The sequence below is a fragment of the Mesorhizobium sp. CO1-1-8 genome (assembly GCF_020164875.1).
GTDB lineage: Bacteria > Pseudomonadota > Alphaproteobacteria > Rhizobiales > Rhizobiaceae > Mesorhizobium.
This window is the reverse complement of record NZ_JAIUGZ010000009.1, coordinates 1-230686: the sequence shown is the minus strand read 5'-3', so window position 1 is coordinate 230686 and position 230686 is coordinate 1. Positions and strand designations below refer to the sequence as shown.

Below are 230686 nucleotides of genomic sequence, written 5' to 3'. Positions count from 1 at the left end.
CATCGGGCCACTGACCCTGATCCCGCCGACGGTGAACCCGGCCGGCAAGACCATCATGGGCAGCGGCCTGACGCTGCACATGACGACGATCGTGCTGGGCCTGATCGCCGTGCTGGCCTATGCCTATTTCGGGGTGAGGACGCGCCGCAAGCGCGAGCGCCATGGCTATGAGGCCGAGCCCTTTGCCCTGTTCGTCGTCAAGACGCTGGTCGGCAGCGCGCTGGCGCTGTTCCTGGTCTACCAGTTCGCCAGCTACAGGGGCCTGCCGGTGGTGCTGCTCGTCATGGGCGTGCTGATCTCGCTGTTCGTCTTCGTCACCAAGCGCATGACCATCGGCCGCCGCATCTATGCCATGGGCGGCAATGCCAAGGCCGCGCAGCTGTCGGGCATCAAGACAGAGCGGCTGACGCTGATGGTTTTCGTCAATATGGGCGTGCTGTCGGCGCTCGGCGGCCTGATCATCGCGGCGCGACTGGGACAGGCGGTGCCGGCTGCGGGCCTCGGCAGCGAGCTCGACGTCATTGCCGCCGTCTTCATCGGCGGCGCTTCGGCGATGGGCGGCGTCGGTCAGGTCATCGGCGCGGTCGTCGGCGGCTTCATCATGGGCGTGATGAACAACGGCATGTCGATCATGGGGGTCAATGTCGACTGGCAGCAGGTGGTCAAAGGCCTGGTGCTGCTCGGTGCCGTGATCTTCGACGTCTACAACAAGAACAAGGCTTGAACGGGCTTAAGCGCAATCCGAGGAAAAGTGTGAAACGGTTTTCCGCCCGGAGTTGCGCCAGGACAATGAGTTAGAGCGGTTCGCCGTTTCCGTGAAACGGTGGACTGCTCTAGGCGAGGCAAGCAGGAGGCATACGATCGCGGCGCTGCCGGCAAACCCGCCGGTAACAGAAGTCCCTGAGGGACCAGGCCCGCGAGCGCAATCCGAACTGAGAATTTAAACCGTGGCATGGACGAGGTCCCGGCCGCGCTGAGCAAGGTCTGCCCTTTTGGCAGCCCTGCCAAGGCAAATGAGAGAGGATTCATCATGCTGATCTCCCAGATCCTTGACGACGCCGAGACCATCCGCGTCGTTGCCCGCAATGGCGGCAAGACCCGGATCATCAATGGCGCCCGCAGCGTCTATTCGCTGGCGATGGAGGCCGCCCGCACCGGCGTCGGCCTCGTCGCGCTGATCGAACGCAAGGGGCTTGGCGAAACGGTCGATCTCGAGGCCGCTTACAAGAAGGGGCGGCTGCTGTCGCCGATCAACCACCCCGATCCGGCGCATCTGCACCTGACCGGCACCGGGCTGACGCATCTCGGCTCCGCCGCGACGCGCGATTCCATGCACAAGAAGCTGAGCGCCGACGGCGAGGAGCAGCTCACCGATTCCATGAAGATGTTCCGCATGGGGCTGGAGGGCGGCAAGCCGGCGAAAGGCCAGATCGGCGTGCAGCCGGAATGGTTCTACAAGGGCAATGGCACGATGGCGGTGGCACCGGGTGCCGCACTTCTGTCACCGGCCTTTGCCAAGGACGCCGGCGAAGAGCCCGAGGTGGCCGGCATCTATGTCATCGGCGACGACGGCGCACCTTTCCGCGTCGGCTTCACGCTGTCGAACGAGTTTTCCGACCACGTCACCGAGCGCGTGAATTATCTGTTCCTCGCCCATTCCAAGCTGCGCAACGCCTCGTTCGGGCCGGAGATCCTGATCGGCGACCTGCCGTCCGACATCCGCGGCACCTCGCGCATCGTGCGCGACAGCGAGATGCTGTGGGAAAAGCCGTTCCTGTCCGGCGAAGCGAACATGTCGCACACCATCGCCAATCTCGAACATCATCATTTCAAATACGCGGCCTTCCGCCAGCCGGGAGACGTGCATGTGCACATGTTCGGTACGGCGACGCTGTCCTTCGCCGACGGCATCAGGACCGAGGCCGGCGATGTCTTCGAGATCGAGGCCGGGGATTTCGGCCTGCCGCTGCGCAATCCGCTCGAGATCGAGCAGCCGGTGCAGGTGGCGGTGAAGGCGCTGTAGAAAGGGCGATCTCCCCCTTGAGGGGGAGATGTCGCCGAAGGCGACAGAGGGGGTCGTCGCGCGTGGAGCGCCAACCTCCATCTGTCGCAAGAAGGTTGCATCCGGTCGAACCGCCCCCCTCTGGCCTGCCGGCCATCTCCCCCACGAGGGGGGAGATTTCTGCTCAATAAATATCGAAGTCGAAATACTTGGCCTGGATCTTCTTGTAGGTGCCGTCGGCGACGATCGCGTCGATGGCCGCGTTGAGCTTGTCGCGCAGGGCCGTGTCGTCCAGGCGCACGGCAATGCCGGCCTGGGTCTCGGTGCCCTTGACGTCGCCGACCAGTTTGCAGCAGCCGTCGCTTGCCTTCTTGAGCCAATCCATAAGCACGAACTTGTCCGAGATCACGGCGTCAAGACGACCATTGGTCAGGTCTGTGATCGCCTCTTCCTGGGTGGGATAGAGTTTGGCCTCCGCGCCCGCCTTGCCATATTCATTCTGGGCATAATCGGCCTGCGTGGTCGAAGCCTGGGCGCCGACCGTCTTGCCGGCAAGGGCCACCGGTTCGGTCGAGGTCAGGTCGCTGTCCTTCGGCGCCACCAGAGCGAGCGGAGTCGTATAATATTTGTTGGTGAAGGCGACCTGCTTCTTGCGTTCCTCGGTGATGCTCATCGAGGCGATGATGGCGTCGAACTTCTTCGCCTGCAAAGCGGGAATGATGCCGTCCCAGTCCTGGGTGACGATCTCGCACTCGACCTTCATCTGCGCGCACAGCGCGTTGGCGATGTCGATGTCGAAGCCTTCGACCTTGCCGTCGGCGGTAATGGTGTTGAACGGCGGATAGGCGCCCTCGGTGCCGATCTTGATTTTTTCAGCTGCCTGCGCCGCCAAAGAGCCGGCCGCCATCACCAGCATGGCAGCGCCCGCTGCCGATATGACCCATTTCGAAAAATGCATTTTCTTGGTTCCCCTTGAACGCCGCCAGCTTGACGGGCGGCAAGGCAGCCAAGCATGGCGAGCCGGTACAGGCAAGGATTTTGCCTGACGGCGACAGGCGCTCAGCGCGCGGCGCGGAAATGCTTGGACAGTTTCAGGCCCTGCGCCTGATAGTTGGAACCGAGATCGGTGCCGTAGAGTGCCTGCGGCCGCTTCAGCATATGCTCGTAGACCAGCCGGCCGACAATCTGGCCGTGGTCGAGGATGAACGGCACTTCGTGGCTGCGCACTTCGAGCACGGCCCGGCTGCCGGTGCCACCGGACGCCGAGTGGCCGAAGCCCGGATCGAAGAAGCCGGCATAGTGGACGCGGAATTCGCCGACCAGCGGATCGAAGGGCGTCATCTCGGCGGCGTAGAGCGGCGGCACGTGCACCGCTTCCTGGCTGACGAGGATGTAGAATTCATCGGGGTCGAGCACCAGTTCGCCGGCGCCGCTCTTGTGGATCGGCTCCCAGAAATCGACGACTTCCTGGGCCGCGCGCTTGTCGACATCGACGAGGCCGGTGTGATGCTTGCCGCGATAGCCGACCAGGCCGTTTTGATCGCCGTTGAGGTCGATCGACAGCGCGATGCCGCCGCCGGAAATGTTCGGCGGCTCGGTGGCGACCAGCATCTCGGTGCGATGCAGGTCGTGCAACTCGGTTTCGGAGAGCAGCGCATTGCCGGTGCGGAAACGGATCTGCGACAGGCGTGAGCCGGTGCGAACGACGATCGGGAAGGTGCGCGGGCTGACCTCCAGAAAGAGCGGGCCATGATAGCCGGCCGCGATCTTGTCGAACTCGTGGCCGCGATCGGTCATGACGCGGGTGAAGATGTCGAGCCGCCCGGTCGAGCTCTTCGGATTGGCCGAGGCCGAAATATCTGCCGGCAGCGCCAGGCTTTCAAGCAAGGGCACGATGTAGACGCAGCCGGTCTCCAGCACCGCGCCCTCGGCAAGATTGATCTCGTGCAGCTGCAGCCGGTCGAGCTTTTCCGAGACCTTGTGGTTGGGGCCGGGCAGGAAGGAGGCCCGCACCCGCCAGGCCTTGTCGCCGAGCCTGAGATCAAGGCTGGCCGGCTGGATCTGGTCGGCGTCGAGGGCACGCGCCGACTTCAGCGCGCCGGACTGGAACAGCGCCGATATGTCCTGATCGGGAAGAATGCCTGTCTGCCGCAAAGCTGGCTCGCTCCAAGACCGGACGATTTTCTTGTCGCAGGTTCTTGCGGCAAAACCGTGGAACACTTTTGCCGAACCTGCTTGGTACAAACCTCTTAATGAAGCCGGCAATTGACGCAAGCGTGGCGCGGGTCTAAAGGGTCGTTATCCCGTGGTGATTTGGCCGGTCGGCTTGCAGCCACGTTAAACAAGTCGCTAAAGGACCGTCGGGCCGCAAGGCCGTATGGACCGGTTGCGACTTTCGCGGCCGGTTTTTTTGTGTCTGGAAGAAGAGCGATGAGCACCAAGAAGCACAACTGGAAGCCACAGACGGCACTCGTGCACAGCGGAACGCTGCGTTCCGGTTTCGGCGAAACGTCGGAAGCGATTTACCTCACCCAGGGCTATGTCTACGAAACCGCGCAGGCGGCCGAAGCCCGTTTCAAGGGCGAGGAGCCAGGCTTCATCTATTCGCGCTACGCCAATCCGACCGTCGACATGTTCGAAAAGCGCATGTGCGCCCTGGAAGGCGCCGAAGACGCGCGCGCCACCGCGTCGGGCATGGCGGCGGTGACGGCGGCGCTTCTGTGCAGCGCCAAGGCCGGCGACCATATCGTGGCGGCGCGTGCGCTGTTCGGCTCCTGCCGCTGGGTGGTCGAGACGCTGGCGCCGAGATACGGCATCGAAGCGACGCTGGTCGACGGCACCGACATCGCCAACTGGGAAAAGGCGGTCAAGCCGAACACCAAGCTGTTCTTCCTGGAAAGCCCGACCAATCCGACATTGGAAGTGGTCGATATCGCCGCCGTCGCTTCGCTTGCCAATTCGATCGGCGCAAGGCTGATCGTCGACAATGTCTTTGCCACGCCTTTGCAGCAAAAGCCCTTGCAGCTCGGTGCCCATATCGTCGTCTATTCGGCGACCAAGCACATAGACGGCCAGGGGCGCTGTCTCGGCGGCGTGATCCTGTCGGACAAGAAGTGGATCGACGAGAACCTGCATGACTATTTCCGCCATACCGGCCCAAGCCTTTCGCCCTTCAACGCCTGGACGCTGCTGAAGGGCCTGGAGACGCTGCCGCTGCGTGTGCGCCAGCAGACGGAAAGCGCGGGCCGGATCGCGGATTTCTTGGCCGAGCGGCCGGAGATCGCCCGCGTCATCTATCCCGGCCGCGCCGACCATCCGCAGGCCGATATCGTCAAGAAGCAGATGTCGGGCGGCTCGACGCTGATCTGCCTGGACGTCAAGGGCGGCAAGCAGTCGGCGTTCGCCTTGCAGAACGCGCTCGACATCGTCTTGATCTCCAACAATCTCGGCGATGCCAAGAGCCTGATCACCCATCCGGCGACGACGACGCACAAGAATCTGACTGACGAGGCACGCGCCGAGCTCGGCATCGGGCCGGGCACGCTCAGGCTCTCGGTCGGCTTGGAAGACACCGACGATCTGCTCGAGGACATCGCGCAGGCGCTGAAGGCCAGGTAAGCGGCCTTCAGGCGCCGGACGGCGTCTCCTCCAGCTCGGCCGTCTTGGTGCCGATGGTCATCGCGTTGCCGCGCCAGTCGACGGCGCCGCCAAGCCAGCCGCGCCCCCACATCGCCGGCAGGATCAGGTCGCGCGCCATGATCGCGGCAACCATGCGTGGCGACAGGTACCAGCCCTTGGACCAGGCCAGCGCGCACTCGGGAAGGTAGAAGGCTGCCAGCGCGGCAATGGCGGTTGCCCAGAGGCTGAAGCCGGCACTGGCTGCGGCAATCAGCGCAAGCACTAGAGGCACCACGGCGCCGGTCAGGATTTCGGGTGCGAAGAACAGCGGGAAAGTGACGCGGCGCAGGCGCGCCCAACGGGCCTGACGCGACCAGATCTCGTCGAACGAGCGCCGGCCAAGCGGCTGCTCGAAGGGGGCGGCGACGAGATTGACGCGCAGGCCGAGACTGTTCACCAGCTTGGTCGCGGCGGCATCCTCCGCGATCTCGGCGGCCAGCGCGCGGATGCCGCCATTGGCGTCGAGCATCGGCTTGTTCCAGAGCATGCTCTTGCCCTGGGCAAAGCCAAGGCCGAGCGCATCGCCGGCATATTGCCAGCGCGCCTGCAGCGTGTTGAGGAAAGCGCATTCGACCTCGGCCCAGAAGCCGGCCGGCCGCGAGCCGATCGGCGTCGAGCAGACAAGGCCGGTGCCGGGCCGCCAGGCAGCCATCAGGTGCTGGACGTAGTCCCTCGGCATCAGCACGTTGGAATCGGCCAGGACGACCCAGTCGTGCCGCGCCGCCTCCCAGCCCTTGACGCAATTGTTCAGTTTCGGATTGGCGCTGATGCGGTCGTCGCCGACAAGCAGCCGGGCCGGCACTTTCGAAAACCGGACGATCGTCCTGTTTATCAATTTGACCACCGGATCGTCGGCATGGGCGACGCAGAAAATCACTCGTAGCGCGGCCAGTCGAGCGAGAAGGCGCGCTCCAGCGTCTCCTGCGTGAACGGCTCGACGCCGCGCGACGGCACGACGATCGACACCGGCCGCGGCTTGCCCGCCGGCGCGGCAATGGCGCGGCGCCGTTTCAGGCGCGAAGCGGCGAGCACGATGCTGGCGAGATTTGAGAGGATGAGGGCAGTTGAAAGCGTGGCGGCTATGAGAGTGAGTTCCATCGAGATCCGGTCACTCCAGGAAAACCGGTCCGCCAGAACAATCTGCCTGCATGACGACCGATTCAACAATTCGACAGAGCGCCCGAGTCGTGCGGCACTGGTCGGCGCACACCATCATTGTCATGTGTCACTTAAATGACATTCTTTGCCGCCACCTGCGGTTCGGTCCGCAATGACAGGACGCGCACCGTTGACCAGCCCGCGTGGAGCGCCGAAAGTTACCGGATTGTTTTGGAGCCGCTTATGTATAGCGCCGTCACGCGCAACATCGAAGTGCAGGTCAGGCCGTTTTACCTGGAGGACCGTTCGGATCCCTCGGAGAACCGCTACGTCTGGGGCTATCAGATAACGATCGACAACCAGTCGGACGATTTCGTGCAGCTTCTGTCGCGCTATTGGCACATCACCGACGGCACCGGCCGGGTCGAGGAAGTGCGTGGCCCCGGCGTGGTCGGCGACCAGCCCGAACTCAATCCCGGCGACAGCTACCAGTACACGTCCGGTTGCCCGCTCTCGACACCGTCCGGCATCATGGTCGGGCACTACACGATGCGCAACAAGCGGGGCGAGACGTTCGACATCGCCATTCCGGCGTTTTCACTGGACCTGCCGGGGACGCGGCGGACGGTGAATTGATTTCGCCTCACCGGCCGCGGAGCGACCGGTGAGGCGTGGTTTTTTCTCTACTGGGCCGCAAATTCCGCCGGGTCGAAGTCATATTGCTTCGAGCAGAATTCGCAGGCTACGTGGATGCCGCCGTCTTCGGTGCTGTCCTTGATCTCCTGGGCGGAAAAACCCTCGAGAATGCCGCGGATCTTGTCCCTGGAGCACGAGCACTGGTCGGCGACCGGAACGCCGCCGAAGACGCGCACGCCATGCTCGTGGAACAGCCTGTAGAGCAGCCGCTCGGCGCCGATCGTCGGGTCGATCAGTTCGGTCGGCTCGATCGTACCGAGCAGCGCCAGCAACTCCTGCCAGGAATTGTCGGCCGGATCGTGGATCTCCTCGCGTGGATCGCCATCGCCACCCGGCAGGTCCGGGACGCGCATGCGCTCGGGCGACTGCGGCAGGAACTGCGCCAGGATGCCGCCGGCCCGCCACTGCTCGCGGGCGCCGCCGGGACCGGGCGTCAATAGCTTGGCCACCGACAGCCTGAGATCGGTCGGGATCTGTTCCGACTGGCGAAAATAGGTGCGTGCCGCGTCTTCCAGGGTCTCGCCATCGAGCTGGACGATACCCTGATAGCGCTGCGTGTGAGCGCCCTGGTCGATGGTCAGCGCCAGCACGCCGCTGCCGAGCAGGGTCTGCTGGGAGGTTTCGCCGGCCGCGACCAGCGCTTCCAGCCGGTCGGCATCGAAACGCGCGTAGGCGCGCAGCGCCGAGGGCGTGGAAAAATCCGCGACCAGCATGTCGACGGGCCCGTCGGTGCGGGTCTGCAGGATGAACTTGCCTTCGAACTTCAGCGACGTGCCGAGCAGCACGGTCAGCACACAGGCCTCCGCCAGCAGGCGGGCGACCGGCTCGGGATAATCATGGCGGCCGAGGATGGCGTCCAGCATCGGCCCGAGTTGGACCGTGCGGCCCCGCACATCGAGAGGGCCGACCTCGAACGGCACGACGTGATCGTCGCCGGCATAGCCGAATTCGCCGAGTTTGGGGTGATGTTCAGTCACTTGATGGGTTTCCAACATGACAAAGCTCCAGGGCGCGGCCATGCCGCCCTGAGGGGCGCATGCGTCGAAACGCGCTTGATTTGCGTGATGCGGCGCAGATAGGCATCACACGCCCGCAGATCAAGCTCCCAGGGATCAAGCGCCCAGACACCAGGCCAGCACGGCCTTCTGGGCATGGAGCCGGTTCTCAGCCTCGTCGAAGACCACCGAATGCGGTCCGTCGATGACCTCGTCTGTCACTTCCTCGCCGCGATGCGCCGGCAGGCAGTGCATGAACAGCGCGTCCGGCTTGGCCCTGGCCATCAGCTTGGCATTGACCTGGTAGGGCGAGAACACGTTGTGGCCGCGGGCGCGATGCTCCTGGCCCATCGACACCCAGCAATCGGTGACGATGCAGTCGGCCTGATCGACGGCTTCCTCGGGCGAGCGGGTGAAGTGCAGCTTGCCGCCATGCGCCTGCGACCAGTCGATATGCTTTCGCGCCGGCTCGCTTCCCTCGGGAACGGCGACGTTGAGATTGAAGCGGAACCGGGCCGAGGCCTCGAGCAAGGAATGCAGCACATTGTTGCCGTCGCCGGTCCAGGCGATGGTCTTGCCGGCGACCGGACCGCGATGTTCCTCGAAGGTCATGATATCAGCCATCAGCTGGCAGGGATGGGTGTCGTCGGTCAGTCCGTTGATCACCGGCACGGTGGCGTTCTCGGTCAGTTCCAGCAGCCGCTCGTGCGAGGTGGTGCGGATCATGATCGCATCGACATAGCGCGACAGCACCTTGGCGGTGTCGGCGATGGTCTCGGAACGGCCGAGTTGCATCTCGGTGCCGGTCAGCATGATGGTCTCGCCGCCGAGTTGCCGCATGCCGACGTCGAAGGAGACGCGCGTGCGCGTCGACGGCTTGTCGAAGATCATCGCCAGCACCTTGCCTTCGAGCGGTTTGGTGCGCTCGCCTGCCTTGAGGCGCGCCTTTCGCACCACCGCATCGTCCAGCATGAAGCGCAAATCGCCTTCGGAAACGGTGGAAAGATCGGTGAAATGGCGAACTGACATCAGCAATGGTTCCGGGATTACTTCGCCGCGGCGGAAGCGATCGCCGCCGCCAGGCCCTTGGCGCCGGCGCGGATGCGGTTGAGCGCGTCATGGATCTCGGCGTCGGTGACGGTGAGCGGCGGCAACAGGCGGATGACGTTGTCGCCGGCGGGAACCGCCAGCAGGTGCTGGTCGCGCAGCGCCATGTTCACCTTGGTGTTGGGCATGGCGCATTTGAGGCCGAGCATCAGTCCGGTGCCCCTGATGTCTTCGATGATTTCGGGAAACTCGTCGGCGACCGATGCAAGGCTTTGCTTCATCAGCAGCGCCTTGCGCTGGACATCTTCGAGGAAGCCGTCTTCCAGCACTACATCGAGCACGGCGTTGCCGACTGCCATGGCAAGCGGGTTGCCGCCGAACGTGGTGCCATGCACGCCAGCGGTCATGCCGACGGCCGCTTCATCCGTGGCAAGGCAGGCGCCCATCGGGAAACCGCCGCCAATACCCTTGGCGATCGCCATGATGTCGGGCGTTACACCTGACCATTCATGCGCGAACAGCTTGCCGGTGCGGCCGATGCCGCACTGGACCTCGTCGTAGATCAACAGCAGGCCGTGCTGCTCGCACAATTGCCTGAGCCGCTTCAGCGACTGCGTCGGCACCGGGCGGATGCCGCCCTCGCCCTGCACCGGTTCGATCAGGATCGCAGCCGTCTCCGGCGTGATCGCCTTTTCGGCGGCGTCGATGTCGTCGAAGCCAACCTGATCGAAACCTTCGACCTTGGGGCCGAAGCCCTCGAGATATTTGTACTGGCCGCCAGCCGCGATGGTCGCCAGCGTGCGGCCATGGAAGGCGCCTTCGAAGGTGATGACGCGGAAGCGCTCGGGATGTCCGTTGACGAAATGGTAGCGCCGTGCCGTCTTGATCGCGCATTCCAGCGCCTCGGCGCCGGAATTGGTGAAGAACACCTTGTCGGCGAAGGTGGCGCCGGCCAGCCGCTCGCCAAGCCGGTTCTGCCCGGGGATCTCGTAGAGGTTGGAGACATGCCACAGCTTGGCGGCCTGCTCGGTGAGTGCGGCGACCAGATGCGGATGACTGTGGCCCAGCGAATTGACGGCGATGCCGCCGGCAAAGTCGAGATATCGCTCGCCCTTGTCGGTAATCAGCCATGTGCCTTCCCCGTGGTCGAAGGCCAGGGGTGCGCGAGCAAAGGTCTCGTAAAGCGCCGAACCGCTCATTATATGCGTCTCCGGTACCGGAAAATCAAAAAAGCCGCCAAAGCGGCGGCCTGTGCGGCTTATCCTGTTTTTCGGCCATGAAGTCAACGAAAACGTCGCGTAGTGGCTCGCGGCAAGCCCCCTGACGGGACGCCGGCTCATAAGCGACCGGGCAAGTTGGGGAAAACCGAAAAAACCGATTCGTGTTGCACTTGGGACTCTTGTCACCGAGTCAGCGCATAGAGTAGTTGTAGTCGAGAAATAACTAGATTTCGTGCGGCGGACCTAATCACCAGATATATGTGGTGTCTGCCCCGGCAAATGTTGCCGGGTCAGGAGAAGGATTCCGATTGCCGCACGCTTAGAGGAGCGCGGTCTCATGAACTGGACTGACGAGCGGGTAGAACTCTTGAGAAAACTGTGGTCGGAGGGTCTGAGCGCAAGCCAGATTGCTGCACAGCTTGGAGGGGTCAGCCGCAATGCGGTCATCGGGAAGGTGCATCGGCTGAAACTGTCGGGCCGCGGTCGCTCGACCGCCACGCCGGCACGCCAGAAGAAGGCAGCGCAAGGATCGACCGTCCAGAAATCGGTGTCACGCGCAGCAACGACGGCACGCCATGTCACGACATCGATCGGCGCGACGGCCTTGCAGACCCAGTTCGACGCCGAACCTGTGGCACGCCACTACATCCGCCCGGTCGAAAATGTCGTGTTGCCGATCTCCCGGCATCTGCAGCTTGTCGAGTTGACCGAGCGGACCTGCAAATGGCCGAACGGCGATCCGCTTTCAGAGGACTTCCATTTCTGCGGCAACGATGCCGCAGAAACCGGTCCCTACTGCAAGTACCACGCCCGCGTGGCGTTCCAGCCGGCATCGGAGCGGCGGCGGAGTCGCTGAGCGAATAGCGAATAGCGAATAGCGAATAGCGAATAGCGAATAGAAACGGCTTGCCTTCCGTGACAGGAAGCAAGCCGTTTTTGTGTTCGCTATTCGCTCTCCTTCACAGCCACCCGTTCTTCCTGAAACGCCAGTAGAGAAACGTGCAGATCAGCACGATAGCGCCCAGAACCACCGGATAGCCGTATTCCATCTTCAGTTCCGGCATGTCGCTGAAATTCATGCCGTAGATGCCGGCGAGCGCCGTCGGCACCGCCAGGATTGCGGCCCAGGAGGCGAGCTTCTTGGTGTTCGCCGTTTCCTGACTCTGGCCGACCAGCAAGCTCGCCTCGAAAGCGAACGCCAGCACCTCGCGCAGACTGTCGATCTTCTCCTGGACAGTGCGGATGTGATCGGTGACGTCGCGGAACAGCGGATGCATGGCGGTATGTATCTGCGGCAGCTCGGCGCTGGTCAGCCGTCGGCAGACTTCGACCAGCGGAAGCGCGGCATTGCGCAGGCGCAGGAGATCGCGGCGCAGCATATAGAGCCGTTCGATGTCGGGAGCGGTCATCGGCTTCAGCAGAACCTTGTCCTCGATCGCCTCGACCTCGTCCTCGATCTGCTCGAGCACCGGCATGTAATTGTCGACGATGAAATCGAGAATGGCATAGAGGACGAAATCCTCACCCTTGGCCAGCGAGTGCGGGCAGCTTTCCCAGTGCTGACGAACGGCGGCATAGGACGTCGAGGGACCGTGCCTGACGCTGACGATGTAGCCTGAGCCGACGAACAAATGGGTCTCGCCGAAGGTGACCCGGCCGTCGATCAGCTGTGCGGTGCGGGCGACGATGAACAAGGCGTCGCCATATTGCTCGATCTTCGGTCGCTGGTGCGGGTGCTCGGCATCCTCGATCGCCAACTCGTGCAGGTGAAACTGCGCCTGGACGCGCAGCAACAGGTTACGGTCGGGCTCCAACAGGCCGATCCAGACGACATGGCCGGATTTCTTTGCCCATTCGCCGGCTTCCTCGATGGGAATGTCGGCGATGCGGCGCCCGGCCGTGTAGACGCCGCAAGCGATAATGCCGGATATCGGCCCAGGCGCCGGGGTCAGGTTCCGAACATTTTCCATCACGACCTCCAGGAGTAAATCCACGGACGAGGATAGAGCAAAGCCCGGAAAGCTTAGCGTAAATCGGATGACGGTTCGAGAGGCGCGTTCACTTCACCGGCTGCGTCTCGGAAAGGCTGATTTTGTCGGTCTTGTCGCCCTTGGGCCGCTCAGCCGGCAACTGATCGCCGGTGACGATGTAGTAGATGGTCTCGGCTATGTTGGTGGCGTGATCACCGATACGCTCGATGTTCTTGGCGCAAAACAGCAGATGCGTGCAGGGCGTGATGTTGCGCGGATCTTCCATCATGTAGGTCAGCAATTCGCGAAACAGCGATGTGTACATGGCGTCGATCTGGTCGTCACGATCGCGCACGAAGCCGATTTTCTCCACCGAGCGAGACGCGTAGACGTCGAGCACTTCCTTGAGCTGGGTCAACGCCAGGTTGGACAGAGCCTCGAGGCCGCGGAACAGGCTGGTCGGCTGGCGTCCGTCGGTGACGGCGACCACCCGCTTGGCAACGTTCTTGGCGAGATCGCCAACCCGTTCGAGGTCGGCGGAGATGCGGATGGTCCCGACGATCTCGCGCAAATCCGCCGCCATCGGCTGACGCTTGGCAATGATGATGATCGCCTTGTCGTCGATTTCGCGCTGGCCCTCGTCCAGTACGGTATCGTCGCGGATGACCTTCTGGGCAAGGCCCGGGTCGGCATTGACGAGAGCGGTGACCGCCTGTTCGACCATGCGCTCGGCATGGCCGCCCATCGCGGCGATGCGCTTCGACAGATATTTCAACTCCTCGTCATAAGCGCTGACGATGTGCACGGACTGCATGGCAAAATGCCTTCCCACGGGGTGTTTTGATTTTGAGTCGTTTCCTCGAATCCCCGCTGATACGCTAGCCGGATGACAGAAAAAAGAAACAGTCCCCTCGATTTAGGGCGATATCAGTGCGTCGGCAAATGAACCGAGAATGCCGCGCCGTTGCCGACTTCGGACTTGATCGAAAGCCGGGCGTTATGGCGCGTCAGGATATGCTTGACGATCGACAGGCCGAGGCCGGTGCCTTTCTGGGTCCGGCTGGTCTCGACGTCGACGCGGTAGAAGCGCTCGGTAATGCGCGGAATGTGCTCCTCGGGAATGCCAGGCCCAAAGTCCCTGATCGTCACGTCGATGCCCGGCTCTGATCCGGCATCGCTATGCGCTATGGATACAACCACGCGCCCACCCGACTGCCCGTATTTGCAGGCGTTTTCCAGGAGGTTCTCGAAAACCTGGAAAAGCTCATCGCGATCGCCAGGCACATGAAGCGGCCCATCGACGTAGTGCCGCTCGATGGCAACGGCGTTTTCGCTGGCCAACGGTCCGAGCGAGTCGATGACGCTGTCGACGGTCTGGCGCAGGTCCACCTCGGTTCCCGGCTTCAGATAGGGTTTCATCTCGAGCCGCGACAGCGACAACAAATCGTCGATCAGACGCGCCATTCGACCGGTCTGGCTCTGCATGATCTGCAGAAACTGGTCGCGCGCCGCCGCGTCGTTGCGGGCTGGTCCGCGCAGCGTTTCGATAAAGCCGGCGATGGAGGCGAGCGGCGTGCGCAGTTCGTGGCTGGCATTGGCGATGAAGTCAGCGCGCATGCGATCGATCCTGCGTGCTTCGCTCTGGTCCTTGAACACCAGCACATAGAGATCGGTGGCGTGACCGACCGAGGACACGCTCACCCGGTAAGCCCGTTCGACCGGCAGCTTCTCCATGTAGTCCACGACATCGGAGGCGACATCGCCCGATAGCACGCCATCCAGCAGGGTCTGCATTTCCGGCGCCCGGAATTTCAGCGACAGCGACATGCCTGGCGCGATGCCGCCGAAAGCGGCGAAGGCCGCGGCGTTGGCATGCACGATGGTGGCAGCCCGGTCGAAGATGATCAGCGGATCGGCGACGGCGGCGGCCAGATATTCACCCGAGAGCCGCTGCAGGCCGATGGCCTCGATGGCAGCGCCGCCGCCGGTGGATCGGCGCGCGCCGGCGGTCGGCAGTATAGCCGCTGCAAGCAGCAACAGCAGCGCCGCGAGAACGACATAGGCTGAAATTCCGGCCGAGGCATAAACAGCGAGAACCGCAACAATACCGGCCGCAAGCAGCCAGCGGCTATTCCACAGCCGTGCGGCCATGGTTTGCGCCGTGTCTTTCTGCTCAGTGTCCAGGTCAGTCATCTGCCGCAGGCCCGCACCCTATGACTTCGCACCCGGTCGCTCGGTGGCGGAAAACTTCCACTGGACCGCTTGCCGCATGACCCCGAAAATCGGGAATCGATTTTCGGAAAGGATCATGCGCAAATTAAAGTGCTACAGCGTCCTTTGCGCATCCAAACGGACGCGCGGCGCTGTAGTGGCTCCCCATAGCATGAGTCCGGAAGCTGGAAAGGGTTCGTCTCGATGAAAAAAGCCAAGGAAAGTCCCGCCGCGCCAACTTCGGGGCCGCTGAAGATCAGGATCGGCGGCAAGGAGCGGGAGTTCGACATCGAAAATCCCGTGCTTCCCGACTGGGTCGAGGACAACAAGCTGACCGCCGGTGGCTATCCCTACGACAAGAAGATGAAAAGCGACGAGTATGACGAGACGCTCGAGAAATTGCAGATCGAGCTGGTCAAGGCGCAGGCCTGGCTGCAGTCGACCGGCAAACGGGTGATGGCGCTGTTCGAGGGTCGCGATGCTGCCGGCAAGGGCGGCACGATCTTCGTGGTGCGCCAGTACCTCAATCCGCGCACGGCACGCAACGTGGCGCTGACCAAGCCGACCCCGACCGAGCTTGGGCAATGGTACTACCAGCGCTATGTCGACCACTTCCCGACTTCAGGGGAATTCGTCACCTTCGACCGCTCCTGGTACAACCGCGCCGGCGTCGAGCCGGTGATGGGTTTCTGCACGCCGCAGCAGCACGAGCAGTTTCTCGAGGAGACGCCGCATTTCGAGCGAATGATCTCCAATGAGGGCATCCACTTTTTCAAATTCTGGCTGAACATTGGCCGGGAAACCCAGCTCGAGCGCTTTCACGATCGCCGCTACAGCCCGCTGAAGAGCTGGAAGTTTTCGCCCATCGATGTTGCAGGCATCACCAAGTGGGACGACTACACCAAGGTGCGCGACACAATGTTCGAGCGCACCCACAAGGAATTCGCGCCGTGGATCATCGTACGGGCCAATGACAAGCGGCGCGCGCGGCTGGCGGTCATGCGGCGCATCCTGTCGTCTCTGCCCTATGAGGGGCGCGATCTCGAAATCATCGGCAAGGAAGACAAGAAGATCATCGGCGAAGGGCCGTCATTCCTCGGCAAGCAGGATTGACGCTTCCGCGCCGCGCGGCCAAGGCCGCGCGGCGCGTTCCTTGATGCTTTCGCTCAGGCCGCGAGCCGGGCGATGCGCTGCAATCGCCGCAGCGTGGTGTCGTCCTGCAGCGCCTGCTGGAAAAGCGAAATCTCCTGATCGATGCGGTCGCAGAGGGCCTCGGTGTTCCCCTTCAGCAGGCCGCGCGTCTGCAGCAAGGCGGCGACCGGCTTCTTGACGAGCTGCCTCGCCCGACCGAGGGCCGCCTCCTCGACGGTGCCACCCGGCACGATCTCCGCGACCAGGCCGAGCGCCCTGGCATCTTCGGCGCGAAGCGTGTCGCCGAGGCAGAAGAAGCGGAAGGCACCGGCGTAGCCGAGCTTCTGCGGCGCAAGGATGCTGGTCGCCGCATCCGGCACCAGGCCGAAATCGACGAACGGCACCCTGAACGTGCTCTCATCGGACGCGATCACCATGTCGCAATGGAACAGGATGGTGCAGCCGACACCGACGGCATCGCCATCGACGCAGGCAAGGATGGGCTTTGGAAACGTCGCCAGCGTGCGGAACAGGTCGGTGACGGCGGCGATCAGTTTCTGGTGCTTGGTGGCGTCGAGGAATTCGGAGAAGTCGCCGCCCAGACAGAAACAGCCTGCCAGGCCGCGCAGCACGACGACGCGAACCTCCTCATTGTCGGCGGCTTCATGGAAGGTCCTTGCCAGGCTTTCGTAGGCCCTCCTGTCCAGCACCGGCCGGCCGTCACTCGACGACACGGTGACCACCAGCGTGTGGTTGCGAAGTTCAGGTTGCGGGTGTGTGCTCATGACTGTCTCCGATCTCATGACGCACGCCTTTGCCCGAGCGTGTCGGGATATCCCCTGGCCAGCACGGGAGCAAAGTGATTGCGGCGCGACCGCACCACATCGAGCGTGTGCTCGTTGAAGGTCAGCAAGGTGGCAACGACCTGCTGGTTGCCATAGGTGCGCTGGTAGCCCAGCGGGGTCGCCAGGAAATGCAGTTGCAAGGCGCGCAGCACCCACATCGGCTCGAACTCGATGATCACCTTGTCGACGCCGCGCTTCAGCCCCCACTCGACGAAACCGGCAATCAGTTCGGTGCCGACGGTCGAAACGCCGCGACGGCCATCACGAAAACCGGGAGCCACGGCGTAGCGGGTCAATTCCCAGATGTTTGGACCCGATGGCGGCGTTCCTTCGGAAAGATCGGTCAAGACCTCGGTCAGCAGATGTGGCCGCGTCGTCGGCAACATCCTCTGATAACCCGCCACTTCACCGCCCCTGATGACGATCTGATGAACCGCCTCGTCATGATCGAACTGGTCGAGTTCGAGCCCGTCGGGGCGCCTGAGGTCATCCCACCCCATCTCTTCGACGAATATCTTGTAGCGCAAACGATGGACGGCCTCCCAAAGGTCGGGACGTTCCATCAATTCCTGGGTTGTAAGGGAAAAAAGCATTCCGCCGTCTCCTGCGTTCAGAGGAAGATACGGCCGTGCTTTGATGAGAAAATTGCGTGATCGCGTAGGCAAAAATTCTAGGTCGGCACGGCCGACCTAACTAATGTAGCCGCGCCGTATCGCTTCCGCGACGGCCTGCACCCTGTTGACGGCACCTAGTTTGCTTTTGGCGTTAAGAAGATGTTTCTCCGAGGTGTGTTCGGAAATGCCGAGGATTTGCGAAATCTCCCATTCGGACTTGCCGACGGCGGCCCATTGCAGGCATTCGCGCTCGCGCGGCGTCAGCACGATATGATCGATGGTCCTGTTCGCCATGGTGTGGAGTTGCATGGCACGGCCAACCGCGTAGGTCGACACCAGCGACACCTGGCCGAATTCGGCTGCGGACAATTCCACGGCCTCGCCGCCCAGCGACACCATGACGATCTGGCCGTCGAGCGTGATCAACGGAAAGGCCAACCCATCGCGCAGCTTGAAGGCGCCGGCATCGCCCATCACCTCGCCGCTGCTCTTGTCTATGCGGATACCCTGCGACGCCTCGTGCCACTGGAAGGGCGCCTGCAATTGTTTCATGTGGCTGACGACCGGGTCATGGTCGACATAGTTGCGAGCGACATAGCGCTCCAGCCACTCGCCAGGCCAATCGCACAGAAGCACATGCTGCTTTTGCTGGCCGGCCGGCGTGCCTGGCTGCGGTACGGTTCCCGCCATCAGTGCGGTGAGACCGAAATCCGATGTTATGCCCAGCAGCCTTTCGCAGACCGCTGTCGCCGTTGCGGCGTGCTGCAGTTGGTCTATATATTCCAGCGTGCGATCGAACTGACCCATCGCAACATCAACCCCATGTTGCCTCGTGCATTGCGGCCAATGATGCGTGCCTGATTTACACTTCGCCACCGACCACGGATTGCAAATCGCATACTTATTTTGGCTCCCTCTCACCGAGGCGACCGAAGCTGATTTGCAAACCGGCTAAATCATATCCTGAAATCGGCGTGTTGAAATCAAAAACCATTGTGCCTGTACCATTTTCGTACCAAAACCGGTGCGAGCACGGCTGTGGCGGAGTTTTATCTTGGCGTTCCGGTGGAGGTTCTTCGCCCTTGCGATGCTGATCGGGTTGCTGTCGTTCGCCGACGGTGCGCGCGCCGCGCCGCCTCAGGTTCCAGTTCTGTGGGATGCCAAGGAGCGGCTGCCCAAGCCAGACCTTTCGGCGCTGCCCCGGCTGAGATTCCTGACCACCACGGATTTCCCGCCGTTCAATTTCCTCGACGGCTCGGGAAAGCTGTCCGGCTTCCACATCGATCTGGCGCGCGCCATCTGCGCCGAGCTCGGCATCGTCGAAAAATGCCAGATCCAGGCCTTGCCCTGGGCCGAACTGGAAGGCGCACTGCGGAAAGGCGAAGGCGAGGCGATCATCGCCGGCATCGCCGCAACACCGGAATCGCGCGCGACCTATGCCTTCTCGCGCTCCTATCTGCAGTTTCCGGCGCGCTTCATCATGCCGAAGAGCAAGGCGCTGACCGAACCGGTCTTTGACAAATTGCACGGCAAGCGTGTCGGCGTGATATCAGGCTCGGCGCATGAGCGCATGCTGCGCGACTATTTCAACACGGTTCAGGTCATCCCTTTCGACAGGCCGGAAGACCTTTACAACGATCTCAAGGCCGGCAAGGTCGACGCCGCCTTCGGCGACGGCATGCGCCTGGCTTTCTGGCTGGGCGGCTCGGATGCGGCGGGCTGCTGCCGCTTTGCCGGCGGGCCCTATCTGGCGCCCGAATATCTGGGCACTGGCATGGCCGTCGCCACCAAAGCGGACAATCCGGCGCTGGCCGCCGCGATCGATTACGCGCTGCAGGAGATTTCGATGAAAGGCACGTTCGCCGAATTTTATCTGCGCTATTTCCCGGTCAGCTTTTTTTGATCCGGTTCCGGTCAACTTTGCCGGCCTGAGATGCATCTCAACAGCGCCCGGCCAAGGACTTTCAGGTCAGCGTGCGCAGCCGCGCCTTGGCCGCGCGGCCGATGGCAGCGACCGTCAGCGTGTCGAGATCGAGCTGACGACGGATCAGCTGCAGCACCCGCACTTCTTCCATGCGCATTTCGAGGTCTACGGCGGCAACCTCGAACGCGGCGGCATAGGCGGTGTCGCGCAGGCGCTCGGGCAAGGCCTCGGCGACTTCAGCCAGCACGCCTTCCAAGCCGTCCTTTTCGTGCAGGCGCTTCTGGCAGGCTTGGGCGACGCCGACCAGCCTTTCGTGGTTGAAGTCCTCGAACACCGGCCAGGAGCGGACGACCTCGCCGATGCGCGCCAGTTCGACATCGGTCATATCGCGGTCGGAGGCCGAGGTGATGACCATCAGATAGATCAGGGCCTCATGAGGTGTCGGCAATTTTTTCTCCTTGAACCGGGCCTCGAAGTTAGGAACGCCCATTCTGCACCGCAAGGAAAAAGCGCCGCACGCGTTGACGCTCCGGCGCTGCACGCCTAGAGACCGGTTGAAAAACCCTTGCTGCGGCCCGCCTTCGGGCCGGCAAATGATTTGGAAAACTGTGAAATGGCGGGATCAAACATCATCGATCTCAACCCCGAGCTGCTGGCGGCCGCGACCGAAAGCAAGGCATGGCCGTTCGAAGAAGCCAAAAAGATCATCGAGCGCTACAAAGGCGCCGACTTCCCGCAAACAGTCCTGTTCGAGACCGGCTACGGACCGTCCGGCCTGCCGCATATCGGCACGTTCGGCGAAGTGGCGCGGACCTCGATGGTGCGCCATGCCTTCCGCGTCCTGACGCAGGACAAGGTCGCGACCAAGTTGCTGTGCTTTTCCGACGATATGGACGGCATGCGCAAGATACCCGACAGCGTACCGGACCGCGCCGCACTCGAGCCGCATCTGCACAAGCCGCTGTCGTCGGTCCCCAACCCCTTCGGCGGCGACTATGCGAGCTTCGCCGACCACAACAACGCGATGCTTTGCCGCTTCCTCGACACGTTCGGCTTCGACTACGAGTTTGCCAGCGCGACGCAATACTACAAGACCGGCCGTTTCGACGCGATGCTCAAGCGCGCCGCCGAACGCTATGACCAGATCATGGCGGTGATGCTGCCGACGCTCGGGCCCGAGCGGCAGGCGACCTACAGCCCGTTCCTGCCGATCTCGCCGAAGAGCGGCCGCGTGCTTTACGTGCCGATGAAGCATGTCGACGCCAAGGCCGGCACCATCACCTTCGACGACGAGGGCACCGAGACCACGCTTTCGATCACCGGCGGCCGCGTGAAGCTGCAGTGGAAGCCGGATTTCGGCATGCGCTGGGCAGCGCTTGGCGTCGATTTCGAAATGTTCGGCAAGGATCACCAGACCAATGCCGTGGTCTACGACCGCATCTGCAACATTCTGGGCGGACGGGCGCCGGAGCATTTCGTCTACGAACTGTTCCTCGACGAGAACGGCCAGAAGATCTCGAAGTCGAAGGGCAACGGGCTGACCATCGACGAGTGGCTGACCTATGCGCCGACCGAAAGCCTCGGGCTCTACATGTACCAGCGGCCGCGGCAGGCCAAGAAGCTGTATTTCGACGTCATCCCGCGGGCCGTGGACGAATACTATACGTTCCTGGCCGCCTATCCCCGCCAGGACTGGAAGGAACGGCTGGGCAATCCGGTCTGGCATATGCATGACGGCAACCCGCCCGCGATCGACATGCCGGTGCCGTTCTCGCTGCTGCTCAATCTGGTCAGCGCTTCCAACGCGCAGAACAAGGATGTGCTGTGGGGCTTCATCTCGCGCCATACTCAAGGCGTGACGCCGGCGACGCATCCCGAGCTCGACCGGCTGGTCGGCCATGCGATCCGCTATTTCGACGATTTCGTGAAGCCGACGAAAACCTTCCGGCCCGCCGACGAGGTCGAGCGCGAGGCGCTGGCAGCCCTCGACGAAGCACTTGGCGCGCTGCCGGCGGACGCCAGCGGCGAAGCGATCCAGAACGCCTCGCTCAACGTCGCGCGCAGAATCGAACGCTACCAGGATCATTCCAAGCAGAGCCCGGAAGGCGGCCCCGGCGTATCGGGCGCCTTCTTCCAGATGATCTACCAGGTGCTGATCGGCCAGGAGCGCGGCCCGCGCTTCGGCTCGTTCGCAGCACTCTATGGCGTTGCCGAGACGCGTGCGCTCATTGAGCGGGCGCTGGCTGGTCAGCTGGCTTGAGCACGCCATCGACCTCTTCCAGGATCGAACCCGGCGCCTGAGGCGCCGGGCCTGGCGCGGCCGGCATCGCCGGCATGCCGGACAGATCGGGCGCCGATCCGAAAATGCCCTTCTTCGCTGTGCGCGCCTTGTCGCCGGCCTCGATATAGGGGCCGCCCTTGGCGGCGCGCGCCCAGCCATTTTCGACCAGCCACTGACCGACATCCTGCTTGCCGATCCGGCATTCGGCGGCGATCAGGTCGCGGCCACCCTGCGGCGGCACCGTGCAGACCACCGCGCGGCCGCGCAGGAAGGCGCGGAACGCCGTCCGCGCCCGGACGCCGCACGGCCAGGACTTGCCGTCCTCGCTGCAGGTTTCGTCCTGGCTGACGATGTCGATGCCGGAAACCGCGACCGAATAGCCCTTCGCCTCGATCAGGCCGGCGGCCGGCGCAACCGGCTGGAACAGCTTTGTGCCGTTCCAATCGTCAGGCATTTTCGGCTTGGGCGGCACAGCCAGCGCGAGCTTGCTCAGCGGCTCACGCGGCTCAACCCGTTCAAGCCCGTCGGCGGGCAGTTCCGGCGGCGCGACGATTTCAGGATCGATTGCCCTTGAATGCGGCGCCTGCTTCGGTGGCTGTGGAGCTGCAATGGCTGAGGTGGCCGGCTCCTCGGGCGACGTCCCGGCAGCCTGCTGCGCCATCGCATCGGCGTCCGGATCAAGCTGGTCCACCGTAATGACGCTTTCACTTCCTTTCAACGTGCGACCGCCAGCGACGACGATGGCCGCCATCACAGGGACCATCAGAACCGCCAGCGCATGATGGAGAAGCCGCACCAGCTTGACCTATTGGCTTGCCCAGACAATCCGCGCCACCCATTCGACATCGCGCATGGGAATATCGCGGTCGGGATGATCGGGATTGAGCGAGACCAGCGCAATCGACCTGACGGTCTGGCGCTCGAGCACCTTGGCCATCACCTCGCCTGATGTGGTCTTGACGACGACGCGATCGCCCTTGCGGGTGACGGCGCCCGGTTCGACGATAAGGACGTCGCCATTGCGGTAGAGCGGCAGCATGGAATCGCCCTGCACCTGCAAAGCATAGGAACTCTCGGTCGATTGCGCCGGCAGTTCGACCAGATCCCAGCCCTGCCCGGCTGGAAAGCCGGCATCGTCGAAGAAGCCGCCGGCGCCGGCCTGGGCAAAGCCGAGCAGCGGCACTGAGCTTCGGCGGGCAATCGAAGCGGCATGGCTGGCCCCGGCCCGACCTTCAATCAAACCGGTGAATTCATCGAGCGAAGCGCCCGTCGCCTCGATGATCTTTGCCAGTGATTCGGTCGAGGGCCAGCGCGGCCGGCCATCCGACGACAGGCGCTTCGACTTGTTGAATGCGGTGGAATCGAGCCCCGCACGCTTGGCCAGCCCCGATGCCGAAAGCGAATAGCGCTCGGCAAGAGCATCGATGGCGGCCCAGACACGGTCATGCGAGAGCATGTGTTGCTCTCCTTCAAACAGGAAAAAATACCTTCCCCGTTCTAACCCCGGACCACCATCTTGTCCACAGTGCAAGGCCTACTCACGCCGCTTTCCTGGCCTCGCCTTTCGCATAGGGATCGAAGCGCTGGTAAAAACTCTCATCCTTCTCGGCCATATCGAGCAGCAGCTTGGGCGCCTTGAACTCGGCGCCGTATTTCTTCTGCAGGTTCCTGGCGATCTTGACGAACGCCTTGGCGCCGATGCCGTCGATGTAGGACAGCGCACCGCCGGTGTAGGGAGCGAAGCCGAAAGCGAGGATCGAGCCGACATCGGCCTCGCGCGGGTCGGTGACGATGCCTTCTTCCATCACCCGGGCCGCTTCCAGCGCGATGGTGGCCAGCAGCCGCTGCTGCAGCTCCTCATAATCGACCTTCTCGGGCGCAAGCTGCGGATAGAGCTCCTTGAGGCCCGGCCAAAGCTTCTTCTTGGCGGGCTTTGCCGGGTAATCATAAAAACCCTTGCCGTTCTTGCGGCCGAAGCGGCCGTGATCGTCGACCATGCTGTCGATCAGCGCCATCTGCTTGGGATCGACTGCCTTGTCGCCCAAATCCCTGGTGGTCTGCTTCATGATCTTCTGGGCAAGGTCGATGGCCGTCTCGTCGGTCAGCGCCAGGGGCCCGACCGGCATGCCGGCTGCCTTCGCCGCATTCTCGATCATCGGCGCGGGAACGCCTTCGATCAGCATCTTGTAGGCTTCCGACATGTAGCGCAGCACGCAACGGTTGACGTAGAAGCCGCGCGTGTCGTTGACGACGATCGGCGTCTTCTTGATGGCGCGAACGAAGTCGATCGCGGTGGCCAGCGCCTTGTCGCCGGTCTTCTTGCCCAAAATGATCTCGACCAGCATCATCTTGTCGACCGGCGAGAAGAAATGGATGCCGATGAAATTCTTCGGCCGCGCCGAATTCTTGGCCAGCGACGAGATCGGGATGGTGGAGGTGTTCGACGCGAAGATCGCCGATGGCTTCAACACGGCTTCCGCCTGTTCGGTGGCGCTCTTCTTGACGCCCGAATCCTCGAACACCGCCTCGACCACCAGATCGCAGCCGGCAAGGTCGGCATAGTCCGCCGTCGGCGTGATCAGCGACAGCAGTTTGTCCTTGTCCTCCGGCTTGGCGCGGCCCTTCTTGACCTGATCCGAGATCAGGCTGTCGGAATGCGCCTTGCCCTTGGTCGCCGACTCCAGATCACGGTCAAGCAGCACCACCGGAATGCCGGCCTTGGCGGTGACATAGGCGATGCCGGCGCCCATGAAGCCGGCGCCGAGAATGCCCACCTTCTTGAATTTGGTTTCGGGCACGCCGGCCGGGCGGCGGGCGCCCTTGTTCAGTTCCTGCAGCGACACGAACAGCGAGCGGATCATCGCCGCCGCTTCCCTGGTCTGCATGATCTCGGTGAAATAGCGCTGTTCGATCCGGAGCCCGGTGTCGAACGGCACTAGCAGGCCTTCATAAACGCATTTGAGGATCGCGGCGGCGGCCGGATAGTTGCCGTAGGTCTCGCGGCGCAGGATGGCGATGGCCGGCGGCCACAGATTGAAGCCCGCAGGCGAATAGATCTGGCCGCCGGGCAGCTTGAAACCCTTCTCGTCCCATGGCTGGATGGCTTTCAGGCCGTTCCTGATCATCGCCTTGGCGGTCTCGACCAGTTTGGCCGGCTCGGCGATCTCGTGGATCAGGCCCATCGACCTGGCCTTCTGCGGCGACAGCGTCTGGCCGGAAGTCAGCATCTGCAGGGCCTGCTGCTGATCGGTCAGCCGCGGCACGCGCTGGGTGCCGCCGGCGCCCGGGAAGATGCCGATCTTCACTTCGGGAAGCGCCATCTTCACCTTGTCGCTATCGGCGGCGACACGGCCGTGGCAGGCTAGCGACAATTCGAAGGCGCCGCCCATGCAGGTGCCGTTGATCGCCGACACCCACGGCTTTCCGCAAGTTTCCAGCTTGCGAAACAGGCCGGTCATCATGCCGGCATTGTCGAATAGCGCCCTGGTCGCCTTTTCGGCGTCCTTGCCCTTTTCCGCGGCGAAGGTCATCAGCATCTTCTGCAGCAGGGTGATGTCTGCACCGCCCGAGAAGGTGTCCTTGCCGGAGGTGATCACGGCGCCCTTGATTGCGGCGTCACCAGCCACCTTGTCGACAATGGCGTTCAATTCCCGCATCGCCTCTTCGGTGAAGACATTCATCGAGCGGCCAGGCATGTCCCAGGTGACCAGCGCAATGCCGTCGGCGTCGATGTCGAGGGTGAAATTGGTGTAGCTCATCGTTTCTCTCCCCGTCAGACGCGTTCGATGATGGTTGCGGTGCCCATGCCGGCGCCGATGCACAGCGTCACCAGAGCGGTGTTGAGATCGCGGCGCTCGAGTTCGTCCAGCACCGTGCCGAAGATCATCGCGCCGGTGGCGCCGAGCGGATGACCCATGGCGATGGCACCGCCGTTGACGTTGATCTTGTCGTGATCGATGTCGAAAGCCTGCATGTAGCGCAGCACCACCGAAGCGAAGGCTTCGTTGAGCTCGAACAGGTCGATGTCCGAGAGCTTCATCTTGGCGCGCTTCAACAGCTTCTCGGTCACGTCGACCGGGCCGGTCAGCATCAGCACCGGCTCGGAGCCAATGTTGGCGAAGGTGCGGATGCGGGCGCGCGGCTTCAGCCCCATCGCCTTGCCGGCCTTCTTCGAACCGAGCAGCACGGCTGCGGCGCCATCGACGATGCCGGACGAATTGCCGGCATGATGGACGTGGTTGACCTCTTCCACTTCGGGATGCTTCTGCACGGCAACCGCGTCGAAGCCGCCCATTTCGCCGGGCATGACGAAGGACGGGTTGAGCGAGGCCAACGACTGCATGTCGGTGGCCGGGCGCATATGCTCGTCATGGTCGAGGATGGTCAGGCCGTTCTGGTCCTTGATCGGGATGACGGACTTCTTGAAGCGGCCATCGGCCCAGGATTTGGCGGCGCGCTTCTGGCTCTCGACCGCATAGGCGTCGACGTCGTCTCTGCTGAAGCCATATTTGGTGGCGATCAGGTCGGCCGAGATGCCTTGCGGCACGAACCAGCCGGGCAGGCCTACCGAAGGATCCATGAACCAGGCACCGCCGGAGGCGCCCATGCCGACGCGCGACATCGACTCGACGCCGCCGGCAATGACGATCTCATCGGCGCCCTGCGCGATCTTGGCGGCACCGAAATTGATGGCGTCGAGCCCGGAAGCGCAGAAGCGTGAGATCTGCATGCCGGGCGCCCTGGTGTCGTAGCCGGCCTCGAAGGCGGCGGCGCGCGGAATGACCGAACCGGCTTCGCCGACCGGATCGACGCAGCCGAAGATGATGTCGTCGACAGTGCCGGTATCGAGCCCATTGCGGTCGCGTAGCGCTTCAAGCGTCTTGGCGGCAAGCCGCACCGCCGGCACTTCGTGCAGCGAGCCATCCTTCTTGCCCTTGCCGCGCGGTGTGCGCACAGCGTCATAGACATAAGCTTCAGCCATTTGCTTGCTCCTTGGGTTTGCCGTTCGTCGCCCTCAGAGAGAGCGGCCGATCAGCAATTTCATGATCTCGTTGGTGCCGCCGTAGATGCGCTGGACGCGAGCGTCACGGAACATGCGGGCGATCGGGTATTCATTCATGTAGCCATAGCCGCCATGCAGTTGAAGGCATTCGTCGACGACTTTTCCCTGCAGGTCGCTGAGCCAGTACTTGGCCATCGACGCGGTCACGGGATCGAGGCCGCCCGCGATGTGGCGGGTGACGCAATCATTGTAGAAGACGCGGCCGATGGTGGCCTCGGTCTTGAGTTCGGCCAGCTTGAACTGGGTGTTCTGGAAATCGATGATCGCCTTGCCGAACGCCTTGCGCTCCCTGACGTAACGAATAGTCAGCGCCAGCGCCCGCTCGATCATAGCAATGGCGCCGGTGCCGATTTGCAGTCGCTCCTGCGGCAGTTGCTGCATCAATTGGACGAAGCCCTGCCCTTCCTCGTGGCCGAGCAGGTTGGAGGTTGGCACGCGCATGTCGTTGAAGAACAGCTCCGATGTATCGTTGGCCTTCAGGCCGATCTTGTCGAGGTTGCGGCCGCGCTGGAATCCTTCGACCTCGTCGGTCTCGACGACGATCAACGAAGTGCCCTTGGCGCCCTTCTCCGGATCGGTCTTGGTGACGACGATGATGAAGTTCGCAAGCTGGCCGTTGGTGATGAAGGTCTTGGAACCATTGATCTTGTACTGGTTGCCATCCTTCTGCGCCCGCGTCTTGACGCCCTGCAGGTCGGAGCCGGCGCCGGGCTCGGTCATGGCGATGGCGCCGATCAGCTCGCCGGTCGCCAGCTTCGGCAGCCATTTCTTCTTTTGCTCCTCAGAGCCGTAGTGGAGGATGTAAGGGGCGACGATCGAATTGTGCAGGCCGATGCCGAAACCGTCGACGCCGACATGGCCGATGGCTTCGATGATGGCGCTCTCATGCGCGAAGGTGCCGCCGGAGCCGCCATACTCCTCCGGCATAGAGGCGCAGAGCAGGCCGGCGGAACCGGCCTTCAGCCAGCTCTCGCGATCGACCATCTCGTTCTTCTCGAACTCATCGTAGCGCGGCGCGATCTCCTCCGACATGAAGCGGTGGGCCATGTCGTAGAGCATGCCGACCTCATCCGCCGCCCAGGCGGGCTTCGGAAGGCCAAGGATTTCAGCTGGGTTGGTCATGCTGGTATGATACTCCTCCCGAAATGCATCATCGAAATGAAGTCGGCGCACTGCCGCAACGACCCCTCCCGGGCCCTTCGGGCCACCCTCCCCTCGAGGGGGAGGGGGACGCCGATCATCTTTAGAACGCTTCCGCCGGCAGTGCCATCAATGTGTCGGCGCCGCTCGAAATGCGGGCGAGATGCGCCGATGTCTCCGGCATGATCCGCTCCATGAAGAAGCGCCCCGTCACGACCTTGTTGTCGTAGAAAGATTGAGCGCCATTGGCATCAGTCTTGCCAAGTGCCACCTTGGCCATCTGCCCCCACATATAGCCCAGAGCGACCAGGCCGAAGAGATGCATGTAGTCGGTCGAGGCCGCACCGGCATTGTCGGGCTTGGCCATGCCGTTCTGCACCAGCCACATGGTCGCCGCCTGCAAATCGTTGAGACCTTTCTTCAACGCCTTGGTGAACGGCGCCATCTTCTCGTTGGCGCGGTTCTCCTCGCAGAATTCGCCGACCTCCTTGAAGAAGGCCTGCACGGCGCGGCCGCCATGCAAACCAAGCTTGCGGCCGACGAGGTCGAGCGCCTGGATACCGTTGGCGCCTTCATAGATCATGGCGATGCGGGCATCGCGCACGAACTGGCTCATGCCGTGCTCTTCGATATAACCGTGACCGCCGAACACCTGCTGCGCCATGACGGCGTGGTCGAACCCTTTGTCCGTGAGCACGCCCTTGACCACCGGTGTCATCAGGCCGGTGTAATCGTCGGCGGCCTGGCGGTCCTTGTCGTCACCGGAGCGGTGGGCGATGTCGGACTTGATCGCCGTCCACAGCGCCAGCGCGCGGCCGGCCTCGTTGAAGGCTTTCATGGTCATGAGGCTGCGGCGGATGTCGGGATGGACGATGATCGGGTCGGCCTTCTTGTCCGGCGCCTTCGGCCCCGACAAGGAGCGGCCCTGCAAACGGTCCTTGGCGTAGCCGACAGCGTTCTGATAGGCGATCTCCGACAGCGACAGCCCCTGCAGGCCGACGCCGAGGCGCGCCTCGTTCATCATCGTGAACATCGCCTTCAGGCCGCCATTGGGCTCGCCGAGCAGCGCGCCTTCAGCCTCGTCATAGTTCATGACGCAGGTCGAATTGCCATGGATGCCCATCTTCTCCTCGATCGAGCCGCAGGAGACGGTGTTCCTGGCGCCTGGATTGCCCGACGGGTCGAGCTTGAGCTTCGGCACGATGAACAGCGAGATGCCCTTGACGCCTTCCGGCGCACCCTCGATGCGGGCCAGCACCAGATGGACGATGTTGTCCGACATGTCGTGTTCGCCGGCCGAGATGAAGATCTTCTGGCCTGAAATCTTATAGGTGCCATCGCCGTTCGGCACCGCCTTGGTCCGCAACAGGCCGAGATCGGTGCCGCAATGCGGCTCGGTCAGGTTCATGGTGCCGGTCCAGGCACCCTCGATCATCCTCGGCAACCATGTTGCCTTCTGCTCGTCGGTGCCGTGGGTGATGATCGCGGCGATCGCACCCTGCGTCAGGCCCGGATACATCATCAAGGACATGTTGGCCGACACCATATATTCGGCGACGGCGGTGTGCACGGCATAGGGCAGGCCCTGGCCGCCGAACTCGACGGGTGCGGCCAATCCCATCCAGCCGCCCTCGCGGTACTGGTCGAAGGCCTCCTTGAAGCCTTTCGGCGTGGTCACCGAGCCATCGTCGTGACGCACACAGCCTTCCATGTCGCCGACACGGTTCAGCGGATGCATGACGTTTTCGGCGAGCTTGGCGCCTTCGGCGAGGATCGCCTCGAGCACATCGGGCGTGGCGTCGGCAAATCCGGGAAGGTTCGAATAACGCTGATAACCCAAAACCTCGTTGAGCACGAACAGCGTATCCTGGACCGGAGCCCTGTATGTCGGCATGCTTTTCTCCACCCTGCAAACCCGGTCCGAATGCCCCGAAGACAAGCCAGGGGCGGCATGCGGACCCATATTGGGAGCGGGATAGCAAAAATTGACGTTTGCGTAAACGTCAATTTTTTTCGATTCGACAAGATTCCCCACCCACTGGAGCAATGAGCGTAGCGGCGCGACGTCGCGCAAGCCAGAGCTGAAAACCTGTTTGGGTGGGGCCAAGACAACGAAAAGCCGCGCGGCAGGGCCACGCGGCTTTGATCGTCAGACAATTGGCAGATGACTTAGTTAGCCGCGCTCGCCTGCGGCGCCGAACGCTCGGTCAGCATCTGGCGTACCGCCGACATCGAGCCGCTCAGCTCGTTGATGGCGTCGTCGATCAGCGCCCGTTGCTTCTGCAGGCGGGCAAGCTGCTTTTCCGACTTGTCCAGCGCGAGCTTGAGCTGCTTGGTGTTTGAACCGGTCGGATCGTAGAGATCCATCATCTGCTTGACATCGCGCAGCGAGAATCCAACCTTGCGGCCAAGCAGGATCAGCTTGAGGCGGGCCCTGTCGCGGCGCGTGTAGAGACGGGTCGAACCGTCACGCTGCGGGTTGAGCAGGCCCTTGTCTTCGTAAAAACGCAGCGTGCGCAGCGTCACTCCATATTTCTTCGCCATCTCGCCGATGCGGACGAGGTCCTCGCAGGCTTCGGCAGACATATTGGTATTGGCCGCGGTCTCCCCGGCCGAGTTAAGCTTCATGGTCACTGGCTTTCCCCGTCTGGTGGCGTCGCGGTCCCGGACCGTGCGTCGCCTGACTGGAAGCGGGGGCCTGCTTCCAGTCGTGGTTTCAACAAACAAATCGCAAACATGCGCTCAATGCGCCTTTTACGTTTACGTCAATTCTATACCGATTGCCGCATGATGACGCAAGGGCGTTCTGCGCGCCGCCCTTTATGCCGCACCGTCAGGCCGGCAGCTTACATCCTTTCAATTTCTTAAGTTTGGTTAACGCGTTGTTTACCACGTTGGGGGAAATGTGGGCGCGTCGGCTACCCGTGGTTATCTTGTATCGAATTTTTCACGGTTTTTCGGAGCGCGGGCGAGAGCCCGGGAAGCTCGTCTTCCGCCGCGGCATCGCCGCCGGTCGCCTTCGTTCCGATAGGGACCTGGGGGAGTTGGCCGCGAGCCAGCCATTCTGAAAGACGGACGCACCGATGAACAGCAAGCGGTCCTATCTCGATACACTCAATGCCGGCAGGCAGCGCAGGCCGCAGACCACGCTCGAGCAGTTGAACCAGTCGCTGGAGACGCTGGAGCAGCGGCTGGAGCGGACGCGCGAGGATCCGATGGCACGTCCCGAACTCCGCCAACCCGATCCCCGTGAATATGGTGCCGATGCGCGCTATCCCACCGCCCGGCCCTCTGGCCAGCAGCGCTGGTATGAGGACCCGCAGCCCGCGCCGCGCCCGAAGAGCCCGATGCAGGGAGCCGCCGCTTTCGAGCAGAATTACCAGGCCATTGCCCGCGATATCGATCGCGTGCGCGGTCAGGAGGACGGCGTTGCCATGGTCGGCAAGATCGCCGGCGAATTGCGCGGCATGCGCGAGGAATTGCGCCACCAGATGACCGCAGGTTTGCAGCGGGAATTCGAAGCGCTGCGCAAGGACATCGAGCGGGCTTTCCAGTCAGGCACAAGGCCCGGTGCGTCGGCCAAGGGCAGCGCTGAACTCGGCCTTGAGTTCGAGCGGCTTTCGGGCGCCATCCAGACCCTGGCCGAGAAGAGCGACGACAGAAGCGTCAACATGCTGCGGCTCGAGCTCGAACAGGTCAAAGCCGCACTCGAAACGCTGGCACGCGAAGAGAGCGTGCAGAAGGTCGACCGCCGCTGGGACGATTTCGACCGCCGCTGGACGGCGTTCGAAGACCGCGTCGACGCCGACCAGCGCAAGCGCTCGGACGACCCGGGCCTATCTGCTCTCACCGCCCGGCTGGAGCAAATCAGCAATGCCGTCAACAATTTGCCGGAATCGTTGTCGCTGCGCTCGCTGGAAGAGAAGGTGCGCACGCTTGCCGGCGCTGTCGACCATTTCGCCAGCCAGCAAGACAATCGCGGCAGCGACACGCTTGGCATGATCGACGAGCGGCTGGACGAGATTTCCCGCGCCATCGTGGCATCGACGGTCGCGGCGCAAGCCAATTCATTCGACCACGAGGCTTTCGAGCGCATCGAGAGGCGCATCGACTCGCTTGCCAGCCAGATCGAGGAAGTGGCGCAGGATCGTCCAGGCAACGCGGTCATGGACCGGTTGAGCACGCTGTCGGGCCGGGTCGACGAACTCGCCGGCCGCGCCAATCTGCCGGAGCAGGCGATGGAGCGCCTTGCCAAGCAGATCGCACTCATCGCCGACAAGATCGACCAGGCACCCGCCATGCCTGACGCCGACTACATCTTCCATGGGCTGGAGCAGCGCTTCGACGTGCTGTCGAGCATGATGGAACGCCGCCAGGGTGACGCCATCGAACAGGGCAACATGCTGTTCCGCGATCTCGAGCGCAGACTGGACGAGGTTGCCGACAGGCTCGACCAGCGCATGCCGCAGGTCGATAGCGCCGGCATCATGGAAGCCATCGATGCCCGCTTTACGGCGCTCGCCAAACGTATGGAAACGCGTGTACCCGATCCTGCGGGCGAAGCCGCGATCCGCGGCCTGGAGAGCCGGCTCGAAGACATTTCAAGCCGGCTGGATGCGTCGGCCGCACAGGTCGCCGGCATCGATCCGGCGCTGATCCGCAGCCTGGAAGCACAGGTTGCCGGCCTGTCCGCTCATCTTTCCAAGCCCAGCACCCCGCTGCCGGAATTCGAGGACATCAGCCCGCGTCTCAACGAAATTGAAAAGTCGCTCGCAGGAACCCGCGATTCCATCCTTGGCGCGGCGCGCGAAGCGGCCGAGAACGCAGTGCAATCGCTGGCCGGTTCGAGCGCCAATACGACCGCGGTTTCCGGCCTCGCCCAGGATTTGAAGACGCTTGAAACGCTGACGCGGCGCTCCGACGAGCGCAATTCGAGAACGTTCGAGGCCATCCACGACACGTTGCTCAAGATCGTCGACCGGCTGGGTTCGCTCGAACGCAGCGAGCCGGTCGAGGCGATGAGCGAATTGCTGGATGCGGCACCGGCCGAGCCGAGCAGCTGGCGCGGTGTGCGCCGACCCAAGATGGCCGTCGACGCGCCGTCGATGGATATCGATCAGCCCCTGCCATTGACTGGGGACATGGCCGATCTCGATGGCCGCGCCACCGCCATCCTGCGCAGCGAGTCGGGTGCGCGTGGCGACCTGGGTATTGGTATCGGCACGCGCACGCCGGCCGAGGCTGCCGCGGCGGCGGCCATGGCCGCGCTCGGTTCGGACACGATCGCCGAGAAAGGCGAACAGGCCGCCGGCCGCAAATCGTTGTTCGGCGGCCTGGCCCGCGCCTTCAAGGGCAAGAAGGAGGCGGACATCCCGCTACTGGCCGGCTCAGCGCCGAGTGCCCCAATACCGAGCGTCGATCTCGACGAGCCGCTCGATCCGAAAATGGCCAACCGGCCGCTGGAGCCCGGCTCCGGCGCACCCGACCTCAATGCCATCATGAAGCGCGTGCGTGACGAGCGCGGCCAGCCGGCCAAGCCCAGCGACACCGACGCCGCGAAATCGGATTTCATCGCCGCTGCCCGGCGCGCGGCGCAGGCCGCGGCCGCCGAGGCCGAGGCGCTGAAGCGGCAGTCGACGGTGACTGGACCAGTGAAGGCGCTGCGGATCGGCGACCTGCTCAAGGCACGGCGCAAGCCGATCCTGATGGGGACAACCGCGATCCTGCTGGCGCTGGGCGCACTCCAACTGGGCAAGGCCTTCTTCGCCGATCCGGCCCAGGTGGCGAGCAACGATGTCGTGCCGATCGTCGCGTCGCAGCCGGTGCAGACCGCCTCGCTCGATGCCGCGAGCCAGCCAAGGACGGACGCGCAGCCCGCGGCAGTGGAAAGCGCGCCGGACCATGCCGTCAGACAGGCCGAGCCGTCCGCACCGGCAACCAAGGACGACATGGCCGCGCAAAGCATGATTGCCACGCCGCCAGGCGCCGAGCCGTCGATGGGGGTCGCGCCGACCGCAGAACCGGTTCCCGCCCCCGTCGCCTTGGCCACACCGGCCGATGCGAACCCAGCGGTGTCCGAGACGACGACAGCCTCGGCCGCGCCGGCCTCGACCGTTCCGGTCGCCGCGGAAGCTGCCGATACCGACATCGGCATCCAGCCTATGGCGGCAGAGCCGGCCACTGCCAAGGACACCACGGGCGCGGTTCCGCCGGTGGACGCTTCGCCGGCAACGACGGCAAAGTTCGACATTCCCGCTGATGCCGGCCCGGCCGCCTTGCGCGATGCCGCCGCCGGCGGCGACGCCAAGGCGCTGTTCGAAATCGGCTCGCGCTATGCCGAGTCGCGCGGCGTTAAGGAAGACATGGCGGCAGCGGCCAAATGGTACGAGAAATCGGCCGAACTCGGCTTCGCGCCGGCCGAATACCGCATCGGAAATTTCTACGAAAAGGGCATCGGCGTCGCGCGCGACATCAAGAAGGCGAAGACCTGGTACCAGCTTGCCGCAGCACAGGGCAACGCCAGCGGCATGCACAATCTGGCCGTCCTGTTCGCCATGGCGGCAGACGGCGTGACCGACAATGAATCGGCCGCGCACTGGTTCCAGGCGGCGGCCGATGTCGGCGTCAAGGACAGCCAGTTCAATCTCGGCATCCTCGCCGCCAAGGGCGTCGGCATGAAGCAGAACCTGGAAGAGTCCTACAAATGGTTCGCGCTGGTCGCCAAGACCGGCGACAAGGATGCGGCGGCCAAGCGTGACGAGATCGCCAATGCGCTGCGGCCCGAGCAGCTCGAACGCGCCCGCGCCGCGACCGAACTGTGGAAGGCCAAGCCGCTGGATGCGGCGGCCAATTCGGCCGACATTCCCGAATCCTGGCAGGACGGCACACCGCAGACGACCGCCAGCATCGACATGAAGAAGGCCGTCCAGAACATCCAGCGCATTCTCAACAAGAATGGCTACGACGCCGGCGGCGCCGACGGCAAGATGGGCCAGAAGACGAAGACCGCGATCATGGCTTTCCAGACCGACAACAAGATGCCGGCGACCGGCGAAGTCGACGAAAAACTGGTCAAGGCGCTGCTGGCGCGCAAATAACGGCAGAGGCGTCGTTTCCACGACGCCCTTGCCACACATTCGCCTGTTAACTGATTGAGATGTTTTTTGTTTCGGCGGCGTAGCGCGGTTTGACTTCGCAGCACCTCCGGCGCAAGAACGAATTGGCTTGTCGGTCCAAGGTGCCCGCAACGGTTGCATTCGCCGACAGGCAGAACTGATCGAGACTGACGGGTGGGCATCTATCTCCCGATCGCGGAAATTTCCGTCAATATCTTCGTGCTGCTGGCCATGGGCGCGGCGGTGGGTTTCCTGTCGGGCATGTTCGGCGTTGGCGGCGGCTTCCTCATTACGCCGCTGTTGATCTTCTACAACATCCCCCCGGCGATCGCTGTCGCCACTGGCGCCAACCAGGTCATTGCCTCCTCCGTCTCCGGCGTCCTTTCGCACATGAAGCGAGGGACCCTCGACTTCAAGCTCGGCGGGGTGTTGCTGGCCGGCGGCATTGTCGGTTCCACGGGCGGCATCTACGTCTTCGCCTTCCTGCGCAGGCTCGGCCAGCTCGACCTGTTCATCTCGTTGCTCTACGTCGTGCTGCTCGGCACCGTCGGCGGGCTGATGCTGGTCGAAAGCGTCAATGCGCTGCGCGCCACGCGCAGCGGTGCGGCGCCGGTGCTGAAGAAATCCGGCCAGCACAACTGGATCCACCGCTTGCCGCTGAAGATGCGCTTCAGGGCGTCAAAACTGTTTGTCAGCGTCATCCCCGTACTTGGCCTTGGCGCCGGCATCGGCTTCCTGTCGTCGATCATGGGCGTCGGCGGCGGCTTCATCATGGTGCCGGCACTGATCTATCTGCTGAAAGTGCCGACCAACGTCGTCATCGGCACCTCGCTGTTCCAGATCATCTTCACCTCCGCCTATACGACGCTGGTCCACGCCACCACCAACCAGACGGTCGATGTCGTGCTGGCCTTCCTGCTGATGGCGGGCGGCGTCGCCGGCGCGCAGTACGGCGCCAAGGCAGGCCAGAGGCTGCGCGGCGAGCAGCTCAGGGCCTTGCTGGCGCTGCTGGTGCTGGCGGTGGCTATACGATTGGCGATCGATCTTTTCGTCACCCCGCCCAACCTCTATTCGCTGTCTGCCGCAGGCCTCAACTGATGAGGGCTCGCAACACATTCGCAACCGCCATTGTCCTGTCGCTGCTTGCGGCCGCCGTGCCGGCGAAGGCACAGGTCCCGCTGACCGAAGGCATCCAGATCGGGCTCTCCACCGACAACGTCTCGATCACCGCCGGCTTTTCCGGGGCCGACCTGACCATTTTCGGTTCGCTGGAAAACCCGGATCCACTCGTCGCGCGCCAGGGCCGTTACGACGTCATCGTAGTGCTCGAAGGTCCGCCCAAACCGGTCGTGGTGCGCCGCAAGGACAGGGTGCTCGGCGTCTGGGTCAATCTGGACTCCGAGACCTTCGAAAACGTGCCGGTCTCCTATTCGGTGGCGACGACGCGGCCGCTGCAGGACATCACCGAACCCAACAGCTACAAGCAGCTGTCGCTCGGCGCCTCCAACCTCTACATGCAGCCCGCCGATGCCGGTGACAGCCCGGCGACGATCCAGGAGTTCACGGCGGCACTGCGGGAGCGCAAGTCGGCGACCGGCCTCTACAGCGAGAATGTCGGCGGCGTGCAATTCCTGTCGCAGAACCTTTTCCGCGCCACAGTGAGGCTGGCGCCAAATGTGCCAGTTGGAACCCATAAAGCCCGCGCGTTCCTGTTCAAGAGCGGCCTGTTCATCAAGGAAAGCTCGGCCCAGCTCGAAATCCGCAAATCCGGTTTCGAGCAGTCGATCTTCCGTGTCGCGCACAATTATTCCTTCCTCTATGGCGTGTTCGCGATATCGCTAGCCATGCTGACAGGATGGCTCGGAAGGCTGATCTTCCGGCGGGATTAATGCATGTCGCCCAAAAGTGGCCCCGGTTTTGGGAGAACGACATGCATCGAATCAAAGACCTGAAGTGCGTCGCGTGAATCCGCTCAAACGCGACGCACTCAGAACTTTTCCCGAAAAGTGGTTTCCCTTTACCGGGGCATGCGGTAGACCGCGCTCCCCAGCCAAATGGCAGACACAAACAATTCGGTTCGGCAAAGCAGCCCGTCCCCCGGGCAGCGCGTGATTTCTCATGGCGCCTCTCGGCTCGCCGACGACAAATACAGGAACTTGTCATGCGACCAGCCTTCGGCGGCATCGACTTCGGGACTTCGAACTCCACCGTGGGCGTGGTCCGCAACGGGCAGCCGCGCCTCGTCGCGCTTGAGGACGGCCAGGTGACGCTGCCCAGTGCCGTGTTCTTCAACTTCGAGGACAACCGCACCTGCTTTGGCCGCCACGCCATCGCCAACTACACCGACAGCATCGAAGGCCGGCTGATGCGTTCGCTGAAGAGCGTGCTAGGCAGTTCGCTGGCCCATGAAAAGACCCGCATCAAATCGCGGTCGATCGGCTTCATGGAGATCGTCGGCATGTTCCTCGGCCATCTCAAGAAGAGGCTGGAAGCAGATGCCGGCGATACGGTCGAGACCGTGGTGCTTGGCCGGCCGGTGCAATTCGTGGATGACGATACCGAGGCCGACGCGAAGGCGCAAAGCGAACTCGAGAACGCCGCCCGTGCCCAGGGCTTCAAGCACATCGCTTTCCAGTTCGAGCCGATCGCGGCGGCGCTCGACTACGAACAGAAGGTGACACGCGAGGAATTGGCGCTGATCATCGATATGGGCGGCGGCACGTCGGACTTCTCGATCGTGCGCGTTTCACCGCAGCGCTCCCGTTCGCTCGACCGCAAGGACGACATCCTGGCCAGCCGGGGCATTCATATCGGCGGCACGGATTTCGACCGGCTGCTGAGCATCGCCCATGTGATGCCGCAGCTCGGCTATTTGACGCCAACCAAGGACGGCAAGCGCAATCTGCCGGCAAGCTACTTCATCGACCTCGCGACATGGCAGCGCATCAATCTGGTCTACACCGCCAGGGCGATGACGCATCTGCGCCAGATCCGCTACGAGGCCGAGCGCGCCGACCTGGTCGACCGTTTCATCCACATCGTCGAACACCGCTACGGACACGCGCTGGCGGCACTTGTCGAGAAGGCCAAGATAGAGCTGACCGACGGCTCGTCCGCCCATGTGGCCGTGAAGCTGCCGGGTGCGGAGTTCGCCGCCGAAATCACGCGCAACGGGCTGGACGCCACGATTGCCAGGGACATCGAGCGGGTCACCGCAACGGTGGCGCAGACCATCCGCGACGCTGAGGTGAAGCCATCCGACATCACCGCGGTGTTCCTGACTGGCGGATCGACCGCGATCCCGCTGGCAAGGCGAGAAATCCTGTCGCTGGTGCCGCAGGCATCCGTCATCGAAGGCGACATGTTCGGCTCGGTCGGACTTGGTCTGGCGCTGGATGCGCAGCGCAAGTTCGCCTAACCCGGCCCGCCTCACCCATGGTCTGCTGATGTACCCAGATGCGCCTTGAGCGCTATCTGGGCCAGGCTTGCCTGGCGATCGCGATGGGTGATCATGGCGAAGTCGCGTTTCGGCAGTTCGAGCGGCACCGATCTCAGACTGCCTTCGGCCACAGCACGGGCCACGACTAGCTCCGAAATGATGGTGGCGCCAGCTCCCGCCTCGACCGCCTGGCGAATGGCCTCATTGCTCGGCAGCTCCAGGAATATCTGCAAGTCGGCGAGTGAAATCCCTTCGCGGCGCGCCAGATCCTCCAGCACTTCGCGCGTGCCCGAACCGCCCTCGCGGATGATCCAGCGCAGGTCCTTGATGTCGGAGTGGCCGGGCGCAACTTCGGCGATCTCCGGATGCGTGCTGGCGACCACCAGCATCAGCCTGTCGACGTCGACCTTGGTGCGGCGCAGGATGTCGGACTCGGTGCGCCCCTCGACCAGGCCGAGATCCGCCGCGCCATCGAGAACATTGGCCTCCACCTGCCTGGTGTTGCCGATGCTGACGCTCAGCCTGACGGCCGGATAGGCTTCGTGGAAGGAAGCCAGCCGACGCGGCAGCCAGTAGCTGGCGATGGTCTGGCTGGCGGCGATCGAGAGGCTGCCGGTGACCGTCTGCGAGACATGTTCCAGCACATTGCGGGCGGCGGCGGCCCGTTCGAGCACGGCCTTGGCCTCGGGCAGGAACCGGTGGCCGGTCTGGGCAAGCTCGATGTTGCGGCCTACGCGGTTGAACAGATGGACGCCGTGCTGCTCTTCAAGCGCCCGGATGGCCGCCGATGCGGCCGACTGCGAAATGCCCAGCAGTTCCGCCGCCTTGGTCATATGGCCGCGTTCGGCGACGGCGACGAAAATCCGCAACTGGTCCAGGGTCATGGGCGTATTAAGAACCAATATCGATCGAATTTACAAGAACAACTGATTAGACAGATCGATAGCTTTATTCTAAGTTTTCGAGCGAAGTTAGAAAAAATTCGCCGAGAGATCGCAGAGAGCAGCATGATCGGGCGGTTCAGATCCCTGCTTGCGCATTGGACCCGCGGCATAAGGCGGCGGCTGGCCGGCGATCGCTATCATCCGGAAGAGCATTACATGCGCGGCTCCGGACCGAAGACACGGGCCAAAACCGCCAGTCGTACAAGCAACACCGGATCATGATGCAGGGAGCGCCCCGCGGCGCCAATTCAGCACCCTCGCAACGCCCGCTTGCCGACACGCGAGCGCCCAACGAAGGCGACGGCGTCGACACCTCGCCTGATGTTTCCGACAGCATCGCCAAGACGACCTGCTACATGTGCGCCTGCCGCTGTGGCATCGACGTGCACATCAAGGATGGCAAGGTCCGCTACATCAACGGCAACAAGGACCATCCGGTCAATCGCGGCGTGATCTGCGGCAAGGGCAGCTCCGGCATCATGCAGCACTACAGCCCGGCAAGGCTGAAGAAGCCATTGCTGCGCACCGGCCCTCGCGGCTCCGGCGAATTCCGCGAGATCGAGTGGGAGGAGGCATTCGCGATCGCGACGGAACGGCTCTCGGCCATCCGCCGGACCGACCCCAAGAAGCTGGCCTTCTTCACCGGCCGCGACCAATCCCAATCCTTGACCGGCTGGTGGGCGAGCCAGTTCGGCACGCCGAATTTCGCCGCCCATGGCGGCTTCTGTTCGGTCAACATGGCGGCCGGCGGTCTCTACACGATCGGCGGTTCGTTCTGGGAGTTCGGTGAGCCCGACTGGGACAACACCCGGTATTTCATGCTGTTCGGGGTTGCCGAAGACCATGATTCCAACCCGATCAAGATCGGCCTCGGCAAACTCAAGGCGCGCGGCGCCAAGGTCGTCTCGATCAACCCGTGCCGCACCGGCTACAATGCCATCGCCGACGACTGGATCGGCATCCGGCCCGGCACCGATGGCCTGTTCGTGTTCGCCCTCATCCACGAATTGCTCAAGGCAGGCCGCGTCGATCTCGATTATCTGCTGCGCTACACCAATGCCCATTCGCTCGTCATCCAGGAGCCGGGTGCCGCCGATGACGGTCTGTTCGTGCGCGACGCCGACGGCACTCCGCTGGCATGGGACAGGGTGGCCAAAAGACCGGTCAGCGCCACCGATGCGAGTGCGAAGCCGGCACTGACGGGCAGCTTCACGATCGGCGGACGCCGCTGCGCCCCGGTGTTCCAGTTGATCGCCGACCGCTACCTCGATGAGAGCTATGCACCGGACGCGGTCGCCGAGCGCTGCGGCATTGCCGCCGACGCGATCCGCAGGATCGCCGCCGAACTTGCGCATGTCGCCTTCGAACAGACGATCGAACTGCCGATCGCCTGGACCGATTGGGCCGGGCGCCGGCACGAGACCATCAAGGGGCGGCCTGTCTCGATGCACGCCATGCGCGGCATCTCGGCCCATTCGAACGGCTTTCACACCTGCCGCGCCATCCATTTGCTTCAAGTGCTGTTGGGTACAGTGGATGTTCCCGGCGGTTTCCGTTTCAAGCCGCCCTACCCCCGCTCCGCTCCGCCCGGTCCGAAGCCAGCCGGCAAGACCGTCAAGCCGATGACGCCGCTCGACGGCATGCCGCTCGGTTTCGTCTGTGGGCCGGACGATTTGCTGGTCGATGAGGCCGGCACGCCGCTTCGCATCGACAAGGCCTATTCCTGGGACGCACCTCTGGCCGCGCATGGCCTGATGCACGCCGTCATCCGCAACGCCTGGGCCGGCGATCCCTACAGGATCGACACACTGATGATGTACATGTCGAACATGGCGTGGAATTCCTCGATGAACACCGTCGAGACCATGGCGATGCTGACCGACCATGATAGCGAGGGCAACTACAAAATCCCCTTCATCATCTATTCCGATGCCTATTATTCCGAGACGGTGCCGTTCGCCGACCTCGTGCTGCCCGACACCACCTATCTCGAGCGCCATGACTGCATCAGCCTGCTCGACCGGCCGATCAGCCATGCCGACGGACCGGGCGACGCCATCCGCCATCCCGTCGTCGAGCCTGACCGCGACGTCCGGCCGTTCCAGTCGGTGCTGATCGAACTTGGCGCGCGGCTCGGCCTGCCCGGTTTCGTCAACGACGAAGGCTCGGCCAAGTATGCCGACTACGCCGACTACATCGTCAACCATGAGCGCACGCCCGGCATCGGCCCGCTGGCCGGCTGGCGCGGCAAGGACGGGACCTCGACCGGCAGGGGCGAGGCCAACCCGGACCAGTTGCAGCGCTACATCGACAATGGCGGATTCTGGCACCACGATTTCGCCGACGACCAGCGCTACTACAAGATGGCCAACCGCTCTTATCTCGACTTCGCGGTGCAGATGGGCTTCATCCCCAAGGCGGAGCCGATCGTCTTCCAGCTCTATTCCGAGCCGCTGCAGCGCTTCCGCCTTGCGGCGCGTGGGCATGGCCCTGTCTTGCCACCAAAGGGCGATCGCCAGCGCATCGAGACCTACATGGACCCGTTGCCCTTCTGGCACATGCCCTTCGAGGAAGCGGCCGTCGACCTGAAAAAATATCCGCTGCATGCGCTGACGCAGCGGCCGATGCATATGTACCATTCCTGGGGCTCGCAGAATGCGTGGCTGAGGCAGATCACCAGCCAGAACCGGCTGTTCGTGCATCACCGGACGGCAGCCGGTCTCGGACTTGTCGACGATGACTGGGTGTGGATCGAAAGCATCAACGGCAGGGTGAAGGGGCAGATCAAGCTGATCGACGGGGTGAACGAAAGCACGGTCTGGACCTGGAACGCCATTGGCAAAAGGCGCGGCAGCTGGGGGCTGAAGGACGACGCGGCCGAGAGCAACCGTGGCTTCCTGCTCAATCATATCATCGGCGACCAGACCTCGGCTGACGCTCAGGGCAAGCGCTATTCGAATTCCGATCCGGTCACCGGCCAGGCGGCATGGTTCGACCTGCGCGTGCGCATCGTCAAATGCGCGGCTGAAGAAGCCGGCTTCACCGAACCGCAGTTCGAGCGTTTCCAGCAACCGCCGCATTTCGAACCCTCGCCCGACAGACTGACTTTCGGCGCAGAATTCCGCAGGGCAAGAGAGGCGACCGAATGACCTGTCTGCCAAGCCAAAGCGGCAAGAAGCTCGGCCTCGTCATCGATCTCGATACCTGCGTCGGCTGCCAGGCCTGTGTCACCGCCTGCAAGGAATGGAACACCGGCGGCCACATGGCGCCGCTGACCGACGTCGACCCCTATGGCGGCCATGTCGACGGCGTCTGGTTCAACCGCGTGCACGCTTACGAGCACACGACCGAGATGGGCGGGCGCACCGTCAATTTTCCGCGTTCCTGCCTGCATTGCGAGACACCGGCCTGCGTCACCGTCTGCCCGACCGGCGCCTCCTACAAACGGGCCTCGGACGGCATCGTGCTGATCGACGAGGACAAGTGCATCGGTTGCAAATTGTGCAGCTGGGCCTGTCCTTACGGCGCACGCGAATTCGACACCGATGTCGGCGTCATGAAGAAGTGCACGCTGTGCGTCGACCGCATCTATAATGACAATCTGGCCGAGGAAGATCGCGTTCCGGCCTGCGTCGCCGCTTGCCCGACCAGCGCCCGCCATTTCGGCGATCTCGGCGATCCCCTGTCGGCCGTTTCGCAGCTGGTGGCGGAGCGTGGCGGCGTCGACCTGATGCCGGAGCTCGGCTATCGCCCGACCAACAAATATTTGCCGCCACGCGCCCACACCGCGCGCGCCGCATCGGTCGCCGCGCCGGCACTCGAATCGGTGCGGGCTGAAGGCGGTTTTCTCGGCTGGGTCGACCGCATGCTTTCGAACTGAACCATGCATCCAGCCTTCTCCGTCGTCTTCTTCACCACCGCCACCGGCGCCGGCTACGGCCTGCTAGCACTGCTGGGCATGTTCGGAGGCTTCCGGATCATCCCACCCGATTTCTGGCTGGGCCTCATCGGCATGGGACTGGCACTCGGCCTGATCGCGGCCGGCCTGTTGTCGTCGACCGGCCACCTCGGCCGGCCCGAACGCGCCTGGCGGGCGTTCTCGCAGTGGCGCAGCTCATGGCTGTCACGCGAAGGCGTTGCCTCGGTCATCACCTTCATTCCGGCGGGACTGTTCGGCATCGGTTGGATTTTTTTTGGCCGCACCAGTGGCTGGGTGGCCATTGCCGGATTGCTGGCGGCCTGCGGCGCGATCGTCACCGTCTGCACCACAGGCATGATCTATGCGTCGCTGAAGCCGATCGCCCAATGGCACAGCCGCTTCACCCTGCCCGGCTATGTCATCTTCTCGGCGATGACCGGCAGCGTGCTGCTGAACGCGCTGCTGCAGGGCTTTGCGCTTGGTTCGAAGGTGCAGCTGGCGGCTTGCCTGCTGCTGACCTGGATCGGCTGGGGCTGGAAGCTCGCGACCTGGCGCTACAACGACCGATTGGAGATCGCGACCACCGCCAACACCGCAACGGGGTTGGCCGGCGGTACAGTGCGGTCCCTGGAATGGCCGCATACCGAGGAAAATTATTTGCTCAAGGAAATGGGTTTCCGCATCGCGCGCAAGCATGGCGCGCGGCTGCGCCGGATCACGCAGCTTCTGGCCTTCGCGTTGCCCTTGGGGCTGCTCGCCATTGTGTTCGCCCTGCCATGGCCGCTGGCAGCGTTGCTGTCGGTACTCGCTGCTGTAATCCAGTTCGCCGGTATGCTGGTCGAGCGCTGGCTGTTCTTTGCAGAGGCGAAGCACACGGTTACGCTCTACTACGGCAGGTAAGGGCTGTTTAGCCCGGCCGCAGCATCGAGCCGGAAATGGCAAAGATGCGTTGGGCGCCCAGCATATAAGCCATCAGCGTATCCAGCCGGAAGAGCCCGGCATAGGCGCGGTCGAGCACGTTGAGCGAGCCGGTATAGGCGCCGAAGGCCGGCATGATCATGCGGCCACCGTCGCCGGCAAAGCAGCGCCGCCTCACCGAGCGGCCCTGCTGGACTATGCGGGCGCAGGGATGCAGATGGCCCGCTATTTCGCCCTCGACGCGCTGCTTCGACGGCTCGTGCCGGAACAGCAGCGAGCCTATAGCAAGTTCACGCACCGTCTCGCCAGGCAGGTCGGCTGGCGCTTCCGGGTCATGATTGCCGGCGACCCAGAACCATTGCCGGCCGGCCATCAACGCTTCCAGCCGCTCGCGGAAGCTTGCATGCATACGCTGGGCGCCACCGCCATCATGAAAACTGTCGCCCAGGCTGATGACGATCGATGGCTGGTAGTCTGATATCACGGCCTGAAGCCGCAGCAAGGTCGCGCCGGTGTCGTAGGGCGGGATCAGCGTGCCGCGGCGTGCCAGCGACGAGCCCTTTTCCAGATGCAGGTCGGACACGGCCAGAAGCCGCAGATCCGGAAAATAGAGCACGCCGCGCGGGTCGCAGACGGCGCGCTCGCCGGCGATGCTGACGAAGTCGGCCTCGGCGATCAGCGATGTGCGCGCCAGCGAAAAACTCATTCCTCAACCATTCCCGGCCCCATGGCCTCCTCGACCAGTGTCGCCGCATCCATCAACAGCGTTTCATCGGCTTCGCCATTGACCGGCATCTTGCCGATCTCAAGCATGATCGGCACGGCGAGCGGCGATATCTGTTCTAGTGCCTTATGCACGATTCGACCCTGGATGCGCGAGAGCATGTCGGCAAGTCTGCTGACATCGAGCAGGCCGGTCGCTGCGTCGGCGCGTGTGGCCTGAAGCAGGATGTGGTCCGGTTCATGGCTGCGCAGCACATCGTAGATCAGGTCGGTCGAGACCGTAACCTGGCGGCCGCTCTTTTCCTGGCCGGGGTGGCGTTTCTCGATCAATCCCGAAATCAGCGCGCAGTTGCGGAAGGTGCGCTTGAGAAGCCAGCTGTCGGCCAGCCAGGCTTCGAGGTCATCGCCCAGCATGTCCTGGTCGAAAAGGGCGCTCAGCGAAGGCTTCCTGGCTTTGAACATCGTGCCCATGTCGCCCAGTGACCATATCGCCAAGGCGTAATCGGTGGCGACGAAGCCGAGCGGCCTGGCTCCTGCCCTGTCTAGGCGGCGGGTGAGCAGCATGCCGAGCGTCTGATGCGCCAGCCTGCCCTCGAACGGATAAGCCACCAGATAGTGGCGGTTGCCTCGTGGAAAGGTCTCGATCAGCAGGTCGTCGCGCTTAGGCAGCACCGATTTGTCTGCCTGGAACCGCAGCCAGTCGGCGACCTGCTCGGGCAACTTTTTCCATCGCTGCGGGTCGTCCAGCATGATGCGGACCTGTTCGGCGAGATATGTCGAAAGCGGAAACTTGCCGCCTCCATAGTAAGGCACCTTGGCATCGCTGCCGGGCGCGTTCGACACGAAGCATTCATTCTCGCGGATGCCCTCGAAGCGCAGAACCTTGCCGGCGAACATGAAGGTGTCGCCATGCGTCAGCGTTTCGAGGAAGGCCTCCTCGATCTTGCCGAGTACTCGACCGCCGCGCGAAGCCGCGCCTTTGCTGCCGGCCTGCACATATCGCACATTGAGCGCCGGCACCTCGATGATGGTGCCGACATTCAGCCGATATTGCTGGGCGACGCGCGGATTGGACACCCGCCAGAATCCGTCCTTGTTCAGGCGTATGCGGGCGTAGCGCTCGTAATTCTTCAACGCATAGCCGCCGGTGGCGACGAAATCGATGACGCGGTCGAATGTCGGCCGGTCGAGGCAGACATAGGGTGCTGCCGTGCGCACTTCCTCGAACAGATCATCGGCACGGAACGGTGCGCCGCAGGCACAGCCCAGCACATGCTGCGCCAGCACGTCGAGCCCGCCATTGATCAAGGGCGGCGTGTCTTGCGCACCGAGATAGTTGGCGTCGAGGGCGGCCCGGCATTCCAGCACCTCAAAGCGGTTGGCGGGGATGAGGATCGCCTTGGACGGTTCATCCATGCGGTGGTTGGCGCGTCCGATGCGTTGCGCAAGTCGGCTGGCACCCTTCGGCGCGCCGACATGCACGACCAGATCGACATCGCCCCAGTCGATGCCGAGATCGAGCGTCGACGTCGCGACGATGGCGCGCAGTGCGTTTTCCCCCATCGCCTTTTCGACGCGCCGGCGCTGGGCGACGTCGAGCGAACCGTGATGCAGCGCGATCGGCAACGTATCTTCGTTGACCCGCCACAATTCCTGGAACAGCAGCTCCGCCTGGCTGCGGGTGTTGACGAACAACAGGGTCGTCTTGTGGCGCTTGATCTCGCGATAGATTTCCGGCGTGGCATAGCGCGCCGAGTGCCCCGCCCATGGCACGCGCTCTTCCGAATCAAGGATGGAGATTTCGGGCTTGGCACCGCCGGTGACGACAATCAATTCGGCCATGTCGGGCCCTATCGAACCCTTGGTCGGATTCTGGCTGACCAGCCAGCGCCGCAACTCGTCAGGTTCGGCCACCGTCGCCGACAGGCCGATCGTCTGCAGACCGGGGACAAAACTGCGCAGCCGCGCCAGGCCGAGCGCCAGCAGATGCCCGCGTTTCGATGTCACCAGCGAGTGCAGTTCGTCGAGCACGACGTAGCGCAGATCCTCGAAGAAGCGTTTTGCATCGGCTGCCGCTATCAGCAGCGCCAGTTGCTCGGGCGTGGTCAGCAGGATATCGGGCGGCACCAGCTTCTGGCGCTGGCGCTTGTGCGCCGGCGTGTCGCCGGTGCGCGTCTCGATGGTGACAGGCAGGCCGATTTCCTCCACCGGCTTCCCGAGATTGCGCTCGATATCGACGGCAAGCGCCTTCAGCGGCGAGATGTAGAGCGTGTGGATGCCGCGCTGCGCCTGGCCTGGCTTTCTCTTTGACCGGCTGGCCAGTTCGGTCAGCGAAGGCAGGAAGCCGGCCAGCGTCTTGCCGGCACCGGTCGGCGCGATCAGCAGGACCGACTGACCGGCCTGGGCTTTCGCCAGAAGTTCGATCTGATGGGCGCGCGGCGACCAGCCTTTCTCGCCAAACCATCTGAGGAATGGTTCGGGTAGGGCCACGGCGGCATTCTGTTCGGCAAGGCGCGGCTGCTCTGTCACCTGCCAGAGGTAGCGCGACGGCAGTCAATCGCCAAGAAGAATCGGAACAAAAGGGGATCGTTCTTCCCTAAGGCCGCCGAAACCCGGTCGGGCCGCCGTAAAGATATCCGATGCGAACAACGGCGTCCTTCAGCCCTTCGCGCGACACCAGCATGGTGTGGCCGTTGGCGTGGATCATCGTGTCGGCATCGGTCATGACGGCGACATGGCCCTTCCAGAACACCAGATCGCCGCGTCGCAAGCCTGAGAAATCAGGTCCCGGTTCCAGTGGCTCGCCAAGTGCCGCCGCCTGCATGTCGGAATCGCGCAGTACGTCGTTGCCGGCCATGCGCATCGCCAGTTGCACCAGCCCCGAACAGTCGATTCCGAAACCGGAAGTACCGCCCCAGAGATAAGGTGTTCCTAGAAACGCCTCGGCAACCGCGACATAGTCGGAGGCAGCTTCACTGAGCGGCCGCAGGTGACCTGCGATCAGCGCCTCGCCGGAAGGCAGGACCGCATAGTGCGTACCGCGCGTCTCGGCGACCTCCGTCACCGTCACCGTCGATCCCATCGACAATTGTCCGGCGATCGGAAAGCGCAGATCCGGCCCGGGGTAGAGGAAGGTGCGCGGCACACGGACGATGTGCGTCGGCGCATGGTCCCGTTTGCCCAGCATCGTGTCGGCGACATAGCCGACATAGCCGTCGCGTTCGGCCTGAACCCAGGCCCAGCCTTCGGCGACATCGAAGACCAGGACATCGTCGCCGAACAGCGCTTGCGTGTTGACGCCGGCATCCGGCCGTGGCGCCTTGCGCATATCGGCCACTGACGCGATGACCCGCGCCGGCCGGCCGGCGACGAAGCGGTCGGCGGCGACCTCGCCCTTCAGCCGCGCATCGGCGAGGTCGGAGCGAAAAGCGTGAAGGCGGGCATCCCTGGCAGTCAAAATCGAGCACTCTGTTGAAAAGGTAATTCGCTCACATCGGCAGTTCGAGCGCCTTGGCGATGATACCATCGCCGAAGCGCTCGACAAAGAGCGCGCCCTCGACCGTGCGCCTGATCAGAACATTGCGCTTGTCGAGTTCGTCGCGATGACGCGAGACGAGTTTCAAAGCGCCCATCGTGTCGAGGGCGCGGGTGATCACGGGCTTGGTGACATTGAGGCGCGCGGCGAGCCCGCGCACGGTGTGCGGCGGCGGATCGAGATAGATGGTGAACAGGATTGCCGTCTGGCGCATGGTCAGATCGGGCGCGTCGTCGCGCACCTGCGACAGCATCACCTGCTGCCACAGTCGCAAGGCCTGGCTCGGGCGCATCGCAATCGACATCGCGCCAGCATGACGGCAAATTGTTTCGGTTCCGTTTCAGTCAAGCGATTGCCGTCTCTCGCCTGCGACTGTCAGCCGTAGCGTTTCGCGATGATCCGCTCCAGCGCGCGGATGCCTTGTGCCTCGCCGCCGGCGGGGCCATGCGGGCGGTCAGCGGGGTTCCAGGCGAAGATGTCGAAATGCGCCCAGCCCGCGGTTTTTTCGACGAAGCGCTTGAGGAACAGCGCCGCCGTGATCGAGCCGGCGAAACCATCCGGGGTGACATTGTTGATGTCGGCGATCTTCGACGACAGTTTTGCATCGTAGGGCTGCCACAGCGGCATGCGCCACAGCGGGTCCTCGGCCGCGACGGAAGCTGCCGCAAGGTCGGATGCCAGCGTTTCGTCGCCGGTGTAGAACGGTGGCAGATCGGGGCCGAGCGCGACACGGGCAGCCCCGGTCAGCGTTGCCATGTCGACCAGAAGATGCGGCTCCTCCTCGTCGGCCAGCGCCAGCGCGTCGGCCAGCACCAGCCGTCCCTCGGCATCCGTGTTGCCGATCTCGACAGTGATGCCCTTGCGGCTCGCCAGCACGTCCCCGGGCCGGAAGGCGTTGCCGGCGATCGAATTCTCGACCGCGGGAATGAGCACGCGCAGTTGCACATTCAGCCTGGCAGCCATGAGCATCGAGGCGAGGCCAAGGACATTGGCAGCACCGCCCATGTCCTTCTTCATCAACAGCATGCCGGACGATGGCTTGATGTCGAGGCCGCCCGTATCGAAGCAGACGCCCTTGCCGACCAGCGTCACCTTCGGCGAGCCTTGCTGGCCCCATCTCATGTCGATCAGGCGCGGCGCGCCGGCCGACGCGCGGCCGACCGCATGGATCATCGGGAAGTTCCGGTCGAGGAGATCGTCGCCCTTGATCACCCAGACTTCAGCCTTGTGCCTGGCGGCCAGGGTCCGCACCGCCTGCTCCAAATCTTCCGGACCCATATCGCTGGTCGGCGTGTTGACCAGATCGCGTGTCAGGAAGACGCCATCGGCAATGCGGCGAACGCGCCCGGCATCGACGCCTGCCGGCAGGCCGAAGCGCAGCGCCCTGCCTGACTTCTTGCCGTAACGGGTGAAGACATAGCCGCCGAGCACCAGTGCGATTGCCGCCAGTTCGGGCTCGACCGGCGCCGAGGCGAAATGCCAGTCGCCTTCCGGCAAGGCTTTCGACAATAGGCCGATGGCGAGCGCGCCTTCGCCATCGCCGACACCGAACAAAGCGCCGCCGAGCGTGCCGTTTTCACCGGGCACGACCAGCGTCCTGCCTGCCTCGCCGGAAAAGCCGTTGGCCCTGGCCCAGGCAACAGCCGCTGACGCAAGACCCGTCGCCTCGAGACCCTCCCCGGCGACCAGATGGACCGGCAGTGAGCCAGGCAGTTTGTTCTCGACGAGTTCGACAGGCATTCGATGTTCTCCATGCGGCGACCTTCGAGTCGCCGTTCTTAACCGTCCGTTAGGGTTAACAGAATATTTCTGCGGGAGGGAAGACGGCCACGCAATGGCCGCGCATGAATGGAGGCTCAGGGTGCCATGCCGACCAACCGCAGGATCAATGCCAGGGGAAAACGGCTCATCACCACCGCTCTGGTGCTGGCGCTGACGGCGGGCGTTGCCGGTTGCGGAACCGACAAGCTCTCCACCGGCTCTATCGCACGCACCAGCGGCAAACCGCTGGAAAGCATGTCGGCCGGTGAACTGCACAGTGCCACCGGCGCACTTGGCCAATCCTATGCGAAGAACCCCAACGACAAGCGGATAGCGACGAATTATGCGGCTGCATTGCAGATGGATGGCGACGCCGATCAGTCGCTCGCCGTGATGCGCAAACTCGCCATCGCTTTGCCGAAGGATCGTGACGTTCTTGCCTCCTATGGCAAGGCGCTGGCCGCCAATGGCCAGTTCGAGGCGGCGCTCGACGCCGTGCGCCGTGCTCAGACACCGGAATATCCCGACTGGAAGCTGGTGTCGGCCGAAGCGGCCATTCTCGACCAGACCGGTCAGAAGGACGATGCGCGCCGGCTTTACCGCAAGGCACTCGATCTCAAGCCGAACGAGCCTTCCGTGCTCTCCAATCTTGGCATGTCGTATGTGCTGGAAGGTGACCTGCGCACCGCCGAAACCTATATGCGCTCGGCCGCGCAACAGCCGAATGCGGACAGCCGCGTCCGCCAGAACCTGGCACTGGTCGTCGGCCTGCAAGGCCGTTTCGACGAGGCCGAGAAGATCGCCTCACAGGAACTCTCGCCCGAACAGGCGCAGGCAAATGTCGCCTATCTCAGGCAGATGCTGGCCCAGCAGAACGCCTGGAGCCAACTCAAGGATCAGGACAAGCCGAAGTCCGCGACCAACTGAGATCACAATTCCAACAACCTCAAACGAAGAAGCCGCGCTGCATGCAGCGCGGCTTCTTCGTTTGAGGTTGAATGCAGGAATTTGCCTTGCCGCTACTGGGCGTTTGCTGCCGGCGCCGCATGATCGCCGAAGATACCGCGCTGGCTGACCTGAATACCGGCGGGACCCAAAATGATGGCGAAAAGCACCGGCAGGAAAAACAGGATCATCGGCACGGTAAGTTTTGGCGGCAGGGCGGCCGCCTTCTTCTCGGCCGCATTCATGCGCATGTCGCGGCTTTCGGCGGCAAGCACGCGCAGTGCATGCGCCACCGGCGTGCCGTAACGCTCGGCCTGGACGAGCGCCTGAGACACCGACTTGACCGAATCCAGGCCGGTGCGGCTTGCCAGGTTCTCGTAGGCCTGCTTACGCTCCGGCAGATAGGAAAGCTCGGCGTTGGTGAGGATGAACTCTTCCGCCAGCGCAACCGATTGCGCGCCGATCTCGTCGGCGACCTTGCGCAGTGCTGCTTCCACCGACATGCCCGATTCGACGCAGATCAGCATCAGATCGAGCCCATCCGGCCATGCCATCTGGATCGACTGCTTGCGCTTGGTGGCGCGGTTGTTGACGTAGATGACTGGCGCGTAGAAGCCGCCGTAAGCAACGAGGATGCAGACGAACAGCCTGATGACCAACGGCTTGTCGGGCAGTCCTCCGAGCACGAAGATGTAGATTGCGGCCAGCGCGAAACCGACAAAAGGAAGCACGAGACGGAAGAAAAGAAACCGCGTCAGCGGATTCTGTCCACGAAAGCCGGCTACCTTGAGTTTCTGCAAGGTGCCTTCATCGGCGAGCGCGCGTCTCAAATCCAGCCGGTCGACAATGTTGCGCATGCCGACCGACTGTTCCTCGCGCAAGCCCTTGCGACGGCGGTCGGCCTCGACCGCAAGCCGGGCGCGCTGCTGCGCACGCAGTTCGTCGCGTTCCAGCGCAACGGATTTCATGCGTGACTTGAGCTGGTTTCCGCCAAACGCCGGCAGCAAGGTGAAGACGGTCGCAAACACCGCAATGGCGACCAGCATCGCGATCAGGAAGCTCGGATCCGTCAGGGTCTTGATGACTTGCTCGGTCATGCCAGCATCCTAGACTTCGAAATTCATCATCTTGCGCATCACCAGGATGCCGATCGACATCCAGACCGCAGAGCAACCAAGGATCAGGTTTCCGACGCTGGTGTTGAACAGCGGCATCAGATAGGCCGGGCTGGACAGGTAGACGAGAAAGGCGACGATGAAGGGCAGCGCACCGATGATCGCGGCGGACGCCTTCGCTTCCATCGATAGCGCCGCGACCTTGGCTTTCATCTTCTTGCGATCGCGAAGCACGCGCGAAAGATTGCCCAGCGCCTCGGAGAGATTGCCGCCGGCCTGCGATTGAATCTGGATAACGATGCCGAAGAAGCTTGCCTCGGTGCAAGGCATGGTTTCGGGCATGCGCAAGGTCGCGTCGGGGATAGAGAGGCCCATCTGTTGTGAATCGACGATGCGGCGAAACTCGGTCTTCACGGGTTCGGGCGATTCGTTGGCGATCAGGCGCACGGCGTCGTTCAGCGGCAGGCCGGATTTGACCGCGCGTACGATGATGTCGAGCGCGTTTGGAAATTCATTGAGGAATGCCTTGACCCGGCGGGCGCGCCGAAACGTGACGAACCAGCGCGGCAGGCCCAGCCCCCCGGCCAGCAGCACGCCCGGCAAGGCGATCAGCGGGGCTCCGGCCACAAAGGCGACAATCGTCAGAACGATGCCGCACATTGCGGAATATATATAGAAACGCTCGATGGTGGTCTTGAGGCCGGCCTGACGAAGCTGAGCTTTCAGCGGCGGTTTTTTGACGCGGCTGTCCTTGGTTTTCTGCTTGGCGTCGAGCTCGTTGAGAGAATCCTGAACCGATTTGCGCCGCTTGGTGGCTTCCGCCACGCGGTCGCGCGAGGCTTTGACGACGGAGCGATCCGTCTCGGCGGTCCTGATCGTTTCGAGCCGCTTGCCGACCTGTTTCTCGTTGCTGATCCGGGTGAACAGAAATGCATAAGCGACGGCGCCGGCGCTGAAGCCGGCGAGCACGACAAACGCCAGTACTGTGCCGTCAATTCCAAACATTGGCCCGAACCCTTACACCCCGGCGTACGTCAGTCAGCGCGTTTCTCCATCGCTTCGAGCGCAATGGCGAGACGCTGCTCCTCGCCGTAATAGCGTGCACGCTCCCAGAAATGCGGACGGCCGATGCCGGTCGAGACGTGCTCGCCCAACAGCCGGCCGTTGGCGTCCTCACCCTTGATGTTGTAGAGGACGATATCCTGCGTAATGATGACGTCGCCTTCCATCCCGATCACCTCGGTGATGTGGGTGATGCGGCGCGATCCGTCGCGTAGGCGCGCCGCCTGGATGATCACGTCGATGGAGCCGACGACGATTTCGCGCACTGTCTTCTGCGGCAACGAATAACCGCCCATGGCAATCATGGACTCGATACGGTTCAGGCATTCGCGCGGGCTGTTCGAGTGGATCGTGCCCATCGAGCCGTCATGGCCGGTGTTCATCGCCTGCAGAAGATCGAACACTTCGGGTCCGCGCACTTCGCCGACGATGATGCGCTCGGGACGCATGCGCAGGCAGTTCTTGACCAGGTCGCGCATCGTCACCTCACCCTCACCCTCCAGATTGGGCGGGCGGGTTTCGAGGCGCACCACATGCGGCTGCTGCAATTGCAGCTCGGCCGAGTCTTCGCAGGTGATGACGCGCTCCTCGCGGTCGATATAGTTGGTCAGGCAATTGAGCAGCGTCGTCTTGCCCGAACCGGTACCGCCCGAGATCACGATGTTGCAGCGAACACGGCTGATGATCTTGAGAACTTCGGCGCCCTGCGGCGAGATGGCGCCGAACTTGACCAGTTGATCGAGCGTTAGCTTGTCCTTCTTGAATTTACGGATAGTGAGCGTGGCGCCGTCGATGGAGAGCGGCGGCGCGATGACGTTGACGCGGGAGCCGTCGGGAAGGCGCGCGTCGCAGATCGGGCTGGATTCGTCGACGCGGCGGCCAACCTGGCTGACGATGCGCTGGCAGATGTTGAGGAGCTGCTGGTTGTCACGGAAGCGGATGCCGGTCTGCTCGACCTTGCCGTTGACTTCGATGTAGACGTTCCTGGAGCCGTTGACCATGATGTCGGCGATGTCGTCGCGGGCGAGCAGCGGCTCGAGAGGCCCATAGCCGAGCACGTCGTTGCAGATGTCCTCGAGCAGCTCTTCCTGCTCGGCGATCGTCATTGCGAAGTTCTTGATCGCGATGATATCGTTGACGATGTCGCGGATTTCCTCGCGCGCGCTTTCAGGATCAAGCTTGGAAAGCTGCGACAGATCGATGGTGTCGATGAGCGCGGAGAAGACCTGGCTCTTGGTATCGTAATAAGTTTCGCTCTTTTCGCGCTGTGCCCGCTTCGGCTCAGGCGCCAATGGCGGTGCCTCGACCGCACGGCGCGCCGGCGGCGCGACAGGCGCGCTTGGCGCTGCGGGCCGGGTCAGAACCGCCGTGTCCATGGAACCTGCAGCCGGCGGCGCAACAGGCGCCGGTGCTGGCTGGCGAAATTCCGGCGTGAACCGGTTGCCGTCGTCGCTGCCTTTTTTACCAAACATGATCGACTACCGATTCCACTGCTGAAGCGTCACTTCTTGTTGCGCGAGAGCTTGCCGAGCAGGCTGCCGAGCCCGGCCTTCTTCTTGATCCTGATCTCGCTGCGCCCGGTCAGCACGTGCGCCATTTCGTTGATCATAGCGACGACCGGGTTCTTGGCATCCATTTCGCCAAGCATGCGTCCGTTGTTGGCGGCATTGCCGAACAGCAACGGATCAAAAGCAATGACCGACATTGGCGACAAGCCGAGCGGCTCGGCGAAGTCGGATGGCGAAATCTCCGGGCGCTTCGGCACGCCGGCCTGGTTGATGATCAGCTTGGGCGGCGGATCATTGGGACGAAGCCGCTTGAGCATATCGACGAGGTTCTTGGTGTTGCGCAGATTGGCAAGTTCCGGTGTCGCGGTGATGACGATCTCGTCGGCCTTGACCAGGGTGTTCTTGGTCCAGCCCGTCCAGGCATGGGGGACGTCGAGCACCAGAAGCGGCACGCTGCGCTGGGCGGTGTCGATGAGCTGAACGAAGGCCTCGGGATCGAAATCATAGACCCTCTCGAGCGTCGAAGGTGCTGCCAGCAGCGACAGATGCTCGGCGCACTGGGTCAGCAGCCGGTCGAGATAGACTTCATCGATCCGCTCCGGTGAAAACACCGCTTCGGCGATGCCTTGCGCCGGATCCTGGTCGAAATTGATGTTGGCCGTGCCGAAAGCCAGATCGAGATCGGCGACGACCACTTCGGATTTGAACAGGGAGGACATCGCCCAAGCCACATTGTGAGCGATCGTCGAGGAGCCGACACCGCCCTTGGCGCCGACGAACGCGATCGAGCGGCCAAGCGGCTCGGCTTCCGGATCGATGAAAATCGACGACACCACGCTGACGATGTCGGCCATCGAGACCGGCGCGATCACATATTCGGAAATGCCGTTGCGGATGAGCTCGCGGTAGAGGCCGACATCATTGTAGTGACCGATCACCACCACCTTCGACGTCGGATCGCAATATTCCGAAAGCTGGGCGAGTTGTTCCAGCAATTGCTTGGGCTCGCTGCGCGATTCCAGCAGGATCAGGTTGGGCGTCGGCGCCGATTGGTAGAATTCGATGGCAGTGGGGACGCCGCCCATATGGACCTTGAGATGCGCCTTCGTCATGCGGCGGTCCTCGCCGGCGCGCTCGACCGGGTTGGCAACGCCCTCGGTCTCGCAGAATGCCTGGATCGAGATGCGCGGGATCGGCCGCAACGCCTGCATCGCGGCGATGTCCTGCTGCGAGGTATCGCTGCCGTCCACCGGGGCATCGTAGGCAAGGTTGCTCATCGTCATGCTCTTTCCCGTGGCCTGTTCTATCCGAGACTGGCGGCTCAGTACGTCACTTCCGAATTGCCGAGGAACTCGTCGGAGATGCCTCTTGCACGGTAAACATCGATCACCGCGCCGCGGTTTTCAGCATCAATGGTGGACGGTTTGCGCGGGCCGAGCAGATCGGCGGGGTTGGCCATCTGGGCGGCAAGATTGTTCTGATAAGAGCAGCCGAAATCGGCATAGTGCTTGTTTTCCGACGTGTCGACGAGGTCGGCTGGCCAGCGTCCGCATTTGTCGGTCTGCGCCCTCACCGCAACATAAGCGACGCGGACCGGCGAGGATATCTCGCTGGAGGCAGCCTGATAGGAGGTGACGACAAGCCGGTTGCGCTTGACGCCGCTGGCGATCGCGAGCCGGGCGAAATCGCGGGCCGCCGCGGTCGCGGCGACCTCGTTGGCCGATCCGCTCGGGACCTGGATCGTCAGCGTCGGGGCGGCACTTCTGTCATAGCCATCCAGGAAGCCAAGGAGCGTATCGCGCTGAGAGCCAGTCATGCCGCGGTCACCTGCGCCAACCGGCAGATCGATCTTCTGATTCTTCTCTGCGATCACGATCGGATGGTTGGTGCGGTAATCGTCCGGAATGGCGCCGACCGTGATGCTGTCGCGCTGGGCGCAACCGGCCAGCAGCGCAGCCACCGCAACCGCCAGGACAGGAACGCCTCGCCGGCAGATCCGCGAGCGGCCAAAGCGCATCGCGGCCTCGATGGTGCTTGCCTTCAATGCTGACTGAGACATGACCGCTTCCCCGCTCACTTGTAGATGAAGCCGACAACGCCGTGGTAGCGGCCGTTGGGCTTGTCTGTCTGCATGGTGCCGTAGACGCGATTGACGCGGCCAAGGAACATGCCGGCGCCATCGCTGGCGGCGTTGAAATTGTCATCCGGCTTGGCAAGGTCGTTGCGGGCCACCGGCTTCACCAGATAGGGCGTTATGATGATGACGAGCTCGGTCTCGTTGCGGACGAAGTCCCTGCTGCGGAAGAGCGAGCCGAGCACCGGGATCTTGGCCAGGCCAGGCAGGCCTGAGATGGCCTGGCGAACGTCGTCACGAACGAGACCGGCGATCATCATCGACCCGCCCGAAGGCAATTCGACGGTGGTATCGGCAAGCCTTTTGCGGATCGACAATATCGTCATGCCGGGTTGAGTGCCCGCGCCTTCGAGGGTTGGCGCACCATCCGTGGTCGGTTCCGATACAGACGTCCTGACCTTGAGGCTTATGCGCCCCGCCGACAACACAACCGGCTGGAACTCGAGGCCAATGCCGTATTCGATCTTTTCAAACGAATATGTCGTCAGGCCGGTCTGATTGTCGGTTGAGACATTGCTCGAGCGACCGGTGGCCAGATTGTACTCGCCGCCGACCTTGAACGTTGCCTTCTCGCCCGACACGGCAGTGAGGGTCGGCTCGGCCAGCGTCTTCATCACGCCGCTTTGCTCCATGGCATTGATGTAGGCCTGGAGGCCGTTTCCGATCCCGTCTCCAAGCAACAAACCGGAACTGGCCGAAAGCGGCTTGCCCAACCCGAAAGCAGGCGAGCTTGCCGCGCTGTAGGAAATTCCGTTGGAGCTGCCGCTGCCGACCATGTTGACGCCGAGCTGCTTCATCACGGAGCGGCTGACTTCGGCGACCGTGACCTTCAGCGTGACCTGGTCGTCGCCGATGATCTGCAGCAGGTTGACGATCTTGCTGGTGCGGCGCTCCTGGTCCGGATTGTTGATGTCGACACCGCTCTGCGCCGAACCGCCGGCGGCGGTCTGCGAATATTGTCCCGTCGTCGCTTCACCACCCGAAACGAAGATCGTCGCCAGGTCGGCCGCGCGCTTTGCATCCAGCGGCGTGTCGACCGTTCCGGTCAGGACGACGTTGTCGTTCAGCAGTTCCACCTTGATGGCCGACGTCGGCAGGAACCGCCTGATATAATCTTCAAGGCCGGCAACGTCGCGTTCGACGGCCAGGTCCAGGCTGACGATCTGCTCGCCATTCGGGCCGAAGACAAAAATGTTCGTCTCGCCGACCGCCTTGCCGAACAGGTAGATGCGCCTTGCGGTGCGGGTCACCGCATCGGCCACCGCCGGGTTGGCGACGAGAATGTCATAGGCGTCGCTCGGCAGGTCGATGACCACCGACTTGTTGAGGCCGAGCTTGACACGCTGGGTGGCTGTCGATGCCGTGACCTGCGCATTCTTTGCCTCGACGACGCTGCCTTGTACATTCGTTCCGACGAGCAGCAGGCCGAATGCCGCGGCTACGATTGCCGGCAGTTTGCCACCTAGCCTCATTTCCTTGCTCCCACTTCGGAAACTTCGCCCGACTTGATCAACCTCACCGTTCCCCTGCGGCCATTGCCGGAAACGAGATAGTCGGCCTCACCCACATTCTTTTCCTGCGTGTCCGCGACCGCCCGCAGTGCCAGGGTCAAGCGATCCGCCATCTGCTGGGCGACGGTGATGATCTCCGCCTGCTTGGGCGTCAGTTCCAGCGTGGCGGTCTGGCCCACCCTGGTCTTCTTGCCTTCCTCGTCCTCCTGAATGGTCTGGTCGATGGCCAGGACGCGGATGTTCTTGAGGATGGTCTCGGTATTGAAGCCGGCGGCACCGCTGGCCGCATCGGCCCTGCGGGTCATGATGACATCGACGAAATCGTTGGGAAGAATGAAGCCGCCGGCCGACGTATCGGCAGAGATGGCCGTGGCGACCGCCCGCATGCCGGAAGGCAGGATCGACGACATGAAGCTCTGCCCCTCGCCGATCAGCTTGGAACGCCGCAGCGGCTCTCCGGCATACATCGCAACACGGGCAATGGAACCCTTCAGCTTGTCCAGCGCCTCGGGCTCGGCGGTGCGCGTGATGAAATTCGCGTTGACGCCGTCGGCCGGCCAGGATTGCCAGGCGATGTTGTTTTGGATCGGGTTGCCCATCGGAACGTCGCCTGAAAGCACAAGCACATCCTGGAGTGCCACCGCCGGGGCCTGGGGACCGGAATCGACGACGACCTGGGGCGGCGGTGCCACCATGTTTTTCGCGACATAGCCAGCGCCACCCGCCGCAGCCACCGCCACGCTCAGAATTATCAATCGCGATGCTGGCATCTGCTCGAACCCTTGCCCTGGCAAACCACGTAGCCAAGCCGGACTTTGCAGCGGCAATCGTCAAAACAAGGTTAATGTAATGCTTACGATCGTGATTAATTTAACGTTTACATAAATTGGTCGGAATGTGGTCTGGACGGCCAGATTGGCCGGGCCGGCCCTGTTGAGAACGGGGTTCTGCATGCAGACAGACAGCAAAAATAAGATTGTGGTCAGGCCGCAAGCCTGGCAAGCGCCCATACCATCAAAGGCGAATCCGGATAGGTCAGCAACCCGCCAAGGCCGAGCGCGACGCCGTAGGGAACACCTTTTGCCTCGTCGGCGAAATGGCGCAGAAATGGATTTTGGCCGGTAACGCCCGCAAGCAGCGACTTCCGGTAGAGGATGATGGCGAGCGTCAGCAAGCCGCCGATGATTGTCGAGGCGACAAGATACTCGACGAGATTGATATTGAGGCCCATCCACATCGCGGTGGCGGCCAGAAGCTTGGCGTCGCCGCCCCCCATGCCGCCCATTGCAAACAGGCCGAACGTCACGGCCAGGACCAGGGCGCCGGCGGCGAAATGTCCGCCATAGGCCGCCCAGTCCATGCCCGTCAGGGGCGCGACCAGCGCGAAAACGACGACGAGCAGCACCGGCACGCGGTTGGCGATCGTCATCGACAGCATGTCGGAGATCGCGGCAAACAGCATGCAGAATGGAAAAACGACAAAGATCAGGGCTTCAAGCATCGGCACTATGCCTATTGTCGGATTTCATTGTCCGATTTCACGGGGCTCAATCTAGGCATGTTCGATTAACGATTGATGAGGCCCGCGACGAAAAGACGACTGATATTGGCAGCGGCATGTAAAAAGGGCCGCCATGCGGCGGCCCTTTTCCAAAACGCAATCCAACTTCTCGGCGATAAGGCCGATCAGCTGCCGCTCGGCGCGCTGTTCAGCGTGGTGCCGATGTTGGTGAACTTGGCGTTGAGCGCATTGCCGAGCGTGCCGGCGCCGGTGATGATGGCGAGCGCGATGAGAGCGGCGATCAGACCATATTCGATAGCGGTCGCGCCGGATTCGTCCTTCACAAAACGTGCGATGAGATTAGACATTCGAGAGCTCCTACTCCACGTGTTACAGCACTTCCGTCAACTTCTGTGATGGTTGATCGGATGCTGCCAATCTAGGGAGAAGCTCTTTCGATCGGCTTAAGAAACAGCCTTACCGATTCCTTTCCCGGTTCGAACATATTGCGTGGTTAACTTCGGGCAAAGTACCGCCGCGCCTTCCAGCCCCGGGCTTGGCAGGTTTTCGACCCGACCGGCCGCGCCTCGCAGGCGCCTTGTCGGCCATTGCACGATTGGCAACATCGCATGCTTAACCGTTGGTTCACCAATCTCGTTCATGTTCCGTTGATCAGTCCGCCTGCGTGGAGCGCCTCAATGGCCCAGCCGAGATCGTCAATCCTGATTGCCACGCTTCTTGCCGTCTGGAGCTTCGTCGTGCCCGCCATGGCCGGCGCCGGCATCGAGGTCACGATGAACCAGGCCAAGATCGTCAAACTGTCGCGTCCCGCAGACACCATCGTGGTCGGCAACCCGGCAATCGCCGACGCTTCGGTGCAGGACGCTTCGACGATCGTGCTCACCGGCAAGGGTTTCGGCGTCACCAATCTGGTCGTACTCGATACCGACGGCAGTCCCATAGTCGATGAGCAGGTTACCGTCGTGCGGCAGGCCGCTTCGTCGGTGCGCATCTATCGGCGCGCCGAAATCCAGACGATGTCCTGCACGCCCTATTGCGAAAGCTCCTACAAGAGCGAAGCGGAGAAGTCTTCCGAAGCGGAGATGAGCGTCAGCCGATAGGTGGCGTGACCGGCTGCCGTTCCGGTTATTGGCTGGTTAAGAAGCCTGCACCGACTTTAACGATCATCCAAACCGGACCTCAATTGGTTTGCGTTAATGCTCCTTCCGAGACCGCATAGAGATCGGCAGGATTGGACATGAGCACGGAATTCGGCTGCGCAGGCGACCACAGAGCGGGACGCCCAAGGTTTTTCGCTCGCTTCCTTCGTGACCGGCGCGGCGCCACGGCAATCGAATTCGCGATCCTTTCAGTCCCCTTCGCGCTGCTTGTCTTCGCCATTCTGGAAAGCTGCATCTCGTTTGCCGCGCAGGAAGTGATGGCCAACATCACCGACGATGTCGCGCGACAGTTGCGCACGGGCCAGTTAAAGGCGGCCACCGTCACTGAAGACGGGTTGAAGACCACGATCTGCAACAAACTGCAGATCATCGTCGCCCAGGATTGCAAGCTTCAGTTGATGGTGGATCTTCGCCAATACACGGCATTCGCAGACGCGGCGGCGGCCGGCTTCAAGATCAAGAACAACGATGTCCAGTTGACGAACGGCACCATCGAAGTGCCCTTTTCCACTACGGCGGGTGCGGCGGAGTCGAGGAACATGCTGCGGGTCTTTTACAAATGGCCTGTTATGACCGACCTGCTGGCCAAATCGATGGGCGGCAACAAGACCCTGCATTTCGCATCGGTGACCTGGCAGAACGAGCCGTTCGACAACTGAGCGGAATGCACGAGCAGTATAAGAAAAGGGCAACGGACATGATGCGTGCGGGGGCACATCTTATGATTACGGGAGTTTGGCGGAAAGCAAGTCGATTCTGGTCCGATCGCCGCGGCATCGCGGCGGTCGAATTCGCTTTGATCATGCCAATTCTGCTGATCATGTATTTCCTGACAATGGAAGCGTCACAGGCCATCGAGACCAGCAAGAAGGTCAGTCGTATCGGCAGCATGGTGGCCGATCTCGTCACCCAGCAGACAAGCGTCCTCAAAGCGGATGTCGACGCCATCATGCAGATCGGCAGCGTCACCCTTCAGCCCTACAACCGCTCGAGCCCGACCATCACCATCACGGCAATCCAGGTCTCGGCCGATGCGACGAAGGCACTGGTGGTGTGGTCACGCAAATTGGTAGCCGGCGTCGCCAGCCCTGGCGCCGCCGCCACCACCGAGACAACGGTCCCGGCAGCGCTCAAAGTCGCCAACACTTTCCTCATCCGCGTCGAAAGCAACCTCGGCTACACGCCGGTCATCGCGTGGAGCGCGAGCAGTCAACAGAAGCTTGGGCTGACCTCGGCTTTCAGCAACATAACCATGGGCGAAACCTATTTTCTGCGCCCCCGCAGAAGCGTGACGATCCCTTGCGGCGACTGTTGAACAGAGGCAGCCAGGCGCTGCGCAGGGCCGCTCCAGCTACTGCTGCTGCCCGCGGTCCGAAACGAAGCGCACGATAGCAGCGGCCATTTCGTAGTCTTTTGGCGCCACGGTGGCGAAGCCACCGGGATGCTTCGACTCCAGAAGGTCGTAGATATCTGGCGTCGTCGATTTGAGGTTGGTGAGGAACACGGTGAGCCGGCGCTTGGCTTCGGGGTCGAGATCGCTGCGGACCGCATGCGGGCCATATCTCAGCAGGCCGCCCGACGTCCACACGACACGAAGGGCCGTCACCGAGAGCCCTGCCGCCTCCAACCTCGCCTGCGTGCCCGGTGCTCCCGGCCGGCTGTCGGCGGCGGCCGTCACCCAGCCGAACAGGCCATCGGCTTTGCCGTCGACCAGCATCGTCTCGGCCGCCGCGGCCGAATCGGCATGGATCAGGAACGGTGCATCTTCCGCGATCTTGCGGCCTTCCGCCGCCAACGCCGCCAATGGCAAGAGAGAACCGCCGACGCTGTCCGAAGGCGCCATGGCGATACGATGGCTGTCCATCGCCGCAAGGTCGGGCAGCTTGCCGTCCCGCGTCAGCAGAACGGAGCGGATGCCGATCGCGCCGTCTGAATCGACCGGCGCGACAAGCGGTTCGATACATAAGCAGCGCTGCGAGGCCGTTGCATAGGCGGTGGCCGAATAGATCGCATATTCGATGCGGGCATTGGCCTGCGCCTCGATCAGCGCGGCATAGTTGGGGGCAACGACAAACTCGACCTTCATGCCCAAGGCCTTGGTGTAGGCGTCGGTCAACAGTGCCAGCCCCGGAACGGAGTTGCCGGCGCCTGGTTCGGCAACGATGCCGATGCGAAACGTGCCGATATCATCGCGCCAGTCAGCATGCGCCGGATTGGACCAGAGCGCGACCTGCGCCAGCATGAGAGCGGCATAAGTCTTCAGCGCAACCCTCATGACAGGAACCACAGTCTGTTGTCCTCGATCAATGCCCATGCCCGGTGCATTTGTGCATGTCGTTGCCCAAAACCGCTGCGCACCTTTGGGCGACATTACTGGATCATCACGCCAAGCCGTTGCCGTTTGGTTTCCGAATTGCCAATGAAGTCGCGGAACCCTATGTCTGGTCGTTCAAACTGGCAACAACTCGATGGCGCGCGCTTTCCTCTTCGTTCTGGACTCCTTCGGCGTCGGCGGCGCGGCTGACGCCGACCGCTACGGTGACGCCGGCGCCAACACTTTCGCGCACATCGCAGAAACCTGTGCAGAGGGCCGCGCGGATCGCGAAGGGCTTCGCAGTGGACCGCTGTTTGTCCCCCACATGGCCTCGCTCGGCCTTGGCAAGGCTGCCGAAACCGCAACGGGACTGGGCTTTGCCAGCAGCGGGACGGATCTGCTCCCAACTGCCTTTCACGGCGCCGCACAGGAGGTTTCGAGCGGCAAGGACACGCCATCGGGCCATTGGGAAATCGCCGGCCTGCCGGTGCGCCTCGACTGGGGCTATTTCCCGGATACGGTGCCCGCCTTTCCGGCCGAACTGACCGAGGCGATGATCCGCGAAGGCAAGGTGCCGGGCATCCTCGGCAATTGCCACGCGTCGGGCACCGAGATCATCGAGCGCTTCGGCGAGGAGCACATCCGGACCGGCAAGCCGATCTGCTACACGTCGGTCGACTCGGTCCTGCAAATCGCCGCGCATGAAGTCCATTTCGGCCTCGATCGGCTTTATGAATTCTGCCAGGTGGTGCGCAGGCTGGTTGACCCGCTGAGGATCGGACGGGTGATCGCGCGGCCGTTCGTCGGCGAAACCTCCGCCACTTTCGAGCGGACATACAACCGCCATGACTACGCCGTGCCCCCGCCGGAACCGACCCTGCTCGACCGGCTGACGGCGCGTGGCAGCCGTGTCATCGCCGTCGGCAAGATCGGCGACATCTTCGCCCATCGCGGAATTTCGCAGGTCCGCAAGGCGGCAGGCAACATGGCGATGTTCGATCAGGCGCTGGGTGCGATGGATGATGCCGGCGACGGTGACCTCGTCTTCGCCAATTTCGTCGACTTCGACACCGAATTCGGCCACCGCCGCGATGTCGCGGGCTATGCTGCCGCGCTCGAGGCCTTCGACCTGCGGCTGCCGGAGGCATTTGCGAGGCTGCGGCAGGGCGATCTACTCATCCTGACGGCCGATCACGGCAACGACCCTACCTGGGGCGGGACCGATCACACGCGCGAGCGCATTCCGGTGATCGGCACTGGACCGGGTCTCAAGGGCGACGACATCGGGCTGAGAACGACCTTCGCCGACATCGGCGAGACCGTGGCCGAGCATCTCGGGCTGGCGCCCGGACGCTACGGCACTTCTTTCTATACGGCGATCGGCGGTCATGCCTGAATTGCCGGAGGTCGAAACCGTCCGGCGCGGACTTCAGCCGGTTCTGGAAGGCGCCACCATCGCTTGCGTCGAGGCGCGCCGACCGGATCTGCGCTTTCCATTTCCCGAGAAATTCGCGCAGCGACTGACCGGCAAGACGATCACGGCACTCGGCCGCCGGGCCAAGTATCTGACGATGGACCTGGAAGGCGGCCCCGTGCTGATCTGCCATCTCGGCATGTCGGGCTCATTCCGCATCGAGACGGCCGATGGCAGCGACATGCCCGGCATCTTCCAGCACGACCGCTCGAAGAGCTTCAATCACGATCACGTCGTCTTCCATGTCGTATCTCCGGCAGGCGCCCGATCCCGCGTGATCTTCAATGATCCGCGCCGCTTCGGCTTCATGTTGTTTGCGGAAGGGCTGCCGGACGTTCATCCGATGCTGGCTGGACTTGGCGTCGAGCCTACGGGCAACACGTTGGACGGTGCGCTGCTTGCCTCATTGATGAAGGGGCGGCGATCACCGCTGAAGGCAGCGCTTCTCGACCAGAGGCTGATCGCCGGGCTCGGGAACATCTATGTGTCGGAGGCGCTGTGGCGCGCCAACCTGTCGCCGCTGCGCGAGGCAGGCACGATCGCCAAACCCGGAAAGAAAGCCCAGGCCCAAAGCGAACACCTCGCGCAAGCCATCCGTTCGGTGATATCGGATGCGATCGCGGCCGGCGGATCCTCACTGCGGGATTATATGCAGACCGATGGGTCACTGGGCTATTTCCAGCACTCCTTCGCCGTCTACGACCGCGAGGGCGAGTCCTGCTCCAAGCCCGGCTGCAGTGGCCACATCGAACGGATCGTGCAGAGCGGCCGATCGACCTTCTATTGCCGGACATGTCAGCGGTGAGTTAGACGAGCGCGAGCGAGGAGAAGCAGCCATGGCCTATGAGACGATCATCACCGAGACGCACGGCAAGGTCGGACTGATCACGCTGAACAGGCCGCAGGCGCTCAACGCGCTGAACTCCCAGATCCTGACCGAAGTGGTGGCGGCCGTGAACGGGTTCAGCGCCGATCCCGGTATCGGCGCCATGGTCATCACCGGTTCCGAAAAGGCTTTCGCCGCCGGCGCCGATATCAAGGAGATGCAGTCCATCTCCTACGCGGACGCCTACGCCCAAGACTTCTTCGTCGGCTGGGAGGAACTGACGCGGGCGCGAAAGCCAATTATCGCGGCGGTGGCGGGCTATGCACTCGGCGGCGGCTGCGAGCTGGCGATGATGTGCGATTTCATCATCGCCGCCGACACGGCAAAGTTCGGCCAGCCCGAGATCACGCTCGGCGTCATACCAGGCATGGGCGGGTCGCAACGGCTGACCCGCTTCGTCGGCAAGGCGAAGGCGATGGACATGTGTCTGACCGGGCGGATGATGGATGCCGCGGAAGCCGAGCGTTCTGGCCTGGTGTCGCGGGTCGTGCCTGCCGGCGACCTTGTCCAGGAGGCGCTGAAGGCCGCGGCCAAGATCGCCGCTTTCTCGCTACCATCGGTGATGATGGCAAAGGAGGCTGTCAACCGCGCCTTCGAGACGACGCTTGCCGAGGGATTGCGGTTCGAGCGCCGGCTGTTTCACTCACTGTTTGCACTGGACGATCAGAAGGAAGGCATGGCGGCCTTTGCCGAGAAGCGGAAGCCGAATTTCACCAACCGCTGACGCCAGTCCTCTCGCCGGGAAGAAGATGGCTGCTGGCCGCCAAAAAGAAGGCCAGGCAGCGTTGACGCGCCGGAAAAGCTGAACTATAAGCCGCACCAACCGAGGCGGCCCCGTGGCTGCCCGTTTGTTTTTTGCGCCCTGCGGCATCCCGCATGCGCCGACCAGATCAGAAGAGAGGCATCATGGCCAATACATCCTCGGCCAAAAAGGCAACGCGCAAGATCGTCCGCCGCGCAGCGATCAACAAGAATCGCCGCTCGCGCGTCCGCACCTATATCCGCCAGGTCGAAGAGGCGCTTGCCTCCGGTGACAAGGCTGCCGCACAGGCTGCCTTCAAGATCGCGGAGCCGGAATTGATGCGCGCCGCGACCAAGGGCGTGATTCACAAGAACACGGCGTCCCGCAAGGTGTCGCGACTGGCCCAGCGGGTCAAGGTACTGTCGGCCTGACATTACTTGCCTAGACTGACGTTCTTCGAACCCGGCCGTTTGTGCCGGGTTTTTTCGTTTGCCGGCAAGCACTTAAAAAGAATGTCCGGAAACGCCGTCTTGTGCGGATTTCACAATTAGGAATAGTTTGCCGGCATATGCATGCCTGCTGTTGACCCGCATGCGTGAAAAGGGCCGGCTTAATGATTCTTTGCTGTCAGAAATAGATGATATTTTTCAGACGCTTACAGGTGGTGATCCACAGCTTGTCCACACCGGGCCGACCCGATCGGGGACAAGTCGCTGTCAAGCGAATTATTTCAGAATATTTCTGTCAGCGCCCGGTTTTTCATATTCGCCGGAAAAGGGTTTGAATCACAATGGCTTTGTTAAAATGTGCCGTTGCGGCACGCCACTCGAACCCGCCTCCAGTAACCAGATTCCTTAAAAATCCGTTAGACGTGGCCTTGCCCTATCCACAGCGATTTCGGTAGTGTCGATCTATCGAAAGGGACGGGCTCTGGCTCTTAACCCAAGCCTGAATCGGCCAGCTTAAATTGGCGGTATTTGCAACGGGGATCAAGTCCGCGGACGGGTTTGGTTTGTCTTTTTCGATACGGTAGGGGACTGGCGTAACTAGACATGGCAGGTAGACGGCGCGCCGGCGCTCTTTTCGCCGGACGGTGTTGTATTGCCCTGACATACCCAACGCGGACTGGCTTCCATGGGCCGGCACCGGTTCCCACGGATAATGGGCGATGTGCATCTGCCGGCGGCGGCAGCGGACATCGTAGCAAAGGCTTAGGTCGCCGGAACCGGATGCAGGAGGCGCATCCCCGGTGGAAACAGGTACGGAAGGACAAGGAAAAGATCATGCAGAGCGGCATCGAAAGGGAGCTTACGGGCGACCTCCCATTTCCTGGAACTTTGATCGGAGCAAACGACATGGCGGTGTCCAGCGACGCGGAACAGAAATTCGACCGGGTCAAAACCCAGTTGAAGGCGCGCCTGGGAACCGAAGTCTATTCGAGCTGGTTTGGCCGCATGAAGGTGGCCGAGGCTTCCAAGGGCATCGTCCGCATCTCGGTGCCTACGGCCTTCCTGCGCTCCTGGATCAACGGCCACTATCTCGACCTCATCTCCGAGCTGTGGAGGCAGGAGGATCCCGATCTCCTCAAGATCGACATCGTCGTGCGCACGGCAACCCGTCAGGGACGCAGCCAGGCCGAGCCAGAGGTAACGCCAGCACGCAGCAAGGTGACACGGCAGACGCAGACGGCGCTTGCCGCCGGCACAGTCAGCCCCAGCCGGGTGGAGCGCGCATCGGCTCCGCGTCCGGGCACACCGATCGAAAGCGAATTCCGCCACAACGTTCTGGGGTCACCGCTCGATCCGCGCTACACGTTCGGCTCTTTCATCGAGGGACCGTCGAACCGGGTGGCCTTCGCCGCCGCCAAGGCAGTGGCGGAATCGCAATCGAGCGCGGTGCGCTTCAATCCGCTTTTCCTTCACGCAACCGTCGGGCTCGGCAAGACCCATTTGCTGCAGGCCATCGCCGCGGAATCGCTCAAGCAGAACCCCAAGTCGCGCGTCGTCTATCTCACGGCCGAGTATTTCATGTGGCGCTTTGCCACTGCGATCCGCGACAACAACGCGCTGACGCTCAAGGAGCAGCTGCGCGACATCGACCTGCTCATCATCGACGACATGCAGTTCCTGCAGGGCAAGTCGATCCAGCATGAATTCTGCCATCTGATCAACATGCTGCTCGACAGCGCCAAGCAGGTCGTCGTCGCTGCCGACCGGCCACCATCGGAACTGGAATCGCTCGAACCGAGGGTCCGTTCGCGCCTCAATGGCGGTGTCGCGCTTGAAATGTCGGCGCCCGATTTCGCCATGCGGCTCGGCATGCTCAAATTGCGTCTTGCCACGGCCAGGGGCGACGACGCATCGCTCGACATTTCGGAGGAGATCCTCAATCACGTCGCCCGCACCGTGACCGGCAGCGGACGCGAGCTGGAAGGCGCCTTCAATCAGCTTTTGTTCCGTCAATCCTTCGAGCCGCAGATCACCATCGACCGGATCGACGAAATCCTCGGCCACATCTATCGCACCGGCGAGCCGAAGCGTGTCCGCATCGAGGACATCCAGCGCATCGTCGCGCGTCACTACAATGTGTCGAAGACCGAATTGCTGTCCAACCGGCGCACGCGCACCATCGTCAAGCCGCGGCAGGTCGCCATGTACCTGTCGAAGGTGATGACGCCGCGCTCGCTACCCGAGATCGGACGGCGTTTCGGCGGTCGCGATCACACTACGGTGCTGCATGCCGTGCGCAAGATCGAAGACCTTTCCGGCAACGACAACACGCTGGCGCAGGAACTTGAGCTTCTGAGGCGGCTGATCAACGACCAGGCCTGACCCTCCGGGAGTGGCCGAACCGAAACAACACCGGATTCAACGGCTTGCCAGTGCGGCGCTGGGCCTGCATCGGGCTCGTGGCGCCACCTGGAAGCGATCGGGATTTCGGTTTTTCGACACTGGCTCGCGGACTTCGGGCGCGTTATCCCCAGAAAGCCCGCGTAGCCGGCCTGAACCGGTGGCGCGGGCTTGCGTTTGCTGGTTTTTTCCTGTCAGTTTACGCAGATTCTGAGCCTGTTCAGACCTTTCGCGGGACGCCGCCCACTGGTGACCCGTCATTCATTCAAGCGAGCCTGTTTCGTCATGCGTGTTATCCTGGAACGGTCAAATCTCCTGAAGTCGCTCAACCACGTCCACCGTGTGGTCGAGCGGCGAAACACCATACCGATCCTGTCCAACGTGCTGCTCGGCGCCGAAGGCGCCAGCCTTGAAATGAAGGCGACCGATCTCGACCTTGAGGTGACCGAAGCCACGCCCGCCAAGGTGGAGCGCGGCGGGGCGACGACGGTCCCGGCACATCTGCTCTACGACATCGTGCGCAAGCTCGCCGATGGCGCCGAGGTGATGCTGAAGACGGACGAGGACGGCAACGCCATGACGGTGACGTCCGGCCGCTCGAGCTTCCGCCTTCAGTGCCTGCCGCAATCCGACTTCCCGGAGCTTTCGGCTGGATCCTTCTCCCATATCTTCCGTCTCGATTCGGTTGCCCTGAAAGGCCTGATCGAGAAGACCCAGTTCGCCATCTCCACCGAGGAGACACGCTATTACCTTAACGGCATCTACCTGCACACGCATGAGGTCGGCGGCAAGCTGAAGCTGCGCTCGGTGGCGACCGACGGCCACCGCCTGGCGCGCGCCGAGATCGACGCGCCGGCGGGTTCCGAGGGCATGCCGGGCATCATCATTCCGCGCAAGACGGTGAGCGAGTTGCAGAAGCTTGTCGACGATCCGGATGTTGCGGTGACCACCGAACTGTCGGACACCAAGATCCGCTTCACCATCGGCAGCGTGGTTTTGACCTCGAAGCTGATCGACGGCACCTTCCCCGATTATCAGCGGGTCATTCCGACCGGCAACGACAAGAAGCTGATTATCGACCGCCAGAGCTTTGCCGCCGCCGTCGATCGCGTCTCGACCATCTCTTCCGAACGCGGTCGCGCGGTGAAGCTGTCGATCAGCGAGGGTCAGGTGACGCTCGCGGTCAACAATCCGGATTCAGGTAGTGCCACCGAAGAACTGTCGGCTGACTATTCGTCCGATCCCATCGAGATCGGCTTCAACGCCAAGTACCTGCTCGACGTTGCCGCGCAGCTGACCGGCACGGAGGCCAAGTTCATGCTGGCGGATGCCGGTTCGCCGACGCTGATCCACGACATGGCCGACGAGACCGCACTCTATGTGCTGATGCCGATGCGGGTTTAGCGGCGCGGTCAGCACTTCGGTCCTGTTGTGGACCGGCCGCAAGCGCGATATTTACGGCAACTTCTAGAGCAATCCCAGGAAAAGTGTGAAGCGGTTTTCCCGGGAAAAGCGTATAGCGCTTTCCCTAGGGAATTGCATCAAAACAAAGAGATAGAGCAGTTCTGCGTTTCCGTGAAACGATGGAGCGCTCTATAGGCGGATAGCGGTTGCCGGCACAGAACCACATAAGTAAGCTAACACTTACTAATTTCCGCAACTATGCGGCGCTGACGATCGATCTGGCGCCAGGTGCCGTGGTTTTTTCCGGCGACAACGGCGCCGGCAAGACCAATCTCCTCGAAGCGATCTCCTTTCTGACGCCGGGGCGTGGCCTGCGCCGCGCCCCTTACGCGGATGTCGCACGCGAGGGCGGCGACGGCGGCTTTGCATTGCATGCCCGGCTCGACGGACCTGACGGCCAGGTCGAGATCGGAACAGGCATTTCCGGCGGCGACACTGCCGGCGAAGGCGGCAGGCGGGTGCGTATCAATGGAGCTGCGGCGCGTTCGGCCGAGGACATGCTGGAATGGCTGCGCGTGGTGTGGCTGACACCGGCGATGGATGCGTTGTTCACCGGCCCGGCCGCGGATCGCCGGCGCTTTCTCGACCGGCTGGTGCTGGCGATCGATCCTGGCCACGGGCAACGTGCGATCGACTACGAGAAGGCGATGCGTGGCCGTAACCGCTTGCTTATTGAAGGCTCCCGAGACGACCGCTGGTTCGACGCGATCGAGACGCAGATGGCCGAAACCGGTGTGGCGATCGCCGCCGCGCGAGCCGAGATGGTGCGCCTTCTGACCGCCATGATCGACAGGCTGCCCGACACGGGGCCGTTTCCGCAGGCCGATATCGGCCTTTCGGGAGACCTGGAAGCCGAAATTGCCACCGCGCCGGCAGTCGATGTCGAGGAGCGCTTCCGCCGGACGCTTGTCGAGGGTCGTGACCGTGATCGTGCCGCGGGGCGCACGCTCGATGGCCCGCACCGTTCGGACCTGATGGTTCGGCACCGCCCCAAGGCTATGCCGGCCGAACTCTGCTCGACCGGCGAGCAGAAGGCGCTGCTGGTCGGCATCGTGCTGTCGCACGCAAGGCTGACCGGCGAAATGTCGGGCATGACGCCGATCCTGCTGCTCGACGAGATCGCCGCGCATCTCGACAGCCGGCGGCGCGCGGCGCTGTTTTCCATCCTGGAGGAGCTGAACTGCCAGGCGTTCATGACAGGAACCGATGCTGCGCTGTTTTCCAGTCTCCAGGGACGCGCCCAATTCCTGACTGTCGACCATGGGACGGTTGAGCCAACCGAAGACCCCTGACAAGGTTTTTCAGTCCCTGTATGATCAGGCAATGACCACTGCCGCCCTGACCGCAGACGAGATCGAACGCTATGCCCGCCACATCGTGCTGCCGGAGATCGGCGGCGCCGGCCAGCAAAGGCTGAAACAGGCCCGGGTGCTGGTCATCGGCGCCGGCGGGCTGGGCGCGCCGGTGCTTGAATATCTCGCCGCCGCCGGCGTCGGCACACTAGGCGTGGTCGACGATGACACCGTTTCGCTTTCCAACCTGCAGCGCCAGGTCATTCACGGTACCGATTCTGTCGGCATGCTGAAAACCGATAGCGCCAAGGCGGCAATCGCCCGCATCAATCCCAACACAACGGTTGAAGCGCACGCAATCCGGCTGACCACGGACAACGCGCCCACCCTCGTCGCCCGCTATGACATCGTCGTCGACGGCTCCGACAATTTCGGAACGCGCTATGCCGTGGCCGATGCCTGCGCGAGCGAAGGCAGGCCGCTGGTGCATGCCGCAGTCGGACGCTTCGATGGTTCGGTAACGGTGCTGAAGCCATTCGAAGACGGCAAGGACGGCAAGCCGAATCCGGGTTATCGCGATCTGTTTCCCGAGGCGCCGCCGCCAGGCCTGGTGCCGTCCTGCGCCGAAGCCGGCGTGCTTGGTGTGCTGACCGGCGTCGTCGGCACGCTGCAAGCTATGGAGACGATCAAGCTGATCACCGGCGTCGGCGAACCGCTGGTCGGCCGGCTGCTGCTCTACGATGGGCTGGCGGCGCGCTTCGACACCATCCGCTACAAGAGAAGCTGAATTCTTGGACCGGATCGAAGCTGTCTCCATCACGCGGATCCCGGCCGATTTCGACCGTTGGGAGGATGTGCTCGCATTGATCATGCGTGCCTTCGCCTCGATGGACGGCGTCATCGACCCGCCCTCCTCGGCCCACCTGCTGACCGCCAATAGCCTGCGGGACAAGGCGCAGCGGGAGACCGGCTTCGTGGCACTCAGGGGCGACAGGATCGTCGGCTGCGTCTTTGCCGTTGAAAGGGTGGCGGAACTCTATGTCGGCAAGCTCGCCGTCGCGCCGGACTGCCAGGGACAAGGCATTGGCCGACGGCTGATGCAGGCGATCGAAGACCTCGCCCGCAGCCGCGGCAAGTGCGCCATCGAGCTTCAGACGCGGATCGAGTTGACCGCAAACCATGCGGCCTTTGCCCGCTTAGGTTTTCGCGAAACCGAACGGACGGCGCATGAGGGCTATGCCAGGCCGACCTCGATCACCATGCGCAAAGCCCTCCCGTAAGTCTTATCTTACGGTTTTTGGGCCACGGATATTGCACCACGACAGCGTCAGGTCTTGAGCGGCAGCACGCGGTCTGGTGGGCGGTGGCCGTCAACGAAGGCGCGGATATTGATGATGACCTTTTCACCCATGTCGATACGGCCCTCGAGCGTCGCCGAGCCCATATGCGGCAAAAGCACGACCTTGTTCTTGGCGGCGAGCTTCAGCAGCTTGCCGTTCAAGGCCGGCTCGTGCTCGTAGACATCGAGGCCGGCGCCGGCGATCTTGCCGTCCTGGATCAGCTTGACCAGAGCTTCCTCGTCGATGATGTCGCCGCGCGCGGTGTTGACGACATAGGCGGTGGGCTGCAGCAGCGCCAGCCGCCGCGCCGAAAGCAGATGGAAGGTTGCCGGCGTCGAGGGACAGTTGACCGAGATGATATCCATGCGGGCCAGCATCTGGTCGAGGCTTTCCCAATAGGTCGCCTCCAGCCCATCTTCCACGGCCGGCAGCACGCGGTGGCGATTGTGATAGTGGATCGACAGTCCGAAGGCCTTGGCCCGCCTGGCGACGGCGGTGCCGATGCGGCCCATGCCGACAATGCCGAGCCGCTTGCCCCAGATGCGCCGGCCCAGCATCCAGGTCGGCGACCAGCCGGCCCATTTCTTGTCGCCGGTGAGCACATTGGCACCTTCCGCCAGCCGCCGCGGCACCGCCAGCATCAGCGCCATGGTCATGTCGGCGGTGTCTTCGGTCAGGACATTCGGCGTGTTGGTGACGGTGATGCCCCTTTTGGCCGCGGCTGCGACATCGATCTTGTCGACGCCATTGCCGAAATTGGCGATCAGCTTGAGGTTGTCGCCTGCCTGGGCAATCAGCGCCGCGTCGATCTGGTCGGTCACCGTCGGCACCAGCACGTCGGCTTCCTTGACCGCGGCAACCAGCTCCGGCTGCGTCATCGGCCTGTCCTCGACATTCAGCCTGGCGTCGAACAACTCACGCATGCGGGTCTCGACCGGGTCGGGCAGCTTTCGCGTGATGACCACGAGAGGCTTCTTTTTGCCTGCCATTGTTTCCCTCGTTGAGACCTCTTTAACCAAGACCGGCGAAACTGAAAGCCATCGCGGTGCTGATTACTCCCTGTAACAAGCGGTGCCGCCGAAGACAAAGAAAAAGGGGCGCCGAGGCCGATGGGCAAGCGCCGAAAGGAATGAAAGTGTCTGGTTTCGCGTCGCTTCGCCTGACCCTCAGCGCAGCATTTCTCGGCGCGCTGCTTTATTCTCCGCTTGTGGCCGCGCAGAGTGCCGCAGCACCTGCCCAAAGCGTCGTCACGCTCGGGCCGAGCGGCCTGCCGCTGCCGCGCTTCGTCAGCCTGAAATCCGGCCGCGTCAACTCGCGCGTCGGCCCCGGCGCCAACTACTCGGTCGACTGGATGTACATGAAGGCCGGCCTGCCGATGGAGATCATCCAGGAATTCGACACATGGCGCCGCGTACGTGATGCCGACGGTTCGGAAGGCTGGATCAACCAGTCGCTGCTTTCCGGCCGACGCACGGCAATCGTCGCACCATGGCAGCGCGGCAAGGGCTCGCAGGTCAACCTTCTCAACAGCCCCGACAAGGACGCAAGGGTGGTCGCGATGATCGAGCCGGGTGTGATGGGCACGATCAAATCCTGCGACGGTCAGTGGTGCGAAATGACGTTCGACGGCCACACCGGCTGGCTTGCCCAGTCGATTGTCTGGGGCGCCTATCCCGGTGAACGGGTCAAGGACTAATTCTTTTCACCCGTTGACAGCGACCTTCGAAGATTGGCGGTCGTGGTTCAGCGCCCGACGCGGCCGAGATGGGTGTCCTGAAAGCCGGTTGACAGCTTCAGGCCGTAACCCAGCGCACGATCGATGGCGATGTGGGCGATCCAGATCAGCGCAACCGCCATCGCGACCGCATTGCCCCACATGTGCCCGGCGAGCAGCAACAGCACGGGCACGATCAGGATGTGCAAGGCGTTGTAGGCAAGAGCACCGACGCGTGGACCCGCCAGATAGCCTGACATCGACAGGTCAGGTGCCAGGATAAGCAATCCGAACAGCCACCAGGATGTGCCGGTTGAGCCGTAGAAAACGACGGCAGCCACCGCCACGATTGCCCATTCGAGCCGGATCACGAGATTGAGGGGTTTCATCCCTGGTCGAAGATTCTGGCCTTGCCGCTTATTTGGTCCAGCCGATCATTCCGGCCTCGCCGGTCACTCGCGGCGTTTGGGGCGCAGCCTCACAACGATGTCGACATTGGCGATCTCCATCCCTTCCGGAGGCTCCGGCAGGTTGGCAACCGTCACCGGACCACTGTCGATGTCGAATATGCGGTTTTCGCCTTCGATGTAGAAATGGTGGTGATCGGAGGTGTTGGTGTCGAAATAGGTTTTCGCGCCCTCGACGGCGAGGATGCGCAAAAGTCCCGCCTGGGTGAACTGGTGAAGGGCATTGTAGACGGTGGCCAGCGACACCGGCACGCCGGCGGCAACCGCCTCCTCGTGCAGTTCCTCGGCCGACAGATGACGGTCGCCCTTGGCGAAAAGCAGATCGGCCAGCGCAATGCGCTGACGCGTCGGCCTCAGGCCGGCTTCACGGACCCGCTTGTCCACAGCGACATTTTCCTTCCGGCCGTCCAGGTCCATCTTCTCGTCGAACCCCACAGTTCCGCCCCAAGACACGCCCAGAATGGCAAAAAAATGAACGTCTGCCGAAACCGGACCTCTCAGGACATATATTCTGTCGGCCGAATGCGATCAATAGCGCGCATTGACCCAGGCAGACGAGCAGGCTAAGCGCAAACGCCGGTTTCCGGCCTGAAACAGATTGTGTTAGGAAACCAACGACAAGGGCACCCGATAGCCCGGAACGATATGGGATGAGATTGATGGCGGGTAAATCCAGCTACGAGTACGACGAATTGCTGGCCTGCGCCCGCGGGGAACTGTTCGGACCGGGCAACGCCCAGCTTCCCTATCCGCCGATGCTGATGTTCGACCGCATCACGGAGATCAGCGAGACCGGCGGCGCCTTCGAGAAGGGCTTCATCCGAGCGGAGTTCGACATCAAGCCGGACCTGTGGTTCTTTGCCTGCCATTTCATCGGCAATCCAATCATGCCGGGGTGCCTCGGCCTCGACGCCATGTGGCAATTGACGGGCTTCTATCTTGGCTGGCTGGGCGAACCCGGCAAGGGAATGGCGCTGTCGACCGGCGAAGTGAAATTCAAGGGCATGGTCACGCCCTCTGTGAAGAAGGTCGAATATGGCATCGACTTCAAGCGCGTGATGCGGGGCCGTCTGGTGCTCGGCATCGCCGATGGCTGGCTGAAGGCGGATGGCGAACCCATATACGCGGCAACGGATTTGAAAGTCGGTCTGTCCAAGCAGTCGGCGGTTGGCTGACCGGCATCCCTGGCCGGCCCCCTGGCCAGCATCCCTGGAAGGAGTTGCGAATGAGACGTGTCGTAGTCACAGGCCTCGGCATCGTGTCGTCGATCGGCAACAATGCCAACGAGGTGCAAGCCTCGCTGCATGACGCCAGATCCGGCATCAGCTTCTCGGATTCCTTCGCCGAACACGGCTTCCGTTGCCAGGTATGGGGAGCGCCGACGCTCGATCCATCGGCGATGATCGATCGCCGTGCGATGCGCTTCCTGAGCCAGGGTGCTGCCTGGAACCATGTCGCCATGGACCAGGCGATCGCGGATGCGGGCCTCGGCGAGAGCGACATCACCAATGAGCGCACCGGCATCGTCATGGGATCGGGCGGACCATCCACCCGCACCATCGTCGAGGCGGCCGAAACGACGCTGAAGAACGGCAGTCCAAAGCGCATCGGTCCGTTCGCGGTGCCGAAGGCAATGTCGTCGACCGCATCCGCGACGCTTGCCACATGGTTCAAGATCCACGGCGTTAACTACTCGATCTCGTCGGCCTGTTCGACCTCGGCGCATTGCATCGGCAATGGCTATGAATTGATCCAGTGGGGCAAGCAGGACATCGTCTTCGCCGGCGGCCACGAGGATCTCGACTGGACGATGTCGGACCTGTTCGACGCGATGGGCGCAATGTCGTCGAAATTCAACGACCGGGCGTCCGCTGCTTCGCGTGCGTATGACGTCAATCGAGACGGCTTCGTCATTGCCGGCGGCGCCGGCGTGCTGGTGCTGGAAGAGCTTGAGCATGCCAAGGCGCGCGGCGCCAAGATCTATGCCGAGATCGTCGGCTATGGCGCGACGTCGGATGGCTACGACATGGTTGCTCCTTCAGGCGAAGGCGCGGTCCGCTGCATGCGCCAGGCGCTGGCCACGGTTTCCACGCCGGTCGACTACATCAACACCCACGGCACCTCGACGCCGGTGGGAGATTCCAAGGAAATGGGAGCGATCCGCGAGGTGTTCGGGCCAGAGATGCCATATATCACCTCGACGAAGTCGCTGACCGGCCATTCGCTGGGCGCGGCCGGCGTGCAGGAATCCATCTACTCGATCCTGATGATGCAGGGTGGTTTCATCGGTGAAAGCGCCCATATCGAGACCCTCGACCCCGAATTCGAGGGCATGCCGATCGTGCGAAAGCGCATCGACGACGCCAGGATCGACACTGTCTTGTCAAATTCGTTCGGCTTCGGCGGCACCAACGCCACGCTCGTTTTCCAGCGCTATTCCGCATAAGGATTTGCCGGCCATGGACGGATTGATGAAGGGCAAGCGCGGGCTTGTCATGGGTGTCGCCAACGATCATTCGATCGCCTGGGGCATAGCCCGGAAATTATCCGAACATGGGGCGGAACTCGCCTTCACCTATCAGGGCGATGCCTTCGGGCGCCGGGTCAAGCCGCTGGCCGACAAGCTCGGCGCCTCGCTGGTCGTGCCGTGCGACGTCGAGGACAGCGCTTCGGTCGCCGCCACGTTCGAAACACTGGGTAAGGAATGGGGCGGGCTGGATTTCATCGTCCACGCCATTGGCTTTTCCGACAAGAACGAGTTGAAAGGCCTCTACGCCGACACCAGCCGGGACAATTTCGTCCGCACCATGGTGATCTCCTGCTACTCCTTCACCGAGGTCGCCCGCCATGCGGCCACCCTGATGAAGGACGGTGGATCGATGATCACGCTGACCTATGCGGGCTCGGTCCGCGTCATGCCGAACTACAATGTCATGGGCGTCGCCAAAGCAGGGCTAGAGGCGAGTGTCCGCTACCTCGCCAACGATTACGGCCCGCGCGGCATCAGGGTGAACGGCATATCGGCTGGCCCCGTGCGCACGCTCGCCGGCGCCGGCATTTCCGATGCGCGCCACATGTTCTCCTACCAGCAGCGAAACTCGCCGCTGCGCCGCACGGTGACCATCGACGAGGTCGGCGGCTCGGCACTTTATCTGCTGTCGGATCTGTCTTCGGGCGTTACCGGCGAAATCCACTATGTCGATTCCGGCTATCACATCGTTTCCATGCCGACGCTCGACGAATTGAAGCAGACTGACGGCGGACGAGACTAACGCCTGTCCCCAAAAGGTGCGCGGCGGTTTTGGAATGGCGACATTTGAAGACACGAAGCTTAAAGCGCGCCAACTGAATCCGTTTCGGCGCCAGGCGCATTGATCCGCTCAAGAAATACTTTCGGTCCAGTAAAATTGGATTCATTCGCGGAAACTCATTTTAAGGAGATATCCGCTAGAAAGCCCCGTACTCAGGGGAACTTTCAATGCTCGCCGTCAGCAACCCGAAGCGAACACCGGTGTTCCGACTGCTCACCATAGCGAGTTCGGGTCTCGGCAGTTTCGTCCTCGGGCTCTGGGGCCTGAAGCTCGGCCTCGGCGATGGTTTTGCCGGCATCTCCGCTGACATGATGGTCTCGGTGATGGCCGCTCTTTGCGCACTGGCGGCGTCGGTCGCCGCGATGTCCTTCTTCGCCGGCGTCGATGAATCGGCGGATTTCGTCTTCACGGAAACCCATTTCGACAAGCTGACCGGTCTGGTGGCACGACCGGCGATGGTCGGCAAGATTGCCGAGGCGGCATGCGCGACCAGCCGGACTGGCGAGCCGATGTTCCTCATCGATATCGACATCGACCGGTTCAAACAGATCAACGACGCCATCGGCTACAGCCAGGGCGACGAGCTGATCCGCGCCTTCACCAAGCGCTTGAAGACGTGCGTGCCGCCGCGCGCGCTGATCGGACGCATCGGTGCCGGTGAATTCGCGATTCTGCTCCCTGACAACCAGGTTTCTGGGTCCTTGGAAAGCACCATAGAGAGGCTCATCGACGAGATGATGGAGCCCTATGAGCTCGGTACGCACCTGCAATCGGTCAGCCTGTCAGTCGGCATCGTGGCGATGCCCAAGGACGGCGTCGATCCCGTCCTTATCCTGCGCCGCTCCAATCTGGCGCTGCAGAACGCGCGCGCCAGCGGCGTCGGCAACTGGTCGGTCTTCCATGCCGAAATGGGCAGGGTCGCCGACCATCGCCAATGGATCGAATCCGAACTGAATACAGCCTTCGAGCGCGGTGACTTCGACCTTCATTACCAGCCGCAGCTCGATCTCCCGAGCGGCCGCATCGTCGGGTATGAAGCGCTTATCCGCTGGCGGCATCCGGAACGCGGCATGATCCCGCCGATGGAGTTCATTCCGATCGCCGAGGAAACCGGCATGATCGGCCCGATCGGCGAATGGGTGCTGCGCAAAGCCTGCAGCGACGCCCGGCATCTCCCCGACGACTGCTTCGTCGCAGTCAACATCTCGCCCGTGCAGTTCATGACCAAGGACTTCGTCGGGATCGTGCGCGACACCATGACGAGCACCGGAATCAAGCCGTCGCGGCTGGAACTGGAAGTGACCGAGACGGCGATGATGCAGGACCGCGACCGCGCCGCCGCCATCCTGAAGGAGCTTGCGGATATGGGCATCTCGGTCGCCGTCGACGATTTCGGTACCGGCTATTCCAATCTGAGCTATCTGATCGATTTCTCGTTCGGCAAGCTGAAGATCGACCGGTCCTTCGTCAGCCGCCTCGACACCGATTCCAGCTCCGGCGCGGTCGTCTCGACCATCGTCGGGCTTTCGCGCGCGCTCGGCGTCAGCATCATTGCCGAAGGTGTCGAGACCGAAAGCCAGGCGACGCTGCTCAGGGCGGCCGGCTGCGAAGTGGTGCAAGGCTACCTGTACGGCAGGCCGGCCCCCCTCAAGATCAGGGGCGGCGACGCGCATGTCATCGACGAGGTCCGACGCGTCGCCAATCTGCATTGAGTGCGACGCGATGTCTGTTTTCGTCCGAGCATGATCTTTTCCGAAAACCGGTATCCACTTTCGGGATCATGCTTCAACGACGAGCGGAAAGCACCTTGAACATGCCGTCGCGAGCGAGTTCGGCATGGCTCGAAAAGGCGGCCGCCAGGATCGGCTCATAGGGAAGCTGACGGTTGGCGACCATGAACAGCCGCCCACCCGGCTTCAAGGCCTTGGCCGCCGCGCGGATCATGCCGGCGCCGATCTCCGGCTCGGCCGCCCGGCTGCGGTGAAAGGGCGGGTTCATGGCAATCGCGTCGTAGCGCTTCTCGACTGATTCCTTCAGCAGATCGATCCAGAAGAAATTTCTGGCGATCGACTGGGTGACCCCTGGCAGATTGAGCTTCGCGGCTTCGAGCGCGGCGAAATCGGCCTCATAGAGGTCGAGTGCCTGGACGCCGGGGGAGCGGGCGGCGATCTCGGCAGCCACATAGCCCCAGCCAGCGCAGAAATCGGCAATGTTGCCACGCAAATCATCGGGCAGGTTCTCGATCAGCAGTCTCGAACCGGTATCGATCCGGTCGAAGGAGAACATGCCGGGCGCGGTGTGGAACCGGCTTTCAACCAGCAGAGCGGGATTGGCAGCGCGCAATTCTTCCGCGGCGGCCAGATCGGCGGGACGTCGCAACCAGAAGGCAATGCCGTGATGTTTGGGCAAATGGCCTTCAAGCGGCACAAGCTCGTCGACGCGCTTGCGCAGGCTGGCAATGCCATCGTCCTTGCCGCCGGCAATGACGACCAGGCCGCCCGGCGCCACGCGCTCAAGCGCCTGCGCGAGGCGCACTTCGTTCAGGCCGCGATGCCGGCCGGCGAGCACAAGTGCCATATCGAAGCCATCGCCTTCCACTTGCGCGGTGACGACGAAGCCAGACGCCTGCAGCGTGCTAAAATGCGGTCGGAAGCCCTGCACGAGGTGAAGCGTCGCCTCAAAGCCTTCAGGCAGGCGAAAACCCGGCTCAGCGCCGAGAAACAGGGCGCGCGTGCCCTTTCCCGGCAGAGGAATAGCCTCCGCCTCGAAGGGATGGAAAAGCGTCTTCAACGGCTCGGCGGACATTGTTCGATCTCGACGTGTCTAAGCGCTTTGAAACCCAGGCCGAAATGAAAACGGGCGCGACATAAGCCGCGCCCGTTTCGATTCATGGTCTCAGACCAATCAGGCGGCGTTTTCTTCGCCTTCGGTCTTCTTGTCGCGGGCGAGTTCCTTGCCGGTGGCCTGGTCGACGACCTTCATCGACAGGCGGACCTTGCCGCGCTCGTCGAAGCCCATCAGCTTGACCCAGACCTTGTCGCCTTCCTTGACCACGTCCGAGGTCTTGGCGACCCGGTCGTTGGCAAGCTGCGAGATGTGGACGAGGCCGTCACGCGGACCGAAGAAGTTGACGAAAGCGCCGAAGTCCGCGGTCTTGACGACCGTACCTTCGTAGATCTCGCCGACTTCCGGCTCCGCGACGATGGTGTGGATCCACTTCTTCGCCGCCTCGATCTCCTTGGCGTTGGACGAAGCGATCTTGACCGTGCCGTCGTCCTCGATGTTGATCTTGGCGCCGGTCTTTTCGACGATCTCGCGAATCACCTTGCCGCCCGAGCCGATCACGTCACGGATCTTGTCGGTCGGGATGTGCATCACTTCGATGCGCGGCGCGAACTCACCCAGTTCCGAACGCGCGCCGGTCAGAGCATGCGCCATCTCGCCGAGGATGTGCTGGCGGCCATCCTTGGCCTGGTCCAGCGCGATCTTCATGATCTCCTCGGTGATGCCTTCGATCTTGATATCCATCTGCAGCGAGGTGATGCCGCTGGCGGTGCCGGCGACCTTGAAGTCCATATCGCCGAGGTGATCTTCGTCACCGAGGATGTCGGACAGAACGGCGAACCGCTCGCCTTCCTTGATCAGGCCCATGGCGATACCGGCGACGGGCTTGGCCAGCGGCACGCCGGCATCCATCAGCGCCAGCGAGGTGCCGCAGACGGTCGCCATCGACGACGAACCGTTGGACTCGGTGATCTCCGAGACGACGCGCAGCGTGTAGGGGAACTGGTCGGCACTCGGCAGCATCGGGCGAATGGCGCGCCAGGCGAGCTTGCCATGGCCGATTTCGCGGCGGCCCGGCGAACCCATGCGGCCCGTTTCACCGACGGAGTAGGGAGGGAAGTTGTAGTGAAGGAGGAACTTCTCCTTGTACATGCCGGTCAGCGAGTCGACATACTGCTCGTCCTCGCCGGTGCCGAGCGTGGCAACGACCAGCGCCTGGGTCTCGCCGCGGGTGAATAGCGCCGAACCGTGGGTGCGCGGCAGGACGCCGACTTCGGAGACGATCTTGCGGACCGTCTTGAGGTCACGGCCATCGATGCGCGAGCCGGTGTCGAGGATGTTCCAGCGCACGACCTTGGCCTGGAGTTCCTTGAATACCGAACCGATCTGCTCGGAAGTGTACTTGGCATCTTCGCCTTCGGCCGGGGCAAACGCTGCCTTGACCTTCGCCTTGACGGCGTCGACGGCGGCGTAACGCTTCTGCTTGTCGACGTTCTTGTAGGCATTGCTGAGTTCGTCGCCGACGATCTTCAGCATCTCGGCTTCAAGCGCGGAATAGTCCGGCGCGGTGAAGTCGCGCGGCTCCTTGGCGGCAACTTCGGCCAGCTTGATGATGGCGTCGATGACCGGCTGGAAGCCCTTGTGGCCGAACATGACGGCGCCGAGCATCAGCTCTTCGCCCAATTCCTTGGCTTCGGACTCGACCATCAGCACGGCGTCGCTGGTGCCGGCGACGATCAGGTCGAGCTTGGATTCCTGCATCTCGTCGACATGCGGGTTGAGCACGTATTCGCCGTTGATGTAGCCGACGCGGGCGCCGCCGATCGGACCCATGAAGGGCACGCCCGACAGCGTCAGGGCAGCCGAGGTAGCGACGATCGACAGGATGTCGGGATCGTTCTCGAGATCATGCTGGACGACGGTGACGACGATCTGGGTGTCGTTCTTGTAGCCTGCGGCGAAGAGCGGGCGGATCGGGCGGTCGATGAGGCGGGAAACCAGCGTTTCCTTCTCGCTCGGACGGCCTTCACGCTTGAAATAACCACCTGGGATCTTGCCGGCGGCGTAGGTCTTTTCCTGGTAGTTGACGGTCAGCGGAAAGAAATCGAGGCCGGGCTTCGGCTCCTTCATCGAAACGACGGTGGCGAGGACCTTGGTCTCGCCGTAGGTGGCGAGCACCGCGCCATCAGCCTGGCGCGCGATCTTGCCGGTTTCGAGGATGAGCGGACGACCGCCCCATTCGATTTCCACTTTGTGGTGATTGAACATCTCTTGTCCTTAATATGAGGAAAGGGCCGCGCCGTTTCACGGTGCGCGGAGATGCCCTTTCCCTGGCTTCCTTTCTCGGGCAGCCACGGGCAAGACAACGGGAAGCTCGGGTGATTTCGGCGCGGTGCGCGCGCGAGCGTCCTGCAATCCTGCCCCATGACCGTCCATGGGCGGTTTCAAGTGCCCTCTGCACGATCGAAACCGGGTCTGGCCAGTCGATACGACTGGCAGAATGCGCGACCGGCGGGCTCTCCTGGGAAAGCCCGCCGGTCAATTCGTCAACGACGCAGACCGAGCTTCTCGATCAGCGTCTGGTAGCGCGCGTCGTCCTTGCGCTTGAGATAATCAAGCAGGCTGCGGCGCTGGGAGACGAGAGCAAGCAGACCACGGCGGGAATGGTTATCCTTCTTGTGGTCCTTGAAGTGATCGGTCAGGTTCTTGATGCGCTCGGAAAGGATGGCCACCTGGACTTCCGGAGACCCGGTATCGCCCTTGGCGGTTGCGAATTCACCCATCAATTCCTGTTTGCGCTCGGCAGTAATCGACATCGTGTTTTTCCTTATCTGTTTGAGGAAACGGGTCGCCCTCAGCCGGGATGTCGTCCAGCAGGGGCCGGTGCGAGCAAAGCGTCACAGCGCTATGCTGCGGCGCATATAGTGCAATTCCCCGGAAAACGCCAGCCCAATTCACAAGCCGGCTTTTCAGGCCAAAATGGCAGGTTTATCCTTGTCAAAGCCATTTCTTCCATTTGAAGAAGGCGATCAGCCCGAATGCGACGAGCGCCATGAACAGCAGCGACAAGGGATAGCCATAATAGGCCTTCAGTTCCGGCATGTTCCAGGGCGAAGACTCCGGATCGAAATTCATGCCCCAGATGCCGACCAGGAAGGTGAGCGGCATGAAGATCACCGAGACGATGGTGAGATAGCTGATGACGTCGTTGGTGCGCGCCTGGCTCAGCGACAGGTGCATCTCGATCAGGCCGGTCAGCATGTCGCGCTGGGTCTCGACCAGCTCGATCAGCCTGAGCGCATGGTCGAGCGTGTCGTTGAGGAAGATCTTGGTCTCGGCCTTCACATAGGGCACATCGTTGCGGATCAGCGTCGCCAGCGCATCGCGCATCGGCCACAGCACGCCTTTCAGCACGTTGGCGTCGCGCCGCAATTCATGCAGCTGCCGCATCTGATGCTTGTGCGGCGAATGCAGCATCTCGTCCTCAATGCTGTCGACGGTGTCGCCGGCGGCCTCGATCGGCGGAAAATAACTGTCGACGATGGCATCGATCAGCGCATAGGCAAGGTAGTCGGCGCCGCGGGCGCGCAGCCGGTTGGGCGCCGAACTTTCGATGCGCTTGCGCACCGGATCGAACGGATCGCCTTCCCGCTCCTGGAAGGTGACCACGAAATTGCTGCCGAAGAAGACGGCGATCTGCTCATAGCGGTGCGAGGTGACATCGTCGATCATCCTGACGACGACAAAGGCATGATCCTCGAAGAAGTCGACCTTGGGCCGTTGGCCGGTGTTGACGACGTCCTCCAGCGCCAGCGGATGCAGGCTGAATATGCGGCCGATCTCCTCGATCAGGGGGATGTTGGCGAGGCCGGTGCAATCGAGCCAGATAATCGGCCATTTGTCGCAATGGGTGTTGAGGTCGTCGATGCTGGCATTTTCGATGGTCTTGAATTTCTGCGGCGAGATCAGGGTCAGTCTGAGTTCGCTGCGCCGCGCCGAGGGGTCGGCGATCAGCGTGCCGGGCGACGCACCGACCGGCGGCCGCCTTGTTTTCACCGGCGCCCGCTTCTTGATCGCCTCAGCCTTTGCCATATGCCCCTCGCGCGAGTCCTGGTCCGACATTAGAGCGGTTCGCCATTTCACGGAAACGGCGAACCGCTCTAATTCTTTGTTTTGACGCAATTCCGGACGGAAAACCGTTTCACACTTTCCTGGAATTGCTCAAGACGACAGGAATCAGCCGGCAAAGACCCGCTTGGGCTTGAACATGCCTTGCTCGATGGCGCCGATGGCGACCAGCTTGCCACGCGCCGTGGCGCAGGCTTCCTCGGCTTCCACCGGCGCGTCGCGGCCGCGGATGATGACCGGGTTGCCAAGGCGGATCTTGGTTGCCGCGTCATCGCTGATGGCGATCTGCGGCAGGCAGTCGAGAGCCGCCGACGTATCGACCAGGAGCGCATCGATGGCGTCGAAGTCGATTGGCACTTCCACCTTGTCGGCAGCCTCTGCCGTGTCGGCGGCTTCGGCCGTATCGGTGACGTCCGTCGTATCCGTGCTGTCATCACGCACGCCGAAACGGGCGGCTTCCAGCTCGGCGATGGTGACGAAATCCTCCGCCGTGAACGGGTCGACCTCGACCCGGCGCAATTCGCTGATATGGCCGAAACAGCCCATGTCGCGGCCCATGTCGCGGGCCAGCGAGCGTACATAGGTGCCCTTGCCGCATTCGACCTCGAAAACAGTATGGTCGGCCCTGTGCTCGACAACGTCCAGACGGCCGATCTCGATCTCGCGCGCGGGTATGTCGACTGTCGCGCCGTCGCGGGCCAGATCATAGGCGCGCTCGCCGGCGATCTTGATGGCCGAGAATTGCGGCGGCGTCTGCATGATGACGCCGGTGTATTTCGGCAGCAGCGCCCCAACCTCGGTTTCCGATGGACGCAGGTCGGACTCCTTCGTCACCGGACCTTCGAGGTCATCGGTGGAGCGTTCCTGTCCCCAGGCAACGGTGAAGCGATAGATCTTGGCGCCGTCCTGCACGTAGGGCACGGTCTTGGTGGCCTCACCAAGCGCGATCGGCAGCATGCCGGACGCCAGCGGGTCGAGCGTGCCGGCATGGCCGGCCTTTTCCGCCTGGAACAGCCATTTGATCTTGGAGACGGCTTCGGTCGAGCCCATGCCGACCGGCTTGTCCAGGATCAGCCAGCCCGAGATCGGCCGGCCCTTCTTCTTGCCGCGACGCCCCACTATTCGGTGTCCTTTTTGTCGTCTGTGTCCTGATCCTCGGCGCCCAGATCGCGCGCCACTTCCGGCGATTTCAAGAGGTCGTTGATCCTGGCGAAATTGTCGAAGGAGGTGTCGAGCTTGAAGCGGAACTCCGGCATGAACTTCATCTGCCGCAGCGCGCCGGAGACACGGCCACGGACGAATTTTGCATGCTTGTTCAACGCCTCGACCACCGCATCGGTGTCCTTGGCGCCGAGCGGCGAGACGAAAGCGGTAGCCACCTTCAAATCGGGCGACATGCGCACTTCCGAGACCGACACCACGGTGTTCTCGATCAGCGGATCAATGATCTCGCCGCGCTGCAGGGTTTCGGATAGCGCATGGCGCACCTGTTCGGCGACGCGCAGCATGCGCTGGGATGGGCTGGATGTGGTTGGACGGGGCATTTTTCTCTATCCTGAAAGCGTGAGGCGCGGGATGGGACCGTGCCGCATGTCTCATATGGGTCGTTCTCAATAGACCCTCACTCAACAGACTTGGGGGCGGCGGCCTTTCGGCCACCGCCCGGTATGGACAAGTCACTCGAACTCAGAGCGTCCGGGTCACCATCTCGACGCGGAAGCACTCGATGACGTCGCCGACGCGCATATCCTCGTAGTTCTGGAAGGCCATGCCGCACTCCTGGCCGCCGGGGACTTCCGAGACTTCGTCCTTGAAGCGCTTCAGCGTCTTCAGCGTGCCTTCGTGGATGACGACGTTGTCGCGGATCAGGCGCACGCCCGCACCACGCTCGACCTTGCCTTCGGTGACACGGCAGCCGGCGATCTTGCCGACCTTGGTGATGTCGAAGATTTCGAGGATCTGCGCGTTGCCGATGAAGGTCTCGCGACGCTCCGGCGACAGCAGGCCCGACAGAGCCGCCTTCACGTCATCCACAAGGTTGTAGATGATCGAGTAGTAGCGGATCTCGATGCCCGCGGCGGCAGCAGCCGCACGCGCCTGGACGTTGGCGCGGACGTTGAAGCCGATGATCGCGGCACCCGAAGTCTCGGCCAGCGACACGTCGCTTTCGGTGATGGCGCCGGCGCCGGCATGGACGATGCGCGCACGCACTTCGTCGGTGCCGAGCTTGTCGAGTGCAGCGTTGATCGCCTCGATCGAGCCCTGCACGTCGCCCTTGATGACCAGCGGAAATTCCTTCAGCCCGCTTGTCTGCAATTGCGACATCATCTGCTCGAGCGAACCGCGCTGGCCGGCATGCTTGGCAACTGCCTTCTCGCGCGCCAGACGCTGGCGGTACTCGGTGATCTCGCGGGCACGGGCCTCGTTGTTGACCACGGCGAAGCGGTCGCCGGCCTGCGGGGTGCCCTGCAAGCCAAGCACTTCCACCGGCATCGCCGGTGGCGCTTCCTTGATCTGCACGCCACGATCGTTGACCAGCGCACGCACCCGGCCCCATTCGTTGCCGGCAACGAGGATGTCGCCCGGCATGAGCGTGCCGGTCTGCACCAGCACGGTGGCGACGGGGCCACGGCCCTTGTCGAGTTGGGCTTCGATGACGACGCCTTCGGCGGTACGATCCGGATTGGCCTTCAGGTCGAGAATTTCGGCCTGCAGCAGGATCGCCTCAAGCAGCTTGTCGAGATTGGTGCCCTTGGTCGCCGACACTTCGACGTCCAGAACTTCACCGCCCATGGATTCGACGAAAACCTCGTGGCGCAGCAGTTCGGAGCGCACTTTCTGCGGATCGGCATCATGCTTGTCGATCTTGTTGATCGCCACGATGATCGGAACGCCAGCCGCCTTGGCATGGCTGATCGATTCGATCGTCTGCGGCATGACGCTGTCATCGGCCGCAACCACCAGGATGGCGATGTCGGTCGCCTGGGCGCCACGAGCACGCATCGCCGTGAAGGCGGCGTGGCCGGGCGTGTCGATGAAGGTGATCTTGTGACCATTCTTCTCGACCTGGTAGGCGCCGATATGCTGGGTGATGCCGCCGGCTTCGCCGGAGACGACATTGGCGTTGCGGATCGCGTCGAGCAGCGAGGTCTTGCCATGATCGACGTGACCCATGATCGTCACGACCGGCGGACGCGAAACCAGGTCCTCGGCATTGTCGGCGATATTGAACAGGCCTTCCTCGATGTCGGACTCGGCGACGCGGCGGACCGTGTGGCCGAATTCGGTAGCAACCAGTTCGGCCGTGTCGGCGTCGATGACGTCGCCCGGCTTCAGTATCTGGCCCTGCTTCATGAAGAACTTGACCAGGTCGACCGCGCGCTCGGACATGCGTTGCGCCAGTTCCTGGATGGTAATGGTCTCGGGCAGGATCACTTCGCGCATGACTTTCTCGCGCGGCTCATTGTGCATCGCGCGCTTGAATTTTTCCTGGCGGCGACGCATCGACGACAGTGAACGGGCTCGCGCATCTTCGTCGGACAATGCCGAATTCAGCGTCAGCTTGCCACGGCGGCGGTCTTCCTCGCTCTTGGTCGGCTTGGCCGGACGCGCCACTTCGGGCGTGACCGGACGGCGCACCGGCACACCGGCACCCGCCCGCTTCGGCTTGGCCACTTCCTCGTCATCGGCTGTTGCCAGTTCGGCAGCCAATGGCGCGCGGCGACGGGCCTCCTCCTCGGCCCGACGGCGGGATTCGGCTTCGGTCTGCAACCGCGCCTCTTCCTCGGCCTGACGGCGCGCGGATTCATCACGTTCGCGCTTGCGGCGCTCTTCGTCCTCGGCGCGACGCTTGGCATCCTCGGCGGCGCGCTGGCGGTCCTCGACCTCGCGCACCTTCGAGCCCTCGAGCGCCCTGCGGCGTGCTTCCATTTCACTGCGCGAAAGTTCGTTCAGCACCATGCCGCTGCGCTCGACCGGGGCCGAAGGCGGCGGGGGTGGCGGCGCCTTCGGTGCTTCCGGTACGACGACGGGCGCGGCCACGACCGCCGGCTTCGGCGTGAAGACGGGGGCGGCAACGGGCTCCGGCTTGTCGCCGGGCATCGAGAACTTGCGCTTCTTGGTTTCGACGACGACCTGCTTGGTGCGGCCGTGCGAGAAGTTCTGGCGCACGGTGCCCTGTTCCATACCGGGGCGCTTCAGCGTCAAGGTCTTCTTCGGCGTCACACTCAGCGTATTGTCGTCACCCGATTTCGTATCGCTCATTCCATATCCTCTGCGGCATCATCTTCGTCAGCAACAGCCGCAAGCATTGCCAGATCGTCCGGGGAACCGCCCCGATACCGGTCGAGCGCAACCATGCGCTTCTGGACCGCCCTGCCCGCGTCTCCCGCGAGAACGGCAGCATGTATCACATTTGTACCCCCCAATGCCAAGCTCAACTCGGCCTCGGAGAAAAGTTTGTAGGCAAGGATGGCGGGCCCGCCGAGATGGACTGTTGCCCGTCGCGCCTGGCTGATCTTGCGCACGCCGTCGTCGGACGCCTCGGTCGCGTGAAGCACGAAAAGCGCCAATCCACCGCGGACCGCACTTTCGACCTTGGTAGCGCCAAGCGAAATTGCGCCTGCCTTGCGGGCAAGACCGAGCATGCCCAGAGCGTGCCTGGAAAGCAGCCCGTCGACCATGCCGCCGAGATCGGGCGGCACGACCACCTGTGCCTTGAAGGCGCGGGCAAAGAGGTTCTTCGCCGCAGCCTTGTCGATATGTAGGCGGTCGGCGCTCACCCAGCAACCGCGACCGGGCAGATTTCTCTTGATGTCGGGAACGACGGCCGAATCCGGGCCGACGACGAACCGGATCAGATCATCCGGTTCGGCTTGTTTGCGCGTAACGATGCAGGTGCGATCGTTCATCTCGTCCAAGGGCGGGTTCGGTGCGATGCGGTTTCACCTCACGCACCAACGGCTTCGTCAGCCGAGACTTCTTCGGCTGCAAGCTCGTCTTCGGTGATCCAGCCGGCCTTGAGGCGGGCGGCCAGAACCATCTGTTCGGCGTCTGCGCGGGTCACGCCATGATTGGCCAGCACGCCCGGATAGACTTTTGTCTCGCCGTCCTTGCGTTCCTTCCAGCCGGTCAGGTCGTCGGCGGCATAGCCGGCGAAATCCTCGATCGTCTTCACGCCGTCCTCGCCAAGCGTCACCATCATGGCGGTGGTGACGCCGGGGATTTCGCGCAATTCGTCCGAAACGCCGAGCGCCTTGCGCTTGTCGTCGTGCTCGGCTTCGATCTTCTCCAGATATTCGCGTGCGCGGGTCTGGATTTCCGAAGCGGTGTCCTCGTCGAAACCGTCGATCGAGGCGATCTCGCCGGAATCGACATACGCGACTTCCTCAACGCTGGTGAAGCCTTCGGAGGCCAGCACCTGGCCGACCATCTCGTCGACGTCGAGGGCTTCCATGAACAGCGACGAACGCTCGACGAACTCCTTCTGGCGGCGCTCGGATTCTTCGGCCTCGGTCAGGATGTCGATATCCCAACCGGTCAGCTGCGAAGCGAGACGCACGTTCTGACCGCGGCGGCCGATGGCCAGCGACAGCTGGTCGTCGGGAACCACGACTTCGATGCGTTCCGCATCCTCGTCGAGCACGACCTTGGCGACCTCCGCCGGCTGCAGCGCGTTGACGATGAAGGACGCCGCCGAAGGCGACCACGGAATGATGTCGATTTTCTCGCCCTGCAATTCGCCGACGACGGCCTGGACGCGGCTGCCGCGCATGCCGACGCAGGCGCCGACCGGATCGATCGAGCTGTCGCGCGAGATGACGGCGATCTTGGCGCGCGAACCTGGGTCACGGGCGACCGACTTGATCTCGATGATGCCGTCATAGATTTCCGGCACTTCCATGGTGAACAGCTTGGCCATGAACTGCGGATGGGTACGCGACAGGAAAATCTGCGGGCCGCGCTGCTCGCGGCGCACATCGTAGACATAGGCGCGGACGCGGTCGCCATATTTGTAGTTCTCGCGCGGGATCAGCTCATCGCGACGGATGATCGCTTCGCCGCGGCCGAGATCGACGATAACGTTGCCGTATTCGACGCGCTTGACGGTACCGTTGACGATCTCGCCGATGCGGTCCTTGTATTCGTCATACTGGCGGTCGCGTTCGGCCTCGCGGACCTTCTGGACGATGACCTGCTTGGCCGACTGGGCGGCGATGCGGCCGAAATCCATGGGCGGCAGCTGTTCGGCGATGAAGTCGCCGAGCTGGGCGTCCGGATTGCGCTCGCGAGCCGAGGAAATGGCGATCTGCGTGGCGTAGTCATCGACCTTCTCGACCACTTCCATCAGCCGCTGCAGCTTCATCTCACCGGTGTTCGGGTTGATGTCGGCGCGGATGTTGGTCTCCTGACCGTAACGCGAGCGCGCCGCCTTCTGGATCGCATCGGCCATGGCGGCGATAACGATCGACTTGTCGATCGACTTTTCACGCGCGACCGCGTCGGCGATCTGCAGCAGTTCAAGTCTGTTGGCGCTTACAACCATCGTTTTTCTCCCGAGCCTGTTTGCCGGACCTTTGCGCCCGGCAGCTCAATCATAGTTCCTGTTCGTGTTCTACCGTGGCGTCCGTTTCCGTACCCTCGGGCACGTCATCGTCCGGTTCGCCGCGGTGTCTTTTGGCTTCCTTGCGCGCCCTGTTGTCCTTCGACAGGGCATCGCGGATGAGATCGTCGGTCAGGATCAGGCGCGTTTCGGAAATCGCGTCATAGGGGACCCGCACCGTCGGCTCCTCGCCATAGGCGGCCTTTTCGCGCTCGATCAGCACATCGTCTTCGCCGGCCTCGACGATCTTGCCCTTGAACCGCTTGCGGTCGGCAACGACAATCGATGTTTCCATCTTCACCAGATGGCCCGTCCAGGTCGTGAAATCCGATTTGCGGACCAGCGGCCGGTCGATGCCGGGCGACGAAACCTCAAGGTGATAGGCCTTTTCGATCGGATCGTCGACATCGAGCGCCGGCGACACCGCGCGGCTAACCTCTTCGCAATCCTCGACGGTCATGGTGCCATCCTCGCGTTCGGCCATGATCTGCAGCGTCAGCCCGTTCTGACCCGACAAATGCACTCGCACGAGGCGGAAGCCGATGCCACGCAGGACCGGCTGGACGATCAGCGCGATGCGCGCATCGATGCCGCTTTCGCGGATGATGCGATCGTCGCCCTCGTTTGCCGTTGCAGTCATTGAAGTCCTGTCGCTCTAACCGAAGTTATCGGCAGGTAATAAAAAAGAGCGGGACCGGGTGGACCCACTCTTCGTCATACCGACCAAGAATTTGAGGTTGATATAAACGATCATGGCCGGTGTTTCAAGCCCGCCGTGCAGGCCGAACAAAGCCGTGCGGCGCCAGTGTTGCGCCAGACGCATGGCCTCCATGCGGCGAAACCCCTGTGAGCTTTGCAGCGGCATCCCCACCTGTGGTGCATTGCACAAAGATGATTGCACGACACAGCACCGAAAGGGCATGACCATGACCAACCGCAGGATCTTATCCGCCATCGGCGAACTCTTCACGACATTTGGCAGCGCCGTCGCTGCCTCGCGTGCCGTGGAAGCGGGCCGCAAGCCGCGCGCCGACGACCTGCGCAAACTAGGAATGGACCCGGCTGTCTTCAACAGGATCGGCCGTTTCTGAATCTGGCGAATGGACGACACTCGCAATAGCCGGAGGTTACCGCGCCGTGAGCGCCTACGTCCTGACAAAAGTGAGATAAGCCGGCCGCCGTCCCTCACGAATGGCCTTCGCCTCGTAACGCGTCCCCGGCCAGCCATCGTAAGGCCGGTGCCAGTCCGCTGCCTCCGAAGCCTGCCACGCGAATGCGCCATGCGCACGGCAATGCAGCAGGGTCCAGTTGACATAGGTGTCGATATCGGACGCAAAGCGGAATTTTGAACCCGGCTTCAGCACGCGCGCGAACCGCTCGAGATTGACCGGGCTGACGAAGCGCCGCTTCCAGTGTTTCTTCTTCGGCCAGGGATCGGGATAGAGCAGATCGATGCCGTCGAGCGAGGCTTGCGGCAGCCAGTCGAGCAGCCGCGTGGCGTCGTCGTCATAAACCCGCAGATTGGCGAGCGGTTTCTCGCGCACCGCCATCATCATCTTGGCCATGCCGTTGACGAACGGCTCGACGCCGATGAAACCGATCGAAGGCGCCTCGGTCCCGCGATGCAGGAGATGTTCGCCGCCACCGAAGCCGATCTCGAGGCGAACCGCACAAACGTCGGCTTCAAACAGAGCTCGCAAATCGGCCGGCGGTTCAGCCGTCAGATCGAGCCGGTATGTGCCGAAACCGCTTTCCAGCGCGGCCGCCTGCTGCGGACGCATGGTCTTGCCGCGCCGGCGACCGAAAAAGGCTTCGGTCGCGCGGCTTGGTCTGTCCTTCGGATCCATGGCGGGACTTTGCGGCGCCGCTGTCAGGCAGCGACCGCGTCCTTGAGCGCCTTGGCGAGATCGGTCTTTTCCCAGGAGAAAGACCCGTCGCGGCCGGCCTTGCGGCCGAAATGGCCATAGGACGACGTCTTGGCATAGATCGGCTTGTTGAGATCGAGATGGCGGCGGATGCCGGACGGCGACAGATCCATCACGGTGCGCAGCGCCTCCTCGAGCTTTGCCTCGTCGACCTTGCCGGTACCGTGCAAGTCGACATAGACCGACAGCGGCTGGGCAACGCCGATGGCATAGGAAAGCTGGATGGTGCAGCGGTCGGCGAGTTTCGCAGCCACGACGTTCTTGGCCAGGTAGCGCGCCGCATAGGCCGCCGAACGATCCACCTTGGTGGTGTCCTTGCCGGAGAAAGCGCCGCCGCCATGGGGTGCGGCACCACCATAGGTGTCGACGATGATCTTGCGGCCGGTCAGCCCGGCGTCGCCGTCCGGCCCGCCGATGACGAACTTGCCCGTCGGATTGATGTACCACATGCAGTTGTCGGCGATCTTCAGCTCGCCCAGCGCCTCGCGGATATAGGGTTCGACGACCTTGCGGACCTTCTTCGAATCCCAGCTCGCATCGAGATGCTGCGTGGACAGCACGATTTGCGTCGCCTCGGCCGCCTTGCCGTCGACATAGCGAACGGTGACCTGGCTCTTGGCGTCCGGGCCGAGCTTGCCGGCTTCACCGCTGCCTTCGTGACGGGCGGCAGCCAGCAGTTCGAGGATCTTGTGGCTGTAATAGATCGGCGCCGGCATCAGATCCGGCGTCTCGCGGCAGGCGTAACCGAACATGATACCCTGGTCGCCGGCACCCTCTTCGCCCTGACGGTCGGAGGCATTGTCGACGCCCTGGCCGATGTCAGGCGACTGGCCGTGCAGCAGAACCTCGATCTTCGCCGTCTTCCAGTGAAAGCCGGCCTGCTCATAGCCGATTTCACGGATCGCCTTGCGGGCGACCGATTTGAACTTGGCCGGATTGACGACCGAATGCCCGGCGGCATCCTTGAGAATATTGCCGGCCTTGTCCCTCTTGAGCAGCGTGTCCGGAACACGCACTTCGCCGGCGATGACGACACGGTTGGTGGTGGCCAGCGTCTCGCAGGCGACACGGACTTTCCAAGGGTCCATGCCGGTCTTCTTGGCTTCGCGATAGACCAGATCGACGATCTCGTCGGAAATCCGGTCACAGACTTTGTCGGGATGGCCCTCGGCAACGGATTCCGAGGTAAAGAAGTAGTTCTGCCGCGTCACGGGTGTCCCCTCTTGAAAAACGATCGGCAGGCTGCCGATTTTGGCGCGCCACGTGTTAGCGGGGCGAAGCGCCGCTCGTCAAGCGGTGCTTCGGCTCTGGCATGAATGTCGATGCAGTTATCTTGTGCCACCAGCGGCAGGGCGCCGCCGGTGGCGGCGCGATCGAGGATCAGTCGGGATCGTCGCTGGAGAGGGACTTGACCAGGTCTATGATCCTGCGGCGCACCTTGGCATCGGCGATCTTGACAAAGGCCCGGTTGAGCTGGAGTCCTTCGGGGCTGCCGCAGAATTCGACAGCGAAAGCCATCGACGCGTCCTCGGCAAATCCACGGCCCGCCACGGGCTCCTGGCCGGGCGCATCCTCGAAAAAGAAGGCGACAGGCACGCCGAGTATGGACGCTATCGCCTGCAATCGGCTGGCGCCGACGCGGTTGGTGCCTTTTTCATATTTCTGAATCTGTTGAAATGTGATGCCGAGGTTTTCTCCCAGCTTTTCCTGGCTCATTCCCAGCATGTTGCGGCGAAGCCGTATGCGACTGCCAACATGGATATCGATCGGATTCGGTTTCTTCTTGTTGTCTTCTGTCATTTTTTCCTCGCCGAATTTTTTCGGCTTTTTCTATTTTTTCCTGCCCAAACAAAGCCGGAGGCAACTGCCCCAACAGAACGATCCACCGGCTTCGAGAAATTTTCAGGCACTTACAGTATGAGTTTCTAATGTGTTGGCTGTCAATTCACCCGTAGCCTTTGCCTTACGTTCAACAACGCTGCCCCAACGGCAAACAGCAACATGATCAGCATTCCGTTAATGCGCCGTTGGCCGGGAGATATGAGCGCTTGTCCGGAAATCGGTATGTGGGCATCGATGGCGCCGCGCGCGTCGATCGCAAGCGCATCGACGATACGCCCGCGCGGATCGACGACGGCCGAGATGCCGTTGTTGGCAGCACGCACCAATGGCAATCCATTTTCCACCGCACGGATCTGGGCCTGCCTGAAATGCTGATACGGACCCGGCGTGTCGCCGAACCACGCATCATTGGTAACGTTCACAATAAGCTGCGCTGACGCAGCGTCAACTGCCACAAGATCGGGAAAGATCACCTCATAACAGATAAATGGCAGCGCACGGATGCCATCGGGCAGCGTGATGGCGTGCCGCTCATTGCCGGCCGCGAAACTCATCGGCCCGGCAACCAGTTGCTCGATGCCGAAACGCTGGAGCAGATCGGCGAAAGGCAGGTATTCGCCGAACGGCACCAGGTGAACCTTGTCGACTGCGTCCGTGATTTCACCCTTGTCGTCGATCGCCACCACAGAGTTGTAGTAACGGCTGTCGGCATTCGCGGCCGAACCGCCTTCCTCGCGAACGACGCCGGCAATCAGCATCTGGCCGGGTCCGAGCATGTCCCCCAGCGCCGTCAATGCGTCCGGACGCTCGGTGAAGAGGAAAGGCACCGAGGTTTCGGGCCACAGGATCAGTTGCGGTTTTTGATGGCCTGGGTCCGGCGCCTTGGCCGAGAGCCCCATCAGGACCGCGAAGATGCGGTCGCGCACCGAGGCATCCCATTTTTCCGACAGGTCCACGGCTGGCTGGACGATGCGGACATCCAGGCTGCGTGAAGCTGGCGGTTCGGGAGCGGCAAGCCTGACATAGCCGAAGCCGACATGGGCGGCGGCGAGCATCACAAACAGTGCCGCGCCGAGGCGCAGGTGCCGACGTGCCGCCAGCAGTGCCGGCAGTGCGAAGACGAACACCGCGAGCGCGTTCATGCCGATCATGCCCGTCACCGAGACGCTCTGCATCAGCAGCGGCACGGGCATGGCCGCGTAGCCGACGGCATTCCAGGGAAAACCGGTGAACAGGAAATCGCGCAGCCATTCTGCCAGGCCGAAGCCGAAGGCAAGGGCGGCGATGCGGCCAATGTCGTTGCTCCACAGCAGCCGAGCAACGATTGCCGCAAAGCCGTAGAAAAAGGCGAGCATAAAAGGAATGCCGACCACCGCGAAGGGGAGCGCCCAGGCAAAGCTGTCGGCCTCGACCAGCAGCGCCGAACCGATCCACCAGAGGCCGGCGAGGAAATAGCCGAAACCGAACCACCAACCGACGGCGAAAGCCGGCCGCAGGCGACGAAACAAGCTGCCGGAAGCTTCGCCGGTGGCGCCGTCGAGCAGCCAGACCAGCAGCGGAAACGAGACAAAACAGGCGGCGAAGAAGTCGTAAGGCGCCTGCCCAAGCACCGCCAGGGCGCCTGCGAGAAACGCCACGAGCGCGCGCCGCCAACCCCAAAGCAGAATTATCCGGCCGGCAAGGCGCACCATGCATACTTCCGAGTCGCGCGAATCAGGACGCAAGATTTAACAGGCCACGGTCCGCGCTCCAAACGGCGGATGGACTGGCTGTGATGCACTGCTCCGGCCATGCCCTACCGGTGCCACCCCTCGATTTGAACGCCCCCCAGCCGCTCGGCCTCCTGGCGCGGAACCGAACGGATGGTCTGCGTGAAGGTCCAGACATGGCCCTCGGGGTCGCGTGCACGATACTGGCGCTCGCCGTAGAACTGATCCGTCGGTTCCTGGATTATATCAGCACCGGCCGCCCGAGCCCGCTCGCAATGTGCGTCGATGCTATCCTTCAGCCTGACATAGACCGATTGCGTGTTCTTGCCCGAGACCGAAGCCGGGCTGGCGACGTAATCGCTCCATTCGGAATCGACGATGATGTAGCTGTCGCCGAATCGCATCTCTGCATGGAGGAGTTTTCCCTCGGCATCGCTGACCACCATGCTGCGTTCGAAGCCGAAAGCCACTTCCAGCCAGTCCAGCGCGGCTCGGGGATCCTTATAGAATACGCCGGCCCCCAGGGTGGAGTGCCTGAAAGGGTCGTCGACCGTCATCGGGCGAGCGAAAACGCTTATGCCTGTTCAGTGCGCGCGGAGGCGCGCCGGCGGCGCTCACCCTTCTGGCTCTGCACGATGCGCACGCGCTTGACGCGGCGCGGGTCGGCGTCGAGGACGTGGAACTCGAAGCCGGGTATGGCCTGCACCACCTCGCCGCGGGCCGGAACGCGGCCAAGCGTGTTGAAGATCATGCCGCCGATCGTGTCGACATATTCGCCATGTTCGCCGGCGGCGAAATCCCCGCCGATCATGTTGGCGACGTCGTCGATCTCGGCCTTGCCGTCGACGATGAACACGCCGTCGCCGCTCTGGATGATCATCGGCTCGTCGTCGTCATGCTCGTCCTCGATGTCGCCGACCACCATCTCGACGATGTCCTCCAGCGAGGCAAGGCCGTCGGTGCCGCCATATTCGTCTATGACCAGCGCCATCTGGGTGCGCGTCGTCTGCATGCGGCCCATCAGGTCGGAGGCAAGCATGGACGGCGGCACGAACAGCACCGGGCGGATCAGATTGAGGTCGCCAATGGTGCGCGCAAGATCGACCTGGGCGAGGTCGAGTACCGTGGCGGCAGGCGTTTTCCTGGTCGTGCGGCCCTTCTTGACGCGCGCGATCTTGGTGATGTGAGCCAGCACGTCACGGATATGGACCATGCCGCGCGGATCATCCAGCGTCTCGGAATAGACCGGCATACGCGAATGGCCGGATTGTTCGAAGGTGCCCAGCAGATCGCCGAGCGTCGTCGTGATCTCGACCCCCTGGATATCGGCGCGCGGTACCATGACGTCCTCGACGCGCACTTCGCGCAGCCGCAGGATGTTGTTGAGCATGGCGCGTTCACCGGGCGAGAAGGCGCCGGCGTCGCTCGTCGTCTCGGCAAGCGCGCCGGCGATTTCCTCACGCAGGCTGGTTCCATTGCGTTGCCTGAAAAGGCCCAGAACGCGGTCGAACAGGGATGGACCGGCAGGCGATGTTTCACCGGCAGCGCTGCCGGTGCCGGCAGCAGCAGAGGTACTGCTGCCACCAGAGGTGACGGTACTCGGACTTGATCCCTCTTCCGACGTATCGGAAGCCTTGGTCGCACTGCCGGCGTCGGGGCGGGCGGCAGTCTCTGGTTTGTCGTTCATCGTCGTCCGGTCAATTGGTCAGATGTAGTTACGCGTAGGGGTCGGGAATGGCAAGCCTTGCGAGCGCTGCGCGTTCGACGGCTTCCATCGCCTCGGCCTCAGTGTCGGTCTCGTGATTGTAGCCCAGCAGATGCAGCAGGCCGTGGATGACGAGATGGGTGATATGGTTCTCGACCGGCTTGTCTTCCAGTGCCGCTTCATGGGCGACCGTTTCGGCGGCCAGCACAATGTCGCCCAGCATCGGCGGCAACGGACCGCCTTGCGCAAACGGAAAAGCCGGGAAAGACAAGACGTTGGTCGGTTTGTCCTTGCCACGCCAGCCGGCGTTGAGAACCTGGATATGGGCATCGTCGGTAAAAACGAGACTGAGTTCGGAACGGCCCGCCACGCCGGTTTCGGCAAAAGCCGCCTTGACGGCGCGATCGACCAGCCGCGTCAGGCTTGCCTCGTCGGGCCAGTTCCCCGCCTCAATCGATATGTCGATGTCGACGGGAACAGTCCCGTCGCCGGATCTTATGTCCTCAGGCATGAAGCCGCATCGCCAACATCAATTCTCGGCGCCGAGGCCACGCGCCAGCTTGGCGTCCCGGTCGTAGGCCCTGACGATTTCCGCCACCAGCGGATGGCGGACCACGTCGCCGTCGTTGAAGCGCACGGTGACCGCGCCCGCCACGCCGTCCAGAACCCGCAAGGCTTCGACCAAGCCCGATTTGGTGTTCGAGGGAAGGTCGATCTGGGTCGGATCGCCGGTGACGATCATGCGCGAGTTTTCGCCCAGACGCGTCAGGAACATCTTCATCTGCATCGGTGTGGTGTTCTGCGCCTCGTCGAGGATGACGGCGGCATGCGCCAGCGTGCGGCCGCGCATGAAGGCGAGCGGTGCAATCTCGATCACTTCGGCGGCAATGGCGCGCTCGACCTTGTCGGCCGGCATCATGTCGTAAAGCGCATCGTAGAGCGGCCGCAGATAGGGATCGACCTTCTCCTTCATGTCGCCAGGCAGGAAGCCCAGCCGTTCGCCGGCCTCGACCGCAGGCCGCGAGAGAATGATGCGCTCGACCATGCCGCGCTCGAGCAGCATCGCCGCATGCGCCACCGCCAGATAGGTCTTGCCGGTGCCGGCCGGGCCGATGCCAAACACCAGTTCCGACCGCTCCAGCGCCCGCATATAGGCGTCCTGGTTGAGCGAGCGGGCATAGATCGTCTTCTTGCGGGTGGTGATCTGGGCAGCGGAGACCTTGCCCTTGCGTTCCAGCGTTGGCAGCGTCAGCTGATCGTCGGCGGCAATCGCCATGCGCACTGCGCCGTCGACGTCGGACTGGCCAATATCGACGCCCTTCTGGAGAATGCCGTAGAGATTGTCGAGCGCACGGCGCGCCTGCTCGGCGGCCGACGCCGAACCCTTGATGGTCAGCTGGTTGCCGCGTGAGCGGATGTCGACGCCAAGCTTCTGCTCCAGCCTGGCGAGGTTTTCGTCGAACTGACCGTAAAGGGCGCTGGCAAGCTTGTTGTTGTCGAAAGTCAGAACGATGTGCGCCATGTCAGAAGCCCCAGATGCCGGTACCGGGGGCAGGTTCTTCAGCTCTGCTGCGCTCAACCGTCTCTCCTCATCTGCCGAGACCCTCAGGCCAATTCGGCGAACAGGCTGTTGTAGCCCGTCTTCGTGATTCGCACCTGGATAATGTCACCGATTTCGCCGGCCTTTTCATCAACAATAACCGGCTGCAGCCAAGGTGAGCGGCCAACCTTCTGGCCGGCCTGACGGCCGGGCTTCTCGATCAGCGTGTCGATGGTGCTTCCAACGAGGCTCAAGCCGAAATCCTGCTGCTGTTTCACAAGCAGAGCCTGCAGCCGCTGCAAGCGCTCGTCCTTGACCGTTTCCGGCACATGATCGGACATTTCGGCGCCTGGCGTGCCGGGACGCGGCGAATATTTGAACGAGAAGGCCGAGGCGTAATTCACCTGACGCACCAGTTCCATCGTCGCCTCGAAATCCGCCTCGGTCTCGCCGGGAAAGCCGACGATGAAGTCGCCGGAGAGCGCGATGTCAGGCCGCGCTGTACGAATACGGTCGAGCAGCGCCAGATAATCCCTCGCCGTGTGCCGGCGATTCATCGCCTTGAGGATACGATCGGAGCCTGATTGCACCGGCAGATGCAGATAGGGCATCAACGCCGGCAGATCGCGATGGGCCGCTATCAGTTCGTCATCCATGTCGCGCGGGTGGCTGGTGGTGTAGCGCAGACGCGCCAGCCCGGGGATTTCGGCCAGCCTGAACAGCAGGCGGCCAAGGCCCCACTCCTCGGTCTTGCCCCCTTTGGCCTCGCCCTGGCCATGCCAGGCATTGACGTTCTGGCCAAGCAGCGTCACTTCGCGCACGCCGGCTTCGGCCAGGCGCTCAGCCTCCGCGACAATCTGCGCCACCGGCCGGGACACTTCGGAGCCCCTTGTGTAGGGCACAACGCAGAAGGTGCAGAACTTGTCGCAGCCTTCCTGCACGGTGAGGAAGGCGGTGACGCCGCGCTTGATGACCTCGGCGCGCTTGGGCTGCGGCAGATGCTCGAACTTGTCCTCGATGGCGTAGTCGGTCTCGACGATCTTTTCGCCGCCGCGCACCCGCGCCAGCACGTCGGGAAGCCGGTGATAAGTCTGCGGGCCGATGACCAGGTCGACGGCCGGCGAACGGCGGATGATCTCGGCGCCTTCGGCCTGCGCCACGCAGCCGGCGACGCCGACCAGCATCTCGCGGCCGGCGAGGGCACGCTCGGCTTTCATGTCGCGGATACGGCCGAGCTCGGAATAGACCTTTTCGGCCGCCTTCTCCCTGATATGACAGGTGTTCAGCAGCACCAGGTCAGCCTCGCCAATGGCGTCGGTCGCGGAATAGCCGTCGGCAGCCAGCGCATCGGCCATACGCTGTGAATCATAGACATTCATCTGGCAGCCATAGGTCTTGATGAAGACTTTTCTGGCTGCCGCGGGAAGCACCGCCGGCTGTCCAGCCGTAGTGCCGATGTCGTCGCTTTCTATCGTGTTCAAGTCCATAAGGCGGCTTCTAACGCCTTTCCGTGACAAAAAACAGACGATTCTCGGCCCGCGCCAGCAAGGGCATGCCGGGGCTAGCGGCTCGGCCGCGGGTCGGCAAGCGCCGCCTGCATCATCTCACGCACCTGGCTTTCCATCAGTTTCGACGTCTCCTTACGGTTCGAACCCTTGGAAAAGGCGATTGCCTCGCCGAAATGCACCTCGACGTCGAGGGCGCCCTCCGCCAGCAATACCTTGAGATGCGGCATCAAATCCTCATCGCCGATCCAGGCGGCAAGCGGGCGATGCCGGCGGCCGAGCGGCACGCCATGCAGACGCGTATAGGCGATCGCCACCGGCTGGATGAACACCTGTTCCGCCGCGCCTTCCGAAATGGCCATCGAGGCGGCGCCGAACAGCGTGCTCTTGAACGGCAGGACCATATTGCCGTCGCCGGTCGAGCCCTCGGCAAACAGCACCATCGCATCGCCCTTGGCCATGCGGCTGGCAATCTCGCTTGCCTGGTCGCCCGACGAACGCTTGCGCTCGCGCTCGATGAACACGGTGCGCTGCAGCTTCGACAGCATGCCGATCAGCGGCCAGCCTTCCATATCGGCTCTCGCGATGAACTTCACATCGGCAAAAGAGCCCAGCACCATGATGTCGGTCCAGGAGATGTGATTGGACGCCACCAACAACGGGCGCTTGTCGGACAGCGTTCCTTTGACATGGATGCGCATGCCGAGCGCCCTGATGATCAGCTTGTGCCAGATCTTGAGGATGAAGGTTTCCGGCCACCAGCCGGTCTTCATCGACAGTATCTGTAACGGCACGAGGACCAGCGAACCGGCGACAACGAGGCCCAGCGCCAGGAAAATCCTGATTTTCTTGATCATCGCCCCATCCCGGCCGTCTCGCTAGCGAAGATCGCGGCGCATGACAAGCGCGCCGGTCGGTCCGTGTTCGGCCGATCTGTAGTAATTCGGCCGCTTGCCGACCTCGCGGAAGCCCAGCCGACGATAAAGCGCGATCGCCGCGACATTGGTCTCGTCGACCTCGAGGAAGAGCGCTTCGGCGCGCTGCGCGTGCAGTTCGCGCAACACCGCGTCCATCAATTGCCAGCCCAGCCCCTGCCGGCGATGCGATCGCGCCACCGCGACGGTCAGGATCTCGCCCTCGCCTGCCGCAAGCCTCGCCAGCACGAAGCCGACGGGCGGCTTGGAGCCCTGTCCGGTTTCGCGCGCGGCATAGCCGAACACCGTGTCCTGTTCGAGCAAGGCGGCGAATTCGCCATCGGTCCAGGGGCGGACAAAGTCTTCGCGATGCAGCAGCGAGACCGCCGGACTGTCGGCGATCCTCAGCGGCTCGAGCGCATAGTCCCGGCGGCGTGGTTGGAGAAAAGGTATGCGCATCTAATTTTCTTGCCTTGAAAGAATGAACCCGGCCTGCGGCTTGGCGTCGGCGCCGCGCAGATAGAGTGGTTTCGGCCGTTCGCCCGCGCCCTTGGCGGCAGCCAGGCGGGCGTAGGTGACAATGTCGGCGGTGGCTGTCCGAGGGCCGGCATCGAATTCGCGCCCGGCCGATGCGCTAATGAGCGCTGCCGCGGTGCCGGCAAGCACCGGAGACGTTTCCATCGCCATTGCCACCACGTCAGCCAGCGTGGCCACGGCCGGACCGTAAGTCAAGGCTGACATTTGGTCATAAAAGGCCGCGTGGATCTCCTCACGGCCGGCATCGAGCACCGCCAGCACCGCGCGACCGGGAAATGCCGCTGCTGCTTCGGCAGCCAGCGCCTCCAGTGTCGTTACCCCGATCGCCGGTAGCTTCAGCGCCAGCGCCAGGCCGCGCGCGGTCGAGACCCCAACCCGCAGACCGGTGAAGGAACCGGGGCCGACAGAGACGGCGATAGTGCCAAGACCTGCATAGTCGATTGCGCTTGCCTCCAGCGCTTCGGCTATGACCGCCATCAGCTGTTCGGCATGACCCTTGCCGAGATCGAGCACCGAACGGCCAAGCTCCCGCTTCGCCGTCGCGTCATAGACGCAGGCGGCGCAGAGGTTGGCGGCACAGTCGATGGCAAGCAATTTCATGAAGCAACCGGTTCGAAAAACAATTCCCTGTGCCCGCCACGGCCCGCCACCGCAAGGGGATAGTGCATAATTCGTCAAGCGGCTTCGCTTGTAGCCTATGCGGCCTGTTCGATGCGCAGCATGTGGTTGTCCCAGACATAGTCCGGTTCGGAGCGTGTCGCACCGCTGCCCTCGACGATCTCGCCGGCGCCGGTGGTGGCCATGAAGCCGGTTCCATCGGCAGCCACGCCGCAGACCTCGACCAACGCGCTGTTCGTGACGACCCGGCCGCTGGCCGCATCGATCACGACAAGCGAGTTGCCTTCCGGCGAGGAGACCGCGACCGTGCCGGCAGCCGGATTGGCGGCGACCGAGCCTATGTAGTTGCGGAAGCCGGACAAGACGTCCTGCGGCATGTCGAGCAGCTGCAAATCCTTGCCGCGCGTGGCGCGACCGACCAGCAACGGACGATCGGTGCCCGGCCCCCTGTACTGGCAGCCGAACCAGACGGTCCCGGAAAGATCGGTGTCCATGTGGCGGATCGACAGCTGGTGCAGTGCGGCCGGCAATTCGTGTTTCTCGATGAGATCGCCGGTAACGCGGTCGATCAGCACGTAGGACGGCTTCATGGTGGCGATGTTGAGCTCGGCGCGGCCGTAATCCGGATGGGTCTCGATGCCGCCATTGGCAACGGCGATCGTCCTGCCGTCACCCAGCAGCAGAAGCTCGTGCGGACCCATGCCGTAGGTCGGGAACTCGCCGATGCGGTTGAACTTCGCCCGCGCATCGTAGACGCCGACGACGCCAGCGGCGTTGTCGAAGTCGTTTTCGGTGGCATAGAGATGCGCACCGTCGGCCGAGAATACGCCATGGCCGAAAAAATGCCGGCCGGCGATGCTGGCGATGGTCATCGGCGCGTCACGGCCCGAGTGGTCGAAAACCACGGCGAAGGTGCCGGGCTGGCGCGCGAAGACCACCGAGCGTTTCGATATGGGATCGAAAGTGACGTCGTGGCCGCGATCGGGCAGGTCGATCGCATGCAGGACCTTGCCGGCCTCGGACAGGACGGCAGCGCCAAAGCTGCCGTCGCGTTTGACGAAAGCGGTGGCGAAGACGGCGTCGGCCGCAAGCGTCGTTGCCCAGGCCGATGGCGCCATCGCGGCAGCAAAGCCAATGCCGGCAGCTCTCAGGAAATCGCGGCGATCTATCAGAAGGGTTTTCAATTCAGTCCCCATCCAGCGAGGAGAAGCCTGCGGTCAGGCCGAATTCGGCGGTCAACCTGGTGCCGATCAGGGTCGACAGGCTGGAGGTGATCAGCGCGAAATGATCGAGCTTGTCGCGCAACGCCGGATCGGCAAGCGCCTTGTCGATTGGACCGCTGACGGCCTTGGCGGTGGCGACACCGTTGACCAGCTGGATGTGGATCGATTCGGCCATCCAGCGCGCATCGTCCGGCAGGGCATCGCCCAGCTTCGAGGCCTGGAACAGCGTATCGATGCCGGAGAGATTTCCAGCCAGTGACGCGGTGGTGTTTTGCGAGCGCCAGTAGATTGCCTGTTTCGGCTTGTCCGCATCCGGCTTGCCGCCGAAAAACCCTTTCAGGCGCACGTCGCGCACCATTTCCAGCTCATTGACGAAGACGCCGACCAGTTCGGTCACCGCTTCATTGCCGTCGCGGTAGAGGGGGTTCTGCGGCCCCGGATTGGCCCAAAGTGCTGCAAAGCCGTCCGGCTTGTTCCAGGCGGCGCTGACCTCGCCAGCCATGGTTTCGATGTTGCCGGCAACAGCGGTGCCATAAGCGCAGCGATAGGGATCATCCTTGCCGGCAAGTGCAGCGGCGCCGTCGCCGTAAAGAACGAATTCGAGCGCGCCCAGCCCCTGCATGGCAACGCTCTTGCCAGCCAGTTGTGCCGGATCGGTGGCGGTCGGATCCTTGGCCGACAGCGCCGCCTGCACCTGCTTCAGGCCAATGCTCTTGCGATCCGGCCAGAACAGCATGCGTTCCAGCCGGTTGTTCTCCTTGATCGGCCCGAAGCCGATGATTTCGGCTGACGACCAGGCATAGACGGTGGCGGAGAATTCTGCGCGTGCGGCATCGAGCTCTCCTTGCGAGGGCGTGACGCACAGCTTGCGCATGGCTCCGGTCAAGGCTTCCGCCTGCTCGTGCAGGCCGGCATAGGCCGGGCGGACGAAGCCATCGATCGCCCGCTGGATGATGTCGGAGGCTTTGACCGCCGCCGATGCAGGGACAACGCTCAGCAGGGCCAGCGGAAGAGCGAGAAACAATGCAGAACACTTGAACATCACAGTGACTCCAGGAATTTGAGCAGCGCGTCACGCTCAGTCGCACTGGCGGCGGCAAAGCGGTCGCGCGCTTTCCGCGCCTCGCCGCCATGCCACAGGATCGTCTCGGTCAGGCTGCGCGCGCGCCCGTCATGCAGGAAGAAGGAATTGCCGTTGACCGTCTCGGTCAGGCCGATGCCCCACAGCGGCGGCGTGCGCCATTCAGTGCCCGTCGCATCTCCCACGGCCTGGCCATCGGCCAGATCAGGCCCCATGTCGTGCAGCAGGAAGTCGGAATAGGGCCAGATCAACTGGAAGGCCTGCGCCTTGTTGGGCGTATCACGGCGCGTGACGAATTTCGGCGTGTGGCAGGCAATGCAGCCGATCTCGTAGAATGTTTTCTTGCCCGCGAGCACGTCCGGCTGGTCGAGGTCCCGGCGCGACGGCACGGCCAGGTTCTGCGAATAGAAGGTGACGAGATCCATCACCGGCGGAGGCGCCTCGACCGGGCCAAGACGCTGCTGCACGCCGTTTGGCATGGCGAGGCATTTTCCTTCCGCAGCAGTGCAATCGCCCCAATGCTTCGGCTCTTCGGGCGTCGAGATGCCGATGTCTCCGGCAAAGGCATCCGCCGCCTGCTGGCGGATCGAAGCGGTCTGCGCCTTCCAGCCGAAGCGGCCAAGCGTCATTTCCCGGCTCAAGCCATCGCGCACGATGTTCGGCCTGCCGGAAATGCCGTCGCCGTCCCTGTCGTGCGGATCGGCGTGGGCGAGAATATCAGCCGGCGCGATCTGTTCGATCAGGCCCAGGCCGATCATCGGCGGGGTCAGGCGCGGCGACAGCGTGGTGCGTGGGTCAATCGGCCCGTAGCCAAGGCCGTCAACCGAATAGCTCGGCTTGCGCAAGGAGATCACAGTGCCGTCCGTCAGCTCCACCTTATGTTCCTGATAGTCGATATGCATCCTGCCTTCGCCGGGCAGGCCGGGTACGGCGAGCTCCTGCAATTGCGTGCCGTAGACCGGGTCGGGGAAATTGAGCACCTCGTGGTTGGCAAGCGCCGCCCTCTCTTGCGCGCTGCTGGCGTCGCGGGCCAGCCGCAGGAACATCGACGTGGTGCCGGCGTCGCCTTGCGGCGGGCGGCCGCGGCCATCCTTCAGATGGCAGTTCTGGCAGGCACGTTCGTTGAACAGCGGGCCGAGCCCGTCCGAAGCCTGCGTCGAGGATGGCGACGAGACCCAGTTCTTGCGGAAAAGGGCATTGCCGAGTTTGAAGTCGCCCTCTTCCTCGAAGGTGATGTTGGCCGAGGATTGCGAGAAGGAATCGCGGCTGACGTCCTTTCGGGACGTGCCGGCGCCACCTTGCATAAGCTCGAACTGCTCTGGCCTGGAAAAATCCGTGGTCGGCCTGGTGACGGCGATGACGCGCGCCTGATCCTTCGCATTGAGGTCGGTGCGCGTGGTGGCGAGCCCGGCCGGCTGAAGATCACCCGCCATCGCCGAAGAGGCAAGCGCAAACACGAGCACGACACAGCGCCGAGGCGCCAATCCGGCTGGCGTCTTTGGAAGAAGCGGCGAGCCATTGGCCCGCCGCGAGCGGCGCACGAATTCTAGTAGGCGCCGCATTCCCGCATGCCCTTACTCCGCCTCGTCCGCCGATGCGGCGTTGAGCTGGCCGTATTTCTCCTCGCCGATCGATGCAAGCAGGTCGAGCTGCGTCTCGAGAAAGTCGATGTGACCCTCCTCGTCGGCCAGCAATTCCTCGAACAGCTTCATCGTCACGTAGTCGCCGGCGTCGTTGCAGATTTCGCGCGAGCGCTTGTAGGCGGTACGTGCGTCATATTCGCCGGCAAGGTCGGATTCGAGCACTTCCTTGACATTCTGCCCGATGCGCAGCGGCGCCACGGACTGCAGGTTCGGATGGCCTTCAAGGAAGATGATGCGGGCGACGAGCTTGTCGGCATGGTGCATCTCCTCGATCGATTCCGCCCGCTCCTTCTTTGCCAGCTTGGCGTATCCCCAGTCCTCAAGCAGACGGAAATGCACCCAGTACTGATTGACGGCCCCGAGTTCCAGAAAAAGGGCCTCGTTAAGCCGCTCGATGATCTGCGGATCGCCTTTCATGAATTCTGCTCCCGTATTGGACGCGCAGGCCTCTGACGCGATCCAGGTGTGAAACAACATCCACGCCGCTCGCCTCCGAGCGGGCGTGGTAATTTTCGGTGACCCGAATGATCGTTTCCACCACATTTGGGAAGCAGCCGCAACAGCGACCGCGCTTCTGCATGGCATGATAGATCTTCGCCGGCACGATCAGCTGCCAGGGATCCTGGTCGAGCAGCCCGACGATCGTCTGCTCGATCTCCTTCTCGGTGATGATATTGCAATGACAAATCAGCATTGGCTTGCTCGGCTGGCTGACGGCGTCTCCCGCGCCGTGTGGCTTGATTTTCTAGCGGAGGCCGTTCCAGAGCCGGTTGTCTGGCTCCGGATAAGTCCCGTCTTCGACCCTTACTTGAACACCTTGTCCGGCGCGTCGAGGCTGTCGGACCCTTCGAAGGCGATGGTGCTGAGCTTCAGGGAGCCGACGGCGCGCTCAATCGACTTGGTCTGATCGATCAGCGCATCGATCGCCGCCTGCACGGTGGCGTTGCCCTCAATGTTGCCCTCGGCGATCTGCTGGTCATAGGCCTCGCCGGCCAGTGCACGCGCCTTGATCGCCTCCATCTTGGCGACCGAAACATCGAGCTTGTCAGACAGTTCCTTGTCGATCGCCGGATCGGCCGCCTTCACCATATCGGCCACCGAGGGACCCGAAACGACGGTGCCGTCGAGACGCGTGTAGCTCGCATTATAGGCCGCGCGAATGCCGATAGCGTCGTAGAGATGCGAATTGTAGGTGTTGTCGGAGAAGCAATCGTGCTCCTCTTCCGGATCATGCAGCAGCAGGCCGAGCTTCATGCGCTCGCCTGCCAGTTCGCCATAGGACAGCGAGCCCATGCCGGTGAAGATCGTCGAGATCGCCGTGTTCGGCTCGCCATCGACAAGAGCCTTGCGGGCGGCGCCGTCTTCCTTCCAGTTGCCGACCATCTCCTGAAGATCCGAAACCAGAAGGTTGCTGGCCGATTTCAGATACTCGGCGCGGCGGTCGCAATTGCCGCCGGTGCAGTTCTTGAGGTCGTAGTCGGTGAAGGGGCGCTCGCCGGCACCGGGACCGGTGCCATGCAGGTCCTGGCCCCAGAGCAGGAATTCGATGGCGTGATAGCCGGTGGCCACATTGGCCTCGATGCCGCCGGCTCCCTGCAGCGTGCCGGAGAGGAATTCCGGCGAAAGCTTCGATGCATCGACCTTCTTGCCGTTGATCTCGATCTCCTTGTTGGCGATCACATTGGCCGTGTAGAGCGCGTTCGCGTCCGATTCGGTGCCGTAGCTCTTGGCGACGTAGTCGATCAAGCCTTCATCCAGCGGCCAGGAATTCACCTTGCCTTCCCAGTCGTCGACGATCTTGTTGCCGAAGCGGTAGACCTCGGTCTGCTGGTAGGGAACGCGCGATGCCTTCCAGGCGTCACGGGCAGCGTTGAGGGTTTCCACCGATGGCGTGGCGAGCAGCGCGTCGACCGCCTTGTCGAGCGCCTGCGCGGCGGTCAGCGAATCCTCGTATTTGGCGAGCGCGATGTCGGAATAGGTCTTGATGACCGCCTTTGCATCGGCTTCCGCCTTTGCCGGCAACACGAATACCGCCGCCGTCAGCAGGGCAGTGGCGCCGATCGCCGCAAGCCTGCTGCCATATCGTGCTGTCATGATCACTCTCCAGTTTCTCGGAAATTCTGTAGACGGCGCGCATAGCAACCGGCGCCAGGCCATCTGCGGGCCATTGGGCGCAAGAGATGCCGCGCCATCGCGCGGTTCGCGGAAGAAAGACACCAAAATGCCTCCAATCGAAAGGGTTCAAGGCCCAGACATTAAAGGAATGCGCTGACGCGCGAGCCTCCATAAAGCTGCGACATCGTCGGATGTCAATGACAATCCGCAAGAAAAGTCAATTGAAACAATACTTTAGAATTATTCTAAACTGCGACTGTCAACTTTATGCATTTTCCTGCACCGGTCTTGCCGCAGAACTGTGCGATTGACAGCCGCCATCCCGGATGCGACCGGCAAAAGCTCGCTTGCAGCGGTGCCAGACAATTGCCATCTGGCGGAACATCCTAGAGTAAGAATCGGGATTGAGTGCGATGAAGAACGGTGTGGTCATTGTCGGCGCGGGTCATGCGGGCGTGCAAGCGGCCGCAAGTCTGCGCGAGGACGGCTATGACGGGCCGGTGATCCTCGTCGGAGACGAGGACGAACTGCCCTACCATAAGCCGCCGCTGTCGAAGACCTTCATCAAGGATGCCGAGGCCAAGCCACAGCCCTTGCGCGGCGAGGCCTTTTACACCGGCAGCGCCATCGACTACCGGCCTGGCGCCAGGATCGATCGCATCGATGCCGGACGCCGCAGCTTGGATATTGCCGGCGGTGGTGCGCTTGCCTTCGACCACCTGATCCTGGCGACAGGCTCGCGCCCCCGCACGCTGCCGCTGCCCGGTGCCGATCTGTCCGGGGTGCTGTCGCTGCGCTCGCTGGCCGATGCGCGGCTGATCCGAGACCTCAGCGCGCAAAGCGACGAAGTCGTCATCCTCGGCGGCGGTTTCATCGGGCTGGAGATCGCAGCCACACTGCGGGCCACCGGTCGCACGGTGACAGTGGTCGAGGCGGTGGAGCGGCTGCTCGGCCGCGCCGTGGCGCCGGTGGTGGCGAGCCACGTCCGGCAACGGCTGGAAGCGACAGGCGTGCGCATCCTTACCGGCACCTCTATCGCCAGGCTCGATGGCGAAAATGGTCATGTCACGGCCGCGATCACCTCGTCAGGCGAAATTCTGCCGGCGCGCATGGTCATCGTTGGCATTGGTGCCGTGCCGAATGTCGAACTGGCGCAGGCGGCCGGCCTCGGCATCGCCAATGGCATTCGCGTCGATCACCAGATGCGCACGTCGGTGCCGGAGATTCTCGCCATTGGCGATGCTGCCTCTTACCGACACTGGTTCACCGGCGGCGACGTGCGGCTGGAATCGGTGCAGAACGCCACCGACCAGGCCCGGCTTGCCGCACGCACTATCACCGGGCATGCCGACGCCTATTCGGCGGTGCCGTGGTTTTGGTCCGACATCGGCGACATGAAGCTGCAGATGGTCGGCCTGACCGCCGGCGGCGACAGCCATGTCGTGCTGGGCGACCTGCCCGACAACAAGTTCTCGATCTACCACTATGCCGGCGACCGGCTGCTCGGCATCGAATCAGTGAACCGTCCCGGCGACCATATGCTTGGGCGCAAGATGCTCGGCGCCGGCTTCTCGCCGACGCCGCAGATGGTGGCTGCTGGCCCCGAGGGGCTGAAAGCTGCACTGGCTGCGTTTCAGAACATGGAGCCGGCCAAGGCCCGCGCGTAGAGTTGCCAATTTTTGCCATACGCAATGCCCGACAGCTTGAAGCATTTTGTCGATCAGCGAGTGACGGATCGCGGCTATGGTACGAGCAGCGAGTATGTGCGTGAATTGATCCGTCACGATCAGGACCGCCAACTTCTGCGCGGTTTGCTCCTCGAGGGCCCTTCATCCGCGCCGGGCGCTCCCGTCGACGATGACTATTTCGCCGCGCTGCGAAAACGGGCGCAGAGCCAATAAATTAAGTGGCCACAAAGGCAATTATCCCTCGAAACCTCGCTCTGCGGGATATCGAGGACCCCAATGATTATTATGCACGCGAAGTTGGTTCGCATACGGCGTTGGGCTATGTCGAGGACCTTCAAAATGCCTACAAACTGATAGGCAGCCATCCAGCATATGGCTCTAAGGTATGGCTACGAAATTGGATTGCCTGGTCTGCGGAGTGTGCAACTCAAGCGCCATCCATATCTGATTTTCTATCTTGAGCAGCCCGACCATATTGATGTGTGGCGAGTGCTGCATGCCAAGCGGGACATTCCCGCCTGGCTACAGAATCCAAGCTCCTGACGGCAGGTTCGCTTTGAGGTAGGCCACTTAGGAGAAGTGGCGCTGCCCTTTCAGGCGGCGCAGACTTCGCGGATCGAGCTTTCCAGAATGTCGAGCGCTTCGTTCATGACTTCGTCCTGGATGGTGATCGGCGCCAGGAAGCGGATGACGTTGCCGTAGACGCCGCAGGTCAGCAGGATCAGGCCCTTGTCGAGCGCCTTCAACCGGATCGCATTGGCGATCTCGGCCGAGGGCAGGCCCTTCTTGACGTCGTTGAACTCGACCGCGTTCATGAAGCCGAGGCCTCTGATGTCGACGATCTCGGGCACGTCGTCACGGATCGACTGCAGCCGCTGCTTCAGCCTTGCGCCCAGCGTGTTGGCGCGGTCGCACAGGTTTTCGTCCTCGATCACGTCGAGCACGGCGTGTGCGGCGGCAACGCCGATCGGGCTGCCGCCATAGGTGCCGCCGAGCCCTCCGGGGCCGGGCGCATCCATGATTTCGGCGCGGCCGGTGACCGCCGCCAGCGGGAAACCGCCGGCCAGGCTCTTGGCCATGGTGGTGATGTCGGCGGCCACCTCATGGTGATCCATCGCAAACATCTTGCCGGTGCGGGCAAAGCCGGTCTGTACTTCGTCGGCGATCAGCAGCATGCCGTGCTGGTCGCAAAGCTTGCGCAGCGCAACCAGGAAGTCACGCGGCGCGTCGTAGAAGCCGCCTTCGCCCTGAACCGGCTCGATGATGATGGCGGCGACGCGGGCCGGATCGACATCGGCCTTGAACAGCCGGTCGAGTGCTGCGAGCGAATCGGCTGTAGACACACCGTGCAGCGGCACAGGGAACGGCGCATGGTAGACGTCGCCCGGCATGGCGCCGAAGCCGACCTTGTAGGGCACGACCTTGCCGGTCAGCGCCATGCCCATGAAGGTGCGGCCATGGAAACCGCCGGCGAAGGCGATTACGGCCTGACGGCCGGTGGCGTTGCGGGCGATCTTGATGGCGTTCTCGACCGCCTCGGCCCCAGTGGTGACGAAGATCGTCTTCTTCTCGAACTTGCCGGGCAGCATGCCGTTCAGCCGTTCGGCCAGGCGCACATAGCTCTCATAGGGCACCACCTGATGGCAGGTGTGCGTGAAGCGGTCGAGTTGCGCCTTGACCGCCTCGATCACCCTGGGGTGGCGGTGTCCTGTGTTGACGACGGCGATGCCCGACGAGAAATCGATGTAGCGGCGGCCTTCGACATCCCAGATCTCCGAATTCTCGGCCCGGTCGGCATAGATCTGCGTGGTCATGCCGACGCCGCGGGAAATCGATTGGTTCTTGCGTTCGGAAATGGCTGAATTCTTCATCGTATCCCTCATCGGGCCGGCGCCCGTTCTTGTTTGATCAGATGTCTTCTGACCTTATTTCACGTTTTCCTCAAGTCGGCACCACCGGCAGGCGATTGGGCCTGCGGTGTCGCCATAAGCAATCGGCCGATACGCGTACGAGAGAGGTTCCCTTTTTCCGGGGATCGATTATCTTCCGTATATTCGCGAGACATCGCGATCAGCGAGCCGCCCGCAGCCGGGGAACCCATGAGCAGGAACGTGACATCGTCCGGCTCGCCGCCATCGGTCAAAATCTCCAGCCTTTTGTCGTTTCCAATCGCCTCAGCGCTTCTCGCCTGCTCGGCGGCCCTTCTGCTGGCAGGCTGCCAGAAGCAGGAAGCAGCGGCCAAAAAACTGCCGGTGACGGTGCGCACCGAAACGGTGGCGCTGGCCGACTACGCGCCGAGAACCTCGCTGACCGGGGTGATCGCGGCGCGCACGCTGAACAATCTGTCGTTCCGGGTCGGAGGCCGCGTCGCCGAGCGGCTTGTCGATGTCGGCCGGCATGTCGACCAGGGCACCATGCTTGCCCGTATCGACCCGCAGGAACAGGAATCCGATTTGCGATCGGCACAGGCCGATCTCGACGCCGCGCGGGCGCAATTGACCCAGTCCGCCGCCGCCTTCGAGCGGCAAAAGACATTGCTTGCCCAGGGCTTCACCACCAGGCGTGACTATGATGCCGCCGACCAGGCACTGAAGGTGGCACGAGGCAGCGTCGAGGCAGCGCAGAGCGCATTCGCCAATGCCCAGCAGAACCTGTCCTTCACCGAACTCAAGGCCGGCGCCGCCGGCGTGATCACCGCCCGCCAGGTCGAAGCCGGACAGGTGGTGCAAGCCGCGCAAACCGTCTTCACAGTCGCCGAGGACGGCGACCGCGATGCGGTATTCAATGTGCAGGAGACGCTGGTCGCCAAGACACCAGCTTCGCCGGCGGTGACGATCACGCTGCTGTCCGATCCGCAGGTCAGGGCGACGGGCAAGGTCCGCGAAATCTCGCCAGCGGTCGACCCGGCTTCGGGCTCGATCAGGGTCAAGGTCGCCATTCCCGACACGCCGACAGGCATGCCGCTGGGAGCAGCTGTCATAGGTTCGGTCAGCGCGAAGCCGGCGAAGGCGATCCTGCTGCCTTGGCAGGCGCTGACATCCAGTGCCGGTAAGCCGGCGGTGTGGGTCGTCGACACCTCGACCAAGGCGGTGACAATGGCGCCGGTCGATGTGCTGGCGTTCGATTCAGGCACGGTCGTGATCGCCAAGGGATTGGCCGAGGGCCAGAGCGTCGTCACCGCTGGCGGACAGTTGCTCAGCCCTGGGCAGACGATCGAGATATCGGGAGCGGGCCAATGAGCCGGCTGCCGCACATCCTGCTTGGCGTGCTTGTGCTCGGCACGCTCGCGTCCTGCTCGAAGTCCGATGAAAAGCCGCCGGAGATCATCCGGCCAGTGCTGTCGATGGTGATTGAGCCACGCACCACCCAGGTCTTCGGGTTCGCCGGTTCTGTCGAGCCACAGGTCAGTGCCGACCTTGCCTTCCGCCTGCTTGGCCGGGTTGTCTCGCGCGACGTCAACGTGGGCGACATCGTCAGCAAGGGCACGACCATCGCAGCACTCGATCCGACCGCGATGGAGCTGGCTGTCCAGGCGGCCAAGGCAGAGCTCTCCAACGCCGGGGCACAGTTCGCCAACGCCGCCGCCAGCGAGGAACGGCAGCGCCAGCTGCTCACCTCGGCCAACACCACGCAAGCTGTCTTCGATGCCGCGCAGCAGGCGCGCAAAGCCGCGGAGGCCGGTGTCGAGCGGGCCAAGGCTTCGCTTGCCAAATCGCAGGAACAGCTGGGTTATGCCAGGCTGTTCTCGGATTTCGACGGCGTCGTCACCGCTGTTGGCGCCGAGGTCGGCCAGACGGTCTCGCCCGGCCAGACGGTTGTCACCGTGGCGCGTTCGGACCTACGCGAGGCGGTGGTCGACATTCCCGACCAGTTGACCGGCGATCTCGCGGCCGGCACGCCGTTCCAGGTTATCCTGCAGTCGCTGCCGACAATCCAGACCGAGGCCAAGCTGCGCGAGATCGCGCCGCAGTCCGAGGGCTCGACCCGCACGCGGCGTGTCAAGCTGACGCTCATCGATCCGCCGCAGTCCTTCAGGCTCGGCTCGACGGTGACGGCGACCCGCATGGCCAAGGTGGCACCGACGATCGAGCTGCCCATGTCGGCGCTGCTCGAAAAGAACGGTTCCGACAAAGTGTGGATCGTCGATCCGCAGACATCGAGTGTGAGCGCACACGACATCAAGATCGCGTCGAAGAATGGCGGCACCTTCACGGTGGCCGAAGGGCTTGAAGCCGGCATGCGTGTGGTCACCGCCGGCGTTCACAGCCTGAGCGAAGGCCAGAAGGTGAAAGTGCCCGAGGGAGGGGCCTCATGAAAGGCTTCAATCTCTCCGACTGGGCGCTCAGCCACCGCTCCATGGTCTGGTATTTCATGCTGGTCTTCGTCGTCGCCGGCGTGTTCTCCTACCTCAATCTCGGCCGTGAGGAAGACCCCAACTTCACCATCAAGACGATGATCATCCAGGCCAACTGGCCGGGCGCTTCGGTCAAGGAGACCGTGCAGCAGGTGACCGACCGCATCGAGAAGAAGCTCGAGGAGCTCGACAGCCTCGACTACACCAAGTCGGTCACAACCGCCGGCCAGACCGTCATCTTCGTCAACCTGAAAGACACCACCAAGGCGCTCGATGTCGTGCCGAATTGGATTCAGGTCCGCAACATGGTCAACGACATCCGCTCGCAATTTCCGCAAGGCGTGCAGGGACCATTCTTCAACGACCGCTTTGGCGATGTCTATGGCAATATCTACGCCTTCACATCGGACGGGCTGACGCCGCGCCAGCTGCGCGACTATGTCGAGGACGTCCGCACCAAAATCCTCACCGTTCCGAATGCAGGCAAGGTCGACCTGGTCGGCGCCCAGGACGAGGCAATCTATCTCGAATTCTCGACCCGCCAGATCGCGGCGCTTGGCCTCAACCAACAGGCGATCGTGGCAAGCCTGCAGGCGCAGAACGCGATTACGCCATCCGGTGTCATCCAGTCCGGGCCGGAGCGCATCAGCGTGCGTGTCGGCGGCCAGTTCACTTCCGAGGACAGCCTTCGCGCCATCAATCTGCGCGTCAACGACCGCTTCTTCCGGCTGAGCGACGTGGCGACGATCACGCGCGGCTATGCCGATCCGCCGGCGGCGCTGTTCCGCTTCAACGGCCAGGATGCGATCGGGCTCGCCATCGGCATGAAGCCCAACGCCAATCTGCTGCAGTTCGGCGACGCCCTGCACAAGGAGATGGACAAGGTGCTGGCCGACCTGCCGGTCGGCGTCGGTGTGCATTTGGTCGCCGACCAGCCGGTCATCGTCGAGGAAGCCGTCTCGGGCTTCACGCGCGCCCTGTTCGAGGCGGTGGCCATCGTGCTCGCGGTGTCGTTCATCAGCCTCGGCATGCGCGCCGGCTTCGTCGTGGCGCTGTCGATCCCTCTGGTGCTGGCCATCACCTTCACGGTGATGGCCTATCTCGGCATCTCGCTGCAGCGCATTTCGCTTGGCGCACTGATCATCGCGCTCGGGCTTCTGGTCGATGACGCGATGATCGCGGTCGAGATGATGGTTGCGCGACTGGAGGTCGGCGACAATCTGCGAAAGGCGGCGACCTATGTCTACACCTCTACCGCGTTCCCGATGCTAACCGGCACGCTGGTGACGGTCGCCGGCTTCATTCCGATCGGCCTCAACAACAGCGCGGCCGGCGAATACACCTACACGCTGTTCGTGGTCATCGCCGTCTCGCTTCTGGTGTCGTGGATCGTGGCGGTGCTGTTTGCGCCACTGCTCGGCGTCACCATCCTGCCGGCGAGGATGAAGACCAAGCATCACGACCAGCCGGGCCGCTTCACCGCGCTGTTCCGGCGCGTGCTTGTCGGCTCGGTGCGCCATCACTGGCTGACCATCATCGCCACGGTGCTGTTGTTCGCCGCCTCGATCGCCGGTTTCGGCCTGGTGCAGCAGCAGTTCTTCCCGCCATCGGACCGGCCGGAACTGATCGTCGACTGGAACCTGCCGCAGAACTCATCGATCGCCGACACGCGCGAACAGATGGAGCGGTTCGAGCAGCGGGCGCTGGTCGGCAATGCCGACATCGACCATTTCTCGTCCTATATCGGCCAGGGCGCAGTGCGCTTCGTGCTGGCGTATGACGTGCAGCCGGCCAACCCCTATTTCGGACAGACCGTCATCGTCACCAAGAGCATCGAGGCGCGCAACCGGGTGAAGCCGGCGCTGGAAAAGCTGCTGCGCGAGGAATTCGTCGGCACTGACGCCTTCGTCAAGCCGCTCGAACTCGGACCGCCGGTCGGCCGCCCGGTGCAGTACCGCGTCGGCGGTCCCGACATCCAGACGGTGCGCGAACTGGCGCAGCAATTCGCCGGTGTCATCTCGGCCAATCCCAGGCTTGCCGCGCCGACCTTCGACTGGATCGAGCCGCAGCGTGTACTGAGAGTCGACGTGCTGCAGGACAAGGCGCGCCAGCTTGGCATCACCTCTTCCGACATCGCCAGCGCGCTCAACAGCACGGTCGGCGGCGCCACCATCACGCAGGTGCGCGACGCCACCTATCTGATCAATGTGGTGGCGCGCTCCCGCGAGGCTGAGCGCGGTTCGATCGAAACATTGCAGAACATGCAGTTGCCGACCAGCAGCGGCGAGGCGATCCCGCTCGCGGCGGTCGCCAACTTCCGCTACGACCTGGAGCAACCGACGGTGTGGCGGCGCGACCGCATTCCGACGATCACCGTGCGGGCCGGCCTGGTTGGTGACGTGCTGCCGGCCACCGTCGTCAACGAACTGAAACCACCGGTCGATGCCTTCATCGCCAAGCTGCCGCCGGGCTATTCGATCGAGACCGCCGGCTCAGTCGAGGAAAGCGCCAAAAGCCAGGGACCGATCGCCGCCGTGGTGCCGTTGATGCTGTTCGTCATGGCGACCATCCTGATGGTGCAGTTGCAGAGCTTCCAGCGCCTGTTCCTGGTCGTCGCGGTCGCACCGCTGGGCCTGATCGGCGTGGTGGCCGCTCTGGTGCCGAGCGGCGCACCGCTGGGCTTCGTCGCCATTCTCGGAGTGCTGGCGCTGATAGGCATCCTTATCCGCAACTCGGTCATCCTGATCGTGCAGATCGAGGATCTGGTCGCCGAGGGCAAGGATCGCTGGGCGGCCGTCATCGAGGCCACCGAACACCGCATGCGGCCGATCGCACTGACGGCGGCGGCCGCCAGCCTGGCGCTGATCCCGATCGCGCGCGAAGTGTTCTGGGGCCCGATGGCCTATGCCATGATGGGCGGCATCATCGCCGGCACGGCGATCACGCTGCTGTTCCTGCCGGCGCTTTATGTGACGTGGTTCAGGATCAAGGAGCCGAAGCAGGGGCAGGATAGTGCTGAACCGACAGGTGATGCCATACCGGAAGGCGGCGCCGCCTGAGACTGCTCACGCCGTTCTCACAAACCCGTCGCTCGCTCTCAGCAGGTTGCGCGTATAGTCCTTCGTCACGCGACGTTCGACGAGATCCGCCGCCGCCAGATTCTCCACCGCCTCGCCGCTTTGCATCACCATCAGCCGCTCGCACATATGGGTGATGATGGCGAGGTCGTGACTGACCATCAGGAAGGTCAGCTTGCGCCGCTTGCGTACCTCTTCCAACAGGTTGAGCACTTCCGCCTGCACCGAGGCATCGAGCGCCGAGGTCGGCTCGTCGAGCAGCAGGATCGAAGGTTCGAGGATCAGCGCACGGGCGATCGCCACGCGCTGGCGCTGGCCGCCGGACAATTGGTGCGAATAGCGGAAGCGGAAGCCGTTGCCGAGGCCGACTTCGTCCAACGCCCGCTGGATACGCTTTTCGCCGTCGGCAAAGCCATGGATGGCAAGCGGCTCCTGCAGCAGACGGTCGACGGTCTGGCGCGGGTGCAGCGAGCCGTACGGATCCTGGAAGACCATCTGCACTTCACGGTAGAAGGCCTTGTCGCGGCGCACGCCGAGCGTCTTGCCGTTGACGGCGATGCTGCCCGAAGCGATCGGCGCAAGGCCGGCGATGGCCCGCAGCAGCGTCGATTTGCCGGAGCCGGATTCACCGACCAGGCCAAAGGATTCGCCCGGCTGCACGTCCAGGCTGACGCCCTTCAGTGCGCGAAAACGGTCGAAGATCACATCCAGCCTGTCGACGGCAATCGCAGAAGTCATGCCGCCCACTCCGGCTTGCGGTCGAGCACCGGCAGCGGGTGGCGGTCGGCACCGATCTTGGGCATGCAATTGAGCAGGCCGCGCGTGTAGGGGTGCTGGGCCTGGCCGAGTTCGGATGCCTTGAGCTGCTCGACCACCTTGCCGGCATACATGACGATGACGCGATCGCAGAAGGACGAGACCAGGCGCAGATCGTGCGAGATGAAGATCAGCCCCATGCCGCGCTCACTGACCAGCCTGTCGAGAATGCCTAGCACATCAAGCTGCACGGTGACGTCGAGCGCCGAGGTCGGCTCGTCGGCGATCATCATTTCCGGACCGGCGATCAGCATCATGGCGATCATGGCGCGCTGGCCCATGCCGCCCGAAACTTCATGCGGATGCAGGTTGAAGACGCGAGAGGGATCACGGATCTGCACCGCCTCCAGCATGGCCAATGCGCGGTCGCGTGCCTCGGCCTTGCCGACCTTTTCATGGGTGCGCAGCGTCTCGACGATCTGGCGGCCGATGCTCATCACCGGGTCGAGCGAGTATTTCGGATCCTGCAGGATCATGGCGATGCGCTTGCCGCGCAGCGCCCGGCGTTCGCGCGGCGAGACGCCGAGCAGGTCGATGCTGTCGAAGGTGAGCTTGTTGGCCGATATCCGCGCCTGCGGCGGCGTCAGCCCCATGATGGCGCGGCCGGTCTGCGATTTGCCCGAGCCGGACTCGCCGACGATGCCGAGCCGTTCGCGGCCGAGCGAAAAGGAAACGCCGCGCACCGCTTCGATCAGCCCGGTGCGGGTCGGGAAGGTGACGCGCAGATCGTCGACCTCGAGAAGCGTCTTCGTTTCCCTGCTCATTGGTCACCACTGCGGGGGTCGAGCGCGTCGCGCAGGCCGTCGCCGAGCAGATTGAAGCCGAGGCTGACGATGAGGATGGCGAAGCCCGGCGCACCGGCCACCCACCACTGGTCGAGCACGAAGCGGCGGCCGGACGCGATCATCGTGCCCCATTCGGGCAGCGGCGGCTGCGCGCCGAGGCCGAGGAAACCGAGCCCGGCGGCGGTCAGGATGATGCCGGCCATGTCGAGCGTCACCCTGACGATCAGGGACGAAATGCAAAGCGGCATGATATGGCGCAGCACGATGCGGAAGGGCGAGGCGCCCATCAGCTGCACCGCCTTGATGTAATCGGAATTGCGCACCGTCAGCGTCTCTGCCCGCGCAATGCGGGCGTAGGGCGGCCATGAGGTGATGGCGATGGCCAGCACCGCATTCTCGATGCCGGGGCCAAGTGCTGCGACAAAGGCCAGCGCCAGGATCAGCTTGGGAAAGGCGAGGAAGATGTCGGTGATGCGCATCAGGATGGCATCGGTCCAGCCGCCGGCATAGCCGGCCACCGTGCCGACCAGAAGGCCGATCGGTGCCGCGATGATGGCGACCAGGATGACCACATAAAGCGTCCAGCGCGAGCCGTAGAGGATGCGCGACAGGATATCGCGGCCGAGATCGTCGGTGCCGAACCAGTGCTCGGCGCTCGGCGCCAGCAGGCGCGCGTTCTTCAGGTCGCCGAATGTCGGAGAATAAGGTGCCAGCACGCCGGCAAGGGCGGCGACGACCAGCAAGGCAATGATGATGAGCAGGCCGAGAAAGGCCAGCCGGTTGGCGGAAAAGCGCCGCCATGCCACATAGGCGCGGCCGAGCCTTGCCTGCATGCGCGAGGCCGGCCGCTCGCTGAGCAGCCAGTCGCGACGGCTCTGGATGGTGTCGGCGCTCATGCGGACTTCGTCCTCGGATCGAGAACGCGGTAGAGCAGGTCGGAGAGCAGATTAATGGCGATGAACACCGAGCCGATGACGATGGTGCCGCCGAGCACCGCATTCATGTCGGCGTTCTGCAGCGAATTGGTGATGTAAAGGCCGATGCCCGGCCACGAGAACACCGTCTCGGTCAGCACCGAACCTTCGAGCAGTCCGGCATAGGAGAGCGCGATCACCGTCACCATGGGCACCGCCGCATTGCGCAGCGCGTGGCCCCAGATTATGCGGGTTTCCGACAGGCCCTTGGCGCGCGCCGCGACGATGTATTCCTGCGACAATTCGTTGAGCATAAACGAGCGTGTCATGCGGCTGATATAGGCGAGCGAGAAATAGCCGAGCAGCGAGGCCGGCAGGATGATGTGGCGGAAGGCGTCGTAAAAAACGTCCCACTGCCCCTGCATCGCAGAGTCGAGGAGATAGAAGCCGGTGATCGGCGTAAAGGTGTATTCGTAGACGATGTCGAGCCTCGCCGGGAAAGCAACCCATTGCAGCTTGGCGTAAAACAGCACCAGCCCCAGCAGCCCCAGCCAGAAGATCGGCACAGAATAACCGATCAGGCCGATGACGCGCACGATCTGGTCGATGAGGCTGCCGCGCCTGACCGCGGCCAGCACGCCGAGCGGCACGCCGAACAGCGCGCCGATCAGCGTTCCGAGCGTCGCCAGTTCCGTCGTGGCCGGAAGCGCCCGGCGGATATCCGTCATGACCGGATTGGTGGTCAGCACGGAGACGCCGAAATTACCGCTCAGCGCATTCTTTACATAGATGTAGAATTGCTCGACCAGTGGCAAATCGAGGCCCATCTCGCGGCGCGTACGCTCGACGACATTGGCCGGCGCCCGGTCGCCGAGCACCGCCAGCACCGGGTCGATCGGAATGACGCGACCGATGAAGAAGGTGACCGCGAGCAGACCAAGATAGGTCGTGATCGCGATAACCAGGAAACGGCCAAGCGATGATGCAATAGCAACGGCACGGGCGCTGCCGCGCCCCGCCGCCACTTCTTTTTCAACCGTGCTCATGCGGCGTGTCCGCGAGCATTATTCCTTGGACACCGGCCCGACGAAGTTGGTGTCGAAGCTCGGGCCGAGCGCAAAACCCTTGAGGTTCTTGCGCAGGCCGGCCACTTCCAGCTGCTGGTGGATGACGACGAAGGGGCTGGTGTCGAGGATCTTCTTCTCGAGATCCTTGTACATGTCGGCGCGTTTGCCGGCGTCCTTCTCGAGCAATGCCGCTTCCGTCTGTTTGGTCAGGTCCGGAATGTCCCACGCGTTGCGCCAGGCCAGCGTCTTGGTCTTGGCTGCATCCGAATTGTCCGGGTTCGAGGCAAAGGTCTGGGCGTTGGAGTTCGGATCGAAATAATCCTGCCCCCACTGGCCGATATAGATGTCGTGGTTGCGGGCGCGGTACTTGGTCAGCGTCTGCTTGCCGTCGCCCGGGATAATCTCGAGCTTAATGCCGGCCTGTCCGAGCGTCTGCTGGATGGATTCCGCCATGCCGGTGGTTGGCTGGCCTGTGCGTACGTCCATGGTTACGCTGAAGCCGTCGGGCAGACCGGCCTTGGCCAGCAATTCCTTGGCCTTGGCGACATCGAACTTGAACGGATTCTCATCCAATTCGCCGAGCACGCCCTTGGGCAGGAAGGTCTGATGGATTTCGCCGATGCCCTTGAGGATCGTCGAGCTCAGCGCATCATAGTCGACCAGGTATTTGAATGCCTGGCGGACCTCGGGCTTGGCGAGGTTGGCATTCTTCTGGTTGAGGCTGATGTAATAGACCGTGCCCTTCGGCGCGCTGGTCGAGGTCAGATCAGCATTCTTGGCGATGGCGTCGAGGTCGTTCGGCTCGAGATTGCGGGCAACGTCGATGTCGCCGGCTTCGAGCGCCAGGCGCTGGCCCGAGCTTTCCTTCATGTTGCGGTAGATGACGCGGGCAAGCTTGGCCTTCTCGCCGTAGTAATTGTCGTTGCGCTCGAGAACGACCACCTCGTTGGCCCGCCATTCGCGCAGCTTGAAGACGCCGGAGCCGGCATAGCCGGTCTTCAGCCAGGCATTGCCGAAATCATTGTCCCATTTGTAGTCGGCGCTCGGCGTCACCGCAGCGACATGTTCCTTGACCAGCTTGGCGTCGACCACCGACGCGACCGTTGCCGACAGACAGTTCAGCACGAAGCTTGGCGCATAGGCCTTGTCGACGGTGAACTGGAAGGTGGTGTCGTCGACCGCCTTGGCCTTCTCGGCGACGTTGTCGCCGCTGATGCCGAACTGGCCGATGATGAAGGCCGGGCTCTTGTCGAGCTTGATCACACGTTCGAAAGACCAGGCGACGTCGGCGGCGGTGATCGGATTTCCGGAAGCGAATTTCAGGCCGGGCTTGAGCTTGAACGTGTAGGTCAGGCCGTCGTCGGAGACGGTCCAGCTTTCAGCAAGGTCGCCCTTGACCTTGGAGGTGTCGCTGAGGTCGAGACGGACAAGCAGATCATAGGTGTTGCCGGTGACCTCGGCGGTCGACAGCTCGAACGCCTCGCCCGGATCCATGGAGATGATGTCGTCGATCGCGAAACCTTCGACCAGCGTGTCGGCGGGCGTGACCGCACCGGCGGGCGCGCCGGCCAGAAGCAACGCGGACATGGCTGCACCCGCCAGCAGGAAGCGAGAGCGTAAAGCAAACTTTTCCATCATCATCGTGATTGTTCCCTGTTTTGTTGTTTGTTGACCCGAGTTCCCGGCTCAGGGTTGTGCAATTCTTTTCGAGCCTGGAGAAGGCACCACTGATCTCTTACCGTTGCGGTTTTTGTCCAGTTGGTCAACACCATATCCGGCGGCCTCGTGGCGGGCAACGAGCATTTATACGACGGCTCAATGGGCCAGAAAGGCGGGTGGATGTCGACGCATCGGCCAGCCAATCGAGGCTACCTATCGAGGACAATCTGGCGAATGTCGCGGCTACTTCAGCGCCGCGACCATGCCGGTGTCAGGGAAGCAGGTGGCGGCGCGGCCGTTCTTGGCTTGCCACATGCCGATCGAACGGCGGGTCTTGAAGCCGGGCAGGCCATCGGCGCTGCCGACATCATAGCCCTTGGCTTCCAGCGCCCGTTGCAGGGCGGCGATGTCCGAACGGTGAAGCCCGCCGACCGCGCCCCAGCTGCCGGCAAAATTCTGATCGCCATGGGCGATGCGATCGGCGCCATGGCCGATGAACAGCGCGTAGAGGTCGCTGGTGTTGTATTCCTTCAGCACATAGAAATTGGGTGTGGCGATGAAGGCAGGGCCGCTGCGCCCTGCCGGCATCAGCAGGAAGCCTTCCGCCTTCAGTTCGCTCGCTGGGAACAGTTTTCCGCCGACGCGCTTGATGCCCATTGCCGCCCACTCGGAGATCTTCTTGCCCTGGTCCGGACCTTCCAGCGCGCAGGAAACCGTCTCCGGCACGGTCACCTCGAAACCCCAGCCTCGACCCTTAACCCAGCCATAGTGGACGAGATAGTTGGCCATCGAGGCCAGCACGTCCGGCGTCGAGTTCCAGATATCGACGCGCCCGTCGCCGTCGAAGTCCACCGCATGTTTCAGGAACGAGGTCGGCATGAATTGCGGCTGGCCGAGCGCGCCTGCCCAGGACGATTTCATCGCGCCGACCGGAGCCAGACCACGCTCGACGATCTCAAGCGCCGCAAGCAGTTCGGTGCGGAAGAAGTCCTTCCTGGTCGACATGAACGCCTTGGTGCCCAGCACTTCGAAGGCATCGTAGGGCATCTTCGCCGCGCCGAATCCGGTCTCGCGCCCCCAGATCGCCAGCAGCACTTCGCCTGGCACGCCGTAGCGCTTTTCGATGGCCGCAAGTGTCCTGGCATTGGTGGCTTCGCGCGCCCGCCCACCCGCCGTCACCGCGCGAACCGTCTTCTCGGCGAAATAGGCGCCGGGTGAACCGAATTCGGCCTGGTGCTGTTTTTGGGGCGTGGTCGCCTTCTCGCCCGGCTTGACCAGGTCGGGCAGCTTCAGGTTGGGCTTGATGCCATCGAAGGCGGCATCGAAGGTTTTTTTGGAAATGCCTTTCGCCTTGGCTTGCGGCCAGAGGTCGTTTTGCAGCCAGGCGCGGAACTGGTCGTCGATCGTTGCGGCGGAGGCGGGAGCGGCCGAAACCATCGCCGCAAAGACGAGGCAGACAAAGACGCAGGCTGATTTCATAAAAGCAGGAATCATTTGCTTCTCCTGCCCGCCAATTGCGTCAAAACGCCGTCCGCGAGCGCAGCGCCGCGGCCAGCGTGCCCTCATCGAGATAGTCGAGTTCGCCGCCGACCGGCACGCCATGCGCCAGCCGTGTCACCTTGATGTCGAAGCCGGACAGCTGGTCGGTGAGGTAATGCGCGGTCGTCTGGCCTTCCACCGTCGCATTGACGGCGAGTATAATCTCCTTGACCTCGCCGCCGGCGACGCGGTCGACCAGCGAGCGCATGTTGAGCTGGTCGGGGCCGATGCCGTCGAGCGGCGACAATGTGCCGCCGAGCACGTGGTAGCGCACATTCATCGCCGCCGCGCGCTCCAGCGCCCACAGGTCGGAGACGTCCTCGACGACGATGATGGTGCCGGCATCGCGGCGCGGATCGGTGCAGATCATGCAAGGGTCCGATGTATCGACATTGCCGCAGGTCGAGCAGATGCGCACCTTGTCGGCCGCCTCGGCCATGGCGGCGGCAAGCGGCGACAAAAGCTGCTCCTTCTTCTTGATCAGATGAAGGGCGGCACGCCTGGCTGAACGGGGACCCAACCCCGGCACCTTGGCCAGGAGCTGGATCAGACGTTCGATCTCGGGACCGGCGATTCGCTTCGACATCGCTCTGATCTAGGATTTTTCAGAGCGCTTTGGAACATCCGCATCCGCATGACCGCCATATTCGGCCTTGGCGGACTGCGGAGCGCAAATCAGTTGGCTTCGAGCGGCCGGCCCTGGCTGACAATCATCGCGCCGACGGCATCGGTGTTCTCAGGTGTCGACTGGAATCCCATCGACGCCTCTTGCGGCGCGTCCTCTACCGAGGAGATGACCCTTGTCCTTGCGGTCAAGGTTCCGCCAAAACGGGCGGCATCCGGCTCTTCCATCGGCTCCTGCATCGCCACCACCGTCGGCTCCGCCGAGACACGCGCCGATTTCGCGGCCGGCGCGGCGGCCGCGGTCATATAGGTCTGCTGGACAGGGACGGACCGGACGGTGGCCGGCTTGGCCGGACGCATCGGCTCGGCGGACGCGACCATCGTCACCGGCGCGGCTGACTTGTCGGGTGCCGCGGAGGCAATGGCGACCTGCGGCTCATCCGGCAGCGGCTGCCAGTTGCGGCCGCGCTTCTCGTAGAAGGCATTGCCGCCGGCAACCATGGTGTAGTGCATGTTCTTGTAGGGGAAGCGTAAGCCGGCGGTGTGAAAAAACATGGTGTTCTTGAGCTTGGACTTGCGCTCGCCCTTCAGCACCGCGTCGGCGGCCTCTTCGACATCGGGCATTGCGCGTGAATTCATCGGCCGTGTCATGACGCCAGGCGCGAACTGCCCGGGCTCACCCACTACTTGGCAGATGGTGCTGCCATGATTGCCGGAGCGCAGCCGGTTCATCACCACCGTGCCGACCGCGATCATTCCGTCGCGGCTCGAGCGGTTGGATTCAAAGAACATCGCCCGTTCCAGGCATTCCTTGTCCTTTGGCGTGTGGCTGTAGGCCCGGGAGTTCAGGAAACCCGGCGTGATGGCGTCGGTCAGGCTGGCGACGGACATGCCGTGTGAAGTGGTCTGGCTGCAGGCAGCCAAAAATAGGGGTGAAATGACGGCGCCGAGCAACAGCGGCGTCTTCCATCGCGTGGAAATCAACAGGTAACCCTCTCACTTCGTGCCCGCCCCCAGGCTGCGGCAAGAATGAGACACTTTCGGGCAAAATGATGGCCAAAACGTTATTAACAACGCACTGTTGCCAAATTGGCACAATTACGTGGCTTTCCAGGTAGATCGAGCCGTCATTTCACAAAAGCGATGACGGCTCTTTCTTTGTTTCGCCGCAATTGCCCCAAGGGAAAGCATTACGCGGCTTTCCCAGGGCAAACGCTGTTCTTTCTCCTGGAACCGGTCTATCGCCCAGCCGCAGTCGCGGCCGGCTGGCCAGGCTCAAGCTCCTCGACCTTCTCCGAAAACAGGCCGCGCCTCAAGAACAGGGTCCGCGCCTCCCTGGCCGTCGGCGCGATCTTTCCCGGCCAGTCGCTGTCTATGAACTCGGCCTTGGTGAAGTCCGGATTTGTCTCGCTGGCCATCTCCAGGAATTCGGCGATCTCCAGTACGATCGCGCGCTCGTCCTTCGAAAGCGCCGATGTGCCGGCTTCGATCGATGGGCGATGGACGAAATCCTCGAACAGATGGAAATAACCCTTGATGCCGACGAGATCGACGCCGTCGTCACAATCGGCCAGGATTTCCAGGATCTCGTAGATCCTGTTGCGGATACGCTGCTCGATCAATCTTTCGGAGGGCTCTTCGGTCATGTCGATCGTGGGGCGCGCCGAACTCTAGAAGGGCAGTTTCATTCCTGGCGGTATTGGCAGGCCTGCGGTCAGCGCCTTGGTCTTTTCCTGCATGATCTGCTCGACCTTGGTCTTGGCGTCGTTGTGGGCGGCCAGCACCAGGTCTTCGAGTATCTCGACATCGTCCTCCTTGAACAAGGAGGGATCGATCTTCAGCGACTTCATCTCGAATTTTCCGGTCAGCGTGACGTTGACCAGGCCGCCGCCGGCCTGGCCGGACGCTTCCAGCGTGGCGATCTCGTCCTGCATGGCCTGGAACTTGGCCTGCATTTCCTTCGCCTTGCCCATCAGGCCGAGAAGATCTTTCATGGTCGGGTCCTTTGTGGATTCGTGGCTGGATCAGGGTTCGTCGTCGTCAGCCGGCGGCTCGACCGGCACTTCAGCCTCTGTCGTTTCGGCTTCCGGCGCGTCTGGAATGCGCACGTCGATGATCTTGGCGCCGGGAAAGCGCGCCAGGATAGCGGCCACGGTCGGGTCGCTCCTGGCATCGAGAAAAGCCGTCTCGCGCTTGGCCGATTCCATTTCGGCGAGCGTCTGGCCGCCCTCTTCCTTCGACAGCGAGACCAGCCAGCTGCGGCCGGTCCAGGCGCGCAATTTCGTCGTCAGGTCGTTGAGCAGCATCTTGGGCGCATCGCTGGTCAGGCCGACGTCGATGCGGCCAGGCTCGATACGCACAAACCGGATGCAGCTCTTGACCAGCACCTTGAAGGCGATGTCGCGCTGCGCGTCTGCCAGGGCAATGATGTCGGCCAGCGATTTCAGCGGCGCCGATTGCGCCTCCACGACCGGCTCCGGCGGAGCGACGAAGGCAACGGGGGCGGGCGTGGTCTCCACCAGCCGCATGGTCTGCGCGCCGCCCGGCCCGGAAGGCATGCGGGTCTGCGCCACCGCGCCGGCGCCATTGCCTCCCCCTGCAGGCGCCCCATTCGGGCGCGGCGCGCCATTTTGCACCGGTGCGGCACCTTCGAGCGATCTCAGCGCCTCGTCCAGCGTCGGCAGGTCGGCGGCGTGCGCCAGCCGGATCAGCACCATTTCGGCGGCACTGACCGGCCGGTTGGAGGACTGCACTTCGGGAATGCCCTTGAGCAGCATCTGCCATGTCCGCGACAGCACCCTGACCGACAGCGTCCTGGCGAAATCCGCGCCGCGCCGCCGCTCGTCCTCCGACAGCGATGCATCCTCGATGGCCGTCGGCACGAAACGCAGCCGGGTGACGAGGTGGTTGAACTCGGCAAGATCGGTCAGCACGGCGGCCGGATCGGCGCCGGTATCGTATTGCGCGCGGAATTCGCCGAGCGCTGCCGCCACATCGCCCTTCATCACATGTTCGAACAGGTCGACGATGCGGGCGCGGTCGGCAAGTCCCAGCATCGCCCGCACAGCCGCGGCACTGACAGTGCCTGCGCCATGGGCAATCGCCTGGTCGAGAATGGAGAGCGAATCACGGGCCGAACCCTCGGCGGCGCGCGCGATCATCGCCAGCGCGTCGTCGTCGACCGAAATGCCTTCCTGGGCCGAGATCGAGCCGAGATGCGCGACCAGCGCGCCGGCGTCGATGCGCCTCAGGTCGAAGCGCTGGCAGCGCGACAGGACGGTGATTGGGACCTTGCGGATTTCGGTGGTGGCGAAGATGAATTTGACGTGCGGCGGCGGCTCTTCCAGCGTCTTCAGCAGGCCGTTGAAGGCCTGCGTCGACAGCATGTGCACTTCGTCGATGATGTACACCTTGTAGCGCGCCGAGACCGGCGCGTAGCGCACGCGCTCGATGATATCCCTGATGTCGTCGATGCCTGTGTGCGAGGCGGCGTCCATCTCGATGACGTCGACATGGCGGCCTTCCATGATCGCCTGGCAATGCTCGCCGAGCACCGCAAGGTCGACCGAAGGCTGGTCGATATCAGCGGTTTTATAGTTCAAGGCGCGCGCGAGGATGCGCGCCGTCGTGGTCTTGCCGACGCCGCGCACGCCGGTCAGCATCCAGGCCTGGGCGATGCGGCCGGTGGCAAAGGCGTTGGTGAGGGTGCGCACCATCGGCTCCTGGCCGACCAGCTCGGAGAAGTTCGAGGGACGGTACTTGCGCGCCAGCACGCGATAGGCGGCGTCCTTGCCTATCTCCAGGCTTTTTGGTCCCGAATTTCCGGCTTCGCTCATACGCCCGTAAAGCTCCAAATGGCCGCGCCCGAAGGCGGCCGATTCCTGCGCATAGTCTCGCCCGCGCTGCAATGCGTCGTCAATGTCGCGAGAGGGGCCGTGAGGTGGGAGGCTGGAACAATGACCCGTTCCGGGCTCGTTAGGGCTGCTTCCTTCCGGACCTGACCCGGTTGGCGAGTGGATCGTCCACCACCAACCTCCCGCTTTCCATATCGGCAATTGCGCGACGAAATGCAAGTCCGGCGAAGAAATCGTAAAATCTCGAATCGGCGCACCAAACCGTGAGGGCGCAATGATTCGCTTGCAGCCCCCTTGCCGCCGCTCTAGCCTTCATGTGTTGAGCAAACCAAGAAAAGCAAGGGAAACGCCGATGCTGCCGGGCCTGGAGGCCGGATTTACGCTGGACGCACGGCTGGAGGCGGACAGCGAGCAGTTGATGTGGCTTGGGCTGTGCGAACTGCGGGTGATGAACGACCGCCGCTGGCCATGGCTGCTGCTGGTGCCGCAGCGGCCCGGCGCGGAGGAAATCCATGACATGACGCCGCTCGACCAGGCAATGCTGACCTTCGAAACCAATATGGTGGCGCAGGCGCTGAAAAAAGCGACCGGCTGCACCAAAATCAACACCGGCGCGCTCGGCAACATCGTGCGCCAGCTGCACATCCATGTCATCGCGCGTTCGGAAGGCGATCCCGGCTGGCCAGGCCCTGTGTGGGGACATGGCCTGCGAGAGCCCTATCAACGTTCCGACTTGCGACGGTTTGCCGAAACGATCAAGGCGGCGCTATAAGCGTTCCCCTGTGTTCATCCCAAAACGTGTCCGTCCCTCAACATATCCCAGAGTCCCCATGAGCTTCCGCCTGTTTGACGCGCCTTTGCGCGAGCCGAGCCAGTTCGTCGGCTTTGCCGGCAACACGATCGACCGGCAGTCCGAGAACCGCGCCGACGATTCGGTCGACAAGGCGCTGGTCGACCCGGCGACGCGGCTGCTTCTGATGCATGGCGGCCGGCTCTATCTGAAGCTCGGCGACGGCGGCGCTCTCGACCCCTGGTTCGGCGCGACCGAGAGCGAACCCTTCAAGGTTTCCCTGGCGCAAGGCATCCTGCTCGGCTTTTCCGAACGAGGACCGGTGCTGGCCGTGCCCGCCGGCGTCGAACCCGAACAGCTTCCGGAAACAGTCAAGGCCATCGACTACCGCTCGGTCTACATGCAAGGGCTGATCGACGAGGCGGCGGCTGGCGCGATGGCGCAAGGGGCGGCCCTGCTGGCCTGGCATGCCAGCCATCGCTTCTGCAGCAAATGCGGTACGGAATCGCAGATGCGGGCCGGCGGCTACAAGCGGCATTGCCCGAATTGCGGCACCGAGCATTTTCCGCGCACCGACCCGGTGGCGATCATGCTGACGGCGACGCGGGAGAAATGCCTGCTCGGACGCGGCCGGCATTTTGCGCCGGGCATGTACTCGGCCCTTGCCGGCTTCATCGAGCCGGGCGAGACGATCGAGGCGGCGGTGCGCCGCGAGACGCTGGAAGAGGCCGGCATCCGGCTTGGCCGCGTCGTCTACCACGCCAGCCAGCCCTGGCCGTTTCCCTATTCGCTGATGATCGGCTGCTTCGGCGAGCCGCTCAACGACGATATCCAGGCCGACCTCAACGAACTGGAAGACTGTCGCTGGTTTGCCCGTGACGAGGTGCGTTCGATGCTGGCCAAGGAACATCCCGGCAATCTGTTCACGCCGCCCAAGGGGGCGATCGCATATCATCTCATCCGCGCCTGGGTCGACGCCGAATAGGTCGGCAAGAGCCTGGAAAGCCAGACATTAAGAGGCAAAAATGATTCGTCACACCGTCGTCTTCACGCTGAAGCATCCACCGCACTCGCTGGACGAAAAGCGGTTCCTGGTCGACGCCAAGAAAATCCTCACCGCGATCAGGGGCGTCACACATTTCGAACAATTGCGGCAGATCAGCCCCAAGAACGACTATCACTTTGGCTTCTCGATGGAGTTCGCCGACCAGGCTGCCTACAAAAGATACAACGACCATCCGGACCATGTCGCCTTCGTGCGCGACCGCTGGGTGCCGGAGGTCGAGGCCTTCATGGAGATCGACTACGTGCCGCTGGGCGCGGTGATCTAGTCCGCAACCTTCCACTGCTCACGCGATGCACTGGCCGGATAGACGCCCAGAATCCGTACTTCGCGGGAGAAGAAGCGAAGCTCGTCAAGCGCCAGCTTGACCAGCGGGTCGTCGGGATGGCCCTCGATGTCGGCGTAGAACAGCGTCGCCGTGAAAGCCCCCAGCTGGTAGCTCTCCAGCTTGGTCATGTTGATGCCGTTGGTAGCGAAGCCGCCCATCGCCTTGTAGAGTGCCGCCGGCACGTTGCGGACGCGGAAGATGAAGGTCGTCATCATCTTGATGTCGGGTGATGGGCGCTCGGCCCATTGCTTGTTCTTGGTCAGGACGACAAAGCGGGTGACGTTGCTGTCGGTGTCCTCGACGTTCTGCTCGATGATATCGAGCCCGTAGAGCGTCGCTGCCAGTGCGGGCGACAGCGCCGCCATGGTGCGGTCCTTGACCTCGGAGACCATCTTGGCGGCGCCTGCCGTGTCGCCGGCGACGATCGCCTTCCAGCCGTTCTTGCGGATGTATTTGCGGCACTGGCCAAGCGCGTGGATGTGGCTGTGCACCGTCTTGATCTCGTCGCGCTTGACGCCCGGCAGGACCATCAGCTGGAAATGGATCGGCAGGAAATATTCGCCGATGATGTGCAGCTTCGATTCCGGCAGCAGATGATGGATATCGGCGACGCGTCCGGCAATGGTGTTCTCGATCGGGATCATGGCGAGATCGGCCTTGCCGGTCTCGACCGCGTTGAACGCATCCTCGAAGGTCGGGCACGGCAACGGCTCCATCGATGGATAGACGTTGCGGGAGGCGGTGTCGGAATTGGCGCCCGGCTCGCCCTGGAAGGATATTCTGTTGGTCTTTTCAGGCATGGGCCAAGTCTCGGGTTTCTCAGTTTGCAAGGATTGTTCTGGCGCGTTCGAGGTCTTCCGGCGTGTCGACGCCGAGCGGCAGCGACTGGACGATCTCGGCATCGATGCGCATGCCGGCTTCCAGCGCCCGCAACTGTTCCAGCCGCTCGCGCCGTTCGAGCGGCGACGGCTTCAGCGCGACGAAACGCTCGAGTGCTTCGCGGCGATAGGCGTAGAGGCCGACATGATGGTAGAGCGGCCCCTCGCCCCAAGGCGCCGTGGCACGGGTGAAATAGAGCGCCCTCAGCCTGCTGCCGGACAGCGGCGAACCGACGATCTTGACGACATTGGGATTGGTCTTTTCCTCATCGCGGACGATCTCGACGCCGAGCGTGGCGATGTCGACCGCACTGTCCTCGAAAGGCCTGAGCGACGCGGCGATGATACCGGGATCGATCGTCGGCAGGTCGCCCTGCACATTGACGATGGTTTCGACCTTGCGCTCAGGATCGAGCGCAAGCAGCGCCTCGTGGATGCGGTCGGAGCCGGATTCGTGATCCATGCGCGTCATCACGGCCTCGAAACCGTGCGCGCGCACCGCTTGCGCCACGCTTTGCGTGTCGGTCGCCACCACCACCCGGCCAAGGTCGGCTTCGGCGGCGCGACGGGCGACATGGACGATCATCGGGGCGCCCGCGATGTCGGCCAGCGGCTTGCCCGGCAGGCGGGTCGAAGCCATGCGGGCCGGGATCAGGATCAGCGTGGACATTTCGGGTGCAAGGCGTCTCGAAAGAGGACAGGGAAAGTGGCAAAAGGTCTCACTGGAAGCGCCCTTATAGGTGTTGCAACGCCGCAGCAAAAGACCTAGTTTCCGCCCGATTTGACCGCCCTGGCAGGACGGGTCACGATACCGACGGACGGAGTGGACGGTTCTGTCCGCCGGAAAAGGGAGCAAGGGGCGTATGGATTCCAACGAAGTCAACAAACTGCTCGCCGGATTGCTCGGAACCGTTTTCGTCGTCTTCTCGGTCGGCCTGGTGTCCGATGCGCTGTTTGCCTCGCCGGCGCCGGAAAAGCCCGGCTTCGCCATCGAGGCCGCAGAGCCCGCCGAAGGCGGTCCGGCCGCGCCGGCTGCCGCAGCCAAGCCGATCGCCGATCTGCTGGCAACCGCCAATGTCGAGCAAGGTGCCGCCGTCTTCAAGAAGTGCCAGGCCTGCCATTCCGGCGAAAAGGGCGGCCCCAACAAGGTCGGCCCGGACCTGTGGGATCTCATCGACCGCCCGGTCGCCGAACATGAAGGCTTTGCCTATTCGGCCGGCATGAAGGAATTCTCCAAGGGCGGCGCCGAGAAGTGGACCTACGACAACATCAACCACTTCATCACCTCGCCGAAGAAATTCGTGAAGGGCACCGCCATGGGCTTCGCCGGCCTGCCCAAGGACGAGGACCGCGCCAACGTCATCGCCTATCTGCGCACGCTGTCGGATAATCCCAAGCCGCTGCCGGCACCAGGTGCCGCCGCCGATGCAGGCGCACCCGCCAAGCCTGCCGATGCAGCCGCTCCGGCAAAGCCGGCTGAAGGTGCCGCGCCAGCCGCACCGGCACCGGCGCCGGCCCAATAGCCAGATATCATCTCGACGACCTTGAAAAAGCCGGGTTCAGCCCGGCTTTTCTGTTTGGGAAAACCGCATAGGCGGCGACAAAGCCGCGCATGGCGGTTTTCACGAGCGCCAAATCATCTAGATTGCCCATGAACGGGCATTGCAAAGAGGATAGTGCATGACGGTTGGCCGAGCGCTTCTCAAGTCGTTGCTGGCGGCAGCCCTTCTGGCGGCGGGGTTGCAGGCGACCCGAGCCGACGAATGGCGCACCACCTCGTCGCTGATCGGCGAGTCCAAATACGGCGACAATTTCCAGCACTACGACTACGTCAACCCGAACGCGCCCAAGGGCGGCACGCTGAACTCGGTGGTGCCAGGTACTTTCGACAGCTTCAATCCCTACGTCGTCCAGGGATCACCGGCCGCCGGCCTCGTCGGGTTCGGCGGAGGCCTGCTCTACGACACGCTGATGGAGCAGGCGACCGATGAAGGCAGCACCAGTCATCCGCTGATCGCCGATGCCTACAAATATCCGGCCGACTATTCGTCCGCGACCTACCGGCTCGATCCGCGCGCCAAATGGCATGACGGCCAGCCGATCACCGTCGATGACGTGATCTGGTCGTTCCAGGTGCTCAAGGCCAACAGCCCGCAATACAGCCGCTATTTCGAGAATGTCACCGATGCGGTGGCGATTTCGGATCGCGAGGTGGAGTTCCATTTCAACCAGAAGGGCAATCGCGAACTGCCCAAGATCATCGGCGACCTTGCCGTGCTGCCGAAACATTGGTGGGAAGGCACCGACGCCAACGGCAAGAAGCGAGACGTGACCAAGCCGACGCTGGAAATTCCGCTCGGTTCGGCCGCCTACAAGATCGCCAGCTTCAAGCCGGGCTCGGAGATCATCTGGCAGCGTGTGCCGGACTACTGGGCGGCCAAGCTGCCGGTGAAGATCGGCCGCGAGAACTTCGACACAAGGCGCTACACCTATATCCTCGACGACAACGCCGCCTGGCTCGCCTTCACCAAGGGCGGGCTGGAAGACATCAACCGCGAATACAGTTCGCGCAAATGGGCGACGGCTTACAATTTCCCGGCATTCCAGGCCGGCGATGTCATCAAGAAGGATTTCCAGACCCAGGCGCCGGAACCGATGCAGGGCTTCGTCCTCAACCAGCGGCGGCCGCTGTTCCAGGACCGGCTGGTGCGTGAAGCGCTGACCATTCCATTCGATTTCGAGAGCATGAACCGCACGCTGTTCTTCGGCTTCAACACCCGCACATCGAGCTATTTCCAAGGCACCGAACTGGCCTCGAGCGGGTTGCCGCAGGGCAAGGAACTGGAGATCCTGGAAAAATATCGCGACAAGCTGCCGCCCGAACTTTTCACCCAAGAGTTCAAGCTGCCGGTCTACGATTCCCCGCAGGCGGAACGGAAGTACCTGAAACAGGCGGTCGATCTCTTCGCCAAGGCTGGCTGGGTGATCAAGGGCGGAAAGATGGTCAATGCCAAGACCGGCGCGCCGTTCAAGTTTGAAATCCTCGGCTGGAACGATACCGATCAGGTGATCGCCAGCCCCTACATCGCCAATTTGCGCAAGATCGGCGTCGACGCCACTTTGCGAATCATCGACCAGACGCAGTACATCAACCGGGTCAACAATTTCGATTTCGATGTCGTCACCGGGATTCTGCAGCAGTCGGAATCGCCGGGCAATGAGCAACGCGACTTCTGGAGCTCGAAAGCCGCCGGCTCGCCCGGCTCGCGCAATCTGATGGGCATCAAGGACCCGATCGTCGACGCGCTGGTCGACCGCATCATCTTCGCCACCGATCGCGACGACCTCGTCGCCGCCACCCACGCGCTCGACCGCATCCTGCTGTGGAATTTTTACGTCGTGCCGCAATATTACCGTTCCGCGGTCTGGCTGGCCTACTGGAACAAGTTCGGCTTCCCGGACAAGCAGCCCGCCTATGTCGGCGCCGACATCGATTCCTGGTGGATCATTCCCGACAAGGAAAAGGCGTTGGCGGCCAAGTACAAGGGCGGCAATTGATGGCGGTCCTGCCCCGCCGCGATTTTCTCGCCCTTGGCGCGGCTGCCGCAGCCACGACTCTGTTGCCCGCAAAAGCCTTCGCCGACATTGCGACCGGCACCAAGCTGCATGGCCTGTCGGCGTTCGGCGACCTCAAATACAAGCCCGATTTCGCGCATTTCGACTACGTCAATCCGGACGCCCCCAAGGGCGGTCAGATGAATTTCGCGCCGCCGAACTCGACCCTCAATCAGAGCTTCCTGACCTTCAACACATTGAATTCACTGGTGTTGAAGGGGGAGGCACCGCCGCGCACCGAACTCTGTTTCGATTCGCTGATGACAAGCGCGCTCGATGAGCCGGATGCGGCCTATGGCCTGCTTGCCGAAACCGTTACCCTGTCGCCGGACCGCAACGGTTTTCGCTTCGTGCTGCGGCCGCAAGCGCGTTTCCACGACGGCTCGCCGCTGACCGCGCAAGACGTTGTCTTCTCGCTGAAGCTCTATAAGGACAAGGGCCATCCGAACCTTTCCCAGGCGTTGCGGTACATGACCGACGCGGTTGCGGTCGATGCCGCTACCGTCGATCTCACCCTCAACGGCAAGCAGTCGGCGCAAAACATCCTTGCGATCGTGGGGATGCCGATCGTCTCCAAGGCCTTTTATACGGCCAATGATTTCGATGCCTCGACCATGACACCGCCGCTTGGCTCGGGTCCCTACAAGATTGGACGCGTGGCGGCCGGACAGACGGTCGAATATGACCGCGTGGCCGACTATTGGGGCCGCGATCTCCCAGTGAACCGCGGCCTCTACAATTTCGACCGCATCCGCATCGACTTCTATCTTGACCGGCAGGCGGCATTCGAGGCCTTCAAGAAAGGCGACACGCATTTTCGCGAGGAGTTCACCTCACGGGTATGGGCGACCGGATACGACTTTCCGGCGCTGAAGGACGGCAAGGTCGTCAAACGGGAATTTCCCGGTGAGAAGACGCCGGACATGCAGAGCGTCGCACTGAACCAGCGTCGTCCGCAATTCCGCGATGAGCGGGTGCGGCGGGCGATCGCCAGATGCTTCGATTTCGAATGGATGAAGCGGGCCTTGTTTTACGGCTCCTACGAGCGCTCTCAATCGAACTTCGAACGATCGGATTACAAGGCCGACGGCCTGCCCTCGGCTGACGAATTGGCCCTGCTGGAGCCGTTCCGGGCCGAGTTGCCGCCAGAGGTTTTCGGTGAAGCGGTAACACAACCCCTGTCCGATGGTTCGGGCCATGACCGCAAGCTGCTGGGCGAGGCTTCGAGATTGCTCGCGCAAGCCGGCTGGAAGCGCGATGGCAGTTTCGTCGTCAACGACAAGGGTGAGCGGCTGCGGGTCGAAATGCTGGCGGAGGACGACGGCATCGTTCGCATCTACACCCCGTGGTCCGAGAATATGAAGGCGATCGGGATCGACGCATCGATCCGGCAGATCGATTCGGCGCAGTATGAGCAGCGGCACAGCAATTACGACTTCGATCTTGCCTTGCTGCATTGGTCGATCGGGGCGACGCCGACCGACGACAGCCTGCAGATGCTCTATGATTCCCGAATGGCGAAAATGCCGGGGCAGCGCAACTATCCGGGCACCGAAAGCAAGGCCATCGACGCCCTGATCGCGGCAGCCGGCAAGGCGAAAAACCGTATTGAACTCGTCACGGCGCTCAGAGCGCTCGACCGGGTCTTGCGCGCGCGGCTCGACTGGATTCCAACATACTATCTGGCGAATCACCGCGTCGCCTATTGGGACATGTTCGGCTTTTTCGAACAGAAGCCCGATTTCGGCTTTCCGGTCGAGACGCTGTGGTGGTTCGATAAGGGCAAGGCGGCAAGAATTGGCAAAGGCTGAGATGTTCGCCCAACGAGGGCAGAAAGTCTGATGGGCGCCTATATCCTGCGTCGCATCCTTTTGATGATCCCGACGCTGTTCGGCATCATGGCGATATCCTTCGCCGTCATCCAGTTCGCCCCCGGCGGTCCGGTCGAACAGGTCATCGCCCGGCTGACCAATCAGGGCGGCAGCGACCGCCTCGGCGGCGGTGGCGGCGACGCGGGTGCTGGCGGCAATTTCGATGCCGCCGGTGACGTCAGCTCGAAATATCGCGGTGCGCAGGGGCTCGATCCGGAATTCATCAAGAAGCTGGAGAAGCAGTTCGGCTTCGACAAGCCGCCGCTCGAGCGCTTCGGCATGATGCTGTGGAATTATGCCCGCTTCGATTTCGGCGACAGCTATTTCCGCGACATTTCGGTGCTCGACCTGATCCTGGAAAAGATGCCGGTGTCGATCTCGATCGGGCTGTGGATCACGCTTTTGTCCTACCTGATCTCGATCCCGCTCGGCATCCGCAAGGCGGTCAAGGACGGCACTCCCTTCGACGTCTGGACCAGCGGCGTCGTCATTGTCGGCTATGCCATACCTGGCTTCCTGTTCGGCATCATGCTGATGGTGCTGTTTGCCGGCGGATCCTTCTGGGACTGGTTTCCGCTGCGCGGCCTCACCTCGGACAATTGGGATCAACTGTCCTGGTGGGGAAAGATCGTCGACTATTTCTGGCACATGACCCTGCCGCTGACCGCGCTGGTGCTGTCGGCCTTTGCCACGACGACGCTTCTGACCAAGAACTCGTTCCTCGAAGAAATCCGCAAGCAGTATGTGGTGACGGCGCGGGCCAAGGGCCTGTCGGAACGGCAGGTGCTCTACGGCCATGTCTTCCGCAACGCCATGCTGATCGTCATCGCCGGCTTTCCCGGGGCCTTCATCTCGGCCTTCTTCACCGGCTCGCTGCTGATCGAGAACATCTTCTCCCTCGATGGCCTCGGCCTGCTCGGCTTCCGGTCGGTGGTCGAGCGCGACTATCCGGTGGTGTTCGCCAACCTCTACATCTTCTCGCTTCTGGGGCTGTTCGTCGGGCTCTTGTCCGACCTGCTCTACACCTGGGTCGATCCGCGCATCGATTTCGAGCGGAGAGACGTCTGATGTCGGAGGCTACGGTCCCCCTGGATGCGGCACCCGCGCGGATCAAGCGGCCGTTTCTGTCGCCACTCAACAAGCGCCGCCTGCAGAACTTCAAAGCCAACCGCCGCGGCTACTGGTCGCTGTGGATCTTCCTCGTCCTGTTCGTGCTGTCGCTGTTTTCCGAGTTCATCGCCAACGACAAGCCGATCATCGCTTCCTACAAGGGCGAAATCCTGTTTCCGGTGCTGGTCGCCTACCCCGAGGAAAAATTCGGCGGCTTCTATGCCGTCACCGACTATCGCGACCCCGTCATCCAGGACGAGATCAACGCCAATGGCTGGATGATCTGGCCGCCGGTGCGCTATTCCTATCAGACCGTCAACAACGCCATTCCGGAAGCGGCACCGGCCAGGCCGTCCTGGCAGTATGACGCCAAGACGCGCTGCAACCAGTATCCGCAGGGTGCTGCCGACCCTGCCTGCATCGTCGGCAACTGGAATTGGCTGGGCACCGACGACCAGGCGCGCGACGTGCTGGCGCGCGTCATCTACGGCTTCCGCATTTCGGTGCTGTTCGGCCTGATACTGACCGCCGGCTCGGCCTTGATCGGCGTCGCGGCCGGCGCCGTGCAAGGCTATTTCGGCGGCTGGACGGATCTCTTGTTCCAGCGTTTCATCGAAATCTGGTCCGCCATCCCGGTGCTCTACCTCCTGCTCATCGTCGCCGCCATCCTGCCGCCGGGCTTCTTCATCCTGCTCGGCCTGATGCTGCTGTTCTCCTGGGTGGCGCTGGTCGGCGTGGTGCGGGCCGAGTTCCTGCGCGCCCGCAATTTCGAATATGTCAACGCGGCCCGGGCACTCGGCGTGCCCAACCGCACCATCATGTTCCGGCACCTGTTGCCCAACGCCATGGTGGCGACATTGACCTTCATGCCCTTCCTGCTCTCAGGTTCGATCTCGACGCTGACCTCGCTCGACTACCTCGGCTTCGGCCTGCCGCCCGGCTCCGCCTCGCTCGGCGAACTGCTCAAGCAGGCCCAGCGCAACCTCAATGCGCCGTGGCTCGGCATTTCCGGCTTCGTCGTTATCTCGCTGATGCTGTCGCTGCTGGTCTTCGTCGGCGAGGCGACGCGCGATGCCTTCGATCCGCGCAAGACGTTCAGATGACAACGATGCGGAGCGGCATTCAGCATGATATATTCTCAGTGTGGCAGTTCGAGCTAAAATGAGCGTACGCATGAATAAGGTCATCCTTGAGCATTACCCTGCATCCAAACTCCCGGATGAACTGCGGGAGGGTATAGCTTTGAGTGCCTCGGTTAAGGTGACGGTGGAAGAGGAAGCCAAACGGCCTCTCGGCCACAAACAATTGCTTGAACTTATGCGGAATGCGCAGGCCAACGCGGCAGGAACAAATCTCGAAGAGGCCGTTGCGCGTGTTCGTGCCCTCCGCGATGAGTGGGAGGATTGATGGCCGCCTTCCGGCTTTACGTCGATACGAACATTTTCATCTACGCTTTCGAAAATAACGACGCTCTGCTCATTTCACTAAAGGGGGGCCGAAAACAGCCTTTCCTCGCGACAAGCGAACTCGTGCTGGCGGAGTTGGTGGTTGACCCTCTGAAAAAGAGCAATGAGCCGCTTGTTGAGCTCTATGACAATATCTCGATTGGCAACGCCTTTGTCTCGATTGGGATGGTAACTCGCGAGGTTCTCTGGCACGCAGCACAGCTTCGCTCGCAATTCATTTCTCTCAGGCTGCCGGATGCCATTCATCTTTCGACGGCGATGCATCTCGGGTGCACACAATTTCTGACTGCCGATACTAGATTGAACGATGCCTATTCTGTCACTCCAAATCGACTCGTCCCTCCCCAATTGACAGCGCGAATTTCGGTCATACGACCGGAGATTTCTGCCCTTGATAAAGTCATAGCGGAAATTGATGCATGACCGCTTCTTTGCTCTCCGTTCGCGACCTAAGCGTCGCCTTTGCGCAAGGCGGACAGCAGTCGACGGCGGTCGACCACATCTCGTTCGACATCGCCAAGGGCGAGACGGTGGCGCTGGTCGGCGAATCCGGCTCCGGCAAATCGGTCTCGGCGCTTTCGGTGCTGAAGCTGCTGCCCTATCCAAGCGCCAGCCACCCCTCGGGAAAAATCCTGTTCCAGGGCAACGACCTGCTGGCGATGAGCGAGAAGCAGTTGCGGCAGGTGCGCGGCAACAAGATCACCATGATCTTCCAGGAGCCGATGACCTCGCTCAATCCGCTGCACACGATCGAGCATCAGATCGTCGAGATCCTGAAGCTGCATCAGGGCATGGCCGACCGCCCGGCCAAGGAGCGCACGCTGGCCTTGCTCAACGAGGTCGGCATCCGAGATCCGCACAAGCGCCTCGATGCCTATCCGCACCAGTTGTCCGGTGGCCAGCGTCAGCGCGTGATGATCGCCATGGCGCTGGCCAACGAGCCCGAACTCTTGATCGCCGACGAGCCGACGACGGCGCTCGACGTCACCGTGCAGGCGCAGATCCTCGAACTGCTGGCCGGCTTGAAGAGCCGCAAGGGCATGTCGATGCTGTTCATCACCCATGATCTCGGCATCGTGCGCAAGATCGCCGACCGCGTCTGCGTGATGACCAAGGGCAAGATCGTCGAGACCGGGCCGACCAAGGAGATCTTCGCCAATCCGCAGCATGCCTATACGCGGCATCTGCTGGCGGCCGAGCCGAAGGGCAAGCCGCCGACGGCCAATGCCGACGCCAAGCCCGTCATGACCGGCAAGGACATAAAGGTCTGGTTCCCGATCAAGCAGGGCTTCTTCCGCCGCACCGTCGACAATGTGAAGGCGGTGGACGGCATCGATGTCACCGTGCGCGCCGGCCAGACGCTCGGCGTGGTTGGCGAATCCGGCTCGGGCAAGACGACGCTCGGCTTGGCGCTGGCAAGAATGATTTCGTCGACCGGCACCATCCAGTTCAACGGCCGCGACATCAACCAGCTGTCCTTCAACGCCATGCGGCCGCTCAGGCGTGAATTGCAGATCGTCTTCCAGGATCCGTTCGGCTCGCTCAGCCCGCGCATGTCGATCGCCGAGATCATCGAGGAAGGTCTCAAGATCCACGAGCCGAAGCTGTCGCCCGACGAGCGCGACGACAAGGTGGCCGCCGTGCTGAAGGAGGTCGGGCTCGATCCGGCGACACGCAACCGCTATCCGCACGAGTTTTCCGGCGGCCAGCGCCAGCGCGTTGCCATCGCACGCGCCATGGTGCTCAACCCGCGCTTCGTCATGCTGGACGAGCCGACATCGGCACTCGACATGAGCGTGCAGGCGCAGGTCGTCGACCTGCTGCGCAGCCTGCAGGCCAAGCACGACCTCGCCTATCTCTTCATCAGCCATGATTTGAAAGTCATCCGGGCGCTCGCCAACGACGTCATCGTCATGCGCAATGGCAGGATCGTCGAAGCCGGCCCTTCCCAGCAGATTTTTGAAAATCCGCAAACCGACTATACTCGGGCGCTGATCTCGGCCGCCTTCAAGATCGAGACGGCGCCGGTCGGCATCGTCAGCGAGTGATTTGCGTAGAGAGGGACTAAAAGACCGCAATGGAAAAAGGCCGCATTCTGCTTGCCGTCACCGGCTTTCATCCGCAGCGCTGGCGCGACCTGCTGTCGGCCGAACGCGAGGTGGTGCTGGAGCCGGACGGCGCCAGCGACCCCTCGATCACCTATGCCGTGGTGTGGAAGCAGAAGCCGAACATCCTGGCGTCGCTGCCCAATCTGCGCGCCATCTTCTCGATCGGCGCCGGCGTCGACCATATCTTCGCCGATCCCGGCCTGCCCGATGTGCCGATCGTCAAGGTCGTCGCCGACAACCTGACCCAGTACATGACCGAATATGTCGTCTGGCGGGTGCTCGACCATCACCGCCAGGGCCTGCTCTACCGGTCGCAGCAGCCGAAGAAGATCTGGCACGAGCCGCAGCAAAGGCCTGCCGGTGACATTTCGGTCGGCATCATGGGCCTCGGCAGTCTCGGCCGCGCCTCGGCCTCGGTGCTGCTCTCGCTCGGCTTTGCCGTCAATGGCTGGTCGCGCAGCGACAAGGCCATGCAAGGCGTCGCGACCTACTCCGGCGAGGCCGGACTTATCCCCTTCCTCAAGGCAACCGACATCCTGGTGGTGCTTTTGCCGCTGACGCCGGAGACCAAGGGCATCATCAACTACGGCGTGCTGAAGGAGCTGCGGAAACGCAACGGCCTCGGCGGCTCTGTGCTGATCAATGCCGGGCGCGGCCGCCTGCAGAAGGACGCCGACATCTTGCGGGCGCTGGATGACGGCACGTTGAAGGAGGCAAGCCTCGACGTGTTCGAGGTCGAACCGCTGCCGAAGACCAGTCCGCTGTGGGGACATCCAAAAGTGTTCGTGACGCCGCACGCGGCGGCGACCTCCGATCCGGTCCATCTGGCGCCGATCATGCTACGCCAGATGGACGCCTTCGAGCGCGGCGAAAAGCTCGACAATCTGGTGGACCGCAAGGCGGGGTATTAGCTAGCCAGGCAGAGCGAGCTTCTTCTGCTTGTTCGGCTGGCCGCAGTCGCGTCGGTCGATCGACCGGTTCATGGCATCGATCTCACCGCTCGCCTTGTCGGTATCGCGTTTGGCCTTGGAGCGCATGTCAGGCGTGAACGGGCCGAAGCCCATCGCCGGATTGGAGAAGGTCGGCTTGGCCTTCGTCGCAAGGTTGTATTGCTGCGCCAAGCCGTTGCGCCGCGCCAGCAACTGGTCGCACGGCACGCTGTCGTATTGCAGGGACGACTGGACGTTCGCATCCTGCTGTTCCGACATCGAAGTGCCGCCAACACAGCCGGCGGTCAGCAGGCAAGAGGCCAAGATCATCATGTTCCAGCGCATCGACTATGCTCCTCCTGATATCCCACCCTGATGCGAGCAGATCGCAAATATCAGTCGCGCATGCAAATCGGACTTTTTCACAGCAAGAATGTTTGCGAGGCGGCGACGGACCCCTCCGCCGGCAGCTTGCCTGCCACAGCGACAGGGCTACGAGCTCGGGGCAACGGGTTCCTTCGGAGCCTTGGCCGGCGCGTGGCTGACCGGGCATCAAACGAAAAACCCGCCTGTGCGGCGGGTCACTGGCGCAAATCAGCACCATGGACGAAAATATACCATAGCTGAGGGCACGGTGTCAAGAAAAAATTCCTATCGCGCGGCCCGGCAAAAGGCTGCCGACACCGCCGAACCGGCTGTCGTCAGGTCTCTTGTTGAGCTGAGTTCGAAGCCTTGGCCACAACGACCAACCCGTTGACTTGTTCCCCACGGTCCTGCCGGATCACGGTTGGTTCCAGGGACAGGACCGAAAGCCCGTTGGCGGCCAGGACGTCGCGCACATAGTGTTGCGCATGCGCGTAGCGGCGCGACGGCAGCAGCACGAAATCGCCATCGCCAGCCAGCGTCTCGACGGAAAACGCGAACAGGCCATCCGTGGCCAGCAAGCCGGCAATCGTCGTCACCACGCCGTCCAGCGCGCCGACATAGATGAAAACATCGGCCACCGTTACCAGATCGGCTTTCGGACCGGCACGGACAAAATCCCGCAGATCGACCTTGTCGAGGAAATCGTAGACGCCCTTGGACCGCGCCTTTCTCAGCATCCTGGCCGAAATGTCATAGCCCTCCAGCCGGTCGGCGATCGGCCGCAGCCTCTGCCCCATCAGGCCGGTGCCGCAGCCAAGATCGAGCGCCAGCGGAAAGCGGCCTGGCCTTGCCGCTCGAATGGCCTGGTCGAGCATCTCAGGCAGGCGGTAACCCAGTCTGCCGACCAGGGACTCATCGAAGCTCTCGGCATAGTGGTCGAACAAGGTCTCGACGAAGGCGCTGGGGAGCGCATCGACCGCCGGCGCCTTGCCGATCAATTGCAGGTTCAGTGCAGCGCCCTGACGATCCGATGGATCGAGTTGCAGAGACATCGTCCAGGCCTGTGCAGCCAGATCCGGTGCACCCGCCGCCTGCTGCATCTCGCCGAGGCGAAACCAGCCCATCGCCCATTGCGGCGTCATTTCCAGCGCACCGAGCAGCAATTCCGCCGCCGCCGCATGATCGCCATCCGCGTGCAGCATTTCGGCATAGTCGGCGCGACGATCGGCGTTCAAGTCGCCGGACGAGGCCTGAAGCGGTTTCAAGACAATGAATCCTGGGCGATGGGTCCTGCCGGCGGATCGAGCCGGCGGTGCTCTATGCGGGAGTCAGCAGTGACTTACAACAGGCTTCCCGCGGCGGAATTATATCCTATCTTGGGGAACATGCGCGCCAGCGACCTGCTTCATCCCCGGCCCGAGGGTCTCTATTGCCCGCCCGGCGATTTCTTCATCGATCCGGTGCGGCCGGTCAACCGGGCACTGATCACGCATGGCCATTCCGACCACGCGCGTTCCGGCCACCGCTCGGTGCTGGCGACGCGGCAGACGCTCGACATTATGGGCCTGCGCTACGGCGAGGATTTCGCGGGAACAACGCAAGCGGCACAACTGGGTGAGACAATTGTCCTCAACAGCGTCAGCGTCAGCTTCCATCCAGCCGGCCATGTGCTGGGCTCGGCGCAGATAGCGGTCGAGCATCAGGGCACGCGCATCGTCGCTTCCGGCGATTACAAGCGGCAGAGAGACGCGACCTGCGCGCCATTCGAGCCGATCCCGTGCGATGTGTTCATCACCGAAGCGACCTTCGGCCTGCCGGTGTTTCGCCATCCCCCCGATACCGAAGAGATCGCCCGCCTGCTGAAATCGGCAGCTCAGTTCCCCGAACGCTCGCATCTGGTCGGCGCCTATGCGCTGGGCAAGGCGCAGCGGGTAATGCGGCTGTTGCGCGACGCCGGCTACGACAGGCCGCTCTACATCCATGGCGCGCTGGCCAAGCTCAGCGAGTACTATCAGAGCCAAGGCATAGACCTTGGGCAGCTGGAGCCGGCAACCGTCGAAAGCGGGGGCAAAGAAGATTTTACCGGCGCCATCGTCGTCGGCCCGCCTTCGGCCTTCGCCGACCGTTGGGCGCGCCGCTTTCCCGATCCGATCTCGTGCTTTGCCTCCGGCTGGATGCGCATTCGCCAGCGTGCCAAGCAGGGCGGTGTCGAACTGCCGCTGATCATCTCGGACCATGCCGACTGGGACGAACTGACCGCCACCATCAAGGAGACTGGAGCCGAGGAGATCTGGGTGACGCATGGCCGCGAGGAAGCCCTGGTGCGCTGGTGCGAACTCGAAGGTATCGCGGCGCGGCCGCTGCACCTGGTCGGCTACGAGGACGAGGGCGATTGAAGCCATGAACCGCTTCGCCGAACTTCTCGATCGCCTGGTGCTGACGCCGTCGCGCAACGGCAAGCTGACCTTGCTGACCGACTATTTCCGCAGCGTCGAGGATCCCGATCGCGGGCTGGCACTGGCTGCCATCACCGGCGATCTCCACATTGCCGCGGTCAAGCCGGCGATGCTGCGCATGCTGGTCACCGAACGCATGGATGCGGTGTTGTTCGGCTATTCCTACGACTATGTCGGCGATTTGGCCGAGACGGTCTCGCTGGTCTGGCCGCAAACGCCCGGGCATATCGCGAACCGCGAGCCGACGCTGGGCGAGGTCGTTGCCAAACTGCAGGCGGCGAGCCGCTCCGACGGACCGAAGGTGCTGGCCGGCCTGCTCGACAGCGCCGGCATCTCGGCGCGCTTTGCCATCATCAAGCTGGTCACCGGCGGGCTGCGCATCGGCGTGTCGGCGCGGCTGGCCAAACAGGCGCTGGCCGATTTCGGCAAGGTCGAAGTCGCCGAGATCGAGGAGCTCTGGCACGGGCTGTCACCGCCTTACACAGCGTTGTTCGCGTGGCTGGAAGGCAAGGCCGAAAAGCCCAGGAACACGGCGTTGGCATTGTTTCGCCCGGTGATGCTGTCGAACCCGGTCGGTGACGGCGATCTCGAAAAGCTCGATCCGGCGGATTATGCCGCCGAATGGAAATGGGACGGCATCCGTGTCCAGGCGGTGGCCGAGGGCGGCATCCGCCGGCTCTATTCGCGCACCGGCGATGACGTTTCGGGTGCCTTTCCGGACCTCGCTGACGCCATGCATTTTTCCGCAACGCTGGACGGCGAACTGCTCGTCGGCGATCCCCGAGAGGCGACGGGAACCTTCTCGGATCTGCAGCAACGGCTGAATCGCAAGACGGTGACGCCGAAGATGCAGCAGCAATACCCGGCCTTCATGCGCTGCTACGATCTGCTCCAGGTCGGCGCCGAGGATTTGCGCGCGCTGTCGTTTCGCGAGCGGCGCGGCCGGCTGGAAGCGTTTGTCGGGACGCTTGACCCAAGCCGTTTCGATCTTTCGCCATTCGTCGACTTCACGGATTGGCAAACGCTGGAGGAACTGCGCCGGGTGCCGCCGCACCCGATCATCGAAGGCGTCATGCTGAAGCGCTGGGACTCAGCCTATGTCGCCGGCCGGCCGAAAGGTCCATGGTTCAAATGGAAACGCGATCCGCACACAGTGGACGCGGTGCTGATGTATGCGCAGCGCGGCCATGGCAAACGCTCCAGCTTCTATTCCGACTATACGTTCGGTGTCTGGACGGGTGCCGAAGGCGAGGAGGAACTGGTGCCGGTCGGCAAGGCCTATTTCGGCTTCACCGACGAGGAACTGAAGCAGATCGACAAATATGTCCGCGACAACACGATCGAGCGTTTCGGGCCGGTGCGCTCGGTGCGGGCCGACCGCGACAACGGCCTGGTGCTGGAAGTCGCCTTCGAAGGGCTCAACCGCTCGACCCGGCACAAATCCGGCGTCGCCATGCGCTTTCCCCGCATTTCGCGGCTGCGCTGGGACAAGCCGGCCAACGAGGCCGACCGCATCGAGACGCTGCAGGCGCTGCTCGATCGCTAATTTCGCGCAGTGCCGGGTGCGCTATGGCTCGATCGAAACGCGGATTTCGTAGATGTCCGCAGCCTTGCCCTGCTTGTCGAAGTCGGAATTGATGGCAATGGTGCCGGCTGAGCCCGGATGCTTGTCCGGAAACTGCACGTCGAACAGATATTCGTTCTGCTGCTGGCCGACCGCATAGCGCTTGCGGCCGCAGTCGCCGAGTTCGCCGAAATTGCAGTCGACCGAAATCTGCGTCTCCTTGCCTTCTTCGGAGCGGGCAATGATGTCGAACACGGCATGTTTGCCGGCCAGTTTCTCCAGCACGCCTTGTCCGACGTCGAAGCTGATCGCCGAACCGGACGCGCCGGAACGGATGCGCAGGAACGAACCGGTATCGTCCTTCATCACCTCGGCCCTGGCGTCCGACGGCGCGCTGACATGCGATGCATCGGCCGGCGAAAACACATTGATCCAGTCGCGCGCCTGGTCCGCGGCGCCGGGCTTTGCCGGACCGCCATCGGCCGGTGTGAAATCGTCGTCCTCGACGGTCGGCGGCGCTTGCGGCGGGGCGGTGTCCAGTTGCGCGGATGTCTTGAACACGCCGGTCTGCTCGGCGAAGAACAGACCGATGCCAACCGCGGCGAGCAGTGTCACGGTCAGGAAGATGGCGGTCAGCGGCAGGCGACGCCCCCTTATGCGCCGTTCATCGCGGTCAGGCGCCACTTCCGTCGTCGCGCCGGCCGAGGCCGGAACCGACATGTCGATGGCCGGAGCATCGGGAAGCGTGGCATCCGGCATGATGTCGGGAACGACGGGCAGGACGCGCGAGCGTGGCGCATCGGCAGCCGATTGCACGGGTCCGTCGACGACGACATCGGGGGACGATGCCTGTCGGCCAGTTTCGACCGCGGGCGCCGAGTCCGCTCCGAGTTCGACCGCCGGTGCATCGCCCTGCGGGTCGACATCCGGCACCGCCGGCAGGAACTCGGATTCGATTTCGGTGATTTTCGCCTGGATTGCCTTGCGGCGCTTGATGGCGACCTCAACGGTCACACCGGGATTGGCCTGGAGCGCGCGATCAAGCGCGGCAAAAGCCGAGCGATAGACCCGTTCGCGGAACGCGCGGTCCTCGGCATTGCCTTTCTCCAGGGCGTTCCGGATCGCTTTTTCGATCGCGTCCAAGCGGGTCCCTCTGTCTTTGCCAACCTTGCCGTGATCGTTAGCCGCAGGCGGCCAATCAATCAACGGGCGACCGGCGCATTCTGCCTCGCAGAGGTGTGCAAAGTCCATTCCGGCGCTGTTCCGGCAACAAAATCAGCATGTTTGGCCGATTTTCACGCGCGAGAAGCGCTCGCACCGTGCGCAGCGTCGCTTGGCGATTGATTGGCGGACAAGGCGGCGGCCGGCTTTCGAGGGTTCCATGACGCCGCCGCAGGAATTGCCAAGTCGCATCTTGAATTCGCGCCCGGTTGCGTCTATCACCGCCGCATCTTGGAGGCCTTGGCTTCCCGGGCCGCTTTAGCTCAGTTGGTAGAGCACCGCATTCGTAATGCGGGGGTCGCGTGTTCGAGTCACGCAAGCGGCACCATTCCTCCTTCGTTTTTCGTCTCACCCCTTCGCATCAGGCGCAAAGGATTGCGACCCCGGCGAAGCACATCTGCCATTGTCGAGACCCCGGTTTGGTGTGAAACTCATGGCCTCAGCATGGGAGGTCAAAAAATGCCCAACAATTTCAAGACCGGAGACGTCGTCAAGCTGAAATCCGGCGGCCCCAGGATGACGGTCAGCGATGGCGCAGCCTCGGGCATGTATCTGTGCCACTGGTTCAATCGCGAGGGCGAGGTGTGGACCCCGCAACATGCCGGGTTCAAGCCCGAACAACTGATTGCAGCCGACCAGTCGGACTAGAATTCCTTCCATCCCGATCGGGTCGGGATGGGCACCCTGTGTTATCCGGGCATGAACGGATCAGCACGCGCGACCGACGGATTTTCCAGGTCGCGGCGTTTAACGGTTGAAGCGCGATGGCGGCACAAGCCGTCTGCGTCGCGCCAACCTGGAGACGCACAACATGATCAGCCGTTCGATATCAGTCGTTGCCTTGAGTTTGCAGACAGTTGCGGCTTTTGCCCAGGCAACGACGCCGCCTGCACCGCCGACCGCCACGCCACTTGTCGCGCCAAGCGCCTCGGGGACCAGGTCCGATATCACGCTGGCCAAATTCCAGAAGCGGCGCGAAAAGGCGATCATGGCGGCCGACACGGATGGCGACGGCAAGATCAGCCTGCAGGAATGGGAGGCCTTTCAGGCGAAACGCAACGCCAAGGGCGACGCCGCCAAATCCTTCGGGCGGATCGATTCCAACCATGACGGCTTCATCGATCGCGCCGAACTCGATGCATTCTTCGCCAAGCGCTTCGCCCGGCTGGACAAGAATGCCGACGGCATTTTGACGGCCGACGAACTGCCGGGCCACAAAACCGCTCCCAAGCCAGAGCAATGACCAAGAGGCGATGACGCGCGATGAACATCGGGAGTGCGCCGACTGATGGCTGCGGATCCGGACGAGGAGCTGGTTCGCCGTGTTGGCGCCGGCGAGCCGGCAGCCGTGCAAACGCTCGTCGCGCGCAAGCTGCCGCGTATCCTGGCGCTTGCCGTGCGCATGCTCGGCGATGCGGCGGAGGCCGAGGATGTCGCGCAGGAAACCTTCGTGCGGATCTGGCGCCATGCCGCGAGCTGGCGGCGGGGCAATGCGCGCTTCGACAGCTGGATCCACCGGGTGACGCTCAACCTTTGCTACGACCGGCTGCGTCGCAGACGCGAGTGGCTGACCGGCGACCTGCCGGATGTGGTCGACCCTGCGGCACTTCCGGACGCCCCTCGCCAAGAGGACGCGCTGCGGGTCGAACGGGCGCTGCAAGCCATAGCGCCGCGCCAGCGCGAAGCGATCGTTCTGGTCTACTATCAGGAGATGTCCAATATCGAGGCGGCAGCGACCTTGCAGGTCAGCGTCGATGCCCTGGAAAGCCTGCTGGCGCGCGGCCGGCGTTCGCTGCAGGCGATCCTGGCGGGAGATGGCGCCGATGAGTAAGCACCGGGCAAGCACCAACGCACCACGGCCATTGCGCCTTGCTGGTGCCGCCTGGCGCTCGGCGCCGACGGGCAAGGGGGAGACACATGGCTGAAGGATCCAGAAACGAATCCGCAATGGATGCCAGGCGCTTTGCCGCCTTGGCCCAGGCCTATGGCGGCGACTTGCGGCGATGGCCCGAGGCTGAGCGAATGGCCGGCACGGTCTTTGCCGCAAGCGGCGCGGGCAAGGCCATCTTGAGGCAGGCCGGGACACTTGACTCGCTGCTCGACAGCTACCGCGTCGACGCCCCGGACAAGGCACTGCACAGCAGCATTCTGCAGGCTGCCGGCCGGCACCTCGTCCGGCGCCGGCGTCAGTGGTTCTGGTGGCTGGGACTTGGACTTGCCGGCATTGGTCTGGCCGGCGCCGTGGCAGGACTGGCCCTGGTGACCATCGTCACGCCAGAGGTCCAGCCGGACCATTATGTGCTGGACGCCAATGTGACGGCGTTTGGCGATGCCGGTCCCGAGGCCGAGAACGGAGAGGACAGCCTATGAGCCCGCGCTGGATCCGTGGTCTGGTCATTGCTTCCGTGGTGCTGAACGTCTTTCTTGCAGGCGCATTTGCCGGCGGTGCGCTCTGGCTGAGAAATGCCAAAGCGGGCGCGGGTGTCTCGCTGGAATCGGCTGGCCGACAGCTTCCCAACCAGGACCGCAAGGCGTTCCGCCTGGCGCTGCGCCAGGTTCGCGTGGAGTCCCGGCAGATCATTCTCGATGGCCAGCAGGCGAGGCAGGAGGCAGCGGACCTGCTGCAGCAGCCTGTCATGGACAAGGCCGCCTTGTCCGCCGCCCTGGAGCGGGCACGCAATGCCGATGTGACAGTGCGCAGCCGGCTTGAACAGACCATTGTCGACTTCGCGGCGAACACGTCACACGAAAACCGGAGCGTGCTGGCACAGGCATTGCTGCGCCATATGGAACGCCGCGCCGCCGTTGCGCCGAAAAAATCGCCATGACGACCGACGGAAAAGGCCGGAGACGCCGTTTAACGAAGCGAAGGGACAAGCCTGCCCGATCGCACCATGCGGGGCGGCCATCTTCAAACTCGAAAGCACTCGGAGTCCAATTATGAGTCGCCTGAAAAACTATACAGCAGCCGCTATGCTGGCCATCGGTGGAGCGGTCGTAACAGCCTCCGCGTCCAGCGCCATGCCCGTCGTGTCGGTTGCCAAGCCGGCCACCCAGGCATCGGTCGAGCATGTCCGCTGGGGCTGCGGCATCGGCTGGCACCCGAACAGATGGGGACGTTGCGTGCCGAACGGCGTCGTCATCGTGCGCCCGCGCTACCACTACTGGCACGGTCCGGCCTACGTCTGGCATCCGCACCATCGCTGGCACCGCTGGCACCACTACTGATCGAAGCACGGCGGGGCCAGGCGCTAGTGAGACCTGGCCCCGCCGTTGCGGACAGCGCGATCCCGACCCGCCCGGAATTAAGGTTAAATTCACTATAGATTTGTTCTTAGCCCGCAAATAATCGAAGAGTTTCCCAAAATTATGCTCAGGCATATCCATGGGAAAATCTGTGGCTCAGCTTCAAAGTCTTGGGCGGGTGCTCTGCCATCCGCTGACGCTGGCCGTGGTCAGCCTTGCAGGCGTCTTCGCCGCCGGACGGGCCGAGCACGAATGGCTGTCGGTGCCGTTCTCGCTGGCGCTGGTGGCAGTTCTTGCCGGACTTCTGTTCCTGGCTTCGGGGCGCCTTGCCTTTTCCGTCTATCTCGCCTGGATGGGCATTGGCTTCGTCACCGTGGTTTCGGCGATCAAGTTCAGGATGAAGGGATTTTCGCTGCACTTCTACGACACGGTCTTCGTGTCGAGGGATCCGGAAGTGTACCGCTTCCTGCTCGACTCCTACCTCCATCTGATCGCGCCGGTTGTTATTGCCCTGACGCTCGGCATCGGGGCTGCGATCCTTCTGTTCCGGATCGATCGAAAAATCGGCTGGCCGGTATCGGCACGCGTCCTGATCATGGCGGCGCTCGTCGTTCTGGTGCCGCTGACCTTTCCGGCCGAGGCCTCGAAGGACCGCTATTTCTACTACATGCAGGGCCGGCACATGTCGGCCTTCTTCGTCTCGCTGCTGGATTTGCACAATCTCGTTGTGGAATCGGCCTTCGAGAAGCGGCTGCAAGCCGTGGCGCCGCAGCGGCCTTTTGCCGACACGGTCGATTGCGGTGACCGGGCTGATCTTCCCGACGTCTTTTTCGTGCTCAGCGAAAGCCAGTCCGATCCCGGCTATTTTCCGCAGGTCGGCAACGGCGCGGGATTCCTGCAGAGATTCGCACCGGGGGCCGGCGCGCCGCATCCGATGCAGGTCGAGACGTTTGGCGGCGGCACCTGGATCACCAATCTGTCGCTGATGACCGGCCTGTCGGCCACCGATTTCGGCTGGCGAAGCCCCTATCTGACCATCACCCTGCAGGACAAGGTCGCCGGAGCCCTGCCGGAGGTGCTGGCGCGCTGCGGCTATCGGACTGTCGTGATGACGCCGATGGACTTTTCGTTCGTCAATGAAGGGCCGTTCCTGAAATCGATCGGCTTCGAGACCGTGCTCGACATCAAGGACATCGCCGCACCCTTCTATCACCTGCGCGACAGTTTTTATTACCAGGCGGCCGAGGCATTTATCGCCAGGCACAATAGGGAAGACGGCCGGCCGCTTTTCCTCGAAATCCAGACCATGTTTCCGCACTCACCCTATGAGGGGCGGATGGAGCCCGAGCTGAAGGTCGAGGGCGAGCCTTTCTCGAGCGATTTCCAGGCCAATGAGTATCTGCGCCGGATGGCGGTAGCACGCGGCGATTTCCAGCATTTCCTCGACAAGAGGGAAGCGGATGCCGGTGAACGCGGTGCCGTGGTGCTCGAATTCGGCGATCACCAGTCGTCGGCGACCAAGCCGTTCGTCGACGCCATCGCCGGGGACGACGCCTTGGCGACCCCTGGCTCGCTTGCCTACCGCACCTTCTACACGCTCACCACCTTCAACCATCCTTTGCGCCGTCCGATGCCTGACCTGGCGCCGCTCGACGTCGGCTTCCTCAGTGCAAGCCTGCTCGACGCCGCCGGCCTGCCGATATCGCCTGTCATGGCCGATCTCGTGCGCCTGCGCGACCATTGCAGCGGCAGGTTCCATGGTTGTCAGGATCGGGCGGAAGTGGATGCCCATCTGCGCCGGCGCGTCGATTCAGGCTTGCTGCATCTGTTCCCGGAAGCGGTGCCGTTGCGTGGGCTGGCGCCGGTCCAATCCGTGGATGCCCGCTAGATCGTATCCGGCCCCAGCGTCGCCACGGTCTTCAGCGCACCGTCGAGCATGTCGCCCTTTTCGTCCTTCAGCGCCATCTCGCGCAGGCGGCGGATCCAGTCGGCGGCATCCGCCCTGCCCTTGACCAGATCGAGTGCCGACAGCACCCTGTCGAATTTCGACTGGGCGCGGACATGGGTGTCGCTGTAGCCCTTGATCAGCCGGCGGCAGTTGAGGATTTCGACGGCAAGCGCGTAATCCTGGGGCACATGGTCGAGTGCCAGTGCGTACCAGCGATCGAGATGGGCGATCTCGACTTTGTGGCGCAGCAGGCTGCGGCGCCAGCGGCGCAGGCCGCCGATGAACCAGAGTGCCGCAAAGCCGGCGAAACTGTCGGTGCGGATGCGGCGGCCATGGTTGATGCGGCGGTCGAGAAAGGCGGCAAGCTTCGGCCGGCTTTCGATGTAGCTGCCAAGACCCGCCGGCAGCGTGCCGCAGAACTCCTCGATGCGCGGATGGAAGTATTCGGTCACCTGCAGGATCGAACCGTCCTTGACGCCGACCTCGCGGCGCACGCGTTTGTCGCGCGTCGAACGTGTCTTGAGATCGGCGACACGGATCATGTCGTCGTAGCACAGCGCGTTGGCCAGATGCTTCGCGGCAGCGATGGACAGGCCAGAGCCCTGAACCGGTCCGTCCAGCGCGACGGCCCTGTCCAACCGGTCGAGATACTCGCGCCCGTAGGCGATGTCCTGATAGTCGACGACCTTTCTCAAGCCCCGAAGTGCCATGTCGCGCACGGCCACCGGCAACAGATCGATGCGGGCAGCCAAGGCCTGCCAGCCTTGCAGCAGGTTTTGCGGGCCACTGACGCCCCCAGCGCCCAAAGCAGATTCGACGATCGCTGGCTCGGCCGGCCTCGGCGCCGGTGCTGCCGTGCCGCGCGCGTGGTCAAAGGCAGCGCCGAAGGCTGCGAGGCTGGCTTTGACGCCCCGGCCGCCGGCACTGACCGCCTGTTCGTAGCTCTCGCGGGTGAACGGCAGCGCGTCGGACCCCGCCAGCGCGCCAAGCAGGCTGGCCGAGATCATCGAGCCATTGTCGGCGGCGATCTTCTCCATGTCGAAAGCGATGAAGCGCTTCGATGCGGCCTCCGCCGTCGCATGCACCTTGGACGACGAGGCTCGGCCATCGCCCGGTTCGATCTTTTCCGACACGGCGGCAATGCGGTGCGATGAGGCGATCAACGTGGTGCGCTCGGGCGTGACGAAGCCGCGAATGATGGCGCGGCCGGCTTCCATCAACTCCGCCGCGATCAGTATGTCGACATCGCCCTGCGAGGGCGACAGCGCAAAGACGGGCAGACGGCCGGTATCGCGGGCCATCTCGACATAATAAATGGTGGCGCCGGTGCGCTGGGCGACGCCGGCGACCGAGGTCGATTGCGCAACATAACCGTTGCGCTCGGCGACGTCGGTGATCCAGTCGGCGAGCACGCCGCCTCCCTGGCCGCCGACCGCCAGCACGGCAAGCTTGATGACGCGCTCGTCACCTTCGGCCCCGGCTCGCGGCCGAAATGGCGGGACAGCGTCAAGCATCGGCGAAGGTCAGCCGCCGGCTTTCACGGCGCCGCTGCAACAGGCCGATGGTGGCGCGGCGCATGGATTCCAGGAAACGGTCCAAGCCGCTCGGATTGTGCACGACGTCGGCGCGATAGAAGGATGGGCACAGCACCGCCGCATCGGCGACCTCGCCGCAATTGCCGCAGCCGACGCAGCTCTGGTCGATATGCGCGACCGGATCGTCGCGCAGCGGATCGTCTGTTGACTTCACCGACAGCGACGGGCAGCCGGACAGCCGCATGCAGGCGTGGTCGCCGGTGCAGATGTCCTCGTCGACGCCGAACTTCGGTTTCACCACACGCTCGCCGCCCTTGATCGCCTTGTCGACCAGCGGCTTTTCGCGGCGCTGGCGGTTGAGCATGCATTCGGACGAAGCGACGATGACCTTCGGTCCCTTCTCCTCGGTCGTCAGCGCCTCGCGCAACGTGTCCTGCATCTTTGTCACGTCATAGGTTCGGTCGACATGGCGCAGCCATTTGACGCCCATGCCTTTGACCGCCTCGGTGATCGGATGTTTCGTCGACTTGGTCTTGTTGCCGGCGCGGGATGACAGGATGTCCTGCCCGCCGGTGGCGGCCGAGTAAAAATTATCGACGATGACGATGACGCCGTCGTTCTTGTTGAACACGGCGTTGCCGATCGAGGAGGTCAGGCCGTTGTGCCAGAAGCCGCCATCGCCGACGAAGGAGATCGAGCGGCGCTTGGCATCAGGCGAATTGAACGCCGAAGCGGAGGCCGGCCCCAGGCCATAGCCCATGGTGGTGGCGCCGAGTTCGAAGGGCGGCATGATCGAGAACAGGTGGCAGCCGATATCGGAGGCGATGTGGTGCTTGCCGAGCTCCTGCTCGACCAGCTTGGTCGCGGCAAAGATCGGCCGCTCCGGGCAGCCGATGCAGAAGCCCGGCGGACGGCCCGGCACGACATTGATGAGGTCTGCGGCATCGACGCCGTCACCGACCTTGTTGGGCGCCCGCACCTCGCCTGGCAGCAGATGCGGCGCCTCGGCACGCAGGAAGGCGCCGATGCCGTCGAGCATGACCTGGCCGGTGTATTCGCCGGCCATCGGAAGATGCTCCTTGCCGACCAGCCTGGTGCCACGCCCGGCCTTGTGCAGCATCGAGGCGAAGGCCTGTTCGATGTAGTTGGGCTGGCCTTCCTCGACGACCAGTACCGACTGCTTGCCCTCGCAGAACGACAGGAACTCGTCGTCGATCAGCGGATAGACGGCGTTGAGCACATAGAGCGGCACGTCGGTGTCGCCATAAATGTCGGCAAGACCGAGCCGCTGCAGCGCGCGGATGACCGAATTGTACATGCCGCCCTGCATGACGAGGCCGACCGAGCCGTGGTCCGAGCCGAAGAACTCGTTGATCTTGTTCTTGCGGATGAAATCGACTGCCGCAGGCCAGCGCTTCTGCACCTTTTCCTTTTCGTGCAGGAAGGAAGCGGGCGGCAGCACGATGCGGCCGGTGTCGCGACGCGGCGCGTCGAGCGCGTCGGCGACCGTCATCGGCGGGCGCTTGTTGTCCTTGGCGATGAAATGGCCATGGACGTGGCAGCAGCGGATGCGGACCTGCAGCATGACCGGCGTGTTGGAGGCTTCGGACAGCTCGAAACCGTCCTCCACCGCCTTGACGATCGACGGCAGATTGGGGCGCGGATCAAGCAGCCAGACCTGGCTTTTCATGGCGAAGGCATGGCTGCGCTCCTGCATGATCGACGAGCCCTCGCCATAATCCTCGCCGACAATGATCAGCGCGCCGCCGGTGACGCCGCCGGACGCGAGATTGGCCAGCGCATCGGAGGCGACATTGGTGCCGACCGTCGACTTGAAGGTGGCGGCACCGCGGATCGGGTAGTGCACCGAAGCGGCCAGCATGGCGGTGGCGGTGGCCTCCGAGGCACTGGCCTCGAAATGCACGCCGAGTTCGCCCAGAATGTCCTGCGCGTCGGCCAGCACGTCCATCAGGTGACTGATCGGTGCGCCCTGATAGCCGCCGACATAGCCGACGCCGCATTGCAGCAGCGCCTTGGTGATGGCGAGGATGCCCTCGCCGGCAAACTCCTCGCCGGCACCGAGCCGGAGTTTTTCGACTTCCTTGGCAAAAGACCGTTCAGCCATTTTTTCTCCTTCCGGTACCGCCCGGGGTCGGCGGCGCGTAGGTCTAGATGTCGTGCTTGCGAATGTTCTTCAGCATCTTCAGAAGCGTGGCGATCAGCGCGGCATATTCGGCGTCGTCGATATCGTCGAACATCGCCTCGAACGCGTCATGCATGGCCGGCCAGGCGCGGGTGAACTCGGCGCGGCCCTCATCGGTCAGGAACACATGGCGGATGCGGCTGTCGGTGACCCCCTGCTCACGCCGCACGAGGCCTTGGCCCTCCAGCGTATCGAGGGTCCGGCTCAAGGTCGACTGCTCGATGACGGTATAGACCGAGAGGTCGTTGACGGTGATGCCGTCGGTGACCGACAGCACGGCCAGCGTGCGCACCTGCGGAATGGTCAGCCCCTGCTTGCGGAAATCGTCGCGCAAGGTGGCGTTGTAGCGGCCCATGATGCGGTTCATCAGATAGGGCGCGAATTGCTGCAGGCCGATCTGGCCCAGGGTCGAAATCCGCTGGCGCTTCTCAGTGACCTTCTCTTCCATCACAGCCTCCCCGCCAGGAGAAAGCCGGAACCGCCGCCGAGACCCGCACCCGGGTGGGTCGAAGCGCCGATATGGTAGAGGCCCTTGATGCCGGTCTGATGGTTGCGACTGGTCTTGAACGGCCGCCACAGGAAGGACTGGTCGATGGTCGAGGAACCGCCATAGGGATCACCACCGACCAGGTTGATGTTCATCGCCTCGAGATCGGCCGGCGAATAGGCGCGGCGCGCGATGATGCTGTCCTTGAAGCCCTCGATATGGCTGGCGAGGATCGCTTCGGCGCGATCGGCATAGGCTTCGCGCAGCACATCGGTCCATTGCCCATCTGCCGGCGCCTGCAGCTTGCCGGCCGCGTCGCCCTTGATGTGGCGAGGCGCCTCGGGCAGTTGCAGCCAGAGGATCGCCTTGCCCTGGGGGCAGCGCGACGGGTCAAGCGCATGCGGCTGGCCGACACAGATGGTCGGCACCTCCGGCAGCATGCCGCGCGCCGCCTCGTTGCAGGCTTTCGAGACACCATCCAGCCCTGGTGTCAGGTGCAGCAGCGCCACCTTGTCCAGGCCTTCGCCCCGCCATGCGGGCGGTCTGTCCAAGGCATAGTGGATCTGGAAATTGCCTTTGCCGTAGCGGTATTTCTGCGTCGCCTCGACATCGGCTTTGGGTGCATCCGCACCGAGCAGCCGACCATAGAGCTGCGTCGGCGTGACCGAGCAGATGACGCTCTTGTTGGCCGTGATCGTTTCGCCCGAGGCCAGCCGCACGCCGGTTGCGCGGCCATTGCCTTGAACGATCGAAGCGACATCGGCGCCGGTGCGGATGTCGCCGCCGCGTTCCCGGATCAGGGCTTCGAACGCTGCCAGCAGGTTCTTCGCCCCGCCCTTGACGATCGGTGCCCCGGCTGCCTCCAGCGCGAAGGCGATCACCTTGGCGATCTGGCCGGAGAAAGCATCTTCCGGTCCAAGCCCGGCATGCAGCCCCCAGGGCGCCCACAGCGCACGAATGGTTTCGGACCGGTAGGTGCTTTCCAGCCAGCCGCGCGCCGGCACCAGTGCGTCGCCGAGAAAGGCGGCAAGACCGCGCGGGCCACGCCGCCAGCCATCGCCGGCCAGCAGCTTCGCCGTCGGATAGGACCAAAGACTGCCGCCGAGCAGTCCGAACAGCAGGCCGGCATTGCGTTCGATGCCGCCGACATCATCCGCGTGCCGATCGCCGTCGCCTGCCGCAATTGCGTTGAGGGCAGCGACATTGGCGGCGCGGTCGGTGGTGAGCACGGCATGGCTGCCGTCCGGCCGCAGCACGCCGGTCGGCTTGGCCGTATGGCAGAACTCCAGCCCGTGCCGTGCAAGGTCGGCGCCGAGTGCCGCAAAGGCCGGAGAGGTGATGAACAGCACGAAGGTCGTCGCCATCACATCATGGATGAAGCCGGGCGCGGTGATCTCCTCGGTGCGCATGCAACCGCCAATGCGGTCGTTGCGCTCGAGGACGAGCACTCGCGCCCCTTTGCCGCCAAGCATCGCCGCGCAGACCAGCGCGTTGATGCCGCTGCCGACGATGATGTGATCCGGCTGGCTCACTTCAGCGTGCTTTCGCCTAACCTTTCGAAACCAGCGCCAGCGCGCGGATCGGGCTGCCGGTTCCGTGTTCGATCTTGAGCGGCGCCGCGATCAGGATGGCGCCCTTCGGCGGCAGCTGGTCGAGGTTGCAAAGGCTGGCGAGGCCGTAGCGGTTGGCCTTGTGCATCAGCGTGTGCGCCGGGAATGGCGGCTCCATGCCGCCGGCTTTGCCGGCATCGGTGCCGATCGTCTCCGAGCCCCAGCCCTTGATGTCCTTGCCGATCAGGAACTGGATGGCTTCGGCCGTCGGGCCGGGCGTGTGCGGCCCGGTCTCGTTGGCGTTGAGGAACTCGGCTTCCGAGCCGTTGCGCTTGTACCAGTCGGTGCGCATCACCACCCATTCGCCGGCATTGATCGCGCCATGCTTGGCTTCCCAAGCCTTGATGTGGTCCACGGTGAGCAGGAAATCGTGGTCGGCGGCGGCTTCCTTCGAACAGTCGATGACATTGACCGGGCCGACGAAGTTCTGCGCCGGAATGGTGTCGGTGGCGCCGTCCGGATAATCCTTGCCGGAGATCCAGTGCTGCGGCGCGTCGAAATGCGTGCCCGAATGCTCGCCGAGCTTCAGCCAGTTCCAGGCCCACCACGGACCGTTCTTGTCGTAACGGGAGATGTTGTGGATCTCGACCTTCGGCGTGTCGACGGCGAGTTCCGGCGGCAGCTTGATCAACGGCGTGTCCGGCCCGAGTGGCGCCGACAGGTCGACCACCTTGATGGCGCCTGAAAGCAACTGGCCGGCGACTTCGTTGAGGAGTTTTTGGGTGTCCATGGTCTGAAGTTCCCTCTTTCGTGTGATGATCAAGGCTCGTCTCGGCCCTTAATATCCTACTAGACGAAAACATATGCATCTGCAATTATCTTTAAGCATAAAGGAAATGGGGACGAGGCGTGAGCGAGTTCGACGCCATCTTTGTCGGGGCGGGCCACAACAGTCTGGCATGCGCCGCGCATTTGGCGCTCAAAGGCTGGAAAACCGGGATTTTCGAGCGCAACTCGACAATCGGCGGCGCCGTCCAGACGGGCGAATTCACCCTTCCCGGCTTCCGCCACGATTTCGGCGCGATGAATCTGAGCCTGTTTGCCGGCTCCGCTTTCCATCGGAAATATGCAAATGAATTGAAAGCGCAGGGGCTGGAGTTCGCGCCGGTCGCCGACTGTTTCGCCAGCGCCTTTCCGGATGGCCGCTGGTTCGGCGTCAGCAACGATCTGGAAAAGACCGCCGCGCGCATAGCCGTCTTCTCCGCCACTGATGCCGCCACATGGCGCAGGCTGGTTGCCGCCTTCCCGGCTGAGGCCGAGCATCTGTTCCGGCTGCTGGGATCGCCGATGAGCGCCCGGGCGCTTGCCGGCACGGCGTGGAACCTGTGGCGCAAGAAGGGCATGTCTGGGGCGCTCGATACGGGCCGGCTGCTGTTGTCTTCGCCACGCGCTTGGCTGGAGGAAACTTTCGAGTCGCCGCATATCAGGGCGACGCTCGCCACCTGGGGCATGCATCTCGACTTCGCCCCCGACATCGCCGGCGGTGCGGTTTTCCCCTATCTGGAATCGATGGCCAACCAGAGTTTCGGCATGGTGCTGGGCAAGGGCGGCGCCGACACCATCATTCGAGCCCTCTCGGGCATGGTGACATCAGCCGGCGGCAAGATCGTCACCGACGCCGACGTGGCCGAGATCACCATTTTGGCCGGCAAGGCAACCGGCGTGCGGCTCGCCTCCGGCGAAACCCATACCGCCACCAAGGCGGTCATCGCCAGCGTCGCTCCAAAGGCACTGACCGGCAAGCTGCTGCCCAATGGTTCCGGCGACGCCGGTTTCGACACGGCGATGCGAAAATTCCGCCACGCACCGGGCACGATGATGATCCACCTGGCGCTGGATGATCTGCCCGACTGGCGCGCCGGAGCGGAGCTTCGGCAGTTCGCCTATGTGCATCTGTCGCCGTCGCTCGACGCCATGTCGCGCACCTATCAGCAGGCAATGGCGGGCATGCTGCCGGATGAGCCGGTGCTTGTCGTCGGTCAGCCGACTGCGGCCGACGCATCGCGAGCGCCCGAGGGAAAGCATGTGCTGTGGGTGCAGGTGCGCATGCTGCCCGCCGAAATCACGGGCGATGCCGCCGGCAAGATCGCACCGGCGCATTGGGACAAGGTGAAGGATGTCTACGCCGAGCGTGTCCTCGACACCATCGAGACCTATGCGCCCGGCCTGCGCAACAAGATCCTCGGCCGCACCGTCTTCTCGCCCATCGATCTTGAGCGCGAGAATCCGAACCTCGTCGGTGGCGACCAGGTCTGCGGCAGCCATCATCTGGCGCAGAACTTTTTATTCCGCCCGGCGCGCGGCTATGCCGGCTGGAACACGCCGGTGGCGCATCTGCATCTCACCGGGGCTGCGACATGGCCGGGCGCCGGAACCGGTGCGGCGTCGGGCTTCATGCTCGCACAACAGCTTGGCGGGAGGTAGGAGCCGGAGATTTCCTTGAGGCTACGAGGGGCAAGGCGCTGCTGCCCAAGAAGCCTGAACCAATGACCTGAAGACGCCGCGCAGAAACAAAACCAACAAGGGGAACGACCATGACAATCAACAGACGTGAATTGCTGGGATACAGCGCCGCGGCACTCGGGGTTGCCGCCGTCGGCCTGCCGCAGATCACCAAGGCAGCCGCCGGCGAACTGACCATCGCCTACAACGTCAACCTGCCGTCCTGGGATCCAACCACCGGCCCGTCGGCCGTCAACCCGACCATCCAGGGGCTTTACCAGTCGGTGTTCGACCAGTTCATCCCGCAGAAGCCCGATTTGTCCTTCGCGCCGGGCCTGCTCACCGAATGGGGCTGGAACGACGACCGCACCAAGATCATGATGACGGTGCGCGAAGGCGTGACCTGGCATGACGGCTCGCCATTCACGGCCGAAGACGTCGTCTGGTCGCTGCAGCGGGCGGGTGACGAAAAGACCGGCAACCCGATCCAGTTCGTCTGGAAGAACGTCAACAATTTCAAGATCGACGGCAACAAGATCACCGGCGACGTCGTGCAGTTCGACCCGGTCTATTTCAAATGGATGTCGTTCCTGACCGGCTACATCATGCCGAAGGCGTATTATGAGAAGGTCGGCGCCGAAGGTTTCGAGAAGGCGCCGATCGGCACCGGCCCCTACATGGTGGAAAAATTCGAGCGCAATGCCTTCCTGCGGCTGAAGGCCAATCCGAACTATTGGGGCGGCAAGCCGGCCTTCGAGAATGTGACGATCAAATTCGTCGCAGATGCGGCGAGCCGTGTCGCCGAGATCGAATCCGGTTCCTCGCAGGTGACGCTCGAAATTCCCTATGAAGAATATGACCGGCTGATCGCCAAGGACGGATTGGCAGGCTCGTGCAAGAACGTCTCCGACATCGGCATGATCTTCTTCAACGACATTGAGGCAATGCTGGACAAGAACGTCCGCCAGGCCGCAGTGATGGCCGTCGACAAGAAGCTGCTGGTCGATCGACTGCTGCGCGGCTACGGCCAGCCGATCGATACGCTGGAGACGCCGGAATACGCGGCCTACGACGCGTCGATCAAGGTCGAGCACAATCCCGAAAAGGCCAAGGAATTGCTCGCCGCCTCCGGCTATTCGCCGGAAAAGCCGGTCAAATTCACCATCCAGACGACCAAGGGCTTCAAACCCAAGGACTATGAGATGATCCAGGCGATCGTCGGCATGTGGCGCAAGGTCGGCATCGAGGCGACGATCGAGGTCTACGAGATCGCCAAGCACTACGAGCTGCGCGCCGCCGACAAGCTGGCGCCGGCCGCCTTCTACAATTGGGGCAATGCCATCGGCGATCCGACCACCTCGACCGGCTTTGCCATGTACGGCCCGAGCCCGCATTCGGTGTGGGACAGCCAGGATTTGATCGACATGATCAATCCGCTGTGGGGCGAAAAGGACGAGGCCAAGCGCATCGCCGGCTGGAAGGCTGTCGACAAATACATCGCCGAGCAGGCCTATGTGCTGCCGCTGATGCAGTATGCGCAGCCGATCGTGCATGCCAAGAGCGTCAATGTGGTGCAGCATGTTTCCGGCGCGCTGCTGCCGGCCCTGATGACCCCGGCCTGACCGATATGGGAAGGCACGCTGTCGTGAGGCAGCGCGTCTTCTTTAACGACGCAGGCCCCCTCATCCGGCCCTTCGGGCCACCTTCTCCCCGCTGGGGAGAAGAGACCGGCTCAGCCGTCGGCGACTTCTTCTCCCCTCGGGGAGAAGGTGGCCGCGAAGCGGCCGGATGAGGGGGTTTTCGTTCCATCAGTCACTGAAACGCATTAGGCCTACGCCAGAATGCTCCTGCAACGATTCCTGATCCGTCTTCTGACGATGCTGATCACGCTGTTCGGCGTGGCCGTCGTCGTCTTTGTCGTGATCCGCGTCGCGCCCGGCGATCCGATCGCCATGATGCTGCCACCGGGAGCGACGGATGCCGACATTGCCCGGCTGCGCGCGCTCTACGGCCTCGACAAGACCATCGTGCAACAATTCTTCATCTGGCTGTCCGGTGTGGCCAGGGGCGATTTCGGCACCTCGATCTCGCTCAGGCAGGACGTGCTTGGTCTCGTCTTCAACCGGCTGCCGGCGACGCTGGAACTTGCCATCGTTGCACTCATCATGGCGGTGGCACTCGGCGGTACGACGGCGGTCATCGGCGCGCGCGAACGCGGCACGGCGGTCGAGGCCGGCATCGACATGGCCAGCGGCGCGGCGCTCTCCATTCCCGATTTCCTGTGGGGCCTGGTGCTGATCCTTCTGTTCGGCGTTCTGGTGCCGATCTTCGACATTTCCGGCCGGGTGTCGCCGCAGCTCGACCTGCCTTTCGTCTCCCAGTTCTACCTGTTCGAGAGCCTGCTTCGGCTGCGCCTCGACCTTACCTGGGATCTCCTGAAGCACATGCTGATGCCGGCCGTGGCGCTGGCGCTGCCGCTGGCGGCAATCATCTCGCAGCTGCTGAAGCAGTCGCTGAAGGAAGTGCTCGACCTCGACTATGTCGTGCTGGCACGGGTGAAGGGGTTTTCGGAAACGCAGGTCATCCTGCGCGAGGCGCTGAAGAATGCCGCTTTGCCGACGCTGACGCTTGTCGGCGTGCAGTTCACTTTCCTCATCGGCGGCACGGTCATCGTCGAGCGGCTGTTTTCGTATGAAGGCCTCGGCAATATGGCGATCGATGCCGTCATCAACCGCGACCTGCCGCTGATCCAGGGTATCGTTCTGGTCTTCGCGCTGCTGTTCGTGCTGATCAACCTCGCCGTCGACATGATGTATGCCCTGCTCAATCCGAGGCTGCGCCATGGATGAGGGTCGTGTTCGAAGACGAGGTGTGTCGCCGCGCCTGTGGCTGGCCGGCGGCTGGCTGCTGCTGGCGCTTCTGGCGGCAATCTTCGCCCCGCTGGTCGCGCCGCAGGACCCGCTGGCGCAGGATCTGATGCTGGAGCGGCTGCCGCCATTCTGGATTGATGGTGCCGAGCCCGGCTACTGGCTCGGCACCGACAGCCTCGGCCGGGATCTTCTGTCCCGACTGATCTTCGGCGGCCGCATCGCCTTCATCGTCGCGTTTGCCGCGGCCATCGCGGCGTGCCTGGTCGGCTCGACGCTGGGCCTGATATCGGGCTATTTCGGCGGCTGGGCCGACCGCATCACCTCGCGCATCGTCGATGTCTGGATGGCGTTCCCACCGGTGCTGTTCGCGATCCTGTTGGTTGCGGTGCTCGGCACCGGCCTCAGTTCCGTCATCCTCGCCATCGCTATCATCGACTGGACGCGCTTTTGCCGGGTGATCCGTGCCGAGACCATGGGCCAGTCGCGCATGGACTATGTCGAGAATGCCCGCATCGCCGGTTATGGCCGCATCGGCGTCATGCTGCGCGAAGTGCTGCCCAATGTGGTGCCGTCGATCGTCGCTCTGCTGTCGCTGGAAATGGGCATCGCAATCATCGTCGAGGCGATCCTGTCATTCGTCAATCTGTCGATCTCGACCGACGATCCGACCTGGGGAGGCATCATCGCCGAGGGCCGGCTGTCGATCCACCAGGCGTGGTGGGTGCTGGTGTTCCCGCTGGTCACGTTGATCCTCACCGTGCTGTCTTTCAGCCAATTCGGCGAGGCGCTGAAGACGCGTTTCGATCCGGTGCTGCGATGAGCGCCTGTCTCGATATCAGGGATCTGAGCGCCGTGCTGCCCAATGGCCAGCGTGTGCTGCGCTCGGTGTCGCTCTCCGTTCAGCCCGGCGAGGTCCGCGCGCTGGTCGGCGAAAGCGGCGCCGGCAAGACGATGATCGGCAAGGCGGTGCTCGGTGTGCTGCCGTCGAGCGTGCGCATTGTCGAAGGCGACATGCTGCTTGAGGGCGAAGACCTCGGCAAATTGCAGCCCAAGGCACGGCGCACGCTGATCGGCGCGCGCACGGCACTGATCCCGCAGGACCCGCTGACCGCGCTCAACCCATCGCGGCGCATCGGCTCGCAGATGACTGACCGGCTGGTGCGCATCCTCGGCTGGAGTGGCGAGAAGGCCGATACCCGCATTCGCCAGTTGCTCGACGAGGTGCAGATCCGCGACCCCGACCGCGTGCTGAAAAGCTATCCGCACGAACTTTCCGGCGGCATGCGCCAGCGCGTGCTGATCGCTGCCGCCTTCGCCGCGGAGCCAAGGCTGATCGTCGCCGACGAGCCGACCACGGCGCTCGACGTCACCGTGCAGAAGCAGATCCTGCGGCTGATCGCACAATTACAGCGCGAGCATGGCACGGCGATCCTGTTCGTCACCCATGATCTCGGCGTCGTCGCCAAGATCAGCCAGAAGGTGTCGGTACTCTATGCCGGCAAGGTGGTGGAGGAGGCTGACACGGCTGCCCTCTTCGCCGCCCCGCAGCATCCCTACACGCGGGCATTGATGGCGGCGACGCCACGCTACACCGACCCCTTCGCTTCGTTGAAGCCGGTGGACGATGCGGTGCTGGCCGGACTTGCCGCCGAGATCGCAGCCGCCGACCAGGCATGGAGGCGGCCGCATGGCTGAGCCGCTGTTTTCCGTGCGTGGGCTGAAGGTCGCGTTGCCCGACATGACGCGCAAACCGCTGATCGGCCGCGCGCCATTGGCCGAAATCCTGAAAGGCCTGGATTTCGACCTTCCCAGGGGCTCGGTGACCGGCATCGTCGGCGAATCCGGGTCCGGCAAATCGACGCTCGGCCGCGCGCTGGTGCGCCTCTTGGAGCCCAGCGCCGGCAGCATCACTTTCGACGGTCGCGACATCACCCATTTGCCGGAAGCGGAGCTCAGGCCGCTGCGCCGCAATCTTCAGATGATTTTTCAAGATCCGATGTCGTCGCTCAACCCGCGCCGCACCATCGCCAGCATCATCGCGGCGCCGCTGAAGCAGAACGGCCTTGGCGACAATCTGAAGGCACGCGTCGCCGAGGCGCTGCAACGTGTCGGCCTGCCGCAGAGCTTTGCCAGCCGCTACCGCCACGAACTGTCGGGCGGCCAGCGCCAGCGCGTCGGCATTGCGCGCGCACTGGCGCTGTCGCCGAAATTCGTGCTGGCCGACGAGATCGTCTCCGGTCTCGACGTTTCGACGCAGGCGCAGATCCTGACCCTGCTGGAGAAGCTCGCGGCGGAGATGGGCCTGACCGTCGCTTTCATCAGCCACGATCTGTCTGTCATTCGGCGGCTGTGCCGGCAGGTGATCGTCATGCGCGAAGGCGTGATCGTCGAAGCGAGCGCCACCGACGCCTTGTTCGAAAACCCGCGGCAAAGCTACACGCGCGATCTCATCGCAGCCATTCCGTTGCCTGAGATCGATGCCGGCTGGCTGGACATACCAGCCGCCGCCAGCGCGCCGACATGAATGTACACGCACGCCGGAAAGCGGGCCTCGGACGTGCGACCGCAAAGACCCCAAGTCCCGCCAATGGAGAGGACTGACATGAAGACCACAATCGCAATTGCAACGCTCGCCGCCGCGATGCTCGGCAGCGCCGGCATGGCCACCGCCAGCTCGATCCCGGGCATGCGCGGGCACGACCACACAGGCATCACCGTTCCCGATATGAAGCAGGCGGTCGACTTCTTCACCGAAGTGGTCGGCTGCAAGAAGGCGATGTCGTTCGGTCCGTTCGCCGACGACAAGGGTACCTTCATGCAGGATCTGCTCGGCGTCGATCCGAAGGCGGTGATCGAAGAGGTCACCATGGTCCGCTGCGGTTATGGATCGAACATCGAGCTGTTCAAATACACAGCACCGGACCAGAAGGACCTGACGCCGAAGAACAGCGACATTGGCGGCTTCCACATTGCCCTCTATGTCGACGATGTCACTGCTGCCAAAGCCTATCTCGACGCCAAGGGCGTCAAGACACGCTTGGGACCGCTGCCGGTCAAGGAAGGGCCTGCCGCCGGCCAGACCATTCTCTACTTCCAGGCGCCTTGGGGACTGCAACTGGAAGCGATCAGCTATCCCGATGGCATGGCCTATGAGAAGGGCGCCGAGACGGTGCTGTGGAGCCCGAAGAACCCGGACAAGTGATCCGGCAGCGCGCTTGCGCGACGACACGCAGGCGCGCTTTCGCCATGTCAGGACAATCGTTCTGACATAAAACTTTAAGCTTGAAATATCTTGTCACCGGCGCGATACTGAACTCCAGCAAGCGAAGAGGAGATCGCACAGATGAAGGTTGCGGTTCTCGGCGGCGGACCAGCCGGCCTCTACTTTGCCATTTCGATGAAGCTCAGGGACGCCACGCACGATGTGACGGTGTTCGAGCGCAACCGCGCCGACGACACGTTCGGCTGGGGCGTCGTGCTGTCGGCCGAGACGCTCGACAATCTGTCGAAGAACGACCCGGTCAGCGCCGTCTGGATCAAGAAGCACTTTGCCTACTGGGACGACATCGCCGTCATCCATGATGGCGTGCGCACGGTCTCGTCAGGGCACGGTTTCTGCGGCATCGGCCGCAAGCGGCTTCTGGTCCTGCTGCAGCGCCGGGCGCGCGAACTCGGCGTCAAGCTGATATTCGAGACCGACATCGCCGATCCCAAACCTTACATGGAGACGCATGATCTTGTGGTCGCTGCCGACGGCCTGAACTCCAGGGCGCGCAACAGCTTCGTCGAGATCTTCAAGCCAGACATCGACACCCGCAAATGCAAGTTCGTCTGGCTCGGCACGCAACAGAAATTCGACGACGCTTTCACTTTCATCTTCGAGAAGACCGAGCATGGCTGGGTGTGGGCGCACGCCTACCAGTTCGACAGCGACACGGCGACCTTCATCGTCGAATGCAGCGAACAGACCTGGGCTGCCTTCGGCTTCGCCGCTATGTCGCAGCAGGAATCGATCGCCGTCTGCGAGCGGATCTTTGCCAAGCATCTCGGCGGCCACGCGTTGATGACCAATGCCAACCACATCCGGGGGTCGGCCTGGATCAATTTCCCGCGCGTGCTGTGCGAGCGCTGGTCCTACAAGAACCTCGCCCTGATGGGCGATGCGGCGGCGTCGGCGCATTTCTCGATCGGCTCCGGCACCAAGCTGGCGCTGGAAAGCGCGGTGGCGCTGGCCGAATATGTCGAGTCCGAGCCGGACCTCGACGCGGCGTTTCGTAGATATGAGGATGCCCGCCGCACCGAGGTGCTGAAGCTGCAATCGGCGGCGCGCAATTCGCTCGAATGGTTCGAGGAGGTCGAGCGCTATCTTGGCCTCGATCCGGTGCAGTTCAACTATTCGCTTTTGACCCGCTCGCAGCGCATCAGCCACGAGAATTTGCGGCTGCGCGATGCCGAATGGCTTGAAAGCGCCGAGGAATGGTTCCAGCGCCAGGCCGGCGCCGGCGGCAACAGCCTGCGCCGCGCGCCGATGTTCGCGCCGTTCAAGCTGCGTGACATGAGGCTGCAGAACCGCGTCGTCGTGTCGCCGATGGCGCAGTACAAGGCCGTCGACGGTTGCCCGACCGACTGGCATTTCACCCACTATGCCGAGCGCGCCAAGGGCGGCGCCGGCCTCATCTATATCGAGATGACGTGCGTCAGCCCGGAAGGGCGAATCACGCCCGGTTGTCCGGGATTCTATGCGCCCGAGCATGAGGTGGCATGGAAGCGGCTGGTCGACTTCGTCCACACCGAAACCGAAGCCAAGATCTGCGCCCAGATCGGCCATTCCGGCGCCAAGGGCTCGACCCGGCTCGGCTGGGAAGGCACCGACGTGCCGTTGGTCTCAGGCAACTGGCCGGTGATGGCAGCCTCGGCCGTGGCGTGGTCGCCGCAGAATCAGGTGCCGAAGGCGATGGACCGCGCCGACATGGACCGCGTGCGCGACGAATTCGTAGCCTCTGCCGAGATGGCCGATCGCTGCGGCTTCGACATGCTCGAGATCCACGCCGCGCATGGCTATCTACTGTCGTCCTTCATCACGCCGGTCACCAACCGGCGCACAGATGAATATGGCGGTTCGCTGGATAACCGCATGCGCTATCCCCTCGAAATCTTCCGCGCGGTGCGCGCCGCCTGGCCGGCGGAGAAGCCGATCTCGATGCGCATTTCGGCCAATGACTGGGTCGGCATCGAGGGTGTCACACCGGCCGACGCGGTCGAGATCGCGCGGCTGCTGCATGAGGCCGGCGTCGACATCTGCGACGTCTCGGCCGGCCAGACCTCGGCACTGGCCAAGCCGGTCTATGGCCGCATGTTCCAGACGCCGTTTTCCGACCGTATCCGCAACGAGGTCGGCATGGCGACGATGGCGGTCGGCAACATCTACGAGCCGGACCATGTCAATTCGATCCTGATGGCCGGCCGCGCCGATCTTGTGGCATTGGCGCGGCCGCATCTCGCCGATCCCTATTGGACGCTGCATGCGGCGGTGACGCTGGGCGACCGTGGCGTGAAGTGGCCGGATCCCTATCTGCCCGGACGCGACCAGCTCTACCGGCTGGCCGAGCGCGACGCCGCAGCGGGGCTGAAAGTATGACGGCGGCCTCGACGATCCCCGGCAAGCATGCGCTGGTCACCGGTGGTGGCTCCGGTGTCGGACGTGCCATCGCGCTGGCGCTGGCTGCTGCCGGCATCGACGTCACCATCTGCGGCCGCCGGGAAGCAGAGCTTGCCCAGGTGGCCGGCGAGAACGACCGCATCTTCGGCATCGCGGCCGATGTCACCGATGAGGCGGCGATGGCGTCGCTCTATGAGAGGGCGCAAGCCGCGCGCGGACCGTTCGACATCGTCGTCGCCAATGCCGGCATGGCCGGCAGCGCGCCGGCGCACAAAACTACCCTAGCCGACTGGCAGCGCACGCTCGACGTCAATCTGACCGGCGCCTTCCTGACGGTGAAGCCGGCGCTGGCCGGAATGGCGGCGCGGAAAACAGGACGAATTGTTTTCATCGCCTCGACCGCCGGGCTGAAAGGCTACGCCTATGTGGTGCCTTACGTCGCGGCCAAGCATGGCGTCGTCGGCCTGATGCGGGCGCTTGCCGCCGAAACGGCGAAATCGGGCGTAACCGTCAACGCCGTGTGCCCGGGCTTTGTCGAAACCGAGATGCTGGAAGACTCTATCCAGCGCATCATCGAGAAGACCGGCCGCTCGGTCGAGCAGGCGCGATCGAGCCTTGCCTCGACCAACCCGCAAGGCCGCTTCATCCAGCCAGATGAGGTTGCCGCCGCCGTGCTGTGGCTGTGCGGCGATGCCGCCCAGTCGATCACCGGACAGGCGATTTCCATCTCAGGAGGCGAAACATGGTAGCCGGCCCCCTGCCCGCGCCGTCGGGACCCGGCAAGGACCGCTTGCGGCTGTGGATCAGGCTGCTGCGTGCCTCGCGCACGATCGAGGCCGAGCTGCGCGAGCGGCTGAAGAAGGAATTCAACACGACGCTGCCGCGCTTCGACGTGATGGCCGCCCTCTATCGCGCGCCGGAAGGCATGCTGATGAGCGACCTGTCGCGCTTTCTGCTGGTGTCCAACGGCAATGTCACGGGGATCGTCGACCGGCTGGTTTCGGAAGGACTTGTCGCCCGCGCGCGGCGCAATGGCGATCGCCGCACCTCGATGGTGCGGCTGACCGAGGAAGGTACGCAGGCTTTCGCCACCATCGCCGCGGCGCATGAAGGCTGGATCGGTGAATTGCTGGGCAAGGTCAGCGAGGACGACGCGCGCCGGCTGACCGGCATGCTGACCTCGTTCCGCAGCAACTGGGAGGGACGCGAATGACCGCAATGGCCGGACGCAAGCCGAAGCATTTCCTCTGGGAGGTCGAGGGCAGGATCGCCAAGGTCCGGCTCGACCGGCCGGAGCGCAAGAACCCGCTGACCTTCGACAGCTATGCCGAGCTTCGCGACACGTTCCGCGACCTCGTCTATGCCGACGATGTCGACGCCGTGGTGTTCCTCTCCAATGGCGGCAATTTCTGCTCCGGCGGCGATGTCCATGACATCATCGGCCCGCTGGTCAAGATGGACATGAAGCAGCTTCTCGCCTTCACCCGCATGACCGGCGATTTCGTCAAGGCGATGCTGAATTGCGGCAGGCCAATCATTGCGGCGGTCGACGGCGTCGCGGTCGGTGCCGGCGCCATCATCGCCATGAGCTCCGACATCCGCATCGCCACGCCGGAAGCGAAGACCGCATTCCTGTTCACCCGCGTCGGCCTCGCCGGCTGCGACATGGGCGCCTGCGCGATCCTGCCGCGCATCATCGGCCAGGGCCGCGCCGCCGAACTGCTCTACACCGGCCGAACGATGACGGCTGATGAAGGCGAGCGCTGGGGGTTCTACAACAGGTTGGTCGATGCCGCAGCGCTTGAGGCCGACGCGCTCGACATGGCGGCGCGCATCGTCTCCGGTCCGACCTTTGCGCACGGCATCACCAAGACACAGCTCAACCAGGAATGGTCTATGGGTCTCGACCAGGCGATCGAGGCGGAAGCGCAGGCGCAAGCGATCTGCATGCAGACCCGCGATTTCGAGCGCGCCTACAAGGCGTTCGTGGCCAAGGAAAAGCCGGTGTTCGAGGGGGATTGAGGATGAGCGGTTTGCACCCAGGCACCCCCCTCTGGCCTGCCGGCCATCTCCCCCGCAAGGGGGGAGATCAGCTGAACGCATCGCTTTCGCCAATCTCCAACGTTGCCAGGTCGAAGCCGTCGGCAAGGCTGCCGATCTCCCCCCTTGCGGGGGAGATGTCCAGCAGGACAGAGGGGGGTGCCTGGCACCAACACTCGGAATGTTACCTCCATGGCTGACAAGAGTTTCCTCAACTGGCCGTTCTTCGAAGACCATCATCGTCACCTCGCCGAGCAGCTGGAGGCATGGTGCGCGAAAAACCTGCCCGTCTCCCACCATGATGTCGATGCCGCGTGCCGCGAGCTGGTGGGCAAGCTCGGCCGGGATGGCTGGCTGAAGCCGACCGCGCTCGACACCGACAATCCGGGGCCACTCGACGTGCGCACTTTGTGCATCACGCGCGAGACGCTCGCCCGCCATGACGGGCTGGCCGATTTCGCCTTCGCCATGCAAGGGCTGGGCACCGGTGCGCTCAGCCTGTTCGGCACGCCGCAACAGCAGCAATGGCTGGCAAAGACGCGTGCCGGCAAGGCGATTTCCGCCTTCGCTTTATCGGAACCGCGCTCTGGCTCGGATGTCGCCAACACCGAAATGACGGCGACCCGCGACGGCGACAGCTATGTCCTGTCCGGCGAGAAGACGTGGATTTCCAATGGCGGCATCGCCGATCTCTATGTCGTCTTTGCTCGCACCGGCGAGGCGCCGGGCGCCAAGGGGCTCTCCGCCTTTCTTGTGCCTGGCGACGCCAAGGGGCTCGGCATCACCGAACGCCTGGAAGTGATCGCACCGCATCCGCTAGCGCGGCTGTCGTTCGATGCGGTCCGCCTGCCGACCTCGGCGCTGATCGGCAGACCCGGCGACGGCTTCCGCATCGCCATGTCGGTGCTCGACGTGTTCCGCTCGACGGTCGGAGCGGCAGCGCTCGGCTTTGCCCGCCGCGCGCTGGACGAAAGCATCAAACGGGTGGCCGAGCGCAAACTGTTCGGCGCGCCGATGGGCGAGTTGCAGATGGTGCAGGGCCATATCGCCGACATGGCGCTGGACGTCGACGCGGCCGCCCTGCTGGTCTACCGCGCCGCCTGGACCAAGGACATGGGTGCCCCCCGCGTCACCCGCGAAGCGGCGATGGCCAAGCTGTTTGCCACCGACAAGGCGCAAGAGGTGATCGACAAGGCCGTGCAACTGCATGGCGGCGACGGTGTCCGCAAAGGCCATATCGTCGAAAGCCTGTATCGCGAGATCCGCGCGCTGCGCATCTACGAGGGCGCCTCCGACGTGCAGAAAGTGGTGATCGCGCGGCAAGTGATGGGCGCGGCCTGACGGCAGAGATTTGATAGGCATTCGATTTTGAAAATTGGTTTTTGGAATACCGGGAGGTTTTGAATGCACACGATTCTGCAACCGGAGGGCTGGGCAAAACCTGTCGGCTACGCCAATGGCGTCGCGGCGCGCGGGCGGCTCGTCTTCGTCGGCGGACAGGTCGGCTGGAATGGGCAGTGCCAGTTCGAAACCGACGAATTTGTCGGCCAGGTACGGCAGACGCTGGAGAACGTCGTGGCGGTGCTGGCCGAGGCCGGCGCGGGGCCGCAGCACATCACCTCGATGACCTGGTATTTCACCGACAAGGCCGAGTATCTCGCCAATCTCAAGGGGCTCGGTAAAGCCTATCGCGAGGTGATCGGCCGGCATTTTCCGGCGATGGCCGCCATGCAGGTGGTGGCGCTGGTCGAAGACCGCGCCAAGATCGAAATCCAAGCCACGGCCGTCATCCCGGAATAATCAATTCTCTATCTCAGGAATAGATTATTCACGCAGTCCCGCCTGCCTCAAAATCGGAAGCACGTGATCGCAGAAATAGGGCAACTCCTGCGTATAATTGACGAAGGACAGCGCAATGCCCTGATAGCCATGCCCGGCAATGGCGGCCATGTCGGCGGCGATCGTTTCCGGCGTTCCAATCAGCGGGTAGGTCCCGGCGCCGCCGGCGAAGCGTTGCCGGTAGCGGTCATAGGCATGCGGGTCGTGCGATTGCGAGAATTCCTTCTTGCCCGCCATATGCGCATCGACCGCGTCGTGGTCGGCCATATCAACGGCGTAGCGCGTGTAGTACGCCTGTGCTTCCTCCATTGTCGGGCGGCAGACGACATGCGCCACGGTGTAGACGCCGACATTGCGGCCTGCCTTGTCGGCCCGCTCGCTGATGTCGGCGACGTGCCTGCCGGCATCGCTCATCTCGGAAAAGGTCGTGAACAGATAATCGCATCGGGCGGCGGCAAAATCGCGCCCCGGCCCGCCGAAAGCAGCGTTCATGGTCACCGGGCGCGGAACCTGCAGGCTGGCCGGCCGGCTGACGGCCTCCTTGAGGCGGTAATAGGTGCCCTCATAGTCAAGCGGCTCGGCCGAGGCATAAAGCTTTTCGAGGATCTCGATCCATTCGGCCGCCTGGTCGTAGCCCTTCTCGACCAAAGGCGTGCCGAACATGCCGAATTCCTTCGGGTTCCAGCCGCAGACGATGTTCAGGCCGGCGCGGCCCTGGCTGATATGGTCGACCGTCGCCAGCGCCTTGGCGGCATAGAGCGGATGCACCAGCGGCACATGCACGGTCATGAACAGGCCGATCTGCTCGGTGGCCATGGCAAGAGCCGCCGCCCAGGTGAAGGTCTCGAACGACCATTCGCGTACCTTGTTGCGGCCGCCAAAACCGCGCCAGCGCGCGATCGGCAGCATGAACTCCAGCCCGGCACGGTCGGCGATCTGCGCTGCCGTCAGATTGTCCTGCCAGCTCGCCGTCCAGCGTTCCGGAACGTCTGATATGGCAAGGCCACCATCGGCATTGGTCGAAAAGACACCAAGCTTCAGCCTGTTTGGGCCGTACAAGGGATGTTGTTTGTTCATGTCGCGACCTCTCGACGAAGATCGCACGCTACGGCTCCGCAAAAATATTTCAAGCATGAAATAGCTTCGCCCGGCGATGGTTTGCGGATATGGATTCTGCCCGGACGAAAAAGGGGATCAGCATGAGCGAGTTCCGCCAGAAATGCATCGGCAAGACGAACCTCGTCGGTTCCTTTGCCGCCATTCCCCATCCCGTCGCGGTCGAAGTGATGGCGCAGTCCGGCCTCGATTTCCTCTGCGTCGATTGGGAGCATGCGCAGATCTCGCGCGACATGATCGAGAGCATGATACGCGCGGCCGATTTGCACCGCGTGCCGGCCATGGTGCGCGTTCCCGGTCACGCGCCGGAAGCCATCCAGGCGGCCTTGGACAGTGGCGCGCAAGGCGTGCTGGTGCCCCGCATATCGACCGCCGCCCAGGCCGAAGCGGCGGTGAAAGCCTCACGTTATCCACCCAAGGGCGAGCGCGGCGTCGGACCCGGTCGGGCCGCCGGCTACGGCTATCGCATTCCCGAATATCTTGCCGGCGCCAATGACAGGATCGTCGTCGCGATCCAGGTCGAGACATCGGAAGGGCTGGCCAACATCGAGGCAATCGCGGCCGTCGACGGCGTCGATGTGATCTTCGTCGGTCCCGGCGATCTTTCGGTGTCGATCGACGCAATCGGGCCGAACGGCGCCGACAGGCTCAATGCGGTGATCCGCACGATCATCGGTGCGACGATCGCACATAACAAGGCAGCCGGCATATTTTGCGCCAGCCCGCAGACTGTCGGGCAATGGGCAGCCATCGGCGCCAGCTTCTTCATCCTGGCCAGCGACACGATGTTTCTCGGCGCCGGCGCTGCGGCCAACTGTGCCGCCGCACGCAACGAGCTGGCATGAGATGGGCGCCGCAAGGCGAAAAGGGCGTATCGGCAAGGCAACAGACCGGCCAAACTTTTTAAGCTTAAAACTTTCGCCTTGAAAAGTGCCGCGCTTTGGATAAGCATTCCAGGATCGATGGCGACTGCCGTACGGGACGGACTTCCCTGCCAGTCCATCGTTGTACTCCGGGTGGGAGGGGTTTCAGTCCTTGTCGTTCGTACTGCCCCAGTCATCGTCCAGCGCGCGTTATGCCTTCGATGGCGTGCGCGCCCAGATTCGCGATCTGCACACCGAAAACATCGCCAACCTTGCCGTGCGGGCGCGTGAACTGGGCGATGTGATCGCACTCTGGTACGGCGAAGGCGACATGGTGACGCCGGCTTTCATCCGCGACGCCGCCAAGACGGCCTTCGATGAAGGGCTGACTTTCTACGTTCCCAACATGCGCGGCCATGGACCGCTGAATGAAGCGCTGTCGGAGTATCAGACGCGCGTGCACGGCCGGCCGATCCCGATCGCACGCACCACCGTCACGCCTGGCGGCATGCAGGCGCTGTACCTGGCGCTGGAACTGCTGGTCGATACCGGCAGCAACGTCGTCTATGTCGCGCCGCAATGGCCCAACATCCACAACGCCATCCATTTGATCGGCGGTGAGCCGCGGCCGTTTTCGCTCGATTTCAGGGGTGACTGGCATCTCGACCTCGACCGGCTGTTTGCGACTTGCGACGCACGCACGCGGGCGATCTTCCTGTCGACGCCGTCCAACCCGACCGGTTGGACCGCATCGCGCGAGGAAATGCAGGCGCTGCTCGATTTCAGCCGGCGCGCTGGCATCTGGATCATCTCCGACGAGGTCTATGGCCGGCTCTATTTCGAGGGCGATGTAGCGCCCTCGATCCTGCAGATTGCCGAGGACGGCGACCGGGTGCTGTCGGTCAACAGTTTCTCCAAGGCCTGGGCGATGACCGGCTGGCGCATCGGCTGGCTGACGCATCCGTCAGGCGTTGCCGACCAGCTCGGCGCCATGACGCAATATGTCAACAGCGGCACGGCCGCTCCGATCCAGGCTGGCGCTGTAGCGGCGATCCGCCAAGGCGAGCCGCTGGTCGAGGAGATCCGGCAGCGGATCCGGACCGGCCTCGACCTTGCCTATGACCGGCTGGCGCAGATTCCGGGCATCATCCTGCCTGCCAAACCGCGCGGCGGCATGTATGCCTTCTTTGCCATGGACGGCGAGAGCGATGCACGTGACGCCTGCGCCAGGATATTGGAGACGGCGCGCGTCGGGCTGGCGCCCGGCCATCTGTTCGGAAGTTCGGCAACGGCCTTCCTGCGGATGTGCGTGTGCCGTGAACGTAACCAGATCGCGACCGCGCTCGACCGCATGGTCGCTGCCATGAATTGACGCCCTGCCTGAAGCGGGGCGGCAAAAAACCGTGCGGGAGCAACCCGCCCGATCAACAACAGAGGGAACACAAATGAGCTTCACGCGCCGCAAACTGCTTCTTCTCGCCGCCGCCATCGGCATTGCCGCCGGCCCCGCCACCGCCTATGCCGCGGATGTGCTGAATGTCGGCGCCTACCCGACCAATCCGCCCTTCGAATTCAAGAATGAGAGCGGCACCTTCGAGGGCTTTGAAGTCGACATCGTCAACGAAGCCGCCAAGCGCATCGGCATGACCACCGACATCGCCGATGTCGGCTTCCAGGCGCTGTTTGCCGCCACCACTTCGAAGCGCATCGACGTCGCGATCTCGTCGATCACCATCACGCCGGAGCGGCTGAAGTCGCAGTCGTTCACCCAGCCCTATTATGATTCCGACATGGGCATCGCCACCAAGACCGACAGTCCGATCAAGGCCGAAGCCGATCTCAAGGGCAAGATCGTCGGCGTGCTGTCCGGCTCGACCGGGGAGACCTGGGTCAAGGCGCATCAGGAAGCCGACGGCTTCAGCGACGTGAAGGGCTATGACACGCAGCAGAACCTGCTGCTCGATCTCAGCGCCGGCCGCGTCGATGCTGCCGTCAGCGACATTCCGGGCATGGAATATTCCTTCACCAAGATGAAGGACCTGGTCGTCAAGGAGCGCATCAAGACCGGCGAACAATACGGCCTGATGATGACCAAGGATCACCCGCTGCTCGGCAAGCTGAACGATGCGCTGGGCGCGATGAAGAAGGACGGCACGCTGGCCGCGATCCACAAGAAGTGGTTCGGCAGCGATGCGCCTGCCGACTCTTCGACCATGAAGGAAATGCCGCTGCCGAAGGCCTGAGCTGAAAGCTGCGCTGACATCGTGCCGGCTTTCCAGGCCGGCACGATTCATTTCACGCGCCAGCGCCGGCTTCCGCGCAGACCGTCTCGCCATCGGCGAGGCATATTGGTTTTAACCTGAGCATCCTTGCTCTCGGGTTCGGGAACGCTCCCATGTCGCTGCTGGATACCTTCTTCAATCCCGACGTCATCATGTCCAGCCTGCCGGCGCTGCTGCGCGGCTTCCTGAACACGCTGCTGCTCGGCATTTTGAGCATCGGCATCGGCATCCCGATCGGCCTGGCGATCAGCCTGGTGCGGCTCTATGCGCCGAAGCCGCTGCGTTGGCTCGCGGTCGGCTACACCGACATCTTCCGCGCCCTGCCGGTGCTGGTCGTGCTGATCCTGATCTACTATGCGCTGCCGTTCCTCGGCATACGGCTGTCGTCCTGGGCGTCGGCGGTGACTGCCTTCGCCTTCATCATGTCGGCTTACTCAGCCGAGGTGTTCCGATCCGGCATCGAAAGCATTCCGCGCGGCCAGTTCGAGGCGTCGCAGGCGCTTGGCCTGCCGTTCCTGCTGACCTTGCGCAAGGTGGTGCTGCCGCAGGCGATCCGCGTCGTCATCCCGCCGATGACCAGCAACTGCGTCTCGATGTTCAAGGACACGTCGCTCGCCTCTACCGTGGCGCTGCCGGAACTCTTGAAGGAAGCGACCAACGCGCAGTCGCTCTACGCCAACCCCTCGCCGCTGATCGGCGCAGCACTTGTCTATCTGATCTTCCTCTGGCCGATGGTCCGCCTCGTCAGTCTGCTTGAAGAGCGCTTCAAGACCGAAAAGAAGCGCTGACCTCCGCCACCTGATCCCGCCCAAGTCCTTTGCAGGAGCCTACCCCGTGAACAAGCACCAGACCGACAATGCGAATGCCACCGCGTTCCCCGTCGAAACCATCCGCGCCATGTTTCCAGCTTTGCAGCGGGCCGGCGACTTCATCTTTTTGGACAATGCCGCCGGCGCGCAGATCCCGCAGAGTGTGCTCGACGCGGTGACCAACCATCTGGTTTCGCACAATGTGCAGCGTGGCGGCCGCTATGGCCGCAGCGTCACTGTCGACCAGTCGGTTGCCGATGCACGGACAAGCGTCGCGCTGCTCATCAACGCCTATAGCTCGGCGGAAATCTGCTTCGGCATGAATGCCACTTCGTTCATCCGCCTGGTCAGCCTCGGCATCGGCCAGATGCTGGCCAAGAATCCAGACGAGGAGCGTGACGAGATCGTCATCACCGACATGGACCACGACGCCAACATCGCGACATGGCTGGCGCTGGAATCGGCCGGTGCGAAATTCAAATGGTGGCGGATGCGCGAGGACGGCAATCTGCATGTCGACGATCTGCGCCCACTGGTTTCCGATCGCACCCGTCTCGTCGCCTGCACAGTGACGGCGCATTCGATCGGCTCGATCGTCGATGTCGCTGCGGTGGCCAAGATCGCGCACGCGGCAGGCGCCGAAGTGTTCCTCGACTGCGTGCACTACGGGCCGCATGGGCTGATCGACGTGCAGGCCTGGGATTGCGACTATCTCGTCTGCTCCGGCTACAAGAATTTCTCGCCGCATATGGGCTTCCTGTGGGGCCGTTTCGAAACGTTGAAGCGGCTGCCGACCTTCCGCGAGGATTTCATCCCCGACGAGCCGCCCTACAAGGTCGAGGCCGGCACCTTCATCTACGAGAACGTCGCGGGCATGGATGCCGCCGTGCAGTATCTGGAACTGATCGGCCGCAATCTGGCACCGTCCAACAACCGCTCGCGGCGCGACAACATCGTTGCCGGCATGGGCGCCATCCGCGACTACGAGCTGGTGCTGGCGCGCGAGATGCTGGCTGTGCTCAAGGACTGCGGCGCGACCATCTACGGCGTTGCCGACGAGGCGCGCATCACCGAGCGCGTGCCGACCTTCTGCTTCAACATCGGCAAACTGTCGCCGCAGCGGATCGTCGAGGAAATGGCCGAGATGCAGATCGGCATCCGCGACGGCCACATGTACGCGCCACGGCTGATGAAGCGCCTCAACCTCTCGATGGACAGCGGCGCCATCCGCGCCTCGCTGGTGCATTACAACACGGTGGGGGAGGTGCACAAGTTCGGTGAGGCGCTGCGCGCCATCATCGCCAGGCTTTCGTGAGTGGTGTCTGGAGCGAGGTGCATTTGGGTTGAACCGGCGTCGGGTCCGTACCCGATGCCACAGGCGATCGACGCGACGGGCACCAAGGGCCGTACCTGACTCTATGTTCCCTTCACGATTCTCGGCTTGGTCGGTCGGCGGGATTGAGCCGCGCTTTCGAGGGCCAGGGCCCGCTTCTCGTCTTCGATAGCGCGATCGACTGCCTCGATTTCTTCCTGGAGCACCTTCAGCTCGGCTCCGTAGCTGGAGCCGTCGCTGTCCCCGATCTGAAAGCCACTTGCCCGCATTGCGTCGCGAGTATGGTGCACGTTACGGACTCCTTCGCGTCGAGTCGCGACCAGGATTTCCCTGAACTCTTCAAGACGTTCAACGTGACTGCGAGCCATTTGCGTTCTCCTACTTCGTCGTCATCGTCGTCGCTGACGGCGATCAGCACGGCAAAACTTACGGCGCAGAAGGTTTCAGCGACTCTAAGAAATACGCTCGACAGAGCATGAATGCGGAAGCTCAAATTTGAACGACTTGCAATGACGTGGAGCGCGGCGGCCGGAAATTGGCTTGGGACCCGACCGCTCACGGGTGCTAACCTCTTCGACCAAGTGCGTCTGCTGCTTGGCGCGCTTGCCGGTCCATCCAACGGCCGATTCCGGGTCGGTTTTGCCCCTACGCCGCCTTCTTCTTCGCCAGCCGCGCCTTGATCGAGGCGACGTCAGCGCGCGGCGTGGCAGCAAACAGCGTTTTTGTATAGTTGTGCTTGGGGTCGGCGAAGACCTCGCCGCGCGAGCCGTATTCGACGGCTTCGCCGAAATACATCACCATCACATCGTCGGCAATGTAGCGCACCACGGACAGATCGTGGCTGATGAAGACATAGGTCAGCTGAAACTCGTCCTGCAGGTCGGCGAGCAGGTTGAGCACCTGCGCCTGCACCGACAGATCGAGTGCGGACACCGGCTCGTCAAGCACCAGCAGGCTCGGGTTGAGCATCAGCGCGCGGGCGATGGCAATGCGCTGGCGCTGGCCGCCGGAGAACATGTGCGGATAGCGGTTGTAGTGCTCGTGGCCGAGGCCGACCTTCTTCAGCATCTTCATCGCCAGGTCGCGCCGCTCGGCGGCCGACTTGTCGGTGTTAATCAAAAGCGGCTCACCCAGCACGTCGCCGATCTTCTGGCGCGGATTGAGCGATCCATAGGGGTTCTGGAAGACGATCTGGACCTTGCGGCGCATCTCCTTCGTCAATGCGTTCCTGGCGATGTCGACCTTGTTGCCGTCGATGAACAGGTCACCCGCTGTCGCCGGATCGATCAGCGTGATGATGCGGGCGAGCGTGGACTTGCCGCAGCCGCTTTCGCCGACGATGGCCAGCGTCTTGCCCTTATCCACCTTGAAGGAGACGCCCTTGACCGCATGCACCGTGCGCGGCCCGGTGAACAGGCCGCCGCCAATGTGGTAGTCGCGAACGATGTTCTTGCCTTCGAGAACCGTGGTGCTCATGAGGCGGCTCCAGCGACCGAAGGGGCCGGCTCGAACATCATGTCGGACACGGTGGGCAGCCGGTCGCCGACGGCGTTTTCCGGCAGCGCCGATAACAGCGCGCGCGTGTAATTGCTCTTCGGCGATTCAAACAGCGACAGCACGTCGGCCTCTTCCATCTTGCGGCCCTTGTACTGGACGATGACACGATCGGCGGTCTCGGCCACCACGCCCATATTATGGGTGATCATGATCAGCCCCATGCCGTACTTGGCCTGCAGCGAAACCAAGAGATCGAGTATCTGTTTCTGGATGGTGACGTCGAGCGCCGTGGTCGGCTCGTCGGCGATCAGCAGTTTCGGATTGCAGGCGATTGCGATGGCGATCATGACGCGCTGGCACTGGCCGCCCGACATCTGGTGCGGAAACGAGCTCAGCCGCTCTTCCGGGTCGGCGATGCCGACCAGCTTCATCAATTCGATGGCCCGCGCCCGGCGCTGGGCGCGATCCATGCCCATGTGGAAGCGCAGCACCTCCTCGATCTGGAAGCCGACGTTGAAGCACGGGTTGAGGCTGGCGACCGGCTCCTGGAAGATCATCGAGATGTCCTTGCCTACGATCTTGCGGCGTTCGGACGGGCTGAGCTTCAGCAGATCGACGCCGTCGAAGGCCATGCGGTCGGCCTTGACCGTTGCCGTGTTGGGCAACAGGCCCATCACCGCCAGCATCGCCACCGACTTGCCGGAACCGGACTCGCCGACGATCGCCAGCACTTCGCGCGGCTCGATCGACAGGTCTATGCCTTGCACCGCCATGAACGGTCCGGCTGCGGTGTCGAAGGAAACGGTGAGGTTCTTGATCTCGAGCAGAGGCATGCTCACGACCTCTTCAGCTTGGGGTCGAGTGCGTCGCGCAGGCCGTCGCCGATCAGGTTGATGGCGAAGACGGTGATCAGGATGGCGAGGCCGGGGAAGGTCACCACCCACCAGGCGCGCAGGATGAACTCGCGTGCTTCGGCCAGCATGGTGCCCCATTCGGGCGTCGGCGGCTGCGCGCCCATGCCGAGGAAGCCGAGGGCGGCGGCCTCGAGAATGGCGTTGGAGAAGGACAGCGTCGCCTGCACGATCAGCGGTGCGATGCAATTGGGCAGGATGGTGACCAGCATCAGCCTGAGATGGCTGGCGCCGGCGACCTTGGCCGAGACGACGTATTCGCGGTTCTTTTCCGCCATCACGGCGGCGCGGGTGAGCCGGGCGAAATGCGGCTGCAGCACGAAGGCGATGGCGATCATGGCGTTGACGAGGCCGGGGCCAAGCACCGCGACCAGCACCAGGGCCAGCAGCAGCGACGGGAAGGCCAGGATGATGTCCATGATGCGCATGATCAGCGTGTCGACCCAGCCGCGGCAGTAGCCGGCGAGCAGGCCGAGGATGACGCCTGAAATCAGCGCTGACGTGACGACGACGAAGCCGATGGCGAGCGAGAAGCGCGAGCCGTAGATCAGCCGCGACAGCATATCGCGGCCGACGGCGTCGGTGCCGAGCAGGAACTGCGCATTGCCGCCTTCCTGCCAGGCCGGCGGCGTCAGGAAGAAATCGCGGAACTGGTCGTCCGGCGAATGCGGCGCCAGCAGCGGCGCGAAGATGGCGATCAGGATCAGCAGCGCGAAAACGAAGAGCCCGATCACCGCGCCCTTGTTGACGGAGAAGTAGTGCCAGAACTCGCCGAACATCTGCAGCCTTGCGTCCTGCGGCTTGACGACGGTCGCGGCTTCGATGGTGGCTGGGCCTTCATTGCTCATGGTCAGTTGGCCCGGATGCGTGGATTGATGACGGCGTAGAGCACGTCGACGATCAGGTTCACCGACATGACGATCAGCGCGATCAAAAGCAACCCGCCCTGCACGGTGAAATAGTCGCGCTTGGAAATGGCGTCGATCATCCATTTGCCGATGCCGGGCCAGGAGAAGATGCTCTCGGTCAGGATGGCGCCGGTCAACAGCGTGCCGACCTGCAGGCCGATGGTGGTGACGACCGGGATCAGCGCGTTGCGGAAGGCATGCAGGCCGATGACGCGGCGCGGCGCCAGGCCTTTGGCGCGAGCGGTGCGCACATAGTCTTCGCCGAGCACCTCGAGCATGGCCGACCGCGTCTGTCGCGCGATGACGGCGAGCGGTATGGTGCCGAGCACGATGGTCGGCAAGATCAGGTGCGACAGCGCCGAACGGAAGGCGCCCTTCTGGCCCGAGATCAGGGAATCGATGGTCATGAAGCCGGTCACCGGCTTGAAGAAATAGAGAAGGTCGATGCGGCCGGAAACCGGCGTCCAGTGCAGCGTACCGGAAAACACGATGATCAGCAGCAGACCCCACCAGAAGATCGGCATGGAATAGCCTGCGAGTGCCGTGCCCATGGTCAGCTGATCGAACCAGGAGCCGCGGCGGATGGCAGCGAAAATGCCGGCGGCCACACCCAGGATGACGGCAAAGATCATGGCGAAGATGGCGAGCTCGACCGTTGCCGGAAAGCGCACCAGGAAGTCCTTGAGCACCGGTGTCTTGGTGGAAAACGAGGTGCCGAAATCACCGCTCAGGATGTTGGTCAGATAGGTTAGATATTGTTGCCAGATCGGCAGGTCGAAACCGAACTGGTGCATGAGCGCCGTGTGGCGTTCGGGCGACAGGCCGCGTTCGCCCGCAAGCACCAGCACCGGATCACCGGGCAGGATGCGCACGAAGCCAAAGGCGAGGATGGTTATCCCGATGAAGGTCGGGATGATGAGGGCGAGCTTGCCGAGGATATAACGCAGCATGGCGGGCGAGTGGGGGCGTCACCACATGGTGGCGCCCCCGTTTCGCAACCTTATTCGGCGATATCGACGCCGTCGAAGCGATGGATACCGAGCGGATCCATCGCAAAGCCGGTGACGGTCTTCTGCATCGGCATGAACACCTTGGAATGAGCGAGCGTCGCCCAGGGCGCCTGTTCCTTGAAGATGACCTGTGCCTGTTCATAGAGCTTGGTGCGCTCGGCCTGGTCCGAAACGGTCTTGGCCTTGTTGATGAGCGCATCGAAGTCCTTGTTGCACCATTCCGCGCGGTTGTTCGAACCGACGGAAGCGCAGCTCAGGAGCACGCCGAGGAAGTTGTCCGGATCGCCATTGTCGCCGGTCCAGCCGACGATGACGGCGCCATCGTGATCGACCGCGGAAGCGCGCTTGAGGTATTCACCCCAATCGTAGCTGACGATCTCGACGGTGACGCCGACCTTGGCGAAGTCCGCCTGGATCAGTTCGGCGGTGCGGCGCGCATTCGGCATGTACGGGCGCGACACCGGCATGGCCCAGACGTTCATCTTGAGATCCTTGACGCCGGCCTCTTCAAGCAGCTTCTTGGCTGCATCCGGATCGTAAGGATCGTCCTTCACTTCCTTGTTGTAGGACCACATGGTCGGCGGGATCGGATTGATCGCCACCTGGCCGGCGCCCTGGAAGACGGCGTCGATGATCGCCTTCTTGTTGATGGCCATGTTGAGCGCCTTGCGGACGCGCACGTCGTCGAACGGCTTCTGCTGGGTGTTGTACATCAGCGCGCCGACATTGAGGCCTTCCTGCTCCTCGACCTTCAGGTTCGCATCGGCCTGCAGGCCGGCGATGTCGGCCGGTGCCGGGTACGACATGATGTTGCATTCGCCGGCCTTGAGCTTCTGCGCGCGCACCGCCGGATCGGTGGTGATGGCGAAGACCAGATCGTCGATCTTCTGCTTGCCGCCCCAATAGTCCGGGTTGGCCTTGTAGCGGATGGCGGCGTCGGTCTGGTAGTCGACGAAGATGAACGGGCCGGTGCCGATCGGCTTCTGGTTGAACAGCTCAGGCGTCTTGTCGGCCTGCAGCTTGTCGGCATACTCCTTGGAGACGACCGAGGCGAAATCCATGCCCAGCGTCGGAATGAAGGTGATCGCCGGCTCCTTGAGGGTGAACTTCACCGTCAGGTCATCGACCTTCTCGACCTTGGTGATGTTGTCGCCGAACTGGTCATTGTAATACTGGTAGGCAATGCCCGGAATGTACTGGAACCAGGGGCCGTTCTTGTCGACCTGACGTTCGAACGAGAACACCACGTCGTCGGCGTTGAAGTCGCGCGTCGGGGTGAAATAGTCGGTCGCGGCGAACTTGACGCCCTTGCGCAGCTTGAAGACATATTCCTTGCCATCGTCGGAGATCGTCCAGCTCTCGGCCAGGCCCGGCGAGGTCGTCGTCTTGCCGTGATCGAATTCGACAAGGCGGTTGAAGACGGTGCGCGATGACGCGTCGAACGTCTGGCCTGCGGTATACGGCGCCGGATCGAAACCTTCCGGCGAAGCTTCCGCGCAGTAGACCAGAGTTTTCGCATTGGCCATGCCGCCCAGGACGCTTGCAGCCAGCAACGCGGCTGCAAAAGTCAGCTTCTTATTCATTGAGTACTCCCTGATGTTCTTCCAAGCCCCTCTATCAGGCTCGCGAAGCGTGCATATAAGCACCGTTTTTCCGGCTTTGGAACACCCCGTTTGCTTACCCCGCGGGAAGCAGGAAAAAAATCCGCTATTTTGCCAAATTGCAGAAAAAATTAGCAGCTTCTTCCATTCACGAGATTATTAACAACCGAATTTTTTTATTGATCGCAAGCTGACGATATAAATGTTCCGCGCGCTTCCGAGCGGCCGAGGGATGCGCCAGGACACCGCCTGGGAGGGCTGGCGACGACAAAGACTTTCGACGGCAAATCTTTCGCCGTGTTGCCGCAAGGGCAAGACTTGCACGGTCACCAACGGAGGCAATACATAGGGTGTAGCGGCCGCAGCGGAGGGCGCCCTTGTCAATTCAGGGGCGAGCGCGGCCCGGATGAACAAGCCTTGTCCAGGGAGGAACGGTTGGCAAAAGCATCAAGGACGACGGCGCCGGCGAAAGCGGGAGCCAAGGTGCCGTCGAAAGCAGCCGGTACTGCCAAGCCGAAAGCACCCGTTGCCAAAGCCGCCACGCCGAAGGCGGCCGCGCCGCCCGTAAGGGCAAAGCCGGCGGTGAAAGCCCCGGCCAAGGCTGCGGCCGGAAAGACGGCGTCGGGGAATAAAGCGGGTGCGGCAAAGCCCGCCGCCAGGCCGGCGTCGAAGGCCGCGGCGGCGGTCAAGACCCCACCGGCGGCAAAGCCGGCCGACGCCACCGCCAACCGACTGCCGAAAGCGCTGACGGCGCTGGCCGCCGGCTTGCCGGACAAGCCGTGGCTCAAGAGCTATCCGAAAAACGTGCAGGCCGAGATCGGCGCCCTGCCCTACAGCTCGATCGGCGATTTCCTCGTCGCCGCCTGCAAGCGGTTTTCCGTGCAGCCGGCCTTCACCTGCATGGACAAGTCCATCAGCTACACCGATGTCGAGCGGCTGTCGGCGGCCTTCGGCGCCTACCTTCAATCGAAGGGCCTGCAGAAAGGCGCACGCGTCGCGCTGATGATGCCGAACGTGTTGCAATATCCGGTGGCGATGATGGCCGTCTTGCGCGCCGGTTATGTGGTGGTGAACATCAATCCGCTCTACACGCCGCGCGAGCTCGAACATCAGCTGAAGGATTCCGGTGCGCAGGCCATCGTCATCCTGGAGAACTTCGCCAACACCTTGCAGGCGGTGATCGCCAGGACCGCGGTCAAGCATGTGGTGGTCGCCGCGATGGGCGACATGCTCGGCGGACTGAAGGGCACCATCGTCAATTTCGTCGTGCGACGCGTGAAGAAGATGGTGCCGGCATGGTCGCTGCCCGGCCATGTCAAGTTCAATGCCGCCATGAAGGCCGGCGCCGGCATGGGCTTCAAGCCGGCCAATGTGGCAGCCGACGATGTCGCCTTCCTGCAATATACGGGCGGCACTACGGGCGTCTCGAAGGGTGCCACACTGCTGCACAGCAACGTGCTCTCCAATGTCGCACAGAACGCGCAGTGGATGGAGGACGCCTACACGATCAAGCCGAAACCCGCGCACCCCAACTTCATCTGCGCGCTGCCGCTCTACCATATTTTTGCGCTGACGGTGAACGCGCTGATGGGCATGCAGCAGGGCGCCCGCAATGTGCTCATTCCCAACCCGCGCGACATTCCAGGCTTCGTCAAGGAACTGCAGAAATATCCGGTGCACATCTTTCCGGGCCTCAACACGCTGTTCAACGCGCTGCTCAACAACGAGGATTTCCGCAAGCTCGACTTCAAACCGCTGGTGCTGACGCTTGGCGGCGGCATGGCGGTGCAGAAGGGCGTCGCCGAGCGCTGGAAGGCGCTGACCGGCTGTTCGATCACCGAAGGCTACGGGCTCTCGGAAACCTCGCCGGTGGCCACCGCCAACAAGTTCACCGCCGGCGACTTCACCGGCACCATCGGCTTGCCGCTGCCCTCGACCGAGATCGCCATCCGCGACGACGACGGCAACAATCTGCCGCTCGGCGAGGTCGGCGAGGTCTGCATCCGGGGACCGCAAGTGATGGCGGGCTACTGGAACCGTCCGGATGAGACCGCCAAGGTGATGACCAAGGACGGCTACTTCAAATCCGGCGACATGGGCTTCATGGACGAACGCGGCTACACCAAGATCGTCGACCGCAAGAAGGACATGATCCTGGTCTCGGGCTTCAACGTCTATCCCAACGAGCTTGAGGAAGTCGTGGCGATGCATCCGGGCGTGCTCGAAGTGGCGGCGATCGGCGTGCCGGACGAGCATTCTGGCGAGGTGCCGAAGCTGTTCGTGGTCAAGAAGGATCCCGCACTCACCGCCGAGGCGCTCACCGCCTTTTGCCGCGAGAACCTGACCGGCTACAAGCGGCCCAGATACATCGAATTCCGCACCGAGCTGCCGAAGACACCGGTCGGCAAGATCCTTCGGCGGGCGCTGCGCGAATGATTGCAGCCGGCGGCGCGGATGCCGTAAATGCACCTTGCCGTCCTGACCCGGCGGAATTCATCAGGACGAACATGCGTCTCGCCCCGGTGCCGTCGGTGCCTGAGATCCAGCTTTATACTCCGCATCCGGCCAGTGGCCTGAGACGGCTCATAGATCCGCACCAAAGCGCTGACGACGATGACGACACGTGCGAGGCGGACAACGATGGACCTGAGCCGCAGCCGCCTTACTGGGCTTATGTGTGGGCCGGCGGCGCGGTGCTTGCACGCCACATACTGGATCATCCGCAAACAGTAGCCGGTCGCCGCGTGCTCGACCTTGGTGCCGGCTCCGGCCTTGTCGGCATCGCCGCCGCCAAGGCCGGTGCGCGCGACGTCATCGCCGCCGAAATCGACCGCAATGGCGTTGCCGCGATCGCTCTCAACGCGGCCGCCAAGGCGTCGCCATCACCGTAATCGGAGACGATATCACCAGGAGTTCGCCCCCCATGGTCGACCTCGTGCTTGTCGGCGACGTGTTTTACGGACAGAACGTCGCCGACCGCGTCACGCCTTTTCTCGAACGCTGCCTGAATGCCGGCATCGAAGTCCTGGTCGGAGACCCTGGCCGTGCCTATCTGCCGCGGTCACGGCTGCACCTGCTCGCCGAATACGAGGTACCGGATTTCGGCCAGACGAAAGACGGCGCTCTGAAGCCGAGCAGTGTCTTTCGCTTCGAGGGCTGAAAAGGCGCTGGCATTGGCCGGTGAAATCAGATCGTCTCCTTGACCCGCGCCGAAAGAAAGTCCGGCAGGTCGGCGACCGAATCCAGGACAACGTCGGCAATGCCTGCCAGCGATTCGCGGGTGCCGGTGCCGGAGAGCACGCCGACCGCCAGCCCGCAGCCGCCAGCTCGTGCCATTTCGAGGTCGTGCCTGTTGTCTCCGACCATGGCGATTTCCGCCGGCTTGAGGCCGGTGAGATCGCTGAAGGCCAAGATCGTGTCGGGGGCGGGCTTCGGATTGGCGACGGCGTCGTAACCATAGGCCGCGTCGAACAATTGGGCGACGCCGAGCGTCACCAGCGTCTTTTCCGCGCCGCTGGTCGAATCGTTGGTGGCGACGCCAAGCCGGTAGGATTTCCTGTGCAGTGCCGTCAGCGTGTCGACGATGCCCGGCAGCGCCACGGCCATCGCCGAGCCTTGTACGGAGGTGATCTCGTTGAAGCGGGCAACCGCAAGCATCTGGTCCTCGTTGGACAGGCGCGGGAACCACAATTCGACGACGTCGAGATTGGTGCCGGACGCAAAGATCGAGTCCGGCTTGAAACGCTTGTTGGCGAAATCGAAGCCGGCAGCGGCCAGCAGCCTGTCGGCTTTCCAGCGATCGCCTTCGGACGCATCCATGGCCATGAAGTCGGCAACGCCGAGCCAGGTGGCGTTGAAGTCGACAAGCGTGCCGTCCTTGTCGAACAATATTCCCTTGATGTCTGCCAAGCTTTTCACTCCGATCCACGCAAATGGTGGATGAATCCCACAAGGCCAGCGGTCGATGCATCCCGCTTGGCGGCACTTTCCTTGCCCTCCACGACAGGCAAAAGGCCTGTGGCCAGTTCCTTGCCGAGTTCGACGCCCCACTGGTCGAAGGAGTTGATGTTGAACAGCGTGCCCTCGACGAAGACGCGGTGCTCGTAGAGCGCGATCAGCCGGCCGAAGGTGCGCGGGTCGAGTTTGCGGTAGAGGATGGTCAGCGAGGGCCGGTTGCCGGAGAAGACGCGGTGCGGGGCTATCTTGTCGACATCGGCCGGCTTCATGCCCTTGGCCAGCATCTGGGCGCGGGCCTCCTCAAGTGTGCGGCCCTTCATCAGCGCTTCCGACTGCGCCAGGCAGTTGGCGAGCAGCAGATCATGCTGGTGCTTGAGATCGGGCTCGTGGCCGACGGCGGCGGCAAGGAACTCGACCGGGATGAAATCGGTGCCCTGGTGCAGCAGCTGGAAGAATGCATGCTGGCCGTTGGTGCCGGGTTCGCCCCAGACCAGCGGTCCAGTCGGCGTCGTCACCTGAGTGCCTTCGAGGGTGACGCTCTTGCCGTTCGATTCCATGTCGAGCTGCTGCAGATAGGCCGGCAGTCTGGACAGGCGCTGATCGTAAGGGATGACGGCGCGCGCCGGGTAGCCGCAGATGACGCGATGCCACCAGCCGACCAGTCCAAGCAGCGCCGGCAGGTTCTCCTGCACGGGCGCGGTGCGGAAATGCTCGTCCATCTCATGCGCGCCATCGAGGAATGCGCGAAAATTCCGCGGGCCGACGGCGATCATCACCGGCAGCCCGATGGCGCCCCAGAGCGAATAGCGGCCGCCGACCCAATCCCAGAAGCCGAACACGCGATCGGACGCGATGCCGAACTTGGCCACCAGGTCGAGCGCGGTCGAGACGGCGGCGAAATGCTTGCCGACCGCTTCCTTGCCCAGTGCCTGCTGCACCCATTTCCGGGCGGTTTCGGCGTTGGTCATCGTTTCGACGGTGGTGAAGGTCTTGGAAGCGATGATGAAAAGCGTGGTTTCGGCGGAGAGGCCCTTCAGCGTGTCGTGGATATGGGCGCCGTCGATGTTGGAAACGTAATGCGCGCGCGGCCCGTCATGATAGGGCGCCAGCGCCAGCGTCGCCATGGCCGGCCCGAGATCGGAACCGCCGATGCCGATGTTGACGATGTCGGTGATCTTCTTGCCGGTGGCGCCGGCTGCCTTGCCCGAGCGCACGGCATCGGCAAAGGCGCTCATGGCGTCGAGCACGGCGATGACGTCAGCCTTGACGTCCTGGCCATCGACGGTGACGCCCTTGCCGGTCAGGTTGCGCAGTGCCGTGTGCAGCACGGCACGGTCCTCGGTGACGTTGATCTTCTTGCCGGCGAACATAGCGGCGCGGCGACCTTCGAGATCGGCGGCCTGGGCGAGCTTTTCCAGCAGGTCCATGGTGGTCGCGTCGACCGCGCATTTCGACCAGTCGAGCAGCAGATCACCGTCGGTGGCGGAGAATTCTACGAACCGCTTGGGATCGGCGGCGAAGGTCTGGCGCATGCTGGCGGGCGCTGCCGCGCGGTGATCGCGCAAGGCGGCGAGCTGTTTTTGAAAGGACGATTGATCCACTGCCAAACTCCGAGACCTAGAGCCATCATTACGGACCGGATGTTTCCGGCGCGTGTCGTCGCGACAATCTATCGGGCCGAACTCCAGCCGTTTCAATGCGCAGCGATGACGCACGGAGTCACGCAGCTATGCCGCGGCGCAGCATCAAAATGGCGTGAAGGATCACTGGCATAAATCCCAACGATCAGAAAAATTGATTGGCGCAACCCCTTGTGCCACGGTTACGTTCGGCTGGTCCAGCCAAACGAAAAAGGCTGGCCATCGAGGAAATCTCCCATGCCACAGCGAAACGACACGGCGATATGGTCCGGCCTGTTCCGGATTTCGGCTGAATCCGGCCAAACCCTGCAGGCGCAGATCCGCCAAGCCATCGTAGCCGCCATTCTCGACCGCCAGATCGCTGCTTCGATGCCGCTTCCTTCCTGCCGGATCCTGGCCGAAAAACTCGGCGTGGCGCGCGGAACCGTCGTGCTGGCGTTCCAGCAGCTCGTCGACCAGGGCTTCCTGGTGGCGCGCGAGCGGCGTGGCCATTTCGTCAATCCCGATGTGCTGGCGACACCGGCCAAGCCGCACCAGAAGGCGCCCGACCAGGCCAACGAGATCGACTGGAGGGCACGCCGCAAGATCGCCGCCAGCGACATGCCGCCGCCAGCCAAGCACGAGAACTGGATCAAGTCCTCCTACCCTTTCGTCTACGGGCAGTTCGACCCGGCGCTGTTCCCGACCGCCGAGTGGCGCGAGTGCAACCGCATGGCGCTTGCCGTGCTGGAAATCCGCAACTGGGCGTCCGACATGGTCGATCGCGACGATCCGCTGCTGATCGAGCAGATCCAGGCGCGGCTCTTGCCCCGGCGCGGCATCTTCGCCAACCCAGACGAGATCATCGTCACGCTGGGCGCCCAGAACGCGCTCTACATGCTGGCGACGCTGCTGATGTCCAAAGGCTCCAAGGTGGCGATGGAGGACCCCGGCTATCCCGACGCCCGCTCGATCTTCCGCCTTGCGGGGGCGGAGATACAGCCGGTGCCGGTCGACCAGTCCGGCATCGTAACCGCTTCTATTCCCAATGATTCCGGGTTCGTCTTCGTCACGCCAAGCCATCATTGCCCGACCATGGTGCCGTTGTCGGCGGAACGGCGGCAGGATCTTCTGGCGCGAGCCAACCGCTACAACCAGATCATCATCGAGGACGGCTATGACAGCCAGCTTCTCGACGAGGCACCGCAGCAAGCGCTGAAGAGCCTCGATCGCTCCGGCCGCGTGGTCTATGTCGGCTCGATGTCCAAGACGCTGGCTCCCGGCCTGCGGCTCGGCTACATCGTGGCATCCGCCGGACTGATCGCGGAACTCAGGGCGCTGCGACGCTTCATGCTGCGTCATCCGCCGGCGAACAACCAGCGCGCCGTCGCGCTGTTCCTGTCGCTCGGCCACCACGAGGCGCTGGTGCGGCGGCTGTCGTCGGCCTTCGACGAGCGACGCAAGCGTCTGGTCCATGCGATTTCCGCTTTCCTGCCGGAATGGCGCTCGACCGATTCGGCCGGCGGCACGTCGCTGTGGCTCGAAGGGCCGCGCGGTACCGATTCGCGCGGGCTGGCCGAGGCCGCGGCCTCGCGCAGCGTCATCATCGAGCCAGGCGACCGTTTCTTCGATCGCACTGAAAAGCCTTCGCGTTTCATGCGGCTGGGCATCTCGTCGATCGCACTGCAGCACATCGAGCCAGGCATCCGCGAACTGGCCACGGCCGCCGGACGCAGACCGGCGGCCGCCTGATCCATCGCCGATCTCTCATGCCGGAGCCGCTCGCAACGGCTCCGGCATTTTAGTTCTGGCACATGGAACTGGGCCAGCTGGCCCATAGGATGGGCCAGTGCCGGCGGCATAGTCGGCGTCAGGGGAAGAAGCAGGCCGATGGTGGACCAACCGCCACGAGTTCCTGCCGACGAAGGTGGAGTGCTTCCATGTCAGTGGCTGTCGAACAGCAGGACACGCCGGCGAACCGTCGTCCACAACGCTCCGGTCTTCGCGAAACAGGACATGCCATGCGATCATCTCCCCTGGTGGAGGATACCGGACCACAGCACCAGGCCATCGAAGGCGGCGGCTACGGGCCGCTGCGCGGGGATGACCGCGAGCGTATCCACGAGGGCGTGCTGACGCTTCTGGAGACAGTGGGTTTCGCCAACGCCATTCCTTCCTGCATAAAGGTGCTGACCAAGGTGGGGGCGGTCCATGGCGACGATGGCCGGGTCCGCTTTCCACGCGCGCTCGTGCTGGACACCATCAAACGGGCGGCACGACATTTCACGCTTCATGGCCAGGACTCCAGGCACGACATGGTGGTCCAGGGCAAGCGCGTGCACTACGGCACGGCAGGCATCGCCGTGCACCTGGTGGATCTGGAGAAGCGCGAGTACCGCGAGTCCAAGCTGCAGGATATTTATGATGCCGCCCGCATCGTCGACGGGCTGGACAACATCCATTTCTTCCAGCGGCCGATGGTGGCGCGCGACATCGCCGATCCGCTCGAGATGGATTTCAACACGCTTTATGCCTGCGTGATGGGAACATCGAAGCACGTCGGAACATCCTTCACCGTGCGTGAGAACGTGAAGCCTGCGCTTGAAATGCTGTACGCCATCGCCGGCGGCGAGGAGAATTTCCGTGCCCGGCCATTCGTTTCCAACTCCAACTCATTCGTCGTGCCGCCGATGAAGTTCGCCGAGGATGCCTGCGGCGTGCTTGAGGCCTGCGTTGAAGGCGGCATCCCGATCCTGCTGCTGTCGACCGGCCAATCCGGCACCACGGCACCCGCGGCGATGGCTGGCGCGGTCGTGCAAGCAGTGGCCGAAGTGCTGGCCGGCCTGGTCTATGTCAACGCGCTCAAGCCCGGCCATCCGGCGATCTTCGGCGCATGGCCGTTCATGTCGGACCTGCGCACCGGCGCCATGGCGGGCGGGTCGGCCGAGCAGTCGGTGGCAACGGCGGCCTGTGCCCAGATGGCGCAATTCTACGATCTGCCCGGCGGCTCCGCCGCCGGCATGACGGATTCGAAACTGCCCGATATTCAGTCCGGCTACGAAAAGGGTATCACCAATGTGATGGCCGGTCTCTCCGGCCTCAACCTCGTCTACGAGGCGGCCGGCATGCATGCCTCGCTGCTCGGCTTCTGCCTGGAGAGCCTGGTCATCGACAACGACATGCTCGGTCATTGCCTGGGCTGCGCGCGTGGCATCGACGTGACTGACGAGGCCCTGTCGATCGACAGCATCGCCGAGGTCTGCCTCAAGGGTCCGGGCCACTATCTCGACAACGAACAAACGCTCAAGCTGATGCAGACCGAGCACTTCTATCCTGCCCTCGGCGATCGTTCCTCGCCGAAGGAATGGAACGAAAAAGGCCGGCCTGATATATTGCTGCGTGCGATCACCGAGAAGAAGCGCATTCTTGCCGAACGATTTCCGCGCCACGTGCCAAAACAGGTCGACGACAGATTGCGTGCCCGTTTCGGCAGCCTGATCCACCTGCCGCGCACGCATATGGGCGGCTGACCGGAGACGAGTCCGTGCAGTCATACAGCCACCACACGGAGCCAATTCAGGACGGAAAACCGCTTCACATTTTTCCTGGAATTGCGCTCTTCGTTTGACGCAATTGCGAACAGAAAACCGCTTCACACTTTTCCTGGAATTGCTCCGGGATCAACCATCGGGCAGAACGACAAATGAGTGTGCATCCTATCCAGCAAGCCCTCACCGACGGCGACGCGATCGATCGGCTGGTGGCATCTCATCGGCCAGGCCACGGCCTGATGCGTGCCTTCTATCATGACCCGGCGATCTTCGAGCGCGACATGGAACGTGTCTTTCGCCGCCACTGGCATTGCCTGGCCCATGCCAGCGTTATCCCGAACCCCGGCGATTTCGAGCTGTTCAAACTTGGCGACGAGGCGGTCATCCTGACACGCGGCATGGATGGCACCGTGCATGCCATGCTCAATGTCTGCCGCCACCGCGGCGCCGAGGTATGCACCAAGGAGAAGGGCAACGCGAAGATGTTCGTGTGCCCCTACCACGCCTGGACCTATTCCAATGACGGATCGTTGCGGGCTGCCCGCCTGATGCCGAAGGATTTCGACCGCACGGCGCACGGGCTGAAGAAGCTTCATGTCCGCGTCGCATCCGGTCTGGTCTTCATTTCCTTCGCCGAGATGCCGCTCGATTTCGATCCGATCGAACAGTCGCTGCGCACGAGCTGCGGCCAATATGGCTGGGGCGACGCCAAGGTGGCGTATCGTCAGTCCTATCCGCTCGACGCCAACTGGAAGCTCGCCGTCGAGAACTATGTAGAATGTTACCATTGCGGGCCGGCGCATCCGGAATATTCGCAGACGCATGCGCTGGAAAAACCGGCCGAGATGATCGAGCAACTCAATGCGGCGATGGAGCAGCGCACCTGCGCGCTCGGCATCGAGATCGGCAGCGCCAACCGCTGGCAGAACTCGGCGGCCGGTCAGGAAGCAATCCACACCTTCCGCTACGCGCTCTATGACGGCGTTTCGAGCGGCAGCCAGGACGGCTCTCCGGTAGCCCCGCTGATGGGCCGCTTCACCGACTATGACGGTGGCGTCACCTCCATTCATCTCGGCGGCACGACATTTCTCGTCTGCTATCCCGATCACGGCATGATCTACCGATTCATCCCGAAAACGGCTGGTACCTGCGAGATGGAACTGATCTGGCTGGTGCGCGGCGACGCGGTCGAGGGCCAGGACTACGATCTGGAGAAGCTGACCTGGCTGTGGAAGATCACCACCGAAGAGGACAAGAAGATCATCGAGCACACCGCGCGCGGCGTGCGCTCGCACTATTTCGTGCCCGGACCTATCGCGCCGATGGAATACAACGAACTGCGCTACATCGGCTGGTATCTCGAGGAGATCAGCCGGGCCTGAACAGCTCGGCTGCCTTTGGAGAATCAGGCAGATCTTGCCTTTCGCGTCATTCCGCGCTGAGCCCGTATCGGTCGACGACTTCAGCGTTGATGAGCTTGGCATGCAGCGTCATCAGCACGATCTGCGCGTCGAGGCTGTCGCCGGTTCCAAGCGCCGCCTCGATGCGGCGCTCGGCTTCCAGCGTCCGCTCATGGCCATTGGCTTGCTCGAAGGTTTCGGGACCCGCGATGCAATAGCTGCATAATTGTGCCACCGACGCATAGGTGCCCGGTGGCGGCTCGTCGGGCCAGCGATCCTTCATGAGATTGACGAGGGTAAGCTTCACGCCCTCCGGCACAAGGGCTGGATGCAGATCGGCGCCGCGCAATGCATCGTCGAGTTGCCTCAAGTCGCCAGAACGGCCGAACATTCCGAGGAAGCCTAGGGAAGAGCGCCGTCCGGCCATGATGTTTCCTTCCATTTCCAGCCCGCTTAGGTGGTGGGCAAGCGGATTGCAAAGGGCGGTGCTGTCTAACCAGCCGCCGCCAGCAAGATCCCCGCAAGGGCGGATAGCGCGAGTGTCGGCAGCATGCTGACTTTCAGCTTCAGGATGGCGATCATGGCGGCACCCGAAAGCAAGGCCGCGCGCCAGTCGATCGACGAAAGCACCGGCACATTTGTGCCAAGACCCGTCGCGTGCACCTCACGGAAGATGACGTGCAAGCCAAACCATAGGGCCAGATTCATGATCACCCCGACAACGGCGGCGGTGATCGCGCCCAGTGCGGCCGACAGTGCCTTGTTGCCGCGCAAGGCCTCGATGTAGGGCGCACCCAGGAATATCCAGAAAAAGCAGGGCGTGAACGTCACCCACAGGGTGAGCAACGCCCCCAGCGATCCGGCAAGCAACGGGTCCAGCGAGCCGGAATGGCGGAACGCAGCGATGAAGCCGACGAACTGCAGCACCAGGATGAGCGGCCCTGGCGTCGTTTCGGCAAGCCCAAGGCCATCAACCATTTCGCCAGGCGCCAGCCAGCCGAAGGACTGGACGGCTGCCTGCGCGACATAGGCAAGCACCGCATAGGCGCCTCCGAAGGTGACGACTGCCATGAGACTGAAGAACCGGCCTATCTCGGTCCAGACGCTTGCAGAGCCGGTGAACCACCAGATCGCAAGAACAGGCCCGAGCCAGATCGGCAGCCAGATGGCGACGGTGCGCGGCGCATGCCATTTGGTCGGTTTGACATGGGCCAGTTCGCCACGCTCGAACATCAGGTCGACCGCTCCCTTGAAGTCGGCAACATCGTCCTTGCCATGGGCCGAGCCGGAAAACAGGCCGGGAGCAATGCGATCCCCCAGCCATCCGGTCAGGCCGGCGAACAGGACGATGAGCGGAAACGGCACATTCAACGCATAGATGGCGATGAACGCCGCGACCGCGATCGACACCATGACCCGGTTCTTGAGGGCGCGCCTCCCGATCCGGATCACCGCCTCGATGACGATGGCAAGCACCGCCGCCTTCACCCCGAAAAACAGCGCCGCGACGAGCGGTATGTCGCCGTAGAGCATGTAAAGGCCGCTCAAGGCGAGCATGACGAGCGCGCCCGGCACGACGAACAGGATGCCGGCGACAAGGCCGCCGATCGTCCTGTGCAGCAGCCAGCCGACATAGATGGCGAGTTGCTGGGCTTCCGGGCCAGGCAGCAGCATGCAGTAGTTCAGCGCATGCAGGAAACGCTGCTCGCCGATCCAGCGGCGTTCCTCGACCAGTTCCTTGTGCATCAAGGCGATCTGTCCGGCCGGCCCGCCGAAACTGAGCAGTCCGATTTTCGCCCACACCTTTGTGGCTTCCGCGAAGGTCGGCGCAGCCGGCGGCTCGACGGCCACCGCCTTATTGTCCGGGACAAGAATGGTCATGACGGCTTACCTGCAGCGGGCCAGTTGTGCGTTTCTTCCGTGGCGTCGCGACACCAGCGGAAGAACGCATCATAGAGCAGCATGCCTGCTTCCAGTTGTTCCAGATCGTCGCGGAACATCCGCGACAGGCCAAGCGAGGCAGCCAGAAAGCCGGCGGCCTGGGGCACCAGGTCGAGGTTTGCGGTGTCGGCCGCGCGCACGATTGCGGCAAGGCGATCGAGCGCCTCGAATTCCAACCCGAACTCCTCGATCATCGTGTCGAAGGTGCAGCGTTCGCCGCGATGGCTCCAGAACACATTGTCGATGTCGAACGGCACGGCCTGAAAGCGGTCGGCAACAGCCAATACTTCAGCGGGTTCGACAAACAGGAACACCGCGTCGGGGTCGAGGAAACGCCGGATCAGCCATGGGCAAGCGATGCGGTCGACCTTCGGGCGCGATCGCGTCACCCAGACGGTGGCGCCCTTTTCATTGCGCGGCGGCATCTTGGCGGTGCGGACCAGAAGCCCCCCGGCATCGCGCCAGGCCTCAAAGCCCCCTTCAAGGGATTCTGCGGCGATCCCCTCGTGGCGCAGCCATGCAACGACGCCTTGCGAGAGCTTTTGCCCCTTCTGGCAGACGACGGCCACCGGCTTGCCGGCGAACCCGGCCGCCCAGGTCGAAACGGTTTTGAAGTCGCGCCGGCACGAGGCCGGCAAAAGGCGCGGATCGGCGTCGAAATCGTCATCGACGCGAACATCGATAATGACAGGCGCACCCGGCAGACCGATGAGCCGGGACAATTGCGGTACGGTGATAGCGGTTGTTGACGGCATGGCGTCCACCTCCTTGGAAGAGAAGTTTGGACGCGAACGTTGGGCTGACGCCTCACGGGGTCGTCGCGATGCACCCCTTGTCATGATGGTGGATTTGTTGGGCGTGCTTGTCAAGGATGACGACCGTTCGCGACCTGCTATCGAGACGCGCGCGGAACGAAAAGACGACAGGCTGCCTGAAGAGTCAGGCAGCCTGTCGTCGATCCTGCATCAGTGATTATCGGGCAGGAATAATCAGTGATTGTCCCTTGGGACGCCGCTGGTGTGCGCGACATCCTGGTATTTCACCGCCGGCTTCAGCACCATTCCCTCGGAGAACTGCGCGACCATGCCGCGCTGGATCTCCTGCCAGGGCGTCTGGTGCTTGGGATAGTGATAGCCGCCACTGTTCTGCAACTCGGCACGGCGCCGGGTGATCTCGTCGTCGGTGACGAGGATATCGGCCGTGCCCTTGCGCAGGTCGATGCGGACACGGTCGCCGGTCTTGAGCAGCGCCAGTCCGCCGCCGATGGCGGCTTCCGGCGAGGCGTTTAGGATCGACGGCGAACCCGACGTGCCCGACTGGCGGCCGTCACCGATGCAGGCAAGCGCGTGGATGCCCTTCTTGATGAGGTAGGCCGGCGGTTGCATGTTGACGACCTCGGCACCGCCGGGATAGCCGACCGGGCCAGCGCCACGCATGAACAGGATGGTGTGTTCGTCGATGCCTTGTGCCGGGTCGTCGATGCGGGCGTGGTAATCCTCCGGCCCGTCGAAAACCATGGCGTTGCCTTCGAAAGCCTCGGGATCCTTGGGGTTGGACAAATAACGCTCGCGGAATTCCGGCGAGATGCCACTGGTCTTCATGATCGCCGAATCGAACAGATTGCCCCTGAGATTGATGAAGCCGGCATTGGCCTTCAGCGGCTTGGCGACAGAGCGGATGACGTCGGGGTTTTCGTTGGCGACGCCCTCGCTATTCTCACCGATCGACTTGCCGTTGACGGTGCGCGCGCCGGGATGCGGCAACAGCCCGCCCTTCATCAGTTCGGCAATGACCGTCGGCACGCCGCCGGCATGATGGTAGTCCTCGCCGAGGTATTCGCCGGTCGGCTGCAAATTGACCAGCAGCGGCACATTGAGGCCGACCGTCTGCCAGTCGTCATTGTCGAGCTTGACTCCGAGGTGGCGGGCGATGGCGTTGAGATGGATCGGCGCGTTGGTCGAACCGCCAATGGCCGAATTGACGACGATGGCGTTCTCGAAAGCCTCTCTCGTCATGATGTCGGACGGCTTCAAATCCTCATGCACCATCTCGACGATGCGCTTTCCCGTCTCATAGGAAATCTGGCCGCGCTCGCGGTAGGGCGCGGGAATGGCGGCCGAGCCCGGCAACTGCATGCCAAGCGCCTCGGCCAGCGAGTTCATGGTGGTGGCAGTGCCCATAGTGTTGCAATAGCCGGTAGACGGTGCCGAAGACGCGACGATGTCCATAAACTCGTCATAGCCGATCTCGCCGGCCGACAGGCGCTGGCGCGATTCCCAGACGATGGTGCCGGAGCCGGTGCGCTTGCCCTTGTGCCAGCCGTTGAGCATCGGGCCGACCGACAGTGCGATGGCCGGGATGTTGACGGTGGCCGCTGCCATCAGCAGCGCCGGCGTCGTCTTGTCGCAACCGATGGTCAGCACCACGCCATCGAGCGGATAGCCGTAAAGCACCTCGACCAGGCTGAGATAGGCAAGGTTGCGGTCAAGCGCTGCGGTCGGGCGTTTGCCGGTCTCCTGGATCGGATGGCAGGGAAATTCGAAAGGAATGCCGCCCATCGAGACGATGCCTTCGCGTACGCGCTTGGCCAGTTCGATATGGTGGCGGTTGCAAGGCGACAGATCCGAGCCGGTCTGGGCAATGCCGATCAGCGGCTTGCCGGACATCAGTTCGGCGCGCGTCAGGCCGTAATTCAGGTATCGCTCGAGATACAGCGCCGTCATGCCCGGATTGTCGGGATTGTCGAACCACTCCTGCGAGCGAAATTTTTTCTTATGGGTGGGGGCGCCTGCCATCATGGTCTCCGTATTTGTAAGACAAATCGATATGGCAACGCGCGGGAGCAGGCAAGAGGGCGTGCGGTCGCAACCGGACTTTGGTGCGATAGACACGCACCAAGCCGTGCGTTACGGGTTCGGACAGTCTTGTCCGGGAGGTTTTCATGGCTTTGGTGATCGAAGGCGAGGAGCGCATTGCCGCACCGCTGCAAAAAGTGTGGGAAGCGCTGAACGATCCCGAGGTCTTGAAGGCGACCATTCCCGGCTGCCAGAGCCTGGAGATGAAGTCGCCGACCGAGATGGCGGCAACCGTGGTGGTGAAGATCGGACCGATCAAGGCGACGTTCAACGGCGAAGTGACGCTGAAGAACCTGAAGCCGCCGCACTCCTACACCATCCAGGGCGAAGGCAAGGGCGGCATTGCAGGCTTCGCCAAGGGTGGTGCCGACGTGACGCTGACGGCAGATGGACCCGACGCCACGATATTGAACTACGCGGCCAAGGCCGATGTCGGCGGCAAGATCGCCCAGCTCGGCAGCCGGCTGATCGAATCGACCTCGAAGAAACTGGCTGGACAGTTTTTTTCGTCGTTCGGCGAAAAGGTCGGCGGCTGAGCCCTCAAGCGGGCATCACTCGAACACAATACTCGGCACGGCGGCTGCCGCAGCACCACGCTCTTCGTTGACCCGGTCCCAGACCTTCGAAGCGATGTCGCGGTAGATTTTCGCCTCGGCGCCGTCGGGCTTCGAGACGACAACCGGCGTGCCGGCATCCGAGCTTTCGCGAATGCCCATCTCGAGCGGCACCTCACCGAGGAAGGTGACGCCGAGACGCTCGGCCTCGCGGCGCGCGCCGCCATGACCGAATATATCGTAGCGCTTGCCGGTGTCCGGAGCGATGAAATAGCTCATGTTCTCGACGATGCCGAGCAACGGGACGTCAACCTTCTTGAACATGTTGAGGCCTTTTCGCGCGTCGATCAGGGCCAGATCCTGTGGCGTCGAGACGATGACAGCGCCAGCCAGCGGCACCTGCTGGGCCATGGTCAGCTGCGCATCGCCGGTGCCGGGCGGCATATCTACGACGAGCACGTCGAGCCGACCCCACTCGACCTCGCGCAGCATCTGCGTCAGCGCCGACATCACCATCGGGCCACGCCAGATCATCGGGGTTTCCTCGTCGACGAGGAAACCCATCGACATCACCTTCAGGCCGTAATTCTCCATCGGTTTCAGGATTTTGCCGTCGACGGTCTGCGGCCGGCCATGGATGTTGAGCAGCCTGGGCATGGAAGGGCCGTAAATGTCGGCATCGAGCACGCCGACCCGCAAGCCGTTGGCGGCGAGGCCCAGCGCGATGTTGACGGCGGTGGTCGACTTGCCGACGCCGCCCTTGCCGGATGCAACGGCAATGATCGCCTCGATACCGGGCACGCCACGCTTGCCCGAGCTGTGCGAGGCCGGCGCGTGCGGAGCCGCACGCGGCGCGGCGGCAGCGGGCGCAGCCGGCGGAACGGGCCTGGGTGCGGGGCGCGACGGAACCGGCGCCTCCATGCCGCCGCCCTTCTTCTCCGCCGTCAGCGCGACGACGGCGCCGGCGACACCGGGGATCGCCTTGACGACGCGCTCGGCGGCGGCGCGCAACGGCTCCATTTCCTGCGCACGGGCGGCGGGAACGGTAATCGAGAAGAAGACCTTCCCGTCGGCGATGAAAATCTCCGAAACCATGCCGAGGTCGACGATGTTGCCGGTGAAATCCGGCCCGTTGACCGTCTTCAGACGCTCGGTGACGATTTCCTTGGTGACGGACATGGCAGTTTTTCCTTACGCAGCTTGCGCCTGAGATGCAGCTTGCACCTGAGATAATGCAGTTTCCGGACAGAACCAAGCCGTGGAGCAATGGCTGCCTTGGCGTGCCCGGAAAAACGATGGGGCCTGTCGGATTTCATCAGCATCAAACGTCTTCCAGATAATCGAGCGCCGATGCGGCCAACAATCAGGCCAAGCGACAGTCGTCAAACGATCGCGGTGACCTATTTCGGTGACCAGCACGGGGCCGACAACCGGGAAAGGAGACCATCATGCTCGCAAACAGCAACGCAACGGCAAATCTGGCGGTAAGCGACCTGGCAAAGGCCAAGGCTTTCTATGAGGGAACGCTTGGCCTGAAACAGGTGCACGATGAGGGCGGCGAACTGATCGTGTACAAAAGCGGCGATACCACCCTCAACGTCTATCATTCGCAATTTGCCGGAACCAACAAGGCGACAGCGGTGACCTGGATGGTTGGCGACGGGATCGGCGATATCGTCAAGGCGCTGAAGTCGAAAGGCGTCACCTTCGAGCACTATCAGATGCCGGGCCTGACGCTGGAGGGCGATATCCACGTCGGTTACGGAATGAAGGTCGCCTGGTTCAAGGATCCAGACGGCAACATCCTGAACCTTGTGGACGGGTAGATTTCTTCACCTCACCTTGCCAGGCCAAGCGCGAGGTAGGTGAGCGCCGAAATCAAAGCGGTGGCCGGCAGGGTGACGATCCAGGCAATGACGATGTTGCCGGCAATGCCCCAGCGCACGGCCGAGACGCGGCGGGCGGCGCCGACGCCGATGATGGCGCCGGTGATGGTGTGCGTGGTCGATACGGGAACGCCGAGCCAGGTCGCGGCAAACAGCGTGATCGCCCCACCTGTCTCGGCGCAAAAACCCTGCATCGGGTTCAGCCGGGTGATCTTCGAGCCCATGGTGTGGACGATGCGCCAGCCGCCGAACAGTGTGCCGAGCGCCAGTGCCGTCTGACAGGTGAGCACGACCCACAGCGGCACGTAGAATTTTTCGCCGAGCATGCCTTGTGAATAGAGCAGCACGGCGATGATGCCCATGGTTTTCTGGGCGTCATTACCGCCGTGCCCCAGGGAATAGAGCGAGGCGGAAAAGAACTGCATGACGCGAAAGGTGCTGTCGACCGCAAACGGCGTCTGGCGCACGAAGAGCCAGGAAACGGCAAGGATCAGGACAAGAGCCAGGACAAAACCGGTCGCCGGCGACACGACGATTGCCGCAACCGTCTTGCCGAGCCCTGTCCAGACGATGGCGCCCACGCCTGCCTTTGCCACACCGGCCCCGACCAGGCCGCCGATCAGCGCGTGCGAGCTGCTCGAAGGGATGCCGGCGATCCAGGTGACGATGTTCCAGACGATGGCGCCGACGAGCGCTGCAAAGATCACCGCCGGGGTAACGATGCTGACGTCGACGATACCTTTGCCCACGGTCTCGGCAACGTGGAGGCCGAAGAACATGAAGGCGATGAAATTGAAGAAGGCCGCCCATAGCACCGCATATTGCGGCCGCAGCACCCGGGTGGAAACGATGGTGGCGATGGAATTGGCGGCATCATGCAGGCCGTTGAGAAAATCGAAAAACAGTGCGACGGCGACGAGGCCGGCCAGCACGGGAAAGGCAATGGTTGCTTCCATCACCTAGACATTCTCAATGACGATGCCGCTGATCTCGTTGGCGACGTCCTCGAAGCGGTCCACCACTTTTTCCAGCTGGCCATAGATCTCGCTGCCGATCATGTAGGCCATCGGGTCGCTGCTGCCGTGCTTCCTGAAGAGATCCTTCAGCCCTTGCTCGTGCAGGTCGTCGGCCCGGCTTTCGACGCGCATCACCTCTTCGGCGATGGCGTTGAGGCGCACAGTATGCGTCGCGACCTTGTTGAGCAGCGGGACCGCCTCGGCCACCAGCTTGGCGGCGGCGACGATGACGCCACCCATTTCCTGCATCAGCGGATCGAACTCCTTGCGCTCGAACAGCTTCACCGTCTTGACCGTCTTGTGCATCATATCGATGGCATCATCCATCGACTGGATCAGGTCCTTGATGTCGCCGCGATCGAAAGGCGTGATGAAGGAGCGCCGCACCGCCAGCAGCACTTCCGCGGTGATGTGGTCGGCCTCATCTTCGAGATCGATGATTTTCTGGCACCAGAGGTCGATATCCCTGCCCTGGAGAAGCTGCTCCAATGCCTCGGCGCCGCCGACCACGGTGCGGGAATGTCGTTCGAACAGATCGAAGAAGCGATCTTCGCGCGGCAACAGCTTGCGGAACCAGCCCAGCATGGTCGATCTCCCAGTTTCATCCACATAGCGCCGCATCGCGCCGCGGGAAACAGGTAGCCGGCTTAAAGGTGTGGATGCCGGGCAATTGTGCGTGGTGCTTGCGGTAGAGCACAATTTCCCCGACCTTGCAGCGAACGACCGGAAAGATCGCATGATCGACAAGCTGGAATTCTTCATCGCGCTCGCCAGGGAAGAGCATTTCGGCCGGGCGGCGGAGGTGTGCGGCGTCACCCAACCGACGCTCTCGGCCGGCATCAAGCAGTTGGAAGGCCAGCTTGGCGTCATGCTGGTCCTGCGCGGCTCACGCTTCCAGGGGCTGACGCCGGAGGGAAAACAGGTGCTGGTGTGGGCACGCCGCATCGTCGGCGACACCAGGACCATGCGCGAGGAAATGCGCGCGGCGCGCCATGGCCTTTCGGGCCGTATCCGCATCGCCGCCATCCCGACGGCGCTCGCCATGCTGCCGCGGCTGACGACGCCGTTTCGCGAAAAGCATCCCGGCGTCACCTTTTCGGTGCTGTCGCGGACCTCGATCGAGGTGCTGTCGCTGCTCGGCAATTTCGACATCGATGCCGGCATCACCTATCTCGACAACGAGCCGCTGGGGCGGGTGACCAGCGTGCCGCTCTATGACGAGCGCTACCAACTGATCACCGCGATGGGAAATCCCTATTCCGACCGCGACAAAGTGACATGGGCGGAGCTCTCAAGCCTGCCGCTGTGCCTGTTGACGCCGGACATGCAGAACCGCCGCATCATCGACCAGCATCTGGCCGAAGCCGGCGTGCAGGTGCGACCGACGCTGGAATCCAATTCGATGATCGTGCTGTTTTCGCACATCCGCACCGGCAAATGGTCGTCGATCATGCCGCTCAACCTTGCGGAAACATTCGGCTTTTCCGAGCCCATCCGGGCCATTCCGATCATCGAGCCAGATGCCAGCCACACGGTCGGCCTGGTGGCAACCCCGCGCGAACCGCACACACCTTTGGTCTCGGCGCTGCTGGACGAGGCAATGGCGCTGGCGGACGATTTTCATGCCAACCGTTCCGCTAGACAGGGTTAGTCGAACGGGACGATAGGAAATTTCTATCGTACAACGAAACCGCTTTATTGATTCCAGAGGTTTTCTCTGTTTTCTTAAGCACTTAGCGATAAAGCGGCACGCGCATGTCGTTGTTCCAAAACAGCTTGATGCTTTTGGCCGATATGATGGGTCGCTACGATAGGGAGGGCGCTGCATGACAATGCAGCCTGCAAGTACCGAGATTACGTCGCGCACGGCCGCGATCATCCAGGAGCTGAAGGGCCTCGAAGGCCCGTTGCTGCCGATCCTCCACGGCATCCAGGAAGAGTTCGGCCATGTGCCCAAGGATGCGCTGCCGGTCATCGCCGATGCGCTGAACATTTCCAGGGCCGAGGTGCACGGCGTCGTCAGCTTCTATCACGATTACCGAAGCCACCCGGCAGGCCGCCATGTGCTGAAGCTCTGCCAGGCGGAATCCTGCCAGTCCATGGGTTCGGACGCCATCGCCGCGAAGCTGAAGCAGCTGCTGGGCATCGGCTTTCATGAAACGACCCGCGACGGGTCGGTGACGCTGGAGCCGGTCTATTGTCTCGGCCTGTGCGCCTGTTCGCCCGCCGCCATGCTCGATGGCGAAGTGATCGGGCGGCTCAATGACGAGAAGCTCGACGAGATCGTTGCCGAGGTGCGCTCATGATCCCGCGTATCTACATTCCCGGCGATTCCGGTGCACTGGCGCTTGGCGCGGAAAAGGTCGCCAAGGCGATCGCAAGTGAACTCGCCGAGCGCGGCATCGAGGCCAAGATCGTGCGCAACGGTTCGCGCGGCGCCTATTTTCTCGAACCCATGGTCGAAGTTGCGACAGCCAATGGCCGCGTCGCCTATGGGCCGGTCAAGCCATCCGACGTCAAAGGCCTGTTCGACAGCGGCTTCCTCACCGGCGGCCATCACAGGCGCTGGCTGGGCACGCCGGACAAGATCCCCTTCCTGGCCAAGCAGACGCGGCTGACCTTCGCGCGCTGCGGCGTCACCGATCCGCTGTCGCTGGAATCCTACAAGAAGCATGGCGGGTTGAACGGGCTGACGAACGCGCTGGCGCTGACGCCTGCCGCCATCGTCGCTCAGGTGACCGAATCCGGCCTCCGCGGGCGTGGTGGCGCAGGCTTCCCGACCGGCATCAAGTGGAAGACGGTGCTCGATACCGTGGGCGATCGCAAATACATCGTCTGCAACGCCGATGAGGGCGATTCAGGCACCTTTGCCGACCGCATGATCATGGAGGGCGATCCCTTCGTGCTGATCGAAGGCATGACGATCGCCGGTATAGCCACGGGCGCGACCAAGGGCTTCGTCTATGTCCGCTCGGAATATCCGCATGCGGTGGCGGTGATGAACAAAGCCGTCGAGGTCGCCCGCAAGGCCGGCGTTCTTGGCGCCAGCGTGCTTGGTTCACCTTACGCCTTCGACATGGAGATCCGGGTCGGCGCCGGCGCCTATGTCTGCGGCGAGGAGACGGCGCTGCTCGATTCGCTCGAGGGCAAGCGCGGCATGGTGCGGGCAAAGCCGCCGCTGCCGGCGCATAAGGGGCTGTTCGGCAAGCCGACGGTGATCAACAACGTCATCTCGCTCGCATCCGTGCCTGTCATCATGGACAAGGGTGCGGCCTACTACAAGGATTTCGGCATGGGCCGCTCGCGCGGCACGATTCCGATCCAGATCGCCGGCAATGTCAAATATGCCGGGCTGTTCGAAGCCGCTTTCGGCATGACGCTGGGCGAGATCGTTGACGAGATCGGCGGCGGCACGGCCACCGGTCGGCCGGTGAAGGCAGTGCAGGTCGGCGGACCGCTTGGTGCCTATTTCCCGCGCACGCTGTTCGACACGCCATTCGATTATGAAGCCTTCGCAGCCAAGGACGGGCTGATTGGTCATGCCGGCATCGTGGTGTTCGACGACACTGCCGACATGTTGAAACAGGCGCGCTTCGCCATGGAGTTCTGCGCCATCGAAAGTTGCGGCAAGTGCACGCCCTGCCGCATCGGCTCGACGCGCGGAGTCGAAACCATCGACAAACTCGCCGCGGGCATCGAGCCCGAGAAGAACCTCGCTCTGGTCACCGACCTCTGCAACACTATGAAATTCGGCTCGCTCTGTGCGCTGGGTGGCTTCACGCCCTACCCTGTGATGAGTTCGATCACCCATTTCCCCGACGACTTCAAGCCCGCGCCTGTGCGCGTGGCTGCCGAATAGGAGCTGGCAGATGAACATCAAGGCCGACTTCCCATCCCTCGTCGAAGAGATCGACTACGGAACCCCGCAATCGAAGGCGCAGAAGCAGGTCACGCTGAACGTCGACGGGCGCAGCATCACCGTACCGGAAGGCACCTCGATCATGCGTGCCGCGATGGAGGGCGGGGTCGAAATTCCGAAGCTTTGCGCCACCGACATGCTGGATTCGTTCGGCTCGTGCCGTGTCTGTCTTATCGAGATCGAAGGGCGCGGCGGCACGCCGGCCTCCTGCACGACGCCCGTCGGCGAAGGCATGATCGTGCGTACGCAGACCGAGCGGCTCGATGCCATTCGCCGGGGCGTCATGGAGCTCTACGTCTCCGACCATCCGACCGGCTGGAACGAACAGGCCGGAACCGGCGCTAGCGAGTTCGATGCGGTGGCGAAGTCGATCGGCCTGACCGAGAACCGCTACGGCATCGAAGGCCGCAACCACGTCAAGCCGGAAGGTGGCGTTGCGCCCGGCCATGGCTCGCTGGCGGTCGACTACATCGCCCGCGACGAATCCAACCCCTATTTCACCTATGATGCTTCGCAATGCATCGTCTGCTCGCGCTGCGTGCGGGCCTGCGAAGAGGTTCAAGGCACGTTTGCGCTGACCATCGAGGGACGAGGCTTCGAATCCCGGGTTTCGGCGGGAATGCACGAGGCGTTCATCGATTCGGAATGCGTGTCCTGCGGCGCCTGCGTGCAGGCCTGTCCGACCGATGCGCTGCGTGAGAAGACCGTGCTTGCAAAGGGCCTGCCGGAGCGCTCGGCCGTCACCACCTGCGCCTATTGCGGCGTCGGCTGCTCGTTCAAGGCGGAGGTGAAGGACGACGAGGTCATTCGCATGATGCCCTACAAGGAGGGCAAGGCGAACCACGGCCATTCCTGCGTCAAGGGCCGTTTCGCCTATGGCTACGCCACCCACAAGGACCGCATCCTGTCGCCGATGATCCGCGAAAAGGTCACTGATCCGTGGCGCGAAGTGAGCTGGGAAGAGGCGATCGCCCATACCGCCAAGGAATTCCGCCGCATTCAGTACCAGTACGGACGCACCGCGATCGGCGGCATCACCTCGTCGCGCTGCACCAATGAGGAAACCTATCTCGTCCAGAAGATGGTGCGGCAGGGTTTTCGCAACAACAATGTCGATACCTGCGCACGCGTCTGCCATTCGCCGACGGGCTACGGACTCGGCCAGACCTATGGCACCTCGGCCGGCACGCAGGATTTCGATTCCGTCGACTTCACCGACGTCGCCGTGATCATCGGCGCCAATCCGGCTTCCGCCCATCCGGTGTTCGCCTCGCGGCTGAAGAAGCGGCTGCGCCAGGGCGCCAAGCTGATCGTGCTCGATCCGCGCCGCACCGAGATGGTCAAGTCGGCCCATATCGAAGCGGATTACCACCTGCCGCTGAAGCCCGGCACCAATGTGGCCGTGCTGACGGCGCTGGCGCATGTGATCGTCACCGAGGGCCTGTTCGACGAAGCCTTCATCCGCGAACGCTGCGACTGGACGGAGTTCCAGGATTGGGCATCGTTCGTCGCCTTGCCGGAAAACAGCCCCGAAACCGTCGGCAAATTGTCCGGCGTCGATCCCGAGTTGATCCGGGGTGCCGCCCGCCTCTACGCCACCGGCGGCAACGGTGCGATCTATTACGGCCTCGGCGTGACGGAACACAGCCAGGGTTCGACCACTGTGATGGCAATCGCCAATCTCGCCATGGCCACCGGCAATATCGGCCGGCCCGGCGTCGGCGTGAACCCGCTGCGCGGCCAGAACAACGTGCAGGGCTCCTGCGACATGGGCTCCTTCCCGCACGAACTGCCCGGCTACCGCCATATCTCCGGCGAAGCCGTGCGCGATATCTATGAGACCTTGTGGGGCGTGAAGCTGGACGACGAACCCGGCCTGCGCATCCCCAACATGCTGGATGCCGCCGTCGACGGCAGCTTCAAGGGCATCTACATCCAGGGCGAGGACATTCTCCAGTCCGATCCCGACACCAAGCATGTCGCCGCCGGCCTTGCCGCGATGGAATGCGTCGTCGTGCACGACCTGTTCCTCAACGAGACCGCAAACTACGCGCATGTCTTCCTGCCGGGCTCGACTTTCCTGGAGAAGGACGGCACCTTCACCAACGCCGAGCGCCGCATCAACATGGTGCGCAAGGTTCTTGAGCCGAAGGCGCGCTACGCCGATTGGGAGGCGACGCAGGAGCTTGCCCGCGCGATCGGGCTGGACTGGAACTATCAGCATCCCTCGCAGATCATGGACGAGATCGCGATGACGACGCCGAGCTTCGCCGGCGTCTCCTTCGAGTTGCTCGACCGTGTCGGATCCGTGCAATGGCCCTGTAACGAGAAGGCGCCGCTCGGCACCCCGATCATGCATATCGATGCGTTCGTGCGTGGCAAGGGCAAGTTCATCCGCACCGAATATGTGGCGACGGACGAGAGGACGGGGCCACGCTTCCCGCTGCTGCTCACCACCGGCCGCATCCTCAGCCAGTACAATGTCGGCGCGCAGACCAGGCGCACCGACAACAGCATGTGGCACTCGGAGGACCGGCTGGAGATCCATCCGCACGATGCCGAGAACCGCGGCTTGCGCGACGGCGACTGGGTCCGGCTGACCAGCCGCTCGGGCGAAACGACGCTGCGCGCGCTGATCACCGACCGTGTGTCGCCCGGTGTGGTCTACACGACGTTCCATCATCCGGACACGCAGGCCAACGTCATCACCACCGACTTCTCCGACTGGGCGACCAACTGTCCGGAATACAAGGTGACGGCGGTGCAGGTCGGCGCCTCCAACGGGCCATCGGAATGGCAGCGCGACTATGACGAGCAGGCACGCAACAGCCGTCGCATCGCGAAGCTGGAAGCGGCGGAGTAGTCTTGAGCGCGCGCCGCAAAGCCACGACCCAAGTATCGCGGCTGGCGCGCCGCGCGGTAGGCACGACCGCTACCGACCGGATGGTGCCGGAAGAGACGCCGGTGGCGTTCTCCTTTGCCGGCACCACCCACGCCGTGATGATGGCGAGCCCGGCCGACTTCGAGGATTTCGCGCTCGGCTTCTCGCTGACCGAAGGCATCATCTCGTTACAGGATGAGATCGAAGCAATCGAGGTCGAGGACCATGGCGCCGGCATTGACATCCAGATCCGGCTGAAGGACACCGCCAACACGCGCTTCGAGGCGCGGCGGCGAAGGCTCGCGGGGCCGGTCGGCTGCGGGCTCTGCGGCATCGAATCGATCGAGGAAGCGATGCGCTCGGTCGACGCGGTCGGTGCGTCCAAACTTACACTTGACGCCGATGACATCGTCGCCTCGGTCAAGCTTTTGTCGAAAGTGCAGCCGCTGCACACCGAGACCGGAGCGGTGCACGCCGCCGGTTTCTATGTGCCTGACAAGGGCATCGTCATGGCGCGCGAAGATGTCGGCCGTCACAATGCGCTCGACAAGCTGGCCGGCGCGCTGGCCAAAGCCGGCATCGATGGTGCATCCGGGGCTGTCGTGGTGACATCCAGGGTTTCGGTTGAAATGGTGCAGAAGACGGCTTCTATCGGCTCGGCCTTCATCATCGCCGTCTCGGCGCCGACCGCACTTGCCATCCGCACGGCGCAAGAGGCCGGCATGACTCTGGTGGCGCTGGTTCGCGGCGACGATTTTGATATTTTCACCCACTCCGACCGGGTGGTTTACGGAGTTGCCAAGCATGTCGCATGACGAAGAACACATTATGAGCACCGCCGAGAAGCTGGTGCGCATGGCAAACCAGATCGCCGATTTCTTCCATTCCAAGTCGCGCGAGGAAGGCATTGCCGGCGTCGCCGAGCACATCAACAAGTTCTGGGAGCCGAGGATGCGGCGGCAGTTCTTCGAGATGCTGGACGACGGCAGCGGGAACTTCAACGAGTTGGTGGTGGCCGCCTCCGCCAAGATCAAGCGGCCGATCACGCCGGCTGCGGCCGACCTCAAACTCGGCCTCGAGCCCTCCCCTGCCGACGTCGCCGCCTCGCAGGAATAGCCGCCAAGCCGCGCCGGCTTATATTTGCCAACGCTAAAGTTTAAACTGCCGCAATCCGCGCCGTTCTGCTATGGTTCGACGACCAGAAATCGTCAGGCCGGGGTGGAAATCTCGTGAGGCCGATCGAGACGCGATACGCCCGTAGCGGCGATGTGCGGATCGCCTATCAGGTGGTCGGGCAGGGATCGCTCGATCTCGTCTTCGCGCCGGGTTTCATTTCCAACCTCGACCTGCACTGGGAAGACGAGGGCTATACCAGGCTCTTGAAGCGGCTCTCGGCATTCTCGCGGCTGATCCTGTTTGACAAGCGCGGCACGGGTCTTTCCGACCGCGTCGACGCGCATAACCTGCCCAGTCTCGAAACGCGAATGGACGATGTGCGCGCGGTTATGGACGCCGCCGGCAGCGGCCGTGCGGCGCTGCTCGGCTCCTCCGAAGGTGCGCCGATGGCGATGCTGTTCGCCGCCACCTATCCGGAGCGGACGCGAGCTCTGGCGCTCTATGGCGGCTATGCGCATTTCCACAAATGGGTGATGTCGCCCGAACGCCTCAAGGCTTTCATCGCGATGGCGGAGACAGCCTGGGGCACCGGCGCCACGCTGCCCCATTTCGCGCCGAGCCGGGTCGACGACGCGCATTTCGCTCAGTGGTGGGCACGTTTCGAACGATTGTCGGCGAGCCCGACGGCGGCGGCGGCGCTGGCGCGCATGAACGCCGACGTCGACATCCGCCATATACTGAGCGTGATCAGCGCGCCAACGCTTGTGATACATCGCCGCAACGATGCGCGGGTCGACCCCGACGCCAGCCGCTTCCTTGCACAGAAGATCGCCGGTGCCCGGCTTGTCGAGATTCCCGGACGCGACCATCCGATCTGGACCGGCGATGTCGATGGGGTGGCCGACCTGATCGAGGAATTCCTGACCGGCGAGCGCGCCGTGGGCGAAGTGGACCGTGTTCTGGCGGCGCTTCTGGTGACACGCATCTACGACACGGCGCGGCTTGGCGACCGGATGTGGAGCGAACGCAGCCAACGCTTCCAGGAAACCTGGCGGCTGCTGGTGGGGCGCCATGGCGGGCGTTCGGCGGGCCTGCATGGCGAGTTGATGATTTCGCGCTTCGACGGCCCGGCACGCGCCATACGCTGCGCGGCATCGCTGCGCGAGGCGGCGCAGGAAATCGGCGTGGCAAGCGCGCAAGGGGCGCATGTGGGCGAGATCGAAGTGCGCGGCCCGCCTGTTGGGATGACGGTGCGGGTGGCGATGCAACTGGCCGCCCATGCCGGGCGCGGCGACATTATCGCGTCGCGTCTCATCGCCGACCTGGCGGCTGGGTCGGGCCTGCATTTCACCGACGCCGGGCGCATCAGCGTCGACGAGTTGGAGGAGCCGCTGGCGCTGGTCCATGCGACGTCCGAACAGCATCTGGAACCCGCCTGCAGGCCCAAACCCAAGGCTGCCGAGCCGGCCGCACTGACGGCGCGCGAAAGCGAGGTGGTAAGCCTCGTCGCCGACGGCAAGAGCAATGCCGCGATCGCCGCCGAATTGAGGCTGAGCGAACACACGGTTAAGCGCCATGTCGCCAACATACTGCTCAAGCTGGACCTGCCGTCGCGGGCGGCGGCGGCGGCGTTCTCAGTCAGGCACCCTGGCCCGCACGGGCCATGAGAGCCATGGCGCTTTCGGGGGAAGCGGCCAAGACGGGTAAGCGGTATCAGTTCTCTCCACGCAGGCCAGGCGGATGTCGCCGGAAAAGGTGCTGCGAACGGAGGAGGAAATGCTGACGTCGAACCGGACACTCAAATTGCTTGTGATCGCTGCAAGCGTGGGCGCGTTGTTCGCCATCACTCCGGCAAAGGCCGAGGACGCGTCCGCGGCGGCCGCCTACAAGGACATCGAGGCAACGCTCGGCTCGGTGCCGGACATGTTCAGGACGCTGCCGGATGTTGCCGTCGCCGGCGCCTGGGCCGAGATCAAGGGCGTGCAGCTCAACCCGAAGACGGCGCTCGACGGCAAGACCAAGGAACTTTTGGGCCTCGCCGTCGCGTCGCAGATCCCGTGCCAGTATTGCATCTATTTCCACACCGAGGCGGCCAAGCTCAACGGCGCCAGTGACGAGGAGATCAAGGAGGCGGTGGCAATGGCCGCCATCGTGCGCCACTGGTCGACGATGCTCAACGGCAGCCAGGTCGATCTGACGACCTTCAAGAAGCAGGCCGACGACGTGTTCGCGGCCGTCAAGGCGAAGTCGCAGTGAGGCAATCCCTGCCCGGCGACGAGCGCCGGCAGCACTTCGACCATCAACCGCCCGGTCGGAAGACGGGCCAATGGAGGATGACATGCTGACCAAGACCCAAACAGTGGATGGCGCATCGATCAAGAAGGCCATCGAAACCCGTGATGGCAAGATGCTGTCGAGCTTCTATGCCGATGACGCGCTGGTGCGGGTGATCGACCGCAACAACCCGCCGAGCAAGCCGCGTGAAATCCGCGGGCGCGCGGCGATCACCACATTCTGGGACGACATCTGCAGCCGCGCGATGACCCACAAAGTCGACTCCACCATCGCCGACGGTGACAGCCTCGCCTTCACCCAGGCCTGCGCCTATCCGGACGGGACCAAGGTGTTCTGCGCGGCGATGCTGGAGTTGAAGAACGGGCGGATCGCAACGCAGACCGTCGTGCAGGCCTGGGACGAGTAGGTCAACAGCCGGTTGATCAACCGCGGCCTGGGCCGCAAACCTGGAGGAGAAGAAGATGTTCAGCGCCAGATGGCAGATCGACGCCAAGTTCGGACACAAGCAGACCGTTCTCGACCTGTTAAAGAAATGGGAACGCGAGATCGGCTCGCAGGTCGGCCTCGCCGAGCTGGAGTTCCAGATCATGACCGGTTCTATCGGAGCGCGGGAGGCGACGGTCGAGTCCCATCACCAGGTCGAAAGCCTGGCCCAGTTGGAGGCGTTCTTCGCCAAGATCGGCAAGATCGACGCGCATGCCAAATGGGGCAAGGAGATCGAGCCCTATGTCGTGTCGGGCACCAGCCTGTGGAATATTTATCGCATTGTGGAGTAGCGACTCTTCTCCCCGTAAAACGGGGAGAAGGGAAAATAGCCACGCCCGGCACTTCGCAGGCTCAGGGCGTTAGAAGCTCGAAAAGCCAAGCAATTGGCTTTTCGTCCGCTACGCGGACCACTTCTCAACCATGCGCCACCATCACATGCCGCACGGCGGTGTAGTCCTCCAGCGCATAGAGCGACATGTCCTTGCCGTAGCCAGACTGCTTCAACCCGCCATGCGGCATCTCATTCGTGAGCATGAAGTGGGTATTGATCCAGGTGCAGCCATATTGCAGGCGGGCGGCCGTCGCCATGGCGCGCGAGATATCCTTGGTCCATACGGATGACGCCAGGCCGTAGTCGCTGTCATTGGCCCAGTTCACCGCCTCGTCGACCTCCGAAAAACGAGTAACCGAGACGACCGGCCCGAACACTTCGCGGCGCACGATCTCGTCTTCCTGCAGCGCGCCGGCAACGACTGTCGGCTGGTAGTAGAAGCCAGAACCCTCGCCCGGCCTGCCGCCGGTGGTGATCTCGATGTGCTTCAGTTCCGAGGCCCGCTCGACGAAGCTCGACACGCGGTCGCGCTGGCGGCGGGAGATCAGCGGGCCGATCTCGTTTTCTGTGTCGTCGGGACGATTGTACTTGATGGTCGAAACGGCCGTGGAGAGATCGGCGACGAGCTTGTCGTAGATCTTCTTGCCGGCGTAGATGCGGCAGGCGGCGGTGCAGTCCTGACCGGCATTGTAATAGCCGAAGGCGCGCAGGCCGTTGACCACGGCCCCAAGATCGGCGTCATCGAAGACGATGACCGGCGCCTTGCCGCCGAGCTCGAGATGCGTGCGCTTGACCGACTTAGCGGCTGCCTGCAGCACCTTCTTGCCGGTGGCGACGTCGCCGGTGATCGAGATCATGTTGACCTTGGGATGGTTGATCAGCGTGTTGCCGACGCTGTCGCCGCGGCCAAGTACGACATTGACCACGCCTTCGGGCAGGATGTCCGCAAGGATTTTTGCCAGCTTCAGCGCCGTCAGCGGTGTCTGCTCGGACGGCTTGAAGACGACGGTGTTGCCGCCGGCGATCGCCGGCGCCAGCTTCCAGGCCATCATCATCAGCGGGTAGTTCCACGGCGCGATGGAAGCGACGATGCCGATGGCGTCGCGGCGGACCATCGAAGTGTGGCCGGGAATGTATTCGCCAGCGACGACGCCCGGCATCGAACGGACGGCGCCGGCGAAGAAGCGGTAGCAGTCGACGATCGCCGGGAGTTCGTCATTGAGCACGGCGTTGATCGGCTTGCCGCAGTTGAGCGCCTCGAGCGTGGCGAACTCTTGTGCCGCGGCCTCGATGCGGTCGGCGATCTTCAGCAAATAGCCCGAGCGCTGCGCCGGCGTGGTGCGTGACCACGTGACGAACGCTTGTTGGGCGGCAGTGACCGCCGCCTCGATCTGTGCCTGGCTGGCTTCAGGCAGATTGAGAATGGTCGCCCCGGTCTTTGGATTGAGGATCGGCTCCTCGGTCTCGGTGCCCCTCTCGAATTTCGAGCCGATCAGCATCTGGGTGTCCATATAGGTTCTCCCTAAACAGGAGCGAGTAGCGAATAGCGGGTAGCGAGTAGGTTGTGACCGTCGATCTTCCCTATTCGCTGTTCGCTACCCCCTATTCGCTGTTTTTCATTTCCCGCTTCCGGCGATCTGGTCGCCGTCGCGGGTGAGGTAATAGGCGGCAAGGATCGGCACCAGCGTCACCAGCATGACGACCATGGCGACGACATTGGTGACCGGGCGCTGGCGCGGACGGATCAGCTCTTCCAGCATCCAGATCGGCAGGGTCTGCTGCTGGCCGGCGGTGAAGGTGGTGACGATGACCTCGTCGAAAGACAGCGCGAAGGCCAGCATGCCGCCGGCAAGCAGCGCCGTGGCAATGTTGGGCAGCACGACATGGCGAAAAGTCTGAAAACCGTCGGCGCCGAGATCCATCGATGCCTCGATCATCGAGCCTGACGTGCGGCGGAAACGGGCGACGGCGTTGTTGTAGACGACGACAACGCAGAAGGTGGCGTGGCCAAGCACGATCGTCCAGAACGAGAACGGGATGTCGGCAAGCGAAAAGGCCGAGCGCAGCGCGATGCCGGTGATGATGCCGGGCAGCGCGATCGGCAGGATGACCAGCAGCGAGATGGTTTCGCGGCCGAAGAATTTTGTCCGCGACACCGCCGCCGAACAGAGCGTGCCGAGGACGAGCGCGATCGCCGTCGAGATGGCAGCCACCCTGACCGACAGCGACAGCGCCTGCCAGACATCCGGCCGGTTCCAGGTCACAGCGAACCATTGAGTCGTCAGGCCTGGCGGCGGCCAGACAAAACTCTTCTCCTCGGTGGTGAAGGCGTAGACGAAGATCAAGAGGATCGGCAGGTGCAGGAACAACAGGCCGCAGGCGGCGGTTATCTTCAGGCCGAGCGGAGCCGACTGGGAACCATCAGAGCGCATCGAAGGCCCCCATGCGTTTGGCGCCCCAGAGGTAGAACCCCATGATGACGATCGGGACCACGGTGAAGGCGGCAGCGAGCGGGATGTTGCCGGCGGTGCCTTGCTGCGAATAGACCGCCTGGCCGATGAACAGCCGCGAGGTGCCGATGATCTGCGGGATGATGTAGTCGCCAAGCGTCAACGAGAAGGTGAAGATCGAACCGGCGACAATGCCCGGCAACGCCAGCGGGAACAGCACGTTGCGGAAGGTCTGGCCGGGCGAAGCGCCGAGATCGGACGAGGCCTCGACCAAATTGCCAGGCACGCGCTCGAGCGCCGCCTGCACCGGCAGGATCATGAACGGCAGCCAGACATAGACGAAGACGATGAAGGTGCCGGTAAACGACACCGACAACGAATTGCCGCCGACGATCGGCAGCGACAGCCATGCGTCGAGCATCCACAACAGATGCAGCTTGGCGAGCAGCCATGTGAGGATGCCCTCCTTGGCCAGGATCAGCTTCCAGGCGTAGATCTTGACCAGGTAGCTCGACCACAGCGGCAGCATGATGCCGAGGTAGAACAGCGCCTTCCAGCGGCCGCGCGCATAACGCGCCGCGTAGTAGGCGATGGGGAAAGCGATGATGGCCGAGGCCAACGTGACCAGAGCCGCCATCGTCACCGTGCGCAGGATGATGTCTAGGTTGGCGGCCTGGAACAGATCGCCATAGGTCTTGAGCGTGAACTCGCGGTTGATGAGGCCGGAGAATTCGTCGATCGAGAAAAAGCTCTGCGCCAGCAGCGCAAACAGCGAGCCGATATAGACGATGCCGAGCCACAGCACCGGCGGCAGCAGCATGAGCAACAGTAGCACCTTCGGCTTGCGCCAGAAAAGGTCCGACAGCGCGCCGCGCAGACCGCCGCTGCCGGGCAGGATGGCGGGCGCCGTTGCACGCACCATGGTGGCGTCGAGGCTCATGCCGGCTCATCCATCAGATGCAGATGCTCGCGGTTGAAGGTTAGCACGACCGCCTCGCCTTCTGCCGGCAAGGCAGTGCCGGCAGGCACGATGGCGTGCAGCCGCAGCCCGTCGGCGTCGAGTGCCAGCTTTGTCGTGGCGCCGAGATAATTGGTCGAGACGAGGCGGGCGGACACACCTTCGCCACTTGTGACCCCGCTGGCCGCGCGGCCGACGCGAATGGATTCAGGGCGCAGGCTGCCCCAGCGATGCTGACCGGAATAGCGCTGCACGAAATCCGGCGGCAGCACGTTGGAGGAGCCGACGAAATCGGCAACGAAGCGGGTCTTCGGCCGCTGGTAGATATCCTCGGGCGTGCCGACCTGCATGATCTTACCATCGTTGAAGACGGCGACGCGGTCGGCCATCGACAGCGCTTCGCCCTGGTCGTGGGTGACGAAGACGAAGGTGATGCCGAGCGCCTTCTGCAGCGACTTCAGCTCCTCCTGCATGTTCTCGCGCAATTTGAGGTCGAGCGCGCCGAGCGGCTCGTCGAGCAACAGCACCTTTGGCTGGTTGACCAGCGCACGGGCGAGTGCCACGCGCTGGCGCTGGCCGCCGGAAAGCTGGCCGGGGCGGCGGGCGCCATAGCCGGGCAGCCGCACCAGCGACAGCGCCTCTTCCGCCGCCTTGTGCCGCTGAGCCTTGCCGACGCCCTTGACCATCAGCCCGTAGGCGACGTTGTCGAGCACGTTCAGATGCGGGAACAGCGCATAGTCCTGGAACACGGTGTTGACGTTGCGGCGATAGGGGGGCACGCCTTCCGCGCGTTCGCCGAAGATCGAGATCGAGCCCGATGTCGGCTGCTCGAAGCCGGCGATGAGGCGCAGGCACGTCGTCTTGCCGGAACCGGACGGCCCGAGCATGGCGAAGAATTCCCCCGGCGCGATGTCGAGATCGACCGCATCGACAGCGCGCACGCTGCCGAAATGGCGCGAGGCTTTCTGGAAGGAGACGGCGGAGGTCATGGGCTGTCAGTCCGTTGCCGGTTTGATGTGTTGATGTCGCGCGACGTCCTACCTCCCCCTTGTGGGGAGGTCGCGGCGAAGCCGCGGATGGGGGTGCCTCGAAAACGCCGAGCAGCCCCCCGACGCTATGCGTCTACCCTCCCCACGAGGGGGAGGGTAAGGCGCTCACCGCCCGCCGATGACGCCGATATAGTCGGATACCCAGCGGTAGTAGGGCACGCACTGATCGTTCTGGGTGGCGCATTTCGACACCGGCGTCTTCCAGAACTTGATCTTGTCGAAGTTCTCGTAGCCGTTGGTCTTGCAACCCTCGTCGGTCAAAAGCTCATTGCCCTTGCAGGCGGCGGGCACGACGGGCAGCGAACCGAACCAGGCCGAGACGTCGCCCTGCACCTTGGGCGACAGCGAATGTTCAATCCACATATAGGCACAGTTGGGGTTGGCGGCGTCGGCCTCCATCATCGTGGTGTCGGCCCAACCGGTGGCGCCCTCCTCCGGGATGGTGGACGCGACCGGCTTCTTGGCGGCGACCAGCGTGTTGACCTGATACGGCCACGAGCCGGAAGCCACGACGCCTTCGTTCTGGAAATCGTCGACCTGGATGGCGGCGTCGTGCCAATAGCGGCCGACCAGCGTGCGCTGGACGCGCAGCAATTCCAGTGCAGCCTTGTACTGGTCCTCGTTCAGTTCGTAGGGGTCCTTGATGCCGAGTTCCGGCTTGTGGAACATCAGATAGTTGGCGGCATCCGCGATGTGGATCGGCCCGTCATAGGCCTGGACGCGGCCCTTGTTGGACTTGCCGTCAGGCAGCTTCATTTCCTCGAAGACGATGTTCCAGCTCTTGGGAGCCTCCTTGAACACCTCGGTGTTGTACATCAGGACGTTGGGACCCCACTGGTAGGGAACGCCGTAGTGGGCGCCGCCGACGGTGAACCACGGCGCATCCTTGAGGCGCTCGTCGACCGTCTTCCAGCTCGGGATGAGATCGGTGTTGATCGGCTGCACGCGCTTGCCGGCAACGAGGCGCAGCGAGGCATCGCCCGAAGCGGTGACGAGGTCGAAGCCACCCTCATTCATCAGCGAGACCATCTCGTCGGAGGTGTTGGCGGTCTTGACGTTGACCTTGCAGCCGGTCTCCTTCTCGAAGGAGGTCACCCAGTCATAGCCCTTGTCGGTTTCGCCGCGCTCGATATAGCCCGGCCAGGCAACGATGTTGACCTGGCCTTCGCCCTTGCCAAGTTCCTTGACCTGGGCGACGGCCTGACCGGAAAAGGTCAGCGCGACCGTCAGAGCAGTACACGACTTCAGGAATGAATTCATTGTCGATCTCCCATTTAGGCGCCTGACCCTGAAAGCCGGTTCCGGTTTTCGTTAGGGGTCACGCGCGGACTGAAAACTGTCAGTTCGTCCGTGGGCTTGATGCCGCTCTGATGGCGACTTTGGTCCCTGGATCGAAAATGCTTTGAAAATTCCGGTTTCGCAAATTCATTTATCAGAAGGGCGATATCGGTTTTTCCGATAGCTGGGCGGCCGATCTCTCAGGGACGCTGGCGGACCGTCCGTTGCGACTGGGCAAGGCCGATGAAATCGCGCGCGGCCTGCGGCAGACCGGAGCCGCGCCGCCAGACCATGCCGACCTGGACCACCGGCAAGGAGCCGGAAATATCGCGCGATTCGATGCGGTCGCCCTCCAGCGACCATGGCCGGTAGACGAGGTCGGGCAGCAGCGCCACGCCGGCGCCGGTGGCGACCAGACTGCGCACGGCCTCCACGGAACGGGTGCGGAAGGCGACATGCGGCCTGGCGCCGATTGCCGTCAGCAGCTTGCCGGTGTTTTCCTCGATCTCGTCGACGGTCAGCATGATCAGCGTTTCGGAGGCAATGTCGCCAATGCTGATGATGTCGGCGCCGACGAGCGGATGACCGAGCGGCAGCCACAGCCGATAGGCCGAGACTTCGAGGATTTCCGACTGCAACGCGGTGCGGTCGCGCAAATTGGAGGTGACCATGACGGCAACGTCTAGCTTGCCGCCGATCAGGAGGTGTTCGAGATAATCGCCATTGTCTTCGATGGCAGAGACCTCGACGCCGGGATAGGCACGGCGGTAGCGGGCGAGCAGATCCGACAGCACATAACCGGCGACCAGCGAGGTGACGCCGAGCTGCAGCCGGCCGGCCGCCACCATCTGCTCGCCCGAGAAAGAGCGGCGCGCGTCGGAAACGTCGGCGAGGATTTTCGTCGCGTGGCGCAGGAACTGGTGGCCCTTGTGGGTAATGTTGAGGCCACGCGGATGGCGTTCGAACAGTTCGACGCCGAGATCGCTTTCGAGTTCCTTGATCGCTTCGGTGACTGACGATTGCGAGATGGAGAGGTTCTGCGCGGCGCCCGAGACCGTGCCTTGCTCGGCCACGGCGATGAAGAACTGCAGCTGGCGGATGGTGAAAGCCATGGCCCGGACTAAACACCGACGCGGAAGCGAAGGAAAGCCGACGGCAGAGCTTATCCCATGACCGGAGAGCTGGCGCTCAACCGAGCGCCAACTTGATGCGCCGCCGGCATGCGGGGCCATAGCGCAGCGCAAGCATGCCCAATCGCTGGTCTTTGGCTAAAACCCGGCTTCCTCGCCGGCGATGCTAAGCCGCGCGCCGGCCTGCGCAAGGGCGGCAGCCAGGTCGTGCGGCGGCGAGCGGTCGGTGGCGAGTTCGGAAAAGCTGTCGAAGCCGCAGACCTGGACCAGACCAAGACGGCCGAATTTCGAGTGATCGGTGATGACCAGGGACCGCTGGCCGCGCGACAGCACCATGCGGCCGAACTCGGCCTCATCCAGATCAAAATCCATGACGCCCATCACCGCGTCGACGCCCCCGGTGGAAATGATGGCGTGGCTGACCGAGAAGCGACTGACAAAATCGATCGCCGAGGCGCCGAAAGCAGCGCCGGAATCGCTGCGCAGCTCGCCGCCCGCCATATAGACCTTATTGCCGTTGATGGTGGCCAACGTGCGGGCAATGTCCGAGGAATTGGTGACGACCGTCAGGCGCCGGTGGCCGAGCAGTTCACGCGCAAGGAACGAGGTCGTCGTTCCGGTGTCGAGCATGATCGATTCCCCGTCGCGGATGGTGGCAGCGACCATGCGGGCAATGACGCGCTTGGCGTCGGCGTTCTCACGCATGCGCCGCTCGAACGGCGCTTCGCCGATCATCGACGGCAGACCGATGGCGCCATGCATCTTGAGGACAGAGCCATCACCAGTCAGTGGCTTGACGTCGCGGCGCACCGTCTCGAGCGACACACCCAGCCGATCGGCCAGACTGGCGATGGTGACGGTGCCCTCTTCCTGCAGGAGCCGCAGAATCTCGCCGTGTCGTTTGGACTGGGCCATCTGGTTCCCGAACTGATCCTCCTGACCGATTTTAAGGTAATTCAAGTGCTTTTAAAGGAAATACCTTATACTTCGGGCAAAATACCCAAAAAAAGTCACACCTTTTTATTGACAAGCGGGCACCCCTGGCGTGAAATTAAGGGCATCAACAGGCTTCAGATCTGCGACTGGGGGCAGAGACGCAACTCAGTGGTCAGGCCGTTTGGAACGTGCCTGTACAAGGAATTTTCAGATCCGCGGGGGCGGATGCCGGGCTCAAAAACCTGGCCAAGGGGCTCGTCGGTGCGGTGCGGGATACCGATCCTGGCGTCCCGCACCGACGAGATTGTTTACGTTTCTCCCCGCCATCGCTGCGCTGTTCACGGCGCCTTGTCGAAGCCCAGAAAACCAGGGATGATTCCGTGACCGCCGAAGATCGCATCCGCGCCCTGCCCTGCTGGACCGGTGGCATCGAGATCGCACCGCTGCCCGGCGGTCTGAGCAATGCCAATTATGTGGTCACGGACGCGGCCGGTCGACATGTCGTGCGCTTCGGCAAGGACTATCCGTTCCACCATGTCTTTCGCGAGCGCGAGGTGATGACGGCGCGGGCGGCGCATGCCGCCGGTTTCGCGCCAGCCGTCCGCCACGCCGAACCGGGCATCCTGGTCACAGAGTTTCTCGGCGCCAAGACCTATCTCGCCGAGGACGTACGCGCCAATCTCGGCCGCGTCGCGGTCCTGATGCGCGCCTTCCACCGGGAAATGCCCAATCACGTCTCGGGCGCCGGCTTCATGTTCTGGGTGTTCCATGTCATTCGCGACTATGCGCGCACGCTTGAAGAAGGCGGCAGCCGCAAGCGCAGCGACTTGCCGCGCCTGCTGACGCTGGCCGATGAACTGGAGCGCGCGCAGAAACTGCTGCCTATCGTCTTTGGCCACAATGATCTGCTGCCGGCCAACATTCTCGACGACGGCAACAGGCTGTGGCTGATCGACTTCGAATATGCCGGCTTCAACACGGCGATGTTCGACCTCGCAGGCGCCGCCTCCAACGCCGGCATGAGCGACGAGGAATCCTTCGCCTTCCTGACCGCCTACTTCATGAAGGAACCGGACGAAGCGATCCGCCGTTCGCACGCGGCCATGCAATGCGCCTCGCTGCTGCGCGAGGCGATGTGGAGCATGGTGTCCGAGCTCTATCTCGACGCGCCGGGCATCGACTACGTCGCCTACACCGAGGAAAACCTCGTCCGGCTCGACGCGGCACTGAAAAACTACAGAACGAAGTACGGGATACAGAAATCATGACATTGCCGAGCCAGGCCGCCATCGTCGTCATCGGCGGCGGCATCATCGGCTGTTCGACGGCCTATCATCTGGCGCGCGACCACAAGGCTGACGTGGTGCTGCTCGAGCAGGGCAAGCTGACCTCAGGCTCGACCTGGCATGCGGCCGGCCTAGTCGGCCAGCTGCGCTCGTCGGCCTCGATCACCCGCGTGCTGAAATACTCTGTCGACCTCTACAAGGGGCTCGAGGCCGAGACCGGCCTCGCCACCGGCTGGAAGATGACCGGCTGCCTCAGGCTCGCTACCAATGCCGACCGCTGGACCGAGTACAAAAGGCTGGCGACGACGGCGAAAAGCTTCGGCATGGACATGCAATTGCTGTCGCCGGCGGAAGTCAAGGCGATGTGGCCGCTCATGGAAACCGGCGACCTCGCCGGCGCTTCCTGGCTGCCGACCGATGGCCAGGCAAGCCCTTCCGACATCACGCAGTCGCTGGCCAAGGGCGCGCGCATGCATGGCGCCAAACTGTTCGAGGATGTCCGCGTCACCGGCTTCGAGATGAAGGACGGCCGCATCACGGCGGTGAAGACCAACAAGGGCGACATTGCTTGCGACAAGGTGGTCAACTGCGCCGGCCAATGGGCGCGGCAGGTCGGCGCCATGGCCGGCATCAACGTGCCGCTGCAGCCGGTGAAGCACCAGTACATTGTTACCGAGAAGATCGACGGGCTGGCGACCGACGCGCCGACCATCCGCGACCCGGATCGGCGCACCTATTTCAAGGAAGAGGTCGGCGGGCTGGTGATGGGCGGCTATGAGCCGAACCCGCAGGCCTGGACGACCGGAGATGTACCTGATGATTGGGAGTTCCGGCTGTTCGACGACGATTACGACCATTTCGAGCAGCACATGATGCAAGCGATCGCGCGTGTGCCGGCGCTGGAGACCGTCGGCGTCAAGCAGATGATCAATGGGCCGGAGAGTTTTACGCCCGACGGCAATTTCATTCTCGGCACAGCGCCCGAATGCGCCAACATGTTTGTCGGCGCCGGCTTCAACGCCTTCGGCATCGCCTCGGGCGGCGGCGCCGGCTGGGTGCTGGCGCAGTGGGTGGTCGATGGCGAAGCACCGCTCGACCTGTGGGTGGTCGACATCAGGCGCTTTTCCAACCTGCACCGCGACCGTCAGTGGGTCTGCGACCGCACGCTGGAGGCCTATGGCAAGCACTATACGATCGGCTTTCCGCATGAAGAGTACGCCAGTGGGCGGCCGCGCATAGTCTCGCCGCTGTACGAGCGGCTGAAACAGCAGCGCGCCGTGTTCGGCTCGAAGCTTGGCTGGGAGCGGCCGAACTGGTTCGCGCCCGAAGGCGTCGAGCCGCAGGACATCTATTCGATGGGCCGGCAGAACTGGTTTGCGGCGGTCGGCGACGAACACCGGCATGTGCGCGAAAAAGTCGGCATCTTCGATCAATCTTCCTTCGCCAAATACGAGCTGAGCGGCCCCGATGCGCTGAAGGCGCTGGACTGGGTCTGCGCCAACGACGTCAGCAAGCCGGTCGGCCGGCTGACCTACACGCAGCTTCTCAACACGCGCGGCGGCATCGAAGCCGATCTGACCGTGGCGCGGCTGGGCGAAGAGAAGTTCTACATCGTCACCGGCACAGGCTTCCGCACGCATGATTCCTCGTGGATCAGCGACCATATCGGCGAAGGGCTCGATGCCAGGCTTGTCGATGTCACCGAGGATTTCGGCACGCTGTCGCTGATGGGTCCTCGGGCGCGGGACGTGCTTTCGGCCGTGACCGAAGCCGACGTGTCGAACGCCGCATTCCCGTTCGGCCATGTGCGCGAAATTGCCATCGCCGGCCACACAATCCGGGCGCTGCGTGTCACCTATGTCGGCGAACTCGGCTGGGAACTGCATGTGCCGATCGCGGCCACCGGCGAAGTCTTCGACGCGCTGATGGCGGCAGGCAAAAAGCACGACATCCGACCGGTCGGCTATCGGGCCCTGGAATCGCTGCGGCTGGAAAAGGGCTATCGTGCCTGGGGCTCCGACATCACGCCCAACGACACGCCGCAGGAAGCCGGCCTCGGCTGGGCGGTCAAGCTGCGCAAGAACACGGATTTCATCGGACGGCGCGCGCTGGAGAAGACCAGCGGCGCGGCACTGAAGAAACGCTTCGCCGGCTTCACGGTCGACGATTCCGAAATCGTGCTGCTCGGTCGCGAAACCATCCTGCGCAATGGCGATCCGGTCGGTTATCTCAGCAGCGGCGGTTATGGCTACACGCTGGGCAAGACCATTGGCTACGGCTATGTGCGCAACGCTGATGGGGTGAGCGACGATTTTCTCGCCTCGGGCGACTATGAATTGGTGGTCGCGATGGAGAGGACACCGGCCAAGATCCATCTCGAGCCGATGTACGACCCGGCAGCGGAGAGGGTGAAGGCCTAGAGTATCCGTCTTGGTCAAGGCATCTGAGGTGACCATTTGCGGTCGTCCCTGATGAGAGCGTTTGCGAGAATGA

At 63.1% G+C, this 230686-nt stretch carries 208 protein-coding genes, 1 tRNA gene, 1 other RNA gene, 3 pseudogenes and 1 riboswitch (1 of these 214 cut by a window edge); of the genes and pseudogenes, 99 read left to right on the top strand and 114 right to left on the bottom strand.

The features are described from left to right. Both mmsB and araD1 read left to right on the top strand, forming a co-directional pair. A protein-coding gene (gene mmsB, locus LB558_RS19570) for a multiple monosaccharide ABC transporter permease (RefSeq protein WP_224699045.1) crosses the window boundary here: on the top strand, nucleotides 1-724 show its 3' portion. The gene continues 569 nt to the left of window position 1, outside the view; only the last 724 of its 1293 coding nucleotides appear in the window; its start codon lies beyond the left edge, outside the window; its stop codon occupies nucleotides 722-724. A 306-nt stretch (nucleotides 725-1030) separates the two neighbouring features. Then, the gene (gene araD1, locus LB558_RS19565) at nucleotides 1031-2023 is read left to right on the top strand and encodes an AraD1 family protein (protein WP_224699044.1); all 993 of its coding nucleotides are present in this window, start codon (nucleotides 1031-1033) and stop codon (nucleotides 2021-2023) included. Nucleotides 2024-2186: 163 nt separating this feature from the next. On the opposite strand, the gene LB558_RS19560 is transcribed toward araD1, so the two are convergent. Together LB558_RS19560 and LB558_RS19555 are read right to left on the bottom strand one after the other, a co-directional pair. Further along, on the bottom strand, nucleotides 2187-2960 hold the full coding sequence (locus LB558_RS19560; RefSeq protein WP_224699043.1) for an ABC transporter substrate-binding protein: 774 nt from the start codon (nucleotides 2958-2960) through the stop codon (nucleotides 2187-2189). A gap of 101 nt (nucleotides 2961-3061) precedes the next feature. After that, on the bottom strand, nucleotides 3062-4156 hold the full coding sequence (locus tag LB558_RS19555; RefSeq protein WP_224699042.1) for a 2'-deoxycytidine 5'-triphosphate deaminase: 1095 nt from the start codon (nucleotides 4154-4156) through the stop codon (nucleotides 3062-3064). Between the two features lie 141 nt (nucleotides 4157-4297). Continuing rightward, nucleotides 4298-4375: riboswitch (SAM riboswitch) on the top strand. Between the two features lie 57 nt (nucleotides 4376-4432). Between LB558_RS19555 and LB558_RS19550 the strand changes: the two genes are divergently transcribed. Then, entirely contained in the window at nucleotides 4433-5620 is a 1188-nt protein-coding gene (locus tag LB558_RS19550; RefSeq protein WP_224699041.1) for an O-succinylhomoserine sulfhydrylase, read from the top strand. Between the two features lie 7 nt (nucleotides 5621-5627). On the opposite strand, the pseudogene LB558_RS19545 reads toward LB558_RS19550, so the two are convergent. Beyond that, nucleotides 5628-6778 (bottom strand): annotated as a pseudogene (locus LB558_RS19545) (ceramide glucosyltransferase). 243 nt (nucleotides 6779-7021) lie between these two features. On the opposite strand from LB558_RS19545, the gene apaG reads away from it, so the two are divergent. Next, a complete protein-coding gene (apaG, locus tag LB558_RS19540) occupies nucleotides 7022-7414 on the top strand; it encodes a Co2+/Mg2+ efflux protein ApaG (protein WP_013533640.1) in 393 nt (130 codons plus the stop codon). Between the two features lie 47 nt (nucleotides 7415-7461). On the opposite strand, the gene LB558_RS19535 is transcribed toward apaG, so the two are convergent. From LB558_RS19535 to LB558_RS19525, 3 genes are all read right to left on the bottom strand, one after another. Beyond that, nucleotides 7462-8493, bottom strand: a complete 1032-nt coding sequence (locus LB558_RS19535) for an Hsp33 family molecular chaperone (RefSeq protein WP_224699040.1) — start codon at nucleotides 8491-8493, stop codon at nucleotides 7462-7464. Nucleotides 8494-8586: 93 nt separating this feature from the next. Next, nucleotides 8587-9498, bottom strand: coding sequence for an ornithine carbamoyltransferase (gene argF / locus LB558_RS19530; protein WP_127256767.1), 912 nt, complete (start codon nucleotides 9496-9498; stop codon nucleotides 8587-8589). A 17-nt stretch (nucleotides 9499-9515) separates the two neighbouring features. Beyond that, entirely contained in the window at nucleotides 9516-10715 is a 1200-nt protein-coding gene (locus LB558_RS19525; protein WP_224699039.1) for an aspartate aminotransferase family protein, read from the bottom strand. 358 nt (nucleotides 10716-11073) lie between these two features. Between LB558_RS19525 and LB558_RS19520 the strand changes: the two genes are divergently transcribed. After that, a complete protein-coding gene (locus LB558_RS19520; RefSeq protein WP_023811342.1) occupies nucleotides 11074-11592 on the top strand; it encodes a GcrA family cell cycle regulator in 519 nt (172 codons plus the stop codon). A 103-nt stretch (nucleotides 11593-11695) separates the two neighbouring features. On the opposite strand, the gene LB558_RS19515 is transcribed toward LB558_RS19520, so the two are convergent. From LB558_RS19515 to LB558_RS19505, 3 genes are all read right to left on the bottom strand, one after another. After that, a complete protein-coding gene (locus tag LB558_RS19515) occupies nucleotides 11696-12706 on the bottom strand; it encodes a magnesium and cobalt transport protein CorA (protein WP_127256763.1) in 1011 nt (336 codons plus the stop codon). Nucleotides 12707-12794: 88 nt separating this feature from the next. After that, the gene (phoU, locus tag LB558_RS19510) at nucleotides 12795-13520 is read right to left on the bottom strand and encodes a phosphate signaling complex protein PhoU (RefSeq protein ID WP_013533646.1); all 726 of its coding nucleotides are present in this window, start codon (nucleotides 13518-13520) and stop codon (nucleotides 12795-12797) included. A 113-nt stretch (nucleotides 13521-13633) separates the two neighbouring features. Beyond that, nucleotides 13634-14899, bottom strand: a complete 1266-nt coding sequence (locus LB558_RS19505; RefSeq protein WP_224699038.1) for an ATP-binding protein — start codon at nucleotides 14897-14899, stop codon at nucleotides 13634-13636. Between the two features lie 222 nt (nucleotides 14900-15121). On the opposite strand from LB558_RS19505, the gene ppk2 reads away from it, so the two are divergent. Beyond that, a complete protein-coding gene (ppk2, locus tag LB558_RS19500) occupies nucleotides 15122-16030 on the top strand; it encodes a polyphosphate kinase 2 (protein ID WP_224699037.1) in 909 nt (302 codons plus the stop codon). Nucleotides 16031-16083: 53 nt separating this feature from the next. On the opposite strand, the gene LB558_RS19495 is transcribed toward ppk2, so the two are convergent. From LB558_RS19495 to LB558_RS19485, 3 genes are all read right to left on the bottom strand, one after another. Then, nucleotides 16084-16833 carry an enoyl-CoA hydratase-related protein gene (locus LB558_RS19495; protein ID WP_013533649.1) on the bottom strand — a complete coding sequence of 250 codons (750 nt, stop codon included), beginning with the start codon at nucleotides 16831-16833 and terminating at the stop codon, nucleotides 16084-16086. 14 nt (nucleotides 16834-16847) lie between these two features. Beyond that, nucleotides 16848-17486, bottom strand: coding sequence for an acyl-homoserine-lactone synthase (locus LB558_RS19490; RefSeq protein WP_224699036.1), 639 nt, complete (start codon nucleotides 17484-17486; stop codon nucleotides 16848-16850). Between the two features lie 96 nt (nucleotides 17487-17582). Further along, complete coding sequence (locus LB558_RS19485) at nucleotides 17583-18314, bottom strand: helix-turn-helix transcriptional regulator (RefSeq protein WP_224699035.1); 732 nt, start codon at nucleotides 18312-18314, stop codon at nucleotides 17583-17585. Nucleotides 18315-18561: 247 nt separating this feature from the next. On the opposite strand from LB558_RS19485, the gene LB558_RS19480 reads away from it, so the two are divergent. Then, the gene (locus tag LB558_RS19480; RefSeq protein WP_224699034.1) at nucleotides 18562-19410 is read left to right on the top strand and encodes a transporter substrate-binding domain-containing protein; all 849 of its coding nucleotides are present in this window, start codon (nucleotides 18562-18564) and stop codon (nucleotides 19408-19410) included. Between the two features lie 61 nt (nucleotides 19411-19471). On the opposite strand, the gene LB558_RS19475 is transcribed toward LB558_RS19480, so the two are convergent. Then, entirely contained in the window at nucleotides 19472-19921 is a 450-nt protein-coding gene (locus LB558_RS19475) for a tellurite resistance TerB family protein (RefSeq protein ID WP_224699033.1), read from the bottom strand. Nucleotides 19922-20044: 123 nt separating this feature from the next. Between LB558_RS19475 and LB558_RS19470 the strand changes: the two genes are divergently transcribed. Next, nucleotides 20045-21691, top strand: a complete 1647-nt coding sequence (locus LB558_RS19470; protein ID WP_224699032.1) for a lysine--tRNA ligase — start codon at nucleotides 20045-20047, stop codon at nucleotides 21689-21691. On the opposite strand, the gene LB558_RS19465 is transcribed toward LB558_RS19470, so the two are convergent. The 7 genes from LB558_RS19465 to LB558_RS19435 all read right to left on the bottom strand — a co-directional run bounded on the left by LB558_RS19465 (nucleotide 21657) and on the right by LB558_RS19435 (nucleotide 30542). Beyond that, a complete protein-coding gene (locus tag LB558_RS19465) occupies nucleotides 21657-22508 on the bottom strand; it encodes a thermonuclease family protein (protein WP_412033479.1) in 852 nt (283 codons plus the stop codon). The two genes, LB558_RS19470 and LB558_RS19465, sit on opposite strands and share 35 nt — an antisense overlap. Before the next feature lie 9 nt (nucleotides 22509-22517). Continuing rightward, on the bottom strand, nucleotides 22518-23168 hold the full coding sequence (locus LB558_RS19460; protein WP_127256747.1) for a helix-turn-helix transcriptional regulator: 651 nt from the start codon (nucleotides 23166-23168) through the stop codon (nucleotides 22518-22520). Between the two features lie 82 nt (nucleotides 23169-23250). Beyond that, the gene (locus tag LB558_RS19455; protein WP_224699031.1) at nucleotides 23251-25470 is read right to left on the bottom strand and encodes a 3-hydroxyacyl-CoA dehydrogenase NAD-binding domain-containing protein; all 2220 of its coding nucleotides are present in this window, start codon (nucleotides 25468-25470) and stop codon (nucleotides 23251-23253) included. 14 nt (nucleotides 25471-25484) lie between these two features. Continuing rightward, nucleotides 25485-26693: an acetyl-CoA C-acetyltransferase gene (locus tag LB558_RS19450; RefSeq protein WP_224699030.1), complete on the bottom strand. Its 1209-nt coding sequence runs from the start codon at nucleotides 26691-26693 to the stop codon at nucleotides 25485-25487. Nucleotides 26694-26726: 33 nt separating this feature from the next. Beyond that, the gene (locus LB558_RS19445; protein ID WP_224699029.1) at nucleotides 26727-27896 is read right to left on the bottom strand and encodes an acyl-CoA dehydrogenase family protein; all 1170 of its coding nucleotides are present in this window, start codon (nucleotides 27894-27896) and stop codon (nucleotides 26727-26729) included. Between the two features lie 121 nt (nucleotides 27897-28017). Continuing rightward, a complete protein-coding gene (locus tag LB558_RS19440) occupies nucleotides 28018-29808 on the bottom strand; it encodes an acyl-CoA dehydrogenase (protein WP_224699028.1) in 1791 nt (596 codons plus the stop codon). Between the two features lie 275 nt (nucleotides 29809-30083). Next, the gene (locus LB558_RS19435) at nucleotides 30084-30542 is read right to left on the bottom strand and encodes a MerR family transcriptional regulator (RefSeq protein WP_224699089.1); all 459 of its coding nucleotides are present in this window, start codon (nucleotides 30540-30542) and stop codon (nucleotides 30084-30086) included. Nucleotides 30543-30997: 455 nt separating this feature from the next. On the opposite strand from LB558_RS19435, the gene LB558_RS19430 reads away from it, so the two are divergent. The 4 genes from LB558_RS19430 to LB558_RS19415 all read left to right on the top strand — a co-directional run bounded on the left by LB558_RS19430 (nucleotide 30998) and on the right by LB558_RS19415 (nucleotide 38447). Further along, nucleotides 30998-35011 (top strand): peptidoglycan-binding protein, encoded by a 4014-nt coding sequence (locus tag LB558_RS19430; protein ID WP_224699027.1) that lies wholly within the window; start codon nucleotides 30998-31000, stop codon nucleotides 35009-35011. Nucleotides 35012-35203: 192 nt separating this feature from the next. Then, complete coding sequence (locus LB558_RS19425; protein ID WP_023811359.1) at nucleotides 35204-36127, top strand: sulfite exporter TauE/SafE family protein; 924 nt, start codon at nucleotides 35204-35206, stop codon at nucleotides 36125-36127. Beyond that, complete coding sequence (locus LB558_RS19420) at nucleotides 36127-36918, top strand: TIGR02186 family protein (protein WP_224699026.1); 792 nt, start codon at nucleotides 36127-36129, stop codon at nucleotides 36916-36918. The genes LB558_RS19425 and LB558_RS19420 overlap by 1 nt, the downstream gene beginning before the upstream one ends. Before the next feature lie 272 nt (nucleotides 36919-37190). After that, nucleotides 37191-38447: an Hsp70 family protein gene (locus tag LB558_RS19415; RefSeq protein WP_224699025.1), complete on the top strand. Its 1257-nt coding sequence runs from the start codon at nucleotides 37191-37193 to the stop codon at nucleotides 38445-38447. 11 nt (nucleotides 38448-38458) lie between these two features. Here the strand turns inward: LB558_RS19415 and LB558_RS19410 are convergent, their stop codons facing one another. Continuing rightward, the gene (locus LB558_RS19410) at nucleotides 38459-39352 is read right to left on the bottom strand and encodes a LysR family transcriptional regulator (RefSeq protein ID WP_224699024.1); all 894 of its coding nucleotides are present in this window, start codon (nucleotides 39350-39352) and stop codon (nucleotides 38459-38461) included. 278 nt (nucleotides 39353-39630) lie between these two features. Here LB558_RS19410 and LB558_RS19405 point away from each other — a divergent pair, with 278 nt between their 5' ends. Genes LB558_RS19405 through LB558_RS19395 form a run of 3 tightly spaced genes read left to right on the top strand, consistent with a single transcriptional unit; the run spans nucleotide 39631 to nucleotide 44231 of the window. Further along, nucleotides 39631-42561, top strand: coding sequence for a molybdopterin oxidoreductase family protein (locus tag LB558_RS19405; RefSeq protein WP_224699023.1), 2931 nt, complete (start codon nucleotides 39631-39633; stop codon nucleotides 42559-42561). Next, nucleotides 42558-43292 (top strand): 4Fe-4S dicluster domain-containing protein, encoded by a 735-nt coding sequence (locus LB558_RS19400; protein WP_224699022.1) that lies wholly within the window; start codon nucleotides 42558-42560, stop codon nucleotides 43290-43292. Before LB558_RS19405 ends, LB558_RS19400 begins: the two co-directional genes overlap by 4 nt. Before the next feature lie 3 nt (nucleotides 43293-43295). After that, nucleotides 43296-44231 (top strand): dimethyl sulfoxide reductase anchor subunit family protein, encoded by a 936-nt coding sequence (locus LB558_RS19395; RefSeq protein ID WP_224699021.1) that lies wholly within the window; start codon nucleotides 43296-43298, stop codon nucleotides 44229-44231. Nucleotides 44232-44238: 7 nt separating this feature from the next. On the opposite strand, the gene pdeM is transcribed toward LB558_RS19395, so the two are convergent. The 5 genes from pdeM to LB558_RS19370 all read right to left on the bottom strand — a co-directional run bounded on the left by pdeM (nucleotide 44239) and on the right by LB558_RS19370 (nucleotide 50247). Beyond that, nucleotides 44239-44955, bottom strand: a complete 717-nt coding sequence (gene pdeM, locus LB558_RS19390) for a ligase-associated DNA damage response endonuclease PdeM (RefSeq protein WP_224699020.1) — start codon at nucleotides 44953-44955, stop codon at nucleotides 44239-44241. Beyond that, nucleotides 44952-47501 carry a ligase-associated DNA damage response DEXH box helicase gene (locus LB558_RS19385; protein ID WP_224699019.1) on the bottom strand — a complete coding sequence of 850 codons (2550 nt, stop codon included), beginning with the start codon at nucleotides 47499-47501 and terminating at the stop codon, nucleotides 44952-44954. The genes pdeM and LB558_RS19385 overlap by 4 nt, the downstream gene beginning before the upstream one ends. 67 nt (nucleotides 47502-47568) lie before the next feature. Beyond that, entirely contained in the window at nucleotides 47569-48429 is an 861-nt protein-coding gene (locus LB558_RS19380) for an NlpC/P60 family protein (RefSeq protein WP_224699018.1), read from the bottom strand. A gap of 31 nt (nucleotides 48430-48460) precedes the next feature. Next, nucleotides 48461-48811: a MarR family winged helix-turn-helix transcriptional regulator gene (locus LB558_RS19375; RefSeq protein WP_013533675.1), complete on the bottom strand. Its 351-nt coding sequence runs from the start codon at nucleotides 48809-48811 to the stop codon at nucleotides 48461-48463. Nucleotides 48812-48882: 71 nt separating this feature from the next. After that, complete coding sequence (locus LB558_RS19370; RefSeq protein WP_224699017.1) at nucleotides 48883-50247, bottom strand: leucyl aminopeptidase family protein; 1365 nt, start codon at nucleotides 50245-50247, stop codon at nucleotides 48883-48885. A 126-nt stretch (nucleotides 50248-50373) separates the two neighbouring features. On the opposite strand from LB558_RS19370, the gene LB558_RS19365 reads away from it, so the two are divergent. Further along, entirely contained in the window at nucleotides 50374-51195 is an 822-nt protein-coding gene (locus LB558_RS19365; RefSeq protein ID WP_127256719.1) for a tetratricopeptide repeat protein, read from the top strand. A 92-nt stretch (nucleotides 51196-51287) separates the two neighbouring features. On the opposite strand, the gene LB558_RS19360 is transcribed toward LB558_RS19365, so the two are convergent. The 9 genes from LB558_RS19360 to LB558_RS19320 form a co-directional block, all read right to left on the bottom strand. After that, the gene (locus LB558_RS19360; RefSeq protein ID WP_224699016.1) at nucleotides 51288-52310 is read right to left on the bottom strand and encodes a type II secretion system F family protein; all 1023 of its coding nucleotides are present in this window, start codon (nucleotides 52308-52310) and stop codon (nucleotides 51288-51290) included. A gap of 9 nt (nucleotides 52311-52319) precedes the next feature. Next, nucleotides 52320-53333, bottom strand: coding sequence for a type II secretion system F family protein (locus LB558_RS19355; RefSeq protein ID WP_224699015.1), 1014 nt, complete (start codon nucleotides 53331-53333; stop codon nucleotides 52320-52322). Nucleotides 53334-53362: 29 nt separating this feature from the next. Then, nucleotides 53363-54862: a CpaF family protein gene (locus LB558_RS19350; RefSeq protein WP_224699014.1), complete on the bottom strand. Its 1500-nt coding sequence runs from the start codon at nucleotides 54860-54862 to the stop codon at nucleotides 53363-53365. Nucleotides 54863-54891: 29 nt separating this feature from the next. Next, nucleotides 54892-56181, bottom strand: a complete 1290-nt coding sequence (locus LB558_RS19345; RefSeq protein ID WP_224699013.1) for an AAA family ATPase — start codon at nucleotides 56179-56181, stop codon at nucleotides 54892-54894. A gap of 38 nt (nucleotides 56182-56219) precedes the next feature. Next, nucleotides 56220-56957: a CpaD family pilus assembly protein gene (locus LB558_RS19340; protein WP_224699012.1), complete on the bottom strand. Its 738-nt coding sequence runs from the start codon at nucleotides 56955-56957 to the stop codon at nucleotides 56220-56222. A 14-nt stretch (nucleotides 56958-56971) separates the two neighbouring features. After that, the gene (locus LB558_RS19335) at nucleotides 56972-58504 is read right to left on the bottom strand and encodes a type II and III secretion system protein family protein (protein WP_224699011.1); all 1533 of its coding nucleotides are present in this window, start codon (nucleotides 58502-58504) and stop codon (nucleotides 56972-56974) included. After that, nucleotides 58501-59313: a Flp pilus assembly protein CpaB gene (gene cpaB, locus LB558_RS19330; RefSeq protein ID WP_127256712.1), complete on the bottom strand. Its 813-nt coding sequence runs from the start codon at nucleotides 59311-59313 to the stop codon at nucleotides 58501-58503. The genes LB558_RS19335 and cpaB overlap by 4 nt, the downstream gene beginning before the upstream one ends. 212 nt (nucleotides 59314-59525) lie before the next feature. Further along, nucleotides 59526-60044 (bottom strand): prepilin peptidase, encoded by a 519-nt coding sequence (locus tag LB558_RS19325; RefSeq protein ID WP_224699010.1) that lies wholly within the window; start codon nucleotides 60042-60044, stop codon nucleotides 59526-59528. A gap of 185 nt (nucleotides 60045-60229) precedes the next feature. Further along, nucleotides 60230-60412, bottom strand: a complete 183-nt coding sequence (locus tag LB558_RS19320; RefSeq protein ID WP_224699009.1) for a Flp family type IVb pilin — start codon at nucleotides 60410-60412, stop codon at nucleotides 60230-60232. Nucleotides 60413-60742: 330 nt separating this feature from the next. On the opposite strand from LB558_RS19320, the gene LB558_RS19315 reads away from it, so the two are divergent. The 3 genes from LB558_RS19315 (at nucleotide 60743) to LB558_RS19305 (ending at nucleotide 62540) form a co-directional block, all read left to right on the top strand. Then, nucleotides 60743-61165, top strand: coding sequence for a pilus assembly protein N-terminal domain-containing protein (locus tag LB558_RS19315; protein WP_224699008.1), 423 nt, complete (start codon nucleotides 60743-60745; stop codon nucleotides 61163-61165). 137 nt (nucleotides 61166-61302) lie between these two features. Continuing rightward, nucleotides 61303-61884, top strand: coding sequence for a TadE/TadG family type IV pilus assembly protein (locus LB558_RS19310; protein ID WP_224699007.1), 582 nt, complete (start codon nucleotides 61303-61305; stop codon nucleotides 61882-61884). A gap of 38 nt (nucleotides 61885-61922) precedes the next feature. Then, on the top strand, nucleotides 61923-62540 hold the full coding sequence (locus tag LB558_RS19305) for a TadE/TadG family type IV pilus assembly protein (RefSeq protein WP_224699088.1): 618 nt from the start codon (nucleotides 61923-61925) through the stop codon (nucleotides 62538-62540). Nucleotides 62541-62576: 36 nt separating this feature from the next. On the opposite strand, the gene LB558_RS19300 is transcribed toward LB558_RS19305, so the two are convergent. Then, nucleotides 62577-63500, bottom strand: coding sequence for a phosphate/phosphite/phosphonate ABC transporter substrate-binding protein (locus LB558_RS19300; RefSeq protein ID WP_224699006.1), 924 nt, complete (start codon nucleotides 63498-63500; stop codon nucleotides 62577-62579). Between the two features lie 193 nt (nucleotides 63501-63693). Between LB558_RS19300 and LB558_RS19295 the strand changes: the two genes are divergently transcribed. The 9 genes from LB558_RS19295 (at nucleotide 63694) to LB558_RS19255 (ending at nucleotide 73526) form a co-directional block, all read left to right on the top strand. Then, the gene (locus tag LB558_RS19295) at nucleotides 63694-64935 is read left to right on the top strand and encodes a phosphopentomutase (protein ID WP_224699005.1); all 1242 of its coding nucleotides are present in this window, start codon (nucleotides 63694-63696) and stop codon (nucleotides 64933-64935) included. Next, complete coding sequence (mutM, locus tag LB558_RS19290) at nucleotides 64928-65818, top strand: bifunctional DNA-formamidopyrimidine glycosylase/DNA-(apurinic or apyrimidinic site) lyase (protein WP_224699004.1); 891 nt, start codon at nucleotides 64928-64930, stop codon at nucleotides 65816-65818. The genes LB558_RS19295 and mutM overlap by 8 nt, the downstream gene beginning before the upstream one ends. Before the next feature lie 31 nt (nucleotides 65819-65849). Then, nucleotides 65850-66623: an enoyl-CoA hydratase gene (locus tag LB558_RS19285; RefSeq protein ID WP_224699003.1), complete on the top strand. Its 774-nt coding sequence runs from the start codon at nucleotides 65850-65852 to the stop codon at nucleotides 66621-66623. Between the two features lie 182 nt (nucleotides 66624-66805). Then, nucleotides 66806-67072: a 30S ribosomal protein S20 gene (rpsT, locus tag LB558_RS19280; RefSeq protein WP_013533694.1), complete on the top strand. Its 267-nt coding sequence runs from the start codon at nucleotides 66806-66808 to the stop codon at nucleotides 67070-67072. A 924-nt stretch (nucleotides 67073-67996) separates the two neighbouring features. Continuing rightward, nucleotides 67997-69472, top strand: a complete 1476-nt coding sequence (gene dnaA / locus LB558_RS19275) for a chromosomal replication initiator protein DnaA (RefSeq protein ID WP_224699002.1) — start codon at nucleotides 67997-67999, stop codon at nucleotides 69470-69472. Nucleotides 69473-69775: 303 nt separating this feature from the next. Then, on the top strand, nucleotides 69776-70894 hold the full coding sequence (gene dnaN, locus LB558_RS19270; protein ID WP_013527877.1) for a DNA polymerase III subunit beta: 1119 nt from the start codon (nucleotides 69776-69778) through the stop codon (nucleotides 70892-70894). Nucleotides 70895-71100: 206 nt separating this feature from the next. Continuing rightward, entirely contained in the window at nucleotides 71101-72246 is a 1146-nt protein-coding gene (gene recF / locus LB558_RS19265; RefSeq protein ID WP_224699001.1) for a DNA replication/repair protein RecF, read from the top strand. 31 nt (nucleotides 72247-72277) lie between these two features. Continuing rightward, a complete protein-coding gene (locus LB558_RS19260) occupies nucleotides 72278-73033 on the top strand; it encodes a molybdopterin-synthase adenylyltransferase MoeB (RefSeq protein WP_224699000.1) in 756 nt (251 codons plus the stop codon). Between the two features lie 4 nt (nucleotides 73034-73037). Continuing rightward, nucleotides 73038-73526, top strand: coding sequence for a GNAT family N-acetyltransferase (locus LB558_RS19255; protein WP_224698999.1), 489 nt, complete (start codon nucleotides 73038-73040; stop codon nucleotides 73524-73526). A 47-nt stretch (nucleotides 73527-73573) separates the two neighbouring features. On the opposite strand, the gene LB558_RS19250 is transcribed toward LB558_RS19255, so the two are convergent. Then, the gene (locus LB558_RS19250; RefSeq protein ID WP_224698998.1) at nucleotides 73574-74575 is read right to left on the bottom strand and encodes a 2-hydroxyacid dehydrogenase; all 1002 of its coding nucleotides are present in this window, start codon (nucleotides 74573-74575) and stop codon (nucleotides 73574-73576) included. 146 nt (nucleotides 74576-74721) lie between these two features. Between LB558_RS19250 and LB558_RS19245 the strand changes: the two genes are divergently transcribed. Next, the gene (locus tag LB558_RS19245; protein WP_127256684.1) at nucleotides 74722-75282 is read left to right on the top strand and encodes an SH3 domain-containing protein; all 561 of its coding nucleotides are present in this window, start codon (nucleotides 74722-74724) and stop codon (nucleotides 75280-75282) included. Nucleotides 75283-75329: 47 nt separating this feature from the next. On the opposite strand, the gene LB558_RS19240 is transcribed toward LB558_RS19245, so the two are convergent. Together LB558_RS19240 and irrA are read right to left on the bottom strand one after the other, a co-directional pair. Continuing rightward, nucleotides 75330-75689, bottom strand: coding sequence for a DUF4260 domain-containing protein (locus tag LB558_RS19240; protein WP_224698997.1), 360 nt, complete (start codon nucleotides 75687-75689; stop codon nucleotides 75330-75332). A gap of 63 nt (nucleotides 75690-75752) precedes the next feature. Continuing rightward, a complete protein-coding gene (gene irrA / locus LB558_RS19235; RefSeq protein ID WP_024503471.1) occupies nucleotides 75753-76184 on the bottom strand; it encodes an iron response transcriptional regulator IrrA in 432 nt (143 codons plus the stop codon). Between the two features lie 242 nt (nucleotides 76185-76426). Between irrA and fabA the strand changes: the two genes are divergently transcribed. The 4 genes from fabA (at nucleotide 76427) to LB558_RS19215 (ending at nucleotide 80790) form a co-directional block, all read left to right on the top strand. Next, nucleotides 76427-76942: a 3-hydroxyacyl-[acyl-carrier-protein] dehydratase FabA gene (fabA, locus tag LB558_RS19230; protein WP_013527885.1), complete on the top strand. Its 516-nt coding sequence runs from the start codon at nucleotides 76427-76429 to the stop codon at nucleotides 76940-76942. Nucleotides 76943-76992: 50 nt separating this feature from the next. After that, nucleotides 76993-78213 carry a beta-ketoacyl-ACP synthase I gene (gene fabB / locus LB558_RS19225; protein WP_224698996.1) on the top strand — a complete coding sequence of 407 codons (1221 nt, stop codon included), beginning with the start codon at nucleotides 76993-76995 and terminating at the stop codon, nucleotides 78211-78213. 13 nt (nucleotides 78214-78226) lie between these two features. Further along, nucleotides 78227-79039: an enoyl-ACP reductase FabI gene (fabI, locus tag LB558_RS19220; protein WP_027039568.1), complete on the top strand. Its 813-nt coding sequence runs from the start codon at nucleotides 78227-78229 to the stop codon at nucleotides 79037-79039. 206 nt (nucleotides 79040-79245) lie between these two features. Further along, nucleotides 79246-80790, top strand: a complete 1545-nt coding sequence (locus LB558_RS19215; protein WP_224698995.1) for a putative bifunctional diguanylate cyclase/phosphodiesterase — start codon at nucleotides 79246-79248, stop codon at nucleotides 80788-80790. Nucleotides 80791-80863: 73 nt separating this feature from the next. Here LB558_RS19215 and LB558_RS19210 read toward each other — a convergent pair whose 3' ends face one another. From LB558_RS19210 to LB558_RS19070, 29 genes are all read right to left on the bottom strand, one after another. After that, a complete protein-coding gene (locus LB558_RS19210; RefSeq protein ID WP_224698994.1) occupies nucleotides 80864-81883 on the bottom strand; it encodes a class I SAM-dependent methyltransferase in 1020 nt (339 codons plus the stop codon). A 99-nt stretch (nucleotides 81884-81982) separates the two neighbouring features. After that, nucleotides 81983-84130, bottom strand: a complete 2148-nt coding sequence (gene pnp, locus LB558_RS19205) for a polyribonucleotide nucleotidyltransferase (RefSeq protein ID WP_224698993.1) — start codon at nucleotides 84128-84130, stop codon at nucleotides 81983-81985. 278 nt (nucleotides 84131-84408) lie between these two features. Beyond that, nucleotides 84409-84720: a 30S ribosomal protein S15 gene (gene rpsO / locus LB558_RS19200; RefSeq protein ID WP_269470859.1), complete on the bottom strand. Its 312-nt coding sequence runs from the start codon at nucleotides 84718-84720 to the stop codon at nucleotides 84409-84411. 139 nt (nucleotides 84721-84859) lie between these two features. Then, nucleotides 84860-85954, bottom strand: a complete 1095-nt coding sequence (corA, locus tag LB558_RS19195) for a magnesium/cobalt transporter CorA (protein ID WP_224698992.1) — start codon at nucleotides 85952-85954, stop codon at nucleotides 84860-84862. 144 nt (nucleotides 85955-86098) lie between these two features. Continuing rightward, nucleotides 86099-87109, bottom strand: a complete 1011-nt coding sequence (truB, locus tag LB558_RS19190; RefSeq protein ID WP_224698991.1) for a tRNA pseudouridine(55) synthase TruB — start codon at nucleotides 87107-87109, stop codon at nucleotides 86099-86101. Further along, nucleotides 87109-87534: a 30S ribosome-binding factor RbfA gene (gene rbfA / locus LB558_RS19185; RefSeq protein ID WP_224698990.1), complete on the bottom strand. Its 426-nt coding sequence runs from the start codon at nucleotides 87532-87534 to the stop codon at nucleotides 87109-87111. The genes truB and rbfA overlap by 1 nt, the downstream gene beginning before the upstream one ends. A gap of 142 nt (nucleotides 87535-87676) precedes the next feature. Then, the gene (gene infB / locus LB558_RS19180; RefSeq protein WP_224698989.1) at nucleotides 87677-90253 is read right to left on the bottom strand and encodes a translation initiation factor IF-2; all 2577 of its coding nucleotides are present in this window, start codon (nucleotides 90251-90253) and stop codon (nucleotides 87677-87679) included. Next, the gene (locus tag LB558_RS19175; protein WP_127416615.1) at nucleotides 90250-90900 is read right to left on the bottom strand and encodes an RNA-binding protein; all 651 of its coding nucleotides are present in this window, start codon (nucleotides 90898-90900) and stop codon (nucleotides 90250-90252) included. Before LB558_RS19175 ends, infB begins: the two co-directional genes overlap by 4 nt. 38 nt (nucleotides 90901-90938) lie before the next feature. Beyond that, nucleotides 90939-92534 (bottom strand): transcription termination factor NusA, encoded by a 1596-nt coding sequence (gene nusA / locus LB558_RS19170; RefSeq protein ID WP_013527896.1) that lies wholly within the window; start codon nucleotides 92532-92534, stop codon nucleotides 90939-90941. Nucleotides 92535-92583: 49 nt separating this feature from the next. Next, on the bottom strand, nucleotides 92584-93231 hold the full coding sequence (gene rimP / locus LB558_RS19165; RefSeq protein WP_224698988.1) for a ribosome maturation factor RimP: 648 nt from the start codon (nucleotides 93229-93231) through the stop codon (nucleotides 92584-92586). Between the two features lie 15 nt (nucleotides 93232-93246). Beyond that, complete coding sequence (locus LB558_RS19160; protein ID WP_224699094.1) at nucleotides 93247-93546, bottom strand: hypothetical protein; 300 nt, start codon at nucleotides 93544-93546, stop codon at nucleotides 93247-93249. 190 nt (nucleotides 93547-93736) lie between these two features. Then, entirely contained in the window at nucleotides 93737-94438 is a 702-nt protein-coding gene (gene trmB, locus LB558_RS19155; protein WP_224698987.1) for a tRNA (guanine(46)-N(7))-methyltransferase TrmB, read from the bottom strand. Between the two features lie 23 nt (nucleotides 94439-94461). Continuing rightward, nucleotides 94462-95727: a methionine adenosyltransferase gene (gene metK, locus LB558_RS19150; protein WP_127256654.1), complete on the bottom strand. Its 1266-nt coding sequence runs from the start codon at nucleotides 95725-95727 to the stop codon at nucleotides 94462-94464. A 169-nt stretch (nucleotides 95728-95896) separates the two neighbouring features. Next, a complete protein-coding gene (locus tag LB558_RS19145; protein ID WP_127256653.1) occupies nucleotides 95897-96316 on the bottom strand; it encodes a helix-turn-helix domain-containing protein in 420 nt (139 codons plus the stop codon). A 140-nt stretch (nucleotides 96317-96456) separates the two neighbouring features. Further along, nucleotides 96457-98049: an apolipoprotein N-acyltransferase gene (gene lnt, locus LB558_RS19140; protein WP_224698986.1), complete on the bottom strand. Its 1593-nt coding sequence runs from the start codon at nucleotides 98047-98049 to the stop codon at nucleotides 96457-96459. A gap of 104 nt (nucleotides 98050-98153) precedes the next feature. Beyond that, nucleotides 98154-98624: a VOC family protein gene (locus tag LB558_RS19135; RefSeq protein WP_224698985.1), complete on the bottom strand. Its 471-nt coding sequence runs from the start codon at nucleotides 98622-98624 to the stop codon at nucleotides 98154-98156. A 17-nt stretch (nucleotides 98625-98641) separates the two neighbouring features. Next, nucleotides 98642-99754, bottom strand: coding sequence for a hemolysin family protein (locus LB558_RS19130; RefSeq protein WP_224698984.1), 1113 nt, complete (start codon nucleotides 99752-99754; stop codon nucleotides 98642-98644). Between the two features lie 28 nt (nucleotides 99755-99782). Continuing rightward, nucleotides 99783-100283, bottom strand: coding sequence for an rRNA maturation RNase YbeY (ybeY, locus tag LB558_RS19125; RefSeq protein ID WP_224698983.1), 501 nt, complete (start codon nucleotides 100281-100283; stop codon nucleotides 99783-99785). Nucleotides 100284-100301: 18 nt separating this feature from the next. Further along, nucleotides 100302-101294 carry a PhoH family protein gene (locus LB558_RS19120; RefSeq protein ID WP_224699087.1) on the bottom strand — a complete coding sequence of 331 codons (993 nt, stop codon included), beginning with the start codon at nucleotides 101292-101294 and terminating at the stop codon, nucleotides 100302-100304. A gap of 83 nt (nucleotides 101295-101377) precedes the next feature. After that, entirely contained in the window at nucleotides 101378-102799 is a 1422-nt protein-coding gene (gene miaB / locus LB558_RS19115) for a tRNA (N6-isopentenyl adenosine(37)-C2)-methylthiotransferase MiaB (RefSeq protein ID WP_224698982.1), read from the bottom strand. Nucleotides 102800-102873: 74 nt separating this feature from the next. Further along, nucleotides 102874-103674 (bottom strand): lysophospholipid acyltransferase family protein, encoded by an 801-nt coding sequence (locus LB558_RS19110; RefSeq protein WP_224698981.1) that lies wholly within the window; start codon nucleotides 103672-103674, stop codon nucleotides 102874-102876. A gap of 21 nt (nucleotides 103675-103695) precedes the next feature. Next, nucleotides 103696-104190 carry a ribosomal protein S18-alanine N-acetyltransferase gene (rimI, locus tag LB558_RS19105; protein ID WP_024503455.1) on the bottom strand — a complete coding sequence of 165 codons (495 nt, stop codon included), beginning with the start codon at nucleotides 104188-104190 and terminating at the stop codon, nucleotides 103696-103698. Next, entirely contained in the window at nucleotides 104191-104868 is a 678-nt protein-coding gene (gene tsaB / locus LB558_RS19100) for a tRNA (adenosine(37)-N6)-threonylcarbamoyltransferase complex dimerization subunit type 1 TsaB (protein WP_224698980.1), read from the bottom strand. A 95-nt stretch (nucleotides 104869-104963) separates the two neighbouring features. After that, nucleotides 104964-106070: a DUF1513 domain-containing protein gene (locus tag LB558_RS19095; RefSeq protein WP_224698979.1), complete on the bottom strand. Its 1107-nt coding sequence runs from the start codon at nucleotides 106068-106070 to the stop codon at nucleotides 104964-104966. A gap of 1 nt (nucleotide 106071) precedes the next feature. Continuing rightward, complete coding sequence (locus LB558_RS19090) at nucleotides 106072-107151, bottom strand: imelysin family protein (RefSeq protein WP_224698978.1); 1080 nt, start codon at nucleotides 107149-107151, stop codon at nucleotides 106072-106074. Continuing rightward, complete coding sequence (locus LB558_RS19085) at nucleotides 107151-108752, bottom strand: di-heme oxidoredictase family protein (RefSeq protein ID WP_224698977.1); 1602 nt, start codon at nucleotides 108750-108752, stop codon at nucleotides 107151-107153. The genes LB558_RS19090 and LB558_RS19085 overlap by 1 nt, the downstream gene beginning before the upstream one ends. Nucleotides 108753-108764: 12 nt before the next feature. Next, nucleotides 108765-109250 (bottom strand): bacterioferritin, encoded by a 486-nt coding sequence (gene bfr, locus LB558_RS19080; protein WP_013527914.1) that lies wholly within the window; start codon nucleotides 109248-109250, stop codon nucleotides 108765-108767. Continuing rightward, complete coding sequence (locus tag LB558_RS19075) at nucleotides 109216-109527, bottom strand: (2Fe-2S)-binding protein (protein WP_023811421.1); 312 nt, start codon at nucleotides 109525-109527, stop codon at nucleotides 109216-109218. The genes bfr and LB558_RS19075 overlap by 35 nt, the downstream gene beginning before the upstream one ends. A 110-nt stretch (nucleotides 109528-109637) precedes the next feature. Beyond that, nucleotides 109638-110927, bottom strand: coding sequence for an imelysin family protein (locus LB558_RS19070; RefSeq protein WP_224698976.1), 1290 nt, complete (start codon nucleotides 110925-110927; stop codon nucleotides 109638-109640). A 434-nt stretch (nucleotides 110928-111361) separates the two neighbouring features. Between LB558_RS19070 and LB558_RS19065 the strand changes: the two genes are divergently transcribed. The 3 genes and pseudogenes from LB558_RS19065 to LB558_RS19055 all read left to right on the top strand — a co-directional run bounded on the left by LB558_RS19065 (nucleotide 111362) and on the right by LB558_RS19055 (nucleotide 113179). Continuing rightward, the gene (locus tag LB558_RS19065; protein WP_224698975.1) at nucleotides 111362-112615 is read left to right on the top strand and encodes an NAD(P)/FAD-dependent oxidoreductase; all 1254 of its coding nucleotides are present in this window, start codon (nucleotides 111362-111364) and stop codon (nucleotides 112613-112615) included. 24 nt (nucleotides 112616-112639) lie between these two features. Beyond that, nucleotides 112640-112849 carry a type II toxin-antitoxin system ParD family antitoxin gene (locus LB558_RS19060; RefSeq protein WP_224698974.1) on the top strand — a complete coding sequence of 70 codons (210 nt, stop codon included), beginning with the start codon at nucleotides 112640-112642 and terminating at the stop codon, nucleotides 112847-112849. 5 nt (nucleotides 112850-112854) lie between these two features. Next, nucleotides 112855-113179 (top strand): annotated as a pseudogene (locus tag LB558_RS19055) (type II toxin-antitoxin system RelE/ParE family toxin). 50 nt (nucleotides 113180-113229) lie between these two features. Here LB558_RS19055 and LB558_RS19050 read toward each other — a convergent pair. After that, entirely contained in the window at nucleotides 113230-114507 is a 1278-nt protein-coding gene (locus tag LB558_RS19050) for a 4-aminobutyrate--2-oxoglutarate transaminase (RefSeq protein ID WP_224698973.1), read from the bottom strand. A gap of 228 nt (nucleotides 114508-114735) precedes the next feature. On the opposite strand from LB558_RS19050, the gene LB558_RS19045 reads away from it, so the two are divergent. From LB558_RS19045 to LB558_RS19035, 3 genes are read left to right on the top strand one after another with little or no spacing between them, the layout of a single operon-like run. Further along, nucleotides 114736-115875 carry an efflux RND transporter periplasmic adaptor subunit gene (locus LB558_RS19045; RefSeq protein ID WP_224698972.1) on the top strand — a complete coding sequence of 380 codons (1140 nt, stop codon included), beginning with the start codon at nucleotides 114736-114738 and terminating at the stop codon, nucleotides 115873-115875. Then, a complete protein-coding gene (locus tag LB558_RS19040) occupies nucleotides 115872-116951 on the top strand; it encodes an efflux RND transporter periplasmic adaptor subunit (RefSeq protein WP_224698971.1) in 1080 nt (359 codons plus the stop codon). The genes LB558_RS19045 and LB558_RS19040 overlap by 4 nt, the downstream gene beginning before the upstream one ends. Continuing rightward, a complete protein-coding gene (locus LB558_RS19035) occupies nucleotides 116948-120049 on the top strand; it encodes an efflux RND transporter permease subunit (RefSeq protein ID WP_224698970.1) in 3102 nt (1033 codons plus the stop codon). Before LB558_RS19040 ends, LB558_RS19035 begins: the two co-directional genes overlap by 4 nt. A 6-nt stretch (nucleotides 120050-120055) precedes the next feature. Here LB558_RS19035 and LB558_RS19030 read toward each other — a convergent pair whose 3' ends face one another. The 12 genes from LB558_RS19030 to ffs all read right to left on the bottom strand — a co-directional run bounded on the left by LB558_RS19030 (nucleotide 120056) and on the right by ffs (nucleotide 131508). Further along, nucleotides 120056-120805 carry an ABC transporter ATP-binding protein gene (locus LB558_RS19030; RefSeq protein WP_224698969.1) on the bottom strand — a complete coding sequence of 250 codons (750 nt, stop codon included), beginning with the start codon at nucleotides 120803-120805 and terminating at the stop codon, nucleotides 120056-120058. After that, nucleotides 120802-121647 (bottom strand): ABC transporter ATP-binding protein, encoded by an 846-nt coding sequence (locus LB558_RS19025; protein ID WP_224698968.1) that lies wholly within the window; start codon nucleotides 121645-121647, stop codon nucleotides 120802-120804. The genes LB558_RS19030 and LB558_RS19025 overlap by 4 nt, the downstream gene beginning before the upstream one ends. Further along, nucleotides 121644-122564 (bottom strand): nickel transporter permease, encoded by a 921-nt coding sequence (gene nikC / locus LB558_RS19020; RefSeq protein ID WP_027039599.1) that lies wholly within the window; start codon nucleotides 122562-122564, stop codon nucleotides 121644-121646. Before nikC ends, LB558_RS19025 begins: the two co-directional genes overlap by 4 nt. Beyond that, on the bottom strand, nucleotides 122561-123628 hold the full coding sequence (locus LB558_RS19015; RefSeq protein ID WP_224698967.1) for an ABC transporter permease: 1068 nt from the start codon (nucleotides 123626-123628) through the stop codon (nucleotides 122561-122563). The genes nikC and LB558_RS19015 overlap by 4 nt, the downstream gene beginning before the upstream one ends. An 18-nt stretch (nucleotides 123629-123646) precedes the next feature. Beyond that, nucleotides 123647-125290, bottom strand: a complete 1644-nt coding sequence (locus tag LB558_RS19010) for an ABC transporter substrate-binding protein (protein WP_224698966.1) — start codon at nucleotides 125288-125290, stop codon at nucleotides 123647-123649. 261 nt (nucleotides 125291-125551) lie between these two features. Next, on the bottom strand, nucleotides 125552-126787 hold the full coding sequence (locus LB558_RS19005; RefSeq protein WP_412033481.1) for a lytic murein transglycosylase: 1236 nt from the start codon (nucleotides 126785-126787) through the stop codon (nucleotides 125552-125554). A gap of 40 nt (nucleotides 126788-126827) precedes the next feature. Continuing rightward, on the bottom strand, nucleotides 126828-127433 hold the full coding sequence (recR, locus tag LB558_RS19000; protein WP_027039603.1) for a recombination mediator RecR: 606 nt from the start codon (nucleotides 127431-127433) through the stop codon (nucleotides 126828-126830). 89 nt (nucleotides 127434-127522) lie between these two features. Further along, nucleotides 127523-128455 (bottom strand): cell wall hydrolase, encoded by a 933-nt coding sequence (locus LB558_RS18995; protein WP_224698965.1) that lies wholly within the window; start codon nucleotides 128453-128455, stop codon nucleotides 127523-127525. A gap of 254 nt (nucleotides 128456-128709) precedes the next feature. Continuing rightward, complete coding sequence (locus tag LB558_RS18990) at nucleotides 128710-129117, bottom strand: hypothetical protein (RefSeq protein ID WP_224698964.1); 408 nt, start codon at nucleotides 129115-129117, stop codon at nucleotides 128710-128712. Between the two features lie 24 nt (nucleotides 129118-129141). Continuing rightward, nucleotides 129142-129465, bottom strand: coding sequence for a YbaB/EbfC family nucleoid-associated protein (locus LB558_RS18985; RefSeq protein ID WP_013527931.1), 324 nt, complete (start codon nucleotides 129463-129465; stop codon nucleotides 129142-129144). 30 nt (nucleotides 129466-129495) lie between these two features. After that, complete coding sequence (locus LB558_RS18980) at nucleotides 129496-131307, bottom strand: DNA polymerase III subunit gamma/tau (protein WP_224698963.1); 1812 nt, start codon at nucleotides 131305-131307, stop codon at nucleotides 129496-129498. Between the two features lie 104 nt (nucleotides 131308-131411). After that, an RNA gene (ffs, locus tag LB558_RS18975) (signal recognition particle sRNA small type) lies at nucleotides 131412-131508 on the bottom strand. 169 nt (nucleotides 131509-131677) lie between these two features. Between ffs and LB558_RS18970 the strand changes: the two genes are divergently transcribed. Genes LB558_RS18970 through LB558_RS18960 form a run of 3 tightly spaced genes read left to right on the top strand, consistent with a single transcriptional unit; the run spans nucleotide 131678 to nucleotide 133446 of the window. Next, nucleotides 131678-132097 carry an HIT domain-containing protein gene (locus tag LB558_RS18970; protein ID WP_127256953.1) on the top strand — a complete coding sequence of 140 codons (420 nt, stop codon included), beginning with the start codon at nucleotides 131678-131680 and terminating at the stop codon, nucleotides 132095-132097. Between the two features lie 58 nt (nucleotides 132098-132155). Then, a complete protein-coding gene (nudC, locus tag LB558_RS18965; RefSeq protein WP_224698962.1) occupies nucleotides 132156-133100 on the top strand; it encodes an NAD(+) diphosphatase in 945 nt (314 codons plus the stop codon). Nucleotides 133101-133140: 40 nt separating this feature from the next. Then, a complete protein-coding gene (locus LB558_RS18960; RefSeq protein ID WP_224698961.1) occupies nucleotides 133141-133446 on the top strand; it encodes a Dabb family protein in 306 nt (101 codons plus the stop codon). On the opposite strand, the gene LB558_RS18955 is transcribed toward LB558_RS18960, so the two are convergent. Together LB558_RS18955 and LB558_RS18950 are read right to left on the bottom strand one after the other, a co-directional pair. After that, nucleotides 133443-134306, bottom strand: a complete 864-nt coding sequence (locus tag LB558_RS18955) for a prephenate dehydratase (protein ID WP_224698960.1) — start codon at nucleotides 134304-134306, stop codon at nucleotides 133443-133445. The genes LB558_RS18960 and LB558_RS18955 overlap by 4 nt on opposite strands. A gap of 19 nt (nucleotides 134307-134325) precedes the next feature. Then, the gene (locus tag LB558_RS18950) at nucleotides 134326-135054 is read right to left on the bottom strand and encodes a 3-deoxy-manno-octulosonate cytidylyltransferase (protein ID WP_224698959.1); all 729 of its coding nucleotides are present in this window, start codon (nucleotides 135052-135054) and stop codon (nucleotides 134326-134328) included. A gap of 193 nt (nucleotides 135055-135247) precedes the next feature. On the opposite strand from LB558_RS18950, the gene LB558_RS18945 reads away from it, so the two are divergent. The 9 genes from LB558_RS18945 (at nucleotide 135248) to LB558_RS18905 (ending at nucleotide 145465) form a co-directional block, all read left to right on the top strand. Beyond that, nucleotides 135248-135907 carry a c-type cytochrome gene (locus LB558_RS18945; RefSeq protein WP_224698958.1) on the top strand — a complete coding sequence of 220 codons (660 nt, stop codon included), beginning with the start codon at nucleotides 135248-135250 and terminating at the stop codon, nucleotides 135905-135907. 157 nt (nucleotides 135908-136064) lie between these two features. Further along, the gene (locus tag LB558_RS18940) at nucleotides 136065-137942 is read left to right on the top strand and encodes an extracellular solute-binding protein (protein WP_224698957.1); all 1878 of its coding nucleotides are present in this window, start codon (nucleotides 136065-136067) and stop codon (nucleotides 137940-137942) included. Continuing rightward, the gene (locus LB558_RS18935) at nucleotides 137942-139810 is read left to right on the top strand and encodes an extracellular solute-binding protein (protein ID WP_224698956.1); all 1869 of its coding nucleotides are present in this window, start codon (nucleotides 137942-137944) and stop codon (nucleotides 139808-139810) included. Before LB558_RS18940 ends, LB558_RS18935 begins: the two co-directional genes overlap by 1 nt. Nucleotides 139811-139840: 30 nt before the next feature. Continuing rightward, on the top strand, nucleotides 139841-140938 hold the full coding sequence (locus LB558_RS18930) for a microcin C ABC transporter permease YejB (protein ID WP_013527941.1): 1098 nt from the start codon (nucleotides 139841-139843) through the stop codon (nucleotides 140936-140938). Next, nucleotides 140938-142083, top strand: coding sequence for an ABC transporter permease (locus LB558_RS18925; RefSeq protein WP_224698955.1), 1146 nt, complete (start codon nucleotides 140938-140940; stop codon nucleotides 142081-142083). The genes LB558_RS18930 and LB558_RS18925 overlap by 1 nt, the downstream gene beginning before the upstream one ends. A 70-nt stretch (nucleotides 142084-142153) precedes the next feature. Further along, nucleotides 142154-142387: a hypothetical protein gene (locus LB558_RS18920; RefSeq protein WP_224698954.1), complete on the top strand. Its 234-nt coding sequence runs from the start codon at nucleotides 142154-142156 to the stop codon at nucleotides 142385-142387. Then, on the top strand, nucleotides 142387-142869 hold the full coding sequence (locus LB558_RS18915; protein ID WP_224698953.1) for a type II toxin-antitoxin system VapC family toxin: 483 nt from the start codon (nucleotides 142387-142389) through the stop codon (nucleotides 142867-142869). Before LB558_RS18920 ends, LB558_RS18915 begins: the two co-directional genes overlap by 1 nt. Continuing rightward, nucleotides 142866-144494: an ABC transporter ATP-binding protein gene (locus LB558_RS18910; protein ID WP_224698952.1), complete on the top strand. Its 1629-nt coding sequence runs from the start codon at nucleotides 142866-142868 to the stop codon at nucleotides 144492-144494. Before LB558_RS18915 ends, LB558_RS18910 begins: the two co-directional genes overlap by 4 nt. A gap of 29 nt (nucleotides 144495-144523) precedes the next feature. Further along, complete coding sequence (locus tag LB558_RS18905) at nucleotides 144524-145465, top strand: 2-hydroxyacid dehydrogenase (protein WP_224698951.1); 942 nt, start codon at nucleotides 144524-144526, stop codon at nucleotides 145463-145465. Here the strand turns inward: LB558_RS18905 and LB558_RS18900 are convergent, their stop codons facing one another. Both LB558_RS18900 and LB558_RS18895 read right to left on the bottom strand, forming a co-directional pair. Next, nucleotides 145466-145828 (bottom strand): hypothetical protein, encoded by a 363-nt coding sequence (locus tag LB558_RS18900; protein ID WP_224698950.1) that lies wholly within the window; start codon nucleotides 145826-145828, stop codon nucleotides 145466-145468. A 356-nt stretch (nucleotides 145829-146184) separates the two neighbouring features. Then, entirely contained in the window at nucleotides 146185-147114 is a 930-nt protein-coding gene (locus LB558_RS18895; RefSeq protein ID WP_224698949.1) for a class I SAM-dependent DNA methyltransferase, read from the bottom strand. 120 nt (nucleotides 147115-147234) lie between these two features. Here LB558_RS18895 and LB558_RS18890 point away from each other — a divergent pair, with 120 nt between their 5' ends. After that, nucleotides 147235-148245, top strand: coding sequence for a ligase-associated DNA damage response exonuclease (locus LB558_RS18890; protein WP_224698948.1), 1011 nt, complete (start codon nucleotides 147235-147237; stop codon nucleotides 148243-148245). A gap of 4 nt (nucleotides 148246-148249) precedes the next feature. Continuing rightward, nucleotides 148250-149851 (top strand): cisplatin damage response ATP-dependent DNA ligase, encoded by a 1602-nt coding sequence (locus tag LB558_RS18885; protein ID WP_224698947.1) that lies wholly within the window; start codon nucleotides 148250-148252, stop codon nucleotides 149849-149851. Between the two features lie 21 nt (nucleotides 149852-149872). On the opposite strand, the gene LB558_RS18880 is transcribed toward LB558_RS18885, so the two are convergent. Continuing rightward, nucleotides 149873-151012, bottom strand: coding sequence for a hypothetical protein (locus tag LB558_RS18880; protein ID WP_224698946.1), 1140 nt, complete (start codon nucleotides 151010-151012; stop codon nucleotides 149873-149875). A 330-nt stretch (nucleotides 151013-151342) separates the two neighbouring features. Between LB558_RS18880 and LB558_RS18875 the strand changes: the two genes are divergently transcribed. The 8 genes from LB558_RS18875 (at nucleotide 151343) to LB558_RS18840 (ending at nucleotide 156224) form a co-directional block, all read left to right on the top strand. Continuing rightward, nucleotides 151343-151418: transfer RNA gene (locus LB558_RS18875), tRNA-Thr, on the top strand. 131 nt (nucleotides 151419-151549) lie between these two features. Beyond that, nucleotides 151550-151738, top strand: a complete 189-nt coding sequence (locus LB558_RS18870; protein WP_013527958.1) for a YodC family protein — start codon at nucleotides 151550-151552, stop codon at nucleotides 151736-151738. A 163-nt stretch (nucleotides 151739-151901) separates the two neighbouring features. Then, a complete protein-coding gene (locus LB558_RS18865) occupies nucleotides 151902-152333 on the top strand; it encodes an EF-hand domain-containing protein (protein ID WP_224698945.1) in 432 nt (143 codons plus the stop codon). Between the two features lie 45 nt (nucleotides 152334-152378). Then, a complete protein-coding gene (locus LB558_RS18860) occupies nucleotides 152379-152921 on the top strand; it encodes an RNA polymerase sigma factor (RefSeq protein ID WP_224698944.1) in 543 nt (180 codons plus the stop codon). Between the two features lie 86 nt (nucleotides 152922-153007). Further along, on the top strand, nucleotides 153008-153460 hold the full coding sequence (locus tag LB558_RS18855) for a hypothetical protein (protein ID WP_224698943.1): 453 nt from the start codon (nucleotides 153008-153010) through the stop codon (nucleotides 153458-153460). Nucleotides 153461-153495: 35 nt separating this feature from the next. After that, nucleotides 153496-153918 (top strand): periplasmic heavy metal sensor, encoded by a 423-nt coding sequence (locus LB558_RS18850; protein ID WP_318011652.1) that lies wholly within the window; start codon nucleotides 153496-153498, stop codon nucleotides 153916-153918. A 112-nt stretch (nucleotides 153919-154030) separates the two neighbouring features. Continuing rightward, entirely contained in the window at nucleotides 154031-154318 is a 288-nt protein-coding gene (locus tag LB558_RS18845) for a GCG_CRPN prefix-to-repeats domain-containing protein (RefSeq protein WP_127256556.1), read from the top strand. Nucleotides 154319-154487: 169 nt separating this feature from the next. Then, on the top strand, nucleotides 154488-156224 hold the full coding sequence (locus LB558_RS18840; protein ID WP_224698941.1) for a sulfatase-like hydrolase/transferase: 1737 nt from the start codon (nucleotides 154488-154490) through the stop codon (nucleotides 156222-156224). Here LB558_RS18840 and LB558_RS18835 read toward each other — a convergent pair. The 5 genes from LB558_RS18835 to LB558_RS18815 are packed head-to-tail and all read right to left on the bottom strand — an operon-like array spanning nucleotide 156221 to nucleotide 162849. After that, nucleotides 156221-157798: an indolepyruvate oxidoreductase subunit beta family protein gene (locus LB558_RS18835; RefSeq protein WP_224698940.1), complete on the bottom strand. Its 1578-nt coding sequence runs from the start codon at nucleotides 157796-157798 to the stop codon at nucleotides 156221-156223. The two genes, LB558_RS18840 and LB558_RS18835, sit on opposite strands and share 4 nt — an antisense overlap. Next, nucleotides 157791-159944, bottom strand: a complete 2154-nt coding sequence (locus LB558_RS18830) for an indolepyruvate ferredoxin oxidoreductase subunit alpha (RefSeq protein WP_224698939.1) — start codon at nucleotides 159942-159944, stop codon at nucleotides 157791-157793. Before LB558_RS18830 ends, LB558_RS18835 begins: the two co-directional genes overlap by 8 nt. A gap of 43 nt (nucleotides 159945-159987) precedes the next feature. Then, nucleotides 159988-160470, bottom strand: a complete 483-nt coding sequence (locus LB558_RS18825) for a MarR family winged helix-turn-helix transcriptional regulator (protein ID WP_224698938.1) — start codon at nucleotides 160468-160470, stop codon at nucleotides 159988-159990. Next, nucleotides 160470-162041, bottom strand: a complete 1572-nt coding sequence (locus tag LB558_RS18820; protein WP_224698937.1) for a phytoene desaturase family protein — start codon at nucleotides 162039-162041, stop codon at nucleotides 160470-160472. Before LB558_RS18820 ends, LB558_RS18825 begins: the two co-directional genes overlap by 1 nt. A 16-nt stretch (nucleotides 162042-162057) precedes the next feature. Continuing rightward, entirely contained in the window at nucleotides 162058-162849 is a 792-nt protein-coding gene (locus tag LB558_RS18815; RefSeq protein WP_224698936.1) for a cyclase family protein, read from the bottom strand. Nucleotides 162850-162968: 119 nt separating this feature from the next. On the opposite strand from LB558_RS18815, the gene LB558_RS18810 reads away from it, so the two are divergent. The 13 genes from LB558_RS18810 (at nucleotide 162969) to LB558_RS18750 (ending at nucleotide 176930) form a co-directional block, all read left to right on the top strand. After that, a complete protein-coding gene (locus LB558_RS18810) occupies nucleotides 162969-164543 on the top strand; it encodes a phytoene desaturase family protein (protein ID WP_224698935.1) in 1575 nt (524 codons plus the stop codon). Nucleotides 164544-164653: 110 nt separating this feature from the next. Beyond that, complete coding sequence (locus LB558_RS18805) at nucleotides 164654-166183, top strand: ABC transporter substrate-binding protein (RefSeq protein WP_224698934.1); 1530 nt, start codon at nucleotides 164654-164656, stop codon at nucleotides 166181-166183. Between the two features lie 219 nt (nucleotides 166184-166402). Next, entirely contained in the window at nucleotides 166403-167410 is a 1008-nt protein-coding gene (locus tag LB558_RS18800; protein ID WP_224698933.1) for an ABC transporter permease, read from the top strand. Further along, nucleotides 167403-168251, top strand: coding sequence for an ABC transporter permease (locus tag LB558_RS18795; protein ID WP_224698932.1), 849 nt, complete (start codon nucleotides 167403-167405; stop codon nucleotides 168249-168251). The genes LB558_RS18800 and LB558_RS18795 overlap by 8 nt, the downstream gene beginning before the upstream one ends. Next, nucleotides 168248-169126, top strand: a complete 879-nt coding sequence (locus LB558_RS18790; RefSeq protein ID WP_224698931.1) for an ABC transporter ATP-binding protein — start codon at nucleotides 168248-168250, stop codon at nucleotides 169124-169126. Before LB558_RS18795 ends, LB558_RS18790 begins: the two co-directional genes overlap by 4 nt. After that, nucleotides 169119-169955: an ATP-binding cassette domain-containing protein gene (locus LB558_RS18785; protein ID WP_224698930.1), complete on the top strand. Its 837-nt coding sequence runs from the start codon at nucleotides 169119-169121 to the stop codon at nucleotides 169953-169955. The genes LB558_RS18790 and LB558_RS18785 overlap by 8 nt, the downstream gene beginning before the upstream one ends. 78 nt (nucleotides 169956-170033) lie before the next feature. Next, a complete protein-coding gene (locus tag LB558_RS18780) occupies nucleotides 170034-170633 on the top strand; it encodes a VOC family protein (protein ID WP_224698929.1) in 600 nt (199 codons plus the stop codon). A gap of 141 nt (nucleotides 170634-170774) precedes the next feature. Beyond that, complete coding sequence (locus tag LB558_RS18775; protein ID WP_224698928.1) at nucleotides 170775-173069, top strand: bifunctional salicylyl-CoA 5-hydroxylase/oxidoreductase; 2295 nt, start codon at nucleotides 170775-170777, stop codon at nucleotides 173067-173069. After that, nucleotides 173066-173839: an SDR family NAD(P)-dependent oxidoreductase gene (locus LB558_RS18770; protein WP_224698927.1), complete on the top strand. Its 774-nt coding sequence runs from the start codon at nucleotides 173066-173068 to the stop codon at nucleotides 173837-173839. Before LB558_RS18775 ends, LB558_RS18770 begins: the two co-directional genes overlap by 4 nt. Beyond that, entirely contained in the window at nucleotides 173833-174303 is a 471-nt protein-coding gene (locus tag LB558_RS18765; RefSeq protein WP_023811475.1) for a MarR family winged helix-turn-helix transcriptional regulator, read from the top strand. The genes LB558_RS18770 and LB558_RS18765 overlap by 7 nt, the downstream gene beginning before the upstream one ends. After that, entirely contained in the window at nucleotides 174300-175112 is an 813-nt protein-coding gene (locus LB558_RS18760) for an enoyl-CoA hydratase family protein (protein WP_224698926.1), read from the top strand. The genes LB558_RS18765 and LB558_RS18760 overlap by 4 nt, the downstream gene beginning before the upstream one ends. A 210-nt stretch (nucleotides 175113-175322) precedes the next feature. Further along, on the top strand, nucleotides 175323-176471 hold the full coding sequence (locus tag LB558_RS18755; RefSeq protein ID WP_224698925.1) for an acyl-CoA dehydrogenase family protein: 1149 nt from the start codon (nucleotides 175323-175325) through the stop codon (nucleotides 176469-176471). A gap of 63 nt (nucleotides 176472-176534) precedes the next feature. Then, nucleotides 176535-176930, top strand: a complete 396-nt coding sequence (locus LB558_RS18750; protein ID WP_224698924.1) for a RidA family protein — start codon at nucleotides 176535-176537, stop codon at nucleotides 176928-176930. A gap of 24 nt (nucleotides 176931-176954) precedes the next feature. Here the strand turns inward: LB558_RS18750 and LB558_RS18745 are convergent, their stop codons facing one another. Then, nucleotides 176955-178046, bottom strand: a complete 1092-nt coding sequence (locus tag LB558_RS18745) for an LLM class flavin-dependent oxidoreductase (RefSeq protein WP_224698923.1) — start codon at nucleotides 178044-178046, stop codon at nucleotides 176955-176957. 122 nt (nucleotides 178047-178168) lie between these two features. Between LB558_RS18745 and LB558_RS18740 the strand changes: the two genes are divergently transcribed. From LB558_RS18740 to LB558_RS18720, 5 genes are all read left to right on the top strand, one after another. Then, a complete protein-coding gene (locus LB558_RS18740; RefSeq protein ID WP_224698922.1) occupies nucleotides 178169-178930 on the top strand; it encodes an HpcH/HpaI aldolase family protein in 762 nt (253 codons plus the stop codon). Between the two features lie 190 nt (nucleotides 178931-179120). After that, nucleotides 179121-180320 carry a pyridoxal phosphate-dependent aminotransferase gene (locus tag LB558_RS18735; RefSeq protein ID WP_224698921.1) on the top strand — a complete coding sequence of 400 codons (1200 nt, stop codon included), beginning with the start codon at nucleotides 179121-179123 and terminating at the stop codon, nucleotides 180318-180320. Nucleotides 180321-180393: 73 nt separating this feature from the next. Further along, nucleotides 180394-181191 carry an ABC transporter substrate-binding protein gene (locus tag LB558_RS18730; RefSeq protein WP_224698920.1) on the top strand — a complete coding sequence of 266 codons (798 nt, stop codon included), beginning with the start codon at nucleotides 180394-180396 and terminating at the stop codon, nucleotides 181189-181191. A 152-nt stretch (nucleotides 181192-181343) separates the two neighbouring features. Continuing rightward, complete coding sequence (locus LB558_RS18725) at nucleotides 181344-182018, top strand: amino acid ABC transporter permease (protein ID WP_224698919.1); 675 nt, start codon at nucleotides 181344-181346, stop codon at nucleotides 182016-182018. Between the two features lie 46 nt (nucleotides 182019-182064). Beyond that, nucleotides 182065-183354, top strand: coding sequence for a cysteine desulfurase-like protein (locus LB558_RS18720; RefSeq protein ID WP_224698918.1), 1290 nt, complete (start codon nucleotides 182065-182067; stop codon nucleotides 183352-183354). A 101-nt stretch (nucleotides 183355-183455) separates the two neighbouring features. On the opposite strand, the gene LB558_RS18715 is transcribed toward LB558_RS18720, so the two are convergent. The 6 genes from LB558_RS18715 to LB558_RS18690 form a co-directional block, all read right to left on the bottom strand. After that, nucleotides 183456-183740 carry a hypothetical protein gene (locus LB558_RS18715; RefSeq protein ID WP_224698917.1) on the bottom strand — a complete coding sequence of 95 codons (285 nt, stop codon included), beginning with the start codon at nucleotides 183738-183740 and terminating at the stop codon, nucleotides 183456-183458. A gap of 277 nt (nucleotides 183741-184017) precedes the next feature. Further along, the gene (locus tag LB558_RS18710; protein ID WP_224698916.1) at nucleotides 184018-184848 is read right to left on the bottom strand and encodes a dipeptide ABC transporter ATP-binding protein; all 831 of its coding nucleotides are present in this window, start codon (nucleotides 184846-184848) and stop codon (nucleotides 184018-184020) included. Beyond that, nucleotides 184845-185702 (bottom strand): ABC transporter ATP-binding protein, encoded by an 858-nt coding sequence (locus LB558_RS18705; protein ID WP_224699085.1) that lies wholly within the window; start codon nucleotides 185700-185702, stop codon nucleotides 184845-184847. Before LB558_RS18705 ends, LB558_RS18710 begins: the two co-directional genes overlap by 4 nt. Before the next feature lie 2 nt (nucleotides 185703-185704). Then, nucleotides 185705-186559, bottom strand: coding sequence for an ABC transporter permease subunit (locus tag LB558_RS18700; RefSeq protein WP_224699084.1), 855 nt, complete (start codon nucleotides 186557-186559; stop codon nucleotides 185705-185707). A 71-nt stretch (nucleotides 186560-186630) separates the two neighbouring features. Next, nucleotides 186631-187638: an ABC transporter permease subunit gene (locus tag LB558_RS18695; protein ID WP_224698915.1), complete on the bottom strand. Its 1008-nt coding sequence runs from the start codon at nucleotides 187636-187638 to the stop codon at nucleotides 186631-186633. Nucleotides 187639-187688: 50 nt separating this feature from the next. After that, entirely contained in the window at nucleotides 187689-189281 is a 1593-nt protein-coding gene (locus LB558_RS18690) for an ABC transporter substrate-binding protein (RefSeq protein WP_027039653.1), read from the bottom strand. A 453-nt stretch (nucleotides 189282-189734) separates the two neighbouring features. On the opposite strand from LB558_RS18690, the gene LB558_RS18685 reads away from it, so the two are divergent. Together LB558_RS18685 and LB558_RS18680 are read left to right on the top strand one after the other, a co-directional pair. Further along, nucleotides 189735-191735, top strand: coding sequence for a long-chain fatty acid--CoA ligase (locus tag LB558_RS18685; protein WP_224698914.1), 2001 nt, complete (start codon nucleotides 189735-189737; stop codon nucleotides 191733-191735). After that, a pseudogene (locus LB558_RS18680) lies at nucleotides 191732-192459 on the top strand (class I SAM-dependent methyltransferase). The gene LB558_RS18685 and the pseudogene LB558_RS18680 overlap by 4 nt, the downstream one beginning before the upstream one ends. Nucleotides 192460-192485: 26 nt before the next feature. Here the strand turns inward: LB558_RS18680 and LB558_RS18675 are convergent. Both LB558_RS18675 and pgi read right to left on the bottom strand, forming a co-directional pair. Continuing rightward, nucleotides 192486-193208 carry an HAD family hydrolase gene (locus LB558_RS18675; protein ID WP_224698913.1) on the bottom strand — a complete coding sequence of 241 codons (723 nt, stop codon included), beginning with the start codon at nucleotides 193206-193208 and terminating at the stop codon, nucleotides 192486-192488. 5 nt (nucleotides 193209-193213) lie between these two features. Beyond that, entirely contained in the window at nucleotides 193214-194863 is a 1650-nt protein-coding gene (gene pgi, locus LB558_RS18670) for a glucose-6-phosphate isomerase (protein WP_263495315.1), read from the bottom strand. Nucleotides 194864-195133: 270 nt separating this feature from the next. Between pgi and LB558_RS18665 the strand changes: the two genes are divergently transcribed. The 3 genes from LB558_RS18665 (at nucleotide 195134) to LB558_RS18655 (ending at nucleotide 199808) form a co-directional block, all read left to right on the top strand. Then, the gene (locus LB558_RS18665) at nucleotides 195134-196627 is read left to right on the top strand and encodes a PLP-dependent aminotransferase family protein (protein WP_224698911.1); all 1494 of its coding nucleotides are present in this window, start codon (nucleotides 195134-195136) and stop codon (nucleotides 196625-196627) included. A gap of 188 nt (nucleotides 196628-196815) precedes the next feature. Then, on the top strand, nucleotides 196816-198405 hold the full coding sequence (locus LB558_RS18660; protein WP_224698910.1) for a trimethylamine methyltransferase family protein: 1590 nt from the start codon (nucleotides 196816-196818) through the stop codon (nucleotides 198403-198405). Nucleotides 198406-198578: 173 nt separating this feature from the next. Then, complete coding sequence (locus LB558_RS18655; protein WP_224698909.1) at nucleotides 198579-199808, top strand: aromatic ring-hydroxylating oxygenase subunit alpha; 1230 nt, start codon at nucleotides 198579-198581, stop codon at nucleotides 199806-199808. Between the two features lie 46 nt (nucleotides 199809-199854). Here the strand turns inward: LB558_RS18655 and LB558_RS18650 are convergent, their stop codons facing one another. The 3 genes from LB558_RS18650 to LB558_RS18640 all read right to left on the bottom strand — a co-directional run bounded on the left by LB558_RS18650 (nucleotide 199855) and on the right by LB558_RS18640 (nucleotide 202522). Beyond that, complete coding sequence (locus LB558_RS18650; RefSeq protein ID WP_224698908.1) at nucleotides 199855-200253, bottom strand: hypothetical protein; 399 nt, start codon at nucleotides 200251-200253, stop codon at nucleotides 199855-199857. Nucleotides 200254-200318: 65 nt separating this feature from the next. Then, complete coding sequence (chrA, locus tag LB558_RS18645) at nucleotides 200319-201707, bottom strand: chromate efflux transporter (RefSeq protein WP_224698907.1); 1389 nt, start codon at nucleotides 201705-201707, stop codon at nucleotides 200319-200321. Beyond that, on the bottom strand, nucleotides 201704-202522 hold the full coding sequence (locus tag LB558_RS18640; RefSeq protein ID WP_224698906.1) for a chromate resistance protein ChrB domain-containing protein: 819 nt from the start codon (nucleotides 202520-202522) through the stop codon (nucleotides 201704-201706). The genes chrA and LB558_RS18640 overlap by 4 nt, the downstream gene beginning before the upstream one ends. On the opposite strand from LB558_RS18640, the gene LB558_RS18635 reads away from it, so the two are divergent. Further along, nucleotides 202521-202739 carry a hypothetical protein gene (locus LB558_RS18635; protein ID WP_224698905.1) on the top strand — a complete coding sequence of 73 codons (219 nt, stop codon included), beginning with the start codon at nucleotides 202521-202523 and terminating at the stop codon, nucleotides 202737-202739. The two genes, LB558_RS18640 and LB558_RS18635, sit on opposite strands and share 2 nt — an antisense overlap. Before the next feature lie 17 nt (nucleotides 202740-202756). Here LB558_RS18635 and LB558_RS18630 read toward each other — a convergent pair whose 3' ends face one another. Next, nucleotides 202757-204562 (bottom strand): IlvD/Edd family dehydratase, encoded by a 1806-nt coding sequence (locus LB558_RS18630; RefSeq protein WP_224698904.1) that lies wholly within the window; start codon nucleotides 204560-204562, stop codon nucleotides 202757-202759. Nucleotides 204563-204708: 146 nt separating this feature from the next. On the opposite strand from LB558_RS18630, the gene LB558_RS18625 reads away from it, so the two are divergent. Then, nucleotides 204709-205158 carry an SRPBCC family protein gene (locus LB558_RS18625; protein WP_127256475.1) on the top strand — a complete coding sequence of 150 codons (450 nt, stop codon included), beginning with the start codon at nucleotides 204709-204711 and terminating at the stop codon, nucleotides 205156-205158. Nucleotides 205159-205173: 15 nt separating this feature from the next. Here LB558_RS18625 and LB558_RS18620 read toward each other — a convergent pair whose 3' ends face one another. Continuing rightward, nucleotides 205174-206355 (bottom strand): Mrp/NBP35 family ATP-binding protein, encoded by a 1182-nt coding sequence (locus LB558_RS18620; RefSeq protein WP_013528006.1) that lies wholly within the window; start codon nucleotides 206353-206355, stop codon nucleotides 205174-205176. A gap of 269 nt (nucleotides 206356-206624) precedes the next feature. Between LB558_RS18620 and LB558_RS18615 the strand changes: the two genes are divergently transcribed. Beyond that, nucleotides 206625-207002 (top strand): VOC family protein, encoded by a 378-nt coding sequence (locus tag LB558_RS18615; protein WP_224698903.1) that lies wholly within the window; start codon nucleotides 206625-206627, stop codon nucleotides 207000-207002. A gap of 11 nt (nucleotides 207003-207013) precedes the next feature. On the opposite strand, the gene LB558_RS18610 is transcribed toward LB558_RS18615, so the two are convergent. Together LB558_RS18610 and LB558_RS18605 are read right to left on the bottom strand one after the other, a co-directional pair. Next, nucleotides 207014-208018, bottom strand: coding sequence for an inorganic phosphate transporter (locus tag LB558_RS18610; RefSeq protein ID WP_224699083.1), 1005 nt, complete (start codon nucleotides 208016-208018; stop codon nucleotides 207014-207016). A 3-nt stretch (nucleotides 208019-208021) separates the two neighbouring features. Further along, a complete protein-coding gene (locus tag LB558_RS18605; RefSeq protein ID WP_224698902.1) occupies nucleotides 208022-208663 on the bottom strand; it encodes a DUF47 domain-containing protein in 642 nt (213 codons plus the stop codon). Between the two features lie 151 nt (nucleotides 208664-208814). Between LB558_RS18605 and LB558_RS18600 the strand changes: the two genes are divergently transcribed. From LB558_RS18600 to LB558_RS18555, 10 genes are all read left to right on the top strand, one after another. Further along, nucleotides 208815-209729 carry a LysR family transcriptional regulator gene (locus LB558_RS18600; RefSeq protein ID WP_013528010.1) on the top strand — a complete coding sequence of 305 codons (915 nt, stop codon included), beginning with the start codon at nucleotides 208815-208817 and terminating at the stop codon, nucleotides 209727-209729. A gap of 175 nt (nucleotides 209730-209904) precedes the next feature. After that, nucleotides 209905-210384 (top strand): formate dehydrogenase subunit gamma, encoded by a 480-nt coding sequence (locus LB558_RS18595; protein ID WP_224698901.1) that lies wholly within the window; start codon nucleotides 209905-209907, stop codon nucleotides 210382-210384. Then, nucleotides 210381-211937 (top strand): formate dehydrogenase beta subunit, encoded by a 1557-nt coding sequence (locus LB558_RS18590; RefSeq protein WP_224698900.1) that lies wholly within the window; start codon nucleotides 210381-210383, stop codon nucleotides 211935-211937. Before LB558_RS18595 ends, LB558_RS18590 begins: the two co-directional genes overlap by 4 nt. A 10-nt stretch (nucleotides 211938-211947) precedes the next feature. Further along, nucleotides 211948-214860 (top strand): formate dehydrogenase subunit alpha, encoded by a 2913-nt coding sequence (gene fdhF, locus LB558_RS18585; protein ID WP_224698899.1) that lies wholly within the window; start codon nucleotides 211948-211950, stop codon nucleotides 214858-214860. 2 nt (nucleotides 214861-214862) lie between these two features. Beyond that, complete coding sequence (gene fdhD / locus LB558_RS18580) at nucleotides 214863-215693, top strand: formate dehydrogenase accessory sulfurtransferase FdhD (protein ID WP_224698898.1); 831 nt, start codon at nucleotides 214863-214865, stop codon at nucleotides 215691-215693. Next, on the top strand, nucleotides 215683-215994 hold the full coding sequence (locus LB558_RS18575) for a formate dehydrogenase subunit delta (protein WP_224698897.1): 312 nt from the start codon (nucleotides 215683-215685) through the stop codon (nucleotides 215992-215994). Before fdhD ends, LB558_RS18575 begins: the two co-directional genes overlap by 11 nt. Before the next feature lie 113 nt (nucleotides 215995-216107). Continuing rightward, entirely contained in the window at nucleotides 216108-217661 is a 1554-nt protein-coding gene (locus LB558_RS18570; protein ID WP_224698896.1) for an alpha/beta fold hydrolase, read from the top strand. 109 nt (nucleotides 217662-217770) lie between these two features. Then, the gene (locus tag LB558_RS18565; protein WP_412033480.1) at nucleotides 217771-218250 is read left to right on the top strand and encodes a carboxymuconolactone decarboxylase family protein; all 480 of its coding nucleotides are present in this window, start codon (nucleotides 217771-217773) and stop codon (nucleotides 218248-218250) included. An 82-nt stretch (nucleotides 218251-218332) separates the two neighbouring features. After that, nucleotides 218333-218695, top strand: coding sequence for a nuclear transport factor 2 family protein (locus tag LB558_RS18560; protein ID WP_224698894.1), 363 nt, complete (start codon nucleotides 218333-218335; stop codon nucleotides 218693-218695). 55 nt (nucleotides 218696-218750) lie between these two features. Further along, complete coding sequence (locus LB558_RS18555) at nucleotides 218751-219065, top strand: hypothetical protein (RefSeq protein WP_027039679.1); 315 nt, start codon at nucleotides 218751-218753, stop codon at nucleotides 219063-219065. Nucleotides 219066-219189: 124 nt separating this feature from the next. On the opposite strand, the gene LB558_RS18550 is transcribed toward LB558_RS18555, so the two are convergent. From LB558_RS18550 to LB558_RS18520, 7 genes are all read right to left on the bottom strand, one after another. Beyond that, entirely contained in the window at nucleotides 219190-220617 is a 1428-nt protein-coding gene (locus LB558_RS18550) for a gamma-aminobutyraldehyde dehydrogenase (RefSeq protein ID WP_224698893.1), read from the bottom strand. A 105-nt stretch (nucleotides 220618-220722) separates the two neighbouring features. Then, a complete protein-coding gene (locus tag LB558_RS18545; protein ID WP_224698892.1) occupies nucleotides 220723-221538 on the bottom strand; it encodes an ABC transporter permease in 816 nt (271 codons plus the stop codon). Continuing rightward, entirely contained in the window at nucleotides 221528-222478 is a 951-nt protein-coding gene (locus LB558_RS18540) for an ABC transporter permease (RefSeq protein WP_224699082.1), read from the bottom strand. Before LB558_RS18540 ends, LB558_RS18545 begins: the two co-directional genes overlap by 11 nt. A gap of 14 nt (nucleotides 222479-222492) precedes the next feature. After that, complete coding sequence (locus LB558_RS18535) at nucleotides 222493-223503, bottom strand: ABC transporter ATP-binding protein (protein ID WP_224698891.1); 1011 nt, start codon at nucleotides 223501-223503, stop codon at nucleotides 222493-222495. Nucleotides 223504-223668: 165 nt separating this feature from the next. Beyond that, entirely contained in the window at nucleotides 223669-224823 is a 1155-nt protein-coding gene (locus tag LB558_RS18530; RefSeq protein ID WP_224698890.1) for an ABC transporter substrate-binding protein, read from the bottom strand. Between the two features lie 218 nt (nucleotides 224824-225041). Next, nucleotides 225042-225953: a LysR substrate-binding domain-containing protein gene (locus LB558_RS18525; protein WP_224698889.1), complete on the bottom strand. Its 912-nt coding sequence runs from the start codon at nucleotides 225951-225953 to the stop codon at nucleotides 225042-225044. 156 nt (nucleotides 225954-226109) lie between these two features. Continuing rightward, a complete protein-coding gene (locus LB558_RS18520; protein WP_127408752.1) occupies nucleotides 226110-226886 on the bottom strand; it encodes a DeoR/GlpR family DNA-binding transcription regulator in 777 nt (258 codons plus the stop codon). A gap of 401 nt (nucleotides 226887-227287) precedes the next feature. On the opposite strand from LB558_RS18520, the gene LB558_RS18515 reads away from it, so the two are divergent. After that, a complete protein-coding gene (locus LB558_RS18515) occupies nucleotides 227288-228175 on the top strand; it encodes a phosphotransferase (RefSeq protein WP_224698888.1) in 888 nt (295 codons plus the stop codon). Continuing rightward, nucleotides 228172-230613 carry a GcvT family protein gene (locus tag LB558_RS18510; protein WP_224698887.1) on the top strand — a complete coding sequence of 814 codons (2442 nt, stop codon included), beginning with the start codon at nucleotides 228172-228174 and terminating at the stop codon, nucleotides 230611-230613. Before LB558_RS18515 ends, LB558_RS18510 begins: the two co-directional genes overlap by 4 nt. The last annotated feature ends 73 nt before the right edge of the window (nucleotides 230614-230686 follow it).

Coding starts and splice junctions, on each gene's coding strand:
- LB558_RS18930 (WP_013527941.1), top strand. CDS start 139,841: ATGGGCGCCTATATCCTGCGTCGCATCCTTTTGATGATCCCGACGCTG.
- LB558_RS18750 (WP_224698924.1), top strand. CDS start 176,535: ATGCACACGATTCTGCAACCGGAGGGCTGGGCAAAACCTGTCGGCTAC.
- LB558_RS19375 (WP_013533675.1), bottom strand. CDS start 48,811: ATGTCGATTGCGATGCGCCCGAGCCAGGCCTTGCGACTGTGGCAGCAG.
- LB558_RS19515 (WP_127256763.1), bottom strand. CDS start 12,706: ATGGAAAATGTTCGGAACCTGACCCCGGCGCCTGGGCCGATATCCGGC.
- LB558_RS18715 (WP_224698917.1), bottom strand. CDS start 183,740: ATGGCTCGCAGTCACGTTGAACGTCTTGAAGAGTTCAGGGAAATCCTG.
- LB558_RS19305 (WP_224699088.1), top strand. CDS start 61,923: ATGATGCGTGCGGGGGCACATCTTATGATTACGGGAGTTTGGCGGAAA.
- LB558_RS18760 (WP_224698926.1), top strand. CDS start 174,300: ATGACCGCAATGGCCGGACGCAAGCCGAAGCATTTCCTCTGGGAGGTC.
- LB558_RS19340 (WP_224699012.1), bottom strand. CDS start 56,957: ATGTCTCAGTCAGCATTGAAGGCAAGCACCATCGAGGCCGCGATGCGC.
- irrA (WP_024503471.1), bottom strand. CDS start 76,184: ATGGACCTGGACGGCCGGAAGGAAAATGTCGCTGTGGACAAGCGGGTC.
- LB558_RS19130 (WP_224698984.1), bottom strand. CDS start 99,754: ATGAACGACAAACCAGAGACTGCCGCCCGCCCCGACGCCGGCAGTGCG.
- LB558_RS18780 (WP_224698929.1), top strand. CDS start 170,034: ATGAAGACCACAATCGCAATTGCAACGCTCGCCGCCGCGATGCTCGGC.
- LB558_RS18945 (WP_224698958.1), top strand. CDS start 135,248: ATGGATTCCAACGAAGTCAACAAACTGCTCGCCGGATTGCTCGGAACC.
- LB558_RS18985 (WP_013527931.1), bottom strand. CDS start 129,465: ATGAAAGATCTTCTCGGCCTGATGGGCAAGGCGAAGGAAATGCAGGCC.
- LB558_RS19035 (WP_224698970.1), top strand. CDS start 116,948: ATGAAAGGCTTCAATCTCTCCGACTGGGCGCTCAGCCACCGCTCCATG.
- LB558_RS18920 (WP_224698954.1), top strand. CDS start 142,154: ATGAATAAGGTCATCCTTGAGCATTACCCTGCATCCAAACTCCCGGAT.
- LB558_RS18825 (WP_224698938.1), bottom strand. CDS start 160,470: ATGGAAGAGAAGGTCACTGAGAAGCGCCAGCGGATTTCGACCCTGGGC.
- apaG (WP_013533640.1), top strand. CDS start 7,022: ATGTATAGCGCCGTCACGCGCAACATCGAAGTGCAGGTCAGGCCGTTT.
- LB558_RS19550 (WP_224699041.1), top strand. CDS start 4,433: ATGAGCACCAAGAAGCACAACTGGAAGCCACAGACGGCACTCGTGCAC.
- LB558_RS18755 (WP_224698925.1), top strand. CDS start 175,323: ATGGCTGACAAGAGTTTCCTCAACTGGCCGTTCTTCGAAGACCATCAT.
- LB558_RS18630 (WP_224698904.1), bottom strand. CDS start 204,562: ATGGCAGGCGCCCCCACCCATAAGAAAAAATTTCGCTCGCAGGAGTGG.
- LB558_RS19300 (WP_224699006.1), bottom strand. CDS start 63,500: ATGAGGGTTGCGCTGAAGACTTATGCCGCTCTCATGCTGGCGCAGGTC.
- LB558_RS19495 (WP_013533649.1), bottom strand. CDS start 16,833: ATGAGCACACACCCGCAACCTGAACTTCGCAACCACACGCTGGTGGTC.
- LB558_RS19120 (WP_224699087.1), bottom strand. CDS start 101,294: ATGGCGCACATCGTTCTGACTTTCGACAACAACAAGCTTGCCAGCGCC.
- LB558_RS18900 (WP_224698950.1), bottom strand. CDS start 145,828: ATGCGCTGGAACATGATGATCTTGGCCTCTTGCCTGCTGACCGCCGGC.
- LB558_RS19535 (WP_224699040.1), bottom strand. CDS start 8,493: ATGGCCGCGCCCTGGAGCTTTGTCATGTTGGAAACCCATCAAGTGACT.
- LB558_RS18885 (WP_224698947.1), top strand. CDS start 148,250: ATGAACCGCTTCGCCGAACTTCTCGATCGCCTGGTGCTGACGCCGTCG.
- LB558_RS19430 (WP_224699027.1), top strand. CDS start 30,998: ATGAACAGCAAGCGGTCCTATCTCGATACACTCAATGCCGGCAGGCAG.
- LB558_RS18955 (WP_224698960.1), bottom strand. CDS start 134,306: ATGCCTGAAAAGACCAACAGAATATCCTTCCAGGGCGAGCCGGGCGCC.
- LB558_RS19240 (WP_224698997.1), bottom strand. CDS start 75,689: ATGAAACCCCTCAATCTCGTGATCCGGCTCGAATGGGCAATCGTGGCG.
- nusA (WP_013527896.1), bottom strand. CDS start 92,534: ATGGTTGTAAGCGCCAACAGACTTGAACTGCTGCAGATCGCCGACGCG.
- LB558_RS19400 (WP_224699022.1), top strand. CDS start 42,558: ATGACCTGTCTGCCAAGCCAAAGCGGCAAGAAGCTCGGCCTCGTCATC.
- LB558_RS18865 (WP_224698945.1), top strand. CDS start 151,902: ATGATCAGCCGTTCGATATCAGTCGTTGCCTTGAGTTTGCAGACAGTT.
- LB558_RS18575 (WP_224698897.1), top strand. CDS start 215,683: ATGTCGCATGACGAAGAACACATTATGAGCACCGCCGAGAAGCTGGTG.
- LB558_RS18960 (WP_224698961.1), top strand. CDS start 133,141: ATGATTCGTCACACCGTCGTCTTCACGCTGAAGCATCCACCGCACTCG.
- LB558_RS18980 (WP_224698963.1), bottom strand. CDS start 131,307: ATGAGCGAAGCCGGAAATTCGGGACCAAAAAGCCTGGAGATAGGCAAG.
- LB558_RS19250 (WP_224698998.1), bottom strand. CDS start 74,575: ATGGCAGGCAAAAAGAAGCCTCTCGTGGTCATCACGCGAAAGCTGCCC.
- LB558_RS19335 (WP_224699011.1), bottom strand. CDS start 58,504: ATGAGGCTAGGTGGCAAACTGCCGGCAATCGTAGCCGCGGCATTCGGC.
- LB558_RS18625 (WP_127256475.1), top strand. CDS start 204,709: ATGGCTTTGGTGATCGAAGGCGAGGAGCGCATTGCCGCACCGCTGCAA.
- LB558_RS18910 (WP_224698952.1), top strand. CDS start 142,866: ATGACCGCTTCTTTGCTCTCCGTTCGCGACCTAAGCGTCGCCTTTGCG.
- LB558_RS19445 (WP_224699029.1), bottom strand. CDS start 27,896: ATGACCAACCCAGCTGAAATCCTTGGCCTTCCGAAGCCCGCCTGGGCG.
- LB558_RS18695 (WP_224698915.1), bottom strand. CDS start 187,638: ATGCTGCGTTATATCCTCGGCAAGCTCGCCCTCATCATCCCGACCTTC.
- LB558_RS19215 (WP_224698995.1), top strand. CDS start 79,246: ATGCTCGCCGTCAGCAACCCGAAGCGAACACCGGTGTTCCGACTGCTC.
- LB558_RS19350 (WP_224699014.1), bottom strand. CDS start 54,862: ATGTTTGGTAAAAAAGGCAGCGACGACGGCAACCGGTTCACGCCGGAA.
- LB558_RS18705 (WP_224699085.1), bottom strand. CDS start 185,702: ATGCCTCTGCTCGAGATCAAGAACCTCACCGTTTCCTTCGACACCGCA.
- LB558_RS18855 (WP_224698943.1), top strand. CDS start 153,008: ATGGCTGAAGGATCCAGAAACGAATCCGCAATGGATGCCAGGCGCTTT.
- LB558_RS18745 (WP_224698923.1), bottom strand. CDS start 178,046: ATGAACAAACAACATCCCTTGTACGGCCCAAACAGGCTGAAGCTTGGT.
- LB558_RS19415 (WP_224699025.1), top strand. CDS start 37,191: ATGCGACCAGCCTTCGGCGGCATCGACTTCGGGACTTCGAACTCCACC.
- LB558_RS18610 (WP_224699083.1), bottom strand. CDS start 208,018: ATGGAAGCAACCATTGCCTTTCCCGTGCTGGCCGGCCTCGTCGCCGTC.
- LB558_RS19355 (WP_224699015.1), bottom strand. CDS start 53,333: ATGTTTGGAATTGACGGCACAGTACTGGCGTTTGTCGTGCTCGCCGGC.
- LB558_RS18845 (WP_127256556.1), top strand. CDS start 154,031: ATGAGTCGCCTGAAAAACTATACAGCAGCCGCTATGCTGGCCATCGGT.
- LB558_RS18835 (WP_224698940.1), bottom strand. CDS start 157,798: ATGCTTGACGCTGTCCCGCCATTTCGGCCGCGAGCCGGGGCCGAAGGT.
- LB558_RS18535 (WP_224698891.1), bottom strand. CDS start 223,503: ATGACCTCCGCCGTCTCCTTCCAGAAAGCCTCGCGCCATTTCGGCAGC.
- LB558_RS18525 (WP_224698889.1), bottom strand. CDS start 225,953: ATGGCTTTCACCATCCGCCAGCTGCAGTTCTTCATCGCCGTGGCCGAG.
- LB558_RS19435 (WP_224699089.1), bottom strand. CDS start 30,542: ATGAAGCTTAACTCGGCCGGGGAGACCGCGGCCAATACCAATATGTCT.
- LB558_RS19160 (WP_224699094.1), bottom strand. CDS start 93,546: ATGGCGGATAAGATCCTGCGGTTGGTCATGGTCATGCCCTTTCGGTGC.
- tsaB (WP_224698980.1), bottom strand. CDS start 104,868: ATGAAATTGCTTGCCATCGACTGTGCCGCCAACCTCTGCGCCGCCTGC.
- fabI (WP_027039568.1), top strand. CDS start 78,227: ATGGACGGATTGATGAAGGGCAAGCGCGGGCTTGTCATGGGTGTCGCC.
- LB558_RS18600 (WP_013528010.1), top strand. CDS start 208,815: ATGATCGACAAGCTGGAATTCTTCATCGCGCTCGCCAGGGAAGAGCAT.
- LB558_RS19260 (WP_224699000.1), top strand. CDS start 72,278: ATGACCACTGCCGCCCTGACCGCAGACGAGATCGAACGCTATGCCCGC.
- LB558_RS19135 (WP_224698985.1), bottom strand. CDS start 98,624: ATGACGGTCGACGACCCTTTCAGGCACTCCACCCTGGGGGCCGGCGTA.
- LB558_RS18595 (WP_224698901.1), top strand. CDS start 209,905: ATGACAATGCAGCCTGCAAGTACCGAGATTACGTCGCGCACGGCCGCG.
- nudC (WP_224698962.1), top strand. CDS start 132,156: ATGAGCTTCCGCCTGTTTGACGCGCCTTTGCGCGAGCCGAGCCAGTTC.
- LB558_RS19460 (WP_127256747.1), bottom strand. CDS start 23,168: ATGCTCTCGCATGACCGTGTCTGGGCCGCCATCGATGCTCTTGCCGAG.
- LB558_RS19050 (WP_224698973.1), bottom strand. CDS start 114,507: ATGAAGAATTCAGCCATTTCCGAACGCAAGAACCAATCGATTTCCCGC.
- LB558_RS19005 (WP_412033481.1), bottom strand. CDS start 126,787: ATGAAATCAGCCTGCGTCTTTGTCTGCCTCGTCTTTGCGGCGATGGTT.
- LB558_RS19145 (WP_127256653.1), bottom strand. CDS start 96,316: ATGACAGAAGACAACAAGAAGAAACCGAATCCGATCGATATCCATGTT.
- LB558_RS18560 (WP_224698894.1), top strand. CDS start 218,333: ATGCTGACCAAGACCCAAACAGTGGATGGCGCATCGATCAAGAAGGCC.
- LB558_RS19210 (WP_224698994.1), bottom strand. CDS start 81,883: ATGTCCGCCGAGCCGTTGAAGACGCTTTTCCATCCCTTCGAGGCGGAG.
- LB558_RS18555 (WP_027039679.1), top strand. CDS start 218,751: ATGTTCAGCGCCAGATGGCAGATCGACGCCAAGTTCGGACACAAGCAG.
- araD1 (WP_224699044.1), top strand. CDS start 1,031: ATGCTGATCTCCCAGATCCTTGACGACGCCGAGACCATCCGCGTCGTT.
- LB558_RS18640 (WP_224698906.1), bottom strand. CDS start 202,522: ATGCCGTCAACAACCGCTATCACCGTACCGCAATTGTCCCGGCTCATC.
- LB558_RS19040 (WP_224698971.1), top strand. CDS start 115,872: ATGAGCCGGCTGCCGCACATCCTGCTTGGCGTGCTTGTGCTCGGCACG.
- LB558_RS18565 (WP_412033480.1), top strand. CDS start 217,771: ATGCTGACGTCGAACCGGACACTCAAATTGCTTGTGATCGCTGCAAGC.
- LB558_RS18730 (WP_224698920.1), top strand. CDS start 180,394: ATGAGCTTCACGCGCCGCAAACTGCTTCTTCTCGCCGCCGCCATCGGC.
- LB558_RS19520 (WP_023811342.1), top strand. CDS start 11,074: ATGAACTGGACTGACGAGCGGGTAGAACTCTTGAGAAAACTGTGGTCG.
- rbfA (WP_224698990.1), bottom strand. CDS start 87,534: ATGCCCCGTCCAACCACATCCAGCCCATCCCAGCGCATGCTGCGCGTC.
- LB558_RS18690 (WP_027039653.1), bottom strand. CDS start 189,281: ATGAATAAGAAGCTGACTTTTGCAGCCGCGTTGCTGGCTGCAAGCGTC.
- LB558_RS18860 (WP_224698944.1), top strand. CDS start 152,379: ATGGCTGCGGATCCGGACGAGGAGCTGGTTCGCCGTGTTGGCGCCGGC.
- LB558_RS18700 (WP_224699084.1), bottom strand. CDS start 186,559: ATGTTCGGCGAGTTCTGGCACTACTTCTCCGTCAACAAGGGCGCGGTG.
- LB558_RS18605 (WP_224698902.1), bottom strand. CDS start 208,663: ATGCTGGGCTGGTTCCGCAAGCTGTTGCCGCGCGAAGATCGCTTCTTC.
- chrA (WP_224698907.1), bottom strand. CDS start 201,707: ATGACCATTCTTGTCCCGGACAATAAGGCGGTGGCCGTCGAGCCGCCG.
- LB558_RS18770 (WP_224698927.1), top strand. CDS start 173,066: ATGACGGCGGCCTCGACGATCCCCGGCAAGCATGCGCTGGTCACCGGT.
- LB558_RS18775 (WP_224698928.1), top strand. CDS start 170,775: ATGAAGGTTGCGGTTCTCGGCGGCGGACCAGCCGGCCTCTACTTTGCC.
- rimI (WP_024503455.1), bottom strand. CDS start 104,190: ATGCGCATACCTTTTCTCCAACCACGCCGCCGGGACTATGCGCTCGAG.
- LB558_RS19345 (WP_224699013.1), bottom strand. CDS start 56,181: ATGACGATGAGCAACCTTGCCTACGATGCCCCGGTGGACGGCAGCGAT.
- LB558_RS18510 (WP_224698887.1), top strand. CDS start 228,172: ATGACATTGCCGAGCCAGGCCGCCATCGTCGTCATCGGCGGCGGCATC.
- fdhF (WP_224698899.1), top strand. CDS start 211,948: ATGAACATCAAGGCCGACTTCCCATCCCTCGTCGAAGAGATCGACTAC.
- LB558_RS18890 (WP_224698948.1), top strand. CDS start 147,235: ATGCGCGCCAGCGACCTGCTTCATCCCCGGCCCGAGGGTCTCTATTGC.
- LB558_RS18650 (WP_224698908.1), bottom strand. CDS start 200,253: ATGGCCGGACGGCGCTCTTCCCTAGGCTTCCTCGGAATGTTCGGCCGT.
- LB558_RS19475 (WP_224699033.1), bottom strand. CDS start 19,921: ATGGGCGTTCCTAACTTCGAGGCCCGGTTCAAGGAGAAAAAATTGCCG.
- LB558_RS18830 (WP_224698939.1), bottom strand. CDS start 159,944: ATGGCTGAACGGTCTTTTGCCAAGGAAGTCGAAAAACTCCGGCTCGGT.
- bfr (WP_013527914.1), bottom strand. CDS start 109,250: ATGAAAGGCGATCCGCAGATCATCGAGCGGCTTAACGAGGCCCTTTTT.
- LB558_RS18790 (WP_224698931.1), top strand. CDS start 168,248: ATGAGCGCCTGTCTCGATATCAGGGATCTGAGCGCCGTGCTGCCCAAT.
- LB558_RS19025 (WP_224698968.1), bottom strand. CDS start 121,647: ATGAGCAGGGAAACGAAGACGCTTCTCGAGGTCGACGATCTGCGCGTC.
- LB558_RS18765 (WP_023811475.1), top strand. CDS start 173,833: ATGGTAGCCGGCCCCCTGCCCGCGCCGTCGGGACCCGGCAAGGACCGC.
- LB558_RS18935 (WP_224698956.1), top strand. CDS start 137,942: ATGGCGGTCCTGCCCCGCCGCGATTTTCTCGCCCTTGGCGCGGCTGCC.
- LB558_RS19285 (WP_224699003.1), top strand. CDS start 65,850: ATGGCCTATGAGACGATCATCACCGAGACGCACGGCAAGGTCGGACTG.
- LB558_RS19455 (WP_224699031.1), bottom strand. CDS start 25,470: ATGAGCTACACCAATTTCACCCTCGACATCGACGCCGACGGCATTGCG.
- LB558_RS19420 (WP_224699026.1), top strand. CDS start 36,127: ATGAGGGCTCGCAACACATTCGCAACCGCCATTGTCCTGTCGCTGCTT.
- LB558_RS19085 (WP_224698977.1), bottom strand. CDS start 108,752: ATGCGGCGCCTACTAGAATTCGTGCGCCGCTCGCGGCGGGCCAATGGC.
- LB558_RS19450 (WP_224699030.1), bottom strand. CDS start 26,693: ATGGCTGAAGCTTATGTCTATGACGCTGTGCGCACACCGCGCGGCAAG.
- mutM (WP_224699004.1), top strand. CDS start 64,928: ATGCCTGAATTGCCGGAGGTCGAAACCGTCCGGCGCGGACTTCAGCCG.
- LB558_RS18635 (WP_224698905.1), top strand. CDS start 202,521: ATGGCGTCCACCTCCTTGGAAGAGAAGTTTGGACGCGAACGTTGGGCT.
- LB558_RS18545 (WP_224698892.1), bottom strand. CDS start 221,538: ATGCGCTCTGATGGTTCCCAGTCGGCTCCGCTCGGCCTGAAGATAACC.
- LB558_RS19325 (WP_224699010.1), bottom strand. CDS start 60,044: ATGCTTGAAGCCCTGATCTTTGTCGTTTTTCCATTCTGCATGCTGTTT.
- pnp (WP_224698993.1), bottom strand. CDS start 84,130: ATGTTCAATCACCACAAAGTGGAAATCGAATGGGGCGGTCGTCCGCTC.
- LB558_RS19360 (WP_224699016.1), bottom strand. CDS start 52,310: ATGACCGAGCAAGTCATCAAGACCCTGACGGATCCGAGCTTCCTGATC.
- phoU (WP_013533646.1), bottom strand. CDS start 13,520: ATGCAGTCCGTGCACATCGTCAGCGCTTATGACGAGGAGTTGAAATAT.
- LB558_RS18615 (WP_224698903.1), top strand. CDS start 206,625: ATGCTCGCAAACAGCAACGCAACGGCAAATCTGGCGGTAAGCGACCTG.
- LB558_RS19405 (WP_224699023.1), top strand. CDS start 39,631: ATGATGCAGGGAGCGCCCCGCGGCGCCAATTCAGCACCCTCGCAACGC.
- lnt (WP_224698986.1), bottom strand. CDS start 98,049: ATGGTGCGCCTTGCCGGCCGGATAATTCTGCTTTGGGGTTGGCGGCGC.
- ppk2 (WP_224699037.1), top strand. CDS start 15,122: ATGAAAAAAGCCAAGGAAAGTCCCGCCGCGCCAACTTCGGGGCCGCTG.
- LB558_RS19440 (WP_224699028.1), bottom strand. CDS start 29,808: ATGCCGACATACAGGGCTCCGGTCCAGGATACGCTGTTCGTGCTCAAC.
- LB558_RS19295 (WP_224699005.1), top strand. CDS start 63,694: ATGGCGCGCGCTTTCCTCTTCGTTCTGGACTCCTTCGGCGTCGGCGGC.
- LB558_RS18815 (WP_224698936.1), bottom strand. CDS start 162,849: ATGGACACCCAAAAACTCCTCAACGAAGTCGCCGGCCAGTTGCTTTCA.
- LB558_RS19065 (WP_224698975.1), top strand. CDS start 111,362: ATGAAGAACGGTGTGGTCATTGTCGGCGCGGGTCATGCGGGCGTGCAA.
- miaB (WP_224698982.1), bottom strand. CDS start 102,799: ATGGACTTGAACACGATAGAAAGCGACGACATCGGCACTACGGCTGGA.
- LB558_RS19560 (WP_224699043.1), bottom strand. CDS start 2,960: ATGCATTTTTCGAAATGGGTCATATCGGCAGCGGGCGCTGCCATGCTG.
- LB558_RS19410 (WP_224699024.1), bottom strand. CDS start 39,352: ATGACCCTGGACCAGTTGCGGATTTTCGTCGCCGTCGCCGAACGCGGC.
- LB558_RS18550 (WP_224698893.1), bottom strand. CDS start 220,617: ATGGACACCCAGATGCTGATCGGCTCGAAATTCGAGAGGGGCACCGAG.
- corA (WP_224698992.1), bottom strand. CDS start 85,954: ATGGCAAAGGCTGAGGCGATCAAGAAGCGGGCGCCGGTGAAAACAAGG.
- LB558_RS18925 (WP_224698955.1), top strand. CDS start 140,938: ATGTCGGAGGCTACGGTCCCCCTGGATGCGGCACCCGCGCGGATCAAG.
- LB558_RS18740 (WP_224698922.1), top strand. CDS start 178,169: ATGAGCGAGTTCCGCCAGAAATGCATCGGCAAGACGAACCTCGTCGGT.
- LB558_RS19470 (WP_224699032.1), top strand. CDS start 20,045: ATGGCGGGATCAAACATCATCGATCTCAACCCCGAGCTGCTGGCGGCC.
- LB558_RS18725 (WP_224698919.1), top strand. CDS start 181,344: ATGTCGCTGCTGGATACCTTCTTCAATCCCGACGTCATCATGTCCAGC.
- fabB (WP_224698996.1), top strand. CDS start 76,993: ATGAGACGTGTCGTAGTCACAGGCCTCGGCATCGTGTCGTCGATCGGC.
- LB558_RS18785 (WP_224698930.1), top strand. CDS start 169,119: ATGGCTGAGCCGCTGTTTTCCGTGCGTGGGCTGAAGGTCGCGTTGCCC.
- LB558_RS18540 (WP_224699082.1), bottom strand. CDS start 222,478: ATGGTGCGTGCAACGGCGCCCGCCATCCTGCCCGGCAGCGGCGGTCTG.
- LB558_RS19175 (WP_127416615.1), bottom strand. CDS start 90,900: ATGAACGATCGCACCTGCATCGTTACGCGCAAACAAGCCGAACCGGAT.
- LB558_RS18870 (WP_013527958.1), top strand. CDS start 151,550: ATGCCCAACAATTTCAAGACCGGAGACGTCGTCAAGCTGAAATCCGGC.
- LB558_RS18800 (WP_224698933.1), top strand. CDS start 166,403: ATGCTCCTGCAACGATTCCTGATCCGTCTTCTGACGATGCTGATCACG.
- LB558_RS18795 (WP_224698932.1), top strand. CDS start 167,403: ATGGATGAGGGTCGTGTTCGAAGACGAGGTGTGTCGCCGCGCCTGTGG.
- LB558_RS18655 (WP_224698909.1), top strand. CDS start 198,579: ATGAGTGTGCATCCTATCCAGCAAGCCCTCACCGACGGCGACGCGATC.
- LB558_RS19070 (WP_224698976.1), bottom strand. CDS start 110,927: ATGACAGCACGATATGGCAGCAGGCTTGCGGCGATCGGCGCCACTGCC.
- LB558_RS18915 (WP_224698953.1), top strand. CDS start 142,387: ATGGCCGCCTTCCGGCTTTACGTCGATACGAACATTTTCATCTACGCT.
- dnaA (WP_224699002.1), top strand. CDS start 67,997: ATGGCGGTGTCCAGCGACGCGGAACAGAAATTCGACCGGGTCAAAACC.
- infB (WP_224698989.1), bottom strand. CDS start 90,253: ATGAGCGATACGAAATCGGGTGACGACAATACGCTGAGTGTGACGCCG.
- argF (WP_127256767.1), bottom strand. CDS start 9,498: ATGTCAGTTCGCCATTTCACCGATCTTTCCACCGTTTCCGAAGGCGAT.
- LB558_RS19505 (WP_224699038.1), bottom strand. CDS start 14,899: ATGACTGACCTGGACACTGAGCAGAAAGACACGGCGCAAACCATGGCC.
- LB558_RS18530 (WP_224698890.1), bottom strand. CDS start 224,823: ATGAATTCATTCCTGAAGTCGTGTACTGCTCTGACGGTCGCGCTGACC.
- LB558_RS18905 (WP_224698951.1), top strand. CDS start 144,524: ATGGAAAAAGGCCGCATTCTGCTTGCCGTCACCGGCTTTCATCCGCAG.
- LB558_RS19395 (WP_224699021.1), top strand. CDS start 43,296: ATGCATCCAGCCTTCTCCGTCGTCTTCTTCACCACCGCCACCGGCGCC.
- LB558_RS19310 (WP_224699007.1), top strand. CDS start 61,303: ATGAGCACGGAATTCGGCTGCGCAGGCGACCACAGAGCGGGACGCCCA.
- LB558_RS18970 (WP_127256953.1), top strand. CDS start 131,678: ATGCTGCCGGGCCTGGAGGCCGGATTTACGCTGGACGCACGGCTGGAG.
- rimP (WP_224698988.1), bottom strand. CDS start 93,231: ATGACTGCAACGGCAAACGAGGGCGACGATCGCATCATCCGCGAAAGC.
- dnaN (WP_013527877.1), top strand. CDS start 69,776: ATGCGTGTTATCCTGGAACGGTCAAATCTCCTGAAGTCGCTCAACCAC.
- nikC (WP_027039599.1), bottom strand. CDS start 122,564: ATGAGCGCCGACACCATCCAGAGCCGTCGCGACTGGCTGCTCAGCGAG.
- LB558_RS18590 (WP_224698900.1), top strand. CDS start 210,381: ATGATCCCGCGTATCTACATTCCCGGCGATTCCGGTGCACTGGCGCTT.
- LB558_RS19060 (WP_224698974.1), top strand. CDS start 112,640: ATGCCCGACAGCTTGAAGCATTTTGTCGATCAGCGAGTGACGGATCGC.
- pdeM (WP_224699020.1), bottom strand. CDS start 44,955: ATGAGTTTTTCGCTGGCGCGCACATCGCTGATCGCCGAGGCCGACTTC.
- LB558_RS19490 (WP_224699036.1), bottom strand. CDS start 17,486: ATGCTTTTTTCCCTTACAACCCAGGAATTGATGGAACGTCCCGACCTT.
- LB558_RS19525 (WP_224699039.1), bottom strand. CDS start 10,715: ATGAGCGGTTCGGCGCTTTACGAGACCTTTGCTCGCGCACCCCTGGCC.
- LB558_RS19090 (WP_224698978.1), bottom strand. CDS start 107,151: ATGTTCAAGTGTTCTGCATTGTTTCTCGCTCTTCCGCTGGCCCTGCTG.
- LB558_RS18620 (WP_013528006.1), bottom strand. CDS start 206,355: ATGTCCGTCACCAAGGAAATCGTCACCGAGCGTCTGAAGACGGTCAAC.
- rpsT (WP_013533694.1), top strand. CDS start 66,806: ATGGCCAATACATCCTCGGCCAAAAAGGCAACGCGCAAGATCGTCCGC.
- LB558_RS18940 (WP_224698957.1), top strand. CDS start 136,065: ATGACGGTTGGCCGAGCGCTTCTCAAGTCGTTGCTGGCGGCAGCCCTT.
- LB558_RS19320 (WP_224699009.1), bottom strand. CDS start 60,412: ATGTCTAATCTCATCGCACGTTTTGTGAAGGACGAATCCGGCGCGACC.
- LB558_RS19010 (WP_224698966.1), bottom strand. CDS start 125,290: ATGATGATGGAAAAGTTTGCTTTACGCTCTCGCTTCCTGCTGGCGGGT.
- ybeY (WP_224698983.1), bottom strand. CDS start 100,283: ATGCCTGAGGACATAAGATCCGGCGACGGGACTGTTCCCGTCGACATC.
- fabA (WP_013527885.1), top strand. CDS start 76,427: ATGGCGGGTAAATCCAGCTACGAGTACGACGAATTGCTGGCCTGCGCC.
- LB558_RS18520 (WP_127408752.1), bottom strand. CDS start 226,886: ATGGCCCAGTCCAAACGACACGGCGAGATTCTGCGGCTCCTGCAGGAA.
- LB558_RS19110 (WP_224698981.1), bottom strand. CDS start 103,674: ATGATCAAGAAAATCAGGATTTTCCTGGCGCTGGGCCTCGTTGTCGCC.
- LB558_RS19315 (WP_224699008.1), top strand. CDS start 60,743: ATGGCCCAGCCGAGATCGTCAATCCTGATTGCCACGCTTCTTGCCGTC.
- LB558_RS19485 (WP_224699035.1), bottom strand. CDS start 18,314: ATGGGTCAGTTCGATCGCACGCTGGAATATATAGACCAACTGCAGCAC.
- LB558_RS19370 (WP_224699017.1), bottom strand. CDS start 50,247: ATGCCTGTCGAACTCGTCGAGAACAAACTGCCTGGCTCACTGCCGGTC.
- LB558_RS19075 (WP_023811421.1), bottom strand. CDS start 109,527: ATGCTGATTTGTCATTGCAATATCATCACCGAGAAGGAGATCGAGCAG.
- LB558_RS18990 (WP_224698964.1), bottom strand. CDS start 129,117: ATGACCGAAGAGCCCTCCGAAAGATTGATCGAGCAGCGTATCCGCAAC.
- cpaB (WP_127256712.1), bottom strand. CDS start 59,313: ATGCCAGCATCGCGATTGATAATTCTGAGCGTGGCGGTGGCTGCGGCG.
- LB558_RS18665 (WP_224698911.1), top strand. CDS start 195,134: ATGCCACAGCGAAACGACACGGCGATATGGTCCGGCCTGTTCCGGATT.
- LB558_RS18950 (WP_224698959.1), bottom strand. CDS start 135,054: ATGTCCACGCTGATCCTGATCCCGGCCCGCATGGCTTCGACCCGCCTG.
- LB558_RS19030 (WP_224698969.1), bottom strand. CDS start 120,805: ATGACTTCTGCGATTGCCGTCGACAGGCTGGATGTGATCTTCGACCGT.
- LB558_RS18660 (WP_224698910.1), top strand. CDS start 196,816: ATGTCAGTGGCTGTCGAACAGCAGGACACGCCGGCGAACCGTCGTCCA.
- trmB (WP_224698987.1), bottom strand. CDS start 94,438: ATGGATCCGAAGGACAGACCAAGCCGCGCGACCGAAGCCTTTTTCGGT.
- LB558_RS19015 (WP_224698967.1), bottom strand. CDS start 123,628: ATGAGCACGGTTGAAAAAGAAGTGGCGGCGGGGCGCGGCAGCGCCCGT.
- LB558_RS18805 (WP_224698934.1), top strand. CDS start 164,654: ATGACAATCAACAGACGTGAATTGCTGGGATACAGCGCCGCGGCACTC.
- LB558_RS19045 (WP_224698972.1), top strand. CDS start 114,736: ATGAGCAGGAACGTGACATCGTCCGGCTCGCCGCCATCGGTCAAAATC.
- LB558_RS19365 (WP_127256719.1), top strand. CDS start 50,374: ATGCCGACCAACCGCAGGATCAATGCCAGGGGAAAACGGCTCATCACC.
- recR (WP_027039603.1), bottom strand. CDS start 127,433: ATGTCGAAGCGAATCGCCGGTCCCGAGATCGAACGTCTGATCCAGCTC.
- LB558_RS18710 (WP_224698916.1), bottom strand. CDS start 184,848: ATGAGCACCACGGTTCTCGAAGGCAAGAACATCGTTCGCGACTACCAC.